205 protein-coding genes, 6 tRNA genes and 1 pseudogene (2 of these 212 only partly in view) are annotated in these 230,686 nt (G+C 43.5%); 116 read left to right on the top strand and 96 right to left on the bottom strand.

All coding sequences use genetic code 11. The features are described from left to right. From tssJ to R7Q11_RS06110, 21 genes are all read left to right on the top strand, one after another. Window positions 1–63: the 3' portion of a type VI secretion system lipoprotein TssJ gene (gene tssJ / locus R7Q11_RS06210; RefSeq protein ID WP_005375933.1), read on the top strand. Its footprint begins 393 nt before the window's first position; only the last 63 of its 456 coding nucleotides appear in the window; its start codon lies beyond the left edge, outside the window; it ends in the stop codon at window positions 61–63. 21 nt (window positions 64–84) lie between these two features. After that, window positions 85–1,410, top strand: a complete 1,326-nt coding sequence (gene tssK / locus R7Q11_RS06205; protein ID WP_080276943.1) for a type VI secretion system baseplate subunit TssK — start codon at window positions 85–87, stop codon at window positions 1,408–1,410. A gap of 11 nt (window positions 1,411–1,421) precedes the next feature. Next, a complete protein-coding gene (gene tssL, locus R7Q11_RS06200) occupies window positions 1,422–2,714 on the top strand; it encodes a type VI secretion system protein TssL, long form (protein ID WP_005375939.1) in 1,293 nt (430 codons plus the stop codon). A 16-nt stretch (window positions 2,715–2,730) separates the two neighbouring features. Then, the gene (tssM, locus tag R7Q11_RS06195) at window positions 2,731–6,249 is read left to right on the top strand and encodes a type VI secretion system membrane subunit TssM (RefSeq protein ID WP_225466284.1); all 3,519 of its coding nucleotides are present in this window, start codon (window positions 2,731–2,733) and stop codon (window positions 6,247–6,249) included. Beyond that, a complete protein-coding gene (tagF, locus tag R7Q11_RS06190) occupies window positions 6,231–6,926 on the top strand; it encodes a type VI secretion system-associated protein TagF (protein ID WP_005387528.1) in 696 nt (231 codons plus the stop codon). The genes tssM and tagF overlap by 19 nt, the downstream gene beginning before the upstream one ends. A gap of 9 nt (window positions 6,927–6,935) precedes the next feature. Then, window positions 6,936–7,730, top strand: coding sequence for a PP2C family protein-serine/threonine phosphatase (locus R7Q11_RS06185; RefSeq protein ID WP_005375947.1), 795 nt, complete (start codon window positions 6,936–6,938; stop codon window positions 7,728–7,730). Further along, window positions 7,723–8,838, top strand: coding sequence for a type VI secretion system protein TssA (tssA, locus tag R7Q11_RS06180; RefSeq protein WP_054701384.1), 1,116 nt, complete (start codon window positions 7,723–7,725; stop codon window positions 8,836–8,838). The genes R7Q11_RS06185 and tssA overlap by 8 nt, the downstream gene beginning before the upstream one ends. Before the next feature lie 15 nt (window positions 8,839–8,853). Further along, window positions 8,854–9,384, top strand: a complete 531-nt coding sequence (gene tssB, locus R7Q11_RS06175; RefSeq protein ID WP_005375949.1) for a type VI secretion system contractile sheath small subunit — start codon at window positions 8,854–8,856, stop codon at window positions 9,382–9,384. Beyond that, on the top strand, window positions 9,384–10,877 hold the full coding sequence (tssC, locus tag R7Q11_RS06170; RefSeq protein ID WP_104980728.1) for a type VI secretion system contractile sheath large subunit: 1,494 nt from the start codon (window positions 9,384–9,386) through the stop codon (window positions 10,875–10,877). The genes tssB and tssC (R7Q11_RS06170) overlap by 1 nt, the downstream gene beginning before the upstream one ends. A gap of 52 nt (window positions 10,878–10,929) precedes the next feature. Next, the gene (gene tssC, locus R7Q11_RS06165) at window positions 10,930–12,441 is read left to right on the top strand and encodes a type VI secretion system contractile sheath large subunit (RefSeq protein WP_104980726.1); all 1,512 of its coding nucleotides are present in this window, start codon (window positions 10,930–10,932) and stop codon (window positions 12,439–12,441) included. A 10-nt stretch (window positions 12,442–12,451) separates the two neighbouring features. Beyond that, on the top strand, window positions 12,452–13,246 hold the full coding sequence (locus R7Q11_RS06160; RefSeq protein ID WP_005375952.1) for a type VI secretion system accessory protein TagJ: 795 nt from the start codon (window positions 12,452–12,454) through the stop codon (window positions 13,244–13,246). A 7-nt stretch (window positions 13,247–13,253) separates the two neighbouring features. Then, window positions 13,254–13,718 (top strand): type VI secretion system baseplate subunit TssE, encoded by a 465-nt coding sequence (gene tssE / locus R7Q11_RS06155; RefSeq protein ID WP_017635621.1) that lies wholly within the window; start codon window positions 13,254–13,256, stop codon window positions 13,716–13,718. Continuing rightward, on the top strand, window positions 13,715–15,538 hold the full coding sequence (gene tssF / locus R7Q11_RS06150; RefSeq protein ID WP_225466283.1) for a type VI secretion system baseplate subunit TssF: 1,824 nt from the start codon (window positions 13,715–13,717) through the stop codon (window positions 15,536–15,538). The genes tssE and tssF overlap by 4 nt, the downstream gene beginning before the upstream one ends. Further along, complete coding sequence (tssG, locus tag R7Q11_RS06145; protein ID WP_025767714.1) at window positions 15,535–16,500, top strand: type VI secretion system baseplate subunit TssG; 966 nt, start codon at window positions 15,535–15,537, stop codon at window positions 16,498–16,500. Before tssF ends, tssG begins: the two co-directional genes overlap by 4 nt. 10 nt (window positions 16,501–16,510) lie before the next feature. After that, on the top strand, window positions 16,511–19,078 hold the full coding sequence (gene tssH, locus R7Q11_RS06140) for a type VI secretion system ATPase TssH (RefSeq protein ID WP_025767715.1): 2,568 nt from the start codon (window positions 16,511–16,513) through the stop codon (window positions 19,076–19,078). A 208-nt stretch (window positions 19,079–19,286) separates the two neighbouring features. Further along, a complete protein-coding gene (locus R7Q11_RS06135; protein ID WP_005375967.1) occupies window positions 19,287–19,766 on the top strand; it encodes an Hcp family type VI secretion system effector in 480 nt (159 codons plus the stop codon). Window positions 19,767–19,815: 49 nt separating this feature from the next. Next, on the top strand, window positions 19,816–21,651 hold the full coding sequence (gene tssI / locus R7Q11_RS06130; RefSeq protein WP_225466282.1) for a type VI secretion system tip protein TssI/VgrG: 1,836 nt from the start codon (window positions 19,816–19,818) through the stop codon (window positions 21,649–21,651). Between the two features lie 11 nt (window positions 21,652–21,662). Further along, complete coding sequence (locus R7Q11_RS06125; RefSeq protein WP_005375969.1) at window positions 21,663–21,953, top strand: PAAR domain-containing protein; 291 nt, start codon at window positions 21,663–21,665, stop codon at window positions 21,951–21,953. After that, window positions 21,954–22,790, top strand: a complete 837-nt coding sequence (locus tag R7Q11_RS06120) for an NAD/NADP transhydrogenase subunit beta (protein WP_213907645.1) — start codon at window positions 21,954–21,956, stop codon at window positions 22,788–22,790. Window positions 22,791–23,154: 364 nt separating this feature from the next. Next, on the top strand, window positions 23,155–24,288 hold the full coding sequence (locus R7Q11_RS06115; protein ID WP_005375971.1) for an exonuclease SbcCD subunit D: 1,134 nt from the start codon (window positions 23,155–23,157) through the stop codon (window positions 24,286–24,288). Window positions 24,289–24,297: 9 nt separating this feature from the next. Further along, entirely contained in the window at window positions 24,298–27,354 is a 3,057-nt protein-coding gene (locus R7Q11_RS06110) for an AAA family ATPase (RefSeq protein WP_225466281.1), read from the top strand. Between the two features lie 59 nt (window positions 27,355–27,413). On the opposite strand, the gene R7Q11_RS06105 is transcribed toward R7Q11_RS06110, so the two are convergent. Continuing rightward, window positions 27,414–27,794, bottom strand: coding sequence for a cystatin domain-containing protein (locus R7Q11_RS06105; protein WP_005387498.1), 381 nt, complete (start codon window positions 27,792–27,794; stop codon window positions 27,414–27,416). Between the two features lie 307 nt (window positions 27,795–28,101). Between R7Q11_RS06105 and R7Q11_RS06100 the strand changes: the two genes are divergently transcribed. Further along, complete coding sequence (locus tag R7Q11_RS06100) at window positions 28,102–28,635, top strand: lipocalin family protein (protein WP_017820207.1); 534 nt, start codon at window positions 28,102–28,104, stop codon at window positions 28,633–28,635. 207 nt (window positions 28,636–28,842) lie between these two features. On the opposite strand, the gene R7Q11_RS06095 is transcribed toward R7Q11_RS06100, so the two are convergent. The 5 genes from R7Q11_RS06095 to R7Q11_RS06075 form a co-directional block, all read right to left on the bottom strand. Then, window positions 28,843–29,838 carry a succinylglutamate desuccinylase/aspartoacylase family protein gene (locus R7Q11_RS06095; RefSeq protein ID WP_017820206.1) on the bottom strand — a complete coding sequence of 332 codons (996 nt, stop codon included), beginning with the start codon at window positions 29,836–29,838 and terminating at the stop codon, window positions 28,843–28,845. Window positions 29,839–29,948: 110 nt separating this feature from the next. Beyond that, the gene (gene yfcC, locus R7Q11_RS06090) at window positions 29,949–31,481 is read right to left on the bottom strand and encodes a putative basic amino acid antiporter YfcC (protein WP_205460993.1); all 1,533 of its coding nucleotides are present in this window, start codon (window positions 31,479–31,481) and stop codon (window positions 29,949–29,951) included. Window positions 31,482–31,693: 212 nt separating this feature from the next. Next, window positions 31,694–32,014, bottom strand: coding sequence for a c-type cytochrome (locus tag R7Q11_RS06085; protein WP_017633643.1), 321 nt, complete (start codon window positions 32,012–32,014; stop codon window positions 31,694–31,696). Between the two features lie 78 nt (window positions 32,015–32,092). Then, window positions 32,093–33,097 carry a low-specificity L-threonine aldolase gene (ltaE, locus tag R7Q11_RS06080; protein ID WP_005375978.1) on the bottom strand — a complete coding sequence of 335 codons (1,005 nt, stop codon included), beginning with the start codon at window positions 33,095–33,097 and terminating at the stop codon, window positions 32,093–32,095. Between the two features lie 22 nt (window positions 33,098–33,119). Then, on the bottom strand, window positions 33,120–33,635 hold the full coding sequence (locus R7Q11_RS06075) for an NUDIX hydrolase (RefSeq protein WP_017820203.1): 516 nt from the start codon (window positions 33,633–33,635) through the stop codon (window positions 33,120–33,122). Window positions 33,636–33,904: 269 nt separating this feature from the next. Between R7Q11_RS06075 and R7Q11_RS06070 the strand changes: the two genes are divergently transcribed. The 6 genes from R7Q11_RS06070 (at window position 33,905) to dld (ending at window position 40,652) form a co-directional block, all read left to right on the top strand. Beyond that, window positions 33,905–35,566 (top strand): ATPase RavA domain-containing protein, encoded by a 1,662-nt coding sequence (locus tag R7Q11_RS06070; protein WP_005375980.1) that lies wholly within the window; start codon window positions 33,905–33,907, stop codon window positions 35,564–35,566. A gap of 9 nt (window positions 35,567–35,575) precedes the next feature. Continuing rightward, window positions 35,576–37,030 (top strand): ATPase RavA stimulator ViaA, encoded by a 1,455-nt coding sequence (gene viaA, locus R7Q11_RS06065; RefSeq protein WP_033907023.1) that lies wholly within the window; start codon window positions 35,576–35,578, stop codon window positions 37,028–37,030. A gap of 204 nt (window positions 37,031–37,234) precedes the next feature. Further along, window positions 37,235–37,308, top strand: a tRNA-Cys gene (locus tag R7Q11_RS06060). 37 nt (window positions 37,309–37,345) lie between these two features. Continuing rightward, window positions 37,346–37,421 (top strand) — tRNA-Gly (locus tag R7Q11_RS06055). 239 nt (window positions 37,422–37,660) lie between these two features. Next, a complete protein-coding gene (locus R7Q11_RS06050) occupies window positions 37,661–38,563 on the top strand; it encodes a LysR family transcriptional regulator (RefSeq protein ID WP_005375982.1) in 903 nt (300 codons plus the stop codon). A 382-nt stretch (window positions 38,564–38,945) separates the two neighbouring features. Beyond that, window positions 38,946–40,652 carry a D-lactate dehydrogenase gene (dld, locus tag R7Q11_RS06045; RefSeq protein ID WP_225466280.1) on the top strand — a complete coding sequence of 569 codons (1,707 nt, stop codon included), beginning with the start codon at window positions 38,946–38,948 and terminating at the stop codon, window positions 40,650–40,652. A gap of 140 nt (window positions 40,653–40,792) precedes the next feature. Here the strand turns inward: dld and R7Q11_RS06040 are convergent, their stop codons facing one another. The 4 genes from R7Q11_RS06040 to R7Q11_RS06025 form a co-directional block, all read right to left on the bottom strand. Continuing rightward, window positions 40,793–41,101, bottom strand: a complete 309-nt coding sequence (locus R7Q11_RS06040) for an AzlD family protein (RefSeq protein WP_017820198.1) — start codon at window positions 41,099–41,101, stop codon at window positions 40,793–40,795. Next, a complete protein-coding gene (locus tag R7Q11_RS06035; RefSeq protein WP_017820197.1) occupies window positions 41,098–41,829 on the bottom strand; it encodes an AzlC family ABC transporter permease in 732 nt (243 codons plus the stop codon). The genes R7Q11_RS06040 and R7Q11_RS06035 overlap by 4 nt, the downstream gene beginning before the upstream one ends. Before the next feature lie 311 nt (window positions 41,830–42,140). Continuing rightward, a complete protein-coding gene (gene alr / locus R7Q11_RS06030; RefSeq protein WP_025767730.1) occupies window positions 42,141–43,370 on the bottom strand; it encodes an alanine racemase in 1,230 nt (409 codons plus the stop codon). 201 nt (window positions 43,371–43,571) lie between these two features. Continuing rightward, window positions 43,572–45,203: a methyl-accepting chemotaxis protein gene (locus R7Q11_RS06025; protein ID WP_053303666.1), complete on the bottom strand. Its 1,632-nt coding sequence runs from the start codon at window positions 45,201–45,203 to the stop codon at window positions 43,572–43,574. Between the two features lie 550 nt (window positions 45,204–45,753). Here R7Q11_RS06025 and R7Q11_RS06020 point away from each other — a divergent pair. The 4 genes from R7Q11_RS06020 (at window position 45,754) to R7Q11_RS06005 (ending at window position 48,166) form a co-directional block, all read left to right on the top strand. Next, a tRNA-Leu gene (locus R7Q11_RS06020) sits at window positions 45,754–45,840 on the top strand. Between the two features lie 36 nt (window positions 45,841–45,876). Next, window positions 45,877–45,950: transfer RNA gene (locus R7Q11_RS06015), tRNA-Cys, on the top strand. A 307-nt stretch (window positions 45,951–46,257) separates the two neighbouring features. After that, complete coding sequence (gene amyS, locus R7Q11_RS06010; protein ID WP_225466279.1) at window positions 46,258–47,781, top strand: alpha-amylase; 1,524 nt, start codon at window positions 46,258–46,260, stop codon at window positions 47,779–47,781. Between the two features lie 130 nt (window positions 47,782–47,911). Then, on the top strand, window positions 47,912–48,166 hold the full coding sequence (locus tag R7Q11_RS06005) for a hypothetical protein (RefSeq protein ID WP_005375990.1): 255 nt from the start codon (window positions 47,912–47,914) through the stop codon (window positions 48,164–48,166). A gap of 74 nt (window positions 48,167–48,240) precedes the next feature. On the opposite strand, the gene R7Q11_RS06000 is transcribed toward R7Q11_RS06005, so the two are convergent. Continuing rightward, window positions 48,241–49,029: a lipase family protein gene (locus tag R7Q11_RS06000; protein ID WP_225466278.1), complete on the bottom strand. Its 789-nt coding sequence runs from the start codon at window positions 49,027–49,029 to the stop codon at window positions 48,241–48,243. Window positions 49,030–49,098: 69 nt separating this feature from the next. Beyond that, entirely contained in the window at window positions 49,099–50,028 is a 930-nt protein-coding gene (locus R7Q11_RS05995) for a CHAD domain-containing protein (RefSeq protein WP_225466277.1), read from the bottom strand. Window positions 50,029–50,329: 301 nt separating this feature from the next. Here R7Q11_RS05995 and R7Q11_RS05990 point away from each other — a divergent pair. Next, window positions 50,330–50,416, top strand: a tRNA-Leu gene (locus tag R7Q11_RS05990). 36 nt (window positions 50,417–50,452) lie between these two features. Further along, window positions 50,453–50,526: transfer RNA gene (locus tag R7Q11_RS05985), tRNA-Cys, on the top strand. A 5-nt stretch (window positions 50,527–50,531) separates the two neighbouring features. Here R7Q11_RS05985 and R7Q11_RS05980 read toward each other — a convergent pair. The 5 genes from R7Q11_RS05980 to rnk all read right to left on the bottom strand — a co-directional run bounded on the left by R7Q11_RS05980 (window position 50,532) and on the right by rnk (window position 55,918). Next, complete coding sequence (locus R7Q11_RS05980) at window positions 50,532–51,524, bottom strand: LLM class flavin-dependent oxidoreductase (protein ID WP_225466276.1); 993 nt, start codon at window positions 51,522–51,524, stop codon at window positions 50,532–50,534. Window positions 51,525–51,759: 235 nt separating this feature from the next. Continuing rightward, the gene (locus R7Q11_RS05975; RefSeq protein WP_225466275.1) at window positions 51,760–52,965 is read right to left on the bottom strand and encodes a GGDEF domain-containing protein; all 1,206 of its coding nucleotides are present in this window, start codon (window positions 52,963–52,965) and stop codon (window positions 51,760–51,762) included. Between the two features lie 133 nt (window positions 52,966–53,098). Beyond that, entirely contained in the window at window positions 53,099–54,085 is a 987-nt protein-coding gene (locus R7Q11_RS05970) for an ABC transporter substrate-binding protein (RefSeq protein WP_225466274.1), read from the bottom strand. Between the two features lie 227 nt (window positions 54,086–54,312). Further along, on the bottom strand, window positions 54,313–55,272 hold the full coding sequence (locus R7Q11_RS05965; RefSeq protein WP_025767735.1) for a GGDEF domain-containing protein: 960 nt from the start codon (window positions 55,270–55,272) through the stop codon (window positions 54,313–54,315). Window positions 55,273–55,510: 238 nt separating this feature from the next. Then, complete coding sequence (gene rnk / locus R7Q11_RS05960; RefSeq protein WP_005376048.1) at window positions 55,511–55,918, bottom strand: nucleoside diphosphate kinase regulator; 408 nt, start codon at window positions 55,916–55,918, stop codon at window positions 55,511–55,513. A 527-nt stretch (window positions 55,919–56,445) separates the two neighbouring features. On the opposite strand from rnk, the gene nirB reads away from it, so the two are divergent. The 4 genes from nirB (at window position 56,446) to cobA (ending at window position 61,356) form a co-directional block, all read left to right on the top strand. Continuing rightward, window positions 56,446–59,010, top strand: coding sequence for a nitrite reductase large subunit NirB (nirB, locus tag R7Q11_RS05955; protein ID WP_213967653.1), 2,565 nt, complete (start codon window positions 56,446–56,448; stop codon window positions 59,008–59,010). A 13-nt stretch (window positions 59,011–59,023) separates the two neighbouring features. Continuing rightward, the gene (nirD, locus tag R7Q11_RS05950; RefSeq protein WP_005387969.1) at window positions 59,024–59,347 is read left to right on the top strand and encodes a nitrite reductase small subunit NirD; all 324 of its coding nucleotides are present in this window, start codon (window positions 59,024–59,026) and stop codon (window positions 59,345–59,347) included. A gap of 195 nt (window positions 59,348–59,542) precedes the next feature. Next, entirely contained in the window at window positions 59,543–60,391 is an 849-nt protein-coding gene (locus tag R7Q11_RS05945) for a formate/nitrite transporter family protein (protein WP_005387971.1), read from the top strand. A gap of 206 nt (window positions 60,392–60,597) precedes the next feature. After that, window positions 60,598–61,356, top strand: coding sequence for a uroporphyrinogen-III C-methyltransferase (gene cobA, locus R7Q11_RS05940; protein WP_136976402.1), 759 nt, complete (start codon window positions 60,598–60,600; stop codon window positions 61,354–61,356). Between the two features lie 16 nt (window positions 61,357–61,372). Here cobA and R7Q11_RS05935 read toward each other — a convergent pair whose 3' ends face one another. After that, a complete protein-coding gene (locus R7Q11_RS05935) occupies window positions 61,373–61,813 on the bottom strand; it encodes a DUF4174 domain-containing protein (protein WP_005376058.1) in 441 nt (146 codons plus the stop codon). A 119-nt stretch (window positions 61,814–61,932) separates the two neighbouring features. On the opposite strand from R7Q11_RS05935, the gene R7Q11_RS05930 reads away from it, so the two are divergent. After that, a complete protein-coding gene (locus R7Q11_RS05930) occupies window positions 61,933–62,421 on the top strand; it encodes an NYN domain-containing protein (protein WP_005376059.1) in 489 nt (162 codons plus the stop codon). A gap of 85 nt (window positions 62,422–62,506) precedes the next feature. Here R7Q11_RS05930 and R7Q11_RS05925 read toward each other — a convergent pair whose 3' ends face one another. Further along, complete coding sequence (locus R7Q11_RS05925) at window positions 62,507–63,838, bottom strand: anaerobic C4-dicarboxylate transporter (protein ID WP_005376060.1); 1,332 nt, start codon at window positions 63,836–63,838, stop codon at window positions 62,507–62,509. 419 nt (window positions 63,839–64,257) lie between these two features. On the opposite strand from R7Q11_RS05925, the gene R7Q11_RS05920 reads away from it, so the two are divergent. Then, window positions 64,258–64,995 (top strand): siderophore ferric iron reductase, encoded by a 738-nt coding sequence (locus tag R7Q11_RS05920; protein ID WP_042520969.1) that lies wholly within the window; start codon window positions 64,258–64,260, stop codon window positions 64,993–64,995. A gap of 89 nt (window positions 64,996–65,084) precedes the next feature. After that, window positions 65,085–67,256 carry a TonB-dependent receptor gene (locus R7Q11_RS05915; RefSeq protein ID WP_225466273.1) on the top strand — a complete coding sequence of 724 codons (2,172 nt, stop codon included), beginning with the start codon at window positions 65,085–65,087 and terminating at the stop codon, window positions 67,254–67,256. A gap of 49 nt (window positions 67,257–67,305) precedes the next feature. Here the strand turns inward: R7Q11_RS05915 and R7Q11_RS05910 are convergent, their stop codons facing one another. After that, window positions 67,306–67,497, bottom strand: coding sequence for a DUF2986 domain-containing protein (locus R7Q11_RS05910; protein WP_005376066.1), 192 nt, complete (start codon window positions 67,495–67,497; stop codon window positions 67,306–67,308). Between the two features lie 136 nt (window positions 67,498–67,633). Between R7Q11_RS05910 and R7Q11_RS05905 the strand changes: the two genes are divergently transcribed. Both R7Q11_RS05905 and R7Q11_RS05900 read left to right on the top strand, forming a co-directional pair. Then, entirely contained in the window at window positions 67,634–68,143 is a 510-nt protein-coding gene (locus R7Q11_RS05905; RefSeq protein ID WP_054865303.1) for a GNAT family N-acetyltransferase, read from the top strand. A gap of 14 nt (window positions 68,144–68,157) precedes the next feature. Further along, window positions 68,158–68,547: a nitrous oxide-stimulated promoter family protein gene (locus tag R7Q11_RS05900; protein WP_005387988.1), complete on the top strand. Its 390-nt coding sequence runs from the start codon at window positions 68,158–68,160 to the stop codon at window positions 68,545–68,547. Between the two features lie 49 nt (window positions 68,548–68,596). Here R7Q11_RS05900 and R7Q11_RS05895 read toward each other — a convergent pair whose 3' ends face one another. Together R7Q11_RS05895 and trxC are read right to left on the bottom strand one after the other, a co-directional pair. After that, complete coding sequence (locus tag R7Q11_RS05895; RefSeq protein ID WP_033907039.1) at window positions 68,597–69,757, bottom strand: MFS transporter; 1,161 nt, start codon at window positions 69,755–69,757, stop codon at window positions 68,597–68,599. Between the two features lie 176 nt (window positions 69,758–69,933). Beyond that, window positions 69,934–70,369: pseudogene (gene trxC, locus R7Q11_RS05890) on the bottom strand (thioredoxin TrxC). Between the two features lie 162 nt (window positions 70,370–70,531). Here trxC and R7Q11_RS05885 point away from each other — a divergent pair. Beyond that, the gene (locus tag R7Q11_RS05885) at window positions 70,532–71,626 is read left to right on the top strand and encodes a ketoacyl-ACP synthase III (protein WP_053349917.1); all 1,095 of its coding nucleotides are present in this window, start codon (window positions 70,532–70,534) and stop codon (window positions 71,624–71,626) included. A gap of 86 nt (window positions 71,627–71,712) precedes the next feature. On the opposite strand, the gene R7Q11_RS05880 is transcribed toward R7Q11_RS05885, so the two are convergent. From R7Q11_RS05880 to R7Q11_RS05835, 10 genes are all read right to left on the bottom strand, one after another. After that, window positions 71,713–73,038, bottom strand: coding sequence for a DUF1501 domain-containing protein (locus tag R7Q11_RS05880; protein ID WP_104976075.1), 1,326 nt, complete (start codon window positions 73,036–73,038; stop codon window positions 71,713–71,715). Window positions 73,039–73,047: 9 nt separating this feature from the next. Then, window positions 73,048–74,616, bottom strand: coding sequence for a DUF1800 family protein (locus R7Q11_RS05875; protein WP_053349915.1), 1,569 nt, complete (start codon window positions 74,614–74,616; stop codon window positions 73,048–73,050). A gap of 407 nt (window positions 74,617–75,023) precedes the next feature. Then, window positions 75,024–76,286: a hydroxymethylglutaryl-CoA reductase gene (locus R7Q11_RS05870; protein ID WP_025767748.1), complete on the bottom strand. Its 1,263-nt coding sequence runs from the start codon at window positions 76,284–76,286 to the stop codon at window positions 75,024–75,026. A 351-nt stretch (window positions 76,287–76,637) separates the two neighbouring features. Next, window positions 76,638–77,855 carry a mannose-6-phosphate isomerase, class I gene (gene manA / locus R7Q11_RS05865; RefSeq protein ID WP_206957547.1) on the bottom strand — a complete coding sequence of 406 codons (1,218 nt, stop codon included), beginning with the start codon at window positions 77,853–77,855 and terminating at the stop codon, window positions 76,638–76,640. A gap of 124 nt (window positions 77,856–77,979) precedes the next feature. Then, window positions 77,980–79,320 carry an MFS transporter gene (locus R7Q11_RS05860; RefSeq protein ID WP_005394568.1) on the bottom strand — a complete coding sequence of 447 codons (1,341 nt, stop codon included), beginning with the start codon at window positions 79,318–79,320 and terminating at the stop codon, window positions 77,980–77,982. 6 nt (window positions 79,321–79,326) lie between these two features. Next, window positions 79,327–80,829 (bottom strand): signal transduction histidine-protein kinase/phosphatase UhpB, encoded by a 1,503-nt coding sequence (uhpB, locus tag R7Q11_RS05855; RefSeq protein ID WP_225466272.1) that lies wholly within the window; start codon window positions 80,827–80,829, stop codon window positions 79,327–79,329. Next, complete coding sequence (gene uhpA, locus R7Q11_RS05850; RefSeq protein WP_005376090.1) at window positions 80,829–81,437, bottom strand: transcriptional regulator UhpA; 609 nt, start codon at window positions 81,435–81,437, stop codon at window positions 80,829–80,831. Before uhpA ends, uhpB begins: the two co-directional genes overlap by 1 nt. 138 nt (window positions 81,438–81,575) lie before the next feature. After that, complete coding sequence (gene uhpT, locus R7Q11_RS05845; protein WP_021707729.1) at window positions 81,576–82,970, bottom strand: hexose-6-phosphate:phosphate antiporter; 1,395 nt, start codon at window positions 82,968–82,970, stop codon at window positions 81,576–81,578. Between the two features lie 405 nt (window positions 82,971–83,375). After that, window positions 83,376–84,206, bottom strand: a complete 831-nt coding sequence (gene fdhD, locus R7Q11_RS05840) for a formate dehydrogenase accessory sulfurtransferase FdhD (protein WP_047101073.1) — start codon at window positions 84,204–84,206, stop codon at window positions 83,376–83,378. 53 nt (window positions 84,207–84,259) lie between these two features. After that, a complete protein-coding gene (locus R7Q11_RS05835; RefSeq protein ID WP_005460961.1) occupies window positions 84,260–85,144 on the bottom strand; it encodes a LysR family transcriptional regulator in 885 nt (294 codons plus the stop codon). Between the two features lie 665 nt (window positions 85,145–85,809). Here R7Q11_RS05835 and R7Q11_RS05830 point away from each other — a divergent pair. Both R7Q11_RS05830 and R7Q11_RS05825 read left to right on the top strand, forming a co-directional pair. After that, the gene (locus R7Q11_RS05830) at window positions 85,810–88,134 is read left to right on the top strand and encodes an FdhF/YdeP family oxidoreductase (RefSeq protein WP_225466271.1); all 2,325 of its coding nucleotides are present in this window, start codon (window positions 85,810–85,812) and stop codon (window positions 88,132–88,134) included. Window positions 88,135–88,329: 195 nt separating this feature from the next. Continuing rightward, window positions 88,330–88,806, top strand: a complete 477-nt coding sequence (locus R7Q11_RS05825) for a DM13 domain-containing protein (protein ID WP_005376099.1) — start codon at window positions 88,330–88,332, stop codon at window positions 88,804–88,806. A 198-nt stretch (window positions 88,807–89,004) separates the two neighbouring features. On the opposite strand, the gene R7Q11_RS05820 is transcribed toward R7Q11_RS05825, so the two are convergent. Further along, a complete protein-coding gene (locus R7Q11_RS05820; RefSeq protein ID WP_053303648.1) occupies window positions 89,005–89,454 on the bottom strand; it encodes a YkgB family protein in 450 nt (149 codons plus the stop codon). A gap of 143 nt (window positions 89,455–89,597) precedes the next feature. On the opposite strand from R7Q11_RS05820, the gene R7Q11_RS05815 reads away from it, so the two are divergent. Beyond that, window positions 89,598–90,398, top strand: a complete 801-nt coding sequence (locus R7Q11_RS05815) for a PhzF family phenazine biosynthesis protein (protein ID WP_225466270.1) — start codon at window positions 89,598–89,600, stop codon at window positions 90,396–90,398. A 140-nt stretch (window positions 90,399–90,538) separates the two neighbouring features. Next, a complete protein-coding gene (locus tag R7Q11_RS05810) occupies window positions 90,539–91,237 on the top strand; it encodes an aspartate/glutamate racemase family protein (RefSeq protein WP_225466269.1) in 699 nt (232 codons plus the stop codon). A 67-nt stretch (window positions 91,238–91,304) separates the two neighbouring features. Here the strand turns inward: R7Q11_RS05810 and R7Q11_RS05805 are convergent, their stop codons facing one another. Further along, a complete protein-coding gene (locus R7Q11_RS05805; RefSeq protein ID WP_017820173.1) occupies window positions 91,305–93,008 on the bottom strand; it encodes an FAD-dependent oxidoreductase in 1,704 nt (567 codons plus the stop codon). 151 nt (window positions 93,009–93,159) lie between these two features. Here R7Q11_RS05805 and R7Q11_RS05800 point away from each other — a divergent pair, with 151 nt between their 5' ends. Genes R7Q11_RS05800 through R7Q11_RS05790 form a run of 3 tightly spaced genes read left to right on the top strand, consistent with a single transcriptional unit; the run spans window position 93,160 to window position 94,324 of the window. Continuing rightward, on the top strand, window positions 93,160–93,450 hold the full coding sequence (locus tag R7Q11_RS05800; RefSeq protein WP_005376206.1) for an ArsR/SmtB family transcription factor: 291 nt from the start codon (window positions 93,160–93,162) through the stop codon (window positions 93,448–93,450). A 5-nt stretch (window positions 93,451–93,455) separates the two neighbouring features. Further along, complete coding sequence (locus tag R7Q11_RS05795; RefSeq protein WP_254901900.1) at window positions 93,456–93,869, top strand: YeeE/YedE family protein; 414 nt, start codon at window positions 93,456–93,458, stop codon at window positions 93,867–93,869. Window positions 93,870–93,883: 14 nt separating this feature from the next. Continuing rightward, complete coding sequence (locus R7Q11_RS05790; RefSeq protein ID WP_017820171.1) at window positions 93,884–94,324, top strand: YeeE/YedE family protein; 441 nt, start codon at window positions 93,884–93,886, stop codon at window positions 94,322–94,324. 36 nt (window positions 94,325–94,360) lie between these two features. Here the strand turns inward: R7Q11_RS05790 and R7Q11_RS05785 are convergent, their stop codons facing one another. Beyond that, the gene (locus R7Q11_RS05785; RefSeq protein ID WP_025767757.1) at window positions 94,361–95,224 is read right to left on the bottom strand and encodes an endonuclease/exonuclease/phosphatase family protein; all 864 of its coding nucleotides are present in this window, start codon (window positions 95,222–95,224) and stop codon (window positions 94,361–94,363) included. A gap of 309 nt (window positions 95,225–95,533) precedes the next feature. On the opposite strand from R7Q11_RS05785, the gene nrdD reads away from it, so the two are divergent. Further along, entirely contained in the window at window positions 95,534–97,654 is a 2,121-nt protein-coding gene (gene nrdD, locus R7Q11_RS05780; protein WP_005388026.1) for an anaerobic ribonucleoside-triphosphate reductase, read from the top strand. Between the two features lie 84 nt (window positions 97,655–97,738). After that, entirely contained in the window at window positions 97,739–98,209 is a 471-nt protein-coding gene (gene nrdG / locus R7Q11_RS05775) for an anaerobic ribonucleoside-triphosphate reductase-activating protein (RefSeq protein WP_017634628.1), read from the top strand. An 84-nt stretch (window positions 98,210–98,293) separates the two neighbouring features. Here the strand turns inward: nrdG and R7Q11_RS05770 are convergent, their stop codons facing one another. After that, window positions 98,294–99,679 carry an MATE family efflux transporter gene (locus R7Q11_RS05770; RefSeq protein ID WP_005388027.1) on the bottom strand — a complete coding sequence of 462 codons (1,386 nt, stop codon included), beginning with the start codon at window positions 99,677–99,679 and terminating at the stop codon, window positions 98,294–98,296. Window positions 99,680–99,799: 120 nt separating this feature from the next. On the opposite strand from R7Q11_RS05770, the gene R7Q11_RS05765 reads away from it, so the two are divergent. From R7Q11_RS05765 to R7Q11_RS05755, 3 genes are all read left to right on the top strand, one after another. Next, on the top strand, window positions 99,800–100,657 hold the full coding sequence (locus R7Q11_RS05765; RefSeq protein WP_025767758.1) for an AraC family transcriptional regulator: 858 nt from the start codon (window positions 99,800–99,802) through the stop codon (window positions 100,655–100,657). A gap of 155 nt (window positions 100,658–100,812) precedes the next feature. Next, on the top strand, window positions 100,813–102,000 hold the full coding sequence (locus R7Q11_RS05760) for an aromatic amino acid transaminase (protein ID WP_047101084.1): 1,188 nt from the start codon (window positions 100,813–100,815) through the stop codon (window positions 101,998–102,000). Window positions 102,001–102,011: 11 nt separating this feature from the next. Then, window positions 102,012–102,695 (top strand): ATP-dependent zinc protease, encoded by a 684-nt coding sequence (locus R7Q11_RS05755; RefSeq protein ID WP_005388032.1) that lies wholly within the window; start codon window positions 102,012–102,014, stop codon window positions 102,693–102,695. A gap of 129 nt (window positions 102,696–102,824) precedes the next feature. Here the strand turns inward: R7Q11_RS05755 and R7Q11_RS05750 are convergent, their stop codons facing one another. Both R7Q11_RS05750 and R7Q11_RS05745 read right to left on the bottom strand, forming a co-directional pair. Further along, window positions 102,825–103,361 (bottom strand): hypothetical protein, encoded by a 537-nt coding sequence (locus R7Q11_RS05750; protein WP_017634623.1) that lies wholly within the window; start codon window positions 103,359–103,361, stop codon window positions 102,825–102,827. A 154-nt stretch (window positions 103,362–103,515) separates the two neighbouring features. Then, window positions 103,516–103,890, bottom strand: coding sequence for a YgiW/YdeI family stress tolerance OB fold protein (locus R7Q11_RS05745; RefSeq protein ID WP_005376220.1), 375 nt, complete (start codon window positions 103,888–103,890; stop codon window positions 103,516–103,518). Between the two features lie 155 nt (window positions 103,891–104,045). Here R7Q11_RS05745 and R7Q11_RS05740 point away from each other — a divergent pair, with 155 nt between their 5' ends. The 4 genes from R7Q11_RS05740 (at window position 104,046) to modC (ending at window position 108,142) form a co-directional block, all read left to right on the top strand. Then, on the top strand, window positions 104,046–105,497 hold the full coding sequence (locus R7Q11_RS05740; RefSeq protein WP_225466268.1) for a cobyric acid synthase: 1,452 nt from the start codon (window positions 104,046–104,048) through the stop codon (window positions 105,495–105,497). 69 nt (window positions 105,498–105,566) lie between these two features. Next, a complete protein-coding gene (gene modA, locus R7Q11_RS05735) occupies window positions 105,567–106,322 on the top strand; it encodes a molybdate ABC transporter substrate-binding protein (RefSeq protein WP_017634622.1) in 756 nt (251 codons plus the stop codon). A gap of 27 nt (window positions 106,323–106,349) precedes the next feature. Then, window positions 106,350–107,039, top strand: coding sequence for a molybdate ABC transporter permease subunit (gene modB, locus R7Q11_RS05730; protein ID WP_054575444.1), 690 nt, complete (start codon window positions 106,350–106,352; stop codon window positions 107,037–107,039). Continuing rightward, entirely contained in the window at window positions 107,036–108,142 is a 1,107-nt protein-coding gene (gene modC, locus R7Q11_RS05725; protein WP_085569024.1) for a molybdenum ABC transporter ATP-binding protein ModC, read from the top strand. Before modB ends, modC begins: the two co-directional genes overlap by 4 nt. Before the next feature lie 76 nt (window positions 108,143–108,218). Here the strand turns inward: modC and R7Q11_RS05720 are convergent, their stop codons facing one another. After that, window positions 108,219–108,656, bottom strand: coding sequence for a DUF3069 domain-containing protein (locus R7Q11_RS05720; protein WP_005376232.1), 438 nt, complete (start codon window positions 108,654–108,656; stop codon window positions 108,219–108,221). A gap of 273 nt (window positions 108,657–108,929) precedes the next feature. Here R7Q11_RS05720 and R7Q11_RS05715 point away from each other — a divergent pair, with 273 nt between their 5' ends. Continuing rightward, on the top strand, window positions 108,930–109,889 hold the full coding sequence (locus R7Q11_RS05715) for a diguanylate cyclase (protein WP_017634619.1): 960 nt from the start codon (window positions 108,930–108,932) through the stop codon (window positions 109,887–109,889). 249 nt (window positions 109,890–110,138) lie between these two features. Here the strand turns inward: R7Q11_RS05715 and R7Q11_RS05710 are convergent, their stop codons facing one another. After that, a complete protein-coding gene (locus tag R7Q11_RS05710; protein WP_031777241.1) occupies window positions 110,139–111,377 on the bottom strand; it encodes a GGDEF domain-containing protein in 1,239 nt (412 codons plus the stop codon). Window positions 111,378–111,630: 253 nt separating this feature from the next. On the opposite strand from R7Q11_RS05710, the gene R7Q11_RS05705 reads away from it, so the two are divergent. The 10 genes from R7Q11_RS05705 (at window position 111,631) to R7Q11_RS05660 (ending at window position 121,482) form a co-directional block, all read left to right on the top strand. Continuing rightward, window positions 111,631–111,999: a late competence development ComFB family protein gene (locus R7Q11_RS05705; RefSeq protein ID WP_005376241.1), complete on the top strand. Its 369-nt coding sequence runs from the start codon at window positions 111,631–111,633 to the stop codon at window positions 111,997–111,999. Between the two features lie 41 nt (window positions 112,000–112,040). Beyond that, window positions 112,041–112,322 carry an HlyU family transcriptional regulator gene (locus R7Q11_RS05700; RefSeq protein ID WP_017634616.1) on the top strand — a complete coding sequence of 94 codons (282 nt, stop codon included), beginning with the start codon at window positions 112,041–112,043 and terminating at the stop codon, window positions 112,320–112,322. 434 nt (window positions 112,323–112,756) lie between these two features. Next, the gene (locus R7Q11_RS05695; RefSeq protein ID WP_149192252.1) at window positions 112,757–114,313 is read left to right on the top strand and encodes a Re/Si-specific NAD(P)(+) transhydrogenase subunit alpha; all 1,557 of its coding nucleotides are present in this window, start codon (window positions 112,757–112,759) and stop codon (window positions 114,311–114,313) included. Window positions 114,314–114,321: 8 nt separating this feature from the next. Further along, window positions 114,322–115,698 (top strand): Re/Si-specific NAD(P)(+) transhydrogenase subunit beta, encoded by a 1,377-nt coding sequence (gene pntB, locus R7Q11_RS05690; protein ID WP_225466267.1) that lies wholly within the window; start codon window positions 114,322–114,324, stop codon window positions 115,696–115,698. A 155-nt stretch (window positions 115,699–115,853) separates the two neighbouring features. Beyond that, window positions 115,854–117,308, top strand: a complete 1,455-nt coding sequence (vxrA, locus tag R7Q11_RS05685) for a sensor histidine kinase VxrA (protein ID WP_025767766.1) — start codon at window positions 115,854–115,856, stop codon at window positions 117,306–117,308. Then, window positions 117,283–117,945, top strand: a complete 663-nt coding sequence (vxrB, locus tag R7Q11_RS05680; protein WP_005376251.1) for a response regulator transcription factor VxrB — start codon at window positions 117,283–117,285, stop codon at window positions 117,943–117,945. Before vxrA ends, vxrB begins: the two co-directional genes overlap by 26 nt. Before the next feature lie 6 nt (window positions 117,946–117,951). Continuing rightward, window positions 117,952–118,833, top strand: a complete 882-nt coding sequence (locus R7Q11_RS05675) for a DUF2861 family protein (RefSeq protein ID WP_053303637.1) — start codon at window positions 117,952–117,954, stop codon at window positions 118,831–118,833. Window positions 118,834–118,893: 60 nt separating this feature from the next. After that, window positions 118,894–120,015, top strand: coding sequence for a conjugal transfer protein TraF (locus R7Q11_RS05670; protein ID WP_053349901.1), 1,122 nt, complete (start codon window positions 118,894–118,896; stop codon window positions 120,013–120,015). Window positions 120,016–120,056: 41 nt separating this feature from the next. Continuing rightward, the gene (locus tag R7Q11_RS05665; protein WP_005376257.1) at window positions 120,057–120,218 is read left to right on the top strand and encodes a YoaH family protein; all 162 of its coding nucleotides are present in this window, start codon (window positions 120,057–120,059) and stop codon (window positions 120,216–120,218) included. Between the two features lie 874 nt (window positions 120,219–121,092). Further along, a complete protein-coding gene (locus R7Q11_RS05660; protein ID WP_017634770.1) occupies window positions 121,093–121,482 on the top strand; it encodes a universal stress protein in 390 nt (129 codons plus the stop codon). A 90-nt stretch (window positions 121,483–121,572) separates the two neighbouring features. On the opposite strand, the gene R7Q11_RS05655 is transcribed toward R7Q11_RS05660, so the two are convergent. After that, the gene (locus R7Q11_RS05655; protein WP_005376260.1) at window positions 121,573–121,785 is read right to left on the bottom strand and encodes a hypothetical protein; all 213 of its coding nucleotides are present in this window, start codon (window positions 121,783–121,785) and stop codon (window positions 121,573–121,575) included. A 295-nt stretch (window positions 121,786–122,080) separates the two neighbouring features. Then, on the bottom strand, window positions 122,081–122,920 hold the full coding sequence (locus R7Q11_RS05650) for a LysR family transcriptional regulator (RefSeq protein ID WP_225466266.1): 840 nt from the start codon (window positions 122,918–122,920) through the stop codon (window positions 122,081–122,083). Window positions 122,921–123,001: 81 nt separating this feature from the next. Between R7Q11_RS05650 and R7Q11_RS05645 the strand changes: the two genes are divergently transcribed. The 4 genes from R7Q11_RS05645 to R7Q11_RS05630 all read left to right on the top strand — a co-directional run bounded on the left by R7Q11_RS05645 (window position 123,002) and on the right by R7Q11_RS05630 (window position 124,792). Then, complete coding sequence (locus R7Q11_RS05645) at window positions 123,002–123,352, top strand: hypothetical protein (protein WP_053307695.1); 351 nt, start codon at window positions 123,002–123,004, stop codon at window positions 123,350–123,352. Between the two features lie 250 nt (window positions 123,353–123,602). Further along, window positions 123,603–123,833, top strand: a complete 231-nt coding sequence (locus tag R7Q11_RS05640) for a hypothetical protein (protein ID WP_216624891.1) — start codon at window positions 123,603–123,605, stop codon at window positions 123,831–123,833. A gap of 84 nt (window positions 123,834–123,917) precedes the next feature. Then, complete coding sequence (locus R7Q11_RS05635) at window positions 123,918–124,292, top strand: regulator (protein WP_318094402.1); 375 nt, start codon at window positions 123,918–123,920, stop codon at window positions 124,290–124,292. 26 nt (window positions 124,293–124,318) lie between these two features. Continuing rightward, window positions 124,319–124,792 carry a hypothetical protein gene (locus tag R7Q11_RS05630; protein WP_225466264.1) on the top strand — a complete coding sequence of 158 codons (474 nt, stop codon included), beginning with the start codon at window positions 124,319–124,321 and terminating at the stop codon, window positions 124,790–124,792. A gap of 431 nt (window positions 124,793–125,223) precedes the next feature. Here the strand turns inward: R7Q11_RS05630 and R7Q11_RS05625 are convergent, their stop codons facing one another. From R7Q11_RS05625 to R7Q11_RS05580, 10 genes are all read right to left on the bottom strand, one after another. Beyond that, window positions 125,224–125,367 (bottom strand): hypothetical protein, encoded by a 144-nt coding sequence (locus tag R7Q11_RS05625; RefSeq protein WP_080369130.1) that lies wholly within the window; start codon window positions 125,365–125,367, stop codon window positions 125,224–125,226. Then, window positions 125,367–126,752 carry a zonular occludens toxin domain-containing protein gene (locus tag R7Q11_RS05620; RefSeq protein WP_053303055.1) on the bottom strand — a complete coding sequence of 462 codons (1,386 nt, stop codon included), beginning with the start codon at window positions 126,750–126,752 and terminating at the stop codon, window positions 125,367–125,369. Before R7Q11_RS05620 ends, R7Q11_RS05625 begins: the two co-directional genes overlap by 1 nt. Before the next feature lie 4 nt (window positions 126,753–126,756). Continuing rightward, entirely contained in the window at window positions 126,757–127,101 is a 345-nt protein-coding gene (locus R7Q11_RS05615) for a DUF2523 family protein (RefSeq protein ID WP_017636216.1), read from the bottom strand. A 1-nt stretch (window position 127,102) separates the two neighbouring features. Next, window positions 127,103–128,617: a hypothetical protein gene (locus R7Q11_RS05610; protein WP_225466263.1), complete on the bottom strand. Its 1,515-nt coding sequence runs from the start codon at window positions 128,615–128,617 to the stop codon at window positions 127,103–127,105. A gap of 168 nt (window positions 128,618–128,785) precedes the next feature. After that, a complete protein-coding gene (locus R7Q11_RS05605) occupies window positions 128,786–129,031 on the bottom strand; it encodes a hypothetical protein (protein WP_017636218.1) in 246 nt (81 codons plus the stop codon). Between the two features lie 5 nt (window positions 129,032–129,036). After that, on the bottom strand, window positions 129,037–129,267 hold the full coding sequence (locus R7Q11_RS05600) for a hypothetical protein (RefSeq protein WP_005477619.1): 231 nt from the start codon (window positions 129,265–129,267) through the stop codon (window positions 129,037–129,039). A 3-nt stretch (window positions 129,268–129,270) separates the two neighbouring features. Beyond that, window positions 129,271–129,630 (bottom strand): DUF1293 family protein, encoded by a 360-nt coding sequence (locus R7Q11_RS05595; RefSeq protein ID WP_017636219.1) that lies wholly within the window; start codon window positions 129,628–129,630, stop codon window positions 129,271–129,273. Between the two features lie 3 nt (window positions 129,631–129,633). After that, the gene (locus R7Q11_RS05590) at window positions 129,634–130,782 is read right to left on the bottom strand and encodes a replication initiation factor domain-containing protein (protein ID WP_238970906.1); all 1,149 of its coding nucleotides are present in this window, start codon (window positions 130,780–130,782) and stop codon (window positions 129,634–129,636) included. Beyond that, window positions 130,766–130,981 carry a hypothetical protein gene (locus R7Q11_RS05585; RefSeq protein WP_005477640.1) on the bottom strand — a complete coding sequence of 72 codons (216 nt, stop codon included), beginning with the start codon at window positions 130,979–130,981 and terminating at the stop codon, window positions 130,766–130,768. The genes R7Q11_RS05590 and R7Q11_RS05585 overlap by 17 nt, the downstream gene beginning before the upstream one ends. A 2-nt stretch (window positions 130,982–130,983) precedes the next feature. Next, window positions 130,984–131,289 (bottom strand): hypothetical protein, encoded by a 306-nt coding sequence (locus tag R7Q11_RS05580; protein ID WP_069501899.1) that lies wholly within the window; start codon window positions 131,287–131,289, stop codon window positions 130,984–130,986. 183 nt (window positions 131,290–131,472) lie between these two features. Here R7Q11_RS05580 and R7Q11_RS05575 point away from each other — a divergent pair, with 183 nt between their 5' ends. Further along, window positions 131,473–131,841 (top strand): DUF3693 domain-containing protein, encoded by a 369-nt coding sequence (locus R7Q11_RS05575; protein WP_045346885.1) that lies wholly within the window; start codon window positions 131,473–131,475, stop codon window positions 131,839–131,841. 222 nt (window positions 131,842–132,063) lie between these two features. Here R7Q11_RS05575 and yciH read toward each other — a convergent pair whose 3' ends face one another. The 4 genes from yciH to R7Q11_RS05555 form a co-directional block, all read right to left on the bottom strand. Continuing rightward, window positions 132,064–132,375 (bottom strand): stress response translation initiation inhibitor YciH, encoded by a 312-nt coding sequence (yciH, locus tag R7Q11_RS05570; RefSeq protein ID WP_005376292.1) that lies wholly within the window; start codon window positions 132,373–132,375, stop codon window positions 132,064–132,066. A 1-nt stretch (window position 132,376) separates the two neighbouring features. Next, on the bottom strand, window positions 132,377–132,763 hold the full coding sequence (locus R7Q11_RS05565) for a DUF3319 domain-containing protein (RefSeq protein ID WP_005376294.1): 387 nt from the start codon (window positions 132,761–132,763) through the stop codon (window positions 132,377–132,379). Window positions 132,764–132,891: 128 nt separating this feature from the next. Then, window positions 132,892–133,881, bottom strand: a complete 990-nt coding sequence (locus tag R7Q11_RS05560) for a D-alanine--D-alanine ligase (protein ID WP_225466262.1) — start codon at window positions 133,879–133,881, stop codon at window positions 132,892–132,894. Between the two features lie 149 nt (window positions 133,882–134,030). Beyond that, window positions 134,031–134,600 carry an SPOR domain-containing protein gene (locus R7Q11_RS05555; RefSeq protein WP_005390018.1) on the bottom strand — a complete coding sequence of 190 codons (570 nt, stop codon included), beginning with the start codon at window positions 134,598–134,600 and terminating at the stop codon, window positions 134,031–134,033. A 236-nt stretch (window positions 134,601–134,836) separates the two neighbouring features. Here R7Q11_RS05555 and R7Q11_RS05550 point away from each other — a divergent pair, with 236 nt between their 5' ends. After that, on the top strand, window positions 134,837–137,470 hold the full coding sequence (locus tag R7Q11_RS05550) for a bifunctional acetate--CoA ligase family protein/GNAT family N-acetyltransferase (RefSeq protein ID WP_085569030.1): 2,634 nt from the start codon (window positions 134,837–134,839) through the stop codon (window positions 137,468–137,470). 77 nt (window positions 137,471–137,547) lie between these two features. Here the strand turns inward: R7Q11_RS05550 and R7Q11_RS05545 are convergent, their stop codons facing one another. Further along, entirely contained in the window at window positions 137,548–138,435 is an 888-nt protein-coding gene (locus R7Q11_RS05545; protein WP_017634152.1) for a LysR family transcriptional regulator, read from the bottom strand. A 231-nt stretch (window positions 138,436–138,666) separates the two neighbouring features. Between R7Q11_RS05545 and R7Q11_RS05540 the strand changes: the two genes are divergently transcribed. Continuing rightward, complete coding sequence (locus R7Q11_RS05540) at window positions 138,667–140,805, top strand: TonB-dependent hemoglobin/transferrin/lactoferrin family receptor (RefSeq protein ID WP_225466261.1); 2,139 nt, start codon at window positions 138,667–138,669, stop codon at window positions 140,803–140,805. A 335-nt stretch (window positions 140,806–141,140) separates the two neighbouring features. Here the strand turns inward: R7Q11_RS05540 and galE are convergent, their stop codons facing one another. Both galE and R7Q11_RS05530 read right to left on the bottom strand, forming a co-directional pair. Next, window positions 141,141–142,157 carry a UDP-glucose 4-epimerase GalE gene (gene galE / locus R7Q11_RS05535; protein WP_005386320.1) on the bottom strand — a complete coding sequence of 339 codons (1,017 nt, stop codon included), beginning with the start codon at window positions 142,155–142,157 and terminating at the stop codon, window positions 141,141–141,143. 54 nt (window positions 142,158–142,211) lie between these two features. Then, entirely contained in the window at window positions 142,212–144,170 is a 1,959-nt protein-coding gene (locus R7Q11_RS05530) for a diguanylate cyclase domain-containing protein (protein WP_222712622.1), read from the bottom strand. A 319-nt stretch (window positions 144,171–144,489) separates the two neighbouring features. Between R7Q11_RS05530 and R7Q11_RS05525 the strand changes: the two genes are divergently transcribed. Genes R7Q11_RS05525 through R7Q11_RS05515 form a run of 3 tightly spaced genes read left to right on the top strand, consistent with a single transcriptional unit; the run spans window position 144,490 to window position 146,860 of the window. After that, window positions 144,490–145,245 carry a 5-oxoprolinase subunit PxpA gene (locus R7Q11_RS05525; RefSeq protein ID WP_005386314.1) on the top strand — a complete coding sequence of 252 codons (756 nt, stop codon included), beginning with the start codon at window positions 144,490–144,492 and terminating at the stop codon, window positions 145,243–145,245. After that, entirely contained in the window at window positions 145,245–145,928 is a 684-nt protein-coding gene (locus R7Q11_RS05520) for a 5-oxoprolinase subunit B family protein (protein WP_005376314.1), read from the top strand. The genes R7Q11_RS05525 and R7Q11_RS05520 overlap by 1 nt, the downstream gene beginning before the upstream one ends. Beyond that, window positions 145,925–146,860, top strand: a complete 936-nt coding sequence (locus R7Q11_RS05515) for a biotin-dependent carboxyltransferase family protein (RefSeq protein ID WP_005376316.1) — start codon at window positions 145,925–145,927, stop codon at window positions 146,858–146,860. The genes R7Q11_RS05520 and R7Q11_RS05515 overlap by 4 nt, the downstream gene beginning before the upstream one ends. A 28-nt stretch (window positions 146,861–146,888) precedes the next feature. Here the strand turns inward: R7Q11_RS05515 and R7Q11_RS05510 are convergent, their stop codons facing one another. The 3 genes from R7Q11_RS05510 to R7Q11_RS05500 form a co-directional block, all read right to left on the bottom strand. Further along, a complete protein-coding gene (locus R7Q11_RS05510) occupies window positions 146,889–148,328 on the bottom strand; it encodes an FAD-dependent oxidoreductase (RefSeq protein WP_025767775.1) in 1,440 nt (479 codons plus the stop codon). A 352-nt stretch (window positions 148,329–148,680) separates the two neighbouring features. Further along, window positions 148,681–151,137 (bottom strand): ABC transporter permease, encoded by a 2,457-nt coding sequence (locus R7Q11_RS05505; RefSeq protein ID WP_172563794.1) that lies wholly within the window; start codon window positions 151,135–151,137, stop codon window positions 148,681–148,683. After that, window positions 151,137–151,829: an ABC transporter ATP-binding protein gene (locus R7Q11_RS05500; RefSeq protein ID WP_005376323.1), complete on the bottom strand. Its 693-nt coding sequence runs from the start codon at window positions 151,827–151,829 to the stop codon at window positions 151,137–151,139. Before R7Q11_RS05500 ends, R7Q11_RS05505 begins: the two co-directional genes overlap by 1 nt. On the opposite strand from R7Q11_RS05500, the gene R7Q11_RS05495 reads away from it, so the two are divergent. The 4 genes from R7Q11_RS05495 to R7Q11_RS05480 all read left to right on the top strand — a co-directional run bounded on the left by R7Q11_RS05495 (window position 151,828) and on the right by R7Q11_RS05480 (window position 157,533). Then, a complete protein-coding gene (locus tag R7Q11_RS05495) occupies window positions 151,828–152,430 on the top strand; it encodes an arylesterase (RefSeq protein WP_158156034.1) in 603 nt (200 codons plus the stop codon). The two genes, R7Q11_RS05500 and R7Q11_RS05495, sit on opposite strands and share 2 nt — an antisense overlap. A gap of 82 nt (window positions 152,431–152,512) precedes the next feature. Continuing rightward, window positions 152,513–153,712: an enoyl-ACP reductase FabV gene (gene fabV / locus R7Q11_RS05490; protein WP_225466260.1), complete on the top strand. Its 1,200-nt coding sequence runs from the start codon at window positions 152,513–152,515 to the stop codon at window positions 153,710–153,712. 180 nt (window positions 153,713–153,892) lie between these two features. Next, the gene (locus R7Q11_RS05485; RefSeq protein ID WP_017634164.1) at window positions 153,893–155,806 is read left to right on the top strand and encodes a sensor domain-containing phosphodiesterase; all 1,914 of its coding nucleotides are present in this window, start codon (window positions 153,893–153,895) and stop codon (window positions 155,804–155,806) included. A 71-nt stretch (window positions 155,807–155,877) separates the two neighbouring features. Beyond that, window positions 155,878–157,533 (top strand): ABC-ATPase domain-containing protein, encoded by a 1,656-nt coding sequence (locus tag R7Q11_RS05480; RefSeq protein ID WP_017821933.1) that lies wholly within the window; start codon window positions 155,878–155,880, stop codon window positions 157,531–157,533. A gap of 79 nt (window positions 157,534–157,612) precedes the next feature. Here the strand turns inward: R7Q11_RS05480 and R7Q11_RS05475 are convergent, their stop codons facing one another. Further along, window positions 157,613–158,233, bottom strand: coding sequence for a DNA-J related domain-containing protein (locus tag R7Q11_RS05475; RefSeq protein ID WP_005376328.1), 621 nt, complete (start codon window positions 158,231–158,233; stop codon window positions 157,613–157,615). A gap of 128 nt (window positions 158,234–158,361) precedes the next feature. Then, entirely contained in the window at window positions 158,362–159,201 is an 840-nt protein-coding gene (locus R7Q11_RS05470; protein ID WP_005386285.1) for an isopenicillin N synthase family dioxygenase, read from the bottom strand. A gap of 242 nt (window positions 159,202–159,443) precedes the next feature. Here R7Q11_RS05470 and R7Q11_RS05465 point away from each other — a divergent pair, with 242 nt between their 5' ends. Then, complete coding sequence (locus R7Q11_RS05465) at window positions 159,444–160,040, top strand: DUF2238 domain-containing protein (protein WP_005376330.1); 597 nt, start codon at window positions 159,444–159,446, stop codon at window positions 160,038–160,040. Here R7Q11_RS05465 and cutA read toward each other — a convergent pair. The 5 genes from cutA to R7Q11_RS05440 all read right to left on the bottom strand — a co-directional run bounded on the left by cutA (window position 160,002) and on the right by R7Q11_RS05440 (window position 163,047). Continuing rightward, window positions 160,002–160,334, bottom strand: coding sequence for a divalent-cation tolerance protein CutA (gene cutA, locus R7Q11_RS05460; RefSeq protein ID WP_017634166.1), 333 nt, complete (start codon window positions 160,332–160,334; stop codon window positions 160,002–160,004). The genes R7Q11_RS05465 and cutA overlap by 39 nt on opposite strands. A gap of 14 nt (window positions 160,335–160,348) precedes the next feature. Next, on the bottom strand, window positions 160,349–160,600 hold the full coding sequence (locus R7Q11_RS05455) for a hypothetical protein (RefSeq protein WP_017634167.1): 252 nt from the start codon (window positions 160,598–160,600) through the stop codon (window positions 160,349–160,351). After that, window positions 160,584–162,293, bottom strand: coding sequence for an SgrR family transcriptional regulator (locus R7Q11_RS05450; protein WP_005386283.1), 1,710 nt, complete (start codon window positions 162,291–162,293; stop codon window positions 160,584–160,586). Before R7Q11_RS05450 ends, R7Q11_RS05455 begins: the two co-directional genes overlap by 17 nt. A gap of 79 nt (window positions 162,294–162,372) precedes the next feature. Next, window positions 162,373–162,606 (bottom strand): DUF3389 domain-containing protein, encoded by a 234-nt coding sequence (locus R7Q11_RS05445; protein ID WP_005386281.1) that lies wholly within the window; start codon window positions 162,604–162,606, stop codon window positions 162,373–162,375. A gap of 6 nt (window positions 162,607–162,612) precedes the next feature. After that, window positions 162,613–163,047 (bottom strand): hotdog fold thioesterase, encoded by a 435-nt coding sequence (locus R7Q11_RS05440; protein ID WP_005376340.1) that lies wholly within the window; start codon window positions 163,045–163,047, stop codon window positions 162,613–162,615. A 201-nt stretch (window positions 163,048–163,248) separates the two neighbouring features. On the opposite strand from R7Q11_RS05440, the gene R7Q11_RS05435 reads away from it, so the two are divergent. Then, the gene (locus R7Q11_RS05435) at window positions 163,249–164,037 is read left to right on the top strand and encodes a M48 family metallopeptidase (protein ID WP_017634168.1); all 789 of its coding nucleotides are present in this window, start codon (window positions 163,249–163,251) and stop codon (window positions 164,035–164,037) included. A 75-nt stretch (window positions 164,038–164,112) separates the two neighbouring features. Here the strand turns inward: R7Q11_RS05435 and R7Q11_RS05430 are convergent, their stop codons facing one another. Beyond that, on the bottom strand, window positions 164,113–165,141 hold the full coding sequence (locus tag R7Q11_RS05430; RefSeq protein WP_042520855.1) for a site-2 protease family protein: 1,029 nt from the start codon (window positions 165,139–165,141) through the stop codon (window positions 164,113–164,115). Between the two features lie 422 nt (window positions 165,142–165,563). On the opposite strand from R7Q11_RS05430, the gene R7Q11_RS05425 reads away from it, so the two are divergent. The 4 genes from R7Q11_RS05425 to R7Q11_RS05410 all read left to right on the top strand — a co-directional run bounded on the left by R7Q11_RS05425 (window position 165,564) and on the right by R7Q11_RS05410 (window position 170,421). Next, window positions 165,564–166,799 (top strand): outer membrane protein transport protein, encoded by a 1,236-nt coding sequence (locus tag R7Q11_RS05425; protein ID WP_042520853.1) that lies wholly within the window; start codon window positions 165,564–165,566, stop codon window positions 166,797–166,799. A 20-nt stretch (window positions 166,800–166,819) separates the two neighbouring features. Continuing rightward, window positions 166,820–169,228 carry a VolA/Pla-1 family phospholipase gene (locus tag R7Q11_RS05420; protein ID WP_042520851.1) on the top strand — a complete coding sequence of 803 codons (2,409 nt, stop codon included), beginning with the start codon at window positions 166,820–166,822 and terminating at the stop codon, window positions 169,226–169,228. 136 nt (window positions 169,229–169,364) lie between these two features. Beyond that, window positions 169,365–169,574, top strand: coding sequence for a YgdI/YgdR family lipoprotein (locus R7Q11_RS05415; RefSeq protein ID WP_225466259.1), 210 nt, complete (start codon window positions 169,365–169,367; stop codon window positions 169,572–169,574). 289 nt (window positions 169,575–169,863) lie between these two features. Beyond that, window positions 169,864–170,421, top strand: a complete 558-nt coding sequence (locus tag R7Q11_RS05410; RefSeq protein ID WP_005376350.1) for a PhnA domain-containing protein — start codon at window positions 169,864–169,866, stop codon at window positions 170,419–170,421. A gap of 184 nt (window positions 170,422–170,605) precedes the next feature. Here the strand turns inward: R7Q11_RS05410 and R7Q11_RS05405 are convergent, their stop codons facing one another. The 3 genes from R7Q11_RS05405 to R7Q11_RS05395 form a co-directional block, all read right to left on the bottom strand. Further along, window positions 170,606–170,797 (bottom strand): hypothetical protein, encoded by a 192-nt coding sequence (locus R7Q11_RS05405; RefSeq protein WP_005376351.1) that lies wholly within the window; start codon window positions 170,795–170,797, stop codon window positions 170,606–170,608. 279 nt (window positions 170,798–171,076) lie between these two features. Continuing rightward, on the bottom strand, window positions 171,077–172,096 hold the full coding sequence (locus tag R7Q11_RS05400; RefSeq protein WP_225466258.1) for a TerC/Alx family metal homeostasis membrane protein: 1,020 nt from the start codon (window positions 172,094–172,096) through the stop codon (window positions 171,077–171,079). Window positions 172,097–172,718: 622 nt separating this feature from the next. Then, window positions 172,719–174,461, bottom strand: coding sequence for a bifunctional metallophosphatase/5'-nucleotidase (locus R7Q11_RS05395; protein WP_005376363.1), 1,743 nt, complete (start codon window positions 174,459–174,461; stop codon window positions 172,719–172,721). A 268-nt stretch (window positions 174,462–174,729) separates the two neighbouring features. Between R7Q11_RS05395 and R7Q11_RS05390 the strand changes: the two genes are divergently transcribed. After that, complete coding sequence (locus tag R7Q11_RS05390; protein WP_005376365.1) at window positions 174,730–176,364, top strand: ATP-dependent endonuclease; 1,635 nt, start codon at window positions 174,730–174,732, stop codon at window positions 176,362–176,364. A 153-nt stretch (window positions 176,365–176,517) separates the two neighbouring features. Here the strand turns inward: R7Q11_RS05390 and R7Q11_RS05385 are convergent, their stop codons facing one another. After that, on the bottom strand, window positions 176,518–177,000 hold the full coding sequence (locus R7Q11_RS05385) for a DUF1097 domain-containing protein (protein ID WP_017634175.1): 483 nt from the start codon (window positions 176,998–177,000) through the stop codon (window positions 176,518–176,520). 228 nt (window positions 177,001–177,228) lie between these two features. After that, on the bottom strand, window positions 177,229–178,134 hold the full coding sequence (locus R7Q11_RS05380) for a LysR substrate-binding domain-containing protein (protein WP_005376369.1): 906 nt from the start codon (window positions 178,132–178,134) through the stop codon (window positions 177,229–177,231). A gap of 301 nt (window positions 178,135–178,435) precedes the next feature. Between R7Q11_RS05380 and focA the strand changes: the two genes are divergently transcribed. After that, window positions 178,436–179,887: a formate transporter FocA gene (gene focA / locus R7Q11_RS05375; RefSeq protein ID WP_005376371.1), complete on the top strand. Its 1,452-nt coding sequence runs from the start codon at window positions 178,436–178,438 to the stop codon at window positions 179,885–179,887. A 137-nt stretch (window positions 179,888–180,024) separates the two neighbouring features. Here focA and R7Q11_RS05370 read toward each other — a convergent pair whose 3' ends face one another. From R7Q11_RS05370 to R7Q11_RS05360, 3 genes are all read right to left on the bottom strand, one after another. Next, on the bottom strand, window positions 180,025–180,594 hold the full coding sequence (locus tag R7Q11_RS05370) for a YceI family protein (RefSeq protein WP_054577870.1): 570 nt from the start codon (window positions 180,592–180,594) through the stop codon (window positions 180,025–180,027). Then, window positions 180,591–181,130: a cytochrome b gene (locus R7Q11_RS05365; RefSeq protein WP_005390157.1), complete on the bottom strand. Its 540-nt coding sequence runs from the start codon at window positions 181,128–181,130 to the stop codon at window positions 180,591–180,593. The genes R7Q11_RS05370 and R7Q11_RS05365 overlap by 4 nt, the downstream gene beginning before the upstream one ends. 174 nt (window positions 181,131–181,304) lie before the next feature. After that, window positions 181,305–181,547: a DUF2164 domain-containing protein gene (locus R7Q11_RS05360; protein ID WP_005376386.1), complete on the bottom strand. Its 243-nt coding sequence runs from the start codon at window positions 181,545–181,547 to the stop codon at window positions 181,305–181,307. A 183-nt stretch (window positions 181,548–181,730) separates the two neighbouring features. Between R7Q11_RS05360 and R7Q11_RS05355 the strand changes: the two genes are divergently transcribed. Both R7Q11_RS05355 and R7Q11_RS05350 read left to right on the top strand, forming a co-directional pair. Further along, complete coding sequence (locus tag R7Q11_RS05355) at window positions 181,731–182,363, top strand: hypothetical protein (protein WP_005376385.1); 633 nt, start codon at window positions 181,731–181,733, stop codon at window positions 182,361–182,363. 187 nt (window positions 182,364–182,550) lie between these two features. Further along, on the top strand, window positions 182,551–183,339 hold the full coding sequence (locus R7Q11_RS05350) for an EAL domain-containing protein (RefSeq protein WP_042520834.1): 789 nt from the start codon (window positions 182,551–182,553) through the stop codon (window positions 183,337–183,339). Window positions 183,340–183,366: 27 nt separating this feature from the next. Here R7Q11_RS05350 and R7Q11_RS05345 read toward each other — a convergent pair whose 3' ends face one another. The 3 genes from R7Q11_RS05345 to R7Q11_RS05335 form a co-directional block, all read right to left on the bottom strand. Next, complete coding sequence (locus R7Q11_RS05345) at window positions 183,367–184,626, bottom strand: DEAD/DEAH box helicase (protein WP_005376383.1); 1,260 nt, start codon at window positions 184,624–184,626, stop codon at window positions 183,367–183,369. Window positions 184,627–184,693: 67 nt separating this feature from the next. Continuing rightward, window positions 184,694–185,296: an ACP phosphodiesterase gene (locus R7Q11_RS05340; RefSeq protein ID WP_025767792.1), complete on the bottom strand. Its 603-nt coding sequence runs from the start codon at window positions 185,294–185,296 to the stop codon at window positions 184,694–184,696. Window positions 185,297–185,377: 81 nt separating this feature from the next. Next, complete coding sequence (locus R7Q11_RS05335) at window positions 185,378–185,551, bottom strand: hypothetical protein (RefSeq protein WP_017820948.1); 174 nt, start codon at window positions 185,549–185,551, stop codon at window positions 185,378–185,380. Between the two features lie 314 nt (window positions 185,552–185,865). Here R7Q11_RS05335 and R7Q11_RS05330 point away from each other — a divergent pair, with 314 nt between their 5' ends. Then, entirely contained in the window at window positions 185,866–187,296 is a 1,431-nt protein-coding gene (locus tag R7Q11_RS05330) for a methyl-accepting chemotaxis protein (protein WP_025767793.1), read from the top strand. 430 nt (window positions 187,297–187,726) lie between these two features. On the opposite strand, the gene R7Q11_RS05325 is transcribed toward R7Q11_RS05330, so the two are convergent. Further along, entirely contained in the window at window positions 187,727–188,395 is a 669-nt protein-coding gene (locus R7Q11_RS05325; RefSeq protein ID WP_025767794.1) for an HAD-IA family hydrolase, read from the bottom strand. A gap of 195 nt (window positions 188,396–188,590) precedes the next feature. Beyond that, the gene (locus tag R7Q11_RS05320; protein ID WP_005376378.1) at window positions 188,591–189,100 is read right to left on the bottom strand and encodes a hypothetical protein; all 510 of its coding nucleotides are present in this window, start codon (window positions 189,098–189,100) and stop codon (window positions 188,591–188,593) included. A gap of 145 nt (window positions 189,101–189,245) precedes the next feature. Here R7Q11_RS05320 and R7Q11_RS05315 point away from each other — a divergent pair, with 145 nt between their 5' ends. The 4 genes from R7Q11_RS05315 (at window position 189,246) to glgC (ending at window position 194,994) form a co-directional block, all read left to right on the top strand. Beyond that, entirely contained in the window at window positions 189,246–189,716 is a 471-nt protein-coding gene (locus R7Q11_RS05315) for a CreA family protein (RefSeq protein ID WP_005397614.1), read from the top strand. Window positions 189,717–189,949: 233 nt separating this feature from the next. Continuing rightward, window positions 189,950–191,254, top strand: a complete 1,305-nt coding sequence (locus R7Q11_RS05310) for an inosine/guanosine kinase (RefSeq protein WP_005376376.1) — start codon at window positions 189,950–189,952, stop codon at window positions 191,252–191,254. Between the two features lie 236 nt (window positions 191,255–191,490). Beyond that, the gene (locus R7Q11_RS05305; protein ID WP_225466257.1) at window positions 191,491–193,239 is read left to right on the top strand and encodes a formate--tetrahydrofolate ligase; all 1,749 of its coding nucleotides are present in this window, start codon (window positions 191,491–191,493) and stop codon (window positions 193,237–193,239) included. Window positions 193,240–193,776: 537 nt separating this feature from the next. Next, the gene (glgC, locus tag R7Q11_RS05300) at window positions 193,777–194,994 is read left to right on the top strand and encodes a glucose-1-phosphate adenylyltransferase (RefSeq protein WP_033906540.1); all 1,218 of its coding nucleotides are present in this window, start codon (window positions 193,777–193,779) and stop codon (window positions 194,992–194,994) included. Between the two features lie 97 nt (window positions 194,995–195,091). Here the strand turns inward: glgC and R7Q11_RS05295 are convergent, their stop codons facing one another. Beyond that, complete coding sequence (locus R7Q11_RS05295) at window positions 195,092–198,253, bottom strand: chitinase C-terminal domain-containing protein (RefSeq protein ID WP_225466256.1); 3,162 nt, start codon at window positions 198,251–198,253, stop codon at window positions 195,092–195,094. A gap of 277 nt (window positions 198,254–198,530) precedes the next feature. After that, window positions 198,531–199,412: an AraC family transcriptional regulator gene (locus R7Q11_RS05290; RefSeq protein ID WP_005376392.1), complete on the bottom strand. Its 882-nt coding sequence runs from the start codon at window positions 199,410–199,412 to the stop codon at window positions 198,531–198,533. 206 nt (window positions 199,413–199,618) lie between these two features. On the opposite strand from R7Q11_RS05290, the gene R7Q11_RS05285 reads away from it, so the two are divergent. The 7 genes from R7Q11_RS05285 (at window position 199,619) to R7Q11_RS05255 (ending at window position 206,160) form a co-directional block, all read left to right on the top strand. Continuing rightward, complete coding sequence (locus tag R7Q11_RS05285; RefSeq protein ID WP_005376393.1) at window positions 199,619–200,767, top strand: iron-containing alcohol dehydrogenase; 1,149 nt, start codon at window positions 199,619–199,621, stop codon at window positions 200,765–200,767. 294 nt (window positions 200,768–201,061) lie between these two features. Then, window positions 201,062–201,718: a lysoplasmalogenase gene (locus tag R7Q11_RS05280; protein ID WP_005376394.1), complete on the top strand. Its 657-nt coding sequence runs from the start codon at window positions 201,062–201,064 to the stop codon at window positions 201,716–201,718. A gap of 169 nt (window positions 201,719–201,887) precedes the next feature. Further along, window positions 201,888–202,622 carry an amino acid ABC transporter ATP-binding protein gene (locus R7Q11_RS05275; RefSeq protein WP_005376395.1) on the top strand — a complete coding sequence of 245 codons (735 nt, stop codon included), beginning with the start codon at window positions 201,888–201,890 and terminating at the stop codon, window positions 202,620–202,622. Continuing rightward, window positions 202,622–203,419 (top strand): amino acid ABC transporter permease, encoded by a 798-nt coding sequence (locus R7Q11_RS05270; RefSeq protein ID WP_005376396.1) that lies wholly within the window; start codon window positions 202,622–202,624, stop codon window positions 203,417–203,419. The genes R7Q11_RS05275 and R7Q11_RS05270 overlap by 1 nt, the downstream gene beginning before the upstream one ends. A 9-nt stretch (window positions 203,420–203,428) precedes the next feature. Continuing rightward, entirely contained in the window at window positions 203,429–204,247 is an 819-nt protein-coding gene (locus R7Q11_RS05265; protein WP_225466255.1) for a transporter substrate-binding domain-containing protein, read from the top strand. A gap of 81 nt (window positions 204,248–204,328) precedes the next feature. Continuing rightward, window positions 204,329–205,249, top strand: coding sequence for an amino acid ABC transporter permease (locus R7Q11_RS05260; protein WP_017820957.1), 921 nt, complete (start codon window positions 204,329–204,331; stop codon window positions 205,247–205,249). Window positions 205,250–205,341: 92 nt separating this feature from the next. After that, complete coding sequence (locus R7Q11_RS05255; RefSeq protein WP_225466254.1) at window positions 205,342–206,160, top strand: EAL domain-containing protein; 819 nt, start codon at window positions 205,342–205,344, stop codon at window positions 206,158–206,160. Window positions 206,161–206,266: 106 nt separating this feature from the next. Here R7Q11_RS05255 and R7Q11_RS05250 read toward each other — a convergent pair whose 3' ends face one another. Then, window positions 206,267–206,800, bottom strand: coding sequence for an RNA-binding S4 domain-containing protein (locus R7Q11_RS05250; RefSeq protein ID WP_005376400.1), 534 nt, complete (start codon window positions 206,798–206,800; stop codon window positions 206,267–206,269). A gap of 226 nt (window positions 206,801–207,026) precedes the next feature. Between R7Q11_RS05250 and R7Q11_RS05245 the strand changes: the two genes are divergently transcribed. Beyond that, complete coding sequence (locus R7Q11_RS05245) at window positions 207,027–207,980, top strand: endonuclease/exonuclease/phosphatase family protein (protein WP_169644076.1); 954 nt, start codon at window positions 207,027–207,029, stop codon at window positions 207,978–207,980. 17 nt (window positions 207,981–207,997) lie between these two features. Here R7Q11_RS05245 and cra read toward each other — a convergent pair whose 3' ends face one another. Next, complete coding sequence (gene cra, locus R7Q11_RS05240) at window positions 207,998–208,978, bottom strand: catabolite repressor/activator (protein WP_104976111.1); 981 nt, start codon at window positions 208,976–208,978, stop codon at window positions 207,998–208,000. 373 nt (window positions 208,979–209,351) lie between these two features. Between cra and fruB the strand changes: the two genes are divergently transcribed. From fruB to fruA, 3 genes are read left to right on the top strand one after another with little or no spacing between them, the layout of a single operon-like run. Beyond that, window positions 209,352–210,485, top strand: a complete 1,134-nt coding sequence (gene fruB, locus R7Q11_RS05235; RefSeq protein WP_085569054.1) for a fused PTS fructose transporter subunit IIA/HPr protein — start codon at window positions 209,352–209,354, stop codon at window positions 210,483–210,485. Between the two features lie 9 nt (window positions 210,486–210,494). After that, complete coding sequence (pfkB, locus tag R7Q11_RS05230; RefSeq protein WP_225466253.1) at window positions 210,495–211,466, top strand: 1-phosphofructokinase; 972 nt, start codon at window positions 210,495–210,497, stop codon at window positions 211,464–211,466. 18 nt (window positions 211,467–211,484) lie between these two features. Further along, window positions 211,485–213,224, top strand: coding sequence for a PTS fructose transporter subunit IIBC (fruA, locus tag R7Q11_RS05225; protein ID WP_005376409.1), 1,740 nt, complete (start codon window positions 211,485–211,487; stop codon window positions 213,222–213,224). A gap of 82 nt (window positions 213,225–213,306) precedes the next feature. On the opposite strand, the gene R7Q11_RS05220 is transcribed toward fruA, so the two are convergent. The 4 genes from R7Q11_RS05220 to R7Q11_RS05205 form a co-directional block, all read right to left on the bottom strand. Continuing rightward, window positions 213,307–214,017 (bottom strand): hypothetical protein, encoded by a 711-nt coding sequence (locus R7Q11_RS05220; protein ID WP_005376411.1) that lies wholly within the window; start codon window positions 214,015–214,017, stop codon window positions 213,307–213,309. A 175-nt stretch (window positions 214,018–214,192) separates the two neighbouring features. Beyond that, entirely contained in the window at window positions 214,193–217,252 is a 3,060-nt protein-coding gene (locus R7Q11_RS05215) for an efflux RND transporter permease subunit (protein WP_005376413.1), read from the bottom strand. Then, on the bottom strand, window positions 217,252–218,313 hold the full coding sequence (locus R7Q11_RS05210; RefSeq protein ID WP_182016999.1) for an efflux RND transporter periplasmic adaptor subunit: 1,062 nt from the start codon (window positions 218,311–218,313) through the stop codon (window positions 217,252–217,254). The genes R7Q11_RS05215 and R7Q11_RS05210 overlap by 1 nt, the downstream gene beginning before the upstream one ends. Further along, on the bottom strand, window positions 218,313–219,386 hold the full coding sequence (locus R7Q11_RS05205) for an efflux RND transporter periplasmic adaptor subunit (RefSeq protein WP_017820965.1): 1,074 nt from the start codon (window positions 219,384–219,386) through the stop codon (window positions 218,313–218,315). The genes R7Q11_RS05210 and R7Q11_RS05205 overlap by 1 nt, the downstream gene beginning before the upstream one ends. A gap of 160 nt (window positions 219,387–219,546) precedes the next feature. Here R7Q11_RS05205 and vdeR point away from each other — a divergent pair, with 160 nt between their 5' ends. Next, the gene (gene vdeR / locus R7Q11_RS05200) at window positions 219,547–220,275 is read left to right on the top strand and encodes an efflux transporter transcriptional repressor VdeR (RefSeq protein WP_005376423.1); all 729 of its coding nucleotides are present in this window, start codon (window positions 219,547–219,549) and stop codon (window positions 220,273–220,275) included. Window positions 220,276–220,345: 70 nt separating this feature from the next. Here the strand turns inward: vdeR and gcvT are convergent, their stop codons facing one another. Further along, window positions 220,346–221,464 carry a glycine cleavage system aminomethyltransferase GcvT gene (gcvT, locus tag R7Q11_RS05195; RefSeq protein ID WP_225466252.1) on the bottom strand — a complete coding sequence of 373 codons (1,119 nt, stop codon included), beginning with the start codon at window positions 221,462–221,464 and terminating at the stop codon, window positions 220,346–220,348. Between the two features lie 260 nt (window positions 221,465–221,724). After that, window positions 221,725–222,348 carry a helix-turn-helix domain-containing protein gene (locus tag R7Q11_RS05190; RefSeq protein WP_005376429.1) on the bottom strand — a complete coding sequence of 208 codons (624 nt, stop codon included), beginning with the start codon at window positions 222,346–222,348 and terminating at the stop codon, window positions 221,725–221,727. A 379-nt stretch (window positions 222,349–222,727) separates the two neighbouring features. Between R7Q11_RS05190 and R7Q11_RS05185 the strand changes: the two genes are divergently transcribed. The 3 genes from R7Q11_RS05185 (at window position 222,728) to gcvP (ending at window position 227,448) form a co-directional block, all read left to right on the top strand. After that, the gene (locus R7Q11_RS05185) at window positions 222,728–224,023 is read left to right on the top strand and encodes a serine hydroxymethyltransferase (RefSeq protein ID WP_005376430.1); all 1,296 of its coding nucleotides are present in this window, start codon (window positions 222,728–222,730) and stop codon (window positions 224,021–224,023) included. A gap of 53 nt (window positions 224,024–224,076) precedes the next feature. Continuing rightward, the gene (gene gcvH / locus R7Q11_RS05180) at window positions 224,077–224,457 is read left to right on the top strand and encodes a glycine cleavage system protein GcvH (protein ID WP_005376432.1); all 381 of its coding nucleotides are present in this window, start codon (window positions 224,077–224,079) and stop codon (window positions 224,455–224,457) included. A gap of 126 nt (window positions 224,458–224,583) precedes the next feature. After that, complete coding sequence (gene gcvP, locus R7Q11_RS05175; RefSeq protein WP_042520777.1) at window positions 224,584–227,448, top strand: aminomethyl-transferring glycine dehydrogenase; 2,865 nt, start codon at window positions 224,584–224,586, stop codon at window positions 227,446–227,448. A gap of 239 nt (window positions 227,449–227,687) precedes the next feature. On the opposite strand, the gene R7Q11_RS05170 is transcribed toward gcvP, so the two are convergent. The 3 genes from R7Q11_RS05170 to R7Q11_RS05160 all read right to left on the bottom strand — a co-directional run bounded on the left by R7Q11_RS05170 (window position 227,688) and on the right by R7Q11_RS05160 (window position 230,339). Next, the gene (locus tag R7Q11_RS05170) at window positions 227,688–228,089 is read right to left on the bottom strand and encodes a VOC family protein (protein WP_005388788.1); all 402 of its coding nucleotides are present in this window, start codon (window positions 228,087–228,089) and stop codon (window positions 227,688–227,690) included. Between the two features lie 250 nt (window positions 228,090–228,339). Continuing rightward, on the bottom strand, window positions 228,340–229,167 hold the full coding sequence (locus tag R7Q11_RS05165; RefSeq protein WP_225452537.1) for an MBL fold metallo-hydrolase: 828 nt from the start codon (window positions 229,165–229,167) through the stop codon (window positions 228,340–228,342). Between the two features lie 266 nt (window positions 229,168–229,433). Next, window positions 229,434–230,339, bottom strand: a complete 906-nt coding sequence (locus tag R7Q11_RS05160) for a LysR family transcriptional regulator (protein ID WP_042520773.1) — start codon at window positions 230,337–230,339, stop codon at window positions 229,434–229,436. A gap of 93 nt (window positions 230,340–230,432) precedes the next feature. Between R7Q11_RS05160 and R7Q11_RS05155 the strand changes: the two genes are divergently transcribed. Beyond that, window positions 230,433–230,686, top strand: the start of a protein-coding gene (locus tag R7Q11_RS05155; protein WP_225466251.1) for a DMT family transporter. Its footprint extends 658 nt past the window's final position; only the first 254 of its 912 coding nucleotides appear in the window; its start codon is at window positions 230,433–230,435; its stop codon lies beyond the right edge, outside the window.

The following is a 230,686-nucleotide window of genomic DNA, read 5'->3' as shown; positions in this document are numbered from 1 at the left end:
GATAAGACCGGTTACAACACATATCAAGTATTGTTAGAAGATCTGTCTTTGGTCGTTAAATAACGTTTAGTTGGCTAATTATAAATGACGCAATACTCCAAGACGGCTTGGTGCGAAGGAATGTTTTTACGTCCCCAGCACTTCCAACAACAAGAACGCGCAACCTCTCAAGAATTCAAGGGCTTACATCAGTTAGGTGGGGCTTACAATTGGGGAGTTTGGAAATGTCGAGTAAAAAAACACGCGCTAAAAGATGGTCTTATTGAACTTGAGCATCTTGAAGCTGTTTTGCCAGATATGACGTTGGTTAATACGTTAATATCCAACGATTCAGTTTCGCCTCTACTTATTGATAAAAACACTGAAAATACGTTAGTAAAAATAACTCTCCCTCTTTCAAGTGTTACAGGTAAAAACGTTTCGGATGTAAGCGAATCGATCGTCTCTCGTTATGTACTTCAAGATATCGACGTGATAGATAACCTTACAGGACAAGATGAAGAAACCATCCAAGTTGCAGCCCTTAACCTAGAGTTGAAAGCGAGTAATGACAAATTAGCGGGTTATGTGGAGTTACCTATCTTAAGGATCAAAGAGGTAACTCCTGAAGGGGAAGTTATACTAGACGATGAGTACGTTCCTCCGCTTATCAACCTCCTTAGCGACAAAGTTATGTCAGCTTATCTACGTAACGTTATCGCGATGACAAAGATGCGTGCTGACGTTATTGCACAGCGCTTGATTAAGGGTAAATCTGCATCGGCATCTGCTGTTGATTTCATCATGCTCCAAATGCTGAACCGATATGAGGCGAAGTTAAAGCATTTCAGTGAGTTAGATAGGTTACATCCACTGGAATTAGCGACGACACTTAAAGGTTACATTGGTGAGTTAGCCACTTTTTCTAATAAAACTAAAAGAGTCCCAAGTTTGCTTGCGTATGATCACTTAGATGTATCAAGTGTCTATAGCGAGTTGAATCAGATACTCAGTCAGTACCTCAGTGTTGTCCTTGACCAAACTGCGACCAAACTTCCGTTGGAGCCTCGCCAATACGGTATTCAAGTGACGCCGCTTCCAGATAAACGCTTGCTTGAGTCATGCCAATTTGTGCTAGCAATTAAAGCAGACACCACAACAGATGAAATAAGACGCCTGGTCCCAGCGCAACTCAAGTTTGGCCCGGCAGAACAGATTCGCGATCTAATTAATAATCAGATCAACGGTATAAACGTAGTGCCGTTGAGTGTCGTCCCGAGACAGATTCCTTACCAAACGGGCTATGTTTATTTCGAAGTTGTCAAGAAAGGGCCATTTTGGATGAGGCTAAAAGATAGTGGCGGTATTGCGCTTCACCTATCAGGGCATTTTCCGAATGCTGAACTTGAGCTTTGGAGTATTAATCAATAGGCGCGCTCTGTATGGAACAAACGATAGTAAAACCAACACCGGGTGGAAGAGCACCCGCATCGAAACCACAATCAGAAAAGTCTGTGGATAATACCGTAGTTATCTCAAAAAGTCCTGAATTGGTGAACAATGATTCAGTGGTCGCTTATGGGAATAACTCTCTACTAGCAGAGGCGAATGGCCTGTTATCTATTATCGGTCAAATTCGCTCGACAGCGACTCATTCCGATCCGTTGTTTCTAAAAGAGACATTGGCACAAAAGCTTAGAGATTATGAGAACCGATTACGTCAGCATGACGTTGATTTGGATACCATTGATACAGCTCGTTATTGTTTATGCTGTTCACTAGATGAAGTTGTCCTTAACACCAATTGGGGTGGGAATTCATTCTGGAGTCACGATTCATTACTTAGCTCCTTCTATGCTAGCAGTCAAGGTGGGGAAGCGTTCTTTAAGCATCTTGATAAGTGCATGGCGAAACCAGATGTGAACTTAGATTTGCTTGAACTAATGTATGTGTGCTTATCTCTCGGGTTTCTGGGTCAATACCGTTTAGAAAAAAATGGACTGGAATCGCACCGGAAATTGAGAAGACAGGTTATTGCTACTCTTAAGACTTATGGGAGAGGAGTCCCTCAGGAACTAAGCAATAGTATCGACCAACACATTTTGAATGGCTCAAAGGCTTCTGATAGAGCTCCTCTTTGGGTTGTATGTTCTGTAACGGCGGCACTATTGGTCTGCATATATATGTATTTTAGTTATGAGCTAAATAAGGCATCCAATCGCACCTTTTCTCAATTAGTCAATTTGATTCAACCGCAACAACTTAACCAAGATGCAACGTCAGAATCAAAATCAGCGCCAATTGCAGAAAAGATTTCAATGTATCTAGCAACTGAGATCGGTAAGGGGCTAATCAATGTTGAGCCGCTGCAAGACAGGGTAAGAATTTCGTTAAAGTCTCAAGATCTATTTGAATCAGGTAGTGCTGATGTTGTCGCTTACATCCAACCCGTTATTTCTAAGCTTGCGAGAACATTGGAGTCGACCCAAGGCAAGATCATTGTTACTGGTCACACCGACGATAGGCCTATTTTCACGAGTAAATATCCCTCGAACTGGCACCTATCATTAGCTCGAGCCACTGCTATGTCTGAACAACTGATCTCGAATAGTGCATTAGAAGGGCGAGTGATACCCGAGGGATTGGGGGATGCAAGACCATTAGTTGAAAACAGTAGTGATGAAAACCGAGCTATTAACCGCCGGATTGAAATCGACCTTCTTGTCGCGAATTAATAATAGGTAGATAGAGATGCGTATTAAAGAAATTGGCAGAATATTTACTCAAAGATGGTTTCTCGGTCTTATAGGTGTCGCTGCTTGTTCTATTTTCATTTGGGTTGTTGGTCCACTTATTGCGATAGCGGGATATGAGCCCCTAAAGAGTGACTTTCAACGGCTAGTCACTATTCTAGTGTTGGTGTTGCTTTGGGCGATATTTAACGTTACCAAGCAGCATAAGCAAAAGGTGAAAGAAGACGAAAGTATTCAAACGTTGCTTGAGGTTGATAGCCTATCAGATAAAGAAGCGGCAAGTGAAATTGACTTAATGCGCGAGCGTATTGAGCAAGCTGTCAAAGTAGTGACGAAAACACACAAAGGCAAGAGAAGCTTGTATGACTTACCGTGGTATGTGTTGATTGGCCCTCCTGGAACGGGGAAAACAACCGTATTAAAGCAGTCGGGGTTAGAGTTTCCATTAGGAGACAGCCTTGGCTCTGACTCTATTGCCGGTGTAGGTGGCACTCGCCACTGTGATTGGTGGTTTGCAAATAAAGCAGTTCTTATAGATACGGCTGGCCGGTATACGACACAAGACAGTCAAGAAAAGGTCGACTCTAAAGCGTGGCATGGTTTCTTAGGATTGTTGAAAAAGTATAGAACGCAAAGACCAATTAATGGTGCGATTGTTACGATAAGTTTAGCCAGCGTGATGTCTCAGACTCGAACCGAGCGAAGTCTTCATGCTCGAGCAATTAAGTCGAGACTTCAAGAACTGAAAAACCAGTTAGGCATGCAGTTTCCGATTTACGTATTGCTCACCAAAATGGATTTAGTTGCCGGTTTCAATGAGTTTTTTGCCGATTTAAGTAAGGAAGAGCGAGAGGAATTATTTGGTTTCATGTTCCCTCGTGAAGTGGATGATGAAAGAGGCGTTATTTCTCTATTCAACAAAGAATTTCATGGCATGTTGGAGCGCCTTGATGCCCGTATGCTTAGAATACTTGAAACAGAGGACGATTTAGATAAACGCGCGCTTATCTTTGAATTTCCAAAGCAATTAAGAGTGCTACAAGCTAATCTTGACGAGTTTTTAGCTGAAATTTTTGCACAAAACAGTTTTGAAGAGCCTGCCTTGATTCGTGGTGTGTTTATGTTGAGTTCGGTTCAAGAAGGCTTACCAGTCGATAAGCTGATGAATGAATCAACCAATGGACTTGGGTTAAATCGTTTAGCTCTAGCAAAGAGTCAGACTGGTTCTCATAGTTATTTCGTAAAGAATCTTTTTGACAAGGTTATTTTCAAAGAGCAACTGTTAGGAACAGTTAATCGTCACTATCAAAAGCAGTCAGGTTGGATGCGTCGAGGTGTTTACATTGGATGTACAACGCTACTGCTAGGAGCTTCTGCGCTTTGGTTTATGAGTTATAAGTGGAACTCACAGTTAATTGTCGATACCAATGAACAAGCGAGCCATATTGATGCAATGATTGGCGCTCAAAGTTTAGATTTTGAAGCGGATATTGTTTCAGCTGTAGAAACATTAGATAGGTTGATGACGCTTCCTCTCGGAAAGCAAAGCGACTACGGTGATGCCGACTCTGTAAAGAGGTTTGGTCTCTATCAAGGAGACAAAGTGTCTCAGGCGGCAAACAATGCATATTCTGATGCTTTGACCCAATATTACGCCCCTCTGCTTCTTGATAGCTTGGTGTCAGAAATGGAGAGCAATCAACAGCATCGTGAGTATTTGTACGAAACGTTAAAAACGTATTTGATGTTATTCAATCCAGACAAATATCAACAAGATGAAGTGTTGGCTTGGTTTAACTTTTATTTCGAACGTCAATATCCGGGTGAGCTAAACGCAGACTTAAGAAGACGTTTGCTACAGCACACTCAATATTTATTAGGCAACGATGGACAAGGCTTTACTTACAACACTGCTGCCGTGACGAGTGCTCGAGAAGTGTTGACTCAAATGTCTCTACCTGAACGTGCTTATCAGCGAATGAAAATACAATTTTCTAAGAGTCATGTACCTTCATTTCGCTTGACTGATGTATTGGGACCTAAAGGGCTTGAGCAGTTCGAGCGAGCTAGTGGAAAACCGCTATCACAAGGCATTTCGGGTTTCTACACGTACAATGGTTTTCATAGCATTTTTCAGATTCAGATCAACCGTACAGTAAAAAGCTTAATGGAAGAGAACTGGGTTTATGGTGACGATCTTAAGGCTCATGAAATTGATCAAGATAGTGCCATCCAAGGCGTTCAGTCTCGATACTATCAAGATTATGTTAATGAATGGAAAACGTTGATCGAAGATATTCAATTGAAGCAGGCTCCGAGCCTAGAACTTGCGACAGAGCAAGCGAGGGTTTTATCTGGAGTTGAAAGACCAATCGAATCTTTGTTGAGAGCAATCCAAAAAGAGGTTGCTCTATCAAAAGTATCATTGTCAGAAAATCAAAAAGCCGCTTCTGAAGTTGCTGGTAATGTTGCCAAAGTTAAGTTTTCAAATACGGCAGATAGACTAGACATGTATTTACCTGAAGAAAACGGTTTCAATGTTGCTCTGCCAGGTAAAGAAGTCGAATCGCATTTTTCAGAGATCTTACGCCTTGGTGAGCAAGACTTTGATGATATTCAACAAGCAATGGTTAACTTGCGTTCGTATTTAAGTGACTTATCAAGCTCTGGTAACAATCAGAAAATTGCCTACAAAAGTATTTTAGATGGAACCGTTACACAAGATGTCGCAGCTTCCTTTGCTCGTGCTAAAGAACTTTTGCCGAGACCATTTAATCAATGGCTAGGTGAGCTTTCTCAAGAGTCGGTTAAGTTTGCGGAGAGCGGTTCGAAGGATCATCTAAATCAACTTTGGGTAACACAAGTGGTCCGCCCTTATCAGCGGACTATTGCTGGCAGATATCCATTCGAGCCCAACGCGAGCAGAGAAGTTAGATTGAAAGACTTTAAGCGATTCTTTGGTTATGGAGGTACGCTTGACGCATTCTTCCAAGAATACCTCGAACCGTTTGTGGATACTTCGAAAAGTCGTTGGCGATTAGAAAAGGAAATTGGAGTTCGCCCAGAAACACTAATGGTCTTTCAAAGAGCGCAACGTATCAGGCAGTCTTTCTTTGAATCTGATAATTCCTTACGCGTAGAGTTTGGGATGAAGCCTGTTTATCTAGACCAGCACATTACTCGATTTGTCTTAGAGTTGGGTGGACAAGATTTGGTTTATAAGCATGGACCAGCAAGAGCTAAATCGTTGAGTTGGCCTGCCGGTCAAGATCAGACTCGAATTGTGTTCACACCACCTGAATCTAAACGCGAAATTGCGCATACCTATGAAGGTGAGTGGGGCATATTCAAGCTTTTGGATCAATCACTTAAAGCAAGGCCAGAATCGCGTAAAGACAATATAGTTATGATTGATTTAAAGGGAAATAAGGTGCAGCTAGAGCTTATTCCTTCTAGTGCCATTAATCCTTTTTGGTCAAATGAAATGGAGAGGTTCAGATGTCCACGAACCTTATAACATCAGGCTGGGGCTATATCGGTAAAATGCCCGCAAAAGGGGACTTTGTGAAAGATGGTTTATCACAAGATTTCTCGGAGCGTTGGCATGATTGGCAACAGGCGGTTATTGCAGTCAGCAGGGAACAACTGGGTGAAAGCTGGAATGAGCACTTTTTAACGGCTCCTGTGTGGCACTTTGCTTTGGATATTAGCTATTTAGAAGACTCAACCTACATTGGTAGCATGATTCCTAGTGTTGATGCATGCGGTAGATACTTTTTCTTTACTATAGCTCGTGCCGTAAAAGGTGAAGCTGCGCAATATTGGGGTGACAGAGCTTGGACAGAGGACAGTGCCGCTCTTGCTCTTTCAGTACTTGAGGACGACTTTGTCTTTGATGTTTGGCATAAGAGTACTCAAGAAAAAAATGACCTCGTTGCGAATGTAACAAGTGAAGTGAGGCCTCTAGAGTTTCTTTATCAAAGCCAAATATCTACAGTTTTTCATGATCACGGCAATACTGATCAAAATACGCTTTTGAATTACCTCATTAAAGAAAAATTGAGTAAACCATGTTTTTGGTGGACTGAAGGTTCAACGAAGGTTGAACCATGCATGTTCATTACTAGTGGATTTCCTTCAATTGGTCAGTTTTCAGCCATGCTTGATGGCGGCTGGAAAAAGTGGAATTGGTAGGATAGAAGAATGAATTGGAACTATTTTACCTTTGCTAAATCGCACGCAGGAAAAGTACGCCCTTATAACGAGGATGCTCTGTTGGATATGACAGAGCAGCATATTTGGGTGGTTGCCGATGGAATGGGTGGACACAGTGCTGGCGATATAGCAAGCCAGATGCTAGTGGATAGAGTCGCGCGCCACATGCAGGATGTCTCCAATACTAATATCGATGATATCCGAAGAGTGGTTCAAGAAGCGAACTTAGAAATTTACCAATACGCACAAAATCACTTAGACGGTAAAACGATGGGAACAACACTTGTTTTGTTGTTTATTCAGGATGGGTATTACCACTGCCTTTGGGTGGGGGATAGCCGAATTTACCAGCTTAGAAGTGGTAATTTTGTCCAAAAAACACGTGATCATAGTCAAGTCATGGACTTAGTGGATCAGGGCTTATTGGCATTTGAAGATGCCGAATCTCACCCTCTTGCAAATGTTATTACCAGAGCTGTTGGGGTCGACGAAAGTGTCACTATTGATCAAGTTTCAGGGCAGTTGGCTGACGGCGATCAGTTTCTACTCTGTAGCGATGGACTCTCTAAGGAACTTACGAGTGATGAAATTCATCGGACATTGTATGCAGACTCAGTCAACCAAGCTGGATTAGCGCTCATGCATTCGGCTTTGGTTCGGGGCGCAAGTGATAACGTAACTTGTGCTTTGATCAAAGTTCGCCAAGCGCAAACGGAGTGCGAAACAGTAACTAGAGAAGACGCGACAATACCTGTCTTTCTAAGAGGGAGAGCTTATGAGTAATGAAATGTTTGATTGGTATGAACAAGCGTTGGCTCCTATATCTCAAGAAAATCCTACAGGTGTTGATCCTAGAGAGGATGTATCACCACAGTCTGCTTACTATCGGTTGAAAGATCAGCGTATGGCCGCCCGCAACGCTGAACGTAATGCTCTTATAGAAGAAGAAAGTATCTATACCCACAGTAATTTATGGCGAGTATTTATTGAAGATGTCCCAGAAATACTCACGAATCAGTCTAAAGATTTGGAATTTGTTGCCTGGCTTATAGAAGCCCTAACTCGATTGTATGGTTTTCGTGGTATGGGCGTTGGCTACAAACTCGCAACCAGTTTAATTGAGAACTTTTGGGATGATCTGTACCCAATGCCTGATGAAGATGGTATTGAGACAAGAATATCGGCGATTATTGGCCTCAATGGTATCGATAGTGAAGGAACACTTATTTTTCCAATTGCTTGTATACCATTGACTGACTTAGGCGTGGAGCAAGCTTATGCCTATTGGGAATATCAGCAAGCTATAGAGCTTGAGCGCTTAGACGAAGATAAGCGCCGAAATCGAGTCGAGCTTGGGGCTGTTGAGTTATCTGAAATTATAACTACGGTTAAGTCGACTTCTGATACGTTTTATCAAGAATTAATCACGGATTTGGAGTTCGCTACAGAATCATTTAATGAATTCAGTCAGCGATTAGACGAAGCGGCCGGTGATGTGACTCCTAGCTCTTATATATCAAAAAGACTTGAATCAATACACTCGGCATTAAAGCACCTTCTAGGAGATCGTTTCAATCAACCACAAGCCGTGTTTGAAGAGCTAGAGGATCTTGATGAATCTTCTTCTGAACAACCGTTAAGTTCACAAAGTTGTGATGCATTATTAGCGACAAACATGAAATCACGAGAGCAGGCAATTAGACAATTGCAGCAAGTAGCTGATTTCTTCCGAGAGAGTGAACCTCACTCACCAGTTTCTTACTCCATCGAACAGATTATTCGTTGGTGTGGGATGCCTCTGCCGGAGTTACTGGCGGAACTTATCTCCGACGGGGATGCAAAGAAAAGCTACTTCCGTTTGGTTGGCATAGCAGAACAAAATGAAAATTAATAAAGGGAGAATGGTATGACGAGTATCCACTCGAAACTATCACGAGTACGGAAGCCTCGTGTCCACATTACCTATGATGTTGAAACTGAAGGTACGACTCTTAAGAAAGAACTGCCTTTTGTTGTAGGTGTAATGGGTGACTTCGCTGGTCAAAACACAGAAGCGTTGAAGCCATTAAAAGACCGCCGTTTTATTCAGATCGATCGAGATAACTTTGACGATGTACTCAAAAAAATGAATCCATCGGTGAAGTTTAAAGTTGCGAATAAGCTTGCGAATGACGATTCACAGTTTGAGGTCGATTTAAACTTTAAATCAATGCAAGACTTTGAGCCTGCTGCGATCGTAAATCAAGTTGATCCACTACGCCAATTGATGGAAACGCGTAATAAACTGCGTGATTTGATGACAAAAGTTGACCGCTCAGAAGAGCTTGAAAATATCCTAGAGGATGTTTTGAACAATACAGACAATCTGGCAAGACTTGCAGGCGAGTTAGATCTTGGCAAGAAAGCGAAGTCAGACAGTACTGAAGGAGCGGAATAATGACGACTGAAGCTGAAAAACAGTTAGATCCAACTGTTAATGAACAGACAATTTCATTCTTAGATCAAGCTATTGGTGCGACTAAGCAGACCGAAGCTTCTCGTGCTGAGGAGCTGATTAAAACGCTCGCTGAAGAAGCAATGAAAGGGACAGTTACTTGGAACAAAAACCTAACAGTAACTTTTCGTGAAGCGATTAATTTGCTCGATAGGCAGATTTCTGATCAGTTGTCTGAAGTAATGCATCACCCAGAATTACAGAAACTCGAAGGTTCTTGGCGCGGCTTAAATTATCTAGTGATGAATTCAGAGACCAGCTCTACTCTGAAAGTTCGCATGATGAGCATGACCAAGAAAGAGCTACATAAAGACTTGAGCAAAGCTGTTGAGTTTGATCAAAGCCAGATCTTTAAAAAGGTTTACGAGTCTGAGTTTGGTAGTGCTGGTGGTGAACCGTATGGTGCATTGATTGGAGACTATGAGTTTACCAACCACCCAGAAGATATTGAGTCGTTACGCCTAATGTCAAATGTAGCGGCTTCTGGCTTCTCTCCATTCTTGTCCGCAGCTTCACCAGCACTATTCGGCTTTGATGAGTGGACTGAGTTGTCAAAACCACGCGACCTAGATAAGGTATTTGAATCACTAGAATACGCCCAATGGCGTTCGTTCCGCGAGAGTGCCGATTCGCGCTTCGTTAGTCTGACGATGCCAAAAGTCCTTGCTCGTTTGCCATACGGACAAGCTACCGCTCCAGTCGAAGAGTTTGGGTTTGAAGAGTTCGAAGTAGATCCTGTTTCAGGTATTGCTGTTAACGCTGAACATAACGACTACTGTTGGATGAACTCTTCGTATGTTCTTGGTGTTAAGTTAACCGACGCATTTTCAAAATATGGATTTTGTACTGCCATCCGTGGTGCAGAAGGCGGCGGTCGAGTGGATAACTTGCCAACGCATTTCTTCATGAGTGATGATGGCGACCCTGATATGAAGTGCCCAACAGAGATTGGTATTACCGACAGACGTGAGGCGGAGCTTGGTAAGCTTGGTTTCTTACCGCTTTGTCACTACAAAAACACCAACTATGCAGTGTTCTTTGGTGCGCAAACCTGTCAAAAACCAGCGAACCATGAATCCCCTGAAGCAACGGCCAATGCGGCCATTTCTGCCCGCCTACCTTATATGATGGCAACATCTCGTTTTGCGCATTATTTGAAAGTAATGGCCCGAGATAAAATTGGTAGCTTTATGGAAGCAGAAGACGTTGAGTCTTGGCTGAACCGCTGGATCCTAGGTTACGTCAATGCTTCTGAAGGCGGTGGTCAAGAGATCAGAGCGAAATACCCTCTAGCAGACGCTCGTGTTCAGGTTAAGGAAATTCCTGGCGCACCTGGTTCTTACAATGCCGTAGCATGGCTGAAGCCTTGGTTACAAATGGAAGAACTGACCACATCTTTGCGACTTGTGGCAAAGATCCCTCAGTCAGGTGGATAAGAAATGAATTGGCTGGTCGAAAGGCCAGCCATGACCAATCTTTATGTTCTAGATGGAATTAGCAGTGTCACTTAACTTTCGCGACCCTAGCAAGCTAAAACATGAGTTCAGTACCGGAGGCTATGCTGAACTTGATAGCCCGTGGTTGACTCGATTCAATGAATCTTCTGATCTTGTAGCGTCAGCGCGAATTTGGCTAGAAGGTACACGTTCAAGAGATTTGGACAGCTTTCGTCATAGTGTGATGAACACAATTAACCGCATTGATGAGCTATTAGAATCTCAACTAAATGAAATATTACATCATCCTGAGTTTCAACAGCTCGAAAGGGGGTGGGTTGGAGTTAGGTATTTATGTGAACAGGTTGATTCTCGTTCATCGGACTCTGTAAAAGTTAAGGTTTTAACGGCGACATGGAATGAAATCAGTAAAGATGCTTTCAAAGCCATCGAGTTTGACCAATCAGCACTATTTAAGTTGCTCTATCAAAATGAATATGGCATGGCAGGGGGAGAACCCTTTGGTGTGGTGGTTGGAGATTATCAGCTTCGCTGTGATCCTAGTAAAAATTATTTTGATAGAGATCTGTCTGTGTTGAGTAAGATCTCTCAGTCTGCAGCTGCAGCATTCAGCCCATTTATCATGTCTGCATCGCCAGAGATGTTTGGTGTTGATAGTTTCGCTCAACTCTCTGCGATAAGAGATATAGCAGCCCAATTTGAACAGGAAGATTATGCAAAGTGGCGTAGTTTGAGAGATAACGATGACGCTAAATTTATTGGTTTGACTGCACCTAACGTCTTGTTCCGTCAGCCATACAAAAGTGATGGCTCGCGGAATGATAAATTCAATTTTCAAGAACACATCTACGACTCCAACCGAGATTTGCTATGGGGGAGTAGTGCGTACTGTTTTGCTGCCGTATCAATTAGAGCATTTCAGGAACATGGTTGGTTCACGCATATGCGAGGGATTAAACAAGGCGATTACAGTCAGGGCATTATCGTCGCTCCTACAAGGAGCAAGATGCGTGTTAACGGCAAGAATGATCGTGAAAGATGTCCGTTAAACTTGAAAATCTCTGAGAGAAAAGAACAAGAATTGTCTGAGTGCGGTTTTATTTCTATTTCTCCAATACCTGAGACTGATATGGTAGGGATGACCTCGAATGTATCTCTCTACAAGCCCAAACAATACGCAGAAAAGCATATTTCAACGAATGCAAAACTGACATCGATGTTGCAATACACATTGTGTGTATCGCGAGTCGCACATTATCTCAAGGTTATGGGGCGTGACAAAATTGGTGGGTATCAAGATGCAGAAAGCCTAGAGCGTGACTTTCAACGCTGGTTACATCAGTACACTACCGCATCAGATGAAGCGTCTGATGAGCTTCGAGCTAAATATCCCCTAAATGAAGCGAAAATTACAGTTCGAGAGAAAAGAGAAACTCCTGGACATTATTACTCAGTTATCCATTTGCGACCGCATTTTCAACTCGATCAAATGGTATCTAGCATTAAATTAATTACCGAATTATCACCAGAGCACATGGTGTAAGGAAATAACAATGACTCAATGGAAAAATGCTTTGTCCCAAGGCCTATTGCAACACGCTCTAGAGCAATTAACTGATGAAATTAAAGCAACACCTAAAGATGCGAGCTTGAGAAGTTCCTTCATTGAGCTTCTTTGCATTGATGGGGACTTCGAGCGTGCGGACGCTCAGCTCATGCAATCGATTAAATTGTTTCCTGAGTATCTGCCTGGTGCAAGTCAGCTACGACATTTAGTGAAAGCAGCTCAAGCTAGAAAGGATTTTATCAATGGTGCGGCTAGTGCCAAAGTAATAGGTGATGAGGAATTAACTAAAGAGCTTGTTCGATTTAATCTTGCTCTCGGAAATCAAGAGTACGAAGAAGCGTCACGTCTATCGCATCGCATTGAAGAGCATCGTACTATTAAAGGGTTTAACGTAAACGGCACAAACTACGAAGATGCTAGAGATATTGATGATCGTTTAGGTGGTTACATTGAACTGTTTTCTACAGCAGGTAACTATTTTCTTGTACCCATATCGAGCATCCATACGCTAGAAGTTAAAGCACCTACTTCATTGTTAGAGAGTATTTGGCGACCTGTCGAGTTTGATATCGATGGACTTGGTGAAGGCGAAGGCCATATGCCGTTGACATATGTTGACTCAGAGACCGATGCGCAAAAGTTAGGTCGAGAAACGGATTGGAAGCAGATTGGTGAGCAAGAATCTTTTGTTGGCTTGGGTCAAAAATGTTGGTTAGTCGGTGATTCAGCGCTTCCAATCTGTGATTTGACTACATTATTAGAACAGAAACAAATAGCGTAGAAATATCATGTCTTTAACCGTTTCTCTGCTCGACAAATTGATAGATAGTGATCCTCTCACTCGAGATGAGAAAGACTTCCCTGCAAGCCAGCAACAGATGTTGAGCAGCTTACTTAGAGATCTAGAGTCGATGCTGAATAGTCGTATTGGATGGAAAAACATTCCTGATGATCTTTTAGAGGTTCGTTATTCAATATTGAATTATGGGCTGCCAGATTTTTCCTCAATGCCCTATAGCAGCCAAGAAGGGCAGAATCAGCTTTGCGACATCGTTCATGATGCAATTAAAGAGTTTGAGCCGAGGTTAAGGAACCCTCATGTCCAGATTTCAGACGAGAAAAACGCTATTGATAGGGTATTGAGGTTACAGATAAATGCCACTTGCTTAATTGATAACAGTATTCATGAAGTGCGATTCAATTCTGAAGTAGAGCCGGTAAATTTAGGTATGAAACTGAGTAGAGCAAAATGAGTGAAGAGTTTCTCAAGTACTATAATCGCGAGTTAGCTTATTTGCGTCACAAAGGGCAAGAATTTGGGGAGCAGTATCCTAAGATTGCTGCGAGACTTCGTATTAGTGAGGAACAGGTTGACGATCCGCACGTAGAAAGATTGTTAGAAGGCTGCGCATTTCTAACAGCAAGGATTAGACAAAGCTTAGACAATAGTTACCCTCAATTTACAGAGTCTTTGATGGGACAGTTATATCCTGATTTTCACGCCCCAATCCCGTCAATGTCAGTCATTAAAATGAGCTGTTCTAACTCCACTTCCTCTTATTTTGATGTAGAAGAAGGCGAGCGAGTTGTTATCGGTGCTCCTGGATATCATGAGTGCGAGTTTAGAACTTGTTATCCGGTCAGAATGTATCCTGTTGATGTGACCTCTGGCGTTTTTAAAAATGCGCCTTTCAAGCCAGTTGGCTCACGATGGGAAAGCAATGCTCATTCAGTTTTGAAAGTACAGCTCACGGCTCAAGATGAAGAGACTCCTCTTGGTGAAATGGGGGTAGAACGGCTGCGCTTCTATTTAAACGGTCAATCTCAATTGACTTTTAAGCTCTACCAAATGCTGTTTCAAAACCTAATTGGTTTATCTGTTGTTGTGGATGGCAAAGAAGTTCGTCCTTTAACCAAAAGACATCTTTCTGAAGTGGGATTTTCAGAAGATGAGAAAGTTGTGCCATACAGTAAAAGAAGCTTTTCAGGAGCAAGATTACTTGTTGAGTATTTACACTTTCCTGAGAAGTTTATGTTCTTTGATATCACCGAACTTGGATTATCAGAGCTAGATCTTAGAGAGCAAGTCGAACTGTATTTTTACTTTGATACCAACGATGACTGGCTTCCAAAGCAAGTGGACGAAGAAACCTTAATGGTAGGCTGTGTGCCTGTGATCAACTTATTTAAAAGTATTATGGAGCCTAAGCGTATTCTACCAACTGAATACGATTACCACTTGTCTCCACAATACCAAGAAGCTGAAAGTAATGAGGTTGTCTCAATTTCTGACGTAACGTTGAGAAACTGGAACAAAACGTACCACAATTTGCCATGTTATCACGCTGGTGAGCACACGCATTATACGAACACTAGTGAGATTTATTGGTTGATGAGACGTGAGGATAAGAACTGGGCTGGTGGGTATGATGAGCCAGGTAGAGAAACTTACATTTCTTTTGTTGATAAAAAACATCAATTGTTCAGCCCGGATAGCCGGGAAAACTGGTTAATGTACGTGGAAGCTGAGTGCTGTAACCGCAACTTAGCGCAGAAACTTCCATTTGGAGGTGGGCTGCCGCAAGTATCTTTACCGGAGGTAAATGACAATTTCGAATCTGTTCGTTGTTTAGTTTCTTTATCAGAAACTATTCGGCCAGAAATGGATGAAAGCACACGATGGCAGTTAACTAAGCTTTTAACTTTAAACCATTTTACCGAGGAAGATGGTTTAGCAACTTTGAAGCAGACCCTTAATCTCTATGCATTTTCTGGGACAGCAGAAACGAAAGCGGTAATCGATGCTTTAACTAAGTTAGAGTTTGAGCCTACTACAGGAAGAATTAGTCAGAAAGGCAAAGTTGGATTTGCGCACGGTATAAAAGTTATTTTGACGGTTTCTGATCAAATTTTACCTAAAGAGCAGATCTTTCTCTTAGGTAGTGTTTTATCTGTTTACTTCTCGCAATATGCTGAAATTAACATTTTTACGCAGTTAGAAATAAGACTTAAGTCCACGGGAAAGTTTTTCCACCTATGGCCCGCATTAACTGGCGATAAGGTGTTGCTATGAGCGCGGAACAATTTTATCGAGAATTAAAGCAACATCCATTGTTTGAAGCGATTCATCTTATTGAACACGAAGTTCTGCAAGCAGAGGCGCAAATAGGAACAGATGCGTTACCGAAGCATGAAAAGCTAAACTTAAAGGTTAATCCATCATTAGGTTTTGAAAATGCTCAGCTTTGTGAACTGAAAAATATAGATGACAGCAAGTTAGAGATTGAGACCAATTTAATAGGCCTAACGGGTGAGCAAGGTGTGCTTCCCCAGCACTATAGTGAATTAGCTTTACATCGCCAAAAAGAAGGCGATACGGCTATGGTGGACTTCTACGATATTTTCAATCATCGCTTATTATCTCTTTATTATCGATGTTGGCAACTGAGTCAGCTGACAGTTCAATCTCGTGCGCATGCGCAGGGCGCGCGTTCGCCGTTAGAAAGCTGTAAATCGGCATTAACTGGGGAAGGGAGTTCACTGTCCCTGCACTATGGTGGTGTGTTTGCTTCACCAATGAGAAGTAAAGGTGGACTAAAAAGTATTCTTGAATGTTTATCTGGATGCCAAGTAAAAGTTCATGAATTTCAAGGACAATGGTTACACCTTACGAAAGAAGAGCAAACACGCCTTGCATCCCGAACTATGCCTGAAGGGCAGTTTGCTCAACTTGGTTTAGGAGCTTCTTTGGGTCCGAAAGCATGGAATATCAACGCGGGGACAACAATAGAATTTCTGCCAAAAGATAAACAGCTAGTTAGTAAATTGCTTCCTAACCAACCCAATATAGAAATCATTAAGAACGCTGCTTATGAGTTGATTGGAAAACATAAACAACTGAAGTGGCAGCTCACCACCAAACATAGTTTGCTACCACAAGCTTGTTTATCGAAACAGCAGGGGCAGTTAGGTATTGGTTCTGTGCTTAAAAAACACGAACGTACAAAAGATCGAACTATAACAATTACTATTTAAAGGAAATGTAATGGCTTCACTCTCACTTTCAGCGTTGGTCGAAAGATTGTCTCCTCAGGCTAAGGAAACGCTTGAACAGGCAGCTGCTATGGCAAGCTCCCGAACTCATCACAGTATTGAAATGTCTCACTGGTTAATGATGATTATCCGCCATCCTGACGATATTTACTCTGAAGTTTTTGACGAATTTGATGTCGATAAAATCAAGGTTGAAACCGATATTCAAAAGGCATTAGAAAAATACAAAACAGGATGCCAGTCGGTGCCTGGGCTATCAGCTCATACGGTGACTGTTATGCAAAATGCCTTGTTATCTGCAACCATTGAATTCAATCAAGAACAGTTGGGGTGCATCCATCTTTTATTTGCCTACTTGTCTGATGATACGTTAGTCAACATGGCTGGTTCGATTAGTCCTGAACTAAACAAGATAGAACCATCTCGCTTATTGAACTTTAAAGAAAGTAATGCGCCTCAATCAAGATCGAATGACTTAGCGCAGTCAAACGCGAATTCCGCCTTGAATCAATTTACAACAGACCTTACTGAGCAAGCTAGGGAAGGTAAAATAGATCCGGTGATTGGTAGAGATAATGAAATTCGCCTAATGATCGATATTTTATTAAGACGCCGACAAAACAACCCGATTCTTACGGGAGAAGCTGGTGTTGGAAAAACAGCCGTTGTTGAAGGTTTGGCGCAAAAGATCATTGATGGCGATGTACCTCCCGCTTTGCAAAATGTGGCAATTAAGTCTCTGGATTTGGCGTTACTGCAAGCCGGCGCAGGCATGAAAGGTGAGTTTGAAAACAGGCTTAAGAACCTTGTTAAGGAAGTAAACGACGCTCCACAGCCTATTATATTGTTCATTGATGAAGCTCATGGCCTAATTGGCGGTGGTGGGCAAGCGGGCCAAGGTGATGCGGCGAATATTCTGAAGCCAGCATTAGCGAGAGGTGAACTCAGAACGATCGCAGCAACAACGTGGGCAGAGTATAAAAAGTATTTTGAAAAAGACGCAGCTTTAACTAGGCGTTTTCAAGTCGTAAAGGTTGATGAGCCTGCCCCTGAACTCGCGATCGAAATGTTACGAGGCTTACTTGATGTAATGGCACAACACCACGATGTTCATATCACTAACCAAGCTCTCAATGCAGCGGTCCAACTCTCAGCTCGATACATTAATGGTCGTCAACTGCCAGATAAAGCGGTTTCTGTTTTGGATACGGCCTGCTCTCGAGTTGCGTTAAGTCAGTCATCTACACCGGGAGGTCTAGATGCGAAAAGAAATAAACTTAAAGCAAAGCAAGCTGAGTATGAGCATCTTAGCCAAGAGAATCGGCTAGGAGCATCTCTTGATGTGCAGCTGCAAAGTGTCCGAAAAGAGATTGATGCGCTATCTAATGACATTATTGAATTAGAAGTACTTTGGGAAAAAGAAAAAGAATGGGTAAGTGAAGCTAAGTCACTTAGAACCCAAATAATCCAGGAGGGTTCTGAGACTGCGAGAGACAAGTTACAAGAGCTTGAAAATAACCTCTCCGCTAACTCACAGCCCTTAGTTTTTTCGCATGTAAATGAAGCGCTAATCGCAGAAGTTATTTCGGATTGGACCGGTATACCGCTGGGTAAACTTCAGGATGATGAAATCCAAGCAGTATTGGGTTTGAAAGAAAGTTTGTGCAAGCGAGTTGTCGGGCAGGATCACGCTTTAGAGCTCATGTCTGAAGTGATAAAAACTGCGAGTGCGCAGCTCACGGATGAGACACGACCAAATGGTGTATTTCTCCTAACCGGACCAAGCGGAGTGGGTAAAACCGAATCGGCTTTGGCGATTGCAGAGAAAGTGTATGGTAGTGAAGAAAATGTCACGACTATCAATATGTCGGAATTTAAGGAAGAGCATAAAGTCTCATTGCTATTAGGTTCTCCTCCTGGTTATGTCGGTTATGGAGAAGGAGGTGTACTGACTGAAGCTGTTAGACGTAAACCTTATAGTGTAATTCTCCTCGATGAAATGGAAAAAGCGCACCCTGGTGTTCAAGATATTTTTTATCAGGTATTTGATAAAGGCTCAATTAAAGACGGTGAAGGTCGAGATATAGACTTTAAAAACACTATTATTATTATGACCGCGAACACAGGGACCGAAACGACGATGTCTTTGTATTCTGATCCTGATTTAGCGCCTGAGCCGTCAGCACTAAAAGATGCTTTACGCGATGATTTGTTGGTTGACTTTAAACCAGCATTTTTAGGGCGTGTGAATGTATTACCTTATTTGCCTCTATCAAGAAAAGTATTGATAGAAATAACAAAACTAAAGTTGGATAAAATTACGACTCGTATTCGTAAGCACTATAACGCTGATCTGTTTTTTGATGAGGAACTAATTAATGATATTGTAGACAATAGCAATGAGTCTGGGAGTGGTGCGCGTGTGGTACAAACAACCATAGAAAATACATTGCTTCCGAAGATTTCTCATGAAATATTGCATGCAATTCTTAATGATAAGACGTTTGATGAAATTATTGTTAAAGGTACAACTAGTGGACTTGATGTCTCAATAGTTTAACATCCTTTACACTCTCAATAATAATTGGGAGTTGGTTCATATTAACTATTATTTTTTATAAAAAACGCTTAAATTAAATCTTATTTAAAGATATAACAGGGCGTATTTAAAATGAAGTTTTTGATACATTAATCACTAATTATCACCAAACGTCAGATAATTAAATTACTACGATATATGTCAATTAATAATGCTATAGGAGATTAGCATGCAGTCTAATACGTATCTTAAATACGCAGATATTAAGGGTGAGGCAACAGCCGAGCAATACAAAGATTTGATTACACTACTATCTGTAGATTGGAGTGTAGGTCGTGAGATCTCATCATACACTGGTACAGCGATGGACCGTGAAGCGAGCGCTACTCGTCTATATGATTTGACTATCACTAAACTTCAAGACCGTTCTTCTCCTGACTTATTTAAAGAAGCGACGATTGGTAAAGGTAAACCAGCGGTTTTCCATATTACTAAGCAGGGTGAGAAGGTTGAAGAGATCATGAAGATCGAACTGACTGATGCGATGATTTCTAACTACTCAGTTTCTATCCAAGACGATCGTCCAGTTGAAACTATCACAATTTCTTACACAGAAATGATGATGACAGTGACTCCTACTGACGATAAGAACAACACTTCTGCTCCATTGGTATACGGCTACAGCGGTGTTAAAGGTCAACAAATGTAATTTTCATGCGGGGGAGTATTCCTCCGCATTTTTTTGAAAGAAGTATTTAATGAAAAGAGCAACTCAAGATAACAATTTCATCCGAATTTCTTCCCCATTCGGTAAAGATGCCATCATACTAAACTCGTTTGAGTATAAAGAAGAGATCTCAGAACTTTTTTCATTGCGTGCTAAAGCTTACTTTAATGATCAACGAAGTGAGTTAAACGAAATTATTGGTAAGGAAGTTACCATTACCCTTGAAAATAATGAGGATGTTTCATCAAATCCTCGTTATATGCATGGTTACGTTTCTGCTGCAAGATTAGAAGGGAAAAGGGTTTCTAATACACATAAAGGCGAAAATTATAAAAACATAGAATTATTAATAGAGCCTAAATTACGTTTCGCTGAATATCGAAAAAATTGCAGAATATTTCAGCATAAAGATATAAAGGAAATTATCTCTGAAGTACTATCGGAGCATAGTGTTGCCTTTAGTTTTGAGCTAACCAAGTCCTATCCTAAATACACGTACAAAGTACAATATGAAGAATCAGATCTTGAATTTGTTCGACGTCTGTTATCGGAAGAGGGGCTATCATTTTGTTTTACACATACTAAGTCCGCCCATACGCTCAATATTTTTGATGACATCAGTTTTTATAAGCCGGGTACTGAGTTTTTAGTCGATTTTGATACAGGTACGGCGAAATCTAGCCACATTTCTTCTTGGCATGAAACGCAAATTCTGACTACTAAAGCGAGTCAAAAGTCAGGCTATAACATGCTCAAGCCTTCTTCGAATCCTAAAAATACTGCAAAGGGTGAAAGTGATTTTTTTACAGTGCCTGAAAGCGAGTATTTTGAATACATGGGTGAAATGGAGAGCAATGATCAATACGCACTGAGAAACACGCATGCAATAGAAGCACTACAGCAAAATGCATATTTGTGTCGTGGCGAGGCTACGTGCAGAACATTCAGTGTGGGCAAGTGCTTCAAGTTTAAAAAGCATGAAGATAAATCTCGAGTCGGCAAAGAATATGTACTGTCTTCTGTTTTTTTGTCTGCTGCTGTTTATAACCAGACTGGTCAAGGTGGGACCGGTGCGCAAGGTGTCAAAGTCTCGTTTAGTTGTGTTGACTCAAAGACAATCCTGCGTCCTTCAGTTAACTACCCGAAACCTCAGATGAAAGGTTTGCAAACCGCAGTAGTTACGGGGAACAAAGATGGTGAAATTTACATAGACAAACATGGCCGTATCAAAGTTCAGTTTCACTGGGACCGTGTTGGTAAATACGATGTAAATAGTTCATGTTGGATTCGTGTTGCGCAAAATATTGCAGGTAACGGATGGGGGTCGGTGTTTCACCCTAGAGTCGGACAAGAGGTCATCGTCGAGTTTGTTAACGGAGACCCTGATCAACCAATCGTTACGGGGTCACTATATAACGGTAGTCAACTCCCTCCTTACGCTTTACCAGAGCAAAGTTCTCAGAGTGGTTATAAATCACGCTCTGTACAAAAAGGTACATCCAATTTTAATGAGTTGCGCTTCGATGATAAGCCTGGTGAAGAGCACATTTATCTTCATGCTGAAAAACTGTTCCAAATGCTAGTTGAAGACTGTGTTGATATCGCCGTTGAAAACAGTAAAACCGAAAAAGTGACCAATGATGTTAATCAAGAGGTTGGTCAGAACGCGAGCTTGAAAGTAGGTAAAAACTTTTCGAATGAAACGGGTGAAGTACTGTCTTTTAATGCAGGAAAGAGCGTCGAGATCAAAGTAGGTGGCGCTTCTATTCAGATGTCTAGCTCTGGAGAAATCAATATCAAAGGTAATAAAATATCCATTAACGGCTCAGCTATTGCTCTTAAAGCTGGGCAAATTTCATTGAACTAAGGTGATTTAAAGTGGGTAAACCAGCCGCAATTTTGGGCAGCTTTCATCTTTGCCCTAAAAAAACAGGAAAGATACCGCATGTCGGTGGTCCCGTCGTTGTTGGTTCACCAAACGTAACGATTGGCGGGATACCTGCGGCAAGACAAGGCGACAAGCTTATTTGTATCGGTCCTCCGGATAGTATCTCTGCAGGTTCTTCTAGCGTAACAATCAACGGTAAACCAGCCGCGAGAGTCGGCGATTCAACGTCTCATGGTGGCAAAATTCTATCTGGTATGCCTACGGTTTTAATCGGAGGCTAGATGCCACTCGCATTTCAAACGCATCTTCTATCCTTTAATGGCCGTTCACACACCGTTCGCGAGATAGCTGATGATTCTTTTAGATTGTCCGAGGAAATCCGACCCCCTGACTTTGCTCAATCAATAGATGAGCATATATTAAGCCTCGTGCGCTCTGAGCGCGAGAGTCTTGAGCAAGCTGATATCAAGGGGAATCTCTGTGTTCTTTTACCATCTTCGGTGGACAAAAGTTTGCTTAAAGCATTGATAAGCGAGCTTTCTATTTTCGTTGGCCAAACTGTCAATACTGAAATTTACTTTTATCCTTATGGCCAAGCTGCATTTTTGATGGCACTAAATCGGATAAATCGTGAAGTTAATGAAACGCAAGCGACTTGGATACTGGCTATAGAGGTTACGAGTGATGTAGAAGGGCATGTCAAACCTCAAAGCTCTATCATTTTAACCAAGTGTTTTTTTCGACATTCAGGTCTTGTGCCTGATGTTGTTCGAATTGATTTAGATGCCAAACAACAACGCATCGCCGTGGACAAGGTGTTTAAGCAATTAGGAGTAAGTTGTGAACATCCACTCAGTCAATTGTATTTATCCGTTAATAAGGAAGAACCGCAATGGTTAAACTCAATGCAATTCTTGTCTCCGTGGGTGACCGATCAAACTCAGTATCAATTTGTTGATATCAAACTTGGCGGATTGGGTGCATGTGGCGGCGTTTTAAAAGCGTTAGTGATTGATGAGCTTCAAAGAAGCAGCCCCTGCCCAGACTTTCACGTGTTGCAAGCGGACATCGAGTCAGATGGCTATGCGGTAGGAGTAATATACAATTGGCGTAGTTAATAGGTCTGGCTATTGCTTTTCCTTCTAGTAGTAGCTGAGGTTTTAGTGATGCAAATGTTATGGGGGATTGACTCGAAACTGGCCCTTTAATGATGTTTGGACAATGACTAGGCGCAGCTTGCTTTTCAAAATAGCTTTGCTCACCGCGTTTTTACAGTGTTCTTCTCGCTTTCTGATTAAATAGCCAGCCATAGAACACAAACCACATGAAAAGCTGTTCGACTCAAGATATCCTTACCGAAATTAAATAACTTGAGTTTTGGCTTGTTCGAGATCCCACCCGTGACGCATTCCTTTTTATAAACGGTACATGGACTCTGACAGAAGCAAGCCTACTCATAGAATTGGCGGAAAGTGAATTCGAATGAAGTTTATCCACACCTCAGATTGGCATCTTGGTCGACAATTCCACAACGTATCACTACTCGAAGATCAACAAGCAGTACTCGAACAACTGATTAACTATATTGAACGCAACCCCGTCGATGCAGTTGTAGTGGCGGGAGATATCTATGACCGTTCGGTGCCACCAACGGTTGCAATAGAACTGTTAAATCGAGTCGTGAAACGCATTTGTACCGAGTTAGAAACACCAATGATATTGATATCTGGCAACCATGATGGTGCAGAAAGGTTAGGTTTCGGCTCAGAGCAAATGAAAAATGCAGGTCTCCATATTGTTAGCAACTTTGAAGAGATGCTCACTCCCATCATCATAAAAACGGACTCTGCGGACGAGGTCGCGTTTTATGGTATGCCTTATAACGACCCTGAACAGGTCAGGTTTGCCTACAAAGCCTCGGTATCCACTCATGATGAGGCTCATCAATTGCTTGTTGAGCAAATTAAAGAGCGCTTTATCTCTAAGCAAAAGCGCGTGCTCGTGAGTCACTGTTTTGTTGATGGGGCTATCGAGTCAGACTCTGAACGACCATTATCTATTGGTGGTTCTGATCGCGTGAGTCATGAACACTTCTTAGATTTTGACTACGTCGCACTTGGTCATTTGCATCAGCCTCAAAAGAAAGGCGCAGAGCATATCCGTTACTCTGGCTCTCTCATGAAGTATAGCTTTGGTGAACAGAACCAGAGAAAAGGTTTCACGTTAGTTGAACTGGACAAGAAAGGATTCGTTTCTGCAAAGCATATTGATCTTACGGCTCCTCATGAAATGCGTATTGTAGAGGGCGAGCTGGATAAAGTTATTGAGCAAGGGAAAACAGACCCCAAGAATGAAGATTATTTGTTAGTTCGTTTGATGGATAAACATGCGATTTTAAACCCAATGGAAAAACTTCGTTCAGTGTATCCAAACGTTTTACACCTTGAGAAACCTGGCATGTTAATTGGGGTAGAGCAGGAAATGGCGCAAGCAAAGTTGGCGCGAAGCGAAATTGATATGTTCCGAGATTTTTTTATTGAGGCGCAAGATAGCCAGTTGTCTAAAGAGCAAGAGCAAGCTGTTACTGACATTATTAAGCAATTATCACAGCAATAGGGACCAAAGATGAAACCAGTTAAACTAACCATGCAAGCCTTTGGTCCGTTTGCAAAAACTGAAATCATTCATTTTGAGAAGCTTGGCAGTAACCCTCTATTTTTGATTAATGGTCCTACAGGTTCCGGTAAAACGTCGATCTTAGATGCCATTTGCTTCGCCCTTTATGGTGAAACCACAGGTAATGAGCGACAAGGTATTCAGATGCGGTGTGACTTATCCGCGCAAGACTTACCAACCGAAGTAGTTCTCGAATTTTCGTTACACGGCAAACAATACCGAGTTGTTCGATCCCCTGAGCAGGAAGCGCCCAAGGCCCGTGGTGAAGGGATGACGATTAAAAAGCACACTGCGGCTCTTTATGAACTCGGTGAGACTGAAACGCTTATCACCAGCAAGACGACTCAGGTTAAAACTGAAGTTAGCAATATTATTGGCTTGAATGAAACTCAATTTCGTCAAGTTATGGTGTTGCCTCAAGGAAAATTCCGAGAACTGTTGCTTGCTAGCTCTAAAGAGCGTGAAGAAATTTTTGGCCAGCTCTTTCAAACTGATATATATAAAAAAATTGAGTACGCGCTCAAAGATAAAGCGAGTGCAATTAGTAAAGCGAAAGGCGAATTTGATAATCAAATTCGAGGTGCTTTACAAGTTGCAGAAGCGAGTTCTGAACAAGAACTATTACAACAACTGGAACAAGTAACTAAGCAATTAGAGTCTGATAAAAAGAATGAGCAAGCAGCGTTAGATAAGCTCAATACTGCTAAATCTGAATTGCAAAAAGCGGAAACCTTGAATGGAGAGTTTTCGAAACGAGAGCAAGCAGAAAGCGCACTCAAGCTGCATCTAGAACACTCAGATTCGATAAAAGCTCGTCAACAGCAATTAGAAAACGCTAAAAATGCCAATAAGATAGAGTTGCCCTACATCTCATTACAAAATGCAAAAGCTCAAACGCAAGAGCTTAGGCAAAAAATCGTAGCTTTGGAAGAGAGTCTCGAAAAAGCTAATGTCGTTGCGAGAGAACAAGAAAACTTGCAGCAAAGTGCAAAAGAGGCAGCGGCAAAGGTCTCGCAGTTAACGCAACTGCAGTATCAACTTGAAAGTATGAAAAACAAGTTGGTCGAGAAAGACAATTTGGAAAGTAAAATAACGGCGGGTTATCAACAAAAACAACAATTTGAAGCAACGTTAAAACAGTACATAGAACTAAAAGATAAGTTAACGTTACAGGCCCAGCAGGGACAGAAGGAGCTAGAGAAAGCACGAGTTGATGTTGCGCTTATTGGCAGCATCGATGCGGAAATAAAACAAAAACAACGGCTGTTACAGGATCTACAAAAGCTGCATGATCTTACTTTAGAGCTCTCTAAACTCAATGCGCTAACTGTAGGCAAGCAGCAGTCACTACACGAAGCCAGTCAGCGCTATATGCAGCGTCAACAAGCCGCTGATACGATAGAGCTTAAGTGGCACAACGCTCAAGCGGCAGTATTAGCGCAGCGACTAAAAGCAGGTGAAGCATGCCCGGTGTGTGGTAGCGAAACGCATCCTAACCCCGCAACGTTTGTTGAAGAAGCCGTTACAAAAGAGCAAGTTCAGGCGGCTAGAGCTAAAGAGCGAGAAGCTCAAACCTTGTTGAACCAACTAAGCAATCAGCTAGAACAACATAACGTTGTCATTAGTCAGTATCAGAATCAGTGTAACCAGTTGAAAGAGGAGTTGGGTGAGTATGCTACATCTGAGATCTCGACGGTTCAAAATGATTTGCAAGCGCTTAATGCTCAACTCCTACGTCTACAAGCTATTGATATTGAAAAACTAGAAAGGAACGTTGAACAGCTTAATCAACGCTGCGTCGTGGGTGAAAATAAAATTCATGAGCTGCAGAATCAAATGGCGGCAAATGAATCAACCGTTAAAGCGAACCAAGAACAATTGGCTCAATTACAAGCTTTTATTGACCCAAAATACAGTTCCGCTGACTTGCTTGAACGTGAAATTTTGCTGACAAAAGAGCAAATTCTGAGTTTGAACACAGGCTTAGAAAAGGCGCAAAACGCTTTGCAGCAAGCGATATTGGAGAAATCAAATGCGGAAAGTCACTTAGCGACGAACAAGCAGTGGTTATCTGAGTCAGAGCAAAAACTTAGCCAAGCAGAATTAGCATGGAATGAGGCACTACAGGCGAGTAAATTTGAGGATGAAAGCCATTATCTAAGTAGTCGAGTGGGAGATGATGAACTTCAAGCCTGGCAGCAAGAAATAGACAGTTTCAAACAGGCACAAACCAAGCTTGAGCAAACACTACATGATTTAAATCATGCATTGAAAGATCTTGAAAGGCCTAATTTGGAGTCGTTTAACGACAGGTTAACCACTCTGCAGGCGCAATATATTGAAGTAAGGAATCAACTTGATACCACACGCTCAATATTTGAACGTCTTGAAAAGGTTCGTAAAGATATTGCCGTGTTGCATGAGAAAAATAGTAAGTTAGAAGAAGAATACAAAGTCTTTGGTACGTTGTACGACGTTGCTAGCGGTAAAACAGGCAGCAGGGTTAGCCTACATCGCTTTGTTCTTGGTGTACTGTTGGATGATGTGCTGATTCAGGCCTCTCAACGCTTAAGCCTTATGAGTAAAGGGCGCTATATTCTTGCTCGAAAAACAGAGGGCTTCAAAGGCGCAGCGGGTCGCGGCTTAGATTTAATGGTTGAAGATGGCTACACAGGAAAAACGCGTGATGTTGCGACACTTTCCGGCGGTGAATCATTTATGGCAGCGCTTGCTCTGGCACTTGGTTTGTCGGATGTTGTGCAATCCTATAGTGGCGGTATTCGTTTAGACACTTTATTTATTGATGAGGGCTTCGGTAGTTTAGACCCAGAGTCTTTAGATCTTGCTATTCAAACGCTAGTGGACCTGCAACAGACTGGGCGCATGATCGGTGTTATTTCTCACGTTTCTGAGTTGAAAGAACAAATGGCGCAGAGGATTGATGTTGAACCATCAAGACTTGGTTCAACGGTGTCGATTAAATCTCAATGTCGCTTCGCTGTCTAATTCAGTGATTACTGTTAGATCAAAAAGCCCCTATTGTTAGGGGCTTTCTGACTAAGTCGCTACTGTTCGCAAAAGTGGCCTTCTTTTGGCGATTGGGTAATCGCATATTCGCCATCGAGGTTGCGATAAACAATCGTGTTCCAAACAGAGCCATCATCCAATTCAAACTCAATAGCATAGTTGACGCCGCTAACGATTTGCGCGTGAACATTCAGTATTTGTTTAAACGACGCTATTGTGTCCATTTTCTTTAAAACAAAGGCCATTGCCTTTTGTGCATCAGGGGTCGCGTTAAACTCATTCCACCCACCTGGCATGTTTCCTTGTGCATTACATACATCTGCCGAGGTCGTTAATTGTGTCGTTTCGCTCGGCTTTTCCTGCTGACAACCTGCAAGTAACACCAAAAGTGCACAAACTGACACTGTTTTTAATTTCATAACAATAACCTCTGTCTATAACGCAACGTATTATAGGAGGGTGATATGCCTACGAATGTCTATGTTGTGCAAAGTTTCTATATGCATAGGGTTAAATGCTGACAAAATGTACAAGCATGGTCAGCTTGTAAGTCAAAAATAGAGCAATCTTGTTATCGATTTGCTGAGATGACGAGGTTTCGGTGTTCAGCGCGCTATTGATGATGAAGAATTGTGATGTGTACCTATGAGGGCGATGGTGCGGCTTAGTGATCGATTTGTTATCTTCTAGAGTAAAATCAATCACTAATTAAAATTTAGGTGTTGTATGAAATCGATAAAAATATTTTTACTTTTGTCACTTGCAACTTTATTTGGTTGTACTTCGAAGCCGGATGGGGTGGAACCCGTCAATAATTTCGATTTAGAGCCATATCTAGGTAAGTGGTACGAAATTGCACGCCTAGACCATTCATTTGAGCGAGGCTTATCCAACGTTACCGCTGAGTATCAGGTTCGCGAGGATGGTGGGGTTAAGGTGATAAACCGTGGATATTCCGAAGAAGAGCGACAGTGGTCAGAAGCTGAAGGCAAAGCTTATTTTGTTGAAGATAAAACGGTTGGACACTTAAAGGTTTCCTTTTTTGGGCCAATATACTCTTCTTACATTGTTTTTGAGCTAGGTGAAAACTATGACTATGCGTTTGTTTCCGGTTACAACCACGACTATTTGTGGCTATTGTCTAGAACGCCTAACGTTGATGAGAAAGTAGTGGAGCGCTTTAAGTACGTAGCTAAAGAGAAAGGTTTCGCTATCGACGAGCTCATTTTTGTTGAACAAGAGAAACAAAGACAGCTTTAAGTTCATCAGCGTGGCTGAAAAAGCGGACAGAGGGGAAGCTTCCTAATTAAGAGCTCAGTTTGTCATTTCGCTTAACAGTAATTTGTTACGGCGTAACTTAATGTGGTCAAAATGGACATAGCCCCATCATTTGTGATTACTCGTGATGGGGCTTATATAAATTTGAGTGAGCGTCGAAAGGTTGCTCTATCAACAAACGGTTATGGTTTACTTAATCAAACGAACGATCAGGGAACCTGGTGCTCGAATAGATTCAACATTGTGGCTAAGTACTGTGCCGTTTGTTGGGGCGGTGTAGCGTTTAATCTCAGCGCCAAAGCTGTCGTATTGAATCGCAAGAAGTTGGCCTTGCTCGACAAAATTCATCAAACTGACATGAGGCAGTACAAAGCCGCCGTGTGTCGCTTTCACACTGACGATTTCGTTTCCTTCCAAGCATGACGTAATAGGGTCCATATCACCTTCAACAATGCTATGCTTTTTCAGCACATTAAAAATGCCTGTTACAGTTCGACTGATAAGTTCTTGCTCGGTGTATCGCCCCATACCTACTTCAACTGTAATGCTTGGGACACCATGGTTATTCCAAACCGTTTCAAGGACGCCAGCATCTCCAGGATCATTTAAAATCGCATCAGGATTAATGAGACGAGCCATTTCTAATGATTGCTCGATTCGGAAATCTGCAAACACGTAAAGTGGATAGGCCGCACCACTGGTTTGAGTGTGAAGGTCAATGGCTAAATCAGCATTTGGCTTGAGCAAATCATTCCACAATGCATATAAGTAACGTTGGGCCTCATTGCCGTTTTGGTCACCAGGAAAAAAGCGGTTTAAGTTTGCAGGAGACGCATCAGGATCTGCGGAATAGAAATCGCGGCTGTGGTTTAGCATACCTGGCATGTTAATGGTTGGAACAATAGTGACAGTACCAGCGACTTCAGTGCCGATGAGCTCTCGAGCAGTTTTCTGCGCTGCTAACACACCATTGTACTCATCACCATGAACCCCTGCGGTAATCATGATCTTCTTGCCAGGTTTTTCACCTTTGAACACTAGCACAGGTAGGTGTTGCCACTGAGAGAGAGCATTCGTTGCGATGCGAAACCAAAACTTATGCTCGCCCGAATTTAGGTCTGCTACATTGAGAGATTGAATCACTTGATGACCTTGAATCACGTCATCGAGAAATTGTGTTGCCATTAAAGTTACCACTCCAAAACCATAAGCTAATCTAAAACCTTAGCGTCGTCATACCATGAATATTAATAAGGCGAGAACATGTCTCGCCTTAATTACCAATTGGCTTCGTTTTACGCAAAACCCATAATATGAGCTGCGATAACGACGATACTTGATAGGGTAAAGAGTAATAGAATAAATCGCCAGCAGAATTTTGCCCAGTCACCCCAGTCGATACGGCAGACACCAAGCGTTGCCATGAGAGATGCCGAAGTAGGGACGATAACGTTAGTAAAGCCATCGCCAAGTTGGAATGACAAAACTGCCACTTGGCGCGTAACTCCTGCAATGTCTGCCAGAGGGGCCAGTAGAGGCATCGTTAGTGCCGCTTGTCCTGAGCCTGAAGTGACAAAGAAGTTGAAGATAGATTGGAATACATACATTAACCATGCTGCAGCTACGTCAGGAAGCCCACTGATCACGCCGCCAGCACTGTTTAGAATTGAGTTCAGTACACTCGCTTCATCAGTTGTACCACCACCAAGGATCAACAATACCCCTTTTGCACAACCCACTAATAGGGCAGGTGCAAGCATAATAGCTGCACCTTCTTTAAATGCATCAGCTGCGCAGTTTAGCGTCATACCGTTTAGGCGGAAAATCGTACCGATGATCGCGACAACAAAGCCCATAGTGAAAAATTGAGAAGCGATTTCTGGGATGTACCATGCGTTAGCGACTACGCCCCAAACGACCCACACCGTGGTCGCAATAACCGTAAGGATAACGAGTGTGTCACCTAGGTTCCAACGAGAATCTTGATTGCCAAGCTCTTGCTGACGGAAATACTGGTCTGTGCGATGGCTGTAAGAAAGTTTAGGATTTGACTTCACACGAGCGGCGTAGATCATTGTGAAAGCGATACCGATTAACGTAAAGCCAGCCCATAACCCCATGCGCACTGTCATGCCGGATAAAACAGGTACACCCGCAATGCCTTGCGCAATAGCGACGGAAAAAGGGTTCATCCAAGAAGTAGCGAAGCCAATTTGAGTCGCAACATAGGTAACCATCACCGTAGTGATACCATCATAACCAAGGCGAACCATAAGCGGCGCGATAATAATCGCAAATGCTACGGCTTCTTCACCCATACCAAATACCGCACCGCCTAGCGAAAACAGCAAAAATAGCACTGGAATGAATAGCGCTTCGTTACCTTTGGTCTTATCGATAAGGCGCAGGATACCGTTATCGATAGTGCCTGTGCGCATTACAACGCCGAAAGCACCGCCGATAACCAACATGAACATAATCACGCCGATTGCGCTGCCCCATTTAGAGCCAGAAACTAGACCTTCGAAAGGGAAGTTCATCAGACCAATGCCACCACCAGAAGCAAACAGGCCAACTGTGTTGTAAACCAACTCACCGTTTTCGTCGGTTGCATAAGAGAAAGAAGAAGGATCGATAACTGTGCGAGTTTTTTCTGCACCGTCGACCATGTAGGTCACCTGTTGGCTATCAAAATGACCAGCAGGAATTAAGTAGGTAAGAATCGCAGCAAGAATACCAACAATGAAGATCAAAATGAGGGTATCTGGCATCTGCCACGACTTAGGGGTAGCAACCGAGTCTGCTGGTTGCGCATGTGTGTGAGACATAACTTACTTCACGTCAAATTCAATAAAGCATGAAATATCGATAAAATAGAATAAAAAGTCAATATTAATGCTTATGTTGAACTATAAATTCATCAAATATTTGAAGTGAAGTTAATTTGATTGTTTTGTGGTCAAATGTTGGGTTAATGTTTCAATATGCGTTGAGTTTGGATGATTCACGAGCTTTCATAGTACATCTACAGGTGATCTAATCACTTGATTTCTGTCTGTTCTGCATAAAAAGCAGCGACATCACGAAGGTCTTCATCATTTAACATTTTTAACTGTGCTGCCATCATTTCTGCAAGTGGCCCTTTACGCTCACCGGCTTGATAAGATTTCATTGCATTGTAAAGGTACTGAGCATTTTGACCAGCAAGGCTTGGATAGGTGTTGTTCGTTGCGATGCCTGTAACACCGTGACAATAGACACAGCTAGGTGATTTGATTTTACCTTTATCAGCATCACCAAACGGCTCGGCATGGATAGCGGAAGAGAAAATAAAAGAGATTAGAAGTACAAATCTGAGCATGGAGGTTATCTATTCGCTAAAAATCATGCCGGTACAATAAAGCTTCCCCTTAGGGGAAGCTCAATGATCAAAATCAAATTAAAGTAGAGATTTTATACTTGATAAGAAAGTGTCGATGTCTTTCGCTGAAATATCTTTATGAGTTACAAAACGAATTGGATTTCCAGGGGTTATCGTGATGTTTTGTTCCTTTAGTTTCGCAGCGATACTTACTATGTCCACTTGAGGATCAAGCTTCGCGAACACAATGTTCGTTTGAACAAATTCAGGGTTGACTGAAAAACCAGGCAGTTCTGCTAAACCTTCCGCTAAGGTTTTTGCGTTGATGTGATCTTGTTTTAGCTGTTCCACTTGTTCGGTAAGGGCAAGTTTGCCTGCTGCGGCAAGAATACCCGCTTGACGCATACCACCGCCGACCATCTTTCTTAAGCGACGTGCTTTTGCGATGTAGTCTTTGCTACCAAGCAGTAGCGAGCCAACAGGGGCAGCCAGACCTTTCGACAGACAGATCGTCATTGAATCAAAGTACTGACCGATCTCTTTTACCGGAACATCAAGTGCAACGGCTGCATTAAAAACGCGAGCGCCATCTAGATGCATCTGCAAGTTATGTTTATTCACGAAGTCACGTGCTTCTGCTAAGTAAGACAGAGGTAGTACTTTACCATTAATTGTGTTTTCTAAGCTGAGAAGCTTAGTGCGAGCAAAGTGACAATCATCTGGTTTAATCGCAGCAGCCAGTTTATCAAATGGTAGCGTGCCATCTGGGTTATTTTCGACTGGTTGAGGTTGAATTGATCCCAAAACCGCCGCGCCACCAGCTTCGTATTTGTAGTTATGTGCTTGTTGCCCACATAGATATTCATCTCCCCGCTCGCAATGCGCCATTAAACCGAGCAGATTGGCTTGAGTGCCTGAAGTGGTAAACAAAGCTGCTTCGAAACCAGCAAGCTGCGCAGCAAATTTTTCAAGCTCATTGACCGTAGGGTCATCACCATAAACATCATCCCCAACGGGGGCCTTAAACATGGCTTCTCGCATGGCTTGGGTGGGCTGTGTAACGGTATCTGATCGAAAATCCATGAATGTCTCCTTGGTCAAAGTCCTAAATATATCCGCAAAGGCGCGCTTTGCTTAAGCAGGCGATCGTTTTGGCATCGGTGATCGTGCCATCGACAATCTTTTCTTCGAGTTGCTTGATTGACAAGGTGACGACCTCAATCACTTCGTCTTCATCGCACTCGTAACGGTTTGTTTTATTGAGCTTTTCGGCAACAAATAGATACTGTATCTCATCACAAAATCCGGCAAGAGGGGTGACTTGGCCGAGAGACGTGAATTTCTCTGCACTAAACCCAGTTTCTTCCTCTAACTCTCTTTTGGCGCAGCAGAGTGGCTCTTCGTTGCCTTCCCTGGTACCAGCAGGAAGTTCCAATAGCCATTTATTAAGTGAAGGCCGAAATTGGTGGACAAGGACAATCTCACCCTCCGCTGTAATAGGGAGAATCACTGCAGCGCCCGGATGATGGATTGTGGTGTGCGTAATTGCCTGTCCTGTAGGAAGCATAACGTCTTCTTCAATCAGAGAAATTTGCTTCCATTTATGAATTATCTTGCTCATGCAGTTATAAACCCTAGCTGTTACCGCATTTTTGACGTTTTTCGACATTAACCACAAATGGTGGGAAACAAAAGCAAAAAATACTGCAACACGACGAAAGCGTTTGCACTTTAAGTGAGCAATGTCTCATAAATGGAAACTTTGATTGCTTCGTCAAGAAGGGGAAAAGCATCTGCTATAAGGGGAATTCGACAAAATACATTTGTAACAAAGTTATAACAAGTGTATAAAAATGTTAACGCAATACCACTTCAGCAGCCGGAGAACGTATGACACAAACCTTATTTACCTCAAATGCCGAAAAAGCGCTTCTCTCAGAACGCATCAATAAATTGGCGAAAGCGTTAACGGATGGCGTTTATGAGCGTGAACATACGATCAAGCTCTGCCTTCTTGCTGCACTTGCTGGTGAAAGTGTTTTTCTTTTAGGCCCCCCTGGTATTGCAAAAAGCTTAATTGCCAAACGACTCATCCAAGCGTTCGATAACAGCAGTTACTTCGAATACCTGATGACGCGCTTCTCAACCCCTGAAGAGGTGTTTGGGCCACTGAGTATCCAAGAGCTAAAAGACAACGGCCGTTATGTTCGCTTAACTAAAGGGTATTTGCCAACTGCACAAGTCGTATTTTTGGATGAAATCTGGAAGGCGGGGCCTGCAATTCTTAACACATTGCTGACAGTGGTTAATGAGAAAACATTCAAAAATGGCAGCGATATCGAGCGTGTGCCAATGCGCCTGTTGGTATCGGCTTCCAATGAATTACCCGATGAAGATAGTGGATTGGATGCCCTCTACGACCGCATGTTGGTGCGTGTGTTTGTGAATCGAATTCAGAATAAACAAAACTTTAAGTCGATGTTGACTGTGGGCACATCGCAAGAGGCACAAGTACCAGAAGGCCTAGCGATAACTGATGAAGAATATCATCAATGGCAACAACAGCTCGACAAATTGACGCTAACCGATAATGCATTCGAAAAGCTTTTCCAGCTTAAAACGATGTTAGAAAGCAAAGTTGAAGCTCAGTTTGGTGATGTGGCCAATACCGACATGTATGTCTCTGACCGCCGCTGGAAGAAAGCCGTGAAGTTGTTAAAAGCGAGCGCGTTTTTTAATGGTCGCGATGAAATCAATCCGCTTGACCTTCTACTGCTGCAAGATTGTTTATGGAACAGTCCTGAATCGCGAGATGTGGTACGTGAAGTGGTTCAAGAGTTCGCCTTAAAACATGCATTTGATCAACAAGACGCGGAGCAGGAAATCGAGTACTGCCGTGAGTCTTTGGTTGATGTTCAACATGAACTTGAAGATGCCTACCGCATGACGTTAACGTCTGAAGCGGCAACGGGTATTTTGCGCAAAGAAACCATGCGCTTTGATACCTCTAAAGCCAAGATGTACAAAGTTGGCGCAGCCGTTAACTTAGTTAAATTGGTGGTCTTGCAAAGCAACATGTCGGTTTCAGAATCAGAAAAAGGTGATAGCCGCTGGGTTTATGTACCCAAAGATGAGTTAGATCGAGTCATTAAAGAGGGAAGCGGTGATGTGTATGGTTACGTCAATCAAAACACCAACATGTGCCGTTTACGATTTGACGTTGACGCGGCGAATAACCTAGTTATCCGTGATATCGCGAACCGAGGCATTCTGGTTAGCCTAGTGACTCAAGAGGGCTTGGATGTAGAGCTTTACCAAAAGTGGTTAACGCAGAGCGAAAAAGCCGTAAATCAGCTTAGTGAGGCAGAACACCATATGCGTAAGGTGAAAGCGAACTTTCATGATGCGCTTCCGCATAGCTTTGTTGATCCTGAATTACCCCGCCTAATGGAGTCGAGTCTGCAACAGGTCAGTCAGAGACTTGAATCAATCCAAGCAGAAAGTGAAAAAGTTATCCAACGCTTTAAAAACTTAAATCAGTTTTTCTCATAAGGAGACGACATGCTAGGTGCAGACGGACTTAACCTCGCGCTGATGGTGGCCGACTCCGGCATCATCGATAGCGCAGTTAATGATTTGATGGCTCGTTCACAAGTCATGATGATGGCAGAAAACCGAGGTGTTAAATCTTCGGTCAAAGGTCACTTGTTAAAGTGGCGAGGCAGCGTTAAAAAACGGATCACCAAGGTATGTGAGACAGAGCGTTTCCAACAAGAGCTGTCTTTATATCAAGAGGTTATTCATTGGGATGAAGAGGCGTTTTTTGAAAACATCGAAGATGTGATTAAAAAGCTGGAATGGCACTCTGCGTTTTACATGCAAGCTCGCCGAATGATGGAAAAGAACAAAGGGATGAATAACCCTATGTTCCCACATTACTTTTGTGACCAATGGTACCAAAGCCTCACCGATGCAATAAAACAAGCGCAAGTAAGCGAGCTTGAAGCCAATAAAGAAAAGGTGCTGAATGACCTGTATCAACGTATGGAAACCATGCGTAATATGGATAAAGTCACGGAGTCGGGTGACGCTGAAAGTGTAGGGCGCCTGTGGGATATGGCATCTGCCAAGTTGAGTAAAACAGACTTAACGGTGATGAAGCGCCATGCTGAGTTTCTGAAGAAGCACCAAGGCTTGCAAGAAATTGCGGAGCAACTCGGTCGTATGGCGGGGCAAGTAAATGATCCTGAACTAAATCGTGCGCCCACTGAAGAACTTCAATTGGTCGAAGAGAAAAGTGATGAGGCGACGGATGATATTGTCGGTATTCACGAAAGCGATGATCTAAATAAGCTACTTCCCAACGAAACGATGTTTTTGGCGTATCCTGAACTTGAAGTTGTGTTCTATAAACACTTAGTTGATAAACGGCTCATGAACTATCGTACACAAGGCAAATCGCGCACGTTACGTAAAGTTAAAGCTCACCGACCTGACCATAAAGCGGTAGATATCGAAAAAGGCCCCTTCATTGTTTGTGTGGACGCGTCCGGTTCCATGAGTGGCTTTCCTGAGCAATGCGCCAAAGCCATGGCTTATGCTCTGATGCAAATCGCACTAGCGGAGCAACGTGATTGCTATGTCATTATTTTTTCTACGGAACACATTACCTACGAACTAACCAAACAAGATGGTCTGCGCGAGGCGGCGGACTTTCTAACTTATAGCTTCCATGGTGGTACAGACTTAGAGCCAACTTTGATTAAATCTATCGACTTGATGAGCGGTGATAAATATAAAAACGCAGACATGGTAGTCATTTCCGACTTTATCGCGCCAAAACAACAAGACGAGTTACTGGCCAAAGTGGATGCGCTCAAAGCGAAGAAAAACCGTTTTCACGCGATTAGCTTATCGAAATACGGAAATCCTGCATTAATGTCGATGTTTGATCACACTTGGTCTTATCACCCTAATGTTGTGGGAAGATTGCTAAAAAGGGTCAGCAACTATTAAACGCCTTAATGTTTCATGGGACAAAACGAACTGAAAGCGAGATTTATATTGCTTCGTTTTAAGCCAATAAGATCGAACTTTGGTCGAATTGACTTAAAAGAAATCAAACGAACAGAAAATGAAATGTTTTTGTTTGACTATCTTCTCTCAATCCGTAAAGTAGCCACCAACGCAACGGGGTAGAGCCCTGAAGCGTAATAAAAAGGCGCCTTGGCAGAGTGGCTATGCAGCGGATTGCAAATCCGTGGACCTCGGTTCGACTCCGGGAGGCGCCTCCATTATTCTTTTGAGAGTGAATGGCTTTCGAGAATAAATGCGACACTAGCTCAGTTGGTAGAGCGCAACCTTGCCAAGGTTGAGGTCACGAGTTCGAACCTCGTGTGTCGCTCCAAATTATTCAGATATGGCCATGGCGGTATCTCGATGCCAAGTGCATCAACTTAAAACCAGCGAAAGCTGGTTTTTTTGTATCTGAAGACTGATAAATTCACACCATCTCTTTTTCATTACCTGTGAGCTTAGCAACCCCATCTCTGTCACGAGTTTCTGATATTAAGTGTGACCCGATGCTTCGCACCTCAGCCAATTTCAGTTTACAATACGGGCTTCCAAAGGATTTGACGAAGACGCATGAGAAATACCGACGATTACATCATTTTCTATCACTTGATCGAGCAAGGTTCATTCAGTGCTGCCGCTAGACATATGTCACTGACTAAATCGGTCGTCAGTAAACGCATTGCCAAGCTTGAACAAGAGCTTGGTGTACAGCTTCTCTACCGAACAACGCGAACGCTAACGTTGACTGAAGCAGGACGAGCGTTTTTTACTCATGCAAAAGCGGTTTATCAAGCGGTGGCAACGGCGGAAGAATCCATTGTGGGTTTAGGTAAAAACTTATCTGGACACATTAAAATTTCGGTGCCTACTATCTCTGGTGAATTAATTCTTCCTCAAGTGATTAATGAATTTAATCAGAAATACCCAGACATCAATATCGATATGGATCTAGATAATCGTTTCGTCGATATCGTGAATGAACGTTTTGATTTGGCAATTAGAACGGGTGTGTTGCCAGATTCTAGTCTGATTGCAAGAAAGCTGGTGGATGCAAATTGGATCATTTGCGCGTCACCCCAATACCTAGCTAAACATGGCATACCTAAACAACCTCAAGCCTTGGCTAAACACAATTGTTTAGTCTATTCCTACCAAGAAACCGGAGCGCATGAGTGGGCGTTTAAAGATGGAGACGAGGTATATCAAATCACCGTCGACGGTAACCTCTGTACTAACAATTCTTCTGTATTGAGAAATGTGGCGCTGTTAGGGCAGGGAATCATCTATGTGCCGCGTGTATTGGTTTATGAAGACTTAAAGCAAGGCAGTCTGATTCAGTTATTTAAAGACGAAACCGCCAAATGTTTGGGTATTTATGCGGTGTACCCTTACACTCGTCAGCAACCAGAAAAAATTAAGATCTTTATCGATCATCTATACACAAGCTTTCAAAGTCAAAACCATCGATTTTAAGCCAATAACTCAACACCGATCGTTATGTTGGTGTTGAGCTTATGTTTCCATCTTCATTTCTAAGAGTCCTCTTAAATTTAGGAGCTTACGCTTCTCCTCGTTTTCTTCACTAATATTGATAACAAGATACCCCGCACAACTGTTAACAAATGGTTTTGCTATTGTTTCTTTTAAGAAACGGTCTGTTTCTTACGTTAAATTTCTCAAATGTGAAAGATAAGTAACAGAAAAATAAAGAATTATTTTGTTTGTTGTTTATTGATTACGTATTGTTCGTCCGCCTGACATAGACGCAGAGAAATGGACTGCTTATAGTGGCTCAAACGCCATGCCTGCCGCTAAGCGGTGTTGTGAGCGAAGTACAATAACTAGAGATACGGATATGAAACAAAAGCAGCTGATTGAAGAATTTAAAACCATCGTGGGGGAAGAAAATGTTCTAACCGACGAGGTTAAAACGAAATATTACCGCTCGGGGTTTCGTTCGGGTAGTGGTAATGCGCTTGCTATCGTGTTTCCTAACACTCTTCTAGAACAATGGAAGATTATTAAACAGTGTGTTGAAGCAAACTGCATCATTATCATGCAGGCGGCTAAAACAGGTTTAACAGAGGGCTCAGCTCCGAGTGGTAATGATTATGATCGCGATGTGGTTGTGATCAATATTACCAAAATCAAGAAGATTCACTTATTAGATGGTGGTAAGCAGGCGGTTTGCTTGCCTGGTGCGAGCTTACACTCTTTGGAGAAAGAGTTGAAGGCAGTGAACCGAGCACCGCATTCTATCATCGGCTCTTCATCGCTAGGTGCCACTGTGGTCGGTGGTATCGCCAATAACTCAGGCGGTGCGCTAGTTAAGCGTGGTCCTGCTTATACGGAGCTGGCGATCTACGCGCAGGTCGATAAGCAAGGCCAGTTACATTTGGTGAACCACCTTGGTATTGAAGGATTAGGTGAAACGCCAGAAGAAATTCTAACAAACCTGCAAGAAGGGAACTTTGACCCAGCGAAGATCATTCATGATGAGCGAATGGCATCAGACAGAGAATACGATGAACGTGTTCGAGACGTGACTTCTGACATTCCTTCTCGCTTTAATGCCGATGAACGCCGATTATTTGAAGCCAGTGGCTGTGCTGGCAAGTTGGGTGTTTTTGCCGTTCGGGTTGACAGCTACCCAGTACCCGAAAAAGAGCAGGTTTTTTACCTTGGCACCAATGACCCTGCGAAACTAACGAAGTTGCGAAAAGACTTCTTATCTACGTTTGATAACTTGCCTGAGATGGGAGAATACTTGCATCGAGATATCTTCAACATGGCAGAGAAGTACGGCAAGGATGTGTTCTTATCCATCGACTTGTTAGGCACAGATAAGCTGCCAAAAATGTTCGCACTTAAAGCTAAGGTAGAAAACTTCTTAGAGCGCATCCCGTTTGTCAGTAAATATCTGCCAGACACCATTCTGTACTACGCGAGCAAGTTGTTCCCACAACATTTACCAGAGCGAATGCTGGATTTCCGTGACAAGTATGAGCATCACCTGGTATTGAAAATGAGTGATGGTGGTATTGCTGAAGTACAAAAATACCTCAAAGAAGTTTGGGCTGTTGAAGACGACTGTGATTTCTTCGAGTGTACGCCGGAAGAGGGTAAAAAAGCTTATTTACATCGCTTTGCAGCAGCAGGTGCAGCAATTCGTTACGAGACGATTCACCGAAAAGACGTAGAAGACATCGTTGCACTTGATATCGCTTTGCGACGTAATGATGAAGAGTGGCTAGAAACTTTGCCTGAAGAGGTAAGTAAGAACCTTGTTCAAGCGCTCTATTATGGTCACTTTATGTGTTACGTCTTCCATCAAGATTACATTTTCAAAAAAGGGACTGACACGAAGTTGATGAAAAAGCTGATGCTTGAGCACCTCAATAGCCGTGGTGCCAAATACCCAGCAGAACATAACGTGGGTCACTTGTATGAAGCCGAAAACTCGTTGCAGAAGTTTTACCACGAATTAGACCCAACCAATACCTTTAACCCTGGTATTGGTAAAATGGACAAATATAAGCGCAATTGTAACTGCTGTGCGTAATGTGCTGTCTCACCATGATTAATAATCGTTGTTCATCGTTAAAATGATGAGCATAAGATAAGCCCTGATGACACTTGTGACATCAGGGCTTTGTGTTTTGGGTCTTTTATTGATGACTGGTATCGGCTTTGAAACAACGACTAAAGAGCACGTACTGCAGCGGCGGCGATGATGCCTGCTGCGATTGCGGGTAGAGGCTTTTTCACGATGAACATGACAACGGCAGTAGAAAACAGTGCTGCTCTAGCACCGTTATCACCCTCTACTGCTAGCGGAGCTAAAAGGGCAACCAATACGGAGCCTGACATCGCAGTAATGAAACGTTGAACCCGTTCGCTAATTGGAATGAATGACATAACATACACTCCGCCCCAGCGGGTTATGAGCGTGACTAACGCCATAGCGATAATGATAAGCAGTGTGCCACCTAAGGTTGTTTCGATGTTCATGCTTTCTTCTCCTTCCAACAAGCACCCAAGACTCCGCCAGTAATGGCGCCAACCACTACGTGGCTATTCTCTGGCAAATACCAATACGCCAACATAGAAGAGGCTGCTGCTATGGCCCAAATAGCAAAGATTCTTAAGTCTTTCGGCCCGGCCACCACCATAGACAGCAGGAAGCATCCCATAACCATATCGAGCCCTAGGCCCACCGGATCTTTGATTGCGCTACCAAAATAAATGCCGATCCAGGTGCCCACAATCCAAAAAGACCACATCGCTAAGCCGCCACCAACAAGCAAGCCAAAGCCTGGTTCTTTTCTACCAAATGCATTGAGTGCCATTGCCCAGTTAGCGTCTGATGCTACCAGCATTACACCGTAACGTTTTGTTGGTGGGAGTTGTCGTAACCATGGATAAAGTGTAGCTCCCATCAAGAGGTGACGAGCATTAATAGCAAATACAGTAATAAGAACTGGAATGAGAGGGACTTCTGCTCCCCACATTTCTAACGTGGCAAATTGTGAAGCACCGGCGAAGACCAGTGTGCTCATCAACATAGTGGGAAATACATCTAGTCCAGTCTGTACCGCAGCAACACCGAAAGCGAGGCCAAATATGACCACGAACATAGAGAGGGGTAAAAGTTGGGTGAAGCCGTTCCAGACGTCAAGCCGATTAAATTCGTGCAACTCAGTGGAGGAGCGTTGAAGATGTTGAGTATTTTCTGTCATAGAGATACCTAGCTAGCAGGCAAAGGGGCAGTGCCATACGAGTGTGTTTGTTATTCTTTTGTAAACTTCATGTTTAACATCAATTGGAGGGGCTTTCAAACTCTAAGTGCTATATAAAATTGAGCCATCCAAGCGGCTTTAAGAAACAGAGTGTAGAGAGTCGCGCTTGGTAGTGCTAAAGGAGAATAAAACAACAGAAATAGTAAGCTCTGTTTAATTGATAACATCACGAGCTAGTACAGATTAGTAAATAAGAAAGAAAGCGAGCACGAGGCTCGCTTTTTCGCTCTGTTACGAATAACTGAATAGGTTTATTTTACGTAGACACGAGGGTTCGCGCTTCCCCAAACCGTGTATAGTTCAGGGAAGATGACTTCTGCGTGTTTTTCCATCTCAGCAGCTGAAATCGTTTTGCCTTGTTGGGAGCCAAACAAAACAACTTCAGAACCAGGCTCAACATCTTTGATACCTGTAACATCTACCATAGTAGTGTTCATTGAAGCAACGCCCGCAACTTTTGCACGCTGGCCATTGATCAGAACTTCTGCCGTATTCCCCATTTTTCGTGGATAACCATCAGAGTAACCAACAGGAATGTTCGCCATTAAGCTTTCTTTGCTTGTTGTGTAGCTGCTGTCGTAACCGACTGTGCTATTTTTTGGCAGGTGGTGAACGGATGCCACGCGTGTTTTGAAAGACACGATAGAAGGGTACTCAGGGTTAGTTGGTAAGTCTCCGTATAAAACGCCACCAGGACGAACCATATCAAGCTGCGCCTCAGGAACATTAAGCGCGGTGTAAGAGTTTGCTACGTGCAGTAAAATGTTGTCGCGTTTTAGATTCGCTTCTTTAATCAGCCATGCAGAACTGTCTTTGAATGAAGCTAACTTTTGGCGCACGTCGTCTGCATTGTAGTTAGGGAAATGAGTCATGATACCAACAATATTTACGCCAGCTTGTTGAGCGATTTTTAGCGCTTCTTTCTTGCCTGCTTCTGTCGTCATATCAACACCATTACGTCCCATACCACCGTCGTTCAGAGCAAGGTGAACTTTGATTTCTTTACCAGCTTTCTCGGCTAGTTTAGACAGTGCTTTAGCTTGCTCTGCTGTGCCTATCAACTCTTCGACATTTAGGTTGATTGCGGCTTCAATCTCGCCAATATCCGCTGAGCGTACACGCATAAGTTGGCCTTTAAAGCCACTGTCGCGAACAGTTTGTGCTTCGGCGTTACTTGCAACGGCAACGCAAGGAATTTGTTGCTCGATAATAGTCGGCATCAGGCCTGCGATACCATTGCCGTATGCGTCGGCTTTCATCACGGCACAAATTTTCGTTTTGCCATCCATGTGCGATTTAAACTGCTCAATATTATCGCGGAACTGACCTAAGTTTATTTCTAGCCAAGCGTTAGCACCTTGAACTTGCTCTGCTTTTGCTGCTGTATTGCTAATTTGAAGAGGAGCAGCAGTAGCTTGCATTACAGGAACCGCGATTGCAGCAGCGATAGTCAGTGATAGTAAGGTTTTATTTAAGCGCATAAAGTCTCCGTACGCGTTTTTTGTATTGGTTATGTTATTGAGTACTTGGGGAAAGTACCTGACGAAGTAAAACGCTCCAAGTGGTGCTTTGGAGCGTTTATTAAGATAGTGATTTAATATATACCTAAATATACCTCAGTGATGACATTCAATTTAAGCAAATCGGGATTGATTTGATATCTACTAAGGTACCCACTGAGTTTAACTCAGTTTAAAGCGGCTCATTACATCTTTAAGAGAAATGGATAGCTGGCTTAGTTCGCGGCACGCCTGTGCGGTTTGCTCCGAGCCTTGCGAGACCTCTTGAGATGCTAAATGTATGTTTTCAATGCTGCGGTTAAGCTCTTCCGCAACAGAGTCTTGCTGGTTACAAGCCGTGGCGATTTGGGTACCCATGTCTGAGATGTCCGAAATCGAATGCTCAATGTCGCTCATCAGCTGTTTTGATTGAATGCCTTGTTCTGCACATTCTGAGATACTGGTTCTAGAAAGTTCAGTGGCTGATTTTGCGTCTTTTGCAAGTGATTGTAGCTGCTCAATGATCGAAGTGATTTCACTCGTTGAATCTTGCGTACGGCCAGCAAGAGTTCGAACTTCGTCTGCAACGACGGCAAAGCCACGACCAGACTCACCAGCACGCGCCGCTTCAATGGCTGCATTAAGTGCAAGTAGGTTGGTTTGATCGGCGATGTCGCGGATAACATCCACGATAACGTTAATTTTATTCGATTGCTGTTCAAGCTCTGCTACGGTATCGCCTGCAGCGCCAATTACATTTGAAACTTCTTGAATCGCGTCAACCATACCTTGGGTTTCACGAACACCGTGTTGTGTGCGGCGGTTTGCTTCGTTAGCTTGGTTCGCTGAGTCTTCAGTGTTACGAGCAACATCGGCTACGGCCGCTTTCATTTCTGTCATTGCTGTTGCGATGTGCGTAATTTGCAGCTGTTGATCTTTCATACCAGACGCAGAAATATCGGAGATTTGGTTCATCTCTTCGACAGCGCTGCTTAACTGAGTAACTGCAGCAATCACATTATCGATAACTTGGCGTAAGTCATCTTGCATCTTAGTGGTCGCGTCTGCCAGTTCACCAAGCTCATCATTGCCGATTGCTTTACGGTCAATGTCACTTGATAGATCACCTGTCGCGATGGCATTTGCTTGCTCAACAACAAGTTTAAGTGGGCCACAAATTAGCCGAGTCAGCACGTATGTCATGCCTACCATGATCAGTAGAATAATCACGTTACTTGCAATTGAAGAATTACTCAATCCATTTACAGAGGACAGGATATGAGTTTTGTTGCTGTCCATAGCTTCTTTAAGGAGACGGATTAGTTCGCCTAACTCTGAGTCAACCGCTTCGAAAGCAGACAAAGAGTTCGCCAAAATAGGGTGGGCCTTGCTTTTGTCGTTAGCTAGCATCGCTTCATTGTACTGGTCCATAGTATCCAAGTACTTTTTCCACTGACGCATAAGACGCTGGTAAGTTTGCTGCTCTTCGCCAGGCCAGATAGTTTCACCGTAAGCGTTGAGCTCTCTAGTGATCTTTTCGCGTTCTCTAATATTGTTAGAAATTTTAGTTTTGACTTGGTCTGCGTCTTCATAAGTGTACGCAGCAAATTGAGCTCGGCGCCAGCGAGACAAGTGGTCTCGAATCGAATCGACCCTTTCCATTGCAGGAAGCGTATCATCGGTATAGTTTAAAAGCTCAGATTTGATGCTTTTGAGCTCTGTAGATAAAAACACGCCAAATGCAATGTTGACGATGGCAATGAGTAAAAACGATAGCGATATCTTTTTCGCTATAGAAAGATTCTTGATAGACATTAGTGATATACCTTGTTTTTCTTATGTTGTGTCGCCAAAGTAAACCACATCCTTATATGTGATATATGTCCATTAAATTACTGCAACTCGTGTAACGTACCATTATTTATTGATATTTTCGATAATGAATTGAGCTTTGTTTGAAAATAAAAAAAGTCAATGATTTTATAAAGGTACGACCACATTCGATATAAAGTTATCGGTAACAAAATATGATGTTCTGTACGCAGTCGTGCCAAGAGTAGGGAATCAAATTGTTACAGATGTTACAGCGGTGAAAAGATCAGCGTTCATAACGTGATAGTCGCGTGTTTACCTCGAAGCAGTTACGGGCACTAGTATGCGTATGACTTAATAGACAATGAAAGGGAACGGGTGCTTATTGGTCTAATTGAATGCCAAATATACTAGGCAGATCGCTTTTTAAGCACTTAAATCAAAAAGATAAAATTTATTGTTGACCAGATAAATTAATCCGTTAAAGTACGCCTCGTTCTCACGGCAAAGGTCGCTGAGACAGATGGTGTCTAACCCATCGCATGATTGCGTTGCCCTGGTGGTGGAATTGGTAGACACAAGGGATTTAAAATCCCTCGGCGTTCGCGCTGTGCCGGTTCAAGTCCGGCCCGGGGCACCATCAAAATCTTTGGTGACAGAGATACAAAATCAGAAAGGCGCCTTGGCAGAGTGGCTATGCAGCGGATTGCAAATCCGTGGACCTCGGTTCGACTCCGGGAGGCGCCTCCACTATTTCGAAAGCCAGTCTTAAATGACTGGCTTTTTTCGTTTTTAGTCCGCCTTTTCGTAACCCTTCGCGCTTTCCTAAAGTCTCCCATGTTTTGATCACCATTCAATATTTTTAACGCGCTAATCATTGATTTTATAAATGTTAGACAACTCAATAATTGTATAGTGTGATTGGTGATAGTTTCTCTTCGATTGTAATCCGAACTTTTTGTATTACAGGCAGCAACCTAGCTAGCGTCATAGTTAGTATCGCTTGGTGCGTATATGCAGAAAGGAGGATTCTAGTCCTTAACGTGAGAGAAAAATAATGAAAACATTCAACCTTAAACCTACACTTTTACCCTTAACTTTGCTGCTCAGTTCGCCTGTAATGGCGGCACAAAATGGCACCATGATGCAGTATTTCCATTGGTATGTGCCAAATGACGGTGCACTCTGGACACAAGTTGAAAACAACGCTTCGGCACTATCTGACAACGGCTTTACTGCGTTATGGTTACCGCCCGCCTATAAAGGTGCTGGTGGTAGCAAGGACGTCGGTTATGGCGTTTATGATATGTACGATTTGGGAGAGTTTGATCAAAAAGGTTCGGTGCGCACCAAGTATGGCACCAAAGATCAGTACCTAAGCGCCATCAATGCTGCCCATAAAAACAATATCCAGATTTATGGCGATGTGGTGTTCAACCATCGCGGTGGTGCGGATGGAAAGTCTTGGGTTGATACCAAGCGAGTAGATTGGAACAACCGAAATATTGAACTTGGTGATAAATGGATTGAAGCGTGGGTAGAGTTTGATTTCCCTGGGCGCAACGATAAGTACTCAAACTTTCATTGGACGTGGTACCACTTTGATGGCGTGGACTGGGACGATGCTGGCGAAGAAAAAGCTATCTTCAAATTCAAAGGTGAGGGTAAGGCATGGGATTGGGAAGTGAGCTCGGAAAAAGGCAACTACGATTACCTTATGTACGCTGATCTAGACATGGATCACCCTGAAGTTAAGAAAGAACTTAAAGACTGGGGTGAGTGGTATATCAACATGACTGGTGTTGATGGGTTTAGAATGGACGCGGTGAAGCACATCAAATATCAATACCTGCAAGAATGGATTGATCACCTACGTTGGAAAACAGAGAAAGAACTATTCACGGTCGGAGAGTACTGGAACTACGATGTGAATCAGCTGCATAACTTTATCACCAAAACCTCTGGCAGCATGTCTTTGTTTGATGCACCGTTACATATGAACTTTTATAATGCGTCTAAATCGGGTGGTAGCTACGATATGCGTCAAATCATGGATGGTACGCTGATGAAGGACAATCCAGTCAAAGCGGTAACCTTAGTAGAAAACCATGATACTCAACCTTTGCAGGCTTTGGAGTCGACGGTTGATTGGTGGTTTAAGCCGCTCGCTTACGCATTTATCTTATTGCGTGAAGAAGGTTATCCATCCGTGTTTTATGCAGATTACTACGGCGCGCAGTACAGTGATAAAGGGCATGACATCAATATGGTCAAAGTGCCTTACATTAAAGAGCTAGTAACACTGCGTAAAGATTATGCGTATGGCAAACAACATTCTTATCTCGACCACTGGGACGTAATTGGTTGGACTCGAGAAGGTGATGCAAATCATCCACATTCAATGGCCGTGATCATGAGTGATGGACCTGGCGGCTCGAAGTGGATGTATACGGGTAAACCAAGTGCTCGCTACGTAGACAAGTTGGGTATCCGAACTGAAGAAGTTTGGACTGATGCGAATGGTTGGGCTGAGTTCCCAGTAAACGGCGGATCTGTCTCGGTTTGGGTTGGCGTTGAATAATCCATTCCTGTGATTTTGATACAGAGTAGGCAATTCTTAATAAAACTTTTCAATGAATCAATGTGTTATTTGATATTCATTCGACAAATGAGTAACTTATATTTGAGCATAATCTAGAGGAAGATAAAGAATGGAATCTATTGCTGATGTATTGGTTGTGGCTATTGTGTTCGGTGCCATATTTGGGGGCGGGATAATAAAGTTAATCTTGAACCATCGTAAAGAAGTAAGAGCGTTGGAGATATCTGAACGTAATACGATGAGCCGAGAAGAACAAGATAACCTTAACAAGCAAATTGGTGACTTGAAGCGACGTGTTGAAGTGTTAGAGCGAATTGTCACAGATAACAAATATCAACTTGAAAAAGAAATTGCCTCTCTGTAGATCACCACTTAATCGTAAAGCCGGCGAAGTCCGGCTTTTTCGTGTCTATACTTCATACCTTTCGGATGTTTAACTCAGCGTTCATCAAAAAAGTCTTTGTCGCGAATGTATTTACTCATAAAGTGATAAGAGAACGGTCGCATTAACCAACTAAATAAGGAGCGCCCAAGCCGTATGAGCGTTGGGGTGTTCTCGTATATTCTCCCGTTATATAACCATAGCATTTTGCCTACATGCCAATACAAAAAAGGTACGGGCGGCATAAAGGTCACGATGTCGATGTCGCAACAAATCCTGTATGTTTTGTGCCCCAAACGGTAGCGTTTCTTAAACGTCCAATCCCCGACAGCGGGCTGTCCGAAAGTGACCACGCGTTTAATGCTTTTTGGGTATTTTTTCTCAATATAGTCAGCAAAAACACTGCCAATCGCGCCACCTGAAGAGTGGCCAGTAATAGTGATTCTTTTCCCCCTGAGAATAAGTGGTACAACGATACCTTCGAGGCGTTCGATCACGGTCAACCCTAACCGATCTTCATTCCGGCTCGGTAAACTTTCTTGGAACAACAGATGATAGAAACCCGCGTGAATGCGATAGTTTAGTCCCAACCTTCGACAGCTTCTCGTCCACATCGCGAAGTTCAACAACCAATCACTGATACTGTGTGAGCCTTTAATCACTACGACCACTTCACTCTGTTTTTTACTCCAGAGCACGCGAATCATAATCTTACCGTGTTCATTTCTAATGACTCGTTGCCCATTAGGAGCGAACCCGTATTGAGTTTGCCTGAAGACGCGAGGGTAGGCGAGATTACAAAGCACCGCATAGCGCTCGTATTGGTATCGTTTTAATGGTTTCACGTTATCTTTCTTAGTGGAGCCTAACGATTGACTGTAATTAATGAATATTAAAAATACGTGAACCTTGATTTAGAGCCGATAGAGATTCTGTGTATTGGTATCGCGAATGAAAGACTCAAACTGGCTTAAATGCGTCAAGATGGTTTGGCGAGAGAGTTCATGATGTTCGCTAAGCACGTTAATTAGCTTTTTCAAAGCCTTACGATCTTTTTTATTGAGATTTGCTGTCTCTTTGAGTTGTGCGAAAAATTCAATTTGACTTGAAGTGTCGTTAAAGTCACCGAGCTTATCTTGCAATAGTTTTAGTTGTTTCACGTTGTTTTTGTGCTGTTGGGAAGTATAGAGCGTGGAAAACCCTTCTAACAGATAACGCAGCGCTTTGCACTTTATCCGCATCGAATGAATCACGCTGTCACGACTTTTGTCCGAGATCTTGCGCCGTGCTTTATCAACTTTTTTAAATTGATCGGAGATTTTTTGGCTTGCGAAGAGTAACGCAGGTACGTTGCTATCCACTCGTTCGTGTTGCGTACTTCGCAACAGACTATTCCTGACCAAAGTGCAGTGCGTTGTGTATTCTTCTGTAGCTAGCCAACGCGTAACTTTTGCCTGTTCGTAAGCACGTTCGGCTTCGATAAAGCCAAAAAGCTGCTCAAGAGACGATTTGTGGTTTGGGAGCATTTCAATGTATTGTTTTTTGCCCAAGATAAATACGTCCAAATCACGCAGCTTATTTGTTTTCTTCATCATTATTTTTAAATGAGGTTTCAAAATACGCTGTTCAAAAGGAGGGAGCAGTTCGCGAAGTAGTAAGCATAGTGAGCGTATGCGCCTCAGTGTGACGCGATATTGATGTGTAAATTCAGGATCTAAGTCTTCGATGACTCCCTGCTCCAGAGAGCGTGCATAATCAAATTCACTAAGGAAGAAGTGGGGCACTACGAAGTCGAGTTCGGAGTCGGCATGTAAGGGTAAGTGAAATGATGGTTTTCGAAACATGATGAGCGCTATTTTGTTCTCTGAAATACACGTTAAGTTTATACCCATACTGTTAACTTGCGCGATTTGTTGGCTCTTCATTGATATAAAATGAGAAGGTTAAAAGGCACGAAAGCAAAGCGTATTGATGATCAAATAAGCAAAATGATCGCCCTTTGTTCGTTAGAGTCGTCTTTTTAACCATTTGAATAAAAAAGACTAATTTTTTGTTGACCAGATAAATTAATCCGTTAAAGTACGCCTCGTTCTCACGGCAAAGGTCGCGAGATAGATGGTGTCTAACCCATCGCATGATTGCGTTGCCCTGGTGGTGGAATTGGTAGACACAAGGGATTTAAAATCCCTCGGCGTTCGCGCTGTGCCGGTTCAAGTCCGGCCCGGGGCACCATCAAAATCTTTGGTGACAGAGATACAAAATCAGAAAGGCGCCTTGGCAGAGTGGCTATGCAGCGGATTGCAAATCCGTGGACCTCGGTTCGACTCCGGGAGGCGCCTCCATTCTTTTACTTGTCCATGAGTTCCGATAGTAACCTGTAGGATCTCAACTTCTCAGATTGTTCAAACACCATCGTGTTTACCATAATTTCATCTGCCCCAGTGCGTTCCAAAAGTTTTTCAATTTTCTGTCTTACATATGTTTGATCACCATGGATAGATTCACGTAATTGAGTTTCAACGTGAAGCTTTTCCTGTGCTGACCATAGTGGTGCCATACTTTTCACTGGTGCGCGAAGTTTTTCGCGATTGCCGCGAATCATTTTTAAGAATTTTTGCTTCTCTGTTGTCGCGAGAAAATCTGCATGTGACTGAGTATCCGCTACGATAACGTTGGCACAAATCATCACATAGGGTTGAGCTAAATGCTCGGATGGGACAAACTCATCTCGATAAAAGTTTAGAGCACGAGACATTGCATCTGGAGCAAAGTGTGCAGCAAATGCGAAAGGTAAGCCTCTCTTAGCTGCTAAACGTGCGCTGTATGTACTCGACCCCAGAAGCCAAATCGGCAGAGATGTGTTGTTACCTGGATAAGCCGCGACTGGTTGATTTCGAGATACGGGACCAAGAAAGAAATTAAGTTCCTCCAACAGCTCTTCAAAGTCAGGATCCATATGCTCTGGTTCCCGCCTTAATGCATGCATTGTTTGGTAGTCGGTGCCTGGTGCGCGTCCTAATCCGAGGTCAATACGACCAGGGTATAATGCCTCTAACGTTCCGAATTGCTCTGCAATAACTAGTGGTGCATGGTTAGGTAACATGATTCCACCTGATCCTAAACGGATCGAGTTCGTGTGCGCTCCAATATGACTGAGTAATACACTGGTTGCGGCACTGGCGATGTCGGGCATGTTATGGTGTTCAGCCATCCAAAACCGATGATAGCCCCAGGACTCGATTGATTGAGCTAATTCAATGGAGCGTTCGAACGTTTCGGTGAAGTTTGTTCCGTCGGACACGGGTGCCAAATCCAGAACAGATAAACGAGGAAAAGACATAGGATAGTTATAGCCTGTTAATGAATCTTAACTATCATATGGTGGTGAAAGTTGACGTCTAAAAGGGGAGGATTAACCATTCACAATGGATTATTTTTCTTCAATGCCTGGAGAGCGTTTAGCTTACGAGTTTAGCTTTTGCTATGTGATAAAAGCGGCTTTATTACTGTAAGTGGCCACAGTGGTCGATGTCGTTGAATATTCGCATGTAGAACGTTTCCACAGCTACTTTAGATTAAAACATAGGCCTCTTTAACAGCGAACTGCTGTTGTCGACAATAGTGAACGAGCTAGCTTTAGAACGTTTTGACTGATACATAGACTTGTCTGCCGCTGTTAATAATTCATGTACATTCGACCCATGCTCAGGATAGAGTGCAATACCAATGCTAGCTCCGACGCATAACTCTTTACCTTTAAAATGAATTACTTTTTCTATTTCTTGGATATAGCGTAGTGCACATGCAGACAGAGACGTACCTGTTGTGTGTGAACGATGAATAATAATAAATTCATCTCCACCAAAGCGGCCTACCATGTCTGATTCGTCGATAATACTTGATAATCTACTAGCTACAGATTTTAACACTGCATCACCTGCCTCATGGCCATGGCTATCGTTAATATCCTTAAATAAATTTAAATCTATAAAAAACAAACTAAAACTATTCTCACTGCCTCTGAAATTACGCGTAAGCTGGATCAAATGTTTTTCTATTGCTCGACGATTGTAGATATTAGTTAAGGAGTCGTGCTCAGACAAAAATACCAAACTTTCTTTTTGACGATTTAGAACTGAAGTTTGATTCTCTACTTCTTCTTTAAGTTTTGATTTTGATATTGTTGTGTGGTTTAACAATGCCGCCATTTTATTGAAGTAACAAGACAGATTTTCAAATTCCGTGAATTGATTTTCTGAAGGGATTTTATAGTCAAAATTTGATCTGCTTAATTGTTTTATTCCATTTATAAACCTTTGAAAGCTTCTTTTGAACTTTATTTTTATATAAAAGCACAATAGCATAACAGCCAGAGAGATAAAAATAATACCTGCTTGAGTGTAATAATTTAAATTTTGTAGTTTTGTAGACTTATTATTAAGTATTTTTTTATAAATATATATTATTTCATTATTCATATCCTGGGATACAATGTTTATTCTGGATTGTATGGCAGGATTTGATTTATTATAATTTACGACTGAATCATAATGGCGATCTTTGTCTAGTAAATGATTATTTTCGTATTGAACTAAAGAATACAGTTCGAGATTCATTTTTTTTAAGTCTTTAGTAAGGTATGAAACATCTTCATTTTGAGATAATAATTCGTTTAATTTGTTATGAGAAATCATGAATTGTGTGAAATTGTTTTTTCCCCTATTTTGAGTGTAAGCCCAAAGATAACTACTTAATGACTCTAATGATATTTGTATGTCCATTATTTGGTTTAATTGTTTCTTAGCTTTATAATCTTCTATTTTTATGAAGCTTATGTATACTATAACGCTGATACATAGAATTACGCTTAGACTGAATAGTGATGCTAAATAGTGGTTTAACGAACGATGCATTTTAATCTAGACCATCAAAATATGAATTGATATAGTTTTCTTTAAATATTTTTCTGTAATTTGGAATCTGTCCTTCTACATAGTTTTGTTTTAATGCCCAATTAGCTTCTGATTGTAATGTAAATAATAAAGAATTCGTTAAATTTAATCGAAAATTATAATCATCCCAGCTCCAAGATATTTCTTCAACTGTTGTGTTAAGTTTTTGTGATAGTATTTTCATTGTTAAATGAGGGTTTTTATCCATCCAGTTAATTGAGTGATGAAGTGACTTTATTATTTTCATTACTTCTTGATCTGATTTTTCAATGTGTATTTCTTTTGATACAAGCAAAAAGTAAAGTTTATACACGCCAATAATTCCTATGTTCTTTACTTCTTCATTTATTCTATTCTTGGCCATAAATCCGTATGGCTCCCAAGTAGATATTGCATCGACGTTTCCTTGCATTAAATGATTTATAATAACCTGCGTTGTTGATGATATTTTTTCTACTTTTTCTAAATCAATGTCATTTACCTGTAGCAAAAAGTCTAAGTAATATTCGCTAGCGCTCTTTTTTATTACACCAACCTTTTTTCCTGGTAATTTATCTATACTTTCTATGCCAGACCGCTTTTTAGTTAGCAGCTTAATATCATTCGTAGAAGATGCAAAAGAAGTGATTAATGCTAAATCTTTGTATTCAAAGCTTTTAAACATCAGTACGCTTTCAGAAAAAGTGGCGTAATTAACATGGTTTTCTAGAAGTAGGTTTGAACATTCGACCCCTCCAAAGCACATGATAAGTTCGACGTTTAAATCGTTTTCTTCAAACGCACCTATGTGCTCTGCAATGATAAAAGGGGCTGACAGAGGCGTCTTAGATATACCGATTGTTGTAGGTTTGTGGATAGCATTTGATACCGTTGTTAACTTTAAATAAGCAACTACTAATACAGAAAGAACTAAAATTATGATAACTGTAGAAATCTGTTTTGTATCCATCAAAAACAACTCCCTTCATAATAGTAGTAATTAATCTATCAGTTAAATGAGTGTAGTTGCTTATTGGGTTGATGCTAGGAGAGGAGGGGATTTATTTGTATCGTGCCAAATTTATGAGTACCTAGGGGTAATTTCGGTAACTGGCTTAGATATAAAGAATTTATCTTGAGTTAGTTCAAGTTGTAGCAAATGACTGATTTCATAACATGATGATTTATGGAGAGATATCAACTTTTTAAGTTGAAAAATTGTACTCCATTTTTGCCATTTTTCTTTATCTCATACATTGCGTGATCGGCTTTTTGATACACTTCATTAAACGGTTGCTTTCCTTTGTTAAAGAGACAAACACCGATACTCATTCCTATCGTTACTTTATGTAAGTCTTGATTTATCGCTGGAATGATTGAATCTAAGAGTTGATTGCAAAGTTGGGATATTTCCTCTCGACTTGAATGCCAGTTTAAGATAACAAATTCATCGCCTCCTATGCGTCCAACTTGAGACTTGCTTGACGCAAGCTCTGTTAAGCTATTGGCGATATTGATGAGGAGGGTGTCGCCAGTATGATGGCCTAGCTGGTCGTTAACTGCTTTAAAATTATCTATATCAACAAACACTAAAGCAGACTGCTGAGACGGTTCGGTTTGAGGTTGATGATTAAAGTTTTCCTCAATTGCTTTTCTATTTAACAATCCAGTCAATGGATCACTCGAAGCCAACTTGGCCAGTTGCTGCTCATAACGCTTTTCTTTTGTAATATCGATATGAGTACCCATCATCCGTAGTGGTTCGCCATCAGAACCATACTCGACGATGCGCCCTCGATCGTAGACCCAACTATCACTGCCGTCTTTATGAATCATGCGATGCACTACCTCATAAAGGTCGGTCTTGCCTGCTAGGTGATCTTCAAATGCACCCACTGCAAGATCGTAATCTTCAGGGTGGAGATTGTTTTTCCACGTTTCAACCGTCGCGGTTAACTCATGGGGCTGATAGCCTAGCATTTTGCCCCACTGCATATTGAATATCGTCAAAGTACCTGAAGGAATATGCTGCTCCCACAAACACAGTCCATTACTGTCGAGTGCAGCATTCAACTTTTCTTGTAGTCGCGCATTCTTCCGCTTCAGCTCTTCATTTTCTTTTTCTAAGCAGGCAATTCGAGTTAGATATTCTTCCATTTTGCGCATAATTTACGTCGTTTTCGGAGCGACAATATACGAAAAATACTTTGCAATTTCTATGATTGAGCTTGGAGATATAAGTATTGAATATGCGGTAAATAATAAAGAATCGGTGATGTTACTTAAGAGCTGCAAAGTAAATGCTTGGAAAACAAAGAAGGAAATAGGGGGTAAGCGAGGGGCTCTCCTGGTGCAAAGTCTTAAATGGAGGCCTTTGCACCGGGACTACTGAGGGTTAGCGGTTTAGTGCACCACAACGCTCAGGCTGGTAGGTGATATCGACAATTTCAATTGTCTTCACTTGATTATTTGGCATTGGCCATTCAAGTTTTTGGCCGACAGACAAACCGATCAGTGCACTGCCTACGGGCGCGAAAATAGAGATATCATCACTGCTTTTCAGTTCAGAAGGGTAAACCAGTGTCTTTGTCATGGTTCTATCTTCACCTGAAAATTTAAACTCTACAGTCGAGTTCATCGTGACCACGTTATCTGGCATTTGTTCTGGCTCAAGAACTGTTGCTCGGTCGAGCTCTGCTTCTAATTCCACAAGCTCCGCTGCGATGTTTGGCATTTTATCCAACAAGGCCGTGATTCGGTTCATATCTAAGCTTGAGATGTAGATAGAATTGTTTTCTGACATTTTATGACTCCCAAATAAAAGGCCGCCTCACAAAAATGGGACGGCGCTCTATATGTCAATTACGGTATCAATCATATGGACGCTATTCCATATGAACTAAACCTGATTTTAGTCTTTATAGTGCGACTTAGCTAGTAAAAAATTTTTGTTGTGAAGCTTGATTTTTCTAAATCTTTCAATCACTTCAGATATTGTTCTCTGATCACCTTGAAACGGTGAAGTCAAGTGAGTGCGTCGTTTAGAAGAAAAGCAGGATTTATCGTAGGTGTGCTCGGTTTCGATGGTCAGCCCAACTTCATAAAAGCAAAACGGTATAGTCCGTTGCTAGCATGGCTTCGGTTATCTCAGTTTGTTAAAACTACCAATATCCGTTAATAAATTACTTTTTATTTCGCAATAGTCAGATAAATACGTTCATCTACCCCTTTAGGGTAGTTTGAAATTGTAATTGATTTACATCATGTATTAATTTTCTTTCACAATTAACAATGAGCTCAGTGATAAGAACCTAACCCTTAGGAATTATAATGAGCAAGTTGAAGCTAGTAGTCATCGGTAACGGTATGGTAGGGCACCGTTATATTGAAGACTTAGTCGAGAAAGCTGATATGTCTAATATGGACATTACGGTTTTCTGTGAAGAACCTCGTGTCGCATACGACCGTGTGCACCTTTCCTCTTACTTTTCTCACCATACTGCAGATGAACTTTCTTTAGTGAAAGAAGGCTTCTACGAGAAACACGGTATTAACATGCTGATCGGCGAACGCGCGATTAACATCAACCGTGAAAACCGCATTGTTTACTCAAGCACTGGCCGTGAAGTTCAATACGACAAGCTGATTCTTGCTACTGGCTCATTCCCATTTGTTCCACCTATCAAAGGTCACGAAAGCAAAGACTGTTTTGTTTACCGTACTATCGAAGATCTTAAAGCGATCGAAGCGTGTGCGAAGAAGAGCAAATCAGGCGTTGTTGTCGGTGGTGGTCTGCTAGGCCTTGAAGCAGCAGGCGCACTGAAAGCACTGGGTGTAGAAACGCACGTTGTTGAGTTCGCGCCAAAACTAATGGCTGAGCAACTTGACCTGGCTGGTGGTAACCAGCTTCGTCAAAAGATCGAGCGTATGGGCGTGAACGTTCACACCAGCAAAAATACGCTTGAGATTGCGCCAGAAGGCACAAACGCACGCAACGTTATGCGTTTTGCTGACGGTTCAGAACTAGAAACAGACTTCATCGTATTCTCTGCAGGTATTCGTCCACAAGACAAACTAGCACGCCAAATGGAGCTAGAAGTGGCACCTCGTGGCGGTGTTGCTATCAACGATCATTGTCAGACTTCTGATGAGAACATCTACGCGATTGGTGAGTGTGCGTCTTGGAACGAAATGTTCTACGGCCTTGTTGCTCCTGGCTACAAGATGGCGACAGTTGCCGTTGATCACCTACTAGGTAACACAGAAAGCAAATTCGAAGGCGCTGACATGTCTGCGAAGCTGAAACTTCTAGGTGTAAAAGTAGGTTCAATCGGTGACGCGAACGGTCGTACTGAAGGTTGTAAGAGTTACGTTTACCAGAACGAAGAACAAGAAGTCTACAAACGTCTTATCGTTTCTAAAGACAACAAGAAACTGCTTGGCGCGGTTATGGTTGGCGATACGTCTGACTACGGCGACCTGCTTCAACTTATGTTGAACGAAATCGACCTACCAGAACACCCAGATGCGTTGATCCTTCCTGCACACGCAGGCGCTGAGAAACCAGCATTAGGTGCAGACGCTCTACCAGAAAGCGCAGTTATCTGTTCTTGTTTCGACGTAACCAAAGGCAAGATCGCTCAGGCAGTTGCTGATGGTAATCATACGCTTGCTGACATCAAAGCAGTGACTGGCGCAGGTACAGGCTGTGGTGGTTGTATTCCTCTAGTGACGTCTGTTCTAAATGCTGAGCTTGCTAAATCTGGTATCGAAGTGAAGAACGACGTGTGTGAGCACTTTGCATACTCACGCCAAGAGCTGTTCCACCTAATCCGTATTGAAGAGATCAAAACGTTTGATGAGCTTCTAGAGAAATACGGTAAAGGTTACGGCTGTGAAGTTTGTAAACCACTGGCTGGTTCTATCTTGGCTTCTTGCTGGGGTGAGCACATTCTTAAGCCACAACTGGTTAAGCTGCACGACACGAACGATAACTTCCTAGGTAACATCCAAAAAGACGGTACTTACTCTGTTATCCCACGTATGGCGGGTGGTGAAGTAACACCTCAAGCACTGGGTGCGTTAGCGAACGTTGCAGCAGAATACAACCTATACACCAAAGTAACCGGTGCTCAACGTATTGGTCTGTTTGGTGCTCAAAAAGACGATCTTCCAGAGATCTGGCGCAAGCTTATCGACGCTGGTTTCGAAACAGGTCAAGCGTACGCAAAAGCCCTTCGTATGGCGAAGACCTGTGTTGGCTCAACGTGGTGTCGTTACGGCGTTCAAGATTCTGTTGGTCTGGGTTCTTACATCGAGAACCGTTACAAAGGCATTCGTACACCTCATAAGATGAAGTTCGGTGTTTCTGGCTGTACTCGTGAGTGTGCGGAAGCACAAGGTAAAGACCTTGGTATTATCGCGACTGACGCAGGTTGGAACATGTACGTATGTGGTAACGGTGGTATGAAACCTCGTCACGCAGACCTACTTGCAAGTGACCTAGATAAAGAAACACTAATCAAGTACATCGACCGCTTCATGATGTTCTACATCCGTACTGCTGCGCCACTACAACGCACATCAGTTTGGATGGAAAACATGGAAGGTGGCGTTGACTACCTACGCGAAGTGATTGTTGAAGACAAACTTGGCATCAACACTCAACTAGAAGCTGATGTAGCGAAGCTTGTAGACGAGTACGAGTGTGAGTGGACTGCGACCATCAACGACGAATCACAACTGACTCGTTTCGCGCACTTCATCAACTCTGACAAGCGCGATGAAAACGTTGTGTTTGTACAAGAGCGTGAACAGCACCGCCCTGCAACCTTCACGGAAAAACATCCTGAAGCGAAAGGCGACATCCTACACGTAGCGATCATTGAAGCATAAGGGAAGGTTGATTATGTCATTTGAAAAGATTTGCCAAATCAGCGACATCGTACCGGGCACAGGTGTTTGTGCACTGGTTGATGGTCAGCAAGTTGCGGTATTCCGCCCAACACAAGCAGAAGAAGTGCTGGCGATCAGCAACACAGACCCGTTCTTCCAATCAAACGTGCTTTCTCGCGGTTTGATCTGTGAGCACCAAGGCGAGCTTTGGGTGGCTAGCCCACTTAAGAAGCAACGCTTTAACCTGACAACAGGTGCGTGCATGGAAGACGAGCGTTTTAGCGTGAAAGCGTACAAAACCCGCGTAACCAACGGCGAAGTAGAAATCTCTGCGTAAGCTTGGTTTTCATTCCCTCCTCTTAGGGGGAGGGAATGAACTGAAACCTAGATTCAATAGACAAAGGCTTTCCAAGCATCATCTCAGGGGAACAGGGAAGCGAGGTGTTGTAGACAGCGTTCAGGTGTCAACGGGAAGCCTTTCTCTATTCAATCTTTAACTTTTTAACTTTCAATTTTGGATAAGGACACATTCATGTCTACTGATTTTAAGCCTGCAGAATTCGTGCAAACCATGATCAATGTTGGTGAAGCGAAAACCAATACAAGCACGCGAGACCTTCTGCTTCGCGGTACGATGGCTGGCGTTATTCTTTCGCTTGCGGTGGTGGTTGCTATTACCGCGATTGTACAAACGGGTATCGGTCTTGTAGGAGCACTTGTTTTCCCCGTTGGTTTCGTAATTCTAAGTGTGATGGGGTATGACCTAGTAACCGGTGTTTTTGGTCTAGCGCCTCTGGCTAAGTTTGCTAACCGTCCGGGCATCACTTGGGGTCGTATCTTCCGTTGTTGGGGTCTTGTAGGCTTGGGTAACCTTATCGGTTCTCTGATCGTTGCTTACCTAGTGGCTATCTCTCTAACAGGTAACTTCTCTCTAGAACTGAACGCAGTAGCGAAGAAATTTGTGGCTGTTTCTACCGCGCGTAGCCTTGGTTTTGAAAACATGGGTATGGACGGATGGATCACGTGTTTCGTACGCGGCATCTTCTGTAACCTAATGGTATGTCTAGGCGTTATCGGCAACATGACAGCACGTTCAGTATCTGGTCGCGTAGCAATGATGTGGTTCCCAATCTTCATCTTCTTCGCTCTAGTATTCGAGCACACAGTAGTAAACATGTTCCTATTCCCACTAGGTATGATTCTAGGTGCGGATTTTGGTATCGCGACTTGGTTGAACTTCAACCTTATCCCAACCATCCTAGGTAACATTGTTGGTGGTCTAGTAATGACTTGTATTCCACTGTACCTAACTCACGCTAAAACTGCGCCTTCTATCAATGCTGAAGAAGAAGTAAAAGCGCAACCTGCAATGGCTAAATAACCATTAACGGGTAATTCGCTTAATATGGTCCCGCTTCTGGATGGGCGGGACTATTCTCTAACTAGATTTCAATTTTTAACTTTCACTTTCGCGACATATTTTATTGATTTAGCTATAAAAAGTAATAACTCCTTAGAGTGGTTTTAGCCCTAAGTGCATAACGCGAGTGTTACTCTTTATATCTAAATTTTTCGATAGGCGTTGATATGACTACTGCTCACTCATCTTTAAACAGCGGCTTTGTTTCTCTTGTTGGTGCAGGTCCAGGTGATCCTGATTTGCTCACAGTAAAAGGCTTAAAAGCCATTCAAGCGGCTGAAGTTGTTGTATACGACCGTTTGGTGTCGAAAGACATTCTAGAATTGGCTCATGCATCAGCAGAGATGATCTACGTAGGTAAAAAATTAGACTTTCACTGTGTGCCTCAAGATCAAATCAACCAAATCTTGGTGCAGAAAGCACAAGAAGGTAAGCGTGTTGTGCGTCTGAAGGGCGGTGACTCATTTATCTTTGGCCGTGGCGGTGAAGAGTTAGAAGAACTAGCGGAATTTGGTATCAAATACGAAGTGGTTCCGGGTATCACAGCAGCAGCGGGTGCAACGGCTTATGCTGGTATTCCATTAACACACCGCGACCATGCGCAAAGCGTTCAATTCATCACTGGTCACGTACAAAAAGATGGTCGTGAGATTGAGTGGCATTCACTGGCGCAATCCAACAACACGCTTGTGTTCTACATGGGTTTGAAGCAAAGCGGCCACATTATGGATAAGCTGATCATTCACGGCTTAGATCCTGAGATGTCATGCGCCATTATTGAAAACGGTACGCGCCCGGAGCAGCGCGTGTTCCAAGGAAAGTTGAACGAGTTATCGAGCATGGCAGAGCAAGCTGTGAGCCCAGCATTGATTGTGGTTGGTAGCGTTACTCAGCTGCACAACAAATTGGATTGGTTCGCAAAGTAATACTGCCCAGAAGTGACTATATTTTACAGGGGCTTTGTTGCCTCTGCATTTCTTGCTTACGCATAGGCATTTGATCAATGAGGTTGTTGATAAACGGCCAGTCTGTTTCTGCGCCCCAACGGTGCTTTTCTAGACCATCTTTACCAAGCAAAATAGCGGTATGAGAACCTTTTTCGACCTCATAAAGACGAGCTAGCATTTTTAGGTCGAACTCTTCTTTAAGCCAAGCAGGAAAAGTATAACCTTGTTCTGTAATGACCAGCGTGACGACATCTCTGTCTTCCAACTCACACTCATTCATAAGTGTTTCTAGCAAGAATTGTTTGACGTATTCATCATTTTCTGGCGCAAAGTAGAGCACACTTCTATGTGGCCAGTATTTGGAGTGCGCTGGATAACCAAATGCTGTCGATGACAAGATACAAGAAAGCAGTATCACTAGTAACTTTCCGCCCATGACAGTTCCCCTAGAAACCCAAATAACTTTTTATACGTTAAGTTTAGTGGAATTGGCTCATTGTGCTTTTTCCAAAACTGGCATAGGGTAGGCAGCAAATAAATTGAGCGTAGAAATAGATGAGTTCGGAAAGCAAACAAAAAATCGCCATTTTGGTTGATGTACAGAATGTGTATTACACCTGTCGCGAAGCGTATCGAAGCAATTTTGATTACAACCAGTTTTGGTATGTTGCCACACAAGGGAAAGAGGTGGTAAGTGCTCGTGCTTATGCTATTGCGAGCAATGATCCCAAGCAACGTCAGTTCCACCATATTCTTCGGGGTGTTGGCTTTGAGGTGATGCTTAAACCCTACATCCAGCGTCGTGATGGTAGCTCGAAAGGCGATTGGGATGTGGGTATTACTCTCGATGCAATTGAAATTGCTCCCGAAGTTGAGGAAGTGATTCTAGTTTCGGGAGATGGAGACTTTAGTCTGCTAGTAGAGAGAATTCAGCAGCGCTTCAATAACACGGTGACCGTTTATGGTGTACCTAAGCTAACATCCCAAACTCTGATTGATTGTGCCGACAATTTTGTCGCGATTGATGACGATTTCTTGCTGTAGTAATAGTGCAATAAAGAAAGGCGAGTCACTCAGGCTGTACGAAACGTACAATGACTCGCCTCTAATTTATCGTTGATTTGGCTAGTTACGAAGGAATGATCATTTGCCCTAGCAAGTAACCCAAGCAACACGCACCAATCACGCCGATTAAGCCCACAGACATGAATGAGTGGTTGAAGTACCACTTACCAATCTTAGTTGTGCCCGAGGTATCGAAGTTCACAGTCGCGATATCTGAAGGGTAGTTTGGAATAAAGAAGTAGCCGTATACCGCTGGCATCAAGCCGATAAGCAGCGCAGGTTCCAAACCTAAGCCGAGACCAACAGGCAGCATCATGCGAGCCGTTGCAGCTTGAGAGTTCACCACAACCGACACAATGAATAACGCAAGCGCGAATGTCCAAGGATAGTTGGTTACCATCTCAACGATGCCAGATTTAAATTGAGGCATAGCGTACTGGAAGTAGGTATCTGACATCCATGCAATACCGAAGATAGCAATCGCCGCCACCATACCAGATTTAAATACCACCCCATTTGGTACGTCACGCGGGTCAGTTTTGGTCGCAAGCAAAATGATACCGCCGAAGCAGAGCATCATCATTTGAATCACAACTGCCATGCTGATTGGCTTCGAGCCATCTACGATGGTACGAATGTCTGGCCACATCGCGATAACGACGATAACCAAGATAGAAGCAATGAACAGCAATACAGAGTTACGAGCACTTGTTGGTAGTACTTCATCAAGAGACGTTGCAGTTGTGTTGAGGATTTTTTCTCTCCACACAGGATCTTTCAAACGCTCTTGGTATTCTTCATCGTCGTCTAGCTCCTTACCACGCTTTAGGCTGTAAAGTGACATCAACAACGTACCGAATAGCGTTGCAGGTACAGTAACGAGCAGAATTGAGAGCAGAGTGATCTCGTGTTGAATATCAGAGAGTTGCGCCAAGTAGTAAACTACGGCCGCTGAAATTGGTGATGCCGTGATTGCGATTTGAGAGGCGACAGAAGCGGCAGCCATAGGACGCTCAGGACGAATGCCGTTTTTAAGTGCAACGTCGCCAATGATTGGCATGATAGAGTAAACCGCGTGACCTGTACCAAGTAGGAAGGTCATAAAGTAAGTCACGAACGGAGCAATAAGGGTGACGCGTTTTGGGTTCTTACGAAGCACACGCTCGGCAACTTGCAGCATGTATTTCAAACCGCCAGCGGCTTCAAGAATGGAAGCACATGTTACCACCGCTAAAATGATCAACATGACGGTGACAGGAGGAGAGGTTGGCGGCATCTTAAAGATGAAGACTTCAATCACCAAGCCAATTCCGGATACGACCCCAAGGCCTATACCACCATAACGTGAGCCGATATACAGCATCACGAGCAAAAATAGAAACTCAAGATACAACATGTGGATTTCCTTATTCAAAACAGAGGGCTACATAGCCAAATTACCTCTTTGTATTGTCTAGATATTCAGAAAGAAAATACTTCATGTTGTTCACAATCCGCTGGATAAGAAACAGCAATATTCAATTATTGGCAATAACTCACGCTACACAGGGGAACTGTTAACACAGTTTTATCAGGGTGTTTTTATGCTGTGTATTTTTGCGATCATGTGAGCGTTAAATGCGAAGAGGTTTAAGAGTTTGTTGCTATTCATCGCATACGTAACCAGACCTTACAGTTTCACAGAACGCGGAAATACAGTCATAACTAACCCTAAAGGTGCTTCTTTGTTATGAAAACGCAAAGGATAATAGTTTGCATTGCGATTGGTGCTTGGGTATAAAGGTGTCAGAATGACTACACCAACAATAAGCCATCATGTCTGAGCAATTTTTCCCGCAACTGTTTCAAACTTCGAGTGAGATTACACCTTATCTACACGGTGATATCGGCGAGATAGGGCAAGAAGCTATCCATATCGAGAATGATATCAACCCGATCATCCAAGGCCTTTACCAGCAAATCTCGGAGGCTCATCCGGAAGCGGGAAAAGCATATTGGTTGACAAGAACGTGGGATTTACTTTGTTGGCAGCCAGTTTATGTCGCATTCATCTCTATTTACGGTTACCACACGTTGCCAAACATTCGCGAGATAGCGCAGCACCTCAAACCTTGTTTTGTTTCTGGGTACCGATTCGCCGACGAAGCGCATATACATGGCGAGCCAGAAGCGTTGATAAAAGAGGCGGGGCGTCAAATCCGAGAACTGTTCGACTTCTATCAACAAGAGATGAGTCAATGGACACGCATTCGTCCTGGCTTCACCCATCAATTGATGTCGGACGGAATCATGGCTTGTTTAATTCGTCTCCAACAGCGCTTTCCGCAAATGACTAACTCGACACTTCAGGAGCATGCGGTCTTGTGGCTAAGCGCAATGGGTTTGGATGTTGATAATAGCCGCTCACTTCATGAGACGGAATCTGATCAGCCGCTAAAGTTAGTAAGAAAAAGTTGTTGTTTAGTCTATAAGTGTGAAGGCAGAAAGCTTTGTGCAGATTGTCCTCGTTTAGAGGAAAATCGACAGCTTATGAGCAAGAAGGTTCTTAATTAACATTTATTTAACTTGTGTAACAGTGCTCGATTTGAGAGTGAGAATAAGTATCATTGCATGCTCTTGTTGACAACAAAAAGATAAATACAATGATGAAAAGGACGTTTTCTTTCAATCTCATCGTACTTGCGATGAGCAGTGGATACGCAGTTAGCTCAATAGCAGCAGAAGATCTTCAACAAACATCGACTCCGAGCGATGAGCAATTGGTTGTTGTAGGCAGTGTGATGCCGAAATCGATCTCCGATATTCCAGGAACCGTTTGGTTTGTTGGTCAAGAAGAGATTGCTCAGCAATATCGTGCGGGCAAGACACTGGGTGATATTCTTTCTGCAACCATCCCTTCTTTAGACGTCGGCACCGGTGGTCGAACTAACTATGGTCAGAACCTTCGCGGTAGAGCAATGTTGGTAATGATTGATGGTGTCTCGTTACAGTCTTCTCGCCCGATTAGTCGTCAGTTAGATGCAATAGACCCATTCAACATCGAGCGAATTGAAGTACTATCTGGTGCAACCTCCATTTATGGTGCAGGCGCTACTGGTGGTGTTATTAACATTATCACCAAGAAAGCGTACTCGGATGACTTGTCGTTTGAATCCTACGTGAGTGGCACTACAGGCTTTAATAGCAGCGATGACTTTGATTACAAACTCGCTCAGTCTATCTCGGGTGGTAATGAGCGAATTACCGCTAGAGGTTCGGTTGTGTACACCGAGACACAAGGTGCATTTGACGCAAATGGCGACATTGTCACCCCAGACATTTCACAGGGCTCTTTGCAGTATAATTCAACGCTCGATGTTATGGGATCGACCGAGATTCAAATCTCCGATGCCAGCAAGTTAAACCTTGTCGCACAATACTATGACAGCCAGCAAGATTCGCCATACGGTTTGTACATTGTTAACAATAAATTTGTTGATGTACGAGAGGGGTTCGATTCCGACCGTGAACATGGTACAGAGCGAGTTCTCTTAAGTGCGAACTACGCTCACGACAGCGTATTCGGTCATCAACTGATAGGCGAGTTATCTTACCGTAGTGAAGACCAAACCTTTACTCCTTATTACCAAAGTGCCTCTCAACAAAAAACAGAAGTTTTTGCTGGGCGCTTAGCGTTAGCTAAAAGCTGGGAGTCATTCAAACTTGTTTATGGTGTCGATGCGTACTTAGACCATTTTGAAAGTAACCAGGCTCTGTTCGATCCAACCATTGCGAACAGCTCTGGGAACTTAATTAATCGAACTTATGCCGAAGTGGGGCGTTACCCAGATGTTGATGTGGCGTCTTACGCAATGTTTGTCCAGGGGGATTACCAAATCAATCAAGATTGGTCAGTACAAGCAGGCTACCGCTACCAATACATGGACAATAAGATTGATGATTTTGTTGCCTATAGTATACAAAAGAAGATCGCATCGGGTAATGGTGTATCAGCGGATGCGGTACCAGGTGGCAGCACTGACTACTCTGTGAGCTTATTTAATTTGGGCACCATTTATCAGCTTAACGATGAATCTCAGCTTTGGGCGAACTTCTCTCAAGGTTTCGAACTCGCTGATCCTGCAAAGTACTACGGCCAAGGTAGTTACGATGCCGCGGATGCAAATGGTCACTACGCGTTGAACAATAGCATTAATGTATCTGACTCAAAAATGTCGGGCATCAAAACGGACAGCTATGAAATTGGTTACCGATTAGATACGGATACTGTCGCACTGCAAGCGGCGGGTTACTACTCGGTTTCGGATAACTCAATCAAGTATGACAAGAAGACGCTCCTAATCACCAATGTTGATGACGAGCAACGTGTATACGGTGCCGAAGCAAACATTAACTACTGGGTAAACCGTGATATTTTGTTAGGTGCATCAGGTCACTATGTGGTTTCTGAGCTGAAAACCAACGGTAAGTGGGAAGATCTAAGCGCGGGTAAAGCAAGTACATCAAAAGCGAACGCGTGGGCGGCTTACTATCAGGATGGCTATTCAGTACGTTTACAAAGCCAGACGATGTTTGATTACGAAGATGACGCAAACAATAAACTAGATGGATACACTACGTTTGATCTTCTTGGTAACGTAACACTACCTATCGGGCAGTTAGGTTTTGGTATTCAAAACCTATTTGACGAAGACTACACAACCGCTTGGGGACAACGTGCGCAGATTCTTTATGCAGCACACTACGATTCTGCAGCGTACGACTACAAAGGAAGAGGTCGCACATTCACACTGAACTACAGTGTCGAATACTAAAGCTAACTATCTCCGAATATCAAAAAAGCCGCTTGAAGCGGCTTTTCTTTTAGGCTTGATCTGTCTGCGCTGTGTCTACAACGTTTTCCGTGTGTTCTGAAGCTTGGTTTTGTTCTTCAGCTTCCATTTTCGCGCGTTCAGCTTTGGAGATATAACGCGGCTTATTGCTCTTATGTAGCTTAGCGTTATGCTTCTTCTGCTTCGCTTTCAAGATCTGATTGATTTTCTTCTTGCGGTTCATGGTGGTGGTCCTTTAATTTAGCGAGGCAGGATAGTTACTTTTTTATCAAGTTACAACTAAATAAGCGCCGGTATCGGTCGCAAAATTCAAGTACGTTCCTATGTCCAATCATCTATCGCGTTTTAATGGAGCCCAAATGAAAACACTGTACACCGAACGTTTGATACTGCGTCTTGTGAGTGTAGATGATGCACCATTTATACTAGAACTTTATAACCACCCAGACTTCTACCGTTTTGTCGGAGACAAACAAATTCGTACCGAATATGAAGCGGCGCGTTACATAAAAGAAAACATGCTACGCATGCAACAAATTAAAGGCGTGAGTTTACTCGTTGTAGAGAAGAAAGAAGATGGGCAACCCATCGGGATTTGTGGGTTGGTTAAACGTGACACATTACAACACTATGATCTCGGATATGGATTTTTACCTTCCGCTTATGGCTTCGGCTACGGAACGGAGTCTGCAACCGCAGTGCTGGAATACGCTAGAGAGGAAATGAAACTCGATAATTTGGTTGCCATCACCAATAATGACAATATTCGTAGTATAAGTTTGCTCAAAAAACTGGGCTTTGAGTTTGAACGAGTTGAGCAGCAATATGATAATGGCCGCACGTTAGAACTTTACACAATGATGTTGTGATTTTTGGATAGCGCATGAGCGATATTTTACTTGGCAAACTCGCCACTGAATTTAAGACAGTAAAAGCCATGGTAGAGGTTTACTGTCATGACCATCATGGAACAAAACGTGACTTATGCTCAGAATGTCGTGAGCTGCTTGAATACGCAGAAGTGCGCCTCGACCGCTGTCCTTATGGAGAGAATAAACCGACGTGTAACAAATGTCCGATTCACTGCTACAAACCAGAGCCGAAAGAACAAATGCGTTTGGTCATGCGTTACTCTGGCCCCAGAATGTTACTGAAACATCCCATCTTGGCGGTTCGTCATTTGCTTCATGAAAAGCGCATGGTACCGGAAAAGCCTGCAGCGAACGCGTCAAACCGTCACAAGCGTTTATCTAAACAAAAATGCGAAGAATAAAAAAACGAGGGCGACATGCCCTCGTTTTCGTTGAGTAGAAGCGGCGTGGTTAGAGGCCAGCGGCCATACGCTGCTTGGTTTTGCTCGCAGCAAGTAGCATGTATACGCCAGTCGCAACCAAAGCGGCAAACAAGTAGCCTAGCAAGCCGTGTTCTTGGCCCATAAATTTATCAGCGACAACAGGACCAGCAACAGAGCCGATGCTGTAGCTAAACAGCATGACTTGTGTCGCAGAGACAATAAAGCGTTCATCAAGTCCTTCGCAACCTAAGTTGATTGCAATCGGGTACAAGGCAAAAGTAGCTGCACCTAAAAAGAATAATGCAGCAGCCAATACCACGGCTGACGAGGAAATAAACGTCATACCGATCGAAAAAATACCCAAAATACAGAAAAACGCCATTAGCACTGTGCGGCTCATGTATTTGTTTAACGCGGTCACCATTGGTTGAACTAGCATGCCACCTAGAATCACTAGCGCCATCAATGTACCAATGTCTTGATGGCTAATTTTACGGTTAGTTAACTCAACTGGCATTAATCCGTAGATCGCGCCTAAGGTCAAACCTGAAACAACACAACCAATAATTGCTGCATGGTTTAGTTTGGCAATTTGCTTAAATGATAAAGCGGTTGATTCATGGCTGTTTGGCTGCTCACACTCAATGAACATTAGCACCAGCATCGCCATTAGGATCAACGTCGTGATCGCAATAAACGGAACGCCGCCACTTACGCCAAGCACGCCAATACCAAACTGGCCTAATGCTGAACCACCATAAAGCGATAGCATGTACAAGCTCAAACGTTTCGCACGCGATGCTTCGTCTCCAGACATTAGCCAAGACTCAACAATGACAAAAACACCAGCAACCGCGATCCCCGCAATAAAGCGAGCGGCAAGCCACATCAATCCGTTAGCAAACACGGGTAGTGTGACGATAGTTAGCGAAAATACGGCCAAGCAACCAATAAACGCGTTACGGTGACCAACTTGACGTACGATACGTTCAATAAAAATAGCACCGGTTAATAAGCCGCCATAAAACACACTCGCCAACCAACTCGCGTAATCTGCTGAGATGTTGTATTCACCGAGCATGAGAGGGATCAAGCTCATTAAATAGCCCGAAGCCACCGCATAAAGAGACAGTGCGACGACTGGAACTGTAACTCGTGGTGATGCTGCAGGAACGACTGTGTTTTCCACTGTTTTGCGCCTATAAGTTAAATGAAATCTAAGGGTTATTCGGCGCGAATATGAGGCTAATAGTTAGGCAAGTAAAATGATAAATTTAAGTCGTTTCGATAAATAATATTTGTTACCTAGATAGGTTGATAAGTTGCATAAAAACGCCAACCTACAAACAAGGTTGGCGTGGAAGATTATTTAGTAAGTGCTTGATTTAACCATTGATCGAATTGAGTTTTAGGTAACGCACCATTGATCATATCAACGCGTTGACCATTCTTGAAAACCATAATGGTAGGAATACTGCGAATACCAAATTGCGTCGCAAGTTGTTGTTGAGCTTCGGTATCAATCTTAACAAAACGAGCCGTTCCGGCTTGCTCATGAGCAACATCAGAGAAAACAGGAGCAAAGCCAACGCACGGGTTGCACCATGGGGGCCCAAAAATCTACTACAACAGGCATATCACTTTGTAATAGAGCAGAAAAGTTATCTTGTGTACCTTCGATAGGCGAGCCGTCTAAAAGTGCACTTTTACATTTACCGCAAGTTGCAGATTCGGCAACGCGCTCATTAGGGACACGATTTAGACCGCCGCACGAAGGGCAGCGAGTTTTAAACGATGACATGACTTCTTCCTTTATTACGTATTGATGAAAACATGACTTACCAGTCAGCCTCATTATTTGTATACTTATTTTTTAACCTGCCGAAATAACGCAGCGCAGGTTTGTATTTGAGCCTAAGGTTCTAAGAAATTTTATTAAAATACAACAATAAATAGGTCTGCGATGACAAATTACTACGCTGAAATTACAGGTTGGGGGAAATGTGTTCCGCCAGCCGTGCTCTCTAACGATGATCTTAGCACTTTCCTCGATACTTCCGATGAGTGGATTCGTACCCGCACTGGTATCGAAAACCGCCGTATTAGTCATGTAAACACGTCAGACATGGCGACCGTTGCTGCTAAACATGCATTAGCTCGAGCAGGCGTCGATGCAACAGACGTGGATTTAATCATTGTGGCGACTTGTTCACCAGATTCATTGATTCCAAATATCGCGTCTAAGGTACAGCAGAACCTAGGTATTCGTGCAGCCGCTGCCTTTGACTTAAATGCCGCATGTACGGGATTTGTCTATGGCCTAGAAACGGGCACACGTTTGATTCAATCAGGTAACTATCGTAACGCGATCATTATTGGTGCGGAAAGATTGTCTTTCTACATCGATTGGGCAATGCGAGATACCGCTGTTCTATTTGGTGATGGTGCGGGCGCCGTTGTGTTATCAAGAACGGAAAAAGAAACGGGTTTACTACAGTCTCAAATCGGTTGTGACGCAAAAGGCCGCGATATTCTGTCCGTACCAAAGTTTGGTACTTGTATGGATCGCTTTGCGGAAGACAACGGTTACTGGGATTTCAACTTTGTAGGACAAGAAATTTTCAAACGTGCAGTAAAAGGCATGGGGCTAGCTGCGAAAACCGTACTGAAAGCATCACAGTTAACGACGGAACAAATCGATGTTGTGATTCCGCATCAAGCGAATATTCGTATTATTCAAACCTTGTGTGACCTGTCTGGAATTCCACACGACAAAGCGTTTGTTAACATTCAAAACTATGGCAATACTTCAGCTGCGACCGTGCCAATTGCATTGTGTGAAGCGGTAGAGCAAGGTCGAGTTAACCCAGGTGATAATATGCTTCTTGCTGCGTTTGGTGCAGGTTTGACATGGGGTGCGGCAGTATTGAAATGGGGTGACCGCGTAACGCCAGTTTCTGAAAGTGATGCGGTTCTGCCTGAATGTGAGCAATCCGCGTTAGAATTACTTGAGCGTGCCATTAAGCTGTGTAACGAACGCCGTCGCGACGAGGTGTAACGGACACTCTGCAAACATAAGATGGGTAAGGGAGCGCGAGGCTCCCTTATTTGATGATGCGTTCTACAGCTAACCTGAAAAATATCTTAAGCCATAAAACCCAGGTTTGAATGAGTAAAATTACGGATGTTCGGGAAGACGTATTCCAGTGCAGCGTTATCACTCACGCCCATCCACTGTGCTAGTGTTGAACCAACTTGATCAGCGGCAATTTTGGGTATGAGTCGGCCTTGAGAGTAATCATCGTTTCCGCCCAGTATTAGTTCCGGCCATGTACCGATAGGTTGTTTCCCATTTACCGCGCCTCCAATTAATAGTTGATGGCCACCCCAGCCATGATCGGTACCATTTCCGTTGCTCATCATCCGTCGACCGAAGTCAGACATAGTGAAAGAGGTGACTTGCTTGTTTAGCCCTAACCGTTCGACCGCACGATACATTGCTAAAAGGTTTGTCGCGAGATCCTCAAGTAACACTGGATGACGTGCCAATTGCGAATCGTGCAGGTCATACCCAGAGTGTTTAACGAAAAAGACTTGTCGTTGCTGCTTCAGGACATCTTGGCTTGCTATCAATTTGTACACGGTTTGCATCTGCTTGCCGAGCGTCGATGACGTAAACAGCGGCTCGTCAGCAATGTGGTTGAGTTGCTCGCTCAGTACACTACTCATTACCATCGACTCATCAACCATCAAATTAAAATGACCATTAAATGGATTGTCAGTTTGATGAGAGAGAAGGCGATCATAGATCCCCTTGTATAGCGGGTTATCAATCGCGGTAAGCTGAACTGCGCGATCTTTTTTCAGGACGGTTTGGCGGTGTTCCATTGCCCGTAACCAAAGCGAGTTGCCATGCACACTGTATAGCGGTGTTATTTCTGATTCAGAGTTTAATACATCCAACATTCTGCCAGCCCAACCAAGATTTTTAGACTCGCTCATTCCACCAAGTAACCAAGCGTCTGTTTGAGAATTATGAGAAAACAGTTGCTCGGGAAGTGATGCTTCATCTTGCTCAATAGCTTGTTTGGTGACGGGGTGGTTGAGAATGCCACTATTGAGCACGATGCTGGCATCGCCTTGTTCGAAAACGGAAGTTAACGCATTTAACTTTGGGTGTAAGCCGAGCTTCACTGGGTGATTTGAGCTATCGACAGCACTTAAATTGATAGGGAGTATGTCTTCTTTGGCGACAGAGAGTGGCCCTCTGACTTTGGAATATTGACGATAGTGCGCCTCCGATAATGGCAGTATGGTGTTGAATGCATCGTTTCCGCCTGCTAAATACACACATATTAATGCTCGAAAGTCATTGGATGGCGCTGCGAGAGAGTAACCTGGCAGACTAAGAGAGGCTAGTGCGCCCATCGATAGCGTGCTTTGTATAAAATGTCGTCGTGAAATATCCATAATTCACTCCTAATCCTGAATATAGAATTCGTCGCCAGAAATGGCGGTAAATATCACTAGAGCGAGTTTTGTTGTTGGCACATAGTCCCCACGATAATCATTCAGGGCGGTGAGCATGAGCTCTTTCAATTCAGCAGAAGCCGTTCCAGCAAAGAAACGCTCGTTAACCAATTCGACTAAGGCACGGTGATCGTCCAGAAGAAGATAAAACTCGTTAAGATCGAAGTGGTAGGAATCACCACCTCCTCTACGAGTGCTGGTTAACATATAGTTGACCAAATCGGTATAAACAGACCAATTGAGAAGTTCATACTCTGGAGAGTTAATACCAGACTCCGTAAACTCGTTAGACGGCTGATAGTCTGGAGAGTAAAAATTAAACACGGAAGGAGAACGAAGCGGCCCTTGATTAGCGATGTTCATCATCGTTGTTGCGTCTTCGTAACGTGATCCTTTAATCGTAAAACCTGATGCTCGATGAAAATTAGTCAGGACCAGTATCGGTTCTTTCACTTTTATAGGCGGGGTATCCGTCATCCCTAATGCTTCAGGGTCGAGCAATATGGCTCGAACAACGGCGGTTAGATCGCCTTTTTCTCCTTCCCCATTGTTGTTAAATATCGTAGCAACACGCGCGACGTACTCTGGGCTTGGATTTGAACTGACCAAACGTTGGATAAGTAACTTTGAAACAAATGGAGCAACATTTGGGTGAGACATCAACATATCAATCACTTTTGAAAGCTCTTCTTGTGCGGTTAGACCCGATGGGATCACGTTCCCTAGAAATCGCTTCTCGCCGGTGTCGTGTCTTTGACTGATAACTCGCATCGGTTTCACGAATGCGATGTCGGAATTTTTCCATCCAGTTAATGCTCGCGCGAGCTCTTGAATATCAGTTTGATTGTACGTGGGGATAGGTTTGCCTGTTGCGTGGTTTAGCTTTTTACTGCCATCTAAATTGAGTTCATACAAACCGATAGTGAATAACTGCATTAACTCTCGAGCAAAGTTCTCATCGGGAAGCGTTCCTGTCGCACTATTTTCTTTTGCACTACCGAGCATAGACAAATAGCTCCCCATGACTGGATGGATGGAAACGTCATACAACAGGTCTCGGTAGTTGCCAAACGCATGCTCAACCAACAGATCGTAGTAATTCACTAACCCTGTAGGTTTGCTGGAAAGAACGCCGCCATAACGAGAAACGACTACGATCTGACTCAATGCATAAGCCGTTCGCTGTCTGAGCTGATCTTCAGCAGTAACAACAATTTGATACCAAGCATTTTCTCGGTTTGACTGTAGGCCTTTAGAAAAAGGCGTTTGATAAAGTGGTTGATGGTAGGTTGCTGGCAGGTTGATTTGCTTCTGTATCCAATCCTCTAACCCGTTTTCCCTAACCTCATTAATTAACGCAGGTGTTGGTCCAAAAGAGGTTTGATAGAGAAAACGCGCAACGGTTTGATCGGATGGGGATTGCTGTATTTGTGCTGATACATTAGACACATGGCTCAGCAATAAGATAGCCAATCCTAGTACCCAAGCAGAGATTTTATTTAGCTTCTGACGTCTCATAGTTAACTCGCTTACCCGAAGTAACGATTTAAGTCCATTTAACGGGAGTTATTAAGCTCTTTTGAGCTGTTTAGTAAATTTATGAAAATCAAGCAGCTGCATAGGCGAGTATAGTAGCTATAAGTGGTGAACAAAAAACTCAAACGGTGAATTTGGTACTATAGTGCTAGAAGTTTTTGATGCTATTTTTTCTAAGATACTGATATTAAATATGGCCAGTGAAGAGTAATAAGCAGAGATATCGCAATGGATATAGAAGGGGGACAGCTAAAGTACTGTTAACAAGAGATTGGTATGTTTGTTAAGGCTTAAGTTAGTTTCAAGAAATTATTGAGCCAATAAATAAAGTCCATTGGTTTGCACAAGAGAAAACCACACGGATGTTCTCTTGTACAAAGCAACAAAGGTTATTTTCGGGCAAGCTTATGGTGAGCACGAGAAAAGTGATCGGCACAAAATGCGCCCACGATCGAGAGTTCGCCAGCCAGACAAAGCGCAGCTGCGACTTCGGCTAACGCTTTCGCATTGCCGTTGCCGTGCAAACCCAAAATATCCAAACATGCTTTTTGCGTTGGAAGGCCAGTACCACCACCAACCGTCCCCACCATGATGTTTGGCAAGGTCACGCACGCGTACAAGTTGCCTTGAGCGTCCACATCCATACGAGTGATTCCAATGGCAGACTCTGCAACGCAAGCGGCATCTTGACCACAAGCAATGTACAGCGCGGCAAGCGCGTTTGCGTAATGCGCGTTGACGCCAATTGTCCCGCTGAGTAAACCGCCCACTGTGGTCATTTTGCCAAATTGAACCATAGACTCCGGCGTCGTATGCAGATATTTTTCCACCAACTCAGCAGGAATGGTCACTTCGGCGGATACTTTCTTACCGCGTACCGAGCGCAGTGTGTGCGCGTTTGGTTTTTTGTCGCCTGATAAGTTGCCATCCAAGAATGCTTGAGTTGGTTTGATTGGGCTGGTCGCCAAAATATGATGGAACACTTCGTTTGTTGCGATGGTCACCATGTTTTGTCCGGAAGCGTCACCAGTCACGTATTCAAAGACCAAATAAACGTGGTTTCCTTCGATATTTACATTGATGTCTTTGAGTTTGCCATGTGAGGTGGTGGATTCCGCAATTTGACGAAATACGTCAAACTGGGTCACAACCCAACTGACGAACTGGCCGGCGTCAGCAAGGTGATTAAAGGCGAATACTGGTGTTCGGCTCACCCCTTCACTTAGTAACAATGCGCTCGCGCCACCAGCGGCGGTGATAAGATTTGCGCCACGGTTGTAGGAAGCGACTAACGCGGCTTCTGTCGTTGCGAGCGGAACCAAAAAGTCATCGTTCGCATACAAACCGTTGACGCGCAAAGGGCCTGCGATGCCGACCGGCACATTGACAGTACCAATGAAGTGCTCGATGTTGTTGGAGTAAGCGTCGCAATGTGACTGTGTGAAAGGATCAAGAAGATGATCTTTATTGGTCACGTGTTCCAATACTTGCCAACGGCGCGCCAAATGCTTATCCGATAGGCCAGGGCTTAAGCAGAGACGTTTCTCTGGCTTGTGAAACTTCGGTTCTAATGCCGATTGAATCTTACTGCTGGTTTCGATATCGGAAAGGGCGGAGCTTTGAACAGGGTTATCTTGGTTTAACTTCGGCATACAAACGTTAACTGAAAAATCGAACCAGAGATTGTAGTGATTGAGGCTTTGATTACAACGTTGATTATACGTTTTGCAACAAATACCACTGTGCAAGCGCTTTTATTATCCAAGTGATTTGATATTGGAGCGACGAATTTATCGGACATAAATGGGTTTTGACAATGAATGTTGAGTAAATGGTAGATCCGGGAGGTTATGGCTTTTAGAGAAACTGGCCTGTAGGTGTTTGGATTCGACAAGGTGTAAGCATGAGTGCCTTAAGAGCGGAATGGTTCAATCTATGAAAGGAATAAATTGTCTAACCCAGTCCCTTGGGTCAGACGTTAGTTTGAATCGGTTGTTCAAAAACTAGTTGAAGGCGCGAGCCACACGTCCCGCACTTTGAATACGGTAATGGCCAACGTAAGCAGGAACAAATACAGATTGTCCCTTCGCGGCGGTTAACGTCTCACCGTTATCACTGATGAGTGTCAGGTCGGCATCAATCGCTATCAAAATCTCTGCGCTGTTTGCCTCAACCACGTCGTGATTCGGTTGGTTAAGAATGCTGAAACTAAAGTCTTCCACTGGAACGGGGTAAAGGCTTTGGCAACCATTGGCATTGGGTTCTAGAACAAGGCTGTCAAAAGGCTTAGGCACAAAATCTGTGCATTTAACCAGTTCTTCAACATCCATATGTTTCGGCGTGAGTCCTGCACGTAAAACGTTATCTGAGTTCGCCATGATCTCTAATCCCGTACCTTTAATGTAAGCGTGTGGCGTTCTTGCGCTCAGGAACATCGCTTCGCCAGGTTGCAGCGTGATGACATTCAACAGTAATGGCGCAAACAAGCCGACATCGCCGGGGTATTGAGTGGATAGATCCAAGATGAGCTGGAAAACGTCGCTGCCAGTGCCTTGCTCCGATTGACGTGAAGCGTGGGCAAGAAGCTGTTTCAGTGCTCGCTCTTTTGTTTCTCCTTCCATGGTAAGAATGTGCACAAAGAAATCGCGTAAACCTTGTGAGTTGATTTCGCGTTTGAATGCATCTAGCGGTGTGCGTAGCTCATCGATATCGCAAAGGCCAAATGCCTCAATAATCTCGTCATACGAACGAAAACCGTTCATGGCTTGGTAACTTGTCAGCGCGTACACCAACTCAGGTTTATGGTTTGGATCCTTGTAGTTACGATGGCTTGCGTTTAGTGGGATCCCGGCACTTTGTTCTTTTTCGAAGCCTATTTCGGCATCTTGTTTGCTTGGGTGAACTTGAATCGACAGTGCATGTTCGGCCGCTAAGATCTTAAACAGAAAGGGCAGGTCGCCAAATTTCGCTGCGGTTTCTGCTGATAAGTAAGCGGGTTGGTTTTGTTTGATCAGTTCAGACAAAGGCAGCGTGTTTTGCTCAATCTGAACTTCAGAGCAGCCGTTTGGGTGAGTACCCATCCATACTTCTGCTTGAGGCTCATTCGTTTCGTTAGAAAAGCCAAACAAATCTTGAATAGAAGAGGTGCTTCCCCAAGCGTAGTTTTGGATTTTGTTGTTCATTTGAAAGAAGCTATGCGATGAAATAGTGTTCAAATTCATGAATTTTTCCCATAGTTAACCCTCCGAACTGAATCGGAAGAAAAATTGAGCAGAGATACGTTAAATAAGGAGGGCGAGCGCGGTTAGGTCACTCGCCAATTTGCCCGAAGGGCGATAAGTCGATTTATAACCGAGGTTTTGGTTCGAGTGGTTTTCGTGATGGTTGCGCTTGCAAAAATGGCAGCAACAAAAGGCCAATGACGGCTGCACAAACTGAAATGGTGATGAAGAAACCCGTCCAATGATATTCTTCAAGAATTAACGCCAGTGGATAACCAGACAATGCTGCGCCCATGTAGGCGAACAAGCCCACGAATCCTGTTGCCGCGCCGGCAGAGTCTTTGTGAGAGCACTCCGCCGCCGCCATACCGATCAGCATTTGTGGTCCAAAGACAAAGAAGCCGATGGAGAACAATCCCGCCGCTTGGAATGCAAAGTTGGTCAGAGGCATCAGCCAAAGCGCAGAGACAGATAAGAAAATCCCAATCGCGAACAGTAAGTTCATTGGCCCACGGTTACCGCCAAAGAGTTTGTCTGAGCCCCAACCCGCAACCAATGAACCAACAAAACCGCCGATTTCAAACATAGACAGAGCAGCGTTGGCGTTAATCAGGCTATAGTGATGCTGCTCGGTCAAGTACAGGTTTCCCCAGTCATTGATTGCGGTACGAACGATGTAAACCAACACATAACTGAACGCGAGCAGCCAGATGTATTTGTTGTTAAATACGTACGATTTCAGAATTTCGCGGTAGGTGAGGCCACGTCCGTAATTTTCTTGCGCAAGTTCTAGCGCGTCGTTGCGCCATTGTCCGACACTTGGTAAACCCATTGTTGTGGGTTTGTCGCGCAATCGCCAACAAACGAATAGACCGAGCAATACCCCGATGATGCCGGGTAGAATAAAGCCTTCACGCCAGCTGTAGTGCAACGTTAAATAGCCCACCCAAATAGGGATCAGCGCGCCACCAACGTTGTGTGCGGTGTTCCAAATGGCCCATAAGAAGCCACGCTCGGAGCGTGAATACCAAGTGGTTAACAGCTTGGAGCATGAAGGCCAGCCCCAGCCTTGGAACCACGCGTTTAAGATCCACAGAGTAATGAAAGCCGCGAGTGAGCTAGAAAAACCGAACGCGATATTGACCAGACCTGTCGCAATCAATCCTAGTCCCATGAAATAACGAGGATTAGAGCGATCCGAAATCGTGCCAGAAATAAACTTCGAGCAGCCGTAGGTGATGTAGAAAAGCGTACCGATAAGACCCAAATCGCCTTTATCTAAGCCAAGATCGGTAATCATCGCTGGTGCGGCGTAGTTAAAGGTCTTACGGGTAAAGTAGAAACCTGCGTAGCCGATGTACATCCCCAACATAATGTGCAAACGCCAATGGCGGTAACGCTGGTCGATTTGCTCGTTGCTTAGACTCGGTTGAGTAAATTTAGGTGAACGTAAAAATCCAAACATCTTGAGTTACACCTTAGGTAAAGTAATGCTGATTTGTGTGCCGATCACTTGATCGCTGGTGGAGTAGATAACCATTTTTCCACCTAACGCGTGCACACGCTCTTGCATGCCGCGAACGCCCATGCCTTTCATACTGTCCTGAACTTTGAAACCGACACCATCATCGTGAATCATCAATGACACCGCCGTTTCTCCAATTGTCAGTTCAATATTGATCAACTGCGCTTCTGCGTACTTGGCAGCGTTATTTAATGACTCTTGGCATAAACGGAATAGGGTTACTTTGAGTGTGTCACTCAGGCTTGTGTAATCGCCTTGCCAGTTCAGTTGAACAGTCGTTCCGTGATTGGCGAATTCCATCTCTCGCGTCAGTTGCTCGACGGATTCTTTCAAGTCCAAATCATCCAGCATTTTGGGTCTTAGCTTGCTCAACAGTCGCTTAGTGGTGTCGTACACGTTGAGCGAAAGCCCTTCGATCATGTCCGCGCAACCAACGCGTGTTTCTGCGTTGTTCACTCGTTTAATGATGTTGGCTTGTGTGCGGATTGCCGTGATGTTCTGTCCGATTTCGTCATGTAGCTCGCGCGCAATATCGCGTCTTACCGATTCTTCCGCTTTGATAAGCTGGCGAGACAAATTCTGATTGCGCGCAAGTTCGCCGCGCAGTTTGTGATTGAGGTCTTTTTGTTTCTGAACCCCTAAGCCGAGCATAATGCCGGTGATGGTTTGCGCCGAGAGAGATAATAACAAATCGGTGATTTCTAGATTTGATACGCCGCTACGAGCCGCAATCAGCGCTATGCTGTTGAGCATGGTGGCGAGCAGAGCACCTTGCCAGCCGTAACGCAGAGCAAGCACGATGATTGGAATCGCCATACAAAATGGCGCAAATCGTTTTAGCTCTTCAGGCAAGCTGGTTTGCACCAAAATACTGCCGATCAAAAGTAGCGCATAAAGCACGATATGACGCACCTGAAATACAACGGCATTACTAAGTAGGAGAGAGCTAAGCGGAGACCAACGACTTTGGAACAAATAACTCCATAACAAGTAGCACATAGGCACCACGAGCAAGCCTCCAGAAATGCTAGCCAGCCATACCATGTAAACCGAAGGAACGTGAAAACCAACGGCCATCACATTAATAAACGCGCTAATGATAATGACTGCGCTCATCACGGCTAAATGGCGGTTTTGGTCTCCGTAGTAGTATTTTTTCGCAATCAGAGTGACCGGGATACTGGCAATGCTCGCAATCAGCACGGTAAGCCACTGCGGTTGACCCAGTAAGATCGCAAGTGCGATGGAAAGTCCCCACTCCGAAAGGTAAATCGTCGGCCAATAAGCGGTGCGAGTGTGCAGGGCGACACCTAATCTTAAAGCGAAAGGAAACAATAAGATCGCCAGTTCGGGAGCATTGACAAAGTAATAGGCAATCACCCATAAGCAGAACCAGGCGCAAGCCATAACAAATAGTCCGCAAATGGTGGTAACAGCGTAAGCTCGCATTAAAAGGACTCTTGAGAAAATAGTTTGGCGAGCTCAACGTTGTTTTTCACGCCGAGTTTGTCGATGGCATTCGCACGATGCACATGCACGGTCTTGTGGCTCAAGCCAAGCTCTGCCGCGACAGACTTTACATCCAACCCGGTCGCAAGTAGCTGACATACCTCGTTTTCACGTTTTGTCAGTTGGCATAGAGAGGTGGTGTTGTCGCTAGGCGTTGCAAGTTTAAGTGCAATATCTGATGTGAGGTAACAGCCGCCAGAAGCACTGGTTCTCACGGCTTGAATAAGTTCGTCTGGGCTACAGCGTTTACTAAGATAGCCTTTTGCACCTAGCTTTAGTGATTTTTCCACCATCGCAGGGGAGTCATGCACGCTAAGCATCACGCAGGCAATGCCAGTTGGTATTTCGCTAAGAAAGTTTAAGCCGCTTTCATCTGGCATGGAGATATCTAGGATGACGACATGAGGGTGTACCGCAGGCAAGCCTTTGCGCGCTTCGGCGACAGAGCCGAATTCACCGACAACGGTAATATCACTTTCTAAATTTAATAATTGTGCGAAACCTGAACGCACGATGACGTGATCATCAACTAGAGCAACATGAATCATTATTACAACCAAATAGAGCAGACGACTAACAACAATAAGCTCCAACAGGAGCCAATAGAAAAACCTTTAATGATACTGAATTGATCAACTCATTTTAATGATCTTGCGCGCTTTACCGAAGTAAAGCGCGCAGAGAAGCTAGGCTTGGTTTTGTGCAAGTTGAAGCTTCTTCGCGTGTCGAATCTTCTTCTCTTCCGCGATAGCGACGAAAGCAAGCAAAACAATACAAATCATGGCGGAGGTATCTAGAGCTGCGAAGGTACCTTTCCAACCAGTTAAGCCGAAGATAGGTGTACCGTCTGCAATCATACCGAGACCAAGTTTCGCGAAGCTGTCACCGATTAGGTAAGCGAATGTACCTTTTACGCCGTCAGCCACACTGATTGCTTTTTTAGGGACAAAACCAACCGCGGCAACACCGATAAGAAGTTGCGGACCAAACACCAAGAAGCCCAATACAAATAGAGAGGCTAAGTACATGAACTCGCTAGTGGCGTGTTGGTAGAACTCAAGCGATACGATGATCAAACCAAGAGATACACAAGCAACCAATGCGCGGCGACCGTTTGCTAGGTCAGACAGGTAACCCCACATCAAAGTACCCACAAGCGCACCGACTTCGAACAGAGTAAAGCCAGAGATTGCCGTTTCTTTTGACAGACCAAGTTCTTGGTACGCGTATACCGTTGACCATTGGTCGATACCGATACGAACGATGTAAAGGAAGATGTTGGCAAAGCAAAGTAGCCAGATAACTTTGTTTTTAAGAACGTATTCAACAAAGATTTCTTTTTTGGTCATCTGGTTTTCTTCAGCGGCGGTGTCTTCTTCACTCACTGCTTCATCGAAAAGTTCTTCTACTTTACCTAGACCGTAAGCTTCTGGAGAGTCGCTACCAAAGCGCATACCGATAAAACCAACGATGATCGCGATGATAGAAGGGAACACGAACATGCCGATTACGTGTCCGTCGAATAGGTAGTTGGCACCGAAAAGAGCAACACCCGCTGCGCCCGCACCACCAACGTTGTGTGACATGTTCCACAAGCCTAGGTAAGAGCCGCGTTTGTTACGAGGTGTCCATTTTGTAATGGTTGAGTAACTAGAAGGGCCACCAGTACTTTGGAAGAAACCACTCAGAGCGTAGAAAGCCACCATCAAGAACAGGCTTGCACTACCGCCGCCCATGCTGAAGCTGAAACCAAGCATTGCAAGACCAGAAAGGATCAGCATAAAAGGGAGGAATTGCTTGGTGTTCTTACCGTCAGCGTAGTAAGAGACAACGGTTTTACCGATGCCGTATGTGATGGAGAAGCCAAGGCCAATAAGACCTAGGTCTGTCATGCTCAAACCGTAAGTTGAGATCATGTCGTTTTGCGCGACATTGAAGTTCTTACGAATCAAGTACATGGTTAGGTAGCCGATAAATACGACCAAGTAAGATTGGATGAACGGTTTAAACCACATCTTTCTTCTAACTTCGACAGGAAGATCGAGGGTCGGCTTCCGCACCTGTTCGAGGAATTTTAACATGATGAACTCTCTTGTAATTGTTTTAGAAACACAACGGAGGCCGTTATGCGCTCTTGTTACCTTTGACTGAGCGGAATTCTAGAGAGTGGTTTTGTGAGGCACATGAGATGGTTGCCTAGATCGGCTAGGAAAAATTCCTAGAAATGCCTAGGAAGGCGGAAAAGCGTGAAAAGAGTCACACAAAATCCTTACTAATTTATGGGTTTTTGACTGGTTTCTTATCGGATTGGAAAGCGTTCAAATGCAAGCAGGTTAATATACGCAAGCTTAGTGCTGACAAGGGGTGAGTACGTTTGGTTGGAAGAATAGTGTCTCGTTGCTAGCTATCAATCGCGAATGAGAAACAAACAACAGAGACCCAGAGGTCTCTGTTAGAAATATTAGGAATTCGGCTAGGTTGACGTGTTAAGGCGCAGGGCTGTATAGACGCGGCGAGCCGTATTTTGGCAAGTGAATTAGGTTCAAATGGTTTCTTCTTGCCCATTCGACGGTTAACGCTGTCGGTGCAGATAAGCAAACCAGAGTGGGGATACGCGCGCGAACGGCTTTGTGGATCAACTCTAAGCTGCAACGGCTTGTCATGATTGCGAAGCCACTTTGAGGTTCGATGTGATTGTTGGCCAATGCGCCAATCAACTTATCTAGCGCGTTGTGACGGCCGATGTCCTCTCGGCACAACTTGATGTTGCCTTGTAAATCTGAAAATAAAGCGGCGTGTAGCGCGCCAGATTCACGTGCGGCTTCTTGATGCAGTGCGACTTTGTCTCGCAGCCCTTCGAATACATCGGAGCGCGGAGGAAGAGACGGTGTTAGCGGTGCTAAATCAGGCAAAGCTTGTTCCAGAGCCTCGACGCCACAAATGCCGCATCCGGTTGTGCCTGCAAGATTCCGACGTTGTGTTTTTAGCGCCCAGAAAGCGCGGTTGCTGATTTCTACTTCCGCATAATGAGATTCGTGATCGCCACCAATTTCAATGTCTTTGATCTCTTTGAAGTCGTGGACGATGCCTGTGCTTAGGCTAAACCCTTTCACAAAGTCTTCCAGATGGCCTGGCGTCACCATCATGACCGCTTGGCTAATGCCGTTATAGCTGATAGCTAAAGCTGACTCACTCGCCAGCGACATTTGTTGCACTGGGCGGCCATCAATCAATTCTCGGTAATTGAACGCACTTGGTTGAGGTGGTGCTTGATTGAAATCGGACAGTTCAAAATAAGATTGAGTAGTACATCTCATGAAATCACCTCATAAGCCGTTATGTATGCCAAAAATTGACGTGTGGATTCTTGTTATCGATTAAATATGTTTTTTGCTTCTGCGAAGCACTGATCGGTTAGCGCGGAGAAGGGTTCTTGTTTTCGCTTTAACAAACCTAGCGGGGCGTGAACGGCGGCTTCTTCGATAGGGATAATGCGAAGCGTATCGTTCAACTCTTCTAATCCACAGTTCAGCGGCATAATGGCGCAACAAAGGCCACTGGTTACTGCTTGGATCAAGTGAAAGGTGGAGTTACTTTCAATGACGGTTTGCGGAACCAGCCCTTTACTCACAAAGCTAAGATCAATGGAGTGGCGATAGTGCATACCCTTTGAAAGCAGCCCTAGCGGAATGTTATTGAGTGACTCCCACAACACTTCAGATTCGGCAAAATCAAAATGACGCTCATCGAATAAAACGCCAAGTTTGGTTGAATCTAGCTCGATAACATCGAAGTAAGCGGTGTTAACTTGATCGACATAACACATCCCCAAATCCAGTTGATTGCGATTGAGTTGGTCTATGATCTGCTCGGTCGTCATGGAGAGTATTTGAAAGCGTAACTCAGGGAACTGTTGAGCTAATGGTTTGAGCAATTGCATAGGGTTTTGGCTGGCGAGTGGCACCATTCCAAGCCGAAGTGAACCGACCAACTGACCACGGCAGTTAGCAGCCTCGGCTTGCAGTCCATCATGAGCGGCTAAGACGGTTTTCGCCCAAGCTAAAATGCGTTCTCCTGCTTCAGTAAACCCTTCAAATCTTTGACTTCTTTGGATTAATTCGAGATCGAGTTCTTCCTCTAAGCTTCGGATTCTCATGGACAAGGTAGGCTGCGTAATGTGGCACAATGCGGCGGCTTGACCAAAGTGTTTGGTCTGTTCAAGTGCGATGAGATATTTAAGTTGTTTGATATCCATAATGGCTTGTTAACCTTGCGTTGTGAGTCACATGTACGGGGAACTCCCTAAAAAGGGCACAGCACTACCGTACTTTTTAAGCGCTGGAGCGTTTTAACTGGGGAATGAAAAACCAAAACCAAGTCAAGAATAAAACCACACTCAAAATTGATCTGAATCAAGGCTATTCCTGATATTAATTAGGGTCAAATTTAAAGTATCTATAGTGTGATAGATACTATCTATTATCAAGAGGGCCGATTTTATTGAGTTCGTTAAGCGAACTAGGTGGAATCGAATGGGAAAACGATTAACCTCATAAATTGTATTGATTAAAAATGTGATGACCGTCAGTGGAAAAATTCGTCATAGATTTTGTTTATCACTCGGTCAGGATTATCAATTGGACGCATATTGAATAACGACTTAATCTTTGATTTAGATCAAGACGCAACAATGCACATTGAATCTAACAGTCTTAGAAACAGTAGGCGGGTATCCGATATCAAGAATCTAGATAAGTAAACGCTCGGACAAGCGAGAGCATGTTGAGTGGTTACTTATTTGGATTAAAAAATACATGGATTAGAAACTAAGCCCTTCAATACTTCCGCATTATCTCAATAAATAACGCGCTTGTTTTCACGGGCACCCTGCTTGCTGGTATATCTGCGAGGAGTAAAGTCGTGAGCCAAAAAGAACAAATAAAAACATACAAAGGTCCAGCTGGTGGTTGGGGTGCACTGAAAGCGGTAACCAGAAGTTGGTGGGGCAGTGAAAATGCAGTTAAAAACATTCGCACTATGCTCAAAACCAACCAAAATGGCGGTTTCGACTGCCCGGGATGTGCATGGGGTGAGTCGCCAGATAGCGGTAAAGTCAATTTCTGTGAGAATGGCGCGAAAGCGGTAAACTGGGAGGCGACCAATCGTCTGGTTGATCCTGAGTTTTTTGCCAATCACAGCGTTTCTTCTCTCTTAACGCAAACTGATTACTGGTTGGAATACCAAGGCCGTATCACGCACCCAATGCGATACGATGCAGAATCCGATCACTATGTGCCAGTCTCTTGGGATGAGGCTTTTGCACTTGTCGCGAAGCATCTCAATCAATTGGATTCACCGCACCAAGCGGAGTTTTATACCTCTGGTCGTGCAAGCAACGAAGCGGCGTTTTTGTATCAGCTATTTGTCCGCGCATTCGGTACCAATAACTTTCCAGATTGTTCCAACATGTGTCACGAAGCCAGTGCAATAGGGATGAAAGACACCATTGGTGTTGGTAAAGGCACAGTGATCTTTGATGATTTTGAAGAAGCTGATGCGATTTTCGTGATTGGTCAAAACCCGGGCACGAACCACCCACGAATGCTTGAACCTCTGCGCGAAGCGGTGAAACGTGGTGCACAGGTTATCTGTCTAAACCCGCTGAAAGAGCGCGGATTAGAGCGTTTCCAAAACCCACAAATGCCGATTGAGATGTTGAGTAATGGCTCAGAGCCTACAAACACGGCGTACCTGCGTCCTGCTTTGGGCGGAGACATGGCAGTATTTCGTGGCATCGCGAAATTCTTGTTGCAATGGGAACGCGAGGCATTGCAAAACGGTGGAAAAGCGGTATTTGATCGTGAATTCATCAAGCAACACACAACAGGTATTGATGAGTATTTGGCTGAAGTGGACGCAACCTCTTGGGAACACATCGCGGAACAATCGGGTCTTGATTTAAGTGAAATCGAGATGGTGGCGAGCATGTATCGACGTGCAGAACGTGTGATCATGTGTTGGGCGATGGGGTTGACTCAGCATCGTCACTCTGTACCAACCATTAAAGAAGTCGCAAACGTGCAAATGTTACGAGGTAACGTTGGTAAGCCGGGCGCGGGTCTTTCACCAGTACGTGGTCACAGTAACGTTCAGGGCGACCGTACGATGGGCATTGATGAAAAACCTTCAGATCTGTTGTTGGATCGCATTGAAAGTCGATTTAACTTTGCCGTCCCGCGCGGTGAAGGCCACAACACTGTGCAAGCCATTAAAGCGATGGAAGAAGGGCAAGCGAAAGTATTTATCGGTTTGGGCGGTAACTTTGCACAAGCAACGCCAGACACAGAACGTACGCACAACGCGATGCGAAACTGTAATTTAACCGTACACATTTCGACGAAGTTAAATCGTTCTCACCTTGTCACAGGTAAAGATGCGCTTATTCTTCCGTGCTTAGGCCGTACCGAGATTGATCAGCAAGCAACTGGCCCACAAGGCGTGACGGTTGAAGATACTTTCAGCATGGTGCATATCTCATTTGGTCAGCTAAAACCGCGTTCGGAGCATTTGCGTTCAGAACCAGCGATTATTGCCGGTATTGCCAATGCTACACTCGGGGCAAAACCAATTGATTGGTTGTGGGCGATTGAAGATTACGACCGTATTCGCGATTTGATTGCCGACACGATTCCGGGCTTTACCGACTTTAACCATAAGCTTAAACACCCGGGTGGATTCCACTTGGTAAACCCAGCTGCTGAGCGTCGATGGAATACACCAAGCGGCAAAGCACAGTTCAGCTCTAGCGAGTTGCCGAAGCAGTTGATCAGCGAAGCGATACTCGAAAAAGGCCAAAAGCCAGATTTGATCTTGCAAACCATGCGCTCACACGACCAATACAATACGACACTTTACGGTTTGAATGACCGTTATCGTGGAGTATTTGGTATGCGCGAAGTGCTGTTTATCAATGAAGCGGATATTCGTAAACTCGGTTTTGAACCGGGCGACAAAGTGGACATGGTGTCATTGTGGGAAGATGGCGTTGAGCGCCGTGTGAGCGGATTTACGCTTGTTGCCTATGATGTACCAGCAGGTCAGGCGGCGGCTTACTATCCAGAAACAAACCCATTAGTTCCTTTGGACAGTTATGGGGATAGAACGTTTACGCCAACCTCTAAGTTTATTGCGATAAAATTGGAAAAATCGACATCCGATAAGATCGCTTTGGTGGAAGCGGAATAGTGACCAAACCGGCACAACGACATTTCCGATAAGCAAACGGCTGATATTAATTATCAGCCGTTTTTAATTGCGCTCAGTCTGCATTTAGTGCGCATAGCTTGTGTATAATGTTAATGACATTATGCTGCTCGATAATAGACAGATAAGGCCGATTTGAATCTAATTTCAAGTAGTAAAACTAATAAGAAGATGCTTATGACCTTGAAAAATATAATTAAATTAACAATCAGTCACTTAGTGGCAGTTTCTATTGGCATTGCGATAGGTATCTATACTTTACCGATCCTTATTGCACCACCTGCGCCGACCGATGAACAAGTTGCTAAGAGCAAGCAAGGTGCAGAATACAGCGCAGTGTTTAAGAGGGAACTCAAAGGTAGCGACGCTTTTCATTGGGGAGAGGGAGAAATTCATTTGAGTTCTGAAGTCATTACGTTGGTAGGAAAACTCGCTCCCGGACCAGACTATAAACTCTATCTATCTCCTAAGTTTGTCGAAACGGAACAAGAGTTTAATGACCTTAAATCTGAGATGAGCTTAATTGGTGATGTCAAAACGTTCGATAACTTCGTTGTTGAGGTTCCTCAAAGCACTTCAATTTCTGAATACAATACGGTTGTTGTATGGTGCGAGACATTCGGTGAGTTCATTACTTCGGCAAAGTATCAATAAACCTTAGCAGTAGAGTAAAAGGCTTTTCTTTTCACTTTACGCTAGGATGTTGTTTCGCATCATTAGAAGGCAAAGACTCTTAAACATTCTAAATTTAAGAGTCTTTGTTTAGAGTTATTGACAGAACCATTCGACTTGTAAGTCGTTTGCACCTTTCAGGCTACGTTCTGGAAAAACAAGATTTCGAACTATTTAGAGTTATTCTCTGTTTGGCTTGTTTCGTTCGATGACGCTAATCGCAATGGCTAAAAATAGAATATCTTTTACTAAAAAGAAGTTTGTCACCAAAACCCCATCAGACACTTTCCATGTATTCGGTGTTGTAATTAGAAAGCTGAGTGTCGCAAGAAAAATAATTGCGGCGGCTATGCCAGAAAAATAAGCGACTCGTGTGTTTTTAAGGCCAACGATTAATCCAATAGCGACAATGATTTCTGTTGCGCCAATGATGTTTGATACGGTTTGAACTGACATCACATCATACAACCAACTCATCAGAAAATGATTTTCAACGAGCGGTTGTATAAGCTTGGCCTCTGTAGGTGTGAATTTATAAATACCAATCCATATTAGAACTAAAGAAACGCCGAAAACTCCGATAAGATATCCAATTGAGTCACATTGATGATGGCTTTTTACGTTTTGCATAATTAACTACATTCTCCTGTTTGTTAGCGCTTCCAACAAGACCTATAAGGTTGGTAGAAAATTTCATAGGTTTTTTCGCTCAAACAGATATTAAAAATCACGTGATACAGAATTACGTGTTTGATAGAACTTAAGGATATTTCGTGGAAGTTAAAATTTTTCAGGTTGACTCGTTTACATCAGAGGTTTTCAAAGGTAATTCCGCGGGTGTTTGTATCACAGAGTCAAGCCTTGATGAGGAAACGATGTTGGCCATCGCGGCCGAGATGTCGTTATCTGAAACGGCATTTCTGTCACTCAATACAATGCAACTTCGTTGGTTTACACCGAGGACGGAAGTTGCTTTGTGTGGACACGGCACACTTGCAACGGCGCACGTTCTGAAAGAGCAGGGGTTATATAATACTGGAGATACGATTGAGTTCGTTACGCTATCTGGGGTTTTAACTGCACAACTCGATCATGAAGAAATTCATTTGGTGTTTCCTGCGCCAACTTTAGATATGAGAGCGAGTATTAACAAAGACTTACTTCATGGCTTGGGGCTAGATGCCGCCAATGTAGTCGCCTACGGTCAGTTTGATAATAAGCAGTTGATCGTCATTAATGATGAATTTGTGCTTGAACAGCTCGACCCTGATTTTGGTGCGCTGCTTAAACAAAAAGGCCGTGGCGTCGTCATCACTGCTCAATCAAGCACTGACGCCGATTTTGTCTCTCGATACTTCGCGCCTTGGGTAGGTGTTAATGAGGACCCAGTTACAGGCTCTGCACATTGCGCTTTATGTGTTTACTGGGCTAAAGAGCTCAACAAAAAGCAACTGAAAGGCTTCCAAGCCTCCAAGAGAAGTGGGGTCGTCCATACAGAGTTGTTAAGCACTGAGCACGTTAAGCTTTCTGGAAATGCAGTAACGATATTGCGAGGATATATGAGAATCGCGTAGCGGTCCTTGTGGGAATGATTTTATTTTCGTGTTACCCAATGCTCAATAGTGAAGACGCTTGAATGCTGCTTATTTAAGTGGCTGATTTTTTTTTGTAAAAACACCCCTGGCACGGTGGTGTATAACGATTGGAGAGTTATATGAAAACTATCGGTCTTCTAGGTGGTATGAGCTGGGAGTCGACGCTTAGTTATTACAAATTGATCAACGAAGGAGTCAAAGAGGCGTTAGGCGGCCTAAATTCCGCAAAAATTTGTATGTATAGCGTGAATTTTTCGGAGATAGAGAAACTTCAACATCAAGGTAAATGGGAAGAAACGGCAAGCATTATATCTGATGCTGCATCTTTAATAGAAAAAGGGGGCGCTGACTTCATTCTTATTTGTACTAACACAATGCACAAAGTTGCGCCTCAAATTGAAGCCAGTATTAATATCCCCATACTACATATCGCAGACGCGACTGCTGAGTTACTTCGTGAGAAAGGGGTTCAAAAGGTCGGACTCCTTGGTACTCAATTCACAGTGGAGCAAGACTTTTATAAAGGAAGGCTTTCCGACCGTTATGGGCTTGATGTCGTCATTCCCGATCAAGACGACCGCTCTAAAGTACATAACATTATTTATAAAGAGTTATGCCAAGGTGAAATCAAAGAGGAGTCAAGGACGATATACTTGCAAATTATTGAAAAACTAAAAGAGCACGGAGCTGAAGCTGTGATTCTCGGGTGTACTGAAATTGCCTTACTTGTAAACCAAAGTCACACCGATGTTACACTACTTGATACCACTTCTATCCATGCTCAAGCAGCAGTCCGTTTGGCAATTGAAGGTGAATGATCTACGCTTTCTTTCCTGCAAAAAAAGAGAAAACCAAGCACGTGGTTTTCTCTTTTTTATTATCAAGTTATAAGCGAGCAAATTTGAGAGTTCTGTATCCACCAATCAAGTTGCGGGCTTTGTAACCATTGTTGACCAGCTGACGGTATGCTACGTTACCGCGTAACCCAACTTGACAGTAAATCACGATCTCTTTGTCTTTAGGAAGTTCGTGCATGCGACGACGTAGTTGATCGACAGGAATATTAATTGCACCTTCAAGATAACCAACGGACTCCAATTCACCAGGATTACGAACATCAAGTAACAGTTGGTCTTCTGTCAGTGAATCCATTTCATCATAATGAATCGCGGTCGCATCGCCTTTGATGATGTTATTTGCCACAAACGCCGCTTGGTTAATTACATCTTTAGCAGAGCCATAAGGTGGCGCGTAAGTTAGCTCGAGGTGTTGCAGTTGCTCTACCGTCATACCAGCACGCTGAGCAACTGCCATTACGTCGATACGTTTATCAACACCGTCTTTACCTACTGCTTGCGCACCTAATATTTTACCTGTTACTGGATCAAACAGCATTTTGAATGACACGGTTTCTGCACCTGGGTAGTAACTCGCGTGACTTGCTGTATGCACATACACTTTTTCATAAGCGATGTTTTCACGTTTCAGCTGTTTCTCGTTTTTACCAGTAGAAGCGACGGCTAAATCAAAAATCTTACAGATCGCCGTGCCTTGCGTACCTTGGTAAGTTTCTTGGCGGCCAAGCATGTTGTCTGCTGCCATTCGGCCTTGGCGGTTTGCCGGGCCCGCAAGTGGCACTAGAGTTTGCTCGCCAGTCACAAAGTCTTTCTCTTCTACCGCGTCGCCGACAGCGTAGATCGAAGGATCGCTGGTTTGCATGTATTCATTGGTATAAATACCACCAAGAGCGCCGATTTCTAAGCCAGCTTCTTTTGCTAATTTGGTCTCGGGGCGAACACCAATTGCCATAATCAAAATATCGGTGGTGAGTCTTTCACCGTTGTTTAGTGTTAATTCCAATTCACCTTCTAGATGTTGGTGTTTTTCGCTCTCACCAGAGTCGAAACTTGCCACGTGCTCGTTAGGTACGAATTTCACCGACTCAAGTGCGACGCCAAGTTTAAGGTCGATGCCTTTCTCACGAATTTCAGCATGTGCGAAGCCAGCCATTTCACGGTCAACGGGCGTCATCACTTGATCCGCCATTTCAACTAATGTGGTTTTTATGCCTAGCTGGTGGAAGGCTTCCATCATTTCCAAACCGATAAAACCACCACCAACGACCGTAGCGTGTTCAACTTTGTTGGTTTCGATCGTTTTAATGATGCGATCCATATCTGGAATATTGCGCAGCGAGTGTGTTAACGGGTTATCAATACCCGGAATAGGCGGCACAACTGGACCTGCGCCAGGGCTAAGTAGAAGAAAGTCGTAGCTCTCTTGGTATTCCGAGCCATCAAGCAAATTGTTAACCGTAACCGTTTTGTCTTGACGGTTAATAGAAACCACTTCGTTCATCACACGGACATCAACATTGAAACGCGCTAGAAAGCTCTCAGGCGTTTGAAGAAGCAGTTTGCTGCGCTCTTGGATATCGCCACCAATGTGATAGGGTAAGCCACAGTTTGCAAATGACACAAATGGACCGCGTTCAAACATAATGATTTCTGCGTCTTCACTAAGACGACGAGCGCGAGCTGCTGCAGATGCACCGCCAGCAACCCCACCAATAATCACGATTTTGCTCATGGATTTCTCCTGCTGAATGATCGAAAACGCCTACACCTTACTTAAATAAATTAGCTGAGTCTAATGTTATTTAATCTACATTAGCATTGACTTAATAATATTAATTAGTAATATCTAATAAAATGTAATGTAGTAATGAAGAGGCATAAGAATGGGCGACAGTATGCTACAAAGTGCGACCGAAGCGAGTGAGCTGCTTAAAATTATGGCTCATCCAGAGCGCCTAATCGTGATGTGTAAGCTGATTGAAGGTGAGAAAGGGGTCGGTGAACTGTTTGAAGGTTCATCATTAAGCCAATCTGCTTTTTCACAACATCTCACCGTATTGAGAAAGCACGACATCATTAAAGCTAGGAAGGTTTCTCAGCAGGTATTCTATTCAATTTCTGATGAAAGAGTTGGTCCGCTGGTCGAAGCGTTTAAGCAAGTTTTCTGTAAGTAATTAGTTTGGCGGATGCTATGTTTGAAGTTCCTTGGATGTCGCTGTTGGGCGGCATAATAGTTGGCGTATCAGCGATAACACTGATGCTATTTACTGGCAAGACTGCTGGGATCAGTGGGATCTTAAACGGTGCCGTTGAGAGCGCAGACCGCGTTTGGCGAATTGTTTTTTTAATTGCGATGGTATTAGGTGGCTTGTTTGCTGTTTATGTTCTTGGCGGGCATGTACCAGATCAGTACAGCGGTTCTCTTATTTTAGTTATCGTTGCTGGCTTGTTAGTCGGTGTTGGTACGCGTATCGGCAATGGTTGTACTAGTGGCCATGGCATTTGTGGAATAGGGCGTTTCTCAATCCGTTCTGTGGTCGCGACGTGTACTTTTATGGCCACAGCCATGTTAACCGTCTTGCTAGTATCGTGAGGAATAGTGTCGTTATGAAAACTCACGTAATGAAAAGTATTAAGCAAATGTCCGTTGTTGCATTTTCTGGTGTGCTCTTTGGTATTGGTATGGTGGTCTCTGGTATGGCAGATCCGGCAAAAGTGATCGGCTTTCTTGATATTACCGGTTCATGGGACCCAAGCTTAGCCTTCGTTATGGGCGGAGCACTTGTTGTGTTCGTTCCTGCTTATCTTTTATTAATAAAGCCAAGAAGCGAATCTGTGTTTGGTGATGAGGTTGTCTGTCCGACTTCTAAAACGATAGACAAAAAGTTAGTCGGTGGTGCAGCACTGTTTGGTATTGGTTGGGGCTTACTGGGTGTGTGTCCTGGTCCTGCGGTTGCCAGCCTTTTTACTGGCAACACACAAGTTCTGCTCTTTATAGCGGCAATGTTGGTTGGGTCATTCACCGCTAAAAGAGTGGTTCGTCAATAAAGAAAGTACTTCAACGTTAAAAAGAGTACTTAAACGCTAAAAAGTGAGTGTCGTAGAAACCGGGCAATGGTCACTCAGTTTATAGTCGAGTACATCTTGTGTTTTGAAAACGGTTTGAACACCAGACGACGCCTTTAAATCACCACTCGCAATGATGTGGTCTATCACCGAGCGGAATTGGTGGGTTTTATTCGGATTACGATTAGAGCGCACTTTACATTCCGCTTTAGTGTCTTTAGTCACTAGCTTTGCACTAGTATTGTCCGATATCACGTCCCACAACCAATCTCCTTGATAACCCAAGTTGTGGTTAAAGTCGCCAAGCACGACATAATGTTGTTTGTTGTCCTCGCGCGCCTTTATCCACTTAGCTAGTGCCTGTCCTTGTTGTTTCACTATCTTACAATCGCGGTTATTACGATACGCGCCACTGCAACCCGCTTTCAGATGTACAGAGAGTAGGTGAGTCTCGTTTTCTTGGTTTGGATTTAAAACAAGGTAGCTCGCGAAGCGAAGCTTGCTGTTGCCTCGTGTGATAGAGAAGTCTGGCTTGTCTAATACGCTTACGCCATTGCGCACGGCAAAGCCTGTGTATTGGTTGGTGTCGTTAAACTGAAGGTGTCGGTTGGAGGCGTTTGAACGATCGGAAAGATAAATAGTGAAGTCATTGCCAACGGCTTTTTGGATGGCAGCAGCACTTTCGACTTCTTGAAAAGCAAAAATGTCGGCTTGTGTTTTATCCACATAGTGGGTCAGCTTTTCAAAATCTTGTGGTGTTCTCGACACTTTTCCACCATCTATAGATAACCATTCTATGTTCCAACTGGTTAGATTGATGGAGTTTTGAGCAAATGAAAGAGAACTAAAAAGTAATATTAACGTAACAAAAAGTGATCGCATTTTGGCCTGTTGCACTCCTATCTTTTAGCGTATTCCTTTCCATCCTTTATCCTACAAGACCTCCAAAAATAGCAAGTAGATTTAGTACCAATTTTGCAATTTTCATGGTTTTCTTCGCAACTGAGATCAACGCCAATAAGATCGATTTCTTCTTGTTCGCTAGCCAATCTTTATTGATCAAAATCAATGTTTTCGAGTGGTGCTTCTCGTTAAATACGCCACAATATATTGTGTTGCCAGAATAAAAAATGACCCCATATAGTGTGTTTGTGGATAACTCTGTGAGTATGCTCGGGTAAGGAGAACAAAGTGAAACCAATCGTAATCAAACGCGACGGATCAAGAGCTCCGTTCAACAGGGATCGTATCCAAGCAGCAGTTGAAGCAGCAGCGGAAAACAAAGATAAAGATGTCGCTATTTATGCTCTTAATGTGGCTCTTGCTGTCGAGTTACAGTTAAGAGAACACGATGAAGTTCACATCCATGAGATTCAAGACTTAGTCGAAAATGAACTCATGCAAGGTCCTTACAAAGCCCTAGCGCGTTCTTACATTGAATATCGCCACGATCGCGACATCGCTCGTGAGAAGCAAAGTGCACTAACTCGCGAAATCGAAGGTTTGATTGAAGAAAGTAATCTGGATCTAATCAACGAGAACGCGAACAAAGACGGCAAAGTAATTCCGACTCAACGTGACTTGTTGGCTGGTATCGTAGCGAAACACTACGCGAAGACGCACATTCTTCCTCGCGATGTGGTTCAAGCGCACGAAGTGGGTGACATTCACTACCACGATTTAGACTACGCACCGTTCTTCCCAATGTTTAACTGTATGCTTATCGATCTTAAAGGCATGCTGACGCATGGTTTTAAAATGGGTAACGCTGAGATTGATACGCCAAAATCAATTTCGACTGCAACAGCGGTAACAGCGCAAATCATTGCTCAAGTCGCGAGCCACATTTACGGCGGTACAACCATCAACCGTATTGATGAGGTTCTAGAACCGTACGTAATCACAAGCTACGAGAAACACCTAGAGATCGCAAAAGAGTGGAACATTGCTGAGCCAGAAGAGTTCGCAAAAGCACGCACTGAGAAAGAGTGTTACGACGCGTTCCAATCTCTAGAGTACGAGGTAAACACGCTACACACGGCGAACGGTCAAACACCATTCGTTACGTTTGGTTTTGGTCTTGGTACAAGCTGGGCATCACGCCTTATCCAGAAATCGATTCTGAAGAATCGTATTGCAGGTCTAGGCAAGAACCGTAAAACAGCGGTATTCCCTAAACTTGTATTCGGCATCAAAGATGGTTTGAACCACAAATCAGAAGATCCAAACTACGACATCAAGCAACTTGCGCTTGAGTGTGCGTCTAAGCGTATGTACCCAGACATTCTTAACTACGACAAAGTAGTGGAAGTAACCGGTTCATTCAAAACGCCAATGGGTTGCCGTAGCTTCCTTGGTACTTACGAAGAAAACGGTGAGCTGATTCACGAAGGTCGTAACAACCTTGGCGTCGTGAGCTTGAACCTTCCTCGTATCGCTATCCGTGCAAACGGAAGCGAAGAGAAATTCTACGAGCTTCTAAATGACCGCCTACGTCTTGCTCGTAAAGCACTAGAGACACGTATCTCTCGCCTTGAAAACGTGAAAGCACGTGTGGCCCCAATCCTATACATGGAAGGCGCATGTGGTGTTCGCTTGAAAGCAGACGACTCAATCGCAGATATCTTCAAGAACGGTCGTGCGTCTATTTCTCTTGGTTACATCGGTGTACACGAGACAATTAACGCACTATTCGGTACAGAAGCGCACGTTTATGATGACGCTGTTTTGCGTGAAAAAGCGGTCGCGATCATCAAGCATCTAAAAGATGCTGTGAATCAATGGGCTGACGAAACAGGTTATGGCTTCAGCTTATATGCAACGCCAAGTGAAAACCTATGTAGCCGTTTCTGCCGCATCGATGCGAAAGAGTTCGGCGTAATTGAAGGCGTAACAGACAAAGGTTACTACACCAACAGCTTCCACCTAGATGTTGAGAAGAAGGTGAACCCATACGACAAGATCGACTTTGAGATGCCTTACCCAGAAATCTCAAGCGGCGGCTTTATCTGTTACGGCGAGTTCCCGAACATGCAACGTAACGTTGAAGCACTAGAAAACGTATGGGACTACAGTTACACCCGAGTGCCTTACTACGGTACAAACACGCCAATTGATGAGTGCTACGAGTGTGGCTACAACGGCGAGTTTGACTGTACAAGTAAAGGCTTCACTTGCCCAAGCTGTGGTAACCATGACTCAACTAAAGTATCAGTAACACGTCGAGTTTGTGGCTACCTAGGCAGCCCAGATGCACGCCCGTTTAACTTCGGTAAGCAAGAAGAAGTGAAGCGCCGAGTTAAACACCTGTAAGGTTTACTACCACTCGTTTTAACACTTTGAAAATCAACTTTAAACAGGTTGATTTTCTCTTTCGCGATAACACAGAGACGCATTATGAATTACCACCAATACTATCCAATTGACGTTGTTAACGGACCGGGTACGCGCTGCACGCTGTTTGTGTCGGGTTGTGTGCATCAGTGCCGTGGGTGTTATAACCAGTCGACGCAACGTTTGGATTCTGGTGTACTTTTCACGCAAGAAGCGGAAGACAAAATCATCGCTGACTTAAACGACACGCGTATCAAACGCCGTGGCTTGTCGTTGTCGGGTGGAGATCCGCTTCACCCTGCTAATGTGCCTCATATTTTGAAGATAGTGAAAAGGGTGAGAGAGGAGTGCCCAGGTAAAGACATTTGGGTTTGGACTGGCTACACGCTGACGGAACTGAATAACGCGCAAAGGGAAGTGGTGCAATACATCGATGTTTTGATTGATGGTAAGTTTGAACAAGACAAGAAAGACCTCAATCTCGAATGGCGTGGCAGTTCAAACCAAATCATTCATCGCTTTACGGACATCTAATCAAGCATTCTCCGCACATAAAAAGGGCTCACGCGTGCATAACGGGTGAGCCCTTTTGGTGTGAGTTCGTTAATGTCTTTTTGGTTACGCCGTCACCGATTGGTCATCTTCAACCATATTATTTATCCAACGTTTAGATTGAATACGGTAAGTCGTCAGTACGCCTTTCACTAACTCTTCCGCGAGCAGAGACATCAAGACAAAATGCAAAGGCAGCCCTAACACCATGCCTGTGTAATAAGTAAGGGGGATGCCAATAGCCCACTGACCGAACGTGTCGATGAAAATGCTATAGCGAATATCAGCGCCACTCTTTAGTACGCCGCCAATCCCAACCATGTTAAACACCCTCAAAATCATACCTAGCGCCATGACTAAACATACGTTAAGTGCCATGTCTGCATCGGTTAACGGGCTCAGTACCAATAGGTGATGAATCATGGGCGAGCTCAACCACACTAGGAAAAACAGCAAGGTGGCTAAGATTGCGCTGGTTAACACATACCACCACGCCGTTTTCTCGACTCGGTCATAATGTTTTGCACCAATATCATTCCCAAGAAGAACGGATGCAGCGACCGCAAATCCCATAAAGGTTGAAATCAGTACCCCTTCAATCGGTGATAAGAATGAGATGATCGCCAGTTCTGAAACGCCCAATTGACCATAGATGATGCTGTAAACGATCAATCCACCAGTCCAAAGCGCATCGTGGACCAACATGGGTAAAGAAACCTTAAAGTACTTTTTTCGATACTGTTTTAAGCGGCCTTGTACCCAATCGAACTTAGTCGGAATTAGGTAAGCATATCGTTTGTAGAAAAAATAAATCAAGACGGCGGTTTGGAAAAATCGAGAAACAAAACTACCTACGGCTGCACCAAATACGCCCCATTGAGGGAAACCAAATAAACCAAAAATCAAAACATAATTAAGCGCGACGTTAACGACAATGGCGGAGATACTAACGTTGGTTGCCAGTTTGGTTTGGCCCACGGAGCGCAATACCGCTTCAATCGGTACTACTATCGCCGTAGCAATGAGGCTAAAGCCCGTAACCACAAGATAATCACGTGCATAAGTGACGTATTCAGGATCGTCTGACATAAAAGAGACGATCTCTTCATCAAAAATCGCATAAAGAACGATAAACGGCAGCGTCACCAAAATGGAAATAAACCAAGATTGCGCCAACGTTCTGCGAATTCCGGCTAGGTTTCCTGAGCCGTAGTATTGCGAAGCAAGTACGGTAACTGCACCGCACAGGCCAAAGACAACCGCTAGGTTGAAGAAAAAGATACGATTTCCAACTCCAACTGCTGCCGTTGCAGATTCTCCGAGTAGGCTTACCATGAAAATATCCACGACGCCGAGCAAAGCAAAAAGCATGGACTGAAGTGAAACAGGTAGGCCAATCGTAATCAGCTTTTGCCAAAATGCTTTATCGATGTATTCGCGTGTTAAGAGCATCGCATTTCTCCTTAAAGATTAATGCGAGTAGTTTATCCTCATGATTTGGCGGTGTATTTTTCAAAGGAATCCAAAACCTTTGTAAAACTCTCTACTAACGCACATGTGAGCCAATAAATCATGGAAGATAAACAAGAACGCTACGCGATTTCAGAAAAAACTTATCAAGAGTTTATTGATCACAGTCGAGTATTAGCACTTGAGGAGAGAGGCATTGTGCAGTGCGGCATTGCCACTTGTCGTGACTTCTTCTCTGTTTATCGTAAAAACCAAAAGAAACACATGCTGCTCTATACGGTGCGTGGTAAAGGGTGGCTAGAGAGTGGGACTTATCGATACGATTTGGAACCGGGCTCGTTGATTACAGTACCCGCAGGTGTTGAAAACGGTTTTGGTATAGAAGAAGAACCTTGGCAGATCGCGTGGCTTTTTCTTGCTCCTGATAGAGAGTGGCCGATATTAGAATGCGATGTTCGCTACCAGCTTTCATCTACACCTGAAGTGATGTATGCATGTATCCAAACGTTACTACGCAGCATTAACCTTCCAATCGATTATGGTGGTGCGGTAGGTGAGCATAGTGTGGCTCAGTTAGAGCTGATGTTAAACATGCCGCCCTCAGAGTCGATATCACGCAGCCAATTGAGGCTTCGGCGTGTATTTGACCTTGTCCAACGTCAGCTCCATAAGGATTGGAGCGTTGAGCAGGTGGCGGCTCTATATCCATGTTCGGAGCCTCATTTGCATCGACTGACTCAAAAGCAGTTTGGTCGAAGCCCAATGGCACATTTAACGCGTATGCGCATGGAATATGCTGCTAGGTTACTTCGTTCAACAGAATGGCCAATTCAGCATATTGGAGAAATAGTCGGATATCCGACCAGCGCTAACTTTAGTACACGTTTTAAAGCGTGGTCGACCATGACACCAAGAGAGTTTAGAAAAAACGGTAGAGTGGATTGGTACAACGAGGAGTGAATCGTTCTTTTTCTGAACGATAGAGCGCACAAAACTCACCGCAATCCAGAATTTTGTTCTCTAATTGATGAAATAAGTGAAAAATCATTTCGTCATTTTTTGCGATGGTGTTAACGTGAGGTTCGGTACTTGAATTTCAAAGGGTTATGACTTTCATGTTTTCTAATCTCCCAACTCCCGTATTAGATCCTATTTTATCTCTATCCGTTGCATACCGTAACGATGAACGTCCAAACAAGGTTGACCTTGGCATTGGCGTATACAAAAACAGCGCAGGCGAAACGCCGATTATGAAAGCCATTCAAATGGCGCAGGATGTCGTTGTTGAAACTCAAAAAACCAAGTCTTATGTTGGTCTTGCAGGTTGCGAAGAATTTAATAAAAGCATGATCGATTTGCTACTGACGGGAACGTCTGCAATGGATCGTGTTGCAGCTATTCAAACGCCAGGTGCAAGTGGTGCGCTGCGTATGCTCGGTGATCTAATGAAGATCGCACAGCCAGATACGACGGTTTGGATTTCCAACCCAAGCTACGTAAACCACAAGCCAGTGATGGAAGCAGCAGGCCTTAAAGTTAAGTTCTACCACTATTTCTCTTCGGAAACGAAACAAGTAGACACCGAAAAAATGATGGATGATCTTGCGAAAGCTGGGCCTTCAGATGTGGTACTTCTTCATGGTTGTTGCCACAACCCAACTGGTGCGGATATTGACTTCTCTGCTTGGCAAGCCATTACAGAATTGTCGCAGAAGAACGGTTTCATCCCATTTGTGGACATTGCTTACCAAGGCTTCGGTGATGGCCTAGAAGAAGACGCAAAAGGCCTTCGTTTTATGGCAGATAACGTTGAAGAGATGTTGATTACTACTTCATGTTCGAAGAACTTTGGTCTGTACCGTGAACGAACTGGTGCAGCGATTGTGGTTGGTAAGAACATGCATGATGTAACCAATGCAAAAGGTAAACTCCTCACTCTAGCTCGCTCGACTTACACGATGCCACCCGACCATGGTGCAGCTTTAGTTAAGACCATTCTGCAAGATGACAATCTCACTTCCGTTTGGAAGCAAGAATTGAGTGAAATGCAACATCGTTTGGTTAGCCTTCGTCAAAGTTTGTGTAACGAGTTGAGAAACAACCATAATACAGATCAATTTGATTTCATTGAGGGTCACAAAGGCATGTTTACTGTGCTAGGCTTTAGTGGAAACCAAATGGCGCAACTGCGTGAAGATTATGGCATTTATGGTGTTGGCGATGGTCGAATTAACATTGCCGGACTTACCGAAACTCATATTCCATACGTAGCGGACGCAATTAAGAAAGTATCTCAAGCTTAATTGGAGTGTGGATGAAAAACTGGAAACTGATTCTGCCGCTTATGATGAGCGGCAGTTTAATTGCTTGTACGTCAACTCAAACGACGCAGGAACCTGTTGAGCCAGAGTCGCCAAAGGTCGAAGAGCCCGTTAAAGTCGAGCCAGAAGTGAAACCTGATGTAGATCCAAAGCCAGAGGTGGAGCCCAAACCAGAAGCGAAACCTGAGAAAAAGCCGGAACCAAAGCCTAAGAAGCCAGTCAAGGTCACAAAAACACCCGATGGCATGTTAATTCTTGGTTCTGAAGAATGGGTTTATGTTCCTGAAATTGACCAGACTTTCAAGGCTAGAGTCGATACAGGTGCGACAACATCATCAATTAGTGCGACTGACATTGTTCCGTTTGAGCGTGATGGTAAAGACTGGGTTAAATTTAAGATAGATTTAGGTGACAAAGACACCAAAGAATTTAAAGTACCCGTTGAGCGCTGGGCTAAAGTTAAGCAGTCTTCGTCAGAAGAGGTGGATAAACGAGCGGTGGTAAAAGCCTACATTACCGTTGGGGATCACAAAGAAAAGACAGAGTTTACGTTAGCGGATCGCGGACATATGACGTTTCCAATTTTGCTTGGTCGAAGCTTTTTTAGAGATATCGCCGTTGTAGATGTATCGAAAAAATATGTGCAAGATAAACCTAAAAAAACCGCTAAAAACTGATGTATTACAGCTAGTTTCTGCTACAAGCTAATGATTCGTGATTAACAAAAAATGGCCTCCAAAATTGGAGGCCATTTTTATTGAATCATATGCTTGCTTGTGATGCCCTGGTAGTCATAGTCATGTCCACTAAAATGCAAAACGAGCAGACATTACAATTTGCTGGCCATAGACACCATTATTTTTGAAATCTGCACCAAGCGATAGTTGCTGAGTTGAGTGGAATCGTGCGCCCAGATTGTAAATGGTGTTCGAATCGTCATTATCTATGATTTGGCCGATACGGCCATGTAGCTCAACATTTTGCATAAACCAAATACGAGTGCCAATATTCACTTCCGTGCGCCACTCGTCGCCCACTTTATCACTGCCGTTCTCTTTAATGTTGTGTACCAACATTTGGCCATAAATATCTGCAAATTGGCCTGCTGGCCCATTAAAGCCTATACCACCAGCAATGTCCCAGTCTCCGCTGAATTCACTGTCTGCGCGAGCAATGAAATGGGTATTCTCTGTAAAGTAGGTATTGAACTCGCCACCAAATGTACCAGGGCTAGTGCCCATGCGAAATTCCATCGTGTTGTAGTTGAAATTATTTGCGTGTGCGGAAAGTGGCAAAATAGCACACAAACCAAAGGCTGCAACCTTTAGAGCTTTACCTAGCATGGTGTCTCCGGGCAAGATGATTAAAATGAACAAAAAAATGGTCTGCAAAAAGCAGACCAAGATTGATAAAGCTATCATTTTAAGTGCTTGCCGTCACTATTTAGCTGTAATCGTCACTACATCATGTTGATATGCACAGCAATCGGGGTTTGTTTTACATGACCACGAGTTGTTCGACTTCAATCTCTGGTTTGTTCCCGCCTTCAAATTCGCCAAACAGACGGACTTTAGTCGTGTGATCAATCGGAGTATTTAGCTGAATATCGTCATCGAGTTCGACCATCACTTCACCGGAACCATCGCTAAAGACAAACTTATCCGCGCGAACTTGACGCAATAAGTTACCTTCAACGACCACATCTTTTTCAGTAAACATATTGGAGTCGTTTAGCAAGGCATCCAATTTTTCCACAGTGACAGGACCGTTAAACTGCAAGTTTGATTGGTTTTGAGCGTTATCTTTCGCGAACGCGATAGAAGGAGCAATAGCTAAGGCGGCGATTGTTGCGATAATTGTATTCTTTTTCATGTTACATCCTCATCGGTTTGTTTTGATGGGGTCATTAAAACAGGGCTTGTTTGAACCAATGATGATTTCAACATTCATATTCTATTCATTTGCTTGAGTAAGTGGGGACGATGACGTTATGATTGTTCATCTTCCTCTATTCCTTACAAACATTCATGAAATCAGCGATCCCATCTTTAATGGTTCAAGGCACCACTTCGGATGCCGGAAAAAGTGTCCTTGTGGCAGGTTTATGCCGTGTATTAGCACGAAAAGGGATAAATGTTGCCCCATTTAAGCCACAAAACATGGCACTAAATAGTGCGGTAACCAAAGATGGCGGTGAAATAGGTCGAGCACAGGCCGTTCAGGCACAGGCGTGTAATATTGAGCCAACTGTACATATGAATCCGGTTTTAATTAAACCTAACAGTGATACAGGTGCTCAGATCATTTTGCAGGGTAAGGCGATTTCCAATATGGATGCGGCTGGCTTTCATGATTACAAGAAAGTGGCGATGGACACGGTGTTAGATTCCTTCTCTCGTCTGACTCAAGAATTTGATTCGATCATTATCGAGGGCGCGGGGAGTCCTGCTGAAATCAATTTACGAGAAGGCGATATTGCAAACATGGGTTTTGCTGAGGCCGCTGATGTACCAGTGATCATTGTTGCTGATATTGATCGTGGTGGAGTGTTTGCACATTTGTACGGAACACTTGCGCTACTTTCTGAATCTGAACAAGCGCGAGTAAAAGGATTTGTTATCAACCGTTTTCGAGGTGATATTCGTTTATTGCAATCGGGCCTCGATTGGCTAGAAGAAAAAACAGGTAAACCTGTACTTGGTGTACTTCCTTTTCTCCATGGTTTGAATTTAGAAGCAGAAGACGCGATCACTGCGCAGCAAGAGTTGCACTCTGAGGTAAAACTGAATGTTGTTGTGCCTGTTTTAACCCGGATTAGTAATCATACTGATTTTGATGTGCTGCGATTGAATCCAGACATCAATCTACGTTATGTAGGTAAAGGCGAAAAAATAGATAAAGCCGACCTGGTTATTTTGCCTGGGACCAAATCAGTGAGAGACGCTCTGGAGTATCTAAGAAGCCAAGGGTGGGATAACGATATCTTGCGTCATATTCGTCTTGGTGGAAAAGTGATTGGTATCTGTGGCGGCTACCAGATGCTTGGAAACTTGATTGATGATCCAAACGGCGTCGAAGGCCAACCAGGTCAAAGCGAAGGACTTGGGTTGCTTGATATCACTACGACGCTAACTAACAGCAAACAGCTTACAAACACACAAGCACAGCTTTCTCTTAACGGCAAAACAGCCAATGTAAAGGGTTATGAAATCCACGTAGGGCGAAGTGAAGTACGGGGCCTGCAACCTCTTACATTCAGTTCCGGTGAAGCGGAGGGGGCGATCAGCGAGTGTGGCCAAATCATGGGAACCTACCTTCACGGGTTCTTTGACGAGGCAGATGTCTTAAGCCTGGTATCAGAATGGGTAAACGGCACCCAAATCAAACAACAAGACTTTGAAGAGTTAAAGGAGCAAGGCATTAATCGCATCGCAGATGCGATAGAACAACATATGCGCCTTGATTTTTTGTTTAAATAGCACATTAACTGATTGAACTTTATATTCAAATAACCTGTTCTTTCGCTTGCCTTGTATTGGAGTATCTCTATGAAAGCATGGAAACAGCATGCTTGCCTTGCGGCAGTATTAAGCATTTCATTTTCAGCAAACGCAGCAACGAACCTAAAAGTGTATGCAGCCTCTTCTATGACGAATGCGATTAACGAGATCGCGCAAAACTTTGAAGAAAAGTATGACGTTTCTATCACTCCCGTTTATGGTGGTTCTTCTTCTATCGCTCGACAAATTATCAATGGCGCACCAGCGGATGTATTCATTTCTGCGAACACGAAATGGATGGATTATTTGGTCGATAAAGACGTCATTTTTCGTGACAATGTCACAAATCTAGTGCGCAATAGCTTAGTGTTGATTGCTCCCCAGTCTTCAGAATTAACCTCATTTAACTTTTCTGATGCAAAGGCATGGGAGAAGGCATTGCATGGAAATCGTCTTGCTTTAGGCAATCCGACGTCAGTACCTGCTGGTATGTACGCGAAAGAGTCATTGACTACACTGGGTGTATGGAAAGCGGTTCAAACTCACGTCGCACCAGCAAAGAATGTGCGCTTAGCTTTGGCGTTGGTTGAACGTGGAGAAGCGCCTTTAGGTGTGGTCTACAAAACCGATGCTCAGTTAACTGATAAAGTCAAAATTGTCGGCGAATTTGCGAGTGATACGCATGCGGCTATTGTGTACCCGGCTGCAATTGTGAATGATTCTACTGAGTCGGAGCAGTTCTTCCAATACCTAAAATCGGACGAAGCCGCACGCGTTTTTGCTCAATATGGCTTTCAGCAATAAACCGGCCTTCAATTATAGGAACGAAGCGTGACAGAACTGGAATACCAAGCCTTAATGTTAAGCCTCAAAGTAGGCGCGTACGCAGTACTTTGGCTGATTCCTCTCGGCGTTTTTCTTGCTTGGCTACTTTCTCGAAAAACGTTCTTTGGTAAATCGATTCTCGATAGCTTAATTCATTTACCACTGGTATTGCCGCCAGTGGTAATCGGCTATTTATTGTTGATTTCTTTAGGACGACAAGGGGTCCTTGGAAAGTGGCTCTATGAAAACTTAGGGGTAGTATTTAGCTTTAATTGGAAAGGGGCAGTAGTCGCTTGTATTGTCGTGGCTTTGCCTTTGATGGTTCGTTCAGTACGCTTAAGCTTAGATAGCGTCGACCCTAAATTGGAGCACGCAGCCTCTACGTTAGGCGCTTCTCCTTTAAAAGTGTTTCTCACCATCACGTTACCACTGACCATTCCCGGAATTATTACGGGCACGATGCTGTCATTTGCTCGTAGTCTTGGCGAATTCGGGGCGACGATCAGTTTCGTCTCTAACATTCCGGGTGAGACCCAAACGATTCCGCTGGCAATGTACAACTTTATTGAAACGCCAGGTGCAGAAATGCAGGCGGCTCGTCTGTGTATCATTTCTATCGCGTTAGCCTTGTCTACATTAATGATCTCTGAATGGCTAAATCGTAAAGCGGCAAGCAGATTGGGTGCGAAGCAATGACGATTAAAGTCCAATTTAAACAAATGCTTGGTGAGACTGACTTCGACATCAAACTTAAGTTACCCTGTAATGGAATTAGTGCCTTGTTTGGACGATCTGGTGCAGGTAAAACGACGTTGATTAACATCATCAGCGGATTGGTCACTCCAAGGCAAGGGTATGTTGCGGTTGGTGAGCATGTTTTGTTTGACAGTGAACAGGGAATCAACCTACCAACGCACAAGCGTGGTATTGGTTATGTGTTTCAGGATTCACGTCTGTTTCCTCACTATTCGGTTCAAGGCAATTTGTTATATGGCGTTAAAGAAAAAGATGACGAGTATTTTGATGCAGTCACCGAACTCTTGTCTATCAAACCGTTACTAAAGCGCTTTCCGGTATCACTTTCTGGTGGTGAAAAGCAACGTGTTGCGATTGCGCGCGCATTGCTATCTAAACCCAATTTGCTTTTGATGGATGAGCCACTTGCCTCACTCGATATGCCAAGAAAGCGTGAGGTAATGCCTTTTCTTGAGGAGTTGTCGGAGAAGGTAAATATCCCTATTATCTATGTCACACACAGTCTCCAGGAAATTTTAAGGCTTGCTCAGCACCTTGCAATTATTGACCAAGGTAAAATTTCGAGTTCAGGTAAGCTTGAGGAAGTGTGGGCTTCTCATGCTATGCGTCCATGGCAATCTTTCTCAGATCAAAGCAGCTTATTTGAAGGCCGGATTGCTGAACATCATGCACGTTATGCACTGACTTGTATCAGCCTTGCACCTAATGTATTCCTGTGGGTGCAAAAGATCGACGGAACACCAGACACGCCAATACGCTTGCAAGTGCGTGCCAACGACGTTTCTATCACGCTCGAGCAACCCAAGGCGACGTCGATTCGAAATATTTTGCCTGCTATTGTCGATTCCATCGAGGCGTTTAACGCAGCCGATGACAAGCAGAGTATTAATGTATCACTCAAGCTAGACGAGAAATGTTATTTGTGGGCAACGATCACACCGTGGGCCCTTGATGATCTCAACCTAAAAGTTGGTAGCCGTGTTTTTGCACAAATTAAAGGTGTCAGTGTGACACAAAAAGATATGGCACTAGCGCCTCATTAACCGTTTAGACTGATTTACGCTTCATGATCAAAAAAGGCCGCAAAGTGCGGCCTTTGTTACTAGAAGAATGTCGGAATTACTTCGCGAATACTTCTTTGAATTCACGCTTAAGAAGTGGGTCACGACGTGCTTTCTTAAGTTGCTTAACCATGTCTTTCACACAGTTGTGAAGCACATTATCAAGTAGTTGAGCACGGTATTCTTCTTTATCTTCATCTGTCATGTTTTCTGGCAGATTAAGAGTCGGAAACTCTTCCATCACATTAATACCAGCGAATGCTTGGCCTACAGAAACTAGAGCATGAAACTGTTCAAAGTTGTCTAGAATGTTCTGTGCACTTGCTGGCATTTCGTCCCATGATTCACGTACCGCTTCTTCAGACACTTCATGGATAGAGGTAACCATTTCGAACATTTGCTCTGGAACTTCGTCAAATTCGATAACTTTACGTAGCTCTGGAGAAATGCTGGCTAGATCGATTTTTTTGCTTTCGCTGTTAGTTGCTTCTGACATGGTGTGTCTCTCATTACAAAAAGGCGGGAATATTAATACCAAATGCATCAAATAGCTATACCCATTAATCCACAAGATGACCAAAGTGAATGAGTTTGTTGAACTTCTGCTCACAGGCCATGATTAGATAGGGTAACGTCCAGTCTAACTGCTTTATGCAATGGATTCCGTGATATTCAAACAAAAATATAGCACTTAATTATGAGTCGAATGCAACAACTCTATGAGTATGGTATATGTTTAATAAAGACATAATTAAAAATGGAACGCGTTATGCAACCGACAGGGACATCGATGCGAATCCTTCTGGTTGACGATGTTCAGCTAGACAGGATGCAGTTGGCTATTCGTCTAAAGCAACTTGGACATATTGTAAAAGCCGTAGGTAGTGGACTAGAGGCGTTAAATACCTACGAGAGTTTTGATCCGGAACTGGTGTTACTCGATATATCAATGCCAGATATGAACGGTTTTGAAGTCTCTCTTCATATAAGAGAAACGTTTCCGGATTGGATCCCTATTATTTTCTTGAGTAGTCACGAAGAGCCAGAAATGATTGCTAAAGCCATAGACGCGGGCGGTGATGACTATTTAATTAAGCCGGTAGATAAACTGGTACTGAACTCTAAACTTATCGCAATGCAGCGTATTGCTCATATGAGACGAGAGCTTAAGCAAGCGACAGCTCAATTGGAGCAAGTTAATCAACTTTTGACTCAGCAAGCGAATGAAGATGGCCTAACCAAACTCTATAACCGCCGTTATATCGACCATAAGTTGGAATCGATGGTTGCATGGCATGGCCGTCACAATATGCCAATGGCTTTGATTCTATTGGACGTCGATTTTTTTAAACCGTTTAATGATAATTACGGTCATATTGAAGGCGACCGTTGCTTGCAAGCGATTGCGAATCAACTAAAGGCGACGTTTTGTCGCTCTGGGGAATATGTAGGTCGATATGGTGGAGAAGAGTTTGTTGTGTTGCTAGGGTGTACCGACACTCAAACAGCAGAAAGAGAAGCCGAGCGTATACAAGAGGCTATGTATTTTCTCGATTACCCACATGAGTATTCTAGTGTGTCAAATAGAGTGACAGTGTCACAGGGCGTTTTTGTTTTTCAACCAACAGGGAAAGAAGTGCAATCAGACTTGTATGCAACCGTTGATAAAGCACTATATACATCAAAATCTTTGGGAAGAAACACACATACTGTAGTTAATTCTTTTTAAAACAAAGTCTTATGAATGCCACTTTTTTGTTGCGTTGTCACGTTTTGGTAATTCTTTTAAAGTTAACTCAAAGTAAGATAGGCAAACAGTGCGAACGGAATGTCGCAATCGGGCGTATACCTTATACCTTTGATTAGATAGATAACATCGGGATAGTGGCAACGATGAGTGCAGTTATTATGCTGATGGGGAAGTTCGGTTTTGTTTTAAACCCAGACAAGCTTGTTAACTTTCACGATTGGTGAGGGTCTAACGAAGCTTTATGCAGTTACGTCCGGCCTTTTTCGCTTTGTAAAGTGCTTCGTCCGCTGATTTAATAACGTCCAGAGGAGCTTGCCCATTCCGGCTATCAGCAACTCCGAAACTTGCGGTAACAAAAACCGACTTTCTTTTCGAACTGTTGCTACCACGACGTTTTTGTCCTTGTTTATGGTTCTCAGGGCGAGATTCTTCATCGCGTAATATCATCTCGTATTCTGCAATCGATTTGCGAGCTTCTTCCAAAAAGTTCTTACATTCGTCAGCGTATTTGCCTTTAAAAACGATGGTAAATTCTTCTCCGCCAAATCGATAAACTTTTGCGCCGCCTGGGGTTTTAGTGAGGCGCGAAGCGACCATTTTTAGAACGTCATCACCAGTATCGTGACCGTAGGTGTCGTTAAACTTTTTAAAATGGTCAACATCAAGCATTGCGATCGTGAACTTCTTACCCATGTGTTTTAGATCGAGATCAAGTGCACGTCTGCTTGGAATCAGCGTTAGGCTATCGGTGAAAGCCAGTTGATGGCTAGCGGAAGCGGCATAAATAATGATAAGCAGCCCTGTTAGCGTAAACATGGTGCTTGATATGTACTGCACATCAAAGAAAATGAACGTCGCAGACGCCAATACCATGGCAGAGTAGGTCATCGCATGAATAATTTCATTCTTCTTTAAAACAAGGATTCCAAGAAAACAGACAATACCCACGCAATATAAAACAAGAATTAAAGGCAGTTTAGAGACCGTAGGTACAATAAATAAAATACCGCTTGTCCATTGTTCAAACCCTCCTTCAACGTAATATGCTAGCGTTAGATAAGACCAAAGAACGAACATTGCTAACATCAAGATGTAAGTCAACATGGCTCTAGAGTCAAAACCTTCTTTACTAAACAAAAATACCGTAAGAAACGAGACAGGAAGTAACGTGGTTAAAATGGTTAGCTCAAGTAAAGCGGTACCACTTTGAAGCGGGACTTGTAGGCGGTGCTGTATCACAAAATAGGCTAGCAACATTGCCAAGCACACCATGGACTCTCTGCCTTGCTTAAATGAATAACAAAGGAGTAGCGCACAACCTAATAGTATGTACGGCAAGTTTGCGGCAATGCCCCAGTTTGCCTGAGTCATCTGAATAATGCTGTCCATGCCCGAACTCACTATGCCCAGTAGCAAAAAAGGGAATAAGAATCTGAAGCCTGATGAAGTCATTGACGATGAGGACATCTATTACAAACTGCCTGAAAATAGTTGACTATATAATTGGTTAGGTAAATCGTTTTATCAATATGGATATTTATCCGTTATTGAATTTCGAACTTTGAGAACTAGCAAGAATACGTCTATTTGTTCCTTTTCCCAAGTATTTTGGAAGACATTACGGCAAAAAGAGAGAGATTGATTAAATTAAGAGCAATCAATAAGTTGTTATAAACAAGTCGTTGCTATACTCATTTCATAGGAAAAAGGAGATTTACAGATGCAGATAAGCTCAGATGTGCACAATTACATGGAAACATTAGTAGGCCAGGTTCTCAGTTTGCCCGAATTTTTAGAACAGTATGACAACGAACAGTTAGCCGATATTGCTTGCCTTGCGCTTATCCAGCTCAAGCCTGTCTATATCCGTCATGATATTGATTTTTTGTCTTCACTTCCTGAACAAAAATTAAGCCAGTTTAAGCAAAGCGCGGATATAGCGGTGAAAAACGCCGCAGAAATGGTGAAAGAAGACAGGCGTAAGAACCGAGAGTATGATGTGCCTGTAATTTTTTCCCATACTAGTTATGATGATGACAAAGAGTTGGATTGGTATGAAAAACCGATCCTTAACGTTAATATCAAGTAAGAGTCGCTCAGTTGACTAGTGAGTTGACCCAAGGAGGAATCGTGGGATTTTTTTCGCGTTTGTTTGGTGGTAGTGAGAAAACCGCTGAAGCTAAAACTATCGAGCCAGTTGAGTATAAAGGTTTCTTTATTTACCCAGAGAGCCTTTCAGAGGGCGGACAATATCGCATCGCTGGTCGAATAGAAAAGCATGACAATGATGAAGTGAAAACACATCGGTTTATTCGCTCCGATTTACTTGGCTCAGAGCAAGATGCCAATGACCTTATGTTGAAGAAATCTCAAATGTTTATTGATCAAATGGGCGATAAAATCTTCGACTAGCAATTTACTGCAATTTGATTCCAGTCATCTTAAAAAGAGCCATTAGTGTATATGCTAGTGGTTCTTTCTTTTTAACGCTTAAATCTCTGTTAAGTCAGTATTTAATCGTTACCTGGTTAGACCTCAGTCTAGTACGGTGTTGCGTTGTTATTTTTCGAGCACAGAGCGACAATCATTCATTACTTAGCGTTATATGTAATGAAATTTAGTATTTAAATTACAAAACACTTGAAGTAATGAGACGCGTTCGATACAAACAGAATAATAACAGGGCTGTTAGTCAAGGTGTTATTGTGCAAATGGGTGTCCCCAAACATCATCTTTCGTTTGCAATTGTCTTGCGTGGTAAACAGATAGAAATAAAAAAGAATTAGAGTAGAGCGACGCTCTGTTTTGGGACTAATTTATTGATATGTATACAAGGAGTATGCGTTTTGCAAATCGGTGTACCTAAAGAGATACTCGCGGGTGAATCGCGAGTGGCTGCATCGCCGAAGTCGGTTGAGCAGTTAATAAAATTGGGATTCGATGTCGCGATTGAATCCCAAGCGGGGGTGCTAGCGAGTTTCGATGATGCCGCTTATGAAGCAGCTGGTGCGAAAATCGTTTCTAGTGAAGAAGTTTGGGCATCTGGCCTTATTTTAAAAGTTAATGCGCCAATTGTGGATGATGAGCAAGGCATTGACGAAATTGCGTTACTGCAAGATGGATCAACACTGGTTAGCTTTATTTGGCCGGCTCAAAATGCTGAGTTGATGGAACAACTTTCAAGTAAGAACATTAACGTTCTTGCCATGGATTCCGTTCCTCGTATCTCACGTGCACAAGCCTTAGACGCGCTATCTTCGATGGCTAATATCGCTGGTTATCGTGCAGTGGTTGAGGCAGCTCATGAGTTTGGTCGTTTCTTTACAGGTCAAATTACGGCTGCCGGTAAAGTACCTCCAGCGAAAGTATTGGTTGCGGGTGCTGGCGTCGCTGGCTTGGCGGCTATCGGTGCTGCAGGTAGCTTAGGTGCCATTGTCCGTGCGTTTGACGTCCGCCCAGAAGTAAAAGAGCAAGTTGAATCGATGGGCGCTGAGTTCCTGACCGTTGACTTTCAAGAAGAGTCAGGCTCTGGGGATGGCTACGCAAAAGAAATGTCTGATGACTTCAACAAAAAAGCGGCAGAATTATACGCAGAGCAAGCTAAAGATGTTGATATCATTATTACGACCGCGCTCATCCCTGGTAAACCTGCGCCGAAGTTGATCACCAAAGAAATGGTCGACAGCATGAAAGCGGGCAGTGTAATTGTTGACTTGGCAGCCGCTAATGGCGGTAACTGTGAATATACAGTGAAAGACCAAGTTATCATGACGGATAACGGGGTAAAAATTGTTGGTTACACTGACATGGTTGGTCGTTTGCCTACACAATCTTCTCAGCTTTACGCGACAAACCTTGTTAACCTTCTAAAACTGCTGTGTAAAGAGAAAGATGGCAACATCAATATTGATTTTGAAGATGTTGTTATCCGTGGCGTTACCGTGGTGAAAGAAGGTGAAGTTACTTGGCCAGCGCCACCAATTCAGGTTTCAGCTCAGCCGCAAGTGAAACAAGAACAGCCTGCGAAGCCAGAGCCTAAAGTAGAAGAACCTACGTCTCCAACGAAGAAAATTATTGGTGTGGCAGCGGCTGTTGGAGCCTTTGCATGGGTTGCATCGGTTGCTCCGGCAGCGTTTCTTTCTCACTTTACTGTATTTGTTCTAGCGTGTGTTGTCGGATACTACGTAGTATGGAATGTTACCCATGCACTTCATACTCCACTAATGTCAGTAACGAATGCTATCTCTGGCATTATTGTCGTTGGTGCATTACTGCAAATTGGACAAGGTAATGGCGTCGTTTCATTCCTATCTTTTATTGCCGTATTGATCGCGAGTATCAATATCTTCGGTGGTTTCACCGTCACCAAGCGTATGCTTGAAATGTTCCGCAAAGATAAATAGGAGTCACAATGTCTGCAGGATTAGTACAAGCAGCTTACATTGTTGCTGCATTATTTTTCATCATGAGTTTGGCGGGACTTTCAAAGCAAGAGTCTGCTCGTAATGGTAACTACTACGGTATCGCTGGTATGACGATCGCGCTGATAGCGACGATCTTTAGCCCAGATGCGCAAGGTTTTGGTTGGATCATTATCGCGATGGCGATAGGTGGTGCGATCGGTATTTTCTATGCGAAGAAAGTAGAAATGACCGAGATGCCAGAACTGGTTGCGATTCTACACAGCTTTGTAGGTTTAGCTGCGGTTTTAGTTGGCTACAACAGTTACCTAGATGCGCCAGAAGCAGCAACACATGCTGAGCATGTTATCCACCTTGTAGAAGTATTCTTGGGTGTGTTCATCGGTGCCGTAACTTTCACCGGTTCAATTGTCGCATTTGGTAAGCTGCGTGGTGTGATTTCTTCGTCGCCACTTAACCTGCCTCATAAGCACAAAATGAACCTCGCAGCGGTTGTTATTTCTGCGCTTCTTATGATCTACTTCGTAAAAGCAGATGGCAGCATGTTCGCTCTTATTGTGATGACTTTGATCGCGTTCGCATTCGGCTACCATTTAGTCGCTTCAATCGGTGGTGCTGATATGCCAGTTGTTGTCTCTATGTTGAACTCATACTCAGGTTGGGCAGCAGCGGCAGCAGGTTTCATGCTCGCAAATGATCTATTGATTGTAACAGGTGCTTTGGTAGGTTCATCAGGTGCGATTCTTTCTTACATCATGTGTAAAGCAATGAACCGTTCGTTTATCAGTGTTATTGCCGGTGGTTTTGGTCAAGAGATAGTGATTTCAGGTGACGAAGAGCAGGGCGAATATCGTGAAACAACGGCTGAAGAAGTTGCAGAGATGTTGAAGAACTCAAAATCAGTAATCATCACTCCAGGATATGGCATGGCAGTAGCTCAGGCACAATACCCTGTTCATGAAATTACTGATGTACTTCGTTCACAAGGTATTGAAGTTCGCTTTGGGATTCACCCAGTAGCGGGTCGTCTACCGGGGCATATGAATGTGTTACTCGCTGAAGCAAAAGTACCGTATGATATCGTTCTTGAAATGGATGAAATCAATGATGACTTTGCAGAAACCGATACCGTATTGGTTATCGGTGCTAACGATACGGTCAACCCAGCCGCACTGGAAGATCCGAACAGCCCAATCGCTGGTATGCCCGTATTGGAGGTATGGAACGCGAAAAACGTAGTGGTATTCAAGCGCTCAATGAACACTGGTTACGCAGGAGTACAGAACCCACTGTTCTTCAAAGAAAATACATCAATGCTATTTGGTGATGCGAAAGAAAGTGTTGAGTCTATTTTTAAAGCACTTTAACCATTCTTGATTTAAAACTATACAGGGTCAGCAATCGCTGGCCCTTTTTTGTTCCGTTTCAATGTTATAGTAATGCAAATCCTTCTGTTAGCAGATGTCAATTGCTTGTAGATTGATGTATAGTTTTGGCTAATGTAACAAGTGACGGTAACAGTTTGATTAAAAAGTTTTTGCTCGGTTTTGCAACTGTATTGCCGCTTTTTTCGGCACCTGCATTTTCCGATTCACTACCAGAAAGAATAGATACGTTTACAGAGCTATTTAACTATGAAGTAGCTCTTAAGTCGTACGATATTCGTATTCTGCAATCAAATTATCCTACCAAGTTACTTGCGCCAGATTCGCTTCTGCCGCAAACGTCTGACTATCCGTTAAAAGATATCCAACAGCTTTACAGCTTGGCGAATACTTGTCGTGGCAAATTACCATTAAGTCCTTTAATTACTGAGCCTTTAGTATTTACAAGAGCGATTTGTAAAGGGACGCAGCTGACACCTCGTTGGTTCTCGCGTAGTGGTCTCATTCACCCTGGTGGTGGGACGTACGCGGCACGTTATGTGGATAAGTATCCAGAACTCAAACCCAAACTATCTCAGTACATGCATATAAAAGAGCGTGATAACGAGGAAGGGGATGAGTTGCTAGAAAGCTTGAAAAACATGGATGACGACGCCATTAATGCTTTGATTGCAGGCGCGAGCATGTTTATTGAAGGTAACGAACTTTGGCTAAGACGTGGTGACCGTTACTTTGTTTTCGAGAAAGATATCTGGCAAGAGAACGTAGCGAATGCGGGTCTGTCATACGCTCTAGCCTCTCAAAGCAAAAGTTGCTTTGTTAAACGAGGCAATATTTGTTGGGATGTAGAAGATCACTCGCAAGTTTTGCGGATCAGTATGATCATACTGGTAATCGCCAATATTCTTTTGGTGATTGGTTGGGCGGTGTACCGTTGGAATAGCAAGCGAGAAGAACTACGTAGTAGAATGCTCGTGTTGCAAATTTTAACGCATGAGCTCAGAACACCGATTGCATCTCTGTCACTAACGGTTGAAGGCTTTCGTCGAGAGTTCGAGCATTTGCCTGAAAGTGTGTATGACGAATTCCGCAGATTGTGTGAAGATACGCGCCGCCTGCGTCAATTGGCAGAAGCAAGTAAAGATTATTTGCAATCTGATAACCAAATGCTTGCAACAGACTGGGTACCATCCGTTGCAGATTGGTTAGAATTTAAGATCGAAGAAGAATTTGATAGTGCCGTGCTTTTTAACATCAATGAAGATGTGGCTGCTAAAGTTAATGTGTACTGGTTAGGAACTTGTATCGATAACTTGCTTCGTAATGCGCTTAAGTACGGTGTCGCACCGGTTGAATTGGATGTCTCAACTAGTGAAGAAAAAATAGTATTCCAAGTCCGAGATGCAGGAGGCCTAACAGCTAAAGATTGGGCAAATTTGAAGAAACCGTTCGTAAGTAAGAGCGGGTTAGGACTTGGATTAACAATCGTTGAATCTATGGTAGGCCGCATGGGCGGAAAAATGTCCTTAATGGGACCACCTACAACTTTTATATTGGAGATACCTTGTGAAACAGACACTGCTTCTCGTTGAGGACGATAAAAACTTGGCTGACGGCCTGTTAGTAAGCCTGGAACAAGCAGGATATGAGTGTTTACATGTGGAGCGTATTGCAGACGTAGAGCCACAATGGAAAAAAGCTGACTTGGTAATTCTCGATCGCCAACTCCCAGATGGTGACTCTGTACAATGTCTCCCAGAATGGAAACAGATTAAAGACGTACCAGTTATCTTGTTAACGGCACTTGTTACCGTAAAAGATAAAGTTGCAGGCCTTGATTCCGGCGCGAACGACTACTTAACAAAGCCTTTTGCTGAGGCGGAGCTTTTTGCGAGAATCCGTGCACAGCTACGAGCACCGGATTCAGCAGAACAAAGCAACGCTGATAAAGTGATTACAAAAGACTTAGAGATTGACCGCTCGACTCGTGAAGTGACTTATAAAGACGAGCTAATTACGCTTACTCGAACAGAGTTTGATTTGCTGCTATTTTTGGCGTCAAACTTAGGTCGCGTGTTTACTCGTGATGAGCTACTTGACCACGTTTGGGGTTACAATCACTTCCCGACAACACGTACGGTTGATACACATGTACTACAGCTTCGTCAAAAACTGCCAGGACTGGAAATTGAAACACTTCGTGGTGTTGGCTACAAGATGAAAGCATAAGTCGTAATGAAAATACTACTCCCTGTAGTTCTCTCATTAGCGTTAGTGAAACCAGTCCATGCAATGGACTGGTTTCAAACTAACACGCCTTTAACACAGGCACATCAACACTTACTTGAAGATGATCTTGCGGGTATGTTCAACTCTCTTGTTGAACTCTGGCAAACGGAACCAAGTAAAGATTTGACTCCTCACCTTAATGATCTTCTTGGTCAGTCACTATCTAAAAACTGTGGCAAGGCTCTCACTGGTGTAACGCTGCCTGATTGGATAAGTGGTGTGAACGTTATTCGTCAGACTATTCAAAGCCCTGGGCGAGATACATTTAGATTGGTAATCAAGCTAAGAGCTACAACTGACATCGAAAATATTTCATTTAATCGATGGGTGGATGATTCTATATCCGCGGACAGTTCATTCAGCTATGAACAACAGCCGAACGGGACAGAACTTGCCAACGAGCGTAGTTACTCGAAACGCTATAACTTAACCGGTAAGCTTGAAGCTGGTTTATATCACTTAACCGTTGTTTCTACTGATAAACAAGAGTATCGAACTTGGGTAATACTTGGAGATTCAAACTCTTCTCAATATGTTCGTTGGACATCTAAAGAGAATTGGAAAGTAGAAAAGAGCGCACTTCGTAATCCCCATTGTCCATTACCGCAACTTGAAGTCGGTTTGTATGACTACATTGATGGCCAGTACGAGCAAATGTGGAAAAAGACTTACGAGTCTAACTATCCAAATTCATTGGAGCTAGCGGGTGTCCCAAACGATAGATACGTATTGGCGGTAAGTATCAATAGTCGCCGTTGGCAGGGCGATATAATTGTTGAGCAGGCTCAAACTATTAGCCGAACCTATGATCTTTCCCAGGAAGAATAGTTAAAGAAATACTACTTGTGCCGATAAAGGTTCAGGACGAACTAAAATCACAAGTGTAGTATGAAAAACAAATATAAAATTCTTGCCACTTCTGTTGCTACTATTCTTTTCGCTAATGCTGCCTCTGCTGCTACTTATGCGATAGAGGCTCGTAGTGATGCAATGGGTGGTGTTGGTACCGTATCAGCAACTTATCTAACTGCGCCTTTTTTCAACCCCGCTCTTACTGCGATTTATCGTCGAAATGACGATGCAGGCATGATCGTGCCAAGTTTTGGTGGCAGCTACGATGATCAATATGATCTAGTTGATGAGATCGAACGCATCAGCAAATTAACAGACGTCGATGAAATCAAAAAATCGATGGATGCTATCGATGGGAAAAAGACAGACTTTGATCTTGGTGGTGTCGTTGCCATTGGTATCCCCAACAAATTCTTATCTGCAACTGCATACGGTAAGCTATACACTGAATCATTCGTACAACCAAATGTTGATACCTCGGGTACTAATCCATTAGATGATAGCTATGTACAAGGTGTTTCTATTGGCGTGGCTGAAGCTGGTATTTCACTTGCTAAATACACTAATTTCATGAACCAACACCTTTCTTTTGGTGTTACTCCTAAACTTCAGCGTATATACACGTACTCATACGCCACGAGTTTTCAGAATTTTGATACTAAAGACTTACGTGAAAATGAGACCGCGGAAACGATGTTTAACTTAGACGCAGGCGCACTTTGGTTCTTTGGCCCATATCGTCTCGGTATTTCAGCGAAAAATTTGATCGGAAGAGACGTTAAAACAAAATCATTCCAATATGGCAGCGATACGATAAAATCATACGAATATAGCATGCGTCCTGTATACACCGTTGGGGCAGGGATTGTTGCCGATTACTTTACGATGAGTGTTGACTACGATCTTAACGAAGAAAAACGTTTTTCATCCTTTGATGATAATACGCAAATGATTCGAGCTGGTATTGAATTTGATATTTTGCGTCAAATGGCATTACGAGCAGGGTATATGAAGAACTTAGCTCGAAGTAAGGACGAAGGAACCATTACTGCTGGTATCGGGTTGTCTCCACTTAAGTTGTTCGAATTGGATATCGCAGCTCAGTACACAAACGAGAACGCTATGGGTGCATCCATTAATTTCCTTGCTACCTATTAATTGAATCGTTATAGTCAGCTCCTCAAAATGAGGAGCTTTTTATGTTTGACGATTTACCCCCTCTATCTCACCAAGAACAACAACAAGCTGTAGAGAGAATTCAAGAATTGATGGCGAAGGGCACAAGTACTGCAGAAGCTATCAAAATTGTTGCCGAACGGATTCGTTCTGAGTACGCAGAAAAACAACAGCAACAAAACTAATCAATTCATGGACAGGGCATACGCCCTGTTTTTTTGCCTTTCTATTTTCTATTCCTTTACACTCCCAAACACCACCCTGGTTACGCTGTAACTAAAATTTACTATACCTCTATGATTGTAATCTTGTGCAATTACCTTTAAAACTAAATAGCGGGTTAGTAAAATTTTACCTCATCATATTAACCTTGGCTTACACAGTGCAGGTAGTTAGGCATTTTTTAAAGAACTTATAAGTTAAACTCTATTATATCAATTGTTTACCTCGGTCTTTTAATCTGCCAACCATATTGGTCGCGATTGATCTTGTAATTTAATTACAAAGCCCAAGAGAGCTTCGTTCTCAGACAGAAGATTATGCTAAAAAAAGAAAAAAAGAGACACCGTAACTTATAACGATAATTAAACTAGAGTTATTAAATAAGCGATATAAGAACAGTAAGCACTCGCAGACATATGTAATAGATGAATCGAAATTCATCTTATTGAGCTGCTTTTTTAGCCGAAATACGTCTCCTGGATTTGAGCGGAGCGTTACATATTGAATATGCTTAATCTAAAGTAGTTTTACTAAACTAGGCGACGTTGAAGTGGGTAATATGAATCCTCAAGAGTAGTAGAAATCAAGAGCAGTAACGCGCATTACAACGTAACGTTTCCTGGCATCCTTCCTGTTAAATAGTCCGATAATTAGAGAAGAAATTGGAAAAACATCGTTGATCTTTGGATGAGAGGAAGCAACAAGGTTGTAATGAAAACTATTTGCCTGTTTTACACTAAACTCCTTTAACTATCATGTAGCAGTAGTTTTGATGTTGTGTTCGCTCTATGTGGACTAGACTTAATATGAGAACAAAAACTAACCTAGGGAGGAATGATGGGTTATAAGCACGTTTTGGTTGCTGTCGACTTATCTCAATCTAGCCAAGCCGTTATCGAAAAAGCAATAATGCAAGCAGATAACTCAAGCAGCAAACTCTCATTTGTTTACGTAGATGTTGATCGCATAGTCATGGAAGCGAAGGAAGAGCAAGAATTGGAAAGAAGGCTGCAAGAGCTCGCTGATAAATGCTTATATCCAGTAAACGAGACCATGGTAGTAATCGGCGATCTTCATATAAAACTATCGGGAATCGTCAAAAAAGAGGGGATAGACTTAGTTGTATGTGGTCATCATCACAACTTATTGAGTCGCTTTTTTTCATCGATACCAAAGGTTGTGAACGAGGTTGAAGCTGATTTATTAATCGTCTATTTAGACGAGTGATCGACAACTCTTGTTCGCACTCATCATTTTTTGTCACTAACAAGCCGAACGTTTATGTTCGGCTTGGTGTATCGGTGATAATAAAAGTTTTTAGCCAGGAATGATTGATGCCTCATGAGATAAAACAGATGCAGACTCCGCGTTTGACTGCAGATCAAAATGTACGTTAACTTGCACGCCTTCTCGCTCAAAAGTGACATCATCAAAATCGGTCATAGCGATTTTGAATCCATTTCTAGCAAAAAAGCCAGTCACCATAGTTCGCTGCTTAATTTCTAATGCAGACGCGAGTAGCTTATCCATGGCATTCTCCTTGGTTATTGTGGGGATATGGGTAGAAGATACACATAGATTGGTATGAAATCAATTTTATATAAAGTTGCTTTTGATGAAAATTTTAATGTAAGTCAATCTATCATTTACCCCACGTGATTTATTCCACGCAAAACCTTGATAACAAAGCGGAAGAGCATCCCACATTGTGATAGCAAGCATAAAGATGGGGGGTTAATAAATGCCGCTGAAATAATATGTTACAAAAATTAGCGTTAGGCCTAGTTGAGTAGACAACGCAAAATTCTAAATCTGAACAACCGCCCTAAAATGACTCTCTCTTCAATACTTGTGATAACTCAGACCGAATAAAAGTAGATATCTCAGCTAGCTTTCTTGGCAAAGGGTTTTGATAAGGGTAGGCAATATACATGGAACGTTCTATATCAAAAGTTTGCGATATTCGGATGTTTTTGTCTATATAGTTACTTTTAACAAGATAGTTTGGAATGACACCAACCCCAACTCCCTCAGAAACAAAGTTTATTAAAATAGAGGTGTTATCAACTTCGATAACATCAGTATATTGATTTTTAATTGATTCCTTATTCGAATGATGTTTGTAGATTAATAGTGTTTTGTTGTTGGCATTACTTACCCTAGATATCAAAACATCACTATAATCACCAATTTTATGTGCAATAAGAGTGTCATCAATAACATTATTAAGCCTAATCGCTAAATCTACATTGCTTTCTAATAAATTTTCTACATTGTTACTTGACGATATTTCAAAATCAACTTTTGGATATCGTTCTTTTAAGTCTTTAAGAACAGAACCAAAAATAGAAGAGGCTATAGAGTTGGGCATTGTGATTTTAAACTTTCCATCAATGCATTCACTCAACGAGCTAGCTCTGTAATTTAACTCGTGCAAACTCTCTAACGTCTTGATAGCAAGCTCTCTAATGCTTTCGCCATGATCAGTTAAAACGAGTTTCCTTGTTGTTCTGTGGACGAGTGTTACGCCAAGTTGTTTTTCTAATGCTGCTAGCTGCCTGCTGACTTGAGCTTTCGACTTTCCAAGTTCTTTTGATGCCGATGTAAGAGAGAGGTGTTTACAAATGGCTGCAAAGCAGATCAGCTCATTGTTCATCAATTCCATGATTGTTACCTTTTTGCAACTCTGAGTCACGTTGTCTTTTAACTGGTGGGAAAGTATAACTTGCATCATCGGAGGGGGACAATGATATTTAAAAGCCGCCATGAAATAATGGCAGACTACTATCTTAATAAAACCATATTGGATATTAAGTTAAACCAATATCCTGAAGAAATTAACTCAATCGGATTAAATATAGAAAATAAAGATTTAAAAATAAAAAATTTGTCTCGTGAAATTACTAAGTTGGATTCGGGTGATTTAATTCTTGATTGTGCATCATTGATAATGACTCATTCTATATCGGAAAAAGTAATAATAAAAGTAGAAATTGACTCTTTAAATTATAAAGTTAAACGTGTGAGGATATTTAAATATGAAGGCTGCAATACAAAATTCGAAAAGATCTGTTTATCAGAAAGATACATTGTATAGAATAATAAATAATATTAGTGCTTTGTATACCAAATCACTAGTAAAATTATTTGGTGAAGAGTTGAGAATCCATCATTGCAAACATAAGATTAATGTAAGAACCACTAACGAGTTGAGTGAGCATATGAAGAAAGATCTAGGTATAGATTGAAAAGTAGAGAGTTACATCTGTTAGATTCCTTGTTCCTATAAAGGTAATCTAGTACTTATACGTTTGGGTTAAGCAAATGCGTGTCCATGTTGACTCATATTGAATGAGCAAGACGCAGAACCAACGTGTACTGTGTTGAACGTAACTCAAGATACAATGAAGGAGCTTAATCAGCCACACGGTTTTAAAGTTGATGACTGGTTATTATCAAGTTGTCGCTGTGGTGAAATCGAAGTTCACGGTCCATACAAGACAGCTGATGAGGCTTGCAAAGCAGCAACAGCCAAATACGGTGTAACTAAACTGACTTCATCAATGCTAATCTTCTAACTCTTAAGTTCGTATTATGCGACGTTATGTTGAATAATGTTTCATATCAATTACATATACACCCTTTTGATTATCAGGGTATATATGACGAACTTTCGAAAAATGAGCAAGAATTACGTTTTTCGTGAATTTGAGTGTGGTTTAAGTGTAGAAGAAGCAGCAAAACTATGTTTTAAAAGTGTGAGGATGGTCAAATTATGGGATTCAGGGAAGCCCATTCCACCCGAATGCAAACGGCTAATGAGAATGACCAAGGGGAGGGAACTAGCCACCTCGGAAGCTTGGGAAAATTTCAAAATGCATAAAGACACGCTTGAACTACCAACAGGACAACTAGTTACACCCCAAGAGATCCTTACTGGAATAGCTTTACTTGAAATTCAGTCACCTAGTGACGCAGGAACACTTACAAAACTCATGAAGTATGCTAGATGTATAGCAGGGATAAAAAATAAGTAGCATATATTTGAAGGGAAGGACTCTAAATGAAAAAAACACTTGTGATGTTAACTTTGCCTTTACTCATGCCTTTTCCAAGTCTAGCGAACTTTGAAGGATTTACAGAGAAGAGCTACTCAAACGAACAGTACTTAAGAACGCATTATACTGAAAGCAATCACTCTCAATTTCACATTGGATGTGGGAGAGGCTCTGACCATAAACTATTCAGCCTTGTCGGACTTAAACACAACAGCCTTTATGACTGGAGTGGTGTTACAAATATGAAGCTTTCAATTGACGGTGGCAAAGTATTGTCAATTAAAGGTGGGTCGAACAAGTATGACGATATGTTTTACTCAAGTGGTTCAACTGATTTGTTGATTCGAGAAATGTTAACTGGAAAATTGTTGGAGGTAAGCGTAATTGATAATGAAGAGGAAAAAATACGCTTTTCACTGGAAGGAATAGAAGACGCGTACACAACGCTCAAAGATAAGTGTAACTTACCCAAGAGCTAATTATTAAGCCGAGCAATCACTGTTCGGCTTTTTTGTATCAGAGCACAAGGTTAGTAGTGAGTGGGAATTTACCCCCGTAATACAGATTCGGGGGTTTGACCTCCCGCCGCACGTCGCGCAATCGTCCTAGCCCGTCCTCACTTGCTCCGCGCGTCCGTCGGAGAGAACCCAGAAAAGAAGAATAAGCATTGCTCGACACTCGCAAAGCTTTGATGTTGCAAGTATGCAGCGTTCCAGTAGGTTAACGCGCCTTTGGTGTGGATAGTCTCTGCGAGGCTGGTCTAGCAGGAAGGAGGGCGGCAGCATCCAAGTGGCTTTGGGCTGCTAACCGCGCCGATTAAGTGATGGGGTTAGGTTTTGCTAAGGTGGGCGGCTTGGTGCCTCGTCGTCGCTCCGCAACTCCTTATCCCTGCGGGGCTGGCACCTTGCCTTTAATTGAAGTAGTCGACCAGTTTACCTAGGAGGTATCTGGAAAGGTCATACACGAGCACCACTATGACTGCATTCACTATCGAGAGATGATCAAACAACTCGATGATTTCAACGAGCTGTCCATGCGTTACGTATTCATTCATTAGGTTTCGTCTCCACTAAACAAACCGCCAACGGGTTTGAGTTCAATATCTTGCTCTTGCCGTTGTGCATATTGCTCATACGGCGAACACGTGACATAGAAATTGGATGCGCCGCGAGACAGCTGGACGAGGCAATCGTCCAGATATTCCATCTTGACGCCCAACTTATTTAGGAATCCGTCATCGAGGTAAGTCACACCGCGTGGTGTGACAACCTCAAAATGCACGTTGACGTGTATCGAGGTGGCTTTGTGCCAACGTTCCACGGCAGAAACATAGATACTCTCTGAGTTCGCCAGTGGGAACCAAGCAGGAACGGTGCCTACGTCATGATAAGACTCATTCCCGCAACCAGAACCCGTACAGCCAGAACCACTAGAACCCATGACAGAACCAGGCGAACTAATTTGACCAGGACGTGCTTGACCTTGCGAAGTCGAAACGCCACTTTGCTGCGAAGTTTGATGAAGCTGCGTTCCTTCCGCAGTTGTCGTCTCAGAATCAGAAACCATACCAATAAGCGCATAAACTAAGTACCCAAATGAAAGCACGACCAGTGCCATAGCTGCTAAGAATTTCGGGTTAAGAAAGATGTTCTTTCCAAGCCCCGACTTGGTGATTTGCCCCGTGACGGTCGAGGCGTAGAGTAGGTGAACATCAAGCGGCACCTTGAGGTTATAAACCACATCGTCTTTGCTTGGTTTGGTGACCGTTCGAGTTGGGTCATGCTCCAAGATGCGCGGTTTACGGTTGGAAAAGAAGATCCCATCTTTACCCTTATGTTGCTTGGCCAACTCCGCGACACCTTTTAACTCTTTCGGGATTTGAGCAAAGTCAGGCGTGAGCAACACAATGTCCCAGTTGTAGTGCCGGTGCTCCATAAAGGCGTTGTTAAAGTTCTCGGGATAGATGATGCGTCCTTGCTCATCAAAACGTGTGCGTTGGCAATCGTCTATCTCGCCATTGTCCAAACTGGATGTATCAATCGTTAGCCAACGAGAGTGAAACAGCTCGGAAAATCCTTCCGGTAAGTGAGGCTCAAAGTCAGTAAAAGGGCGCTTGTGTATGTTCGCCATTTTGAAACCTGCATTGACCGAGAAGATTTGCTGACACTCATCAATGAGGATGAATGCCCCAATGGGTGCCCAACAGAAGAAGTATTTCCAAAGCTCGAAGCCTTCAGGATTGCGAGAGCTAATGCGAATGAGCCGAGCTGTATCAGGAAACTTCTCACCAAGGCGTTGTTCAATCACTTCAAGTGGCTGCATGCCATGAATGTTGGTAATGCAAATTCGACCTTCACGCAGTGCAGGCAGTAAGTCAAACCACACGGCGCAAGCCGATTTGTAAGAGCCACCGTGACCGTATCGAAATGAAGTAGCCATTCAATCACCAGTTAAAGAAACGCATAACTAAAGACGTAGCGAACGCATCAAAGATGACACGTAGCCCAGAGGTGACGCCGTATTCGGTCAAGATATAACGGACGTCAGAGGGAAGCGCATTAAAGCGGTCTTCGACAAGCGTATAGACGCCATATTCTTCGAGCAGCAGCTGGGCAATCTTGAGTGCGATTTGTATCGAGGCAATCTTGATATCGAACCATACTGAGATAAGCCACATCGCGCCGTATTCAAACACGTTCTTTATCCATTCAATCGCCACATCAAAGAAGTCGAGAAAGGTTTGCCCAATGTTGGCAATAAACTCTAATGCTGAGTAGATGTATTCCATGTTATTTACTCCGATTACCAAACAGAACCCAAAGGGCGATTAAGGCACAAATGAACAGCACGACAGGGCGCACATACCCCGATACCGCATCAAAACGCTGTAGTCCTGATTCAACGGTTGCGCCTTTGATGTTAAAAGACTTGTCGCTTAATGTGCCGTTATTGAAGTTGGTGCCGATAGTGATTAAGCCTTTGATGTCGTCCACATAGCCTTGGATGTATTCGGCTTTTTCATCTATCGTGGTTTGCAGGATGGCAAAGTCTTCTGCCGTGAAGATTTCGCCAGTGATAGCGGTGCCCGTAGGTGTACCAAACTCAGAGCCAGTCAATAGACCCTCAATCGCATTTAAGCTGCTATCGAGTTCGCCCACGGAATCACCAAGCCCTTTTAAATCGTTACGAATACCAATGGTCGCGTTGGTATTGTTGTTCACCGCCGTAGTGATGTCGCCGTTGGCCTGTTGGATGAGTGCCTTGGTGTTTTTATAAATCTTGTTGTCATTGATTTGCTGCTCTTGAATGGCTTGAGTGTTATCAACCAAAGAGCCTTTCACATCAATGACCGCGTTGGTGATGTCCGCGTGTGACTGGTTGATATCGACGTTAAGATCATGAATGCCTTTGTTCACATCCACGTTAAGCCCTTTAATAGCAGAAAGGACAGCCGTGTCTGTCGATTCATCCGTATCAGGGTCTTCTACATCCGGTTCATCATCGACGTCACCGGGATTGATCGTGTTTGTTGAATCATCGGGTAGGACACTTGGGTCTTCAATCTCGCCTGTTGGGTCGTCAGGGTCATGGGTTGGGTCTTCCGGTTCATCGGGTGGAATGATGGGTTCATCCGGTCCCTTATCGCCCCAAAACAAAGTGCCACCTTCACACTGACGACCAGTGAACGCGAACTTGAGAGAACATTGAGAGTCGGGCGTGTACTGTCCATCAGGAACGCCAGTACAAATAATGGTAGATTCGTTTTTGGTCATTTCGCATCGAGTGGCACCGTAGTCACCGTAGCAAGCGCCCGTCACCAGTTCGCCGTAAACCGCAGGGTGCCAATGCAATTTCACCGTATCACCAATGGACTGTTTGAACTGGCAAGCGTCCATACATGAGCCGTCAGGATTCTCCCCATACTCACACGGAGGAACGATGGGTTCACAGGTGACACCGTCACCATCATTTATCAATTCATAGTCAGCTGGACACTTAGCCGTATCATGACGGAACCATACAGTTTGAATTTTTGGGAAAGAAGAACTGTCGGTATTACACATTATACGTAAGCCGAACTCATCACTATCCATGTAACATGACGTAGTAGAGAAGTCCTTGTATCGAACAAACTTATTTTCATAACAAGAGACATAAGAATAAGGGTTAACTCTCATCCCCCTAGACAGTTTGCAGTCGGGATAAGCGATAACATCCCTCACAGAGTAAGTAGGTTGAGCTGCGCTTGCATGCCATGACAGGAACAAGCACGAAAACAAAAGTAAAACGAGTGACTTATTCACATTTGCACCATTAAAAAAGGGAGCCGAAGCTCCCTTATCCGTTGATTAGTGAGTATTGATGCCACTCACAAAGCCGTGGAGGAATGCCCCCGCAAAGGCAACACCTAGAACGATAGCGAGAACATCTCCAAGTAAATTACCCGATAAAGGAGGCATAGAGGTGAACCGTTAGCGACGCAAGAAGCCCACAACCATGGTCACACCAAAGCCCAGTGCAGCCATACCAATTAGACCCGCCACAACCAGTGATACGTTAGCTTGACCACCGGATACCGCAGAGTTGATTGCGCCCGTGATATCGACTTCAGCGAACGCCGGAGAGACAGACGCGGCCATAAGAGCAGCGCCAGCTGCGGTCTTTTTGTTTACTACTGCGTGTTTTACGTTATTTACAACAAGTTCTAGTTTTTTCATAAGATTTACCTTTTACTCATAAGGCGAACAACACGACCCACCCAGTGACCAACGACCATGTTGATCAAGAGCACGCCACTGACATACAGGAACAAGTCACCGTTAAAGAGGACTGGTTCCTTATATTCTTGGTAGTCCACCGCCGAAATCAGCACGTATTCTTGGCAATCCGCAACAGGCGTTTTCGTTGCTTTCAAATTGCCATACTGGTTAACGACGGTGACGCATACAGACATTTTTTAGCCTTGAACGGGTTTCATTGAAGCCTCGAAGTGCTTCTTAATTTCTTGGTCGACTGGAATAAGCTCAGTCACGATAGCGCCCGACAATGGGTCTTCTGGGTTAATCTCCAAGCGCAATTGGTATTCACGGCGAGGAACGAGAGCACCAGTGCGCTCAAGAAGCAGGGCATATTCATGGTCAATCATCAACGGTTGATCCCATTGGGGATTCACATCACCCGATTCACCGATAGTGCGGCGTTTGAATTTCTCCGAGTTGATTTCACGTAGAGGACGCGATACGTTCAGTTGAGCACTGTCACCACGAGCTGAGTTCCAAGTGATATCCATGCCAAGTACAAAAACGGATTTAGCCATTTGTTAAGTCTCCAATATGTGAGTCACCAACTTGCCGTAGGTATCGGGGAAGGTGAATTTAGTTCCATCACGGACAAGGGAACCGACCACGGTTTCAATGTCGCCCTCATGGAATTCGATTAAAGAGTTCAGAATTTTCCCGTACTGGCGACGCATCCAGTGCGCAGAGGCCAACAGGTCTAACGCCGCGCGTTTCGTCGGGACAGGTTTGGTATTGAATTTCTTAGCGGTAGAAATCGAGGCTGCGAAATCATTGAGCGCGGCATACGCGCCAGCCGGATTCAGCAACACATCAACATTCCATTTTTTAAGCTCGACTTCAGAGCGATACCAGACAAGGCCAGTGTTCGCGAGTTTCTGCTCAAGCGCCTTATTGTAGATACGCCAGTAAATGCGCGAGGTACGCGAACCAATTGAGTATTGCTCTTTGGTGTAAATCGGTTTGCCGTCTTTGCCGATACTGGCAATGGTCATATCTTCATGAAGCACAGGACCACGGCCACGTTCAGCGGTGCGGAAACAGTCGTCACGCCACGCCTTGTAAGCGTATTCGCAATCAAAAATCCCGTCGTAATCGTCATAGGCCAAGTCAACACGCGCCAGAGTTTGCACACCAAGTACATTAGTCAGCCAGTCATGCAGCGACCACGCAGGACGACGGGCAAATACATGCTTGCATCCCGTTCCGTTGATTTGGAAATGCACCGTGTCATTGTTACCGCCGATACCAACGAAGCCGCAGAAGTCCTCACCATCTGGCGAAGTCAGCTTCATGGATTCGGTGTAGAACTGGAAACCCAAACCGCGAGGCGCAGACAGCGACAAACCTAGCACTTGATTGGTGAAGATGCGCAAGCAGTCTTCCAAATAGTTGCGGTAACAGATATCAAAGGCTTTGTTGTACGCTTCAATGTCTTCTGACGTCTTAGCAACCGTCGGATTAAACACAGGTGGAGCAGGGAACTTAGGCGCTCGACAGTGACGCTGTAACAGTCCTGATTTGGCAAAGCCTTTGTATTCCTCATGCTTGTGCAATCGACGAACCGCATCATGACAATGGCGTAAGTCTTTAACAGCAAACGTAAAACACAAGTAATCAATATGAACGCTTTGCTCATCGAAACTTTTAAGGATGTTAGTTGCAGTAGTCATCAAACACCCCCAAATTGATACGTTGTTCAACGGTCGTGTTGGTGATGGACACCAACTCATAAGAAGTGAACTGAGAGGAAGCCCAAGACTCAAGATGAGACATGGATTTAAGCAAATCCCATTCGTCGCAACCTTTGACCAACACAGAAACCGTGTAGTCAGGCAGCAAGTCGTAATAGATGATTTGAGCTTCGTTCATGATTACTGAGCCTCTAAAGCCGTCGCTTTTGAAGGTGTCATGCCTAAGAAACGACAGAGAACTTCATGCTCGTCAGATTCAAAGCGAAACTCGTAATCGCCAACCGAGAGATAACCAAAAGACTCTTTGTTGTTTTCGAATGTGCTAATGCAGTAGCCAAAATGATTGAAAGGAACAACGACTTCTTCAAAGATGTCTGTTGTAGTGATGTAGCACAGTTTGAAAGCAGGAACGTGAGACACTGCGAAATGACGAAGCGTTAACGTTTTAACGTTGACGTTTTGAACTTCAGTTTCCAATACGACCATAACAACCACCTTGACTAGTTGAGAGCGACCGCCGAAGCCAAGACGTAAGCGTCAAGGGCAAACGCCCCAAGCCAAGGCGGTCTTAATTACGATTTGTCGTAAGTGTAATTACGGATTTTCGTAATTGCTAGATGCGAATTTCCGTAACTACTAAGCTAAAATCAAGAAAACGGAGGTAGTCCCATGTATCAAAGTGAGCTGTTAGATGCCTACAAAAAGGCGAAAAACTACGTACAAGACAAGCAAATCGCACATGATTTGAATGTAAACGCGTCCAGAATCAGCGAAATGCGAAAAGGAAGACGCTATATATCTGATTCAGAAGCAGTTTTTCTAGCGGAGAATTCAGGAATTGACCCAGAGATAGCTTTGTTGGGATGTCACGCTGATCGCAACGAAAATCCACACATAAAAGGAATGTGGGAAAACATTGCAAAAAAGTTTAACGGGCTAGGATTATCAAGTATTTCAATGGTTTGTGGCATGTTTGCGTTGTGGCTTGGCGACCTTAAAGTAGCTATAGCTAAGTGCGCATTATGTATATTATGTTAAATTGCATGTCGCCGTACGCTAAATGCTGTCTAAGTATGCTCCTATTCCCCTGCAGATTTTAAATTTAAGGGCCTTACTGTGAGCATTAAACATAATGGTTATTTACCATAAAATAGCTAATATCGATCTATCAATCTACGATTGCTTGCTCTTCAATTAGCAACTTATAAAAAATGGCGTCTATTTCTTTAGACGCCATTTTTGTTTACTGGAAATATTAAATTAGCCACCGGCTAATTTGACTGTCATGCCTTTCTTTTCAAGATGTGCCTTGATCTTGTCTCTAGCATCACCTTGAATCTCGATATTGCCATCTTTTACAGAGCCACCACAGCCACAGACTTTTTTGAGTTCTGCCGCTAATAACTTTAAAGGTGCATCATCCAAGTCTAAACCTGTAACAATGCATACGCCTTTACCTTTACGGCCTTTCGTTTGGCGCTGAATCCGAACAACACCATCGCCTTTAGGGCGAGATACTTTTTCTTCTTCCGGTTTAATTCGACCGGTTTCTGTTGAATATACCAGAGTCATTCTATTGTTTCTTTTGTTGTTGAGCTTGCATCGCTTTTTGCTTTGCAACCAAATAAGCTTCGATATGGCGTTGAATAGCGGCTTTACTGCCCTTAATCAGTTTACCATTAAACATACAGTACCAAGAGTTAGGTTGGCCTGTATCGTTTTGAATAGTATAGCCGTTAAAGACCTCTGATTTTGCAACACCAGTTTGCTGCACTCTTTGTCCGAGTGAAGCAAACTCTTTGGGATCAATAATCGATGCGGTGTCACACCACCAATCAATGCTTTTCTTTACCGCCGTCAAACTGCCCTGTAAAACGTGGTTCTTGATTTTAACCTTCCAAACACTGCCATCTGATCCGACTGACTGCAGGTTAAAACCTCTATAATTTGAAATCGCCATACCACTGAGTCATCTGTTTAATGCGTTGATATAATCATAATTGCTACTGAGCAATATTCAAATACGGCTTGAATAATCCTTGCTCTAGAAAACAACTTGTATCATAAAACGCGTCTCGATAACGTTAATCACTTTGCACTGTTTATACAATCTTCCAAGAACTCATGAAATTTGTGCCCGTTGTTTTGAAGCATTTTAGGGAACATTGAGATCGGAGTCATTCCTGGAAATGTGTTTACTTCGTTTAAGTAAATCTCATCATCTTCCGTTAGGAAAAAGTCGATACGAGATAAATGACGAAGATTCATTTGTTTAAATACCGTCTCTGACGCGTGTTGGATGGAATCTAATTGTATTTGAGTTAGATTCTTCGCCTCAACTTCTGTGAGCGAGTGACTTGAACTGCTGTACTTTTCATCGTAAGAGTAAAAAGCACCATCAGGCGCGATGACCTCGCCTGGCTTAGTGATATGTAGTTGGCCATTCATCTCATATACAGCAACTTCAAGTTCTCGAGGTTTTACTGCTTTCTCAACCAACACTTGGTCAGAAAACCCAAAAGCATCATTTACTGCATTAGAAAGTTTGTCTTTTGCTGTGACACTGTAACAGCCAACGGAAGAGCCTTGACGAGCGGCTTTAACAAAAACTTTTCCCCATTTTTCAAAGGCTTTATGAGCTTGAGCGTGAGCTTCTTCATCGTTTCGCGTTAAGAATAAGTATGGCGTATTGGGTATGCCGATAGCGTCGTACCAAAGCTTAGATGTGATTTTATTGAAACTATTGCTACTCGCTTCTGGCCCGCAGCCAAGATAAGGAATACCTGCGATTTCAAACAGAGATTGAATGTCGCCTGTTTCGCCAGGAAAACCATGTATACAAGGCACGATGAAATCAATGGTTTGATTAGATCCACTTGAGCACAACTGCTTGGTATTGAGATCCAAGTAAACCAACTCACCTTGGTTGGTCATCCAACCTTCGTTTTTTATTTCTACGCGTGTAACGTGAACGTCTTCAATAAGATTTAGTTGTTGTTCGACAAAGTTTGCAGACAATAATGAAATCTCGTGCTCAGAAGAGCCACCGCCGCATAGTAAAAGAATATTTTTAATCATGAATCCATCTTTCCGTGACCTACAAAAGATACTATTTATTATGATAAACCTTTGAAGTGTGACGTACAGTAATTTTAATGTGAGGAATGTTGTTCGAATAGGATTTGAGCAAATAAATAAGGGAGCTATTCGCTCCCTTATTTGATGTGTTAATTTAATTTGTTAAGCGTTGGGTAAGCTGAGTTTTTGATTGCATCAATGCTTTTAACAAATGGTCTTAACTGCTGAAATTGAGCTGGCAAAGTCGAAATCGCTTGCTTGGCTTCTGCGCTTGTTGCGTAGTCTCCGTATAAAACTGAGAACCACTTAGTACCGTTTACAACTTTGTAGTTTTCCCAAATTGGCTGACCGTTCTGTGGCAGCTTATTTGCAAACTGATCGACTTTAGCTTGGCTACCCACAGCTGCGACTTGAATGGTATAGCCGAATCGTTGAATGCCAGCTTGCTTTTTACTTGGTGGTACGATCTTAACTGGCTTCGCCTGCTCTTTTGGCGTTAGCTTGACTACTTTCTTTTCTTCAGGCTTTGCCGTCATTTTCACAACAGTTGGTTGTACGTCTTTTTCTACTACAGCGTTTTCAGACGCCATAATTGGTTTAGAGATACGATCTGATTTGTAGTCCTCTCGGTAACTTTCTGAGGTCACATCCGTGATGTAAGTTTCAGATGCACAAGCAGAAAGCAGAACTGACAAGCCGATGATTGCGATTTTTTTCATGAAGTAACAAATGCTCTGGATAAATATTACGATAAATCATGCCGATAGCAGGGCCGTTTATCAAGCATCAAATACAATAATCTGTGATTTTGATGTGATGAATAACACAAACTCCATAAGCATCGTACACATTTTCTGCAATGTCTGGTCTGAAGATGTTTTATCAGTAAATTATTCGTTTATGATTGATATGAAACCGAGAAGCCAACGTGACTTACAAACGGCCAGGAGTCAGCATGAATAAACTACATAAACTCTTTAAACCCAACTCTGTGGCCGTTATTGGGGCATCTCAAAAAGCATTGCGAGCAGGACATGTTGTGATGCGCAACCTTCTACAAAGTGGATTTGGTGGCGCGATTATGCCAGTAACGCCGCGATATAAAGCCGTATCTGGCGTGATCGCTTACCCTGATGTAGCTTCCCTGCCCTATACGCCAGATATTGCAATTTTGTGTACGAACGTTTCACGTAACGAGCAATTGCTTAAAGAGCTAGATGAGAGAGGCACACCGTTTGCGATTGTTATCTCTGATGACCCTAATCCTTTAGATATCTCATCATTGAACATTCGAGTCTTAGGCCCAAACAGCTTAGGTATCATCCTTCCTTGGCACAATTTTAACTGCACGTTTTCCCCTGTTGCAGCTAAACCCGGAAAAATTGCTTTCATCTCACAATCCGCGGCGGTTTGTACCACGGTTTTAGACTGGGCAAATGATAAGAACATTGGTTTTTCTTCGTTCATTTCGATTGGGCGCGGACAAGATATCGATTTTGCAGATTTGCTCGACTATTTGAGTATGGATGGAAACACTGAAGCTATTCTGCTTTATGTTGATAATATCCAAGACGCTCGCCGATTTATGTCTGCTGCGCGCGCCGCTTCACGTAACCGACGTATATTGGTGCTAAAAGCGGGCCGCTCTAAAGAGATGAATACTTTTGAGCAGCAAGACGGAGATACACTTGACGTAATTTACGATTCTGCTATTCGCAGAACTGGTATGTTACGAGTCAGCAATACGCATGAGCTTTTTGCCGCGGTAGAAACACTCACGCATTCTGTGCCACTTCGTGGAGAGCGTTTAGCGATCATCACCAATGGCGGCGGCCCTGCTGTTATGTCCGTTGATACTTTGATTGAACGTGGTGGCCAACTCGCAACGCTTGATGACGCTTCCATTGAGCAATTACAAGCAGTACTTCCATCCAACTGGCGTGCTCGAAATCCAATTGATCTGTCTGGTGACGCAACCCAAAAACGCTATATTGATACCATTAACGCACTGATGAATAACGACTGTGCAGATGCGATATTGATTATGCATAGTCCTTCTGCTGTTTCTGATCCTCTTGAAACTGCTCAAGTCGTTATTAATGCCATCAAATCTCACCCTCGGCATAAGCATTTTAATATCTTGACCAACTGGTCAGGAGAACAAACGTCGAGAGAAGCGCGACTGGCCTTTACTCAAGCAGGCATTCCAACCTATAGAACACCTGAAAGTGCGGTTGTAGCATACATGCACTTGGTCGAATACAGACGAAACCAGAAACAACTAATGGAAACGCCAACGACGGCAGAGCCATTACATTCTGGAAGTGTGAGTTCAGCAAAAGAATGGGTAAACGAACGACTACTGGATAAAAACACAGTCACCTTGGATACGCATCAAACCAGCCCATTATTTAAGCTGTTCGGGTTTAACGTTTTGCCTACGTGGATTGCATCTGACGACATTGAAGCTGTTCATATGGCAGAAAATATTGGATACCCTGTTGCGGTTAAATTACGTTCTCCAGACATTCCTCATAAATCGGATGTTCACGGTGTCGCTCTAAATTTAAGAAACAGTCGAGAAGTTTCCAACGCAGCGCTATCCATTTTAGATACCGTAAAGCTCAGTTACCCTTCCGCCAATGTACATGGGCTGTTAGTACAAGGGATGGCAAAGCTCGGCAGCGCTGAAGAGCTACGGATTAGTATTGCAGTAGATAAAGTCTTTGGACCAGTGATCTTGCTTGGTCAAGGCGGCTCTGAGTGGAATATCGCCCAAGATGCCGTCGCTGCACTTCCTCCTTTGAACATGACGCTTGCGCGCTACCTTGTCGTTGTTGCCCTAAAGTCTGGAAAGATTCGCCTGCAGAAACACAAAGATGCGCTCGATATTACTGAGTTGTCGAAGTTCTTGGTTCGTATCTCCCAAATGGCAGTTGAGTTACCAGAAATACAAAAACTGGATATCCATCCAGTACTGGTGTCCGGAAGCGATTTAACTATCCTTGATGCAGATGTCACACTGTGTAAGTACGAAGGAGACGCCCAAAAACGGCTAGCGATTCGCCCTTTCCCGGCAGAGTTTGTCGAAACGGTGACGCTTCGAGATGGCCAACCTATCCTGCTTCGCCCTATCTTGCCTGAGGATGAGCCGCTGCATGCTCAATTCATTAATAGCGTATCGAAAGAAGATCTCTATAAGCGTTTCTTTTCTGAAGTTGGAGAGTTCAACCATGAGGCTTTGGCAAACTTTACTCAAATCGACTACGACCGCGAAATGGCGTTTGTTGCGGTAGCGTTTAATACTGACGGACCGTCTATCATAGGGGTAGCCCGCGCATTGATTACACCAGACAATAGTGACGCTGAGTTTGCTATTTTGGTTCGTTCAGATTTGAAAGGAAAAGGTTTAGGCAAAGTGCTGATGCAGAAAATAATCAGCTATTGCAAAATTAAAGGCACAAAGCAAATGTCTGGAATGACCATGCCAACAAACAGAGGAATGTTGATGTTGGCTCAGAACTTGGGGTTTGAGATCGATGTCCAGTTTGCAGACGGTACGGCAGATATGGTGCTCCCTTTAAATTGAAAAGCGCAGCATTAGCGATGACTTTTACTTCTTACATTCGATAATCAATGGGAATCTAAGAAGTAAAAGTTACGTTGTTACTTTAGTTTCCAATTCTTTTTTAAGTACTGAATACACCAGGATTTTGCCTCACCCATAGTGTTCCGGCGCCATGCCAAAATAATATCCATCGGCTGTTCTTCAGTGCCTTCGATTCGTTTCAATACACCACTATCAATAAGAGGTTGTGCAATTTGGCTTGGTAATGTACCAATGCCTAAACCTGCAGTTAGCGCTTCTACTTTTGCCGTAAAGTTGGTGACGGTCAAGCGAGGTTGTTTTTGAATGATATTAATTGAGAGCGCGGGTTGCTCACGTGCGGTATCTGCAATAGCAATAATCCGATACTTTTCTCGCGCTGCTTCATCAAACTTACCACTACGCTTGTGAACATAGTGATCAGCGGAAGCTACCCAATACATACTCATTTTACCAATTTTTTCTGACTTAACTTCTTGAGGGAGCGTATCCAGTGATGGGCAAATCAGTAAATCAGCTCTCCCCGTATTCAACGACTCCCAGCTACCAGCCAGAATCTCCTCTTGCAGCCTGACTCGAGTTGAGCTGACCTCGGCCAGCGCATCAACCATCGGGAAAAAGTTGGATATAGGAATAATGCCATCGAAGGCAATGGTAATATCCAGTTCCCAGCCATTCGCCAATAACGTTGCATCGTTCACTAACTTTTCACTGGCTTGTAAAATGGCTCTTCCTCTTTCAAGAATAAGCTTACCTGCTTCAGTAAAATGGGCTTTGTGACCAGAGCGATCGAAGATAATAATGTCTAAGTCTTGCTCGAGTTTCTGGATTTGATAGCTCAGCGATGACGGGGCTCTGTCTAACTCATTCGCAGCAGCAGCAAAACTCCCTCTTCGATCAATAGCATCTAGAATATGGAGTGCTTCTAACGTAATTGGACTCTGCACATGGCCTCTCTTAATGTGATATTTATCACATTCATTGTATTTGGATGAACTTATCAAGAACTAACGACAAATTATATAACATATTGATAACTAAAGACTAGGAATGCTAATAGCCTAAGAAGAAGATTCAATACAAATCAATAAATGACAATGGTAATGATAGTAATTACTATTTAGATCCATTAATATCCGCGTGTTGTTACCTATTATGGATCTAAGGTATTGAAGCCAATGTATAAAAAATCAATTTTGTCAGCCTCCATTTTAGTTGCCCTTTCCCATACTGCTTATGCGGAAGAAGCTTCTAAGTTTGAAGAAGTCGTTGTGTCGGCCACCCGTACCAACCAAACCATAAACACTGTTGCTGCTTCTGTTGCTGTTGTATCAGAGAAAGACATCGAAGAAAACATGGTAAAGGACTTGAATGATCTATTCGAGTATACGCCAGGTGTTACTGTTAATGGCACTCAACGCCAAGGCGTCCAAAGTATTAACATTCGCGGGATGGAAGGTAAACGAGTTAAAATCTTAGTAGACGGTGCATCTCAACCAGGTGTATTCAGCGGTGGACCATATTCGTTTATCAATTCTAGTGCCGTTACTGTCGACCCCGATATGCTAAAGAGTGTCGAAATTGTTAAAGGAGCAGCTTCTAGCCTACATGGTAGTGATGCAATTGGCGGTGTTGTCGCATTCGAAACAAAAGATCCGAAGGATTTCCTCAAAGATGGTAAAGACTTTGGTGGTCAAGCTAAACTCTCTTATTCATCGGAAGATAACTCTTTTAGTGAGCATGTAGCTTTAGCAAAGCGTTTCGGTAATACAGAAGCACTTATAGCCTTTACACGCCGTGATGGTGCAGAGCTACAAAATTTCTCTAAGGCGCCTTACGATAACTATTCTGTGGACAACCAAGATTATTACAAAAACGATCTATTGGTAAAACTTCAATCTCAATTGAATGACGCTCATCGCTTGGAGTTCTTGGGAGAAGTTATTTACAACGAGACTGACTCAGAGATCGCACATAAAAGTTACAAAAACTTCAACGCTGAAGACACAACCAAGCAAAATCGCATTGGGCTCAAGCACATTTGGTTTGCAGATGCAGCTATCTCGGATACGATCACGTCCAAGCTTACATGGATTGGTAAAGAAGAAAACGGCGTCTCTAATCGCTTTATCGAAGCCAGCCCAGGTTACCCACCTTACGTACCGCCTAGTGGTGACAACCAACAGAAAAAAGATTACGAATATACTGAAGACAAATTTGAATTCGAAACTCAGTTAGATAAAGAGATTCAAAATCACTATATTGTTTACGGAATATCGTACAAACATAGTGACATCAGTAATACCAATCGCGAGTTTAATTCCGATCTTGGCACGCCAGATACTGTTTACGTTTACACACCGGATGCAAAAGAAGAAAGCTTTGGTTTATTCTTGCAAGATGAAATTTCGCTTCTTAATGACAAGCTAATTCTGACTCCAGGTGTGCGTTACGATTACTTCTCTACTAATCCTTCAAATACTTCTGAAGAGTCATTCGAGAAGTTTAGCGACTCTGCATTAACTGGTCGTTTAGGAGCAACTTACTCTGTATCGCAACCTGGCACGATCTTCGCGCAAGTGAGCCAAGGGTTCCGAGCGCCATCGTTCGACGAGCTTTACTACACCTACGATAATCCGGCTCATGGCTATACCAACCGCCCTAACCCAAATTTGGGATCTGAAAAGAGTTTGTCTTATGAACTTGGTTACCGTCATAACACTGCAGCGTCTGCAACTGAAGTAGCGTTCTACTACAGTGATTACAGTGACTTTATTGAGCAAACGTCATCAAACAATGGTGGTTTAACTGAATTCACAAATATCAATATTAGTGAAGCAAACATTAAAGGGGTTGAGCTCTCTAACCGTCTTGATTGGCATGCCATTGCTGGTCTTCCATCAGGCGTGACAACTCGCTTTGTTGCAGCATACACAGAAGGTGAAGATGGTGATGGTAATCCTTTGAACAGTGTAAACCCATGGAATGCCGTAGCTGCTGTAAATTACGATTCACCAAATGCACTTTGGGGGACAAGCCTAAAAGTAAACTACACGGCTAAGAAATCGAACAGTGATATCAACTCTGATGGTGATAAAGGCGGAATCAAAGACCAAGTTGCTTTGCCGTCTGCGACAGTCGTTGACTTAACGGCGTACTACAAACCAATGAAAGATATAACCATTCGTGCTGGTGTTATGAATCTAACGAATGAAGAATACCATCTTTGGAACGATGTTCGCGGTAAGACTGAGTTAAGTCGAGACAAAACGCAAGCTGAGCGTAATTATAACATTAGTGTTAAATACGAGTTCTAAACCTTAAAAACACAAAAGCCAGCGTAATGCTGGCTTTTTTTATGGCTTTCATTTCAAAAATGTAAAGAAAAGTATGAAAAATGAAAGTTTACTGTTTTGCCATCTCTTTTTTCACCATTACTGCTGCTGCAATGATGAAAGTGATGATCAGACCGAGTTCCATGAACTACCCCAATAGCTATGAGAAAATTTATAACCCAAATTAAGAGTCGGGCATAGTTTAACAGCTCTATATATACTTGCTACCTTTTAACCAGTAATTTACGATTTTTTCCGATTTGGATCAAAAAAGACGCAATCACGCGCCTTTTTGTTACTATTGTGTAAATTAAAGATTAGGCGTCTGGATAACCTTGAGGGTTAGTAGACTGCCAGCGCCATGTATCGCCAGTCATTTCTTCTAGAGTGCGAGTTGCTTTCCAACCTAACTCATTCATCGCTTTTGATGGATCCGCCCAACACTCTGCAATATCACCTGGACGACGCTCAACAAGTTGGTATGGGACATCTTTACCACTTGCGGCTTCAAATGCTTTCACCATGTCCAGTACACTGTAGCCGTTACCAGTACCGAGGTTATAGATATGAAGGCCAGCTTTGCTACCTACTTTTTCTAATGCAGCAACGTGACCATCGGATAAGTCCATTACATGAATATAATCACGTACGCCTGTGCCATCTTTGGTCGGATAATCACTACCAAACACAGAAAGGAACTCTCTTCGCCCTACCGCAACTTGAGAAACAAACGGCATTAAGTTGTTTGGAATACCTTGAGGATCTTCACCTAGCTCGCCTGTTGGATGTGAACCTACCGGGTTAAAGTAACGAAGAAGTGTAATGCTCCAGTCAGGGTTCGCATTTTGGAAGTCGGTTAAACACTCTTCTACCATTAATTTGCTGCGACCATATGGGTTAGTTGCGCTAGTTGGAAAGTCCTCTGTGATGGGTACAGAAGCAGGATCACCGTATACAGTCGCTGATGAACTAAATACCAACGATTTAACTCCGGCTTCACGCATTGCATCAACCAATACTAAAGTGCCATTAACGTTGTTGTCGTAATACTCTAGGGGTTTTGCTACAGACTCACCGACGGCCTTTAAACCTGCAAAATGGATAACAGCTTCAATATTGTGTGACTTTAGTGCTTCTACCATCGCCAATTTATCTCTGATATCGGCTTGAATGAAGGTTGGCTTTACACCACATACCTTTTCAATTCGATCTAATACCGTAGATTTACTGTTGTACAGGTTGTCTAGAATCACTGGCGTCATGCCAGCTTCGATCATTTGAATACACGTATGACTACCGATATAGCCCATACCACCCGTAACGAGTACTTTCATTTTATTATTCCTTCTGACGCGAATTGGGTTAGTTTAAAGCTTTGACGTTACGATTTAAACTGTCTCTTGTAATTCGCATCCCATTAATATTGCTTGGCCTTTTCCGGCTTTCTTTGCTTGATACATTGCCGTATCCGCACTTTTTAAAACTCGAGTAGCATCGCGCTCATTTACGCCGACTAATTTTACGCCGATACTAACGCCAACTTTGAGTAAGTGACCTTTGTACTCAATTGGAGCACATATGCTCTCGAGCAACTGTTCTGCTATTCGGGTGACCACTTTTTGATTGGCGGGATTTACCAACATGACAAATTCATCACCAGAAAGTCTTGCGATTAAATCACTATGTCTCGTCGCAGATGTTAGACGCTCGGAAACTTTTTTCAAAACTTCATCACCTGCATCATGACCGTAGGTATCGTTAACTTCTTTAAATCCATCCAGATCGAGGTACAAAACTGCAAATTCGTCACGCAAGTATCCAGAGCGTTGTACTAGTTGTTCCAACTCTAAATGGAACTTAGATCGATTGGCTAACCCCGTTAAAGCATCGTGATGAGCTAAATGCTCTAATCGTTCCATCTCTTTTGCGCCGGAAAGGTCGGTAAGAACAATAACCAGATCATAGAAACCATAGTCTTCACACTTAACGATACGATTGACTCGAGCAAACATCGGTACAAACTGACCAATATGGTTCTTCTCGATAACTTCACCTTGCCAAACGCCATAATTTTCTATCGACTCGATGATACTAGGCATCATTTCCTGTAACTTGCGCCACTTTAGCGTTTGGATGAATGACTTCCCAATAAGCTGATCCACCTCTAAGCCGACTAACTTAGTGACGGCAGGGTTTACCATCGTAATGACACCGCGATGATTAAGAACAATGAGACCATCTTGGCTGCTTTCAAAAACACGTCCCGCAACACGTTGCCGGTTTATGGCTTCTTCAATTTCGGTGATATCTTGAATCGAAAACAGTAAGTATTCATGTGTCGAGAGGCGACGACTGGTTAGGCTCAACTGCTGTTCGTTATCTGCATTTTTGAGGTGAATATCATCGCACTCTAGGCCTCGACTCAGGATCTGACTCAGCTCATTCGGTGTTTTGGTTTTAATTAGATCACGAATATTGGCGTATTTAAGTTCATCTAATTTTTTTTGAAATATTTGCTGGGTCGCCGTATTACAATGAATAACACGTCCGGAATTGTCTGTAATAACTAATGCATGCTGAATAGATTCGATAACCTCTTCTGAAAATGCGCGCTTTTGTTCTAGTGTGTCTAGCGAATGTTGCCGCTGCTTCTCACGTACTGTTAACCTATTCATCATTTGATTGAAAGATCTCGCGAGCTCTCCAATTTCATCGTTGGCGTAATAGCGTGCTTGATTTTCCGTGCTTCGTCCGTGTGTCACATTCTCTATTAAGCGGCTAAGCTCCATAACGGGCTTGAGAACAAGCCTCTCGATACTTATGTAAAAAACAGTGCCACCAGCGATCAGAAACAGAAGAAGTAAAGCGCCATCTTGAAGTAAAGATTGTATGGCTTCTACAATTGGGCGATGAGAAAGCGTAACTCTCATGCTACCAATGACATAGCCATCATGGATAATCGGCTCTAGAACATAAAGAAATTTGGTTGATAAGGCATAGCCTAGAGCGTGCAACCTACTTCTTTCGGTTTGACTTGGAACGGGTGCTAGTGCCCCACTTATCTCCATAACAGCGAATGGTTGGTCATCTTGGTCATAAAGTTTGACCCGCGTTACATTTGGCTGGTTTAAAAAGTTGGCGAGAATAGTTTGAGCTTTTTGCTTGTCCTTTGTTGTCAGCGCATCTTTAATTGAGAAAGAAACATTGTTAATCAGCTTTCTTGTCTGCTCGACCAGTTCATGCTTAGACGATTGGTATACAGTATACGAGGTGTAACCTTTTGAGATAACAAAGATAGCCGTTAAAAAGACCAGAAGAGGCCAAATAAGCTTCGCTCGTAATGACATATATATTCCTGTCGCAGACAACCACAAAAATGACAGAAGAACCATTATGCAATCTATCACCCATGAAGGGCGACAAGATTAACACGATGCTAATGCAAAATAACCTTAAATTCTCAAAAATTGGATGGAAAAGAAACGAAATACCTCAAAATTCGGATCAACTCAAATAACGGCAACATCTTTATGGACTAACGTGATCTTTTTCGTCACCTATCTGCTCAAAAAGCCTCGTTTTCATGATAGAAGAATGAAGTGAGTCACTGAACCTAGATGCATTTTCCTGCATCGTAACCCCATTGCTTGTGTAGAAATAAAACGTATGACATTGAATAAACAGCAACTTACATTGAACTGTGATATGGGCGAGAGCTTTGGCTCTTGGAGTATGGGCGCAGATGAAGACGTGATGCCCCATGTTGATATGGCGAACATCGCGTGTGGTTTTCATGCCTCCGACCCTAATGTCATGCACGACACTATCACCCTAGCGAATGACAACGATGTTGATATTGGCGCACACCCAGGTTACGCCGACCTACAAGGCTTTGGCAGACGAAGCATAAGCATGACGGGTGATGAAATTACGAACATGGTTATATATCAGGTTGGTGCTTTACAAGCATTATGCCGGGCGCAATACACAGACATCAGTTACATAAAGCCTCATGGTGCTCTATACAACGACATGATGAAAAGTGATGCGATATTTAGAGCGGTAGTAAAGGCGGCAGCACTGTTCAAAGTACCGTTAATGATCCTAGCTTCACAGGAAAACGAAAAATACTTAGAAATCGCAGACGATTATGATGTTCCCTTGTTATTTGAAGCATTTGCAGATCGTTTATACCAAGATGACGGCTTACTGACTCCTAGAACACAGCCCAATGCCGTGTTAAAAAGCGAGCACGCGATACTTGAGCAAGTCCGGACCTTAGCTGACTCTGGGCGTGTCAAAACCGCTTCAGGCGGTTACATATTATTGGAAGCCGACACAATTTGTGTTCATGGTGACAATGAAGAGTCGATCGCGCTGATCCAAAAGATCCGCCAAAGCCTATACGCTGGAGGAAATTAATGCATAAAGAGAAATTTAATATCTCTTTGATCTCCGAGTGCAGTATTTTCATTAAGTTTGATGAGAGTATTTCTGAAAATGCAGTCGGAGAGCTTGCTCGCAGCATAAGAGAAACTTTCGCTTCAATTGTTATGAACGTTGTCCCCTCCTATCAAACTATTCTCATTGATTACTTACCTTTTCGAATCAACGAAAAGAACTTAGCCAATGAGCTGCAACAAATCGTGAGCCAGTTTGATACTCAATCACTTAAGCTTTCCCAGCCGAATCACATTACTATCCCTGTATATTACTCTGAAGAAACCGCGTTAGATCTATCTCGTTTTAAAAAGCGAGGTCTGTCATTAGACGATCTTATTACCCTGCATACGAAAACCGAGTACGCGGTTTCTGCAATTGGCTTTGCTCCAGGCTTTGCATTTCTCTCGGACGTTGATACTCAATTGCACATGGCAAGGCTTGCCACACCAAGAACTCAAGTGCCGGCCGGAAGTGTAGGAATCGCAGACTCTAAAACGGCCGTCTATCCATCAGATAGTCCTGGCGGATGGAACATTATTGGTAAAAGCCCGCTTGCGCTCTTCTCCGACTCTCCTCCTTTTATACCGTTTGAAGTGGGTGACAAGGTCACCTTTAATGCTATTTCAAAACAAGAGTTTATCGATTTAGGAGGCGTACTATGAGTTACGGTGGATTACTGGTGGAAAAGCCAGGACCGCTCTCTTTAGTTCAAGACTTTGGTCGTTTTGGCTTAGCGCATGTCGGTGTGACTCAAGGTGGCCCGGTCGACGACTATGCTTACAGTTGGGCCAACCATTTGCTTGGTAACGTAGTCAATTGCGTTGCGATTGAAATTACTCTGGGTAACGCTTGTTTTATTGCATTGCATAACTGCCACCTTGCTATATGTGGCGGTGACTTAAATGCGAAAATAGATGGTGAACCTATTTCAAATTGGTCTGACTTTACGTTGAAAAAAGGACAGAAGCTTCAGTTCGGAGTCGCAAGGAATGGACTTCGCTCCTACCTAGCGGTTAAAGGTGGATTCAATGTTGCTCAGCACTTAGGAAGCGCATCGACCGTCTTGCGAGAATCTCTAGGTGGTTATGATTCAAATGGTGGCGCTTTGAAAGCTGGTGATATTCTTCCCTTTGTCCCTCATAACTTACCGAAACGTAAACCAAGGCAAATGACGTTTCGCTTTAAGCCAGATTACAACTTACCCATTAAGCTGAGAGTGATTGAAGGCTATCAGAACGAGGACTTTGATGAAGACGCTCGCCAAGCATTTTATAACAAAGCATTCATCATCTCCCCAAATTCGAATCGCATGGGCTACCGTCTTGAGGGCAATAACATTCGTCCACCTTACGAAGGCGTCCTATCAGAGGGAATTGCATTAGGTTCAATTCAAGTACCTAGCGATGGTAACCCTATTGTGCTGCTCAACGATCACCAGACTATTGGCGGGTATCCTAAATTTGGCTGCGTAGCTCGTATTGACTTACCTAGACTGGCACAGGCGAAACCCGGACAAAAAGTCAATTTTGTGAAAGGAGATAGACTAGGCTTGCAAGAAGTATGGTGCCAATGGGCTCAGTTTTTTGGGTATTAATACAACCACTGAGCCCAAACACAGCCGATTATGCAGGCATACCATAACGCACTGCTAAAGCTTGTGGATAGCCTCGCTCTTGAGTGAGTTTAATCGCGTACTGCTCGACCTCTTGTTCAGACCACTTCACAGCGACCGGATGCTGTGTTTCCACATTTTGGTTAGGATCGATGTCAAACCAGAATTGAAGCATTTTTTGCGCTGCGAGTAGTGTCGATGACGCTTTTACCACCTCTATTCTCGCGTAGTGGTTATCTTCAAAAGTCACATCTGCCGCTCTGAGTACTGGATCTGTGCCGGGAATTTGCTGAGCGCCAAATAATGCTTTTCCTCCTTTTACAGCAGAGTGATAGTCGGGAATGAACTGTGCCATGTGTTTGATGGCGTTGTTCGTTCGCTCTTCTAACACTTCTTCTCTCCAGCCGTTACGGATCTTCGAGAGTAAAGGCATAGGCAGTTCAGGTTGAGCAGATGAGTTCGTGCTCTCCACTAAACCATCTTCAAACAGCGTGATTCCTTTTGTCATACCATGAAGTTGAAAGTAACCATCGCCATAAGGCGTCAATTGAGCCATTCCTTTATCGGTTCCACGCGGGCCATGAAAAATAACTTCTGGCCATTGTTGTTGACAGTCTGCCCACCTCGTAACGTAAGCGGCTTTAAACTCCACCAACCTGTCTCGCTTGGCACCAACTGTGTTGTCAATTGAGCCTGTTTCAAAGCCACACGCGTTAACCAAGTAGTCGCATGTCATCAGGTAATCGATACCTTCACGTTCATAGCCAAGTTGCCAGTGTTCCCCCATCCAATCGGCTTGCTTAAACGTTGCTTGTGTGAAGACCGAAGCATTAGGAAGCGTATCTAGTGTTAAGTTGGCAATTGCGGCGAGGCGAAAAACACTCCAACCATATTCTTGAACTGCGACAACAGGATACTTTAGCGCTTCAAGATCAGCATGTTGAGCAAAAGGAATGCACCACTCATCGAAGTTTGTAGGATGACTTGGTTGAGTACGTTGCGCGAGAGCTTCTAGCTCCGCTTTTGAATACAGTTTGTAGTATTTGCTTGGCTCGCCGAGCACTTTATTACTCTCATCTTTATCAACGAGCGTCTGATAAGCACTTTTCACAACCTCTAATCGCGGAATTAGTGTGGATGGGTCTCCACCATCGGAATGAGGAACCGCGATGATTGTCGGACGAATATTCAGTGAAAGCGGATACAGGCGAACAGTATCAATAGATTGTGCTAACAAGTCTAAGCACTGTTGCTCGGAAATCTCTCGATATAAATTACCACCAGCATGCAAATGACAAATGGGTGGACCATTTACTAGTGATACGCCCTTCTCTATTACGGAAACTTTAAAACCCAGCTCCGCAAAATGAATTGCTGCTGTTGCACCTGCTACACCGCCACCAACAACAGCGATATGCTTATCTTTATAACTTGGAAACTCAGACTTCATTGCTTCACTAAAAATTTTATAAGGAAAATTCTTTACTAACGGTGAATTCTACTCGTGTTTGGACTTGATTAAAATCACAAAAAGTTCATGGGTTTGCGAAATATCCAACAGCGCCTGTAAAGTGCATTAAAGTAGAAAAAATTTGCGAAAAAGTACTTGACGACATGGTTAAGAAGACACTTTTTTGTGTCTATGTGAATAAGAATTTCACTGTAAGACCCATGGCGCAAAGCCTGCAGAAACACCCCACTTTTTACCCCATTTAGTTATCCCAAAAGTTATCCACTGTTTTTGTGGATAACTAAAATAAAAGTGTCATGGAGTGTTCCAAACTTGATAACACTCGCTGCGATTAAGTGTTTACTGGCGTTAACAATCTTTTCAACAAACTCATCACTACAAGTGCCAACGTAACAAATGTTGCAAGCGGTAAAGCTATCCACAATTCGGGGTGAATTTGTGCATTGAGATCGAATCCATATGTCATGACTGCGGCCACACAAACTTCCGCAGCGAATACCGCAACACCACTAGCAATCAACGCCATAATTCCGTACTCGGCCCACAGGGTTGTGTTGATCCGTTTCTTACTTGAACCTAATGTGCGATACAAACGAATCTCTTGTTGGCGTTGGGACAAGCTTAACCTCAGTAGCGTAAAGATGAGCAGCAGACCAGCAACAACGCCTAAAAGAGCAAGGATGGTGATTGCTGATACGATTTGCTGAATCAAAGCCTGAATTTTCTCGCCCATAGTTCGGATATCTAAAACAGAGACCGTTGGGTGAGCACGTGACATTGACGTCAACAACGCTTCATTTCCTTCTTCAATCCTATAACTGATGAGGTAAGAACCAGGTAAATTAGCCATCACGTCAGATGAGAAAATAAAATAAAAGTTAGGCTTCATGTCACGCCATTCGACATAACGGATGGTATCTACTACTGCATCGTAATTCTGGCTGTTTATTACAAAGCGCAGCGTATCACCGAGTTTTATGCCTAAGTCATTTGCTACATCCGCTTCTACAGATACACTCCCTTTGTTTGTCCATTCACCCGAAAGCACATCATTATATTCTGGTAGGGTATCTCCCCATGTCAGGTTTAGCTCTCGACGTATCGCGTCAGAACCTTCTCCTTCGTAATCAATCTCTTTGACGTTTTGACCGTTAATCTCTGTTAGTCGTCCACGAATTATTGGATAAGCTTGTGACCGCGTAACTCCATTTTTGTCTAGGGTTTCTAGGTAGTTATCGAGCTCATAATCACCAATGTTCAAAGCGAACACATTTGGCGCGTCTGCAGGTAAGGTTCTCTCCCAATCCGCGAGAATATCGCTGCGCACAAGCCAAATGATAGACAGCAACATCAAAGATAATGCCAAAGCACCAAACTGTAGGCCGCTGGTTACTGGCGTCCGGTTGATACGACTCAACGCAAGCTTCATTGCAGGATGGGTTGACACACGTGCAAACAGCTTTGTGAGTGTGACGCTAACTGCTGCGAGTACCACAAACAGTACCGCTATACCAGTGAGCACGATCCAAACTAAGGTGTTATCAGCATACAGTAAAAGTAATGGAATAACGGGCACTAGAACAAGTAACATTCGCTTCCAAGAACGTTGCGCTTTACCCTGCTGTAGCACTTCTAACGCGGGAGTTTTAATCAAGCCTAAAAGTGGTATACCGAGAGCAGGCACCGTAATCAAGACTGCTGAGATAAATGCCACCAAAAATGGTGTGACGCCGTAACTAGGGAGTGGGTCGGGTAATAAGTCTTTGAGTGGAATACGTAATAAATATTCCAGCCCGCTCCCTAACAATATACCGACGACACTGGCACTAATGAGAAGGATTGTGACTTGAATAAATAACCACTTTTCAATCCATCGGCGGCTCGCACCAAGACTTTTCAACATCGCGATAGTTTGTGTCCGGCTGTTCACGTAATTTTGACAAGTAAGAACCAATGTTGTCGCTGCCATAATGATGACAATCGCTACGGTCAACGACAGATACTGCGTCGTGCGTTCAAAAACCTCATTACTACGACTGGCAGTATCTTGCGTGCGCCAGCGATCGCTCGGAGAAAGCTGCGTATCATCTTGTAAGCTCTTTAGTGTTTTATCATCGGCTTGTAAAAACAGACGGTATTGAACTCGGCTCCCAACTTGAATTGCTCCTGTTTTATCTACGTCACTTTGATGAATGTATGCAGAAGGCATTTGCTGAAATGGATTAAAGCTCAAGCCAGGTTCCATCAATACTGCGCCTGATACAGTAAACTCGGCATCGCCTATCGTGACGCTGTCACCTGAGTTTACGTTTAGTTGAGTCATAATCCGCTCATCAAGCCAGAGTTGGTTCTCTTTAACGCGACTGGCCGGATTATTTTCAAGAACGAGCTCTCCCATTAAAGGGTAATTATCATCCACCGCCCTTACAGAAATAAGCTGCATACCATTATCGCTAAATGCCATAGTGGCAAATCGCGTCATCATCGAACGTTCAAGGTTTTCAGTCGAGGTTAACAACGTGTCCGGAATGGGATTAGCAGACACAAACACCGCATCTGCCGTTAATGCATCCTTCCCCTGCTTGACGATCACCTGCTCCATTCGTTCTGCTAATGCAGAAAGCGCAAAGATACTCGCAATCACGAGAATAAGAGCAACGCTAATAGGCCAAAGATTCCCCTGCCTTATTTCGCCGAAACTCCAACGTATCAAACTTTTATTCGACGAGTGCTGTGTTGTACTGTTTTGCTCTGTGGATGTTGCTTCACTTGATGATACTGCAGACATTATATCTCCTCCTTAAGCTCACCCGCCTCCATACGATAGATACGGTCACATCGGCTTGCTAGATGACCATCGTGTGTTACTAAAATCAGAGTTGTCCCGTGCTGTTCATTAAGATCGAATAGCAGCTCAATCACTTTGTCTGCGGTTTGATGGTCAAGATTGCCGGTAGGCTCGTCTGCGAACAACAGTTCAGGTTGTGTCATAAATGCTCGCGCTAGTGCAACTCGCTGTTGTTCACCACCAGATAACTGGCTTGGTAGATGATCGACACGTTTTTCCAATCCAACAGCAGCTAATAATTCCGCTGCTCTTGCTTCATCTTCGGCTTCACCACGTAAAAGACAAGGAAGCGTGACATTACGTAATGCACTCAAACTCGGGATTAATAAGAAACTTTGGAAAACAAAACCTAAAGAGTCAGCCCGAATTTTCGCACGTGCTTCATCGTCCAGTTTTGATAATTCATGACCTAATAAAGTAATTTCGCCTGATGTCGGTGTATCAAGACCAGCTAGCAACGTCATCAATGTTGACTTACCTGCACCGGAAGTTCCGACGATGGCGATCTTTTCTCCTTTTCGGATGTCAACATTTACGTCTTTGAGGATTGTTAATTGTTCTTGATTAGTAGAGACTTGTTTAGAAACCAAATTGGCTTGAACAATAGGTGCATTAAGTACAGGTGTTTGCATGATTCGTATACTTTCCTTAGTTCTATTTTTTTGTTTTTCCGCTACTTCACATGCGAGCGAAAAGCTACTTGTCTTGGGTGATAGCTTGAGTGCAGGCTATCAGATGCCGATCGAAGAGAGTTGGCCTAGCTTACTCCCTGATGCGTTGTCAGAACATGGTCAAGATGTAACAGTTATTAATGCCAGCATTTCTGGCGATACAACCGGCAATGGCTTAGCACGGTTACCTCAGTTGCTAACTCAGTATAGCCCTGACATGGTACTTATTGAGTTAGGTGCCAACGATGGCCTAAGAGGCTTCCCTCCTAAACTTATTACGTCGAATCTTTCAAAAATGATTACCATGATAAAAGATTCTGGTGCGGACGTTGTCATGATGCAAATTCGGGTTCCACCTAATTATGGTAAGCGCTATAGCGATATGTTTTACGATATCTACCCTAAGCTTGCACAGCATCAACAAGTTGCCTTGATGCCATTCTTCTTAGAGCATGTTGTCACCAAACCAGAATGGATGATGGATGATGGCCTTCACCCAAAACCAGATGCACAACCTTGGATCGCTGATTTCGTTGCTCAAGAATTAATTAAACATCTCTAATTTTAATGGTCTAGCTCAATAAGTTTTACGTAACTTTACGTTAATCTATTTTCAATTCCACTCATCGAGGATAGATAACAACATGCGAATAGAACCGTTAATTCAAGGTGTTGTTGCTCGCTCTGCGCACCCCAAAGGGTGTCATGCATCTATTAAAGAGCAAATTGAATACGTAAAGCACGCCCCACAGATCAAAAAAGGCCCAAAACGGGTTTTGATTATTGGTGCCTCCTCTGGTTTCGGCCTAGCGGCACGAATAGCCCTAACGTTCGGTGGCGCTAACGCCGATACCATTGGCGTCTCATTTGAGCGTGGCCCTTCAGAGAAAGGGGTTGGGAGTGCGGGTTGGTATAACAACGTCTTTTTTAAGCAAGAAGCAAATCAAGCCGGGCGTACCGCAATAAATATTGTTGGCGATGCATTCTCTGGTTCGGTGCGCAATCAAGTGATTGAAGCCATTGAAACGTACTTTGAGGGTGAAGTTGACTTAGTCATCTATAGCTTGGCAACCGGTGTTCGACCTAAACCTGAATCTGATGAGTTTTGGCGCAGTGTCATTAAACCTATTGGTGAACCTGTCACTGGCGCTTCTATCATGCTGGAGAACGATAAGTGGATAGAAACCACCTTAACGCCTGCAACAGAAGAGGAAGCCAACGCCACCATTAAAGTAATGGGAGGCGAAGACTGGGAAAGCTGGATTGACACACTCATCAATAACGACTCTATCGCAAACGGCTGCAAAACCATCGCCTTTTCTTACATGGGCCCTGACATTACGCACCCAATTTATCTCGATGGTACGTTAGGTCGAGCGAAAATCGATTTACACCAAACCAGTCATTCATTAAACCTCAAACTCGCCAACTTTGACGGCGGTGCTTACGCAACCGTGTGTAAGGCGTTGGTGACGAAAGCCAGTGTATTCATCCCTGCGCTAAGTCCCTACCTGTTAGCGCTTTATAGAGTGATGAAGGAAAAAGGTACTCACGAACGCTGTATTGAACAAATGCAGCGGCTGTTTACTACGAAGTTATACGATCAAGAGAAAGTGCCAGTTGACGGCGAACGCTTGATTCGAATAGATGACTTGGAACTTGGACCGCAAGTTCAACAAGAAGTCCACGCTCTTTTAGAACAGATGAATGCTGAAAACTTTAAAGAGATTGGTGATTACCAAGGTTTTAAAGATGAGTTTATGAAGCTCAATGGCTTTAACTTTGAAGATGTCGACTATGCGCAAGACATTTCTATTGAATCGTTAATGTCGCTTAAGCCTTGATACTTGTTACCTGTTTCAAGGATGAGATATGTGACAACTATTCCTAGTCCTGAATACTTTTCAGGACTTTTTTTTGTTTCGAGCCCTAGCCACCCTATACTTAATTAAAAAGCGAGAACAAAATAGAGCAGTCTGCATTTTTAATTCACAGGAAGTGAAACCACGTAAAGGATGACCTATATGGGGAGATTGCAAACATTAGACTACGAAATCCCTGAGTCTATGCGAAGAAGTTGGCAGGAAATCGTCAACTTACTGGCTCAAATAACACACGTACCCACCACATTAATTATGCGTATCCATCCGGATCGCATAGAAGTAAATACATCTAGCGAAACTCTAGGTAATCCTTATCGTACTGGCGATGCAGAGCTGCTTGGTAACGGTTTGTATTGCGAGCAAGTTATAGAACAGAAAGGCGAGCTTGTAATCCCCAATGCGCTTGAAGATGAAGAATGGCAAAATAACCCAGACATCAAACTAGGCATGATTTCTTATTGCGGCTTACCGCTATTCTGGCCAAATGGGGAGACATTTGGAACAATCTGTATGCTTGACTCTGAGAGAAACGAGTACAACGATAGTTACCGTCAGTTGCTTGAAACTTTCAAAGATTCAATCGAAGCACAGCTTTCAGTTGTGTACCAACAACATAAACTTCAGCGACTTAACACCGAGCTAAAGAGTCGAATTGAAAATCGTACCACGGATTTAGCCCAGTTAAGTTACTCCTTAACACAAGAAATTGATCGCCGTAAAGCCGCGGAAAAACAAGTGAGCTACCAAAAAACACATGATCAGGGGACTGGGTTTCTAAATCGCTCTGCACTTGAGAACATTGTCCAATACACCTTACAGTCCCTTGATAGTGATCAGCAATCGCTTGTGGTCATCAACATTGGTTTTAGTAACGCTCGCAGTATTCAGACCAGGCACGGGTTCGAGGTCTTTGACAACATTTTAAAAGAATTTCACTCCAGATTAACCAGACACGGTGCTAGCGGATTTATCACTGGTAGACCAAGTTCGAATGACATGGTTTTATTGATTTGGGGAGAGGATATTGAAGCTCGGTTAAATCAACTATTAGATGATATCACTAAAATTAGCGTAGATGGATTTGTCTTCAACAAAACAGAAATACATTTGCACACGTATATCGGTATAGTTCAAGCTTACAAAGATTGCAGCAATGCTAAGCGTATCCTTCAACATGCATGTTACGCGATGCTTCTATGTAAAGAATCCGGCGAACCTTTTAGTTATTTTAGAGAAAATCATTCGGCGGATCTCAATAGTCACAATGAACTGGAAAGTTACCTTTTACAAGCAGTGCGTAACGACGATTTAGTGTTGTACTTTCAACCTCAAGTAGACTCCAAAACACGTAAATGGATTGGCGCAGAAGCCTTGCTTCGCTGGAGACATCCAATACTTGGCGACGTTTCCAACGAAGCATTGATACATATGGCGGAACAAAACGGGCTTATCTTTGAAGTTGGCTCTTTTGTTCTGCGTACCGCGATAGACAAAGCGAAACAATGGTCTGAGTTAATCGATAACTTCAAAATTGCCGTCAACGTTTCTCCCATTCAATTACAAAACGTAAATTTTGCAGAACAAGTGCAACACCTACTCGACACTTTCCATTTGCCAGCACACTTTCTCGAACTCGAAGTAACCGAGAGCGCTCTAATTGCCGATGAAATAGTAGCACGCACAACGTTAAATAAGTTGCACAAACTAGGTGTGACATTGTCACTTGATGATTTTGGTACAGGATATGCCTCGTTCAGCTATTTAAAGAAATATCCGTTTGATGCCATCAAAATTGATAAAAGCTTCGTCCAGCAAATGGAAAAGTCAGATGATGATCGCGAGATCATTTGTTCAATCATACACATTGCAAAAAAACTGGAACTCCAAGTAGTGATCGAGGGCATTGAATCCCACCAACAAGAGCAGTTTCTTATTGGTGAGGGTTGTGATATCGGACAAGGTTTTCTTTATGGTAAACCTATGCCTTGTAATGAATTTGAGCAAAGTTTGTTTAATCAGCGCCTTTCTGGCGGGCAATACGCCTACTCTTCCTAAGCATTCTCTTTACTATGAGGGCGGTGGTTTCTATAATCGCCGCCCGCTTCTATTAAAAGGCCAATATCTTCATGGATCAGTTGACTGCCACGCTTAAGAAAATTGAAAAGCAGAACTACCGAGCTTATCAGCAAATCAAAGGTCAATACGACTTCACTGATTTCACTTTGTTTATCGATCATGTACAGGGTGACCCTTATGCATCGGCGTCACGTTTTCGTGCGACTCGCGCATGGTCTTTGACTGGTCTTGAGTGGCTAAGAGACGAGTCTCCTGCATTTCAAAGAGCTGCACGTGATTTTATTGCGCGTAGTTTTGAACAGTTTGCTAAACAAGAAAACTCAGTATCAATTTCACTGACAGGCCAAACTGTACTGGATAGCACCGCGGTGTTGTTTACTGAAGAAGGTATTGAACTGCGTTTTCGAGTTAACTTACCAGCCGAAGGTCGTTCAGTATTGGGGAAAAAAGCCAACAACATACTGACTTTCCACCTGCCTAAGTTTATCCGTCGAGCAACTTTAGAGCGTGAACTCGACAAAGCCGCTTTAATTAAGCACTGCCAAGTTGTTGAAGACCAAGATGCCCTACGAGAACAGTTAGAGGCCAATAACTTAGTCGCGTTTGTCGCAAACGGCAGTATTCTTCCTCGAATTGCAGGTAATTGCGACCTTCCAATGAAAGAAGCCGTTGAGTTTAAAGCCCCTGAATCTCTACAAGTCACTTTACATGCGCCAAACAAGGGCCATGTCACAGGATTAGGAATTCCAAAAGGTATCACACTGATTGTAGGTGGTGGCTTCCACGGTAAATCTACCTTATTAAATGCAATAGAGCGTTCAATTTACGATCATATTCCAGGAGATGGTCGCGAATACATTGTTGCCGATAACAAGGCTATGAAGATTCGTGCCGAAGATGGCCGATGCGTACACCACTTGAACCTGTCAAACTACATCAACCATTTACCGATGGGTAAAGATACGGCGGACTTTTCTACTCAAGACGCATCAGGCTCAACGTCGCAAGCCGCTTGGCTTCAAGAGTCTATTGAAGCGGGTGCAAGCACATTATTGATTGATGAAGATACTTCTGCTACCAACTTCATGATTAGAGATGAGCGTATGCAGGCATTGGTGGCAAAAGGTGATGAGCCAATTACTCCTCTCGTCGACCGCATTGGTCAATTACGAGATGATCTTGATATCTCTACCATTATCGTTATGGGTGGGTCGGGCGACTACTTAGACGTTGCCGATACCGTCATTCAAATGCACGACTACCAAGCCGTTGATGTGACTGAAAAAGCGAAAGAAGTTATCGCTCAGCACCCTACTCAACGCCATAACGAGTCAGAAGAACGTTTACAGACCTTCCCACCTCGAGCACTGAACCGCGTTGCGTTGATGAATATTCTTACTGACGGCAAGTTCCGTGTGAATGCGAAAGGCAAAGAGTCACTTCGATTTGGTAAAGAGTTTACTGATCTTAGCGCTTTGGAACAGATAGAGTCAGCCGATGAAGTCAACACAATTGGCTGGTTATGGTTCCAAATTGCTCAACTTCCAGGTTGGTGTAATCATCCGGCGAAGGAGATTGAAGAAATGCTGTCTGGTGAGTGGCATGCCGCTCTTCCTAAGCAAGGCGACTTAGCCAAACCACGCACACTAGACGTTATGGCTGCCCTCAACCGCATGCGAAAATCTCAGTTTAAGTCATCATGCTAGTTTTGATACGCTGACAGAGACAGTTCAATCAAAAGGCAGCTATAGTTAGCTGCCTTCCTTTATCTTTATTCTTAGCGAATCATTCGTTTCTCAGTACATTCCACGCTTCACAAAGAACTCTAAATCTTTCTGCATCGCCATTTTCTCGATCAGGATGCCAACGAAGCGCGAGTTTTCGCCATTGTTTTCTAATTTCCGCAGGCGTAGCGTCAGTGTTAAGTTCAAATAGTGACAGTGCCTTTGTCTTATCTACGCTGGCTACTGACGAACCACCGATGAACTTTTGATAAGTTGTCCAAAATTCATTCAACAGTCGACGCACTTCATCTTCGTCCGCTTCGTAATTGCGCCAATCTAAGTAATACTCACGCAAAGGATCATGAATATCGATCTTATGCCTCAAAGCTTCCATCGAAGACATGAGCTGAATATCCATGGCTTCGACTTGAAGCCAGCTATCCGGATACAGAGTGTCTTGCAGTTGATATAATGCATTCATGATCAGGAAATTTCTTTTGAATAAATCCTTATCGGGAGAGTCGTCCAGCTTTGAAATATAACCTTGTTCACCCAACGAGCTTGCCAAGGTGTGCACTTTCCAATTAGAGGGCTGTTTTCTCAGAATTTCTAACATTGGCCAAAGCAGCGGATTTTCTATTGCATGAGGCTCAATACTATTGACAGTACGTTGTCCTTCCATTCATCCTCTCTGACACGAGTTTAGGGCCCCATTCACGGCACAAAAAACATAATTTCCACTTTGTAGCATAAATGCAAAAAGGCCGATAGTCATTCACCATCGGCCTTTGTAAGGAGATCACGTAAAGGTTAAATAACCCCTAGCTCACGTAAACGTTCCATAAGGTAGCTATGTGCAGTGTAGCGTTCAGATAACACCACTTCCGGCTTTGGATGCAGGAACAACGGTAATGAAATACGTGACTTTTCTTGACGGCCACCCGTAGGGTTGATTACACGGTGAGTCGTTGAAGGGAAATAACCACCTGACGCTTCTTGAAGCATATCACCAATATTGATGATTAAGTTTCCGAAGTCACATGGTACATCGATCCAATCACCCTCTTTACTCTTTACTTGCAGTCCAGGCTCATTAGCAGCAGGCAAAACCGTTAACAGGTTAATGTCTTCATGCGCAGCAGCACGAATAGCGCCTGGCTCTTCTTCGCCTGTCATCGGTGGATAGTGAAGCACGCGTAGTAATGTTTTGTCACTGTTATTGATCATTTCTGACAACGCGATAGAGAACTTCTCTTGAACGTCCTTAGGTGCGTACGCTTCAACCCAACCTAATAGCTCTTGAGCAAATGCATTGGCACGCTCGTAGTACTCTAAGATTTCAGCTTTAAGCTGCTCTGGGATCTGACCCCAAGGGTAAACATGAAAGTACTCTTTGATGTCTTTCACTTTGTGCCCTTTCGCCACTTCAGACACAGAAGGTGGGAAGTAGCCATCTTGGGTGTCTACGTTAAAGTGAAAATCATTCTTTTGTTCTGAACAGAAAAACTCATGCCAGTTTTTGTAAATTGACTCTACAAGCTCTTGTGGAATCGGGTGGTTTTTCAACACACCGAACCCCGTTTCGCGTAGAGAGGTAACGAACTGTTGAGCAGCATCGTCAGCAAGATAATCGACAGTTTCCAGTTTCATGGCTTTACTTCTTTTTTATTAGACTGAATCATGGATTCTATGGATGGGCATGTTGTAAATCAAACTTTAATGAAAAGTGCACGCGCAAACGTTTTAATGTTGAGCAGTTTGCCAATAAATCAACATTTTCAGTGATCAAAAAACCCATTAAAATATCAATTGCACACCGTTCAATTAAGTGCAATCATTAACACAATCTATGGAGTCCCACTGTAAGATAAATTGAAGGATCAAATAACTCTATGAAAAGCACCTCGACACTCTTAGGATTAACGATTTTTTATGCCATCGTGTTTTTATTTTCTGCGTTGGAACCTAACTCACGTGCAGTTTGGTTTGCGGAGATTATCCCGGCGATTGGTATTCTTGTTGCTATTTGGGCGATTTCGATTCGCTATCAGTTCAGTAATACGGCTTACTTTTTAATGTTCATCTGGCTCTGTTTGCACACTATCGGTGCGAAATATACGTTCTCCGAAGTGCCGTTTGACTGGTTTAACGACATGATTGGTTCAGAGCGAAATAATTTTGATCGCGTTGCGCACTTTTCAATTGGCCTTTACGCATATCCGATCGCTGAATACTTGATAAACAAAAAACGGTTCAACAAAGCGTTCTCTTGCTGGTTTGCTTTGTTTGCTATCATGTCACTTGCTGCTGGCTATGAGATTATCGAATGGTGGTATGCGGAGTTGGCTGGTGGCGATGAGGGAATTGCCTTTCTGGGCTCGCAAGGTGACATATGGGACGCCCAGAAAGATATGTTGTGCGATACCGTTGGTGCAGTGTTGTCGTTATTCTTAATGTCGGCTCAACGTCGATTCTCTCAACCATTCTAAATAAGGGTTAAACCCATCAACAATTGGAACCTGTACGATTTGAGCGACCTCGTATTCGTGCAGGTTTTCTATTTTCTCTTCCACCAATTCATAAAGTTCTCGACGAGTTTTGATGACTAGCAACCATTCGTTGTCAGTACAAACCTCCCCTTTCCAAACGTAGTGGCTTTCAATAGGCATTGTTTGAATACACGCGGCTAATTGGGCATCTAGCAAACCTTTAATGATCTGATCTCGATTTTTTTCATTACTGGTTGTACTTAAAACCATGCAATAGTCATGTTTCATACTCATTTTCTAGCCCTTCATTATTTCATTGTCACTTTGCCGCCAATCATTTTGTAAGCGGGGGTTCCTCTTACTAAAGTATCTCTTGCAAACTCTTGTCCGCAAGCGGGGCAAATACATGGGGTTTGTGTGAAATCGTCAACAATGCGCTCTTTGAAGCATTTAACCAGTGCGCCTTTCCCGCCTTTACGGTACTTAAATAGTTGAGTTTTACACTTTGAGCAATAGATATCGACGGTTTTCGTCGGCTGCTTCTTATTCGGTTTCGCCATGGTTACTTTCTATATCCGGTTTGACCCATACATTATTAAAATCAAACCAACCTAAGGCATTACACTTTGCATTTTGTAACGCACCGCTGTGGTCTTTATTCACGCCTAGCCAACAGTGAAACATAGGAATCACCTGACAGCTTTTTACTAACTGTCGTCCTAGCTCACGCGCAGGAAAGTCTGTGTGCATCCCAGCACGCCATTGATCGACAAGTTTAGCCCATTCACTAAAATCGTAACCTGAACTGAACTTCTCAATATCACTGTAATCCAGGAGCCAGCCCGCCAACGCGTCATTTCGGTTCGTTGCAATGCCCATAGCTTTCACCCAGATATCCACTTCCTCCGGTGCGGGCGGTTGAGAATCATAACGAATAAACTCAACCTCTATACCGTGCGGTTTTAAGAGTGTCTTGATGGCCTTGGCAACTACTGGAAACATCGGATGCTTTTTCTGATACGCTACGGAAATTACCTTATTAGCCTGTGGTACGCTGCCCGCTTCTGCTGGCCTAAGATCAATCCAACCGGGCTTAAGGCCAAAGGCTTGCAATACTCCCAGTTCCATCACTTTATCTTGTGGGACATGCGCGTAAATCTGGTGACTGTTGAGGGTTTGCGAGAGGAACTCTGCCCAACGTGGATCTTTTGCAATCCCAGTGTTTTTGTTTAGTAATAGGAATGTACAGCCAGGGTCCAGCTCGACTTCATCGGATGAACCTTGTTTATCCATCTTCGGCTTTGACAGGCTTGGATAAACCATTGAAGAATAGGCTTCATCGATTACCCACACCTCCACTTGGTCAAGTAAAGGGCGAAAACCAAAGTAGCCATCAAAAGCAGTCAAAATAAGACGCTTATCATCATTCATTTTAACTTGGAACGGCCCTGTCCCTATCGGTTGTCTATCAAAGCTTTCAGAACGCAAAGCACTCGGTAGCAAAATTTTTGCTTGCGACTCACTCAGAGCCAGAGGCAGGTAGCGATCAGGACGGACGAGCTCAATATCAACGGTCCACTCTTGTGGTGAAGACACCCGCTTTATGTGAGAAAACAAGTTCAAGCCATTTAACGCAAGCACACTTTCAAGAACACAACTGGTTGTTAACGGTTCACCATTATGAAAGCGTACTCCACGACGAAGATAAAAACGCCAATGAGTATCAGAAATTGCTTCCCACGTGTGGGCTAAATCTGGTTGAAGTTGTTCATTTTCATCAAGGCGAGTGAGTCCGCTAAAAATTTGTCTGGCGATGTGCTGTTCAGAACGCCGCATCGGTTTCTGCGGGTTTAACATCGACAATGGTCGATAATAAGGCAAACGCACGACCTGCTCGCCCTGTCGATGCTGAAGCCCTAAATAACCTTGGATAACCTGCGTCAATCGTGCCGCATCGTTATCAAGCGCATCTAGAGCCTGACCGATTTTCCCTTCATCGAGATAACGCCTGGCGAGGTTTTCGCTGACGTCGCTTCGATTACGTTTAAAAACGAGTTTCGAAAGTTTTCCTCGACCCGCTGCCGGATGCCACTCAATCCAGCCCTCTTCTTCAAGTTTATTTAGAACAATACGAGCATTACGACGTGTACAAAACAACGCTTCCGTGATGTCTTCGAGCTGAACGTCCGTATCGTGACCGGAAAATTTTTCAAACAGTGTTTCGAACTGAACACGTAAACGAGGGCTACTCATAAAGAGGAAATTCTTATCTTGTTGTCGATAAGCTAAGTTTCCTCATTTTTTCCAAAAAGTGCAAACATCACACTATAAATTATTGAATATCGATACCAATTTCTCGCGAAAGTTCAGCCAGTTGTACCTCGTTGTCCAGCTTGATAGACCATTTGCACTCTGCTCCATGAGATAAAACAACGTTCGCTCCTCTACCCAGCAGCTGAATTGCATCGGTTTGCGCTTGCAAGGTTACCATTGCACTGCCGGAGAGCTTAATCACTATTTCACGCTGGGTTGCAATGATTTTTCCTAATGAAAACTCAATCACCATCTTAGTTTATACCGACTTTGTTTTGTGTTGTTTCACAGCGATGGTCAAGCGACTGGTACACACTAAACGGCCTCGCTCATCAGTGATATCGATTTGCCACACTTGCGTTGAAATACCCAGATGAAGCGGTTTTGCCGTACCAATCACATGACCACTTCGCATGGCTCGCACATGGTTCGCGTTAATATCTAAACCGACGCAGTAGCTGCCCTCATCGACAGAGAAGTTTGCAGCCAATGAGCCTAATGTTTCTGCGAGCACGACTGATGCACCACCGTGAAGCATTCCTAAAGGTTGATGAGTAAAGCTGCATACGGGCATGGTTGCTGTAAGGGAGTCGTCAGTGAAATCTGTATATTTAATTTGTAGGTGCTCGATCAGGGTATTTTTTGACGTGGCATTCAGAATCTCTATGCTTACGGGCTTTTTCCATATACTCATTGTTTTACTCTTAGTTTCACAAACTGGTTTGTTAGGTTGTAACGATGTGCTAAGAAGCTAGCATAGACGCTACCTGGGCATAACTTCAAGACGTAACATCTCACCTTATTTATTAATCAGATGAATAACTTGATCCATGCATCATGTTACTATTTGGGTATATACTATTGCTTCAAAACAAAAAATTAAATGGAGCCTGTTATGAAGGTATGGATGAAAGCCTCTGCTCTTTTAACTATCGCGGGTTTAACAGCGTGTAGCGCATCACCGACGGGTCGCAACCAGATCCTGATGTTTTCAGATCAGGAAATGTCATCGCTTGGCGCTAAATCTTTCGAACAAATGAAGAAAGATATCCCAATCAGCAAAGATCGCAAAACGAATGCCTACGTTCAATGCGTTGCCAAACACATCACTGACACCATTCCCGCTCAATCTGGATTTAAAGACTGGGAAGTCGTTGTTTTTGATAGTGAACAAGTCAATGCGTTTGCTCTACCAGGTGGGAAGATCGGCGTGTATACCGGGCTTTTAGATGTCGCGAAAAACCAAGATCAGTTGGCAACAGTCATTGGTCACGAAGTCGCTCACGTCCTCGCTGACCACAGTAATGAACGTCTCTCACAAAGTCAGTTAGCAAATGCAGGGTTGTCTCTAGCAAACGTTGCCATTGGCGCTTCCGAGTACAAACAGTATCAACAAATGACGATGGCGGCACTTGGTGTCGGTGTTCAATACGGTGTTATCTTGCCATACGGTCGTACTCAGGAATCCGAGGCTGATATTGTCGGGCTGGAATTCATGGCAAAAGCAGGTTTCGACCCACGTCAAAGTGTCGATTTATGGAAAAATATGAGTGCTGCATCAGGTGGTTCTCAACCACCTGAATTCTTCTCAACCCACCCATCGCACAGTACGCGCATTAAAGATTTACAAGCAACCATAAATAAGCTGCCTGCGTATAACGCGAAAGCACCAAGATGTGGCTAATTCATTGCTACTATCGTCTACTACTTAAGCTTGCCAAATAAAAAAGCTCCCTAGGGAGCTTTTTAATGATTCTAATCAAGTGCCCAATATCTGTAGCGGCAAACTTAACAAACTATCTCCGAGAGTGGCAAAGTACCAGATGATAGAAACAAAACCTCCGACAGAGACCAAGTACCAAGCAAGTGAAAATAGTTGCCCATAACGGGTTAATGGCAATAAATGGCTTTGATGTCGAGCTCTCCATTCCATCACCACTTCCAACATTCCCATTAACAATAAAAACCCTAGCAACGTCAGACCGAAATAGTAACTGATAAAAATGCCTAATAAAGCGGTCGCAATACTGCCAACTAACCCGACCCAAGTATTCATTGAGAAGGTAATACTTTTGAGCACATGGCCACCATCTAATGGTAAAATAGGCAGCAGATTAAATAGGTTTAGCAAGGCGTTAAACACAGCAAGCCCAGCGAAGATCACCTCACCAGTCATCCAATAAAGCAAAGTAAAAACAACACTAAGTACTAAACCGAAAAATGGTCCCATGATTGAGATAACCACATCCTGCCAGCGCGTGTTTATCTTTTCGTCACTTAGCGCCAAACCACCTAGGAATGGAATCAAATAGATCCCTTTGGTCTTCATTCCAAAATACTTCATCGCTCTAATGTGACCATATTCATGAAAAACCAAACAAGCGATCAACGCTAGCGCGAATTCGATGGAAAATAGCCAAGAATATGCAGCGAGACTTGCAGACGCTAACGCCACTTTAATAACTTTCGCACTTTTAAGTGCTTTCATCCCAAGAGATACGAGGCCTATTACACTTAAACGCTTTTCGGATGGTGGCGTAACTTCTGGCACTTGGCGCTCGATGTCTTTTTCATTTCGACAACCTTCGTTGACGAGCTCACCGTTAATTGTGACCTTGTAACTCAATTCAAACGGTTGCCATGTTAAAGAACACTCTAAATGACAGTTCAGGATTTCCTCACCCGCAGAGAGCTTAAACTGGTGTAGACAAGTCTCTGCGGTATTGTCACTGGCATCGATTTGAGACACCAACGTATTATCCCAATATAACTGCTGCCACCCAGCCATTGATCCTTCGAGCCTTAGCGAACGACCTAAAAATTCAACATTCAGTAATTCCAATGCGGTTCCTATTGCGTCTATTGAATAACTACATAGCGAGCGCGAATTATGCCTGTGAAGTGAAGAAACAGCAAAGCGAGCTATCTCTTGATTTGATCGTTATTTAACTATAAAGCTCGCAAAACAATTCTGGTCGTACCATTCTCTTCAAAAATATAACGATAATACATGCCCTTACAAGCCATCGTTTGACCTATGCATCATATTTAAAACGCAAAATACGCTCAAACTTTGACAAGTTATTAAACATACAATTAACATTACATTTACATCACCGTTGTATTTCGCGTATTAACAATTGGTGTAAGTACCACACAACAATTACAAGGACTTCGGTCCAGCATTATGACACCCTAGGAGGGTCAAGGATGAACAAGAAGCACTGCTCTCTGCTTACAATTTCAATATTGTTTGCGTGTAATGCCCACTCAGCGGGCTTCCAGGTAGCTGAACATTCGGCATCTGGTCTTGGTCGAGCATTTTCAGGGGAAGGGGCTGTCGCAGATAATGCAAGCGTCCTTGCTCGTAACCCTGCAGCAATGACACTTTTCAAAGAAGCTCAATTTTCGGGCGCGTTATCTATCATCGACCCTGAAGTCGATGTATACGACACTGTAAACAATGAACACGCGAAAGATGTCGCCCCTTTACAGATCGTGCCAGCAGGTTATTACATCAGCCCTATCAATGATAACTGGGCTTGGGGTATCGGTATGTTCACAACATACGGTGTTGCTACTGACTATCCAAATGATATTTCCGCTGGTGATATGGCGGGTGACACTTCCCTACTTTCAGTAAACATCAACCCTAATGTCGCTTACCGTATCAACGAGTCTTTCAGTGTCGGTGGTGGTATCAACCTAGTATACGCTGAAGCAGAGCTGACTCGCCACAAAGGCGCACTTGCCGGAATTTTAGGTGGTAATAAGTCCGATAACCTTGTCGGCATGGAAGGTGAAACTTTCGCTTGGGGTTGGAATGTCGGCGCTTTATTTGAGCTAAATGAAAACAACCGTTTTGGCTTTGGCTACCGCTCTAAGGTTGATCTAGATTTTGATGACGGTGAGTTTAGTAGTTACGACTCTGGTCGAGCTTCATCACCAAAAGTTGATGGCCGTTTAAAAATTTCTCTCCCTTCAATTATCGAATTATCGGCTTTCCATCAACTGAATGAACAATGGGCTGTACATTACGGCTGGCAACAAACCGACTGGAGCACATTTAAAGAACTAAAAGCGACCAGTAACGAATGTAATGACGGAGTATGTTTCTTTAAACCTGAGAAATATGAAGACAACAATCGCTACTCCGTTGGTGCAACTTACATACTTAATACAGACTGGACATTCCGTGCAGGCTTTGCGTACGACGAACAAGCAGGTGAAGCAACATTGAGTATCCCTGACAGTGACCGTTTTTGGTACAGCGCGGGCCTAACTTACGCAATGAATGAGAATTTAACTTTCGATGCAGGCTTTGCACTTGTTAAGAGTAAATCAGGCTCTTTCACTGAGAAAAATGCTCTGGGTGAAGAGATTAAGTTTGACTCAGAAGGTACTGCTTACATCAGCGCGGTACAGATGAACTACACCTTCAAATAATGGGATTACGGAGTAAACCAATGAAACACACGTTTAAATTATCAATGCTTTGTTCTGCAATCCTTCTTGCTGGTTGTGGTGATGATACCTCCAGCTCTGGTACTTCCGACAAAGTTCAATTTGAAGATGAAGTCCAAGCATTGCTTGATCGCGAAACATCCATCAGTTTTACGCTTCAAGGAGCGAACGCAGATGTACCGGCACCGTCTTACTTATTAATGGACACAAGCGATGGTACGCTTGGTCTGCCAACTGATGGCGATGATGCTTTAACCAACCCTAGAGCCTCAATGAACACGATGGATGGATGGTCAACGTCTATGCCAATCGTTCTTAACTTCAACGGCGACGGTTTTGCAACGGGCATGCTGTCGTCTGGTGTTAAAGTCATCAAGATTAACCAACGCTTAACCGAGTGGGACGGTAAATCTAACCCAATCGAAGAGGTACTCGTTCAGAATCAGGACTACGTAGTTCAAGCAAAAGGTAGCTCTCTATACATCCAGTTCTTGGCTGCACTTGATGAGTCAAGCGAGTACATTTTTGCGGTTACACAAGATGTTACTGACGTGAATGGTGAGCCAATTGGTACATCAGCCAGTTATGCGACAGGTAAATCGAAAGAAATCGTTTATGAAACTGGCGACCTTGCTTCTGTTCAAGCAGTCACTCAGGCGGTTGAAGGCATTTTTGGTCTAGCTCAAGTTAATCCTAACGACATCGTTTACTCCTCATGGTTCAGTACCCAGTCTGTAGGTGATACGTTAGCGGCAGTCAAAGGAGTAACCGCTACTGGTTTTTCTACTGGCGCAAACACACTAAATACCGTTTACAAAAATGACTCAAACGAAGGTTCAGTAGACTTATCAACGGCCTACACAATAACGCTCGGTGAAACCCAAGACTTTAGCACTGCGCTAGACTCTGACGATGACTTTAGTAAATACATTAGCGATCTAGACGCAGCTAAAACGGCAATTAAAGGCCTTTACATGCAATCAGGTGCCGATGTAAGCGTGACACAAGGTGTGGTAAGACTGCCTCATTACTTGGAAAAAGGCGCAAGCTGGAACATGCAACCAATGGTATCTGCGATGCCAAGCCTAGCGAAGCTAAGCGCAGCATTAGCGGATCCGAACGAGCAAGCAAACATGGTTCAGCAGCTATCAACAGGCGTTTTTGCAAATGATCCTGTTGATGTGACAAAGCTTGCTACAGATCCTACAGAGCAGCTAAAACTTGTTGGAGCTAAGCTTACTCTTACCGATGGTACCCAGCTTGATAGTGAGCGTATTATTACTCGCTACTCGCCTGTTCCCGTAGTGAAATCGGTTGAAGATGTCGAAGTACTGGTCTTCACACCTAAATCTGGCGTCGCGACAGACGTTGTGATTTATCAACACGGCATCACCTCAGCGAAAGAGAATGCGTACGCGTTCGCGTTCAATATGGTAAAAGCAGGTGTGGCAGTTATCGCTATTGACTTACCTATTCATGGTACGCGCAGCTTAGATGAACAACGTTCCGCAAATGCGAATGTACTGGCTTATCTAAATCTTTCCAACTTAGCCGTTGCGCGTGACAACCTACGTCAGAGTGTTCTGGATGTGTTAGGTTTGCGCGCTAGCTTAGTAGTATCTGCTCAAGGCGGTCTTTTTGCTGGAGGTCCTCTGCAAGGCTTCAACCCAATGACGGGTTCAAAAGTCAAAATGCTAGGTCATTCACTTGGCGGTATTGTAGCTACATCTGCCGTCGCAGCAGCAAACAATACACTGGGCAGCCCTTCTGCGGATGCGCTGTACACCTTTAGTTCTGCATCAGTACAGAACTCTGGTGGACAAATTGGTAATTTGTTACTGGGTTCAGACAATTACGGCCCTCAGATCAAACATAACCTCGCTTATGCAGCATCAAAAGACTATGCGAATTACGCTGATGCATCATGTGCGGATCTAGAAGATAAAACATGTTACGAAGCTTTTGAGGCTGCGGCAACGGAAGCTCAAGTAGCAGCGCTAGAAGCAGGTTTCTCACAATTTATCTATGCAGCACAGACTACACTAGACACTGTCGATCCGTTCACAAACGCTTCAGATTTAGTGGCATCTGGTTCGCTAACGACACCATTCTTTATGACAGAAGTGGATGGCGATAGCACAGTACCAAACAGTGTTCCAAATGCACCATTCGCGGGTACTGAACCGCTTGCTAATAAGCTAGGGTTGAAGACTGTGAACAGTACGGACACTGATGTGAATGCAACTGCGAGCTTTGTACAGTTTAATGCTACTGCATCGCACAGTACTTTTGCTTCGCCAAATGGCACTCTGTCTGATATTGATCATCATGTAGAGATGCAGATGGAAAACACTGACTTCTTAATGGATGACGCACTAACAGGTGTCACTAACACTTCTGTTTTGAAGTAATCGCAACACCCTTCCTACCAAAGCCCAGTTTCTACTGGGCTTTTTCATTTCAATTGTATTCAAACCCACTCATATTTCCTCTGCTATAGTTAAATCGATGTCTTTGCCTAACTCACTTGTTTAAAAGGAAAACTCTATGCGCATATTGACTGTTATTGCCACTGTATTACTTCTTGCTGCATGCGGAAGTAGCCAATATCTGATGTCGACAAATGAAGGGAAAATTATTACCTCTTACGGTAAACCAGACCTGAACGAGGAAACGGGTATGTACGAGTATGAAGACATGGATGGTAAAGAAATGAGCATTTCAAAAGAGCAAATTGTCCAGATTGTCGAACGTTAACGACAGGCCCTCTGTAAATTAGAGGGCTATGTTCTAGCCACCCTCTCTCTACATTTACTTCTTTTAGGCTTGTAATCGTTGTAGAAATTGACACAACCAATTCATAAGCCAAAACAATCAATAGTGTCTTTTATACTTCCGTATTATTTATTTAGCGAATATTTTACATCTTCACCTTAATCAGGTTGGAGTATTGTAAAATCTAGTCTTTAATTCGCTAACACCCTTTTATTTCTCAGGATAAAGTGGATAATACCGCCACAAAATAACATTACTAAGGTGAGTCCTTATGTCTATTGAAGCTACTCTGCTTGCGCGCTGCGAGTCAAAATGTGAACTGTGTTCTTCTGAATCTCAACTAACTGCATACGCTGTCCCACCTCACGGTAATGTGACGGTTGATACTGCCATCATGGTTTGTGATAAGTGTCTGGGTGAGATCGATGAGCCAAAAGACATTAACCACTGGCGTTGTCTAAACGAAAGCATGTGGAGCCAGGTTCCTGCTGTACAAGTGACTGCATGGCGCCAACTCACTCGCCTAAACACAGAAAGCTGGGCTCAAGATGCTCTTGACATGATGTACATGGAAGAAGAGCAAATGAACTGGGCAATGAAAGGGATGTCTGCTGACGATAAAACGGTTGACTGTAACGGCACTGAACTTAAGAAAGGTGACGATGTAACAGTAATTAAAGACCTACCAGTAAAAGGCACTAACCAAGTAATCAAACAAGGTACAGTGATTCGTGGTATTAGCCTTGGCGATGATCCAAAGCTAGTTTCGGGTAAGGCAAATGGTGGTCAGTCGATGTACGTGATCGCAGAATACTGCCGCAAGAAGTAATATTTCACTTCAGTCATGTCAAAACGGGGCACCAATGGTGCCCCGTTTTTCTATACAACACTTAATCTACTATCATGTCTACCTCCTCTAGAGTGTTTCTTTTCTAGGGCGTAGGTTGAGTAGGCATGTTTTACAAATAAAAAATACCGGCTCATAGGCCGGTATTTCTTACACTATTTCAATATTAACGGTACATACCGATGTCTTTTTGAATATGTGCTGACAAGTCTTCTGCGTAGTAACTGCGTGGCGCAGTGTTATCTACAAATAGAATGTCCAGTAAGTGAGCAATCAGTCCTTTGAAGTTAACCGCGTAGGTTTTCTTATCCATAGAGGTTGGTAAAGCTACATTTGTCATTTGCATTGCTTGTGCCATGATTGCCTCTCTTTAAAAGCAGTAGTCTGTTTAGTTGGTTGTATATTAGTCAGTTTCTTATTGTTTAAGAAATGACAAATTTTACCCATTCAAATTAGAATTTCTAATAAAACAAACTCATTACAAAACTCGAAAATACAAATGAATAATAACGGCATAAATAATCACAATTGCTGCAATTACATTGAATAACTGAACATTACCTGCATAACCGCCCCTTAAGAAACAACATATATTTAACAATATTTTTCGTTATTTCTTTTGATTTTAGTGCTTACTTTATATTTTTTGATTAGTAATATTAACGCTAGTTTGACGCTTCGCTTTATTTTTTAGGAGTGATGCCACCACTGCCGATGTCATCACAACAACTAAAAATGTGAGAGACCATGTTGTCGGAATCTCATATTCTGTTCCAACCAATAGCATTTTTACCCCGATAAACATCATGATTACTGATAATGCTGGTTTTAAGTATACAAACTTGTCTAACATTGCTTGAAGAACAAAGTACAGCGATCGTAAACCCAATAATGCAAATACGTTCGCGGCTAAGACTAAAAATGGCTCTCGCGTTACCGCGAATATAGCTGGTATAGAATCCAACGCAAACATAACGTCCATTAGTGCAATGACACCAACAACGATCAGCATCGGTGTTGCCACCCACTTACCAGCTTGCTTTAAGATTAAGTGATTTCCTTGGTAGTCATCTGTAACTGGCAATACCTTTCGAATCAACTGCTCCGGATATGGATTAACTTCTTCTGCTTCGCCTTTGTCGCGAGCTAGCTTAACACCTGTCCAAATAAGGAAAGCAGCAAATAAGTACAATACCCAGTGATACTGTGCAAGTAACTGAGCACCAACCGCAATCATGACAGCGCGTAAAACTAGCGCACCTATCACCCCCCAAAGCAATGCTCTCGGACGCAAATGCTCCGGCACACTGTATTGTGCAAAGATGATGGCAAACACAAACAAGTTATCAACGCTTAACGACTTCTCTAGTAAGTAACCAGTTAAGAATGAAATCGTTGCTTTGTCGTTCGTATAAGCGCTATGTGGCGCGTAAAAGTCCCAGAATAAATAAATAGAACCTGCAAAAACAAAGGCAAGCAAGAACCAAAAAACACTCCAAACGATGGCTTTTTTCATCGTGATAGCGCCACCACGTGTTTGATAGATATCAAGCGTAACAAGAACAAGGGTAAATAAACCAAAAGCACCATACATCGCTAATGATTCTTGAAGAGGCACCGATTGGCTCAATTGGGTGGTATTTTCGATAAGAGACATATTTCCTCCCATGGCGGAAGGACTTCGTTTGGTGACCTTCCGCATACAATAACAACCAACAGCCACATAACGATTATGTGCTGCTAGTCAATGAATGCGTTGGTCTCGTTGAAGTGTTGATGTGAATGAACCACGTAACACCTTTACTTACCGGATAAGCTGATGCTTAACGAGATGACGATAAGTAAACTTGCGCTAACTACTCCCCAAACGCCGACATAATAACGCCGAGCGTCAGGCTTTCCAACAAAAAAGCCTTGTCTTATCGAAATAAAATTCTTATCAAAAATCAGGAAGCACTATAAAAAGAAAGAAATGGATTCAACCACCTGAACTTTAGTAAACAGACAAAAAGCAGCAAATGGATCAAGACAAACTCTTCATTGGTTAGAGCCCTAACGGGGAAGATAGATACAAAAAAGGAGCATTACTGCTCCCTTTTGTAACATCCACATTCTTAGCAATTCAAAAGCCGCTTAGAGGCACAAAGTAGACCAGTGTTGACCAAATTGCGATCCAGGCAACCACGACTGCCGTATCTGCCCAATCTTTATTCCACATACTGCGATCCTCATCAACCCATGTAGTAAGTGGAGAGCAGCAAAATCAATACCAGTATCTATTATCGACGTCGCTTTGTGTAAAGTTTGTGACTTTGATTCAAACAGTTTGGCTCATCGGTCAGGAGTTCAATAAAACAATCAGCCATGGACAAACTGGTCACACGTCCTTCTCCTTTCATCTCCTGCAATGCGTCGTACCCCTCTTTCCCTTTCATCGTATAGGCAGAAGAAGTCCCTCGATACCAAACATCATCTTGAACACCAACCCATTGTTTGCCATCAAAAATCACTAATGATTGAACTCTTTCACCTTTTGGGGCATCTGCGTGGTACTCGAAGTTTAAATTGTAAGTGTACGGATAACTGCCAGATCCAGTGCCTTCTACGCCATTGTTGAGTGCATTATTTATCGCGCCTTCAAGTGCACGGCGAATAGCGCTGCCTTTTACATCGTAAAAGCCGATAGGAACGGCAAAAGGCAACAGCCGTCCGGCAATGTCTGCCACTGTAATGTTGCCAGGGTTCAAAGAGGTTCGCACGCCACCCGCATTATGAATTGCAAATTGAACGTCATATCCACGTTTGTTTAAACAGTGCAGAAATGATCGGGCAACGGAGGAAGCCAACTCACTCTCACCAAATTCATCGGGAATTCTCACATGACGCTTTTTGGTGTCAACACTAGCAATGACTTGTGACTGTAACTGCCTGACCTGAGGAATATATTTATCGCTCAGGATCGCTTGAGTTTCCGGGTGTTTCTTACAAACCACGACATTCGGTTGACCATGGATGAAGTCGCACGCGGTTTCGAATACACCTTGGTCGAGCTGTTGGTTTAGCGTCGAGTCCCAAAAAATACGTCGACCAAGCAACAGTTCATTTTGTCCACTCAACATCGTTGCTTTACCGTGTTCATCAAACTCAATGACGCAGTGCCCCATTGTCAAAGCATGGAAACCCGCTTGCACCACATAGGTATCATTAATTTTGATACCGTAGGGATCGTCTTGTCCTAACCCTATTGATGAAAAATCACCTTGCAACCGGTGGCTGTGTCCACCAACAATTATACCAATACCTGCGACTTGCTCAGCTAACTCTAAATCACCTTCATAACCTAAGTGGCTCAGAAGAATAATATTTTTTATACCTGATGAATGGATTTGTTTTACGGTCGCCTTGGCGGTTTCAATTGCTGAGTGAAAAGGCGTGTCTGCATCAGGGTTTGCGATGTCGCTCATTTTATCTATAGATAATCCGAAAATCGCGACCCGCTCACCATGGAATTCTTTAACAATGTATTGAGCGCTCTGTGTATCCGGTTGGTAACTATATACATCCTTGCAATCACTGATACGGTGAGGTTTTTTAAGTGATTCATTGGATAAATCCCAGTTGCCAGCAAGCAATGGGAACTGAGTACGTTGGCAAAACAATGCAACTGGCTCATTCCCCATATCTAATTCATGGTTACCTAACGCCATTGCATCAATCTTTAATGCGTTCAATAAGTCGGCATTGGCTTTGCCTTTAAATAGTGAGAAATACAGCGTGCCTTGGAAGCAATCTCCGGCATGGAGGAACAACATCCCATGACCTTGGCGCTGAGCATCATCTCTTAACTGCTCGACTCTGGTTGCGATACGAGAAAAGCCGCCAGCACTGACATAGGGTTCTAGCGTGAGTTCATTGTTTATCTTAAGCTTTAACTGTAATGACGTTGGTTCAAAGTAGGAATGTGTGTCATTGATGTGTGCCAGTTTGATTCTCACTGGCTTATGATTGTTATTCATCTTCATCTTCTCTTTTTTCATTCCTTATAATAATAAGAAGTGAATCATGACAGAATCATGAATTTTATGAAACTGCGATTTAGGATTTCATGTTTAAGTGATCACGATGCTGTCCCCCAGCTTTGAAAGCAAGCCTCGCTTGTAACGGTCTCTATTCAGTAAGAGGCTCTCGTAATTTTGTGAACTGAGCTTAACTCAAAAATTCCGAATTCATATATGCTTAGGAGTAGCAAAATAACTCTCGATAATTCAAATAATTGCAAGGAGGATTGAGATGAGACTAGAACGCATCGAAATCTCCGGGTTTAGAGGCATCAAACGCCTTTCACTCTCTTTTGACGAACTCACCACGCTTATCGGTGAAAACACGTGGGGCAAATCATCATTGCTCGATGCCCTTTCCATCGCACTACCTGCCAATGGCTCATTGTATCAATTCAAACTGAAAGATTTTCACGTTGACTACTCAATTTCTCATCCACAAACACAACACTTACAGATCATTGTTTGTTTTAAAGCACAGGATAAAAACGAAGTAAAAGCGGGACGCTACAGACGCATAAAGCCTACATGGTGCACCAACGAAGATGGTGAGCAAGTCATTTACTATCGTATTAGTGCGTCTCGCGATGAGCACGGCATTAATACAAAGTACGCGTTTTTGGATCATAACGGCAAACCCAAAAAACTTCACCACTCAGAGAAACTCGCTATTGAGTTAATGACACTTCACCCTGTAATCCGACTACGTGACTCCCGACGCTTCCCAGATTTAAACCATGTCAACGGCGATGGTAAAAATGCTCGGATTGAAAAACGAATCAACAACACCTGTCGACGCTTATTGGCTATGCCTGGCCATGTGAATAAAGGTGAGATTCGTAGTAGCCTCGACTCAATGCAAACGCTTGTTGAACACTATTTCGCGTTCAGAAGTGTCAGTAAAGGCAACCCACGCAAACCTCGTGATGGTCTTTTCTATACAAGCCCTTCCTCTGATAAAGGCTTGAGTCAGTTCTTGAAAGAAACCAATGACAAACAAAGCCGCTTGCTCTTAATGGGGTTACTCAATGCCTATCTTCAAGCTAAGGGCCCCACTGATTTAAGGCGCTGTGCGAGACCAATACTGATCATTGAAGATCCAGAAGGTCGACTGCATCCAACTCATCTAGCGAGAGCGTGGTCCTTATTGCAATTATTGCCAATGCAAAAGATATTAACCACCAACAGTGGCACGTTACTCGGTTCTGTTCCACTGTATTCAATTCGACGTTTAATTCGGCTATCAGACAGAACCATCGCTAAGAGTTTAAACTCAACAAAGTTTGGTCGAGATGAGTTGCGCCGAATTGGTTTCCATATTCGTTTTCATCGTTCAGGAGCATTATTTGCGCGGTGCTGGTTACTTGTTGAGGGCGAAACCGAAGTTTGGCTTTTTCATGAACTGGCTCGTCAATGCGGGTATGACTTGGCTGCCGAAGGGGTTCAAATCGTTGAGTTTGCTCAATCAGGTCTAAAATCACTCATCAAAGTAGCAAAAGAGTTTGGTATTGATTGGCATGTCGTTACCGATGGCGACCCAGCAGGGAAAAAGTACGCGCATGCAGTACGAGCACAGCTCGACCATGATCAGCAAAGGCATCGACTTACGGAATTACCCGACCGAGACATCGAGCACTTTCTGTACAACAATGGGTTTGAACTTTTCTTTAAGGACATCATCAAAGTTCCTCATGACCACCCTATCCCTGCTAAAAAAGTCGTAAATCGTGTTTTGAAAAAACATGCAAAACCGGACTTAGCTTTGGCTATTGTTTCTCATTGTGAAGAGAAAGGCATGGAGTGTATTCCTGTTCTTCTGCGCTGGACACTTAAACGCGTTGTTACCATGGCCAACGGCAATACATGAGTTAGGCGTATTTTACACTCAGCGTATTGTCTTGTAATACAAAAAAAGCACACCAATTTGGTGTGCTTGTATCAAACATCATTAATTTTGATTAAGGGTATTGAGAGGGATAAAACTCAATACACAGTGGATACCAATAAGATCGGGGGTTCACTACTGTGCTTGCTCAGCAAGCGAAGATGAAGTAGCGGTTGATTTCGTATGCAACCATAGCCCTGTCGCTTTCATTAGATAGCCAAACACACCACCTAGCAACAACGATGGAATAACAAGTTGCCAGTTTCCGTCAGCCGCAAATGTTGCGCATGAACCAATAAAAGTACCAGGGATGTACGCGAGCCAAGCCTGTTTAGCTTGAATACACATGAAGAATGCCACAATAGCGGTAATCACATAGCCAATAATTTCCAACCCCACGTAAGTGGAACCGTGAATAATTACCATTGCCCAGAATACGCCTGTCATATTGGTGATTAAGCTGATGCCTAGTCCTTTCAATCCGCTCGTTGGCGCTGCAAAGTAGCTCGTGCAACCTAAAAAACCAGCCCAAGAAAGCAAACCTAAAGAGATGGCGATCCAACCCCATACGCCAGATAAAATTCCAGTAGTGATAGAAATAGCTAAAAGTGTCGTCATGGTAGTCATACCTGCTCGGCTATTATCGTACCTATATGGTTCAATAACTGCCTTCATACATTGAAATCAAGGACACATGTTAGATACATCAGATCAGCTTATCGGTGATATTGATCACAATAAGATATTATTATTTTCACAATTTACATTAAAAGTTTGACGCAACCGATAAATCAACAGATTTAGGGAATAAACCCAACTCATCTCGTAGGCATGTTTAATCAACCTTTAAAGAACTGAAGGCTTCCCTTTCATCATTCGCAGTCCCTCTCTTTTAATGCAGTCGACTAATGGGTTTTCTGCCATATCTGAACGCCATATAAATGAAAGCGTCCTTTCCATTTTTAACTCAGGTACATTTAATGCCACAAGATGACCTGCTTCTATATATCGCTCTACATCTAAATACGGTAAGCAAGTAAGGTACTGACCATTAGCAACTAAACTACGTAATACCGGAACATGTTCATATTCGCGCCACACATCCAAATCTTCAATAAGGTGGTGAATAGAACTATCAAATGTTTTTCGTGTGCCAGAGCCATGCTCTCTTAGTACCCACTTCGCTTGCTCTAACTGCGCAAGGCTAACAGACTGATTACGAGCAAAAGGATGATGAGAAGCTGCGACAACAGTAAGATGATCACGACACCATACTTCTTGGTGTAAACGGTTATCATCACAGCGCCCTTCAATAATCCCTAAGTCATACTTGTAATCTAATACCCCATCAATCACCCCTTTTGTACTTTGTACACCGAGGGAAATACGCATTTCTGGAAAGTCATTATCAATGATACTAATAAGGTCGGGAACTAAGTGCTCTGCTGGTGTTTGACTCGCTCCCATACGAATCTCACCACTCAATAAATGTTGCTCATAGAAGCCCATTTCAATCTGCAATGCGTCTTGTAGCAAGCGTTTTGCTTTTGGTCGTAACCACATCCCCCAATGGGTTAACGCCATTTGCTTGCCTTGCCTCTCAAACAACGGCCTGCCAAGCATCTTCTCTAATTGCGCAAGCGACATACTCGTCGCTGATTGTGTCAAAGCCAATTTTTCTGCGGCTTGGCTTACACTGCCGGTATCTGCAACTGCGTCGAAAACCGCTAATTGCTTAAGTGAGTAGCGCAAAGTGTCCTCCATTATTAGTGGGTATTTCCCAATCCCCACAATTGTTAAAGCATGCCCCAATAAGCAATAGAGTTCATTTTACCTAGCCCCGTAAAGTTATCAATTAATTTGATGAGGTTTCTAAATATTATCAATTTTACCTTACTAACCGTTCTCCCTATTCTGAGTACGCGGTTCGGGAACACCGCAAGCCTCAATGGTTTTGAAACCGAAGTCATTGAGGCTCTTAATAAAAACAACAATTTCATTTTTGAGTTAATAACCAAGGATTTTTTATGCGATTACAAATTAAGGAGTCAATATGGCGGTGACCAGTTCTCAAAATCACCAGTATTTTTCTCCAAAAGAGATGATGGTTGAAGCGGAAAAATTTGCGTTAAGTAAGGCAAACAAAACCAGCAGTATGACATTAAGCCTCGCCATTATGGCCGGCGCGTTCATCGGGTTAGCATTCTTGTTTTACATCACGGTGACCACCGGTAGTACGGGCGCTGGTTGGGGCTTGAGCCGCCTAGCTGGTGGACTCGCATTTAGCATGGGATTGATCCTCATAGTGATCTGCGGTGGTGAATTATTTACCAGCTCCGTCCTATCCAGTATTTCTTGGGCCAATAAGCAAATATCGTTCGGTAAGATGCTTTCGATCTGGGGCAAAGTTTACGTTGGTAACTTTATTGGTGCGATGTTCCTACTTGCGCTGGTTACTGCTGCTGGTCTTTATCAGATGGATGGCGGTCAATGGGGATTAAATGCGCTTAACATCGCACAACACAAACTTCACCACACTCTCATTCAAGCGTTTGCACTCGGTATTCTCTGTAACCTGTTGGTCTGCCTAGCGATTTGGCTGACATTTAGTTCTGCAAATGCAATGACAAAAGCAGCAATGACAATTTTGCCTGTGGCAATGTTTGTCAGCAGCGGTTTTGAGCACTGTGTTGCGAACATGTTTATGGTTCCACTTGGTATTGTTATCGCGAATTTTGCACCTGAATCTTTTTGGGCATCTGTCGGTGTGCCCGCGTCACAATACACAGACCTAAACATTAGCCACTTTATTACCGCTAACTTAATTCCTGTCACGCTTGGCAACATCGTCGGCGGAGCGGTATTAGTTGGCCTTTCAAACTGGTGTATTTTTCGCCGACCAGAACTAAAAGCAGCGAATATTTCTTCTATCACTACAACTACAACACTGTCGTCAGTTAAGGATTTCACCATGAAAAATGCCTCTTTTGTTAAAGACATTATGAACCCAAAACCAATCACCATTCGTGCAGAAACGCCAATTGCAGCCGCGCTGGATGTGTTACTTGATAACAACGTAACTAGCGCACCTGTTGTAGACGTACAAAATCGATTAGTTGGCTTCTTCTCTGCTCACGATGTGATGGTAGAACTATGGTGTGAGGACTACATTCCGGTGAAAGACCAAAAAGTCGTCGACATCATGAGCAGAGATGTGGTCGCAATTGACGCTGATGATCGCCTCGTTGATGTTGTGGAATTCCTATGTATCGATAAAGAGCAGTTGTACCCAGCGAGCAGTATGGGTATCGCCACTCGCTTGACGTCTTTGTCTCTCGAAGAACGCGCTAAAAGTATCAAAGTAAGTAAGCCACAAGTGCTTCCTGTGCTTGAAAATGGGCAGATGGTCGGGGTGGTTACTCGTACTGAAGTATTAAAAGCACTACGCCCGATTTTTGGTGAGCGTTTAAACCTAGTGGAAAAAAGCGAGTTAGAAACAGCGTAATTCGCTAAACATTTACAACGTTTATTGGCTTTCAATCGCTATCACTGACGGGTTTATCGATGTTAGTGATGTGATTAAGATAATAAAAAAGCGCTCTTCAAGTGAAGAGCGCTTTTAGTGTATCTAAAAGGAACTAATTACTTCTTAATACCTTCGATATGAAGTTCCATATCGACGTAGCTTGAAGCACCCATTACTGGGATGTCAAAGTCAGCAAGCTCTAGGCGAGTGTTGCCAACAAAGCCAGCGCGCTCGCCGCCCCATGGGTCACTGCCAGCACCAACGAATTCAGCCTCAATAGTAATAGGCTTAGTAACACCGTGTAGCGTTAGATCACCAGTTACATCTAATTTGCCATTGCCTTTATCAACCACTTTTGTGCTCGTAAAGGTTGCTTCACTGTATTTACCAGCATCGATGAAATCACCACTACGAATGTGTTTGTCACGTTCAGCATGGTTTGAATCTAGGCTGGTTGTATCAACAACAACATTTACTTTTGAGTCAGCAATGTTGTTTTCATCAAAAGAAAAGTCACCAGAAAATGTATTGAAACGACCTTTGATGAAACTGTAACCCAAGTGGCTAACTTTAAAGTTGATTGAAGCGTGAGCACCTTTGGTATCGATGACATAATCTGCAGCGTGCGCACCAAATGGCAGTGCCATAGCGATAGCTAATCCTGTAGCGAAAAGTGACTTTTTCATTTTGAAGCTCCTAACATTTTTCTTAATGTGTTGTCTTTATCGATAAAGTGGTGTTTTAGTGCAGCAATAGCATGTAAACCTGCAATCAGGATGACTGCCCAAGCTGCATAGAAGTGAATCTCACCTGCAATATCTGATTGGCCTGGGAATAACTCTCCCGCTCCTGGCACGGTGAACCAATTAAACACTTCGATGCCGCGTCCATCAGACGTTGAAATGAGGTAACCTGAAACAAAGATGGTGACCAATAGTAGGTACATGACACCATGCGCTGCTTTAGCAGCAAGCACTTCGTAACGTTTGCCTTCTACCTTTGGTGACGCCGTCACATGTTTCCATACGATGCGTGCCAAAGTTAAAATAGCGAGTAAAATACCGACAGAGCGATGGTAATGCGGCGCAGTTCGATACCATTCGCTGTAATAGCTAAGGTCGACCATCCACAAACCCACTGCAAATAGACCAATAATGCACAGCGCTGATAACCAATGCATCACGCGTGCAGTAAGGTTGTAATTCTTTACCAGTGTATCCATCTCAAGTTCCTAGATATATTCCTAAGTTAATGCTGAGCAAGAAACACTACATTAACCTATTTACGTCATATGAAACAGATTATTTACCATCATTTACATCCAGCCAATGGTACCGTATCTATCAAGTTGTTCGAATTTTTTGAAGGAACTTTAAATCGTTTGTAAAACTGAAACTTACAGCTTAATTTCTTGTTCTATCTCATACAGCTCTTCGGAAACTTCTAACATTCTGCGTTCAACCAGTAACTTAGCATCTTCAACACCCTTGTTATAATAAATTACCCCTAGTTTTTCTGTAATAAAATCAATTAGAAACTCACTATCGAACTGGCCAATTTCAACATCTAGCTCGTCTTGCATGTAATCTTGGATGGCGGTGGCCAACGCCTCTTTTTGTGCGCGTTCTAGCTTTATCATTTTTTCCCTTTCAAATTTTTGTTCAACTTCTGCTTCTTTCGTGTTGCTCTATTAAAGATTAAACACGGTCATTTGTGAGAAATTTGGTGTTTAGATCAAGAAGTTGCCGAAGTAAATTAGTCTATTCTCAAAAGACTATGCTAACCTTTTGCAGTTCGTTTTGTAATTATTAAGGGATATTCTTTGCTACTCGACCTAGTTATTCAAAGTGTTAATGATTTTCAAGACGACTGTCTTAAGCTGTGTGAAAAGCATTACCCTGCGGTGCATAACCAAGGCATGAGTGAGCATCATCTTGGTCTCGCGTTTTCAAGAAGGATGGAACATACTTTTCGTCACTTTGGATACAACTGCGTGATAAAGCCAATCGAAGTGTTGGATTCTCCAGACCTTCCCCATCACTATCGAATTTCATCCGACATCGGCACTGTCTGGGTTCTGAGTCACCATATGGTCAGTGCCGGAAAATCTTGCCGGGAAAACTTACTCTCATCAATTACGGAATGGCAGAGTGAATATGGCTATGCCTTACAGCCTAATGACCTACTCTTTTTGGTTTGTGATCATTGGATAAGTCGCAGCAAAACGAGCCGAGAATTACTTCATTGGTGGATGGGTGAACTACCCGATCAGATCAACGAATACACAGAACAAGGAATCACACTGTACACCAGCGAGTCGCAACTCACGCAATCTTTGGACACTCGATTCGGTATTAGCCCTTGTTACATTAAGTTTGGGCATCCTTTACGGCGTTCGAACAAACAGCAGTTAGTCAGAAAATATTTGCAGTTGTATGCCGTACTGCAATGGTAGCATCAAATTGAAGTGCTGAGATTATCAATTATTTCATCAATTTGTTTGATATCACTCGACAAAACTACCCATCCATTACCATCGTTCTTGCTTGAGTTAATGAGCACACTTAGATTCATTGCCAATGAAATAGAAAAATTAGCGCGATAACGCTGATGTTGAGACATTGATTTAGGTTGTGGTAACAATGATGAGCATCTCGCAACTACTTAGTTGCATCCGGAAAGAAGCCGACGGGCAGTATATTGCGAAATACGCGAACTTCACTCTCCGCAGTGTCTTTCAACCCATATATAAGAACGATATTTCCATCGTTGGCCTTGAAGCACTGGTAAGAATTAGCAATGCCAATGGCACCATGGTTAGGCCAGATCAGTTTTTCCAATCCAAAGCGACTCCCACTCAAGATTTGCTCAATGTTGAACGCTTAAGTCGCCTAATCCATATCAAAAATTTCTCTCAGTCTCGCTTTCACACAAAACAATTGTTTCTCAATGTATTACCGGTAGCGGCAGAGATACTAGTCAAAGACATCACTTATAACCGACTGCTAAAACAAACCATTTATGAATCGCATTTGATGAATGAACAAATCGTCATGGAGTTACTTGAATTGAAGGTGGAGGATGAACTCTCTTTGTCTCAAGCTGCTCGGGAGTTAAGTCTTGAAGGATTTAAATTAGCGATTGACGATTATGGCGTCAATGCATCGACAACTGAGCGAGTGAGAAGCGTTTGCCCAGATATAATCAAGATGGATCGCTCTTTATTGCTAAGGTATGAAAACGGTGATTTTAAAGCGCTTAACGATGCATTATCACTCGCAAAAGCGTTATGCTCTAAAACCGTTATCGAAGGAATTGAAACCGAGCATCAACTTCGCTTAATGAAAAAGCTCGGTTTCGATATGTATCAAGGGTACCTACTTGCTATCCCCCAAACGTTAGACGTCTATGAAGAGGCAAAAACAGCCTGACTATGTAAGAACAAAAGTTTGCGCGGTTTAGCGAGAGCTACGTGATTTACCACGATTCTTATGAATCGCCAATTTTGCTTTTAGCTTACGCTTCTCAGATGAACGACTACGACGGCGCCCACCCCCATTTTGTTCAGGCTCAACTTCTTCTACAAGACTTGGTTCGAAACCTGCCAGCCATTCTTGGGGTAAGCGTTGATCAAGCAGGTTCTCGATAGCTTGCAACAAGTACTCCTCATCTCTACTCATCAGAGAAACCGCCAAACCTGACTTTCCTGCTCTTCCAGTGCGGCCAATTCGATGGACATAATCTTCTGCTTTGAATGGCATATCAAAGTTCACGACTTGTTCTAGCTCTTGAATATCTAACCCTCGTGCTGCCACATCGGTTGCAATCAAAGCACGTACCTTACCTTGTTTAAATTCATCCAAAGCTCTTTGGCGGGCGCCCTGTGATTTATCACCGTTGATAGAAACCGCTTTGATGCCATCTAACTTGAGCTCTTTCGCTAACTCATCACTGCCTTGCTTCGTTTTTGTAAATACCAGCACTTGCTGCCAATTCCGCGAGCCAATTAAGTACGCTAGCAATTCACGTTTCCGTTTTTTATCCACTGGATAAACCATTTGTGTTACCGTTTCAGCAGTCGTATTTGCTGGTGAAACTTCGACTTCAACTGGCGATTCCATGAGTTTATACGCAATAGTTTTGATTCGCTTCTCAAATGTCGCAGAGAACAATAGGATCTGTTTCTCTGCAGGTAAACGTCGGAAGATGCGCTGCAAGTCAGGCCAAAATCCCATATCTAACATACGGTCGGCTTCGTCTAACACGAGCATACCGGTTTTAGAGATGTTTACGTTACCATTAAACAGGTGATCCAAAAGGCGGCCTGGCGTGGCAATCAAAATATCAGCGCCCTCTTCTAACTTTCTCTTTTGTACGCCAATGCTTGTACCACCATAAACACACACGATGCGAAGTTCTGTTTCTGCCGAGTACTGATTCAAATTATCAAATACCTGCTGTGCAAGCTCGCGTGTTGGAACCAAAATCAATGCTTGAGGTGTGCCATTAAGTTTCTTTTGCTGAACGGTTTGTATGATAGGTAAACCAAACGCAGCCGTTTTTCCCGTACCAGTTTGTGCAGCAGCAAGTAAGTTTTTTCCTGCAAGGACGTGTGGAATTGACTTTTCTTGCACTGGTGTTGGCGTCACGATATTTAGATTGCCTAGCGTCTCGATTAGCTTTTGTTCGATGCCTAAATCAGCAAAATTAACAGACATGTGTAACCTCATTATTTTTGGAGCGCAGAGTTTACCAGAGCCCCTAAAGCCATACTACTTTTCTATCTCATTGAGTTGAGTCGTTAAGCTGTTGCTGAAAATCATACGACTGGCGCAAAACATCTCGATAAAGTGACGAGAACTTCTCTTCTAATTCGGTGTAATCACTTTCAATCACTTTAAATGTTGTGGTTAAGTCTGCCATTCTAGGACTTCTTTGCGATATCCGATGTAGTGCAAATTCTATATTGTCTAGATCTTGATAGGATTGAAGCCATCGGCCATGCCACATTCTGCTGTGGAGCACCAAAAAACGTGGCGGCAAATGTTCATGAACCTCTCGGTTTACTCTCTCGTATGCCGTTTTTACAAAGTGTTCGAGAGGCACGGAATGAAAGTCGTTCCAGTGTTTTGCGAGGCAATGATCCCAAAACATATCCAAAGCGATAGGTGCAAAACGTCGCGCAACACCAGTGAAATGAGGCTTACATTCGTTGACGATTGGATGATGGTCGGTAATACGGTCAACAAATCTATGTAATCTGATGCCATTTGAGATATCGCGATCATACAGCTTGCTTGGATCTCCTTTTACGAAGTCTCCAAGCAAGTTTCCCAACAAATGGCTGTTACTGTGATCTGCGATATGCAGGTGGGCTAGAAAGTTCATTCGACGCCAGTTTTGGCCTCTAGGGCTTGGTGTGACATGAACCTAGTATAACGTCAATTACGACGAGATGAGAGTGTTCCGCTATTCGGCTTCGTTGTCTGAGCCAACGTATTCCGACAAGATAATGCCAATTTCAAGCGCATCTAGCAGCTCTAGGCTCTCATCGTTTTGGTATTGGTCGCTCATTGTGACCTCCTTTATTTTAAGCTCTCTTGCTTTTACTTGCTGACGGCCTGGCTCTTGCCATATCCACATCAGCAACTCCTTTTTATAGTCTTTATATGACACATTCATGACAGCGAGAAGTAAAGATTTAAAAACCTATGAGCATAATCAAAAGTAAACGATTGCAATTAGATTTCATATCCGCTTAACACTTTAGAGAAATGACTCTTTTATCAACATTCATGTCAATTTAAAGATATAACATACTGTTATAGGCGTCCTTAGATCTCATTTCTTAAACTAAATTTAGTATTCGTTACATATTTTGCTGATTAACTTCGCATATTTTGTTTCGATATAGCAATAGATTTGGTCAATATCTTTTATCTCTAATGGAGCTTTAAATGAGAGAAGTTGAGTTTAGAACGATAGACAGGCTGTTTATCAAGATGTCTATCAACGACAAAATGTGGGTTATATTCCTACTGTTTTTAGTAGCCCTCACTTCAGTGGCTGGAAGCCGCTACTTCAATGAAATACAACAATTTGAGCAGCAAGCCATCTCGGCGAGCGAAGCGAAGCTTTCTGGTATCGTTGATGCTCAATCAAACCGCGCTACAGAAATTGACGGCGTATCGAAATCGAACCGCGTAAGCGAGAGTTCTTTTGTCGATGGGTCTGTCACCGCTTATGCCAAGTTGCATTCTGGAGAAGTGATTAAGCTGACTCAAAATGTGTCCACACAATACGAATCGGTAAAATCATCAGCTCTATCGTCACTATTACTCAGCTTCTTATGGGTTATTCCTTTTGCCCTATTCTCTTACTGGGTGGCAACGTTTATCGGAGGAGCTCTGTGGGTTTTATATACAACAACCGAAAAAATTGGTGACGGTGACTTAACCTCTCGTCTTGGTTTTCACCCTGGTCGAGATGAATTCGGTACCATCGGCTGTGCGCTAGACAAGTCTATGGATACCTTAAGTGAACTGGTTAATAGTGTTAAAAATAATGCAACGATGTTGAGCGAGACATCTTCTGCATTCGAAAAAGATATGCAGTTGAGTGAAACCCAGATATCTCATCAATATCAAACGCTTGATTCAGTCGCGACGGCAATGGAAGAAATGACAGCCTCTGCAAAGGAGGTATCAAGTATTTCTCAACAAGCAACGACGCAGTCAGACCAAGATGCCCAGAAGATCGAACTAAGCAGAAGCCGTGTACAAAACGTGATTGGCGAGATAGAGACGTTATCTAGCTATATTGAACAAGCCTCTACGTCAGTAACCAATTTAAACGAGAATACGACGCAGATTAATGACGTGATCACAACGATTAACGCCATTTCAGAACAAACTAATCTGTTGGCGCTAAACGCAGCAATCGAAGCAGCCCGTGCTGGTGAACAAGGTCGTGGATTTGCAGTGGTTGCCGATGAAGTACGTACATTAGCAAGCAGAACTCAACAGGCAACAGTAGAGATCCAAGCCATGATTGAGAAGCTTCAAATTGAGAGCCAGAACATTGCTTCAATCACCAACCGAACCGTTCAGCAAGCTCAAACCAGCAGCCAGCTTATTGATGAAATCGGCCATGATGTTACCTCTATTGCCGAGTCAGCACGCTCATTAATGGACATGAGCATTCAGATTTCCACATCTGCTGAAGAACAAAGCGCAGTTGCTAACGATATTGCATCGGAACTTTCAGAAATTCGTAGTCAATCAAGCACAATCAGAGAAGTGGCGGAGCAATCTACCGCTGGCGTCGCTAATCTCACGCAAGCCTCCGTTTCTCTTGGTGAGATATTACAACGCTACCGCACCGCATAACGTTGTGGAACTTATGATCAACAAGGGCTCCTTAAGGAGCCCTTTTCTTTAAACCGTGTTCAACTATTACCTTCGATATTTTCTACGACATCCAAGTGGATATTTGAAGTGAATCTCAAGTTCTCGCTGTACCGGATGAAATAATGTTCTTAAACAAAGCGTTCCGCTATGCTTGATCTTGCCAATTCCAATTTGCTGCTGGAAAACAATATGAATAATTACAAAGACACAAAAGACATAGAGAACCTGAATTGCCCACTCTGCCAAGGAGATGAATATCTCATTTCATCGGATGGCGAGAAATTCACATGCGCTGCTTGCGGATTTCATACAAAAAACTTCTCATCTATCCAATGTCTACATCAAACGCCTTACCTACAGTCTAAACTTAAGCACATCCACAGCTTGAGTCCGGTTTGCCATTAGTAGGTCAAACAGAGCAGCCACACAGCTGCTCTTTTAATTCATCTAAATGATGAATGCGAATTACACGCTCGTCATCAACACGATTGATAGCTTCACCATTAAATAACTGTATCGTTTTGATACCGGCGTTTAGTCCCGCCTCAACTCCTTTAGGCGTGTCATCAATATAAAGACAGTCACTTGGTAAAAAGCCCATGCTCATAGCACTGTACATGATTAAATCGGGCTCAGGCTTCCAACTATTCGCATCGAATGCCGAGAACACTTTCCCTCGGAAAGCATCGAGTAAACCGGTTAACTCCAAAGCGTATTCAATTTTATCTTTAGGTCCATTAGACGCCACACAATATTCGATATTATGCGAATCCAAAAACTGAATTAATCGTTTTGCGCCATCCATCGGCTGTAAGTGACGCACAAAAAGAGACTGGACTTCTTCTCGGTATTGCGGCTCTAAAACATCAATTGGGACTTTGATATCTTTCAATTCTTTAGTATCTAAAAGGATGTCAGCGAGCTTTCCTCCTTTAAAGTGAGAAACGCACTCTTCCATCGTTAACTCAGCCCCATGCTGGTTAAATACATTGACGAGCGCTTGGCAACACAGTCTTTCGCTGTCGACCAACGTACCATCACAGTCAAATATCACGCACTTAATATTGGTAATTGCCATAGCCATCTCCAGACGTCTTAAAGGCTCAAGCCCAAGCTGATTTTAAGAATGTTTGGATTAATCTTATTTGAGTTTGGGATTGTTGAAACGACGAGCTTGGCATTTCATGGAAATAGAAGGGAGCAATTACAGTTTTTCTAAGCAAGATCACCCAACGTCATCTTGCTTTACTTTTTATGCACATTGATGTGTAAGTTAGTTTTCGATAACCACTGAGTCTAACAGTTTTTGCTCGGTGCTTAGTCTTTTAGCCAGATCAGCCACAAACGAGCTTTTGTATTTTGATTCAGAAACAGCAACATCAGAGATGAGTGTATTTCCTTCGAGATGGCTAACAATAGCAGCACCAATTGGGACTCCAGATTTAAAACCAACATATAATTCAAAATCTGGCGTGAGGATAATCTGTGTCAGATATTCAATGATCATATCTTTATCATACTGCTGTTCCCAGCGCTGAGATTGCAAGATAGAGAACATAATGGTCAGTCGATGAAAATCGACCAGAAAAATATCGTCGGGGTTAAATTCAGAGTCACTTTCCAGTAGTGTGTCTTTGTCGACTACTTGATACGTTGCTTTTTCTAGCGTTTTGAAATAGACATCGCGCCCTTTCAAACTCTCTGGTGTCGGAAATTCAACTTCGACCAGATCATACAGCCATGTATTTTTACGCTCGATACTGGCTAACTGTTGTTCATTCATCTTGATACCTTCGTTTAGAGCAGTACATTAGCATGAAGCCCGCAACAAACCTAGCGCACATAGACCTTTCCGTGGCTAAATTTTGTTTTAGGTGCAAACCTCTGATAAATTTCATCAATATCTTTCCTAGTTAAGGACAAAAATAATGAAAAAGATGCTGTTAAGTGCATTGCTTGCTACTACTCTAGTTGGTTGTTCAGATAACGATGTTGCTGACGTGGGGCTCGGGTGGTTTACTTTGAAAGACATCAAAGTCGGTGAGTTGAAAGACGAGGTAGTAACAGGTGTCACATGTCACATCGCCTCTATCGAAGCGGATTTCAGCTTAGCAGATCCAAGTGATAGCTCAATATCATGTCGTCAGACTGGCGAAATCACACCGGAAATGATTGCAAAAATAGATAAGAGTAAGTCCGGTGAAATTGTATTTAAGAAGTCAAAAAGCATTTTCTTCAAAACAATGAAGGTTCGCCGTATTTATGATGCCGATAACCAAACCTTACTCTACTTGTCTTATACAACAAAAGAGACCGATGGTAGTTTTAAGCATAGCCTTTCGACAGTCCCACTTTGGGGTACCAAGGCTTACGTTGAGCCAACTGAAGTGAAAAAGTAACGCGGGTAAATTTAGTTAGCGCGGAGCAGGCTCTTTCCGGGCGCTGCTGAGCAACAAGTTTAAAAAACAACCCATTGCAATACGACAAGCGTCATAAATTGCAGCTGCTTTGGTTGCTATTTACTCAGCTCGCTGATTTTTTCAGCGAGCAAACTTCTTTGTAATAAATCGCCACGATTTTCATTTTTTTGTGATACAATCCCGCCTCTTTTTTTTCTCACTCAAGAACAAGCATGAAGTTTCCTGGTCAGCGTAAATCTAAACACTACTTCCCAACTCACGCTCGAGATCCATTAGTAAACCAAATCCGACAGGCACCTAAGCTATATCGCCCAACTATTGTTGGTGTCGGTCAAACCATTGTAGATATCGAAGCACGTGTAGATGACGCGTTTTTAGAGAAATACAACCTGAGTAAAGGACATTCGCTCGTTCTTGAAGAAAGCAAAGCAGATGCTCTTTACGAAGAACTGGTTGAGCAAGGCCTGATCACACACCAATACCCAGGTGACACGATTGGCAATACTCTTCACAACTACTCAGTTTTAGCCGATAGCAAATCCGTTTTGCTCGGTGTGATGTCTAAGAACATTCAAGTCGGTTCTTTTGCTTACCGCTACCTTTGCCGTACGTCTTCACGCATGAACCTTAACCATTTACAAACGGTAGATGGCCCTATTGGTCGCTGCTACACCCTAATTTCTCAAGACGGTGAGCGTACATTTGCTATCAACGAAGGTCATATGAATCAACTACTTCCGGAAAGCATTCCTGAAGAGATCTTTGAGAAAGCATCAGCCCTGGTTGTTTCTTCTTACCTAATGCGTGGTAAAGAAGAAGATCCAATGCCTAAAGCGGTACAAAGAGCGATCGACTTTGCTAAGAAGCACGATGTCCCTGTTGTACTTACGTTAGGGACGAAGTACGTTATCGAAGGTAACGCACAGTGGTGGCAAGAATACATTCGCGAAAACATTTCTGTTGTCGCTATGAATGAAGAAGAAGGTGCGGCGCTAACAGGTGAAACAGAGCCGCTAGCAGCTGCTGATAAAGCACTTGAGTGGGTTGATCTCGTACTGTGTACGGCAGGACCAAATGGTCTGTACATGGCTGGTTACACCGACGAGAAAGTAAAACGAGAAACCACACACGACATCCTTGAAAGCTCCCTCGAAGCCTTTAACCAGTACGAGTTTAGTCGTGCGATGCGTAAAGAAGACTGTCAAAACCCAATGAAGGTCTACTCTCACATCGGCCCTTACCTTGGTGGACCATTAGAGATTAAGAACACTAATGGTGCAGGTGATGCAGCCCTTTCAGCCTTACTGCATGACATGGCAGCAAACTCTTTCCACCAAAAAGAAGTGCCTAACTCAGAAAAGCACGAAGTACGATGCTTAACCTACTCCTCTCTTTCTCAGATTTGTAAATACGCAAACCGAGTAAGCTATGAAGTGTTGACGCAGCACTCTCCTCGCCTATCGCGAGCGCTTCCTGAACGAGAAGATAGCTTAGAAGAGACTTATTGGGATCGTTAAAACGACAGCTTTAAAGCTAAAAATATATCAAGGTCACCATTTGGTGGCCTTTTTGTTTTTATCTAACACTATAACGAGTAGATTTCGTTAGTATGTCGCACAATACGAAGCAGTAAACTCTTTACAAGCCTAACCGAAACAGTACCATCACCAAGCAGACCTTTGCCTCACAATAATACTCGTTATAACTCAGGTAGTTTTTCAACGCTACCCGTGTGCCACTTTGGGGATTCTCCATGCAGTCAGATATCGAAATTTGCCGAAACACACCACTTTTTTCTATTGATGTTATCGCGGAAAAAGTAGGACTATTGCCCGAAGAGTATGACACTCACGGGAAGCACAAAGCCAAAGTCCACCCAAAATGTTTGGAACGACTCAAAGCAAATGATGACGGTAAACTTGTACTCGTCACTGCGATCACGCCGACTCCTCTTGGCGAAGGAAAAACCGTTACGACGATAGGACTGGCGCAAGGTTTAGCAAAGCTTAATCAATCTGTTATTGCATGTATAAGGCAACCTTCGATGGGACCCGTCTTCGGTATTAAAGGTGGCGCAGCGGGCGGTGGTTATTCTCAAGTAGCTCCAATGGAAGAGTTAAACTTACACCTTACTGGTGACATTCACGCAGTGACAGCGGCGCACAACCTTGCTTCAGCCGCTCTTGACGCTCGCTTGTTCCATGAGCAACGCGAGGGTTATGATGCCTTTGAATCACGCACCGGGTTAAGAGCACTTAAAATCGACACGGCCAGTATTACTTGGAAACGAGTGATGGACCATAATGATCGTGCACTACGTAAAGTCAAAATTGGCCTCAATGATGCAGGAAAAACCATCAATGGTTTCGAGCGTGACGAAGGGTTCGATATTTCAGCTGCTTCCGAGTTAATGGCTATCATTGCACTAGCCAAAGATTTAAAAGATTTACGTCAACGTATCGGGAAAATTGTCGTAGCGTACGATTTGAACGGAAACCCCGTCACTACGGAAGATCTACAAGTTGCAGGAGCAATGGCAGTAACACTAAAAGAGGCGATTGCACCAACACTGATGCAAACTCTAGAAGGTGTTCCTACGTTGATCCATGCAGGTCCATTTGCAAACATCGCCCATGGAAATTCATCCATTATCGCGGACGATATTGCGCTAAAACTGTCAGGTTACACGGTAACTGAAGCCGGTTTTGGTTCGGATATGGGATTTGAGAAAGCGTGTAACATTAAAGCTGCTGCCGCTAACAAAGCTCCAGACTGTGTAGTGATCGTAGCAACATTACGCGGCCTCAAAGCGAATTCCGGACACTACGATTTACGGCCAGGTATGGCTATTCCAGATTCCATCTTTAATCCGGACCAAGCAGCATTGGAGGCTGGGTTTGAAAATTTAAAATGGCACATAAATAACGTTCATAAATACGGTTTACCTGCTGTCGTTGCCATTAACCAGTTTCCACAAGATTGTGTGAAAGAGCTTAAAGCTCTTGAAGAGCTGATTCACCAATTTAATCCCGAAGTTAAAGTAGCCATCAGCACCGCTTTTTCGCAAGGCGGACAAGGCGCAACGGAACTAGCTCAACATGTTATTGATGCGTGTACCACGCCTGTAGAGTTTTGTCCGTTATACAACAAAGAGCAATCATTACTCGAAAAGCTCATGGCAGTATGTGAAGCGGGCTATGGAGCAACCAATATAGAAATGACTCCTATCGCGACTGAACAGCTCAAACATTTTGAAAATCTAGGTTTTAACAACTTAGCGGTTTGCATCGCGAAGACACCACTATCTATAACCACAGACTCCGCAGTCAAAGGCGCACCAACTGGTTTTACCGTCCCAATCCGCGAGCTGCGCTTGTGTGCGGGCGCAGGATTCGTTTATGCATTATCTGGTACCGTGATGACGATGCCAGGCTTACCTGATAAACCCGCATTTATGAACTTAGATCTTGATGATGAAGGAAATATCGTCGGTCTCTCTTAGTGCAGTGATGACGTATCGCTATCAGTGAAGTGAGCATATTCATTGAGTGAGTGGTCTACTTACCTATCCACTCACTCTCAACAACTGTGAAAAGAGTTGTCTAAGGCCTTCTACTCTTGAATCGTTGATACAAAGCTCTCCTGCCTTACATCAACGCGCCTGTTTTAGACCTTTAGAGTTAAGACGCTAACCCTAAGCCTTGTTTAGCCATAGTTATTAAGCTAGAAAACCCTATTTATCTTCTTGTTTTGTCGCCACTTTACATTGTAAATCCATACTTGTTGACTTCTCCTTTCTACCATTTTGCGCCAATTTGATGCACGGGCTATTTAGCGCTTCACTAATATGGTGCAGTTGTCTTACAGTGAAATTTTAACCTCCTTGATTTTTAAGGAGATATTCTATGGCTCGATTCTTGTAGTAGACTTTTCACTAATAAGCACATTAGCACATGCTTTTCAAAACCTCTGCGTTGCATACCACCTCCTTCAGGTTAGCACCGTTTTGATGCATGTCAGAAAAGGGAAAGGGAATACTATGGAAGACGCACTTGCCGTAATTTTAGCAGGAGGGATGGGGTCTAGACTCAGCCCACTCACCGATGACAGAACCAAGCCAGCCGTACCTTTTGGCGGAAAATATAGAATTATAGATTTCACACTAACCAATTGTTTACATTCGGGTTTACGCAAGATCCTTGTTTTAACCCAATATAAATCTCATTCACTTCAAAAACACTTGCGAGACGGCTGGTCGATATTCAATCCAGAGCTAGGCGAGTACATTACTGCTGTTCCACCACAAATGCGCAAAGGTGGTGCATGGTATGAAGGAACCGCCGATGCGATTTATCACAACATGTGGTTGCTATCGCGAAATGATGCAAAGTATGTGGTTGTGTTATCCGGCGATCATATCTATCGAATGGACTACGCCGCAATGCTTGAAGAGCATAAAGAGAAAGGTGCTAAGCTCACCGTTGCCTGTATGGATGTTCCCGTAGAGGATGCTTCAGCATTCGGTGTAATGGGCACCGCAGAAAACGGGCTCGTTACTTCGTTTATAGAGAAACCTGAAACCCCACCTACCCTTCCTGGAAGCGCGACCAGAAGCCTTGTTTCTATGGGAATATATATCTTTGATATGGATGTTTTGAAAGAAGCGCTTGAAGAAGACTCAAAACTCGATTCATCAAGCCATGACTTCGGAAAAGACATCATACCTAAGCTGATTGATACCGAATCCGTTTACGCTTATCAATTCTGTGGCAGTAAAGGGCGCGTCGATAAAGATTGCTATTGGCGCGACGTGGGTACCATTGATTCCTTCTATGAAGCGAATATGGATCTACTAGAACCTGTGCCGCCAATGAACCTTTATCAGTCCAATTGGGCGATTCGTACTTACGAGCCGCAGTTTCCACCAGCTCGTACCGTTTCTTCTGCTACAGGCAATGAAGGTATTTTTATTAACTCCATCATTGCTACCGGTGTCATCAATTCTGGAGGCTCAGTACAGCATTCCATCATTTCCTCTAACGTACGCATTCAAGACAGTGCAACGGTAGTCGATTCCATCATATTTGATGACGTAGAGGTTGGTGAAGGAAGTCAGTTGGTCAACTGCATAGTTGATAAACATGTTCGTATTCCGCCACATACTCAAATTGGCATCAACAAACTTGAAGATGCGAAGCGATTTAAAATCTCAGACAAAGGTATTGTCGTCATACCCGAAAGTTACCAATTCGATTAAACGACAAACTATCACAACAAAAAAGCGCACGATAATCATCGTGCGCTTTTGTTTAAGTGCCCGTAAACATTAGGCTATAACAAATAATCCATAATAATTAGATGTTACATACCGTTGACCAGCTACCATCTGTACCCGGTTCAGCCGCTGTCCACCAGTTCGCTTGGTAAACCACACCGTTGTGGATGATCTTATCACCTTGGTTAGCGTGGCTTGGATTACCTGCCCAATCCGTTTGTGGCAGAGCTGGGTATGTCACTAAACCTGTCGTATCACACGTACCTGGTTCAGTGGTACCACCACCCGTGCCCGCATTGAGATCACCAATTGGTAGATCTGGCTGTTCAAACTTAAACGCAAACTCCTTACCACCAGAAATCACTGAGTAGTTAGCCGGACCAGAGATTGGTAGGTAGTAAACCATATCAAGCTCGTAGGTGCCGCCCGCCGGCAAGTCTTTCCATGCTGGTAGAGAGAACGACACACGGTGCATTACGCCATCTAAGCCACCAATGTTGTTTGCTCGAGTATGTCCAGAAGCAATCACTTTCAAACCACCACCTGATTGGTCTTTCGCGTTGTCCGGCGCAGATACTGGGATATCGAATTGGAATTCAGTACCGCCAGGGATCGCTTGACCAGTGTTATTTGTAAACGTGATTTTTGGGTTAATTGGGTAGTTTTGGTCGCCAACTTTGAAGCCGCCAACACTAACAGTAATGTCTACTGCTTCAGTTGGTATTGGACCAGTCGCTACTTTGTTACCGTAAGGCGTCGCAGACTTAAACTTGTCGTAGATAGCTTTGGTCATAGTGTTACCCATGTGGTATTCACCATTACCCGCCGCACAAGCTTGTTCAGTTGCATCTACTGCCGTACGATTACCATTTGCATCCAGTACGTAACAGTTGTAGTCACCTGCTAGTTCCCAGAACATGATACCGCCGATCTCTTTATCGATAACGTAATCGGCTTTCACCTCGATAGAAGCTTTATCTTCCGTAGATAGGAATACGCTCTTCTCTGCGTTCCACAACCAAGGAGCCACAGCAACGCTATCGTAATGACGAGTATAAGTACCAACAAACTTATCTGAAGGATCGTTGACTGGGTCAAGACCGTAAGCAGCTGCGTAAGAGCCCCAAATACCGTTTTCTAGGTTCTTAGCATGCCACATTGGGTTAGAACCAGCGCCCATTTCGTTTCCTTTAGGGTCGGTATCATGCCACATGTTGTCGATACCAATAGCGCCGTGACCACAGTTGTTCTTCTCACCTTCACCTGTGCCCGGTTGGCACTCTGCTTGGTTTGGTAGTGCCGCTCGGCCCCATAGGCCATTTTCGCCACCAGTAACACCTTGCCAACCACGGGTGTAGTAAGGAACACCAATGTTGATACGACCTGCTGGCATAGAACCACGGAAGTAATGGTAAGCCCAGTCTGTGTTCAAGTAACCGATACCACCGTATGCAGCAGTGCCGTATACGTTCCACTGCGCTAACTCAGAGTCTTTACCTGTATCGAATAAAGCCGCGTTATGACCAACGTGATCATTCCAAGCCCCATGCAAGTCGTAAGACATGATGTTTACGTAGTCTAGGTACTTAGTTACATCGAAGGTTTCCATCCCACGTAGCAAGTAACCTGAAGATGGTGCTGCGATAGTCAGCATATAATGAATACCATCTTGCGCGGATGCCGCATCAAGTTTCTCACGCAATACTTTCATCAGCTCTTGGTAAGACGCCCATAAATACTGACGACGTGGTTCCATGAAGTCTTTGTCGTAAGGGTTACCAGCACCAGCCATTGACGTCGGGTATTCATAGTCAATATCCAGGCCATCGAACTTGTACTGACGCATCATTTCAACGGCAGAAGTTGCGAACTTCTCAATACCAGCATGATTAATAGAACCGTCCGCATTCGTCGTCATGGTGTAGAAGCCACCATCAGCTACACGATCGCCGTTCGTATCGAAGTGACCGCCCGTTTCAGCCCAACCACCAATCGAGATTAGCGTTTTAACATCATGTTTTTGCTTGTAAGTTGCTAGTGCACCAAAATGACCTTTAAAACCAAGAGCAGGATCTACCTCAACGCCTGGCCAAGTTTTACCTGTAGCAGGGTTGTTAGGATCATTAACGTCGCCAACGTTTACTTTGCCGTCAGAACCAATGCTCACAAACGCGTAGTTAATGTGAGTAAGTTGTTCCCAAGGAATGTCTTTAACAAGGTAAGTCGCTTGTGGGTCGTCACCTGATCGCCAACTGGTGAAGTAGCCGATTACACGACGTGGGTGATCAGCCCCCATTTTCTCACGACCTTCTTCATCATAAATAGAACAGTAAGGAACATCTACACCCGTTGTTTGATAAAGACCATCAGGACGACAATTAGATGTCACTGCGCCGCCGTTTACTGTTAACGTCGCAATTGCAGAATCTGCTGTTGCTCCAGCATCATCGGTTGCTCTCGCATAAACACTTAATGAGCCAGCTTGTGAAGGGGTTACATCCAGCGTGTATGGCGCTGTTGTAGCAGTGCCAGCAAGCACACCTGCAACATAAAAATCAACTTTAGCAACGGTACCATCCGCATCCGTAGCATTTGCAGTCAGTGTTACGGAACCACCCAGGTCAATAGAGCTCGCAGAAAGCGCGACATCCACTGTCGGCGCTTCGTTACCAGGTTGCGCTGATGCCACAGTTAACGTCACAACACTTGCCGTACTAACGGCACCTGCATCGTCATAGGCCTTGGTAGAGAACTCGTGCTGTCCTTCAGTTGCTGTCCACGATGCAGCATACGGCGCAGACGTTGCCTGACCAACTAATACACCATCAACAAAGAACTCTACTTTGCTAACAGTCCCATCAGTATCTGCCGCATCTGCAGCTAGGTTAACAACATCACCCGCAGTCACAGAAGCCGACGCAGAAGGCGATGTCAGAGTAACCGTCGGGACTTCATTCTGAGGTGGTTCAACCGGTCCAGTGCCATCACAAGCGCCAAGTGTTTCCCACTCGCCCCACTCACCAGATTGCGCTGGATTGTTGTTTTGCGTCCAGTAACGCGCTTTATAAGCATTACCTTCATGCTGAACTTGGTCGCCACCGTTATAAACTTTTGATGATTGCCAAGTTTCTAGAGGGGCACAGTCAACTGCTGCGTAGCTATTGAAGGCCATAAGACAAGAAGCGGTGAGTGTGCTTAGTGTGAACACGTTTTTCACTGCGTTGCCGTTTTTAAGGTGCATAATCGCTCTTCCTTAAGTTATTGTTAAAACAATACTAAATGCGCTAAACGAAGCGCATCTATACTTTTATTTCGACGTAAAATAACTTAAGTACAAGTTGGTGATTTCACACTATCTATTTACGAGTTTTCCACACCGCCTCGCAACAATCCACTAAATGATTGCAACAACGTACCTATTATTTGGCACCAGTAACTAATTTTATAACTCAAATAAATATGTCACTCGCAAATTAATAAAAAAGGTAAAAAAAGTCGCCATTTTGAAATAAAGATCACTAAGCCTTTGTTGACCTTGGCGTTTCATTAAAATGCCGCTTGTACTCGCGACTAAACTGTGATGGGCTCGTGTACCCGACCATTCTCGCTGCATCATTAACACGTCTCCCCTCTAACTGGATCAATTCGCGCGCTTTGTTAAGTCGAACTTTCTTAATATATTGCAACGGAGATTCAAGCGTGACATTGCGAAATGCTTGATGGAAAGCAGACACACTCATGTTGGCTTCTTCAGCCAATGCTTGTACGTTCAACTGTTCATGATACGCTTGATGTACACGATTTAGTGCTTTAGCTACCCTCGCGTAAGAACCTTCTTGATGTGCTAGGTCAAATAAAACATACCCCTCTTTGCTCACCAAAGTACGATACACAATTTCCTCAAGAAGCAACTCGCCAAGCATGATGACATCAAGCTCGTTACACATTGCTTTCATTAACCGTTTGCACGCATCCAACATACCTTCATTCATACGTACCGACTTAAGGCCGCAACGGGTAGCATCCAGACACTTATTACTGAATTTTTCAGCCTCTAATTTTTTAACGAGTTTATGAAGAAGCGTTGGCGAAATATCTATCGAAATGCCAAGTAAAGGCTCATTGTTTGTCGCAAACGCTTCGCACTCTAGTGGCATGGGAACCCCGACAACAAGGTAATCATCGGGCCCATATTGCACTGGTGTATCACCAATATGAATGTTCTTATGCCCTTGACCCAATACGATGATGCCGGACTGATAGACAAACGGCTGGCGATGATTCCCTTTGCTACTGCGATAAAACCATACGCCATCTATCGCTGTTTTCTTCATACCTTCTAGGTCATGCAGCCCCTGCTTTTCAACATATTGCTGCATGATATTTGCGAGAGTGTGCATTAGAGCGCTCCATCAATGACCAACGAGTTTGGTCTCTATTATCGTTTCGAGCACTATACTTCCTCTCGACTTTAACTTTCTAGCTCAAGAGCATTAATTTTGTAGAAATAGGCAAATTATTTGCAGAAATCGACCTGTTAACCATCATTAATCAGGACTAATATGCATGTATTCAATCTCCTTCACTGGAAGCAAGAGGGCTAATAATGAACTTTTCTTATGTAAACCCAACCAAGATTTTCTTTGGTCAAAAACAAATCGCAGCAATCAAAGAAGCTATCCCATCCGACCAAAAAGTTTTAGTGGTATACGGTGGTGGCTCCATCAAAAAAAATGGCGTGTACGACCAAGTAGCAGAAGCTCTTGAGGGACATGAATGGCTAGAGTTTTCAGGTGTTGAACCAAACCCAACCAAAGAAACACTCGATAAAGCAGTCGCAATGGTAAAAGAGCATGGTGTTGATTTTATTCTAGCGGTAGGTGGTGGTTCAGTCATCGATGGTTCCAAATACGTAGCAGCGGCATCAATGTATGATGGTGATGGTTGGGATATCATGATTGGTAAGCACCAAGTCACTGAAGCGACGCCTCTAGCTGCAATTTTGACATTGCCAGCAACAGGCTCAGAGTCAAACATGGGCGCAGTTATCACTAAAAAAGAAACTCAAGACAAACTTCCGTTCATGTCTCCAGCAGTGCAGCCAAAATTTGCCGTGTTAGACCCAGATGTAATGAAAACACTGCCAGAACGCCAGCTTATCAACGGCATTGTTGACGCATGGGTGCACGTATGTGAGCAATACTTGACGCTTCCTACCGGTGCAATGGTTCAAGATGGTTACGCAGAAACACTGCTGAAAACTTTAAAAACACTCGGAGAACAGTTTGCGGAACGAGACGACGATATGTGGCGCGCAAACTTAATGTGGTCTGCTAACCAAGCATTGAATGGGTTAATTGGTAGTGGCGTTCCACAAGACTGGGCGACACATATGATCGGCCATGAATTAACCGCTCTATGGGGCGTTGATCATGCGCGTTCTCTTGCAATTGTCCAACCATCGTTACTTCGTAACCAAATGCAGTTTAAGCGCCCTAAGTTAGAACAAATGGGTCGCAACGTATTTGCTCTTGAAGCAGGTGAGGATTTAGCAGAGCGCACAATCGAAGCTATCGAAGCGTTTTATCATCAACTTGATGTCGCAACTAAGCTCGAAAACTATGGTGAGAGCCGTGAACAAGCTATCGATGCCATCATTGATCAACTAAACAAACACGGCATGACTGTTTTAGGTGAAAACCAGGCGATCACACTTGAACGTAGCCGAGAAATCTTAGAGTTAGCTGTCTCATAACTGCAACAATTCTTCACTGCCCTTCCTAGGGTTTAACGGTATTGTGACTTAACAGTCACAATACCGTTTTTTTATGCTATTTTGTAAGCCACATCACGTTCAAAACGAGGAGGCTTCTAAAAACAACGATTCCCTCCAGACAAAAAATCGGCCGTGTTGGTTAGTAAAGAGACAACTGTCCAGCTTTACACAAATAAAAATAATTGAGATCAAAGAACGAGTTAACTCGTTAATTAAGTTTTGATTTGTTGTAGTGATGTACTACATAATTTTGTCTGTTCGAGAAAACACTTTATGTGGCTAGTTGTTGTCGTATTAGCATTCATACATATCATCAGTATCCGTAAAGGCTCTAAATGGCTCTTTTACGTTTCTAAACCATTACCAGTGCTCTGTATGCTTGGTATTTTAATTCAGTCCCCGGCTTACCCAATGCCATATGCGCATTGGATTTTGATTGGCTTATCGCTCTCGTTGCTTGGTGACGTGTTATTAATGCTCCCTAGAGACAAGTTCATTACAGGATTAGTGCTCTTTTGCTCTGCCCATCTCTCCTATAGTTATGGTTTTGCCATCATGTCAGCGTGGCATTTTACACCTTGGCTCCCAATTGCCTTGTTCGGACTCGGTATATGCGTCTACTGGTTGTTCCGACCGGATCTCGGTAAAGAAAAACGGCCAGTTGCTAGTTATATATTGGTACTGATGACTATGTGCTGGGCTTCGATCGAGTATTATTTGAGTGGGAAAACACAATCCTCCTCTTTTGCAGTGCTCGGAAGCTTTATCTTTATTATCTCTGGCATCGTATTGGCTTTCGAACGCTTTGGAGGACGGTCAATATTTTCACGACAAGTTGTCATGGTGACCTACTATTCTGCACAGACACTAATGGTTATGTCTGTTGTTGCGATTGTTGTTCGTTATCCGTATCTCGTTGAACTGAGTTAGTCATACTCTAGACTCTAGACTGCACCAACATTAAAGAAACATGGATGTATCTTGTAAGCGATCTGAATAGAGTCTTAAAATCATCGCCTAAACATTAGCTTATTCTTAATGAAATTACGCGCACAACTTGCTATTGTAAAAGGATATTTTTCCGTTATAGCGTGCCCCTTTGAAAGAGAATACTCCCGTCGTTGAGTTTAGCGACGTAAATAAGTGGTATGGCGATTACCACGCTCTAAAAGACATCAACTTCTCCGTGCATTCTGGCGAGATCGTCGTGGTGTGTGGCCCTTCAGGTTCCGGAAAATCAACGCTCATTCGTTGCATCAACCATCTTGAATCGATTCAAGAAGGCCAGCTTCATGTGTTCGACCAGCCTTCTCACGCAAAATCTCTCAAGCCCGGTAAAATCGGCATGGTGTTCCAACACTTTCACCTTTTTCCTCACTTGACTGTACTGGAAAACCTCACCTTAGCGCCGATTCGCACACTCAAATTATCAAAACAAGAAGCTGAAAAACGCGCAAAACATTACCTAAAGCGAGTCAATATTGAAGAGCAAGCGAGTAAGTATCCTATCCAGCTTTCTGGCGGTCAGCAGCAACGCGTCGCGATTGCCCGCTCCTTGTGTATGGAACCGGATTTACTCCTGTTTGACGAGCCAACTTCAGCGCTTGATCCGGAAATGATCAACGAAGTGTTGGATGTCATGGTTGAGCTGGCTCAAAGCGGAATGACGATGATTTGCGTCACGCATGAAATGGGATTTGCCAAAAAAGTAGCGAACCGCGTGGTATTTATGGATGAAGGCCAAATCTTGGAAATGAACTCTCCAGTCGCCTTATTTGAGACACCACAGCATCCACGCACCCAAGCATTTTTGAACCAAATTTTAAGTTACTGATGATAGTTCGCGTAATCAAACCTGTCCTTCAAGCTTTACTGCAAATGACGCTCCTCTTCATAGCGATTGTGTGGGTGTTGGACTCTGGTGCCGACGCTATGGGCTATCAATGGCAATGGGAGCGCGTACCTGATTACATCGCTTTTTATGAAGATGGCGAATGGTGGCCGGCAGAACTTATTGATGGGCTATTGGTCACGCTTAACATCTCTGCTATTAGTCTATTTTTTACCTTAGTGTTGGGGTTGGTCACCGCGTTACTAAGGCTTAGCGATTCGAAAGTCGGCAATGTTATTGGTACCACTTATGTCGAAGTAATACGTAACACGCCGTTGTTGGTGCAAATCTATTTACTCTACTTCGTGTTTGGCCCCGTGATTGGTTTGGACCGATTCAGCACCGCCGTTTTGGCATTATCCCTTTTCCAAGGTGCCTACACCGCGGAAATATTCCGTGCAGGTTTAAACAGTATTCCTAAAGGGCAATTCGAAGCAGCACAAACTCTCGGACTATCACCGTTTTACACCTACAAAGACGTGATTTTGCCTCAGGTTTTACAGCGCACATTACCGCCATTAACCAATGAAGTGGTTTCTTTGATCAAAAACTCTTCCATTGTAAGCGTGATGGCGATTTTTGATCTAACGACACAGGCACGCAACATCGTCTCAGAGACGGCGATGCCGTTCGAAATTTGGTTTACCGTGGCAGCAATTTATCTTGCTCTCACTCTGTCACTTTCTGGCTTGTCTGCATGGCTAGAACACAAACTCGGAGCCAGTTGGCGCAAATTATAAGGAGATAACATGAAGTTATTCAAAGCGACCATTACTGCATTATTAGGGCTAGCCATAGCTATACCTACAATCGCGAAAGAAGATGTCGCCACACCCAATGTAGATCAAATCAAAGAACGAGGAACTTTGCGCGTTGGTATGTCAACATTTGTACCTTGGGCAATGCGTAACAAGCAAGGTGAGTTAATCGGTTTTGAAATCGATGTTGCCAAACGCTTAGCACAAGATTCAGGTTTGAAAGTGGAATTCGTACCGACTGCGTGGGATGGCATTATTCCCGCACTACTGGCGAAAAAGTTCGACGTGATCATTGGTGGCATGTCTGTTACGCCTGAACGTTCCAAAAGCGTCTTGTTTACTGCGCCCTACTCGCACTCAGGCGTTCAAGTAGCAGCAAACAAAGAACTCGCCTCTGGTTTTAGCGAATTTTCGGATTTTGACTCACGACGCGTAAAAATTGCGGCTCGTCGCGGCGCATTCACCGTTCAAGTAGCCAGAGAAACCTTCCCGAAAGCGAAGATCCTGCAATTTGATGACGACGCGCAAGCGTTCCAAGAGGTGCTGAATGGTAACGCCCACGCGGTCATTGCTTCTAGCCCAAAACCAGAACATGAGACAGTGAAACACAGCGACAAACTATTCCTTCCATTCTCTGAGCGACTATCACAAGGTAACGAAGCCTTTGCAGTTCGCTTGGGGGAAGAAGATAAAAAGGCCTTTTTCAATAAATGGATTGAAGCAAGAACCCAAGATGGATGGTTAAAACAACGTTATGAATACTGGTTCTCGACATTAGATTGGCAAGATCAAGTCGCGCAAGGCCAGTAATCTAAATGGCTCGTGGACGCCGCGAGCCTATACTCTCCAATCATCCATTTTACTTTTCCATAACTTATCGGAGTCAAATTTTTGGGCGAACACACTACCACTCGCACAGCACCCGCGAAATCCAGCACAGGCTACCTTTTACCGCAATTAAACACACTAGACTGGGTACTACTTGTTATGTGCGGTATCGGTGGTGTTTGGCTGTACCATCGGTCCGCTGTTGGTGTGCATTATTTGTGGCAGTGGAAAGAGGCGCTTGAATTACTTTTCACGCCTAGAGCAGATGGTGGTTTGCCCTACTTCTTCCAAGGTTTGATTTCGACGTTAAGGCTCAGTATTTGGGGCATCAGCTTCGCATTAGTGTTTGGCACTTTGTTAGGCTTAGCACGCTTCTCTCGTTCCGTTTGGTTGCGCACACCTGCCAATGCGTTTATCCAGTTAGTGAGAAACATCCCTCCGTTGGTGTTTGTTTTTATTTTCTACTTTTTCATTTCTAACCAATTGATCCCGTTGCTCGGTTTGGAAGATCTTCTACGAAACTACAACGGCGAACCAAATGCGCTACAGCGCTTTCTGTTTGGGCCTTCTAACCTTTGGGAAAACCTTGCCTCTGGCGTGTTATGCGTCGGCTTACTCTCTTCTGCCTACATTGCAGAAGTTGTGCGCGGTGGTTTACAAAGTATCGACCAAGGTCAGTGGGAAGCGGCTGACTCATTGGGCTTGTCTCGGTGGGTGAAATACCGATTTGTTATCGCGCCACAGGTGCTTAAATCAATAACACCTGCACTTGCCGGTCAAACCATCTCTTTGGTGAAAGACACCTCTATTGTTTCACTGATTTCGATACAAGAAATGACGTTTGTTGGGACAGAGATGGCAAATTCATCAGGGTATATATTTGAAATTTGGTTGATTGTCGGCCTCGCTTACTTCTTAATTTGTTTTGGTCTGTCACTTATTTTTCGCCATATTGAAGCAAAATCGGAAGCCATTTCAAATTAACTCAACCGCATATGTAATTAGGCACATTTGATTCTTCAAATCAGAATTGCACCCTGTTACATTGACAAGATGCTAAATTTTCGGCGTTTTTCATGGAGTTAAAGAATCAATCCGACTACGAGCGATACATAAAACAAGATAATCTTGGTGAATATTACGTAGCTCTCAATCAATTCACTTTTCACAGTGTTTATCAGCCAATTTTTGATAGACGCCAACGTATTATTGGTATGGAAGCCTTACTGCGTATTCGTGGCATTGATGGTTCCCTAATTCGTCCTGACGTGTTTCTGGCCAATAATGGTCTTGATCCCTACTTTCGCTTATGTGTAGAGTTTTTATCCAGAGCAATGCACATTCGAAATTTTGCACGCTATTTCGCAGGGACACCGATCAAACTGTTTCTTAACGTCATGCCTCAAACGCTACTCACGCTAACCAAAGACATGGGCTTTAAAGATAACGGCCTGCTTTACAAACGCCTTTCCGAACTTGGTATGAGCCCATCAGACGTAGTTTTTGAAGTAGTCGAAGAGTCATGCGGAGATACGGATTTATTAATCAAAGCCGTACAGTTAATGAAAGCGAATGGCTTTATCTTTGCTATCGATGATTTTGGCACCCAACATTCTGATATCGCACGTGTTCAGCAGCTCTGCCCTGACATCATCAAAATCGATCGTTCCTATTTGCTAGACTACTGCGCCGGAGAAACCTTTTCCATACATAGCGCCGTTGATCTAGCGGATCATATGGGAGCAAAAGTCATTATAGAAGGGGTTGAAGAAGACGTGCAACTACAAGCTATGTATCAACTTAATTTGGATTATTACCAAGGTTTTTACTTAGGAAAGCCTTGCGCCATTCATCACTGGACAGATAGCCTAAACATCGAGACGACAGTGCATTAACACTGCCCACTTACAGCACAGTGAAACCAAAAAAGCGCCGATATAATATGCTCGGCGCTTTTTAGTTTTACTCAGATGTCACTTATTTAGTTAAGCGTTCATTTCCCTAGAAAAAATCAATAGAATTACGTCCGCTCTTCGGATCACGAGTGGCTTGCGGTTTGTCTTCTTTTTTGCCTTTCTTAGCAGACTGAGACAACGCTTCTTTCTGCGCTTTACGCTCTTTATGTGCCGCTTTACGGCCTGTTGATTTAGGCCCAGAGGCTTTGGGTGACTTACTTTGACGAGACTTATCTTTACGAGAAGACTGTGCTTCTTTTTTCGCTTTCTTTTCTGCTTTTTGCTCTGCCGTTTCAGGTTCGGTTACTGGCGCATCGCAAACCACAACATAATATTCCTGGTTAAACTCAAAAAAGTCACCATCATACATCTTGCGGCGCTTACGTGTTTCTAGTTCACCATTCACCGCGACATAGCCTTCCTCGATGATATGTTTTGCTTCGCCGCCACCGCTGACCAAGTTTGCGATTTTAAAAAGCTTGTATAGTTCGATTGGATGCGCATCAACATCGATGCCAATCGCTTCGATCTCAATCTCTTCGCCTTCTAAATACTCTTCGTGGTCGTAATCTTGGGTCATGTTACTTACTCTTACTATTTGATGCCCTGAAGTTTAAACGCAATGCTTAAAAATAGAAACCTCTGCCGATGTTCAATCACCGATTCGCCTTGGCATTTGAGCACCTCTTAACCCATTTAACTTGTCGCTTGTTAGCTTGTATACCGATGCGTAGCTCAAACGAAGCTGCAATTACGCAGCCTGAAGGTATATACTCTCTAAGTTATTGTTGAAAAGAGCGAATACTTTGTCTCAACCAAGTAGAATTACCTTTGTCACTGCGAACTTGTTTAATTTTGTCGCACCGCCTAACGCCTACTATGATTTCGAGAACATATACTCGTTAGAGCAATGGCGAGACAAACTTTCGTGGACGCAACGTCAAGTTGAAAAACTGGAAGGCGACGTGATTGGCTTACAAGAAGTATTCAGTATCGAGAAGACCCAGGCATTCTTTTCAACCATCGGCTACCCCTACTTTGCGACCGTTGACACCCCACATGTTGAGGATGAGTACATTTACTCAAGCCCTGTTGTGGCAATCGCATCTCGGTTTCCAATAGAAAAAGTACAAGCGGTAGAGTTTGACTTAGCAACGCTTGAGCCTTTTGGAGTAAGTGTTGCTCCAGAGTTCAGTCGCAAACCTATCTATGCCCAAGTAATACATCCTGTACTTGGTCATATCGCCGTTTACGTAACGCACCTGAAATCTCAACGCCCGGCCGACTCAGAACAACCAGAAACGTCCAGCACGATTATTGGGCGCTGGTTATCCACCCAGCAAAGAGGCTGGGAAGCATCGATGTTAAGAGACGCGATGCAAAAGAGGTATCGAAAAGAACCAATGCCGACAGTGTTAATGGGCGATATGAATCAACCTATCACTCCTATCAGCGTTAATAGCGCATTGGTATCCAACACTGGTGACAGTGTCACTGAATTACAACTCAAAGATGGTTGGATATTGCAAAGTGACGCTCAGAAGGATGAACGCCCCGTCACGCACTATCATTTTTCCACTGGGAACGTACTCGACTATATCTTGCTCTCACAAGAGTTTGACACCTTATCAGATATATCGGTTGCCGAGGTTGTTGACTATCAGGTGTCTAACCAACATCTGATCAACCCGATTTATGACAGAGATAAAAACGCCAGCGACCACGCATTTGTGGCGCTGACGGCTGAAGTAAAGCTTTGAGTAACCTATTTAGTTACTCAGTGGCGTTTCACAATTTTACGTGGGATAAGTTCTACGCCAGGCTTGTAACGCTTAGCGGAAGCGTTGAGTGCTAACTCCATTGCGCTGTCCGCGATCAACTCAAATTGTTGAGGTAAAGAGTTGATTTTCACTGGCAAGAAGTCCAGCAGTCGATTATCACCAAACGTCGCTAGGCGAACTTTGCTCATGAGTTCTGGCTTTTCGAGCATCACATCCAACACGCCTTCTAACAGTGTGTATGACGTTGTGACAATGGCATCTGGCAATGCGTTCTCTATTAACCATCTCTCTAAGACTTTCTTGCCTTCTTCCCGGGAGAAGTGTTGTCCATAACCCACTGTTGCCGTTTTACCACCTTGTTGAGAAGCAGATAGAAAACCGAGCTCACGCTCTTTTGAGACTTGAAGATCTTGCAATGCACCGATTAAGCCAATGGACTTAATATCCTCTGACAGTACTGACTGAGTGAGTTCAAGTGCGGCATCAAAATCTTCGCTGATGACACAACAAAAGTGCTCATCATCCATTGGACGGTCTAGCGCGATAACTGGCGTACCAGAATTTTGCAACTTAAGATAATACTCGTTTGCAGTGGGCATACCACTTGCCACAAACAACGCATCAATACGACGACTGACTAATGCTTCCGCCACCTTTTGCTCTGTATCAGGATCATCATCAGAGCAACCAATCAAAATTTGGTACCCCGCTTTCCGAGAGTTTTGCTCTATCAGCTTTGCAAGACGCGCATAACTGGTGTTCTCTAAGTCTGGGATGATAAGCCCAAATGAGCGTGAATTACCTGCCCGCAAGGAAGACGCCGCATGATCTGGCTTATAATTGTACTCTTCTACAACGGCCATCACCTTTTTCTGAGTCTTCTCGCTGATGCGGTATTTCTGCGCTTTTCCGTTAATCACATAGCTTGCAGTTGTCTTAGAAACACCCGCTAATTTGGCTATTTCATCCAGTGTCATATTCTAAACCTTATTCTGTGCGCGCGATCATATTAATACATCAACGATCTTTCGATAAGTTGAATTATAAGCTGAACCGATTCAGTATAAAAGCTGAAAGGATTCAGCAAAACTTAAAAATTGACGTAAATCACCCGAACACGCAACAAACCAATTTGTGAGCTAGGCTATAGGACAGCGGCAAAGGCTCGTTTGTTAACGTCAGTTTTTAAAACAGTTTTTCTGAGTCTTTTAAAAAATTTACCAACAAGCTGAATCGATTTAGCTTGAAAGATAAAAGGTTTGAGGAGTGATAAGCGCTCAGAAGAAGCGGCGTTCAACTTCTCACACAGAATACATTTTTAAATTGATACCTTAAGGCTGGAGAAGCACCATGCTTAAGCTAAATAAGAACGACATTACCCTCTCGCAATCAGCGACAGATAAGTTTGAAGCAATAAAGAGTATTGCTCATAGCCTGACTGATAAAGGCCTAGTTGAACGCGGTTACGTTGAAGGCATGCTAAACCGTGAAAACCAAAACTCTACGTTTTTGGGGAACGGTATCGCCATCCCGCACGGTACAACCGACACTCGTGCAATGGTGAAAACAACGGGTGTTGCTGTGCATCACTTCCCACAAGGTGTCGACTGGGGTGATGGCAATACTGTGTTCGTCGCTATCGGTATCGCAGCTAAATCTGATGAACACCTTGGCATTCTTAAACAGCTCACCAAAGTGCTAGGCGCAGATGGCGTAGAAGAGCGTCTGCGTAATGCAAAAAATGAAGACGAAATCATCGCCCTACTGCACGGTGATGTTCAGCTTGAAGCAGACTTTGACGCTTCTTTAATTCAACTGATGTTCCCTGCGAGCGACATGCTACAGATGAGTGCTGTTGCAGGTGGTCTGTTGAAAAATACGGGATGTGCTGATAACGAATTCGTTGCCGATCTCGTTACCAAACAACCAACTCACTTAGGTAATGGCCTGTGGTTAATTGGCAGTGACAAACATGTCACTCGCACAGGTGTGTCATTTGTCTCGACGGCAAACGACTGCGAATATGAAGGTCAAAAAGTGCGTGCACTTGTCGCGTTCGCAGCATGTAACAATGCTCACCAACCTATCCTAAAAACGCTTTCTAATATTGTGTTTAACAATGAACACGGCAAGCTTTTAGATGCATCAGTAGAACAGATTCTTGCTTTGTTCAAAGGTGAAGAAGTCACAGCCGCATCTTCAGAAGAAGGCAATACCGCTGTATTTAAAATCAAAAACTCTCACGGCCTACATGCTCGTCCGGGGGCAATGTTAGTCGCAGAAGCGAAAAAGTTTGAATCCACTATACGTGTTGCCAACCTAGACGGAGATGGAAAAGCAGTAAACGCGAAGAGCCTAATGAAAGTCATCGCGCTGGGCGTTAAGCACGGTCACCAACTTCAATTTACAGCAGAAGGCCCTGATGCCCCGCAAGCCTTGGAGTCTATCGGAAATGCAATCGCTTCTGGCCTTGGTGAAGGTTAAGGATCCGATATGACAAACAAAACAAATAAGGTTGTCACTATTACGCTCAACCCAGCATTGGATTTAACAGGTTCAGTAAATGAACTAAACGTTGGTTCCGTGAGCTTAGTACAGCAAAGCAATCTCCACGCTGCTGGTAAAGGTGTCAACGTAGCAAAAGTATTGAGCGATTTAGGCGCAGACGTCACGGTTACCGGCTTTCTCGGTAAAGATAACCCAGAGCTATTTCATCAGCTTTTCAATGACATCAACGTTAAGAATGAATTTGTGGAAGTAAAGGGTGCCACTCGTATCAACGTTAAGCTGGTTGAGGCCAATGGCAACGTCAGTGATATCAACTTCCCTGGCGTTCAAGTAGCGGCCGACGAAATTACTCGCTTTGAGGAGACACTATTTCGTCTAGCGGAGACGCATGATTACTTTGTACTTGCAGGTAGCTTACCTGGAGGCGTAACCGCCGAACAATGCGCTGCATGGATAGAAGCACTGCATCAACAAGGCAAAAAGGTGTTGTTCGACAGTAGCAAAGCCGCATTGAAGTCAGGTATTGAGGCTCACCCATGGTTAATTAAACCTAACGATGAAGAACTTGGTGATTTTGTTGGCGAACATCTAGAAACGCCTGAACAATGCCAAGCTGCTGCGCAAACACTGAGCGACAAGGGCATAGAAAACATCGTGGTTTCTATGGGACCTGACGGTGTTATGTGGCTCAACCAAGGCGAATGGCTTAGTGCAAAGCCGCCTCGAATGAATGTAGTGAGCACCGTTGGCGCAGGCGATACGCTGGTCGCTGGCTTGTGTTGGGGCCACATGCAACTGATGCCTAAAAACGATTTATTGCGCTTCGCTACGGCACTTTCTGCTTTGGCAGTTAGTCAAGTTGGCGTAGGGCTAACCAGTCAGGAAGAACTGGAAAATATCAAGCGACAAACTGAAGTTAGCGCGCTTTACCCTATTACAAACTTAGAACAAAACTAAGGAACAGAAGGTTATCGTATGAATATTGCCATTATTACTGCCTGTCCGAGCGGTGTAGCAAATAGCATCCTTGCGGCAGGATTACTAGAACAAGCCGCCGCAAAATTAAACTGGAATGCCAAAATAGAATGTCAATCAAGTGTGGTTGAACCAACACTATTGACGGAAGCTGACGTTGAACAAGCAGAAGTCATTGTCATTGCGGCAAATACTAGCGTCGACACTTCTCGTTTTGTAGGAAAAAAGGTTTACCAAGCGGAAATTAGCGAAGTAGCAAAAGACGCAACTGCGTTTCTCCAGCAAGCGGTTGAAAACGCCACTTTACTTGAAAAAGCAACCACACTTGCAGCCCCTATCACTACAGATACAACATCAGCATCAAAGAAGATTGTTGCAATCACGGCATGCCCTACTGGCGTTGCGCATACCTTTATGGCGGCAGAAGCTTTAGAAGAAGAAGGCAAGCGTCGTGGCCATCAAATCAAGGTGGAAACTCGTGGTTCAGTTGGCGCTAAAAACCAACTGACTGAGCAAGAAATTGCAGACGCCGATCTGGTGATCATTGCTGCGGATATTGAAGTGCCACTTGATCGCTTTAACGGCAAAAAGATGTACCGCACGAAAACAGGTCCAGCTCTGAAGAAAACAGCCGAAGAGATGGACAAAGCATTCGAGCAAGCCACGGTGTATCAACATTCTGGTTCAGCTAACTCTTCATCTTCCACCGAAGAGAAAAAAGGCGCTTACAAACACCTAATGACGGGTGTTTCGCACATGCTTCCTGTCGTCGTTGCAGGTGGTTTGATCATCGCTCTATCTTTCGTGTTCGGTATTGAAGCATTTAAAGAAGAAGGCACACTAGCAGCAGCCTTGATGAACATTGGTGGTGGCTCTGCATTCGCATTGATGATTCCTGTACTTGCTGGTTACATCGCGTTCTCAATTGCTGACCGTCCGGGTCTGGCTCCTGGTCTTGTTGGCGGTATGCTAGCAAGTTCAACGGGTGCTGGTTTCCTAGGTGGTATCGCAGCTGGCTTCATTGCCGGTTATGCAGCGAAGCTCCTTGCGGACAAAGTAAAACTCCCACAATCGATGGAAGCGCTTAAACCAATTCTGATCATTCCATTTGTAGCAACATTGTTCACTGGCCTTGTCATGATCTACATCGTAGGCGGCCCAGTTTCAGGCATCATGAACGGCCTGACTGACTTCCTAAACAACATGGGTTCTGACAGTGCAGTACTACTGGGTATTATCCTTGGCGCAATGATGTGCTTCGACCTAGGAGGCCCGGTAAACAAAGCCGCTTACGCATTTGGTGTTGGCCTTCTGGCTTCACAAACTTACGCACCAATGGCGGCAATCATGGCCGCAGGTATGGTTCCTGCGCTAGGTATGGGTTTAGCGACCTTCATTGCGAAGAACAAATTTGAACAAAATGAACGTGAGGCTGGTAAAGCATCATTTGTCTTGGGCCTGTGTTTCATCTCTGAAGGCGCAATTCCATTTGCTGCGAAAGATCCAATGCGCGTGATTCCATCTTGTATGGCAGGTGGCGCGCTTACTGGTGCCCTATCGATGCTATTCGGTGCGAAATTAATGGCACCACACGGCGGTCTATTCGTGCTGCTAATTCCTAACGCAATTTCACCAGTATTAATGTATTTAGTGGCTATTGCAGCGGGTACAGCGGTAACTGGCTTTACTTACGCATTCTTAAAAAGCAAAGCAGAAGCGAAGCAAGAAGTCGCAGCTTAATTAGAGCGACTCCGGTTAACAATGCCACCCTCGAATTTGGCATTTAGCACCTCCCTTTAATTCCGGTTAAGGGAGGTGTTTTTTATTCCGCAGCCGGAACGGCTACAATGTCTACTTCCCCACTGCTCATATCCACCGTTGCTTGATAAGCGCTATGCGGATCACCGTAGTGCTTGAAGGTAAAGTGGTAAACGTTAGCTGGCGTCCACAAGGTTTTTGACTCTGCGGGCAGAATGTCATAGCCGTCTTGCTGATAAAGCTCTGTCGCCATTACATTTGCGATTGCCGCCTGCTGGTTAGCGTCTCGATCCACCTTTGGCTCTAGTGACGGGTTACTTGGATAAGACTCACCGTTGTAACTCATGAGTCGATATGAGCCATTACTCCAAACGATAAAGTCCTGCCAACCATTACTGTAACTGTCGGCTAGTACAATAGGCGTGCGAGTTACCGACATTCGATTAATAACGTTTCCCTCATTATCAAACATATATGCAGAGCAGCCACCACTACCACAGAAATAGCGATCTTGAAGCAACACTATGTGTTCTGCCTTGCCGTCGCTGTTTAGGTCGGCGCTACCCGATAGATAACGTAGATTGTCTTGCTCGAGCGACAGCCCTTCAGGGGCTAAAACCTTACTATCAATCCAACTGGAAATGACTTCAGCACTAACACTGTTGACTTTAGGGGCAGGTTGTTTGGTTTCTGTCGGCATGCTATCCGTCGCGGTGCAGCCAACCAAGGTGAAAGAACCAACGAAGAAGAGTCCGTTTAATATGCGCTTATTCATGTAATCTCAATCTTTGATGTGTCGTTACATCAGTATACGCATGATTTGCATTGTAATCGTAAGAAAATCATTAGAATCAAGCAAATGAATGGTTTGGTATATATTAGTAAGATCAAAAAAGCCCCGAAGAAAACCTTCAGGGCTAGGCAGGAAGCTGGCAAATAGCCAGGAGTCCCTATGCAGTGGTCGGTTTTACCCTAAACAGAATTGCAAACATCACTGGCACCACTATCAGTGTCAGTACAGTAGCAAAACCAAGACCTGCCATAATCGTTATTGCCATCGAGCCAAAGAAGGCATCGAAGACCAGTGGAATCATCCCCAAGATAGTCGTTAGCGCAGCCATACTTACCGGACGAACGCGGCTTATCGCACTATCGACAATCGCGAGGTAAGGATCTTTACCTGACTCCAACTCAAGGTTAATTTGGTCAAGCAACACAATACCGTTTTTCAAAATCATGCCACTTAGGCTTAACAAACCAAGGAATGCTGTAAAACTGAACGGCATGTTCGTGGTAAGCAAACCAAAAGCAACGCCAATGATCGCTAACGGAACGGTGAACCAAATGACCAACGGCTTTTTGATTGAGTTAAACAGTAAAATAGTAATGATGAACATCAACAAGTAACCCATCGGCAATGAACCGAATAGGCCTTCTTGTGCATCTTTGGATGATTCGTACTCACCACCCCATGTGATTTCGTACCCTTCTGGAACATGTAATGCCATCACTTTAGGCTGTACACGAGCAAATAAGCTTGCTGCCGTGTCGTCACTCAACACATCATGGTCCGCGAGAACGGTTAACGTACGCTTACGGTCACGACGCTGAATTAGCGGCTCACTCCAATCCAGTTGAACGCCATCAATCACTTGATCAACCGGAATATACGTTTGCAACGAAGGACTCCAAATGGTCACGTTTTGTAGTGATTCAAAATCTACGCGTTCTTCCTCAGGAAGGCGTGTCATAATTGGCAACGTATGTGTACCATCACGCAAGTAACCTAAGGTGCTACCACCAAACGCCATTTGCAGTGTGCTTGAAAGATCTTCTTTCGAAATACCTAAGCGACGAGCTTTAGACTCATTGAAAACGGGTACAAGTTCCTTGGTGCGCTCTCGCCAATCGTGACGAATGTTTCGGGCACCAGGATCGGTATGAAGGATGTCTTCAACTTGCACCGCCAAGTCACGTAAAACTTGTGGATCAGGGCCAGTAATACGCGCTTCGATCTTAGACGCTGGTGATGGACCAAATTCCATCAATTTAAACTGGAACGTAGGCGCATCAAATGTTTTCGCCAGATTCTCATCTAACTTATGCAGTAAACCAAACATTTTCTCACGATCAGTCGCGCGAACTTGGAACTGAGCGTACGCTTCGTAACTTTTTTCTGGTTGATAGGTTAAAGCAAAACGCTGTAGGCCCTGCCCAATCGAAGCAGAAACAAAGTCAATATCATCTTGCTGACGAATGTAGCTTTCGACCTCTTCAGCTTTTTTGATCGTTTCACGGATGTCAGTACCCTCTGGCATCCACATATCCACGTAGAACATCGGCGTATTCGATGGTGGGAAGAACTGCTGTTTTACATTACCAAATGCCACGACAGCACCCACTAATAGCGCCACCATGCCAGCAACGGTAAGCCAGCGGAATCGCAATGCAAATTTCAGCGATGCCCCAAATACGACAAACAACCAGCCTTTATAAGGATCATCTTCGCTAGTACCTTGCTCTTTGTTTTCCTCTTTCAACAAAAGATCGGCAAGGAAAGGCGTCAGTGTAATAGCGGTAATCCAGCTTAAAAATAGTGAGAAACACAGCACCCAGAATAGAGAGCCCATGAACTCACCTGTCGCATCTTGCGACAAGCCGATAGGTGCAAAAGCCGTAATTGCAATAACAGTCGCGCCCAGCAAAGGCCATTGTGTTTGCTTTACAATATCGACAGCCGCTTGAACTTTGGTACGCCCTTTCTTTAGGCCAACCAATATGCCTTCCACGACAACAATCGCGTTATCAACCAGCATACCTAAGGCAATAATTAACGCGCCAAGAGAAATACGATGCAGTTCGATGTTGTTGTAATTCATCAAAATGAAGGTACCAAATACCGTCAATAACAACACAACTCCAATGATGACACCACTGCGTAAACCCATAGTAAACAGCAACACAATGATTACGATCGCCACTGCCTCCGCTAGACTAATTACAAACGCTTTAACAGATTCATCCACCTCATTGGCTTGGTTGTAAAAGTAGTTCATATCGATGCCAGCAGGCTTGATAGACTCAAGGCTCGCGAGCTCCGCATCCAAACGTTCACCAACCTCAACCACGTTCACACCCGATGCAAACGAGATACCGATATTAATCGCTTTTTGACCGTTAAAGAGTACGACGTTGCCTGGCTTCTCTTGAATACCGCGAGAAATCGTTGCTACGTCTTTTAGACGAATTAGATTTCCTGTGTCACGGCCATGAATGATCAGATTTTCTAGTGCTTCTACAGTGTTTAAGGTGCCGCTTGGGCGAATAACAAGGCTTTCGCCATTGACCATCACTTCCCCTGCTGAAACCACATTGTTTTGCTGGTTCAACAAGCTCGAAACCACATTCATGTCTAAGTTCAGTGCAGCAAGGCGATCAAGTGAGATCTCAACGAATAGCATTTCTTGCTGATCGCCCGTGATGTCTACCTTACCAACACCATCAACAAGCTCGATTTCACGGGTCAGGTAATCCGCATAACGTTTCAGCTCTACATAGTCGTAATCGTCACCAGTGAGCATTAACATCACGCCATAAACGTCACCGAAATCATCAATGATCTGTAAAGACTGAACACCTTGAGGCAATGATGGTCGTAAATCATTAATTTTACGGCGCATTTCATCCCAAATTTGCGGCAGTTCATCAGGACCATAGTCCATTTCCATGCTCACCGTTATTTGAGACATACCATTAGAAGACGTAGAGGTAATTTTGTCGATATAAGGGAGTTTTCGAATCTCTTTTTCTAGAGGATACGTCAGCTCTTCTTCAACTTCTTTTGACGTCGCGCCAGGGTATGTTGAGATGATCATGGCATCTTTGATCGTAAATGCCGGGTCTTCTAATCGTCCCAGCTCCAAAAATGACGTTAAACCACCAACAGCAAGGATAATAATGAACAACCAGCTGATGACTTTGTTTTTTATTGAATACTCAGCAATGTTCATTATTGGTTATTCTCCACAACATCCACATGTTTACCTTCGCGTAATTTACGCAGATTTGAATTAATCAGAATATCGCCCTGGCTAACACCTGACGACACAATGGCTCCATTGCCATTCACTTGAGAAATCATGACAGGCACCCGTGTGACAATGTCACCTTCTTTTTTCCACACAAAGAACTCATTCCCTTCACTGCCTGCTTGAAGCGCCGTGACAGGCACACTGTAACCATCGATAGAGGTAATGCCCGCCTTCACCATATCGACCAAAACGCTTACGCTGGTTCCCGGCAATATCTCTGTTTTTGGCTGTGGCATCGTCAAGTACATTTCGTAGGTTTGAGTTTCAGCGTTGGGTTCACTTGTGTGCTCTAAATAGTCCAAAGCAAATCTGCCATCGATGCCGGAGAAGGTTGCTTTAGGCTTGTAGCTCATGCTGTCTGAGTTTGGGTCTACCATCGCTAAAACATTGTCGGAAAGCTCAATACGCACGTAAACCAAATCGTTTTGGTATAGGTTTAACACGGGTTCACCAATTGCCACACGCTCAAAACGTTCTTTGAAAACATCAGATACTTTACCGGCGAACGGGGCGAATAAACGGGTGTAATTCAATTGATTGGTCGCGTTATAGAAAGTAGCCTCAGCTAGCTCTTTATTGGCGGTTAGCTCATCAAGTTCCGCTTTTGAAATCATTTGACGTGCATGCAAGTCTTCACCGCGTTTAAGCTGACGAATTGCAAGTGTGTATTGTGCTTCTGCGTCATTCACGGCTTGCTTCTCTTTACTATCATCTAGCTTTGCGATCATTTGCCCCTGCTTCACAACGTCACCCGCTTTAACCAATACGTGCTGAACTTCCCCAGCGCGGCGAAATGCCATTGGCGTTTGCTCTGCAGGCACTACTATGCCTTTGAACGCGCGATGTTGACTTTGTACTGGTGCATCCACCGAGATAGTCGACACAAAAAGTGGCTGCTCGACGATAGCTTGGTTTTCATTTTTGCACCCTGTTAAAACTGCAAGTGCAATCGCAGAGATCGTAAGTAGAGAACGTTTCATTAAATGCCTCCCTCACGAACCCAAGCTTTCACCACTTGTCCTTCAACCAGTCTCTCAACACCAGCAATAACAACGTAATCATTGTTATCAAGCCCGGCTTTCACACCACCTGCTGCGTCAAGTGACACAGTGACTTTATTGACCTGCTGCGTGCTTCTGTCCATTACCCAAACTTCACCTTGCGTCCCATTTTTGTTGACCCAAGCAGACTGAGGTAACGTCATCGCGTCCGATACATGTTGTTTAGCAATGTGTACCTGCCCTGTCATACCTGTCAGCAAATTGCGATCTTCTGGTCGAGTGATGGTCACGATCGCCTCATAACTATTGGTATCGATGTTTGGCTGTGTCGAAATTTCTTTAAATTGCCCAGGAATACGTTTTCCTGGCTCGCTATCCATCGTCACCCACATATCGGAGTTTTGCAGTGACTCAAGTGATACAGATTCCGCATAACTTACTGGCAAGGTGAACGACACATCCAACGTCGTGTTATCAATGAGATTCAAGATCTCCTGCTTCTCTGCTACTACCTGAAATGGGTTGACATAGGTATATGACACTATGCCATCAAACGGTGCGTGAATTTTGGTATAGCTCAAATCGGTTTTAGCTTGTTCGTAGTTCGCCAATGCCGCTTTATATTGAGTTTCTTTCTGATCGTACTCATCAGTACTAATGAGTTTTTTTCCGTAAAGGTTTTTCGCGCGGTCCCATTGTGTTTTCGCTAACGCGTACTGCGCTTGAGCGGCATCTAACGCAAGCTGAAGATCTTTAGGGTCTAACGTTGCGAGCACTTCACCTTTTTGGACCTTTTGACCCATGCGTACACGTAATTCATCTACCTCTCCACCAACCTGAAAAGAAAGCTGCGCGCGATGTGTTGCATCAATACGCGCTAAAAAGGCGTGCGAGTCTTCAAGTTCTAGGTCTTTCACCGCCAGTAATTTTACAGGTTTGATTAAAGGTTCAGACGGCTCAGAAATGGCTTTATTACACCCAGTTAGCATCCCAGAAAGACTTAATGTCACCACTGCGCCAACTAAAGTGCGCTTTAAATATTGTTTTCGCACCCGCTTTCTCCGTAGGTTTTATATATTACACAGCCGTGCAGTATAAGCAGAATTTGAAATTGATCAACATATTTTCCAGGTGGATAGCAAATTAATTAGTCAAAGCGTTCGGTTTCTGGTAAAAGTAAGCGCGTGATTAATATTCGGGAAAATTCGAACTATGAATGAAAGAAAGCAGGGGCGTAGAAGTGCTGAAGCAGCAGAACAAACTAAGTGTCTGATCCTTAAAGTGGCAGCAGATATGTTTTGTGAACTTGGTTACGAGCGTGTCTCGCTGCGCAATATCAGTGAAAAGGCTGGTGTTTCACATAGTTTGATCCGTCACCACTTCGGCAGCAAAGAGAAAATCTGGCAAGCGGTTAGCGATGCAATGGACGAGTTCATGCAGTGCTATATGGCTGAACTCATCAATGAAATGCCGGAGAACACACCTTCGAATAGAAAAATTTATCTGTTTATGGTTCGCATGCTAGCATTTGCTCTCGTCAATCCTCACCCAGTACAGATGATCGCCGATGCCATTCGACAAGGCGATGACGGTGCTCTGCTGCAGTATTTCTTAAAGTCAAAAGATGAGTTCGCTGCAATATTTACCGGAATTTTCGAGCAGTACAACAGCGAAAACCCTAATGCACAATTTGATCAGTGGGAATCAAAGTGGCAAATGTTGATCTTCGCACATGGTGCTGTCAGTCTCGCACCAATGATGCAAGAAACATGGCCGGATATTGCAGATAATCGCGAAAAACTGCTGATCAAGCATTGGGAATTGTTTAATACCATTATGGCCTCTCAATTTGGGATCCCAAAAGAAGAGATGATTCATCCGGAAAAGCTTGAAGATATCGTTATTGATATGTGCTGTACTATTGATGAAGCAGTAAACTAAAAGCAAACAAGCGAAAAGAAGACATAAAAATGCCGAGCTACAAAGCTCGGCATTTTTGTTTCAATTCGTTTTAACCACGGTAGTAGCGTTGTGGTACGAACGGCATTTTTTCAACTGTCATTGGTAGCATTTTGCCACGCACTTCAGCGAACACTTCAGTACCAATCGCCGCCAAATCCGCACGAACATACCCCATTGAGACTGGCTTACCTGCATTCGGGCCCGCCGTACCGCTGGTTACAACGCCAATTTTAACGCCGTCAGCATCAAACAGTTCAACACCTTCACGCACTGGCGCTTTGGTTTGACCTACTAGACCCACACGCTTACGCGCCACATCTTTAGTCTCAATCTGCTTAAGAATAATGTCTGCGCCAGGGAAACCACCTTCACGTTCACCACCAATACGACGAATTTTTTGGATACCCCATAGCAAGCTCGCTTCAACAGGTGTTGTTGTTGTGTCTAGGTCATGACCGTATAGACAAAGGCCACACTCAAGACGAAGTGAATCACGAGCACCAAGGCCAATCCATTCAACTTCATCTTCCGCAGTCAGTTTACGTGCTAGCTCTTCCGCTTTGTCAGCAGGAACCGAGATTTCGTAACCGTCTTCGCCTGTATAACCACTACGAGAAACAATGCACTCGGCGCCTAAAATATCGACTTTACGAATATCCATGAACAGCATTTCAGAAACTTCTGGTGCAAAACGCGCCAATACAGCCGCCGCTTTAGGGCCTTGGATTGCAAGTAGAGCTCGGTCTTCGATAATTTCTAGCTCAACACCAGATGGTAAATGCGCTTGTAGGTGTGCGATATCTTGCGCTTTACATGCTGCGTTCACAACCACAAACAGATGATCGCCTAGGTTAGCCACCATCAAGTCGTCCATGATGCCGCCCCCTTCATTAGTGAAAAAAGCGTAACGCTGTTTACCAGACTCAAGATCCACAATATCCACTGGAACTAATGTTTCTAGGAACGCAGCTGCACCGTCACCAATTAGGCGAAGCTGTCCCATGTGAGAAACGTCAAACAGACCTGCCGCATCACGAGTATGTAAGTGTTCCTTCTTTACGCCTAGAGGATACTGAACAGGCATATCGTAACCCGCGAACGGGACCATTTTGGCACCAACTTCAACGTGAAGTGCGTGTAGTGGTGTTTTCAGTAGTTCTTGAGTCATTTTCGTCTCCATTTAGATAGACCCGAGAATGCTATCGGCATTCGATGTGTTTCCAATAATAAACATGGCTCATTCTATTTTGCACGAACAAGACGTAGATCGACTTGCAAAAGTGTGACTCTTAACATTTTAATCACAACAAATCGTACAAAAAAAGCGCTTTAATGAGCAAGTTCTCATCAAAAAAGCGCCTTTTCATCATAACGACCACCAACAGCAATCGTTTGCTTTCACTATAGGAAATTTACAAGTATTTATCACTATTTGGCTGTCACCCACAAAATGAGCGCATCTTCCTCGCTAACACTGGTCAACATATGTCCCATATTTGCATCGTAATAAACGCTGTCTCCCTCGCTTAAAACAACAGGTTCGTAAAACTCAGAATAGAACATGACCTCACCAGATAAGATAAGCAGAAATTCTTCGCCATCATGACGAACCCAGTCTTTATATTCATCAAAACTACGAGCTCGAATTTGGCTCTTAAACGGCATCATTTTCTTATTGGAAAGTTGTGTCGCGAGCAGTTCATGTTCATAAGTTTGTGTTGGGTGTGGTTTACCTTCATTCTTCTTGGTAACATCCCTACGCCCTGTCGCTACCTTTTTTCTAGGTGGCTCAAAGAGTTGTGGCATGTCAATTTGTAAGCCAAGTGCCAATTTTTGCATCGCTTGAAACGTCGGGGAGATCTGCTCATTTTCTATTTTGCTCAGTGTAGATCGAGCAAGCCCGGTTCGCTGACTGGCCTCTTCTAATGTGATACCGAGTTTCGAGCGGATATCCTTAATACGCTGGCCCAGTTTTAACGGCTCGATATTTTGGTCATGTTGCTCTTTTGCCAACGTCATCGATGGGTATTCATCGTAAATACTTTCTGCCATAAATCCCTCTATAGATATCCATATTTTTTGTCTTACTCGCATTGTGCATGAAGCACATAGTGGATAGAAGTCCACCAAGTGAATTAAAGCGTGCTCTTGTTAACAAATTTTGAAATCTTGTTTCCTATAGGAAATTTTTGGTTGATTGTTCCCGTCACAGGCGCTATGTTACCAACTTGTTAGATGTAGAGATGCATATTTCCGTAAGAGATTGGTAAAGGAAACACGCAATCCAACGGAGTTTTTGCCCAAATTTAGGGCCGGATGTTCACTCTGTTCTGCTACGCAGTTCAGCTGTTTTTGAGGACAAATGAACCACAACCGCAAATCATAACTCATCTATTGCGGGTTCATTTTCAGATTTGGAAGGTCAACTACCATGAATAAGAGTTACCCTAACCACAGCTTGGAAAACTTTTTCTCTACCAACCTCTCTGCGACAGATGATGCTGTCTTTGCTGGAATTCAAGCGGAATCCGCTCGCCAAAACGAACAAATCGAACTTATCGCTTCAGAGAACATTGTTTCTAAAGCGGTAATGCAAGCTCAAGGCACATGCCTAACAAACAAATACGCTGAAGGTTACCCAGGTCGCCGTTACTATGGTGGTTGTGAGCACGTAGATACAGTGGAAGCCATTGCTATCGAACGCGCAAAAAAACTTTTTAATTGTGAATACGCAAACGTTCAACCACACTCAGGCGCGCAAGCAAACGGCGCAGTAAAACTGGCACTGCTTCAACCTGGTGACACCATTCTTGGTATGTCTTTAGACGCAGGTGGTCACCTGACGCACGGCGCACGCCCTGCACTTTCTGGTAAATGGTTTAATGCAGTTCAATACGGTGTTGATCGCGAAACACTAGAAATTAACTACGAAGATGTTCGTGAGCTTGCACTTGAGCACCAACCTAAAATGATCATCGCAGGTGGTAGCGCTATTCCACGTACTATCGACTTTGCAAAATTCCGTGAAATCGCAGACGAAGTAAATGCAATTCTTATGGTCGACATGGCGCACATCGCTGGTCTTATCGCAACAGGCGCACACCCTAGCCCACTGCCACACGCACACGTTGTTACGACTACAACACACAAAACATTGCGTGGCCCTCGCGGCGGTATGATTCTTACTAACCACGAAGACATCATTAAGAAAATCAACTCAGCCGTATTCCCTGGCCTACAAGGTGGCCCACTGATGCACGTTATCGCAGCCAAAGCGGTCGCATTTGGTGAAGCGCTTGGCCCTGAATTTAAAACTTATATTGATTCGGTGATCAATAACGCAAAAGTCCTAGCGGAAGTATTGCAAACTCGCGGTTGCGACATCGTAACTGGTGGCACAGACACGCACCTAATGCTGGTTGACCTTCGTCCGAAAGGGTTGAAAGGCAATAAAGCAGAAGAAGCTCTAGAGCGTGCTGGGATCACATGTAACAAAAATGGCATCCCATTCGATACAGAGAAGCCTATGATTACATCGGGCATCCGTTTAGGAACGCCTGCGGGTACAAGCCGCGGCTTTGGCGCTGAAGAATTCAAACTCATCGGTAATTGGATTGGTGACGTACTGGACGGTTTAGTGAACAACCCTGAAGGTGACGCAGAAGTTGAAAAACGCGTTCGCAAAGAAGTAAAAGAACTTTGCAGTCGCTTTCCTCTATACCAGTAAACGATTTTTTTGAAATCATAATAATTCCTGACAAGTTATTCGGAGATTAAGCAATGGACAAAACACTGAAGTTTGCAGATAGCCACGAGTGGGTACGTGACAACGGTGACGGCACAGTAACAATTGGTATTTCTGAGCATGCACAAGAAATGCTAGGTGACGTGGTATTCGTTGACCTACCAGACGTAGAAGACGAAGTTGAAGCAGGTGAAAGCTTCTCTCTCGTTGAATCTGTAAAAGCAGCGTCAGACATCTACGCACCAATCACTGGTGAAATCGTAGAAATCAATGAAGAACTAGAAGACAGCCCAGAGCTAATTAACGAAGAGCCGTACGAAGGTGGCTGGATCGTAAAAGTGAAGATGTCTGATGTATCTGAACTAGATAACCTGAAAGACGCAGACGAATACCTAAACTCTATCGAAGAAGAGTAATTAGGATGTGACGAAAGCTGTTCCCTAACCTGTTTAGAGAACAGCTTTTTTTCTAGGTTCGGACGTATAATTTAATTTATCAGTAACGCAAATCCGTTACCCGAACCAAGGAGTAGGTAAAGGACAATGACTGAATTACTTCAAAGCCTCAGCACACAAAACGAGTTCGTTGCTCGCCACAATGGACCAAACAAATCTGACCAACAGAAAATGTTGGAAGCGATCAACGCAGTTAGCCTAGATTCGCTTATCGACGAAACCGTACCAGCACAAATTCGCCTAGAGCAACCAATGAGCTTGGCAGAAGCGAAAAGCGAAGCAGACATGCTGGCAGCAATGCGTAAGTTCGCCGATCAGAACCAAGTTAAACGTACATTCATTGGTCAGGGTTACTACAACACCTTCACGCCGAATGTGATTCTACGCAACGTGATGGAAAACCCGGGCTGGTACACTGCTTACACCCCTTACCAACCAGAGATCTCACAAGGTCGTTTAGAAGCACTTCTAAACTACCAACAAATGGTGATGGATCTTACTGGTATGGAAATCGCGAACGCGTCATTGCTCGATGAAGCAACGGCAGCAGCAGAAGCGATGACACTTTGTAAGCGTGCGGGTAAAAGCAAGAGCAACGTATTCTTCGTTGCTGACGACGTTCACCCACAAACCATCGAAGTGGTAAAAACTCGTGCGAAATTCATCGGCTTTGAAGTCTTGGTTGGTTCTTTAGAATCACTACCAGAGCAAGACGTGTTCGGCGCACTAGTTCAATACCCAAGTACAACAGGTGAAGTTCGTGACCTAACGGACATCATCGCTAAAGCGCAAGCAAACAAAACACTAGTGACTGTAGCAACGGACCTTCTTGCTTCTACCCTACTTAAACCTGCAGGTGAAATGGGCGCAGACGTAGCAATCGGTTCAGCACAACGTTTTGGCGTGCCGATGGGTTACGGCGGTCCACACGCTGCTTTCATGGCAACGCGTGATAAGCACAAGCGTACAATGCCTGGTCGCGTTATCGGTGTTTCTATCGATACTAACGGCAACCAAGCACTGCGCATGGCAATGCAAACGCGTGAACAGCACATCCGTCGTGAAAAAGCGACATCAAACATCTGTACTGCTCAAGCACTGCTAGCGAACATGGCGTCTTTCTACGCGGTTTACCACGGCGCAGAAGGTCTACGCACGATTGCTCGTCGTACGCACCACATGACAGCCATCCTAGCCGCTGGCCTAACTAAAGGCGGCTTCGAGCTTGCTCACAACAGCTTCTTCGACACCATCACTATCAACACAGGTGCACAAACTGAAGACCTATACGCGAAAGCACTAGCCGCAGACATCAACCTACGTAAGTTGGGTACTCAGCTAGGTGTGAGCTTCGACGAAACCACAACCGTGGCAGATGTAGAAGCCCTATTCGCAGTATTCGGTGTGAAAGAAGAAGTCGCAGCACTATCAACTGAAATCGCAGGCAACGAGTTTGCAGCCATTCCAGAAGCATTGCGCCGCACAACAGAATATCTAACACACCCTGTGTTTAACACGCACCACAGCGAAACACAGATGATGCGTTACCTAAAACAGCTAGAGAACAAAGACTTCTCACTCACGCACGGCATGATCCCACTGGGCAGCTGTACGATGAAGCTGAACGCAGCAGCAGAGATGATTCCAGTAACTTGGCCTGAGTTTGGTTCGATCCACCCGTTCGCACCAGCAGAACAAGCAGCTGGTTACGCAGCACTCGCAAAAGATCTTAAAGAAAAGCTATGTGAAATCACTGGCTATGACGCATTCTCACTACAACCAAACTCTGGTGCATCGGGTGAGTACGCAGGTCTTATCGCGATTCAACGCTACCACGAAAGCCGTGGCGAAGGTCACCGCAACGTATGTTTGATCCCAAGCTCTGCGCACGGTACTAACCCTGCGACAGCATCTATGGTGTCAATGAAAGTGGTTGTGGTTAAGTGTGATGAAGAAGGCAACATCGACATCGACGACCTAGCAGCGAAAATCGAGAAACACAAAGACAACCTATCAAGCATTATGATCACTTACCCTTCTACGCACGGCGTTTACGAAGAGAAAGTGAAAGAAGTGTGTGAAATGGTTCATGCCGCTGGCGGTCAGGTTTACCTAGACGGCGCTAACATGAACGCGCAGGTTGGTCTAACATCACCAGGCTTCATCGGTTCAGACGTTTCTCACCTAAACCTACACAAAACCTTCTGCATCCCGCACGGTGGTGGCGGTCCGGGTATGGGTCCTATCGGTGTGAAATCTCACCTAGCTCCTTTCTTACCAGGGCATATTGAAGACGGTGTAGAAGGCGCAGATTTCGCAGTATCAGCAGCAGATATGGGTAGCGCTTCTATCCTACCTATCTCTTGGGCTTACATCGCAATGATGGGCGAACCTGGCCTAACAGATGCAACAAAAGTAGCAATTCTGAACGCAAACTACGTGATGGAAACACTTCGCCAACACTACCCTGTTCTTTACCGTGGCAAAAATGGCCGCGTAGCGCACGAATGTATTATCGACATTCGTCCGCTGAAAGAAGAAACAGGTATCAGCGAAGAAGACATCGCGAAGCGTCTAATGGACTACGGTTTCCACGCACCAACTATGTCGTTCCCTGTAGCGGGCACGCTAATGGTTGAGCCAACGGAATCGGAAGATCTAGAAGAGCTGGACCGCTTCTGTGATGCGATGATCGCTATCCGCGAAGAAATGGAGAAAGTGAAAAACGGTGAATGGCCACTGGATAACAACCCACTTGTTAACGCGCCACACACTCAAGTTGATCTTTCAGCTGAAGATTGGGACCGCCCTTACTCTCGCGAGATTGGCTGCTTCCCGTCTAAAGCGACCAAATCTTGGAAGTACTGGCCAACGGTAAACCGCGTAGATAACGTATACGGCGACCGTAACCTAATCTGTTCATGCCCAAGCATCGATAACTACGAAGATTAATTTTTGTAGTCTCTAAATCGACAAAGGCGAACCGTTTGGTTCGCCTTTGTTTTTGGTGTGCCGCCCTAACATTTGTTGATACATCGAGAAGGAATGATGGCTAGTTATTGTTTGCACAAAAGTGATTTAGAAATACAGTGACTTCTGAGAACCTTTGAATTAGCACTAATATCTCAGAGCCTTAAAAGCTTGTTGGAAACTCCTCATGAACACTATGTTATGCAGGTGCTATGTAGTTTCTAGTTCAGTTGCAGTAAGTCCCATTTATTACCATAGAGATCTTGGAACACCACCACTGTCCCGTATTCTTCCACACGAGGCTCTTCATTAAATACAACACCATTTTTCTTCATCAACTCGTAGTCACGCCAAAAATCATTAGTTTGCAGAAACAGGAAAACACGGCCACCTGTTTGATTTCCTACTGCATGCGTTTGCTCCGGTGTACTCGCTTGAGCTAAAAGTAGGTTTGTACCATTGGAGTTTGGAGGAGAAACTTGAACCCAGCGTTTACCACCACCTAGGTTGGTATCTTCAACCAGAGTGAATTGAAGTTTTTGAGTATAGAATTCGATAGCATCGTCGTAATTTTCAACGACTAGAGCAATGTTTCCGATTTGCTGCTGAACAGTTTTGGCCATGATGATTTCCGCTGTGTCAAAACGCTAATTGTACGCTATTTTGAGACTTTTCTAGAAAGCACGTAACGCCTTGCAAATGTTTAAGGCACACAATACGAATGTTTACACACAGCGCCTTTGCCACTAGAACCTACAAACAATACAGCTACCACAAGTGTCGAATCTTGATTGAGCAACTCATCAAAGCCTTAGCTATAACTCAAGAGCAAATCTCTAACCTAATAACGAAGGCTGCTCGTATACCACGGTATTATAGTTCTTCTAGTTTTCCCTTAGCTAAATCTTCTTGTTGCTTAAGGAACATGAAGAAGTTTGCCTCACTGATAAACGGGTTACCGCTTGTACCGAGCTTCTTCCTATTTTCAAAAAGGAAATTTTTATGTGGATGGTTCGAAAGGTTAACGTTCACAATAGGTGCCTGTAGTGAAATTTTTCGAATTTTCTCCATGCTAGTCAGGAACTGGCCAATAACTTCTGGATCATTGCTACTTACGCTATGCCCACCAACGATAAAAGCACGATATTGTTCGCCATTATCTTCAACAGTGAAGTCTAAGGAATAATCACCTTCCGTGTGGCCAGGTGTGAGATAGAACTTAAACTCATGTCCACCAATAGCCATAGAGCTATCGCTTTTTATCTCTATGTCTAAATTTGGAGGAAGGAACTTGTTCTCACCTTCGCTTTTGTTTGATTGCTGTATAGATAGTTCATGAGCGCTTTTGGTCATCACGACTTTGGAACCATACTTCTCTTGAAGTAACTGGGCGCCCCCAACGTGGTCAGAATGCCCATGAGTTACCAATATGTGCGTTATTGGCTTATCTTTTAGCCCTAGCTTCTCTAGGTTGATAGGTATCCACTCAGAGTAAGGGAAGTCAAGCGTATCAATGATAACGAGTCCGTCGTCTGTAGCAATGGCATATGATGAGACCCACTTGTCTCCTACATAATAGACATTATCAAACATCTGAAATGGTTCTACATAACCGTTCTTATCATTCATTGCTGGAACATATTGACTTAAGGAAGCAAAAGACGAAGCACTGAAAAGTAAACCTACAATAATTTTTTTCACGAAATCACACACAAATATATCCTTAATAATTTCTTATAGAACCTCGCGGATGAGAAAGCTCTAAACGATTTTCAGAGGCAAATACAACTGCAAATACTTTCTACTTAGCTTGAATTTTAGCTGACCGAATCACTTGTAAACTCGAATCCCATTAACTGCCTATGTATTCATGATTCTTTTAGAGGTTAAATAAATGAACTCAATTGAAGCAGAGTCATGAAGCTTCACTTGAGGTTACCGGCACAGCACAATGTGATAAACCTCTTTCAAGCAAACATTTGAATGCGATTTTTCCAATTTAAGACATGTTCAATAAATGCATCAACTCTTGCAGGCCTTTTATCGCGGTCTCGATACATAATGAATACTTCTTTACCCGAGCATTGCCATTCTGGCAACAAAGGCAGCAGGTTATGTTGATCATGATTTAGCTCATGAAAGTAATAGGTTGGAATCCAAGCAATTCCTAAACCATGGATGACGGCGTCTCTAACTAGCAGTACATCATTTGAAGTGAATTGAAACTTTAGCGGATGATCAAATGTTTCATTGGTGATTTGATTAACTAATTTCCATTGGCTGTCGTTGTTTACCGTAATTAGGCGATGATGAACAAGTTGTTCTGGATGGGTAATCGGTTGGTGTTGTTCTAAATAGCTTCGTGATGCACAAAGCGCAAATGGAATCGACCATAATTTCTGAGCAATCCAGTCTTGTTCAATAAGATCACCAAGACGAAAACTAACATCGACACGGTTAGATACAAGATTGATTTTTTCATTCTGTACATCTAAATCGATACATATCTTCGGATGTTGCTCTGCAAATTCATAAACGCACCGCTTTAACCACATCTGTGTCATGTTAATTGGCGCTGATATTTTGATCGTTCCGCTTAAAGACTGACGCTCAGTCGCAATTCTCGATGTCACATTATTTAAGCTAAGAAGTAACGGCTCACAGAGTTGATAATATTTTTCGCCATCAGTTGTTAACGCAAAGTGGTGTGCACTGCGGTTAAATAGTCTGCAATTTAAGTTTGTTTCCAGCCTTTTTAACTTCCGGCTTAGCGTAGCTAACGGGACATTAAGACACTCAGATGCTTGTGTTAGGCTTTGATAGCGAGCAACAGAAACGAATAACAAAAGATCATCCAAAGAGTGACGTTCCATATTTGGGATTAACCCTCTTAAATTTGGCTATTAAAAATCAAATATGAAATATATAGCATTATCGCGTCAAGTTAATTTTTATCAGGAAGATCTATGTCTAAGCATTTATCAATTTGGTGCGGTGTTGTTGTCGCTATCTTTTTTTGGTCTAGTAACTTTAACGTAATAAAGGCTATTAATAGCGATGTCTCTCCTTTGGATTCAGCGACGTTACGATTTTCCGTTGCAGCTTTAATACTCTTACTGATAAGAGGTACTAAACGCTCTCCATATGGAGCCAAACTCACACGAAAAAGTATGTTGTCGTTGTTTGTTATAGCAACCGTGGGTGTAACTATCCAAAACTT

Source organism: Vibrio sp. 970, assembly GCF_033339075.1.
Note: the sequence above shows the minus strand (reverse complement) of the source record. Positions and strands in the feature narration are given on the sequence as shown.

Coding starts and splice junctions, on each gene's coding strand:
- galE (WP_005386320.1), bottom strand. CDS start 142,157: ATGAAAGTACTCGTTACGGGTGGTATGGGCTATATCGGTAGTCATACG.
- R7Q11_RS05910 (WP_005376066.1), bottom strand. CDS start 67,497: ATGAACCGCAAGAAGAAAATCAATCAGATCTTGAAAGCGAAGCAGAAG.
- R7Q11_RS06005 (WP_005375990.1), top strand. CDS start 47,912: ATGGAATCTATTGCTGATGTATTGGTTGTGGCTATTGTGTTCGGTGCC.
- tssK (WP_080276943.1), top strand. CDS start 85: ATGACGCAATACTCCAAGACGGCTTGGTGCGAAGGAATGTTTTTACGT.
- fruB (WP_085569054.1), top strand. CDS start 209,352: ATGCTTAAGCTAAATAAGAACGACATTACCCTCTCGCAATCAGCGACA.
- tagF (WP_005387528.1), top strand. CDS start 6,231: ATGTCCACGAACCTTATAACATCAGGCTGGGGCTATATCGGTAAAATG.
- R7Q11_RS05835 (WP_005460961.1), bottom strand. CDS start 85,144: ATGGATATCAAACAACTTAAATATCTCATCGCACTTGAACAGACCAAA.
- R7Q11_RS05750 (WP_017634623.1), bottom strand. CDS start 103,361: ATGCTAGGTAAAGCTCTAAAGGTTGCAGCCTTTGGTTTGTGTGCTATT.
- R7Q11_RS05390 (WP_005376365.1), top strand. CDS start 174,730: ATGAGACTAGAACGCATCGAAATCTCCGGGTTTAGAGGCATCAAACGC.
- R7Q11_RS05560 (WP_225466262.1), bottom strand. CDS start 133,881: ATGATTAAAAATATTCTTTTACTATGCGGCGGTGGCTCTTCTGAGCAC.
- R7Q11_RS05220 (WP_005376411.1), bottom strand. CDS start 214,017: ATGAATAAGCGCATATTAAACGGACTCTTCTTCGTTGGTTCTTTCACC.
- R7Q11_RS05345 (WP_005376383.1), bottom strand. CDS start 184,626: ATGTCTGTTAATTTTGCTGATTTAGGCATCGAACAAAAGCTAATCGAG.
- R7Q11_RS05885 (WP_053349917.1), top strand. CDS start 70,532: ATGACAAATTACTACGCTGAAATTACAGGTTGGGGGAAATGTGTTCCG.
- R7Q11_RS06135 (WP_005375967.1), top strand. CDS start 19,287: ATGCAGTCTAATACGTATCTTAAATACGCAGATATTAAGGGTGAGGCA.
- R7Q11_RS05445 (WP_005386281.1), bottom strand. CDS start 162,606: ATGGTGATTGAGTTTTCATTAGGAAAAATCATTGCAACCCAGCGTGAA.
- R7Q11_RS05615 (WP_017636216.1), bottom strand. CDS start 127,101: ATGGAATACATCTACTCAGCATTAGAGTTTATTGCCAACATTGGGCAA.
- R7Q11_RS05400 (WP_225466258.1), bottom strand. CDS start 172,096: ATGTCTCTTATCGAAAATACCACCCAATTGAGCCAATCGGTGCCTCTT.
- R7Q11_RS06025 (WP_053303666.1), bottom strand. CDS start 45,203: ATGTCTATCAAGAATCTTTCTATAGCGAAAAAGATATCGCTATCGTTT.
- alr (WP_025767730.1), bottom strand. CDS start 43,370: ATGCGCTTAAATAAAACCTTACTATCACTGACTATCGCTGCTGCAATC.
- R7Q11_RS05930 (WP_005376059.1), top strand. CDS start 61,933: ATGAGTTCGGAAAGCAAACAAAAAATCGCCATTTTGGTTGATGTACAG.
- R7Q11_RS05495 (WP_158156034.1), top strand. CDS start 151,828: ATGATTCGTATACTTTCCTTAGTTCTATTTTTTTGTTTTTCCGCTACT.
- R7Q11_RS05520 (WP_005376314.1), top strand. CDS start 145,245: ATGCATAAAGAGAAATTTAATATCTCTTTGATCTCCGAGTGCAGTATT.
- R7Q11_RS05805 (WP_017820173.1), bottom strand. CDS start 93,008: ATGAGCAAAATCGTGATTATTGGTGGGGTTGCTGGCGGTGCATCTGCA.
- R7Q11_RS05350 (WP_042520834.1), top strand. CDS start 182,551: ATGATGAGCATCTCGCAACTACTTAGTTGCATCCGGAAAGAAGCCGAC.
- R7Q11_RS05430 (WP_042520855.1), bottom strand. CDS start 165,141: ATGGCTGGGTGGCAGCAGTTATATTGGGATAATACGTTGGTGTCTCAA.
- R7Q11_RS05605 (WP_017636218.1), bottom strand. CDS start 129,031: ATGAAAAAACTAGAACTTGTTGTAAATAACGTAAAACACGCAGTAGTA.
- R7Q11_RS05305 (WP_225466257.1), top strand. CDS start 191,491: ATGCAGTCAGATATCGAAATTTGCCGAAACACACCACTTTTTTCTATT.
- fdhD (WP_047101073.1), bottom strand. CDS start 84,206: ATGAGATGTACTACTCAATCTTATTTTGAACTGTCCGATTTCAATCAA.
- R7Q11_RS05770 (WP_005388027.1), bottom strand. CDS start 99,679: ATGCTCTTAACACGCGAATACATCGATAAAGCATTTTGGCAAAAGCTG.
- fabV (WP_225466260.1), top strand. CDS start 152,513: ATGCGAATAGAACCGTTAATTCAAGGTGTTGTTGCTCGCTCTGCGCAC.
- R7Q11_RS05635 (WP_318094402.1), top strand. CDS start 123,918: ATGACGAACTTTCGAAAAATGAGCAAGAATTACGTTTTTCGTGAATTT.
- R7Q11_RS05295 (WP_225466256.1), bottom strand. CDS start 198,253: ATGCACCTTAAAAACGGCAACGCAGTGAAAAACGTGTTCACACTAAGC.
- R7Q11_RS05590 (WP_238970906.1), bottom strand. CDS start 130,782: ATGACTACTGCAACTAACATCCTTAAAAGTTTCGATGAGCAAAGCGTT.
- R7Q11_RS05800 (WP_005376206.1), top strand. CDS start 93,160: ATGGGCGACAGTATGCTACAAAGTGCGACCGAAGCGAGTGAGCTGCTT.
- R7Q11_RS05160 (WP_042520773.1), bottom strand. CDS start 230,339: ATGGAACGTCACTCTTTGGATGATCTTTTGTTATTCGTTTCTGTTGCT.
- ltaE (WP_005375978.1), bottom strand. CDS start 33,097: ATGGATTTTCGATCAGATACCGTTACACAGCCCACCCAAGCCATGCGA.
- nrdG (WP_017634628.1), top strand. CDS start 97,739: ATGAATTACCACCAATACTATCCAATTGACGTTGTTAACGGACCGGGT.
- R7Q11_RS05565 (WP_005376294.1), bottom strand. CDS start 132,763: ATGGCGATTTCAAATTATAGAGGTTTTAACCTGCAGTCAGTCGGATCA.
- R7Q11_RS05650 (WP_225466266.1), bottom strand. CDS start 122,920: ATGGAATTGATGAACAATGAGCTGATCTGCTTTGCAGCCATTTGTAAA.
- R7Q11_RS05670 (WP_053349901.1), top strand. CDS start 118,894: ATGAAAAACAAATATAAAATTCTTGCCACTTCTGTTGCTACTATTCTT.
- R7Q11_RS05645 (WP_053307695.1), top strand. CDS start 123,002: ATGATATTTAAAAGCCGCCATGAAATAATGGCAGACTACTATCTTAAT.
- R7Q11_RS05540 (WP_225466261.1), top strand. CDS start 138,667: ATGTATAAAAAATCAATTTTGTCAGCCTCCATTTTAGTTGCCCTTTCC.
- R7Q11_RS05660 (WP_017634770.1), top strand. CDS start 121,093: ATGGGTTATAAGCACGTTTTGGTTGCTGTCGACTTATCTCAATCTAGC.
- R7Q11_RS05980 (WP_225466276.1), bottom strand. CDS start 51,524: ATGTCTTTTCCTCGTTTATCTGTTCTGGATTTGGCACCCGTGTCCGAC.
- R7Q11_RS05620 (WP_053303055.1), bottom strand. CDS start 126,752: ATGGCTACTTCATTTCGATACGGTCACGGTGGCTCTTACAAATCGGCT.
- tssL (WP_005375939.1), top strand. CDS start 1,422: ATGGAACAAACGATAGTAAAACCAACACCGGGTGGAAGAGCACCCGCA.
- fruA (WP_005376409.1), top strand. CDS start 211,485: ATGAATATTGCCATTATTACTGCCTGTCCGAGCGGTGTAGCAAATAGC.
- tssB (WP_005375949.1), top strand. CDS start 8,854: ATGACGAGTATCCACTCGAAACTATCACGAGTACGGAAGCCTCGTGTC.
- gcvT (WP_225466252.1), bottom strand. CDS start 221,464: ATGACTCAAGAACTACTGAAAACACCACTACACGCACTTCACGTTGAA.
- R7Q11_RS05290 (WP_005376392.1), bottom strand. CDS start 199,412: ATGCACACTCTCGCAAATATCATGCAGCAATATGTTGAAAAGCAGGGG.
- vdeR (WP_005376423.1), top strand. CDS start 219,547: ATGAATGAAAGAAAGCAGGGGCGTAGAAGTGCTGAAGCAGCAGAACAA.
- R7Q11_RS05185 (WP_005376430.1), top strand. CDS start 222,728: ATGAATAAGAGTTACCCTAACCACAGCTTGGAAAACTTTTTCTCTACC.
- yciH (WP_005376292.1), bottom strand. CDS start 132,375: ATGACTCTGGTATATTCAACAGAAACCGGTCGAATTAAACCGGAAGAA.
- R7Q11_RS05365 (WP_005390157.1), bottom strand. CDS start 181,130: ATGGATACACTGGTAAAGAATTACAACCTTACTGCACGCGTGATGCAT.
- R7Q11_RS05975 (WP_225466275.1), bottom strand. CDS start 52,965: ATGGACATACAAATATCATTAGAGTCATTAAGTAGTTATCTTTGGGCT.
- R7Q11_RS05880 (WP_104976075.1), bottom strand. CDS start 73,038: ATGGATATTTCACGACGACATTTTATACAAAGCACGCTATCGATGGGC.
- R7Q11_RS05585 (WP_005477640.1), bottom strand. CDS start 130,981: ATGAACGAAGCTCAAATCATCTATTACGACTTGCTGCCTGACTACACG.
- tssF (WP_225466283.1), top strand. CDS start 13,715: ATGAGTGAAGAGTTTCTCAAGTACTATAATCGCGAGTTAGCTTATTTG.
- R7Q11_RS05335 (WP_017820948.1), bottom strand. CDS start 185,551: ATGTGGATATGGCAAGAGCCAGGCCGTCAGCAAGTAAAAGCAAGAGAG.
- rnk (WP_005376048.1), bottom strand. CDS start 55,918: ATGTCAGAAAACAATTCTATCTACATCTCAAGCTTAGATATGAACCGA.
- viaA (WP_033907023.1), top strand. CDS start 35,576: ATGCTAGGTGCAGACGGACTTAACCTCGCGCTGATGGTGGCCGACTCC.
- amyS (WP_225466279.1), top strand. CDS start 46,258: ATGAAAACATTCAACCTTAAACCTACACTTTTACCCTTAACTTTGCTG.
- gcvP (WP_042520777.1), top strand. CDS start 224,584: ATGACTGAATTACTTCAAAGCCTCAGCACACAAAACGAGTTCGTTGCT.
- R7Q11_RS05945 (WP_005387971.1), top strand. CDS start 59,543: ATGTCTACTGATTTTAAGCCTGCAGAATTCGTGCAAACCATGATCAAT.
- R7Q11_RS05785 (WP_025767757.1), bottom strand. CDS start 95,224: ATGCGATCACTTTTTGTTACGTTAATATTACTTTTTAGTTCTCTTTCA.
- modC (WP_085569024.1), top strand. CDS start 107,036: ATGACGATTAAAGTCCAATTTAAACAAATGCTTGGTGAGACTGACTTC.
- R7Q11_RS05810 (WP_225466269.1), top strand. CDS start 90,539: ATGAAAACTATCGGTCTTCTAGGTGGTATGAGCTGGGAGTCGACGCTT.
- gcvH (WP_005376432.1), top strand. CDS start 224,077: ATGGACAAAACACTGAAGTTTGCAGATAGCCACGAGTGGGTACGTGAC.
- manA (WP_206957547.1), bottom strand. CDS start 77,855: ATGAATTTGAACACTATTTCATCGCATAGCTTCTTTCAAATGAACAAC.
- R7Q11_RS05420 (WP_042520851.1), top strand. CDS start 166,820: ATGAAACACACGTTTAAATTATCAATGCTTTGTTCTGCAATCCTTCTT.
- R7Q11_RS05485 (WP_017634164.1), top strand. CDS start 153,893: ATGGGGAGATTGCAAACATTAGACTACGAAATCCCTGAGTCTATGCGA.
- R7Q11_RS05320 (WP_005376378.1), bottom strand. CDS start 189,100: ATGAATGAACAACAGTTAGCCAGTATCGAGCGTAAAAATACATGGCTG.
- R7Q11_RS06115 (WP_005375971.1), top strand. CDS start 23,155: ATGAAGTTTATCCACACCTCAGATTGGCATCTTGGTCGACAATTCCAC.
- R7Q11_RS05250 (WP_005376400.1), bottom strand. CDS start 206,800: ATGACCCAAGATTACGACCACGAAGAGTATTTAGAAGGCGAAGAGATT.
- R7Q11_RS05705 (WP_005376241.1), top strand. CDS start 111,631: ATGCAGATAAGCTCAGATGTGCACAATTACATGGAAACATTAGTAGGC.
- R7Q11_RS05515 (WP_005376316.1), top strand. CDS start 145,925: ATGAGTTACGGTGGATTACTGGTGGAAAAGCCAGGACCGCTCTCTTTA.
- R7Q11_RS05755 (WP_005388032.1), top strand. CDS start 102,012: ATGAAAAACTGGAAACTGATTCTGCCGCTTATGATGAGCGGCAGTTTA.
- R7Q11_RS05995 (WP_225466277.1), bottom strand. CDS start 50,028: ATGTTTCGAAAACCATCATTTCACTTACCCTTACATGCCGACTCCGAA.
- R7Q11_RS05270 (WP_005376396.1), top strand. CDS start 202,622: ATGATAGTTCGCGTAATCAAACCTGTCCTTCAAGCTTTACTGCAAATG.
- R7Q11_RS06105 (WP_005387498.1), bottom strand. CDS start 27,794: ATGAAATTAAAAACAGTGTCAGTTTGTGCACTTTTGGTGTTACTTGCA.
- cobA (WP_136976402.1), top strand. CDS start 60,598: ATGACTACTGCTCACTCATCTTTAAACAGCGGCTTTGTTTCTCTTGTT.
- R7Q11_RS05740 (WP_225466268.1), top strand. CDS start 104,046: ATGAAATCAGCGATCCCATCTTTAATGGTTCAAGGCACCACTTCGGAT.
- R7Q11_RS05965 (WP_025767735.1), bottom strand. CDS start 55,272: ATGGAAGAATATCTAACTCGAATTGCCTGCTTAGAAAAAGAAAATGAA.
- modA (WP_017634622.1), top strand. CDS start 105,567: ATGAAAGCATGGAAACAGCATGCTTGCCTTGCGGCAGTATTAAGCATT.
- cra (WP_104976111.1), bottom strand. CDS start 208,978: ATGACACTGGATGAAATAGCCAAATTAGCGGGTGTTTCTAAGACAACT.
- dld (WP_225466280.1), top strand. CDS start 38,946: ATGAAACAAAAGCAGCTGATTGAAGAATTTAAAACCATCGTGGGGGAA.
- R7Q11_RS05575 (WP_045346885.1), top strand. CDS start 131,473: ATGTATCAAAGTGAGCTGTTAGATGCCTACAAAAAGGCGAAAAACTAC.
- uhpA (WP_005376090.1), bottom strand. CDS start 81,437: ATGATTCATGTTGCTCTAGTTGATGATCACGTCATCGTGCGTTCAGGT.
- yfcC (WP_205460993.1), bottom strand. CDS start 31,481: ATGTCTCACACACATGCGCAACCAGCAGACTCGGTTGCTACCCCTAAG.
- R7Q11_RS05925 (WP_005376060.1), bottom strand. CDS start 63,838: ATGTTGTATCTTGAGTTTCTATTTTTGCTCGTGATGCTGTATATCGGC.
- R7Q11_RS06070 (WP_005375980.1), top strand. CDS start 33,905: ATGACACAAACCTTATTTACCTCAAATGCCGAAAAAGCGCTTCTCTCA.
- tssA (WP_054701384.1), top strand. CDS start 7,723: ATGAGTAATGAAATGTTTGATTGGTATGAACAAGCGTTGGCTCCTATA.
- R7Q11_RS05530 (WP_222712622.1), bottom strand. CDS start 144,170: ATGTCATTACGAGCGAAGCTTATTTGGCCTCTTCTGGTCTTTTTAACG.
- R7Q11_RS05550 (WP_085569030.1), top strand. CDS start 134,837: ATGAATAAACTACATAAACTCTTTAAACCCAACTCTGTGGCCGTTATT.
- uhpT (WP_021707729.1), bottom strand. CDS start 82,970: ATGTTAAAATTCCTCGAACAGGTGCGGAAGCCGACCCTCGATCTTCCT.
- R7Q11_RS05385 (WP_017634175.1), bottom strand. CDS start 177,000: ATGACGACACTTTTAGCTATTTCTATCACTACTGGAATTTTATCTGGC.
- R7Q11_RS05870 (WP_025767748.1), bottom strand. CDS start 76,286: ATGCCGAAGTTAAACCAAGATAACCCTGTTCAAAGCTCCGCCCTTTCC.
- R7Q11_RS06085 (WP_017633643.1), bottom strand. CDS start 32,014: ATGCTCAGATTTGTACTTCTAATCTCTTTTATTTTCTCTTCCGCTATC.
- R7Q11_RS05900 (WP_005387988.1), top strand. CDS start 68,158: ATGAGCGATATTTTACTTGGCAAACTCGCCACTGAATTTAAGACAGTA.
- R7Q11_RS06075 (WP_017820203.1), bottom strand. CDS start 33,635: ATGAGCAAGATAATTCATAAATGGAAGCAAATTTCTCTGATTGAAGAA.
- nirD (WP_005387969.1), top strand. CDS start 59,024: ATGTCATTTGAAAAGATTTGCCAAATCAGCGACATCGTACCGGGCACA.
- R7Q11_RS05410 (WP_005376350.1), top strand. CDS start 169,864: ATGTCTATTGAAGCTACTCTGCTTGCGCGCTGCGAGTCAAAATGTGAA.
- R7Q11_RS05170 (WP_005388788.1), bottom strand. CDS start 228,089: ATGGCCAAAACTGTTCAGCAGCAAATCGGAAACATTGCTCTAGTCGTT.
- R7Q11_RS05330 (WP_025767793.1), top strand. CDS start 185,866: ATGAGAGAAGTTGAGTTTAGAACGATAGACAGGCTGTTTATCAAGATG.
- R7Q11_RS05720 (WP_005376232.1), bottom strand. CDS start 108,656: ATGTCAGAAGCAACTAACAGCGAAAGCAAAAAAATCGATCTAGCCAGC.
- R7Q11_RS05450 (WP_005386283.1), bottom strand. CDS start 162,293: ATGAGTAGCCCTCGTTTACGTGTTCAGTTCGAAACACTGTTTGAAAAA.
- cutA (WP_017634166.1), bottom strand. CDS start 160,334: ATGAGTATGAAACATGACTATTGCATGGTTTTAAGTACAACCAGTAAT.
- R7Q11_RS05285 (WP_005376393.1), top strand. CDS start 199,619: ATGAACTTTTCTTATGTAAACCCAACCAAGATTTTCTTTGGTCAAAAA.
- R7Q11_RS05265 (WP_225466255.1), top strand. CDS start 203,429: ATGAAGTTATTCAAAGCGACCATTACTGCATTATTAGGGCTAGCCATA.
- tssH (WP_025767715.1), top strand. CDS start 16,511: ATGGCTTCACTCTCACTTTCAGCGTTGGTCGAAAGATTGTCTCCTCAG.
- focA (WP_005376371.1), top strand. CDS start 178,436: ATGGCGGTGACCAGTTCTCAAAATCACCAGTATTTTTCTCCAAAAGAG.
- tssI (WP_225466282.1), top strand. CDS start 19,816: ATGAAAAGAGCAACTCAAGATAACAATTTCATCCGAATTTCTTCCCCA.
- glgC (WP_033906540.1), top strand. CDS start 193,777: ATGGAAGACGCACTTGCCGTAATTTTAGCAGGAGGGATGGGGTCTAGA.
- R7Q11_RS05595 (WP_017636219.1), bottom strand. CDS start 129,630: ATGGCTAAATCCGTTTTTGTACTTGGCATGGATATCACTTGGAACTCA.
- nirB (WP_213967653.1), top strand. CDS start 56,446: ATGAGCAAGTTGAAGCTAGTAGTCATCGGTAACGGTATGGTAGGGCAC.
- pntB (WP_225466267.1), top strand. CDS start 114,322: ATGTCTGCAGGATTAGTACAAGCAGCTTACATTGTTGCTGCATTATTT.
- R7Q11_RS06095 (WP_017820206.1), bottom strand. CDS start 29,838: ATGGCAACACAATTTCTCGATGACGTGATTCAAGGTCATCAAGTGATT.
- R7Q11_RS05470 (WP_005386285.1), bottom strand. CDS start 159,201: ATGAAACTGGAAACTGTCGATTATCTTGCTGACGATGCTGCTCAACAG.
- R7Q11_RS05905 (WP_054865303.1), top strand. CDS start 67,634: ATGAAAACACTGTACACCGAACGTTTGATACTGCGTCTTGTGAGTGTA.
- R7Q11_RS05325 (WP_025767794.1), bottom strand. CDS start 188,395: ATGGCAATTACCAATATTAAGTGCGTGATATTTGACTGTGATGGTACG.
- R7Q11_RS05675 (WP_053303637.1), top strand. CDS start 117,952: ATGAAAATACTACTCCCTGTAGTTCTCTCATTAGCGTTAGTGAAACCA.
- tssM (WP_225466284.1), top strand. CDS start 2,731: ATGCGTATTAAAGAAATTGGCAGAATATTTACTCAAAGATGGTTTCTC.
- R7Q11_RS05440 (WP_005376340.1), bottom strand. CDS start 163,047: ATGAGTATATGGAAAAAGCCCGTAAGCATAGAGATTCTGAATGCCACG.
- R7Q11_RS05405 (WP_005376351.1), bottom strand. CDS start 170,797: ATGGCACAAGCAATGCAAATGACAAATGTAGCTTTACCAACCTCTATG.
- uhpB (WP_225466272.1), bottom strand. CDS start 80,829: ATGCGAGCTTACGCTGTTACCACCATTTGCGGACTATTTGTTATGGCT.
- R7Q11_RS05820 (WP_053303648.1), bottom strand. CDS start 89,454: ATGCAAAACGTAAAAAGCCATCATCAATGTGACTCAATTGGATATCTT.
- R7Q11_RS06050 (WP_005375982.1), top strand. CDS start 37,661: ATGAGAAATACCGACGATTACATCATTTTCTATCACTTGATCGAGCAA.
- R7Q11_RS05625 (WP_080369130.1), bottom strand. CDS start 125,367: ATGAATGAATACGTAACGCATGGACAGCTCGTTGAAATCATCGAGTTG.
- R7Q11_RS05920 (WP_042520969.1), top strand. CDS start 64,258: ATGTCTGAGCAATTTTTCCCGCAACTGTTTCAAACTTCGAGTGAGATT.
- pfkB (WP_225466253.1), top strand. CDS start 210,495: ATGACAAACAAAACAAATAAGGTTGTCACTATTACGCTCAACCCAGCA.
- R7Q11_RS05655 (WP_005376260.1), bottom strand. CDS start 121,785: ATGGATAAGCTACTCGCGTCTGCATTAGAAATTAAGCAGCGAACTATG.
- R7Q11_RS05715 (WP_017634619.1), top strand. CDS start 108,930: ATGCAACCGACAGGGACATCGATGCGAATCCTTCTGGTTGACGATGTT.
- R7Q11_RS05425 (WP_042520853.1), top strand. CDS start 165,564: ATGAACAAGAAGCACTGCTCTCTGCTTACAATTTCAATATTGTTTGCG.
- R7Q11_RS05525 (WP_005386314.1), top strand. CDS start 144,490: ATGACATTGAATAAACAGCAACTTACATTGAACTGTGATATGGGCGAG.
- R7Q11_RS05825 (WP_005376099.1), top strand. CDS start 88,330: ATGACCTTGAAAAATATAATTAAATTAACAATCAGTCACTTAGTGGCA.
- R7Q11_RS05500 (WP_005376323.1), bottom strand. CDS start 151,829: ATGCAAACACCTGTACTTAATGCACCTATTGTTCAAGCCAATTTGGTT.
- R7Q11_RS05255 (WP_225466254.1), top strand. CDS start 205,342: ATGGAGTTAAAGAATCAATCCGACTACGAGCGATACATAAAACAAGAT.
- R7Q11_RS06185 (WP_005375947.1), top strand. CDS start 6,936: ATGAATTGGAACTATTTTACCTTTGCTAAATCGCACGCAGGAAAAGTA.
- R7Q11_RS05395 (WP_005376363.1), bottom strand. CDS start 174,461: ATGAAGATGAATAACAATCATAAGCCAGTGAGAATCAAACTGGCACAC.
- R7Q11_RS05505 (WP_172563794.1), bottom strand. CDS start 151,137: ATGTCTGCAGTATCATCAAGTGAAGCAACATCCACAGAGCAAAACAGT.
- R7Q11_RS05665 (WP_005376257.1), top strand. CDS start 120,057: ATGTTTGACGATTTACCCCCTCTATCTCACCAAGAACAACAACAAGCT.
- R7Q11_RS05210 (WP_182016999.1), bottom strand. CDS start 218,313: ATGAAACGTTCTCTACTTACGATCTCTGCGATTGCACTTGCAGTTTTA.
- R7Q11_RS05745 (WP_005376220.1), bottom strand. CDS start 103,890: ATGAAAAAGAATACAATTATCGCAACAATCGCCGCCTTAGCTATTGCT.
- R7Q11_RS05370 (WP_054577870.1), bottom strand. CDS start 180,594: ATGAAAAAGTCACTTTTCGCTACAGGATTAGCTATCGCTATGGCACTG.
- R7Q11_RS05310 (WP_005376376.1), top strand. CDS start 189,950: ATGAAGTTTCCTGGTCAGCGTAAATCTAAACACTACTTCCCAACTCAC.
- R7Q11_RS05765 (WP_025767758.1), top strand. CDS start 99,800: ATGGAAGATAAACAAGAACGCTACGCGATTTCAGAAAAAACTTATCAA.
- R7Q11_RS06035 (WP_017820197.1), bottom strand. CDS start 41,829: ATGACAGAAAATACTCAACATCTTCAACGCTCCTCCACTGAGTTGCAC.
- R7Q11_RS05935 (WP_005376058.1), bottom strand. CDS start 61,813: ATGGGCGGAAAGTTACTAGTGATACTGCTTTCTTGTATCTTGTCATCG.
- R7Q11_RS05760 (WP_047101084.1), top strand. CDS start 100,813: ATGTTTTCTAATCTCCCAACTCCCGTATTAGATCCTATTTTATCTCTA.
- R7Q11_RS05190 (WP_005376429.1), bottom strand. CDS start 222,348: ATGGCAGAAAGTATTTACGATGAATACCCATCGATGACGTTGGCAAAA.
- R7Q11_RS05475 (WP_005376328.1), bottom strand. CDS start 158,233: ATGGAAGGACAACGTACTGTCAATAGTATTGAGCCTCATGCAATAGAA.
- R7Q11_RS05480 (WP_017821933.1), top strand. CDS start 155,878: ATGGATCAGTTGACTGCCACGCTTAAGAAAATTGAAAAGCAGAACTAC.
- tssG (WP_025767714.1), top strand. CDS start 15,535: ATGAGCGCGGAACAATTTTATCGAGAATTAAAGCAACATCCATTGTTT.
- R7Q11_RS06160 (WP_005375952.1), top strand. CDS start 12,452: ATGACTCAATGGAAAAATGCTTTGTCCCAAGGCCTATTGCAACACGCT.
- R7Q11_RS06100 (WP_017820207.1), top strand. CDS start 28,102: ATGAAATCGATAAAAATATTTTTACTTTTGTCACTTGCAACTTTATTT.
- R7Q11_RS05600 (WP_005477619.1), bottom strand. CDS start 129,267: ATGTCTGTATGCGTCACCGTCGTTAACCAGTATGGCAATTTGAAAGCA.
- R7Q11_RS05915 (WP_225466273.1), top strand. CDS start 65,085: ATGATGAAAAGGACGTTTTCTTTCAATCTCATCGTACTTGCGATGAGC.
- R7Q11_RS06040 (WP_017820198.1), bottom strand. CDS start 41,101: ATGAACATCGAAACAACCTTAGGTGGCACACTGCTTATCATTATCGCT.
- R7Q11_RS05315 (WP_005397614.1), top strand. CDS start 189,246: ATGAAAAAGATGCTGTTAAGTGCATTGCTTGCTACTACTCTAGTTGGT.
- R7Q11_RS05630 (WP_225466264.1), top strand. CDS start 124,319: ATGAAAAAAACACTTGTGATGTTAACTTTGCCTTTACTCATGCCTTTT.
- R7Q11_RS05280 (WP_005376394.1), top strand. CDS start 201,062: ATGTGGCTAGTTGTTGTCGTATTAGCATTCATACATATCATCAGTATC.
- R7Q11_RS05215 (WP_005376413.1), bottom strand. CDS start 217,252: ATGAACATTGCTGAGTATTCAATAAAAAACAAAGTCATCAGCTGGTTG.
- R7Q11_RS05435 (WP_017634168.1), top strand. CDS start 163,249: ATGAAGGTATGGATGAAAGCCTCTGCTCTTTTAACTATCGCGGGTTTA.
- tssC (WP_104980726.1), top strand. CDS start 10,930: ATGGAATTAGCAGTGTCACTTAACTTTCGCGACCCTAGCAAGCTAAAA.
- R7Q11_RS05455 (WP_017634167.1), bottom strand. CDS start 160,600: ATGGCGAAACCGAATAAGAAGCAGCCGACGAAAACCGTCGATATCTAT.
- R7Q11_RS05360 (WP_005376386.1), bottom strand. CDS start 181,547: ATGATAAAGCTAGAACGCGCACAAAAAGAGGCGTTGGCCACCGCCATC.
- R7Q11_RS05790 (WP_017820171.1), top strand. CDS start 93,884: ATGAAAACTCACGTAATGAAAAGTATTAAGCAAATGTCCGTTGTTGCA.
- R7Q11_RS05415 (WP_225466259.1), top strand. CDS start 169,365: ATGCGCATATTGACTGTTATTGCCACTGTATTACTTCTTGCTGCATGC.
- R7Q11_RS05710 (WP_031777241.1), bottom strand. CDS start 111,377: ATGTCCTCATCGTCAATGACTTCATCAGGCTTCAGATTCTTATTCCCT.
- R7Q11_RS05875 (WP_053349915.1), bottom strand. CDS start 74,616: ATGAGACGTCAGAAGCTAAATAAAATCTCTGCTTGGGTACTAGGATTG.
- tssC (WP_104980728.1), top strand. CDS start 9,384: ATGACGACTGAAGCTGAAAAACAGTTAGATCCAACTGTTAATGAACAG.
- tssE (WP_017635621.1), top strand. CDS start 13,254: ATGTCTTTAACCGTTTCTCTGCTCGACAAATTGATAGATAGTGATCCT.
- R7Q11_RS06110 (WP_225466281.1), top strand. CDS start 24,298: ATGAAACCAGTTAAACTAACCATGCAAGCCTTTGGTCCGTTTGCAAAA.
- R7Q11_RS06120 (WP_213907645.1), top strand. CDS start 21,954: ATGCCACTCGCATTTCAAACGCATCTTCTATCCTTTAATGGCCGTTCA.
- R7Q11_RS05340 (WP_025767792.1), bottom strand. CDS start 185,296: ATGAACTTTCTAGCCCACCTGCATATCGCAGATCACAGTAACAGCCAT.
- R7Q11_RS05580 (WP_069501899.1), bottom strand. CDS start 131,289: ATGGTCGTATTGGAAACTGAAGTTCAAAACGTCAACGTTAAAACGTTA.
- R7Q11_RS05555 (WP_005390018.1), bottom strand. CDS start 134,600: ATGAAAAAAATCGCAATCATCGGCTTGTCAGTTCTGCTTTCTGCTTGT.
- R7Q11_RS05970 (WP_225466274.1), bottom strand. CDS start 54,085: ATGGATACAAAACAGATTTCTACAGTTATCATAATTTTAGTTCTTTCT.
- R7Q11_RS05510 (WP_025767775.1), bottom strand. CDS start 148,328: ATGAAGTCTGAGTTTCCAAGTTATAAAGATAAGCATATCGCTGTTGTT.
- R7Q11_RS05465 (WP_005376330.1), top strand. CDS start 159,444: ATGAAAAGCACCTCGACACTCTTAGGATTAACGATTTTTTATGCCATC.
- R7Q11_RS05860 (WP_005394568.1), bottom strand. CDS start 79,320: ATGTTTGGATTTTTACGTTCACCTAAATTTACTCAACCGAGTCTAAGC.